We start from the raw sequence: 226,699 nt of genomic DNA, 5'->3' as shown, positions 1-226,699 counted from the left end.
CCTTTGGGCGATAAGCCGCCGGTGTTCCCGTGAGGTTCGGCTCATGCGCCTTTTCCCATTCGCGCGGCCGATAGTCGTCGCTTGGCGGCGCCACATCGACGCGGTGATGCATCCAGCCGTGCCAGCCCGGAGGGATCGCCGACGCCTCCGAATAATTGGCGTAGATGACCCAGCGGCGGGTGCGGCCTTCCGAATCGACGCCGCCTTCGTAGTAGACGTTGCCGGCCCCATCCTGGCCGACCTTGTTGCCGTGGCGCCAGGTGTGAAAACGGGTTCCCAGCGTCTGGCGGTTCCACCAGGTGAAAAACTGCAGAAGGAAAGTTTTCATTCAGATCCTCGCGGGCGCGCGGCGGTGGCTGTCCCTGCTTATGGCGTCAGGCCTTGGCGAAGGCAAGGGTTTTGCGGCGCCTGCGGCACTGACGGCATGCCGAAACGCTCGGTCATTGGCCGATCCATTTCGCACCTGCGAACCGACGCTTGCCAAGCCGGCTGCGTCTTCCTAAAGCTCTCATCGCCCGGCGCTGCCGCATGACCCGAAAATCGAAATCGATTTTCGGAAAGGATCATGCGCAAACCCAAGTGCTACAGCGTCCTTTGCGCGTCCACGGGACGCGCGGCGCTGTAGTCAACGCCGGCTGCGGGAGGTGAGGAATGGCCTTAGCTGTCGCCAGGATCAGTGCGGAGACAATACGCGCCCGCAAGGGCGGCGTGCCGATCGTATGCCTTACCGCTTACACCTATCCCGTCGCCCACCTGCTCGACGATCATGTCGACCTTCTCCTGGTCGGCGACAGCGTTGCCATGGTGCTGCACGGCCACAAGACCACGCTCGGCGCCTCGCTGGAGATGATGATCGCCCATGGCCAGGCCGTGATGCGCGGTTCATCAAAGGCCTGCGTGGTGGTCGATATGCCGGCCGGCAGCTACGAGACTTCGGCCGCGCAAGCCCTTGCCTCGGCGCGCCGCATCTCTGAGGAAACCGGCTGCCAGGCGGTGAAGCTGGAAGGCGGCGTCGAAGTCGCCCTCCAGATCGCGGCAATCGTCGCGGCCGGCATTCCTGTGATGGGCCATATCGGCTTGCAGCCGCAATCGGTGGAAAAGGACGGTGGCTACAAGATCAAGGGCCGCACCCCGGAGAATGTGGCCGCGCTCATGCGCGACGCCGACGCGGTCGCAAAGGCCGGCGCGTTTTCGCTGGTCATCGAAGGCACGGTCGAGACCGTTGCCGCCGACCTCACCCGGCGGATTGCCATTCCCACCATCGGCATCGGCGCCAGCCGCGATTGCGACGGCCAGATCCTGGTCATCGACGACATGGTCGGCCTGACGGTCGACCGGGTGCCGAAATTCGTCAAGGAATACGCCGATTTGCGCAGCGCGGTCGCCGATGCCGCGGCGCGCTACGCAGCGGAGGTGCGCAGCCGCACCTTCCCCGGGCCGGGCCACGTCTTTTCAGCCGCGAGCGACAAGGACAAGGCATGAACCGGCCCCCCATCAGCCAGCCGCTCGTCGTCGACACCGTGCCCGGCCTTCGCGCGCAGATCCGCGAATGGCGGCGCGAAGGCCTGAGCGTCGCCATGGTGCCGACCATGGGCGCTTTGCATGACGGCCATATCTCGCTGGTCGGGGCCGCGCTCGCAACGGCCGATCGCTGCGTCGTCTCGATCTTCGTCAACCCGGCCCAGTTCGCTCCCACTGAAGATCTCGACAAGTATCCGCGTCAGCTGGCCCGCGATCTCGACCGGCTGACCGAGGCCGGCGCACAGCTTGCCTTCACGCCTACGGTTTCCGAGATGTATCCGGCAGGCTTTGCGACGAAGATTTCGGTCGGCGGCCCGTCTTCTGGCCTGGAATCGGATTTCAGGCCGACCTTCTTCGAGGGCGTCGCCACGGTCGTGGCCAAGCTCTTTCTGCAAGCCCTGCCCGACTACGCCATCTTCGGCGAAAAAGACTACCAGCAGCTTTGCGTCGTCCGAAAGCTCTGCCGCGATCTTGACCTTCCGGTGGAAATCGTCGGCGCGCCAACCGTGCGCGATGCGCATGGCCTGGCAATGTCGTCGCGCAACGCCTATCTCGACGCCGCCGAACTCGACGTCGCGCGACAGCTCAATGTCATCTTGCGCCAGACGGCGGCAGCGCTCGCGGCCGGCGCCGATGAAAACGGCGTCACCGGCAAAGCCACTGCCGCGCTTCTCGAGGCAGGCTTCGACAGCGTCGACTATGTCGCCGCGCGCAAGAGCCTGACGCTCACCTCGTGGCGGCGTGACGGCGATGGCCGCCTGCTTGCCGCGGCGTGGCTTGGCAGAACCAGGTTGATCGACAATGTGGAAGTTTCCTCATTTATTCCCTGAAAAATTGCAATTCCGTTCACTTTGATTTGTATCGCAGAGCGGCCCGAGTGCTCTTAGACAACGGCTCATCACGCACGTTCTGGCCAGCCCGCAAGCGCTCACAATACACCGAACGCCGCTGTGAGACGTTTCACAGACGTAACCAAGCCGGCTATGTTGTGTGCGACCTCAGGCGGAGACAGTGTGTGACCTGCCACTACGCTGCAATCCTTACGAGGCTCTACGTGTCTGTCCAGGCCAACACATTCGGTCGCGCCCTGCCGCAGATCGTCGAAGCGATTTACGATTCGATTGCCGATGTCGGCCGTTGGCCATCGACGCTTGAATCAATCTGCAAATTGGCGCTCGGCCGGCTTGCCATGCTGGCGGTCGTCGATACGGCGAGAAACTCGGCCCGGTTCTCGACTTCCTGCGGCGATCCGGTCCTGCTTGAGCCGCTGCAGCGCGACTACGCCTGCGAGGTGCCCTTCTTCAAGGCGGTGCCGAAGATGGAAATCGACATGCCGTTCACCGTCGATAGCGTCTACGCCCTGCAAGGCCCTGACGCCCGCCAGAACTGGCTCGAAAGCCGCATCGTGCGCGAGTGGGCGGAACCCAACCGTCTCGACGATTTCTTCTGGGTGGCGCTGATGAAGCAGCCGGCGCGCACCGGCACGCTGATGGTGGTTACCGACAAGGACAGGCCCCAGATTTCAGCCAGGGATATCGACCTGATGTCCACGCTCGCCCCCCATGTCCGGCGTGCGGTGACCATCGGCGACCTGTTCGAGGCCGAGCGGCGCAAGGCCGACATCTTTCGCTCGATCCTTGAGAGCCTCGACCATCCAGTGCTGATCGTCGCCGACGATATGCAGATCATTTTCGCCAATCCGGCAGCCGAAGCCCTGCTCACCGAAACCGCCTCAGTGTCCTCGGTGCGCGGCCAGCTGTCCTTCGCTTATGCCAACGCCAACACCGCCATCGGCCGCGCCGTCCAGCTCGGCACGCGCGACGAATTCGCGCTCGGACCGTCCGGCATCAACATTCCGCTGGTGAAGGCCATGTCTCCGGCGGTGGCGCATGTCATGCCTCTGGCGCGACGCGACATTTCGGCCCGCATATCGCCGCGCGCCGCCGCGGCCATTTTCATTGCCGCCGCCGGCGCCGCATCAGTGCCGGCGCTGGAAGCGATCGCTGCGCTGTTCGGACTGACCGCAGCGGAAAAGCGTGTCGCCGGCCATGTCGCCGCCGGGCTGACACGGCGTGAAATCGCGGCTGCCAGCGGCGTCTCGGACGGCACCGTCAAATCACAGCTGGCAACCATCTTCGACAAGACCGCCACCGGCGACCAGCGAGAGCTGGAACTCCTGATGCGCGAATTGACGCCGCCGCTGCGCTCGGCCTGAAGCCATACTCGGAGCCAATCGTCAAATCTTTCAACTATTTGCCGGTACGCACGCGTAATCCACAATACCAAGCCGGCATCGTTGCAATTCGGCCAAAATCATGGTGCGGTTCTGCTCCGGTCCGGAGACGGTGCATCGTGCACGACCGGACGTGAAACGATTTCCTGGGCGGTCCCCGAACTTGATACCGACACGAATTGAACGGCTGCTGCCTTACCTCTTCCTGCTGGCCCTGCTTTGCATCGCGCTCGCTTTCCGTCCGCTACTGCCGGTCGATGAGACGCGCTATCTCAGCGTCGCCTGGGAGATGTATCTCGGTGGACATGTCTTCGTACCGACGATGAACTTTGCGCCCTATCTGCAGAAGCCGCCGCTGTTGTTCTGGCTCATCGATCTCTCTTGGAACATCTTCGGCGTGAGCCGCGCGGCGGCGATGCTCGTCATCTTCGCCGCCTCGTCGCTGGTCATCTGGCTGACGACGCTTCTGGCCAAAACCCTGTTTCCCGAGCGCCAGGACATCGCCAGCCGCATCCCCTGGCTGGTGGCCGGCAGCACCGTCTTTGTCATCTATTCGACCCTGATCCTGTTCGACATGCTTTTGACGGCCTGCGTGGTCGCCGCACTGCTGTCGTTGCTGGGCTTCGCCAGGACCGGCAACCGCTGGCAGGCGGTGCTGGCGGGTCTGTTCATCGGGCTCGGCGTGCTGGCCAAAGGCCCGGTCGTGCTCATTCACATCGGCGCGCCCGTCCTACTCTATCCCCTCTGGCGTGACCGGCGAGCCGGCCTTGCCCCTTTGCAGTTCTTTGCCGGGGCCGGCCTGGCAATTCTCGCCGCCCTTGTCCCGGTCGCCATATGGCTGGCGCCCGCGACCATCCTGACCAAGGGCAGTTTCGTCTACGACCTCGTCTGGAACCAGTCGGCGGGTCGGGTTACCGGAAGCCTGCACAATTCGCATGGCCGGCCGTTTTACTTTTACCTGATGCTGTTGCCGCTCATGTTCGTGCCCTGGGCCTTTATCCCCCCGGTGTGGCGGCTGAGGCCGGCTGCCCGGATACGCAGCCTGATCGACACCAAATCCCCGGATCTGCGTGCCCTGCGCCTGCTGTCGTTCTCGTTCATTGCGGTGCTGCTGGTCTTCAGCGCCATATCCGGCAAGCAGCCGCACTATGTCGTGCCGGCACTACCCTTCGCGACCATTCTGCTGGGCTACTTCATGGCTGAGATTTCAGTCGCCAGGCTGAGGGCGACGGCCTTTGTCATGCTTGCCCTTTTCGCCATCGGCCACGCCGCCGCCTCGGCGACCGTGTTCAAACGCTACGATCTCACGCCGCTGGCGAGCTTCATCGACGAACGAAAGGACGCGGACTGGGCCGTCGCTTACGACTATCAGGGCGAGGTCGGTTTCCTTGGGCGAATAGAGAAGCCATTCGAGAACGCCGACAAGCCCGAGGAATGGCTCAAGTCTCACCCCGGCGGCTACGTCATCGAAAAGCAATCGAAAGATCCGGGCACATCCGAACAGATCGCCTTCCGGCAGCCGGTGGAACGCGGCTATCTGGTCGTGCTGAAAGGACAGCACTGAGCGTTTCGTCGGGCGCCTATCCCAGCGGTTTCTCGAAGATCAGCGCCGGCAACCCCGAACCGCCGCCGCAATCGGCGGTGCTGCCGACCGGCAAAAATCCCTTCGAACGGTAGAAGGCGATGGCCGGCACGTTGGCCTCTTCCACCTCGACGCGCAACCTGTTCGCCTCGGGAAAGCTGGCTTCGACCTCGTCCAGCAAGGCCTGGCCGATGCCTTGCCGCTGGCAGGCCGGCAGTACATAGAGCTGGTTCAGCAACACGATCTTCGCATCCGCCGTTGCGGCGGCAAAAGCCATCCCGCCGATACGCTTGCCGTCATCGGCGACCAGGAATTCCGAGTTCGGCCTTGTCAGCCGCGCCTTGAGCGAGGCGATCGAATGCCAGTCGTCGGTAATTTCGGTCACCCGCTGGGCGCCATAGATCGTGTCGTAGGTTGCGTGCCAGGTTTCGACCAGCAGCGCGCGGACGGCGGCAAGGTCACGTTCGCTGGCGGTGCGGACGAACATTGTTCTATTCGATACCGAGCTTGGCCTTGACCAGATCGTTGACCGCCTGCGGGTTGGCCTTGCCGCCGGTGGCTTTCATCACCTGGCCGACGAACCAGCCGGCCATGGTCGGCTTGGCGCGAGCCTGCTCGACCTTGTCGGGGTTGGCGGCGATCACCTCGTCGACCGCTTTCTCGATGGCGCCGGTGTCGGTGACCTGCTTCATGCCGCGGCTTTCGACCAACTGGCGCGGATCGCCGCCCTCGTTCCAGACGATCTCGAACAGATCCTTGGCGATCTTGCCGGAGATGGTGCCTTCCTTGATCAGGTCGATCACGGCACCGAGCTGCTCCGGTGTTACAGGAGCATTTTCAATGCCCTTGCCGGCCTTGTTAAGCTGGCCGAGCAGGTCATTGATGACCCAGTTGGCGGCAAGCTTGCCGTCGCGGCCCGAGGCCACCTGCTCGAAATAGTCGGCGATCGGCTTTTCCGACACCAGGATCGAGGCGTCGTATGTCGACAGGCCAAGTGAGGAGATCAGGCGCGCCTTCTTGTCGTCGGGCAGTTCCGGCAACTCCTTGGCCAGCGCGTCGACATAGGCCTGGTCGAACTCCAGCGGCAAAAGGTCGGGATCGGGGAAGTAGCGGTAGTCATGCGCCTCTTCCTTGCTGCGCATCGAGCGCGTCTCGCCTTTGACGGCGTCGAACAGCCTGGTTTCCTGGTCGATCTTGCCGCCATCCTCGAGGATGGCGATCTGGCGGCGCGCCTCGAACTCGATGGCCTGGCCGATGAAGCGGATCGAGTTGACGTTCTTGATCTCACAGCGCGTACCGAATTCGCCGCCGGGCTTGCGAACGGAGACGTTGACGTCGGCGCGCATCGAACCTTCGTCCATGTTGCCGTCGCAAGTGCCGAGATAGCGCACGATGGTGCGCAGCTTGGTGACATACGCCTTGGCCTCGTCGGCGGAGCGCATGTCGGGCTTGGAGACAATCTCCATCAGCGCCACGCCGGAGCGGTTGAGATCGACATAGGACATGGTCGGATGCTGGTCGTGCATCGACTTGCCGGCGTCCTGCTCCAGGTGCAGGCGCTCGATGCCGATCTCGATGTCCTCGAACTCGCCCTGCCGGTCGGGACCGACCGAAATGACGATCGTGCCTTCGCCAACGATCGGCTGCTTGAACTGCGATATCTGGTAGCCCTGCGGCAGGTCGGGATAGAAATAGTTTTTCCGGTCGAACACCGACTTGTGGTTGATCTGCGCCTTCAATCCGAGGCCGGTGCGGATCGCCTGCTTGACGCATTCCTCATTGATGACCGGCAGCATGCCGGGCATGGCCGCGTCGACGAGGCTGACATTGGCGTTGGGCGCCGCGCCGAAAGTCGTCGACGCCCCGGAAAACAGCTTTGCTTCCGAGGTCACCTGCGCATGAACCTCGAGGCCGATGATGATCTCCCAATCGCCGGTAGCGCCGGGAATAAAACGTTTGGCATCGGGCGTGCGGGTATCGATAAGGGTCATGGTGGCCTGCGCTTTTGGCTCGCGAAAACTGCGATTTTCGCGAATTTGGGTATCGGTCTTCGCTAGTGCAAACCGCTTCGCGAGACAAGCGCCCAAAGCAGCGCAGAGCAGTGGGCTGGCCTTTTCAGCCCTTTTCGGCCGCTCGGCAACCGATGAATGAACGCCGCCGGCCGGTATTCGGTCGGCGGTCCTTTCGTCAGGTCAGGCCGTTGCGATATAGGCCCTGATCTCGTCGGCCTCGCGCTCGACATCCTCGATGCGGCGCTTGACCACGTCGCCGATCGACACGATACCGTCGAGCAGCCCGTCCTTTTCCACCGGCAGATGGCGGAAACGGCCTTTGGTCATGATCTCCATCACCTCGTTGACCGTGTGGTTCTCGTTGCAGATCTTCACTTTCGGCGTCATCGCCGAGCGTACCGTTATATCAAGTGCGGCAGCGCCTTCCCTGGCGACGACCCGCACGATGTCACGCTCGGAAAGGATGCCGACGATCTTGCGATCGCCATTGGTGATGACCAGTGCACCGATCTTGTGGTCGGCCAGGATTCGAATGGCTTCGCTGAGCTTTACATTCGGCCCGAGCGTGAACACGTCATGGCCTTTTCTCTCGAGAATTGCCTTAACCGTCATGGCGTCCTCCTCCTCCTGCTTGGCTAGCCAGCTCCCGCCCTGACCGGCTTCACATAAGAGTGAACATCGTGCGCCGTGATCGGTTGCTTTTCAAGTGTGCCAGTGGGGTGTGCCAGTGGGCTGCGCCAATAGAGTGCGCTAGTCGGGGGTGCGCTGGTCGTCGGGGATCTCCCATTCAGGCGCCCGCCAGCGCCGGTCGAACCAGCGCAACCCGAAGAAGCCTGCGACGAGGCCGCCAATGTGCGCTTCCCAGGCGATCTGGCCGGGCTCTCCGAGCCCGAGACCGTAAAGGCCGGTGGCGAGATTGATGACCATCCAGGCGCCGAGAAAATTGACGACGCCGCGCATGCGCAAAACGATTGCGATCGGCAGCACGGGACCGGCAAAGGCCGCCCTGCCGGAGGAGCGGTCGGTACGGAACCCGAAGCGAGCCGCCGCACCCATCATGCCCGATATCGCCCCGGACGCGCCGACCAGCGGTGCTTCGCCGTATGGATGGACCGCCCAGAACAGCACCACCGCAGCCAGCCCGGTAGCGGCGAAAAACAAGGCGAACCAGAACCAGCCGAGACGGTTGGCCAGCGGCGACCCGAAGGCGGCCAGCGCAACCATGTTGATGGCAATGTGGGCAACGCCACCATGCATGAAGGCATAGGTGAAAGGACGGGTGAAGAGGAACCAGTCGAAACCGTATTGGCCGGTGTAGAGGACCGGAATGAAGGCGCCGTCGGTGAGCAATGTTATCTGCTGCTCTTCGGTCAGCACATATTGCTGCAGCAGGAAGACGGCAACGCAGATGCCGATCACCGCCAGCACCGCCGGTGGCAGGTTGAACACCGGCTCGCGGCGCGGCGGCGGCGCCTCCGCGGTCTGTTCGGTCTCCAGGGGGCCGGCCGGTTCGCTCATATGCTCTGATCCAGGGATTTGCGTGTCGCGAGCATCTAGGCCATGCCCGGACAAATCACAAAGCGCGAATCACAAACCGCGAATCAAAAAGAAGCCGTCCAAGGTTTCCCTTGAACGGCTGGTCGAGCCCCCTGCTCCCCTAAAACTATTGACCGAAGTGCTGTTGGTCGTCGCGAAACGACCGCTTCTGGAGTGGTTTTGGTGTGCCATGGCGAGCCTGTGCGCGCAACGTAAACCGTTTGTTAACCTTAACGTCCCCGACCCGTGAACAAGTCTTAACGACGCTGGCACGCATCCTGCTCCGGAACGCATGTAGGTCATCGGAGGGCGCCCTTTCTGTTCACCGATGGGACCATCAGACGGCAGAATGCGCGGAGTTTAATAGCATGAACCAGAACGGATCAATCGCGCTGTTCCATTATTGGAATCGCCTGCGTCATGGACGTCCTGCCCCAAAGCGTTCGGAAGTCGAACCGGCCGACATCAAGGCGCTTTTGGCCGACACCTTCATCCTGGAAAGGGATACGCGCGGCGAAGCGGTGTTCCGGCTCGCCGGCACCAGGCTTTGCGCCGGCTACGGCCGCGAGCTCAAGGGATTTTCGTTCCCCTCGCTTTGGCGTGACAAGGACCAGCGGCTGGTGTCGCGCCTCATTCATGGCGTTTTCGAGCAGAAATCCGTTGTGCTGATCACTTACGAGGGGTTCAGCCGCAGCGGCCGGTCCAACCACTTCGAACTGCTTGCGCTGCCGCTCGATGGCGGCGTCGAGAACCCGCGCTGCCTCGGCGTCATCAGCGCCGTGGAAAAGCCGTTCTGGCTGGGCGCCGACCCGATCACCGACGCGCTGATCGACGCCATCCGCGTCATCGCTCCCGACAAGGAACCGATGTTCCTGAAAAACCGTCCGGAAATATCCGTTCCTTCGCTGGCTCCCACCGAACTCGAAGCGGCGGAGACCATCTCGGCGCTCGGTCGGTCGCGCCGTATCCGCCACCTCGTCGTGTTCGACGGCGGGCGCGAGCAATAGTCTCCAAGCCGGCGCTAATCTTAACTATCGGCGACCCACTTTTCTCCTTTGTTAACCTGCTTGGCTGTAGTTTTGGCCGAGATTCCACGCACGACGCGGGAATGCCAACGGGGTGTAGGCAGTCATGAGGTCAGCGGCGGTCGAATACGCACCGTCCCGCGCCGAAAGGCGTAACTTTCAGCGCGTCCGGGTCAAGATCTACGGGCGCTTCATGCTGGAGGACCGCACCGAACACCCTTGCCAGGTCGTCGATATGTCACCGGGCAATGTCGCGTTGCGCACCGAGCGCGTCGGCATGCCGGGCGAAAAAATCATTGCCTATATCGATCATATCGGCCGCATCGAGGGCGTGGTGACGCGCACCTCGCAGGACGGCTTCGCCATGACCGTCATTGCCTCGGATCGCAAGAAGGACAAGCTTGCCGCGCAGTTGACCTGGCTCGCCAACAAGCATGAACTCGACCTGCCGGAAGACCGTCGCCACGAACGCGTGGCGCCGCGCAACCCGACAAGCGTGCTGCAGCTCACCGATGGGCGCCAGTATCAGTGCCGCATCATCGACCTGTCGCTATCGGGCGCGGCGGTCGAGATCGACGTCAAGCCGGCGCTCGGCATCCAGGTGATGCTAGGCACCATGCGTGGCCAGGTGGTGCGTCATTTCGAGGATGGCGTCGCCATCGAATTCGCCGTCATCCAACGCCCGGAAACGCTCGATTCCGAGTTCAACGCCCCGCGCGCCTGAACGATCGGCAACAGGCAGCAAAAACGAACCGGCCCTGCGCGGCCGGCTTTTTGTTGCCGGCGTTCCGCCTGCCTCTCCAGCTTGTAGCGGCACGCAGCAAATCCACGGCTCCACCCGGAAATCCGCGCCCCGACACCGCGGTTTTACGCCGAGACCTGAACGATTTTATTTTAAAATAGGTCAAATTTTACGCGTATTCTATTGAGCTTTTACTCAATGTCTACTTCGGGTTTTTGCGTCAAATAAATCCAGCGCTGTCATTGTCTCCTCAAACGGGGAGACTGACCAATGGCGAAGATTTGGGGCAAGCTGTTGCTCTTGGCAATGGCGATGCAGCTTTCCGCTTGGGGAACGGCGCAAGCAGCAGGACCGGCCTACATGCACACTGGCGGCCGCACGACACAGCCGGTCGGTCACTACGAATTCTGCCAGAAGCTGCCGCAGGAGTGCGCTCAGCGCACGCCGAAGCAGGCACCGGTCGAACTGACCCGCAAGCTGTGGGCGGCGATCGTCGACGTCAACAATTCGGTCAACACCCGGATCGTGCCGCGCACCGATATGGAAATGTGGGGTAAGGAAGAGGTCTGGTCCTATCCCGACAGCGGCTTCGGCGACTGCGAGGACTATGCGCTGGAGAAGCGCCGCGAATTGATGGCGCTCGGCGTTCCCGCCGGCAATCTCTTGATGACCGTGGCGCGCCAACAAAATGGCGACGGCCACGCGGTGCTGACCGTGCGCACCAGCCTCGGCGAGTTCATCCTCGACAATCTGGAGTCCAAGGTGCTGTCCTGGATCGACACCGACTATACATACCTGAAGCGCCAGTCCGACCAGAATTCCGGCGTGTGGGTGACGATCAATGACGGTCGCGCCGACGCGGTTGCCAGCGTCCGCTAGGACGCCATCACAGAGGTCAAGCACATCGAATAATGCGACGTGCCTAACGAGAAAGCCCGGTCGAGTCCCCACCCTCCCCGTCCCCAACGACCGGGTTTTAAGGAGCCGGCCCCGTCCCCGGGCCGGCTCCACCATTTCTGGAGGATGGCTAGAAGATCAGCCAAGCTCCCGAAGCTGGCACAGGCCAGCTATTGAGCTGCTAGGGGCTTGTCCACGAGTTTCTCAACCAGCCGCTTGAGTTCGGAAGGTGTAGTGTGGCCACCGACGATCTCGTGGTAACTGATACCCGCTATTCGCAAGGCTTCCCTCTTAACCGCATCACGCGCCGCAGCCGAACCCTGATGATGCGCGTGACCTTGGTATTCCAAGGCATGTCGAGGCAAACAATTCTCGTCCACAAGGAGGAGGTCAACGCGTTTCGAGTTGATACAGCTGTAGGCGTCCGCGTCCTTGCTGCGCAGGATCTCCCCCAAAGACACTTGTGCCATAACCTGCCATGCTGGATTACAGCCAATAACCATACGGTCGAGTTCCTTGAAGACGCGCGCTTCACTCTTGTTGAGAAGCGGTTGAACGGTGAAGTTCGCATCCATGACAATTCGCAACTGGTCAGCTGGATCAATTGGTTTCGGTGGCGCGGAAACAGGCTTCGAGGCGGTCCACAGGCCACTAAGGATGTCACCACTACTGCGCTCTCTCGCCCACCGCCAGCGGTTTCTCTTCCTCCATGCCTGCCTTCGAATTCTTGACACGAAACGCTCTAGGGCCATGCCAGCGAAAACGCCCGCAAGGAAAATAGCGGTTGGCAGAAGAGGTTTCGCGATTAGCTCAACGTAATCCGGTGGCATGCAAGTAAGCTACCTCCACGACTAGATTATTCATTGACGGCCTAGTTCCAGTTGCAACAATAAGCGGCCAAGGGGCCAGCGATGTCAATTTTGGGTAGTGGGGTCAGTTTGAACTTGTCGCTGCGCTTTTTGCCGGGCACGGTTCTTTTGTAGGCCGCGATGTTGATTGCAATGGAAGCAAGCGGCTGCAAGGTTGCTCAGATCGTCAGAGCCGCCGTCCATTCGAGCTTTCTTGTGTTCAATGGTGAAACGGGTCGAGCCGCTCTTCGTGAACTGGCGCTTGCAATAGCAACATTTCCCGCCTTGGCTCTTAGCCAAATGTCGGCGCACCCACGCACGATACTGAAGGTTTCTTAGATCCGTCATATCCCCCCGCAACAGGGAACTATGGCAGCGGCCAAACGTCAATCCGTCTCTTGTAAGGGACCGTGCACAGTCGACACCTCCCTATCGCCCCCGCCAAGCGCATCTAACGACCGCCTTTCCACGCAGGAGATCGAGGCACTATAGGCCGTTAGTTTCGCCTTCTGGATCGCGGCGATGTTGGAAATCCCCGAAGATCACTGCGAGCGCCATCGCCTGTTCGAGGCGATCGACGGTGCCTTCAAGACCGGCGATTTCGCGGGGCTCGGCGTGGCATTGCGGCACGCCCCGCTGGTTCGACGAGCACATGCCGTTCGAGATCGGCCTCGGGCACCCGCTGGAGTATGCGATCTATTGAAGCCCCGTCGGGTTCATCTTGACCTTGCTCGATGCCGGTCGAATCCGAATTATCCGGATCATGGCGGGTTTCCGGCAATCATTGCTGCTCTGTCCACCGACCGAACCGACAGACTGGAAATCGCCCAGGTGCTGGTCAACGGTGGCGCCGACCCCGACATGCGGGGCGTGAACGACTGGACGCCGCTTCACTATGCTGTGGCCATCCGCAGTGTCGATGCGATCCGCCTGCTTTTGGCGGTGGGTGCCGACCCGGCACTCGAAACCCGCATTGATGACTATACGACAGCCCTCAAGGAAGCCGACAATGCCGGCTTTGAGGACGGCGCTTCATTGTTGCGCGATGCGATGGCCGGGCGCGGCTCCGACGGACAGTGAGTTGGGCGCAATGAACCGTCGGGACAAGATTGGCCGGCTGGCCTTACGTCTCTTTCAGCCCCGCCTTGAAGCGCTTGCCGTTGGCGACGTAGTGCGCGGCCGAGGCGCGCAGCCTGGCGACCGCGGCGTCGTCCAGCGTCCTGATCACCCGCGCGGGCGAGCCGACGATCAGGCAATTGTCGGGGAACTCCTTGCCCTCGGTGACCAGCGCGCCCGCGCCGACCAGCGAGTTCTTGCCGATCCTGGCGCCGTTGAGCACGATGGCGCCCATGCCGATCAGGCTGTTGTCGCCGATCGTGCAGCCATGCAGCAAGGCGCGGTGGCCGATCGTGCAGCCCTGCCCGATCCTCAGGGGAAAACCGGGATCGGTGTGCATCACCGTGTGTTCCTGGACATTGCTGTCGGCGCCGATGACGATCGCCTCATTGTCGCCGCGGATGACCACGCCAAACCAGAAGCCGGCATTGCGACCGACGCTGATGTCGCCGATCAACGTCGCATCGGGCGCGATCCAGTTGCTGTCGGGATCCTCGAAACGGGGCGCTTTTCCGTCGATTGCATAGGTCGGCATTTGCAGTCTCCGATTCGTCGCAGGCCGGGACAAACCCTAGAACAATCCTAGGAAAACCGCGTAGCGGTTTCCCCCAGCAATTGCCTCAAGGCAAATACCGCGCCAGCGATTCCACCAAAAGCTGAAGCGCACCAGGAGAGCCAATGCCCCAGGAGGCAATGGCGATCAGCACGATGCCCAGCGTCAGCGCCCAGGCGATCACCGTGCAGCCGCAGGACATCAGCATCAGCGTCGAAATGCGGCCCTCGCGCCGCGCATCGAGCGCATCGTTGGCGAGCATGAACGGCCCGGCGCAAGCGGTCGCGGCCAGCGAGCGCAGGATGTACGCCGGCGACACATAAGGCTCGGCAAAGGCAAGCCGGCGGCCCGCCGCCAGTTCCATCACGGACCCGGTAAGCCCGCAGGCGGTGAGCCCGACGGCGAAAGCGAAGAGAACGGGCAGTAGCAGGCTCATCTTTACCTTCCGTTTACCATGAAATCGCACAGTCGCGTCCAGCGCAGCAAGAGCCATGCCGCGGCATGTGTGCCGCCCAGGGACAGAGGGCGGCGACTATGGGGATTGCGATGAAGCAGGCAGCGACCGCAGAAGAGTTCAACGTCGTCGATTCCGTGCTGATGAAGCGGGTGTTCTATGCTTTTGCCGCATTGGCGCTGCTGTCGCTGGCGATCAGCCTTGGCGGAAAATGGTTCGGCCGCTCGATCGCCATGGCCGGCTACACCGACGACACCACGGTCCACAGGGTAGTGATCGGCAACAATGTCATTGCCGTGCCGGCCAACGCCATCCGCTTCCTGCAGGCGCGGCGCGACGGCATCGCTTCGCGCCTCGACCTCTATCTGCGCTATCCCCAGATGGACGGCTACAGCGAAGCCGCCCGCGACGATTTCAACCACACGGGGGCCGCCAAAAACATCATCTTCCTGTCGTTTGAACCGCAGATGATGTCGCGCGACATGAGCGGCCGTTTCGCGCCGATCTATAGCGCGCTCATCAGCCAGCCCGGCGCGCCCGGCCCCGGCGGCACGACGATTTACGGTTTTACGGAAAAATCAGGCTATCTCAACGAGGTGCTTGCGGTCGCCGACCGGGCCGGCAAGGACCCGTTCGTCGTCCGCTGCCTGAGCGGACCGAGCGCTGAGGAATCGCTGGCGCCCTGCGAGCGCGACATCCAGGTCGGCGACAGCCTCAGCCTGACCTACCGCTTTCCCCGGGAGTTGCTGGGCAACTGGCCGGCGCTTGACGCCGCTATCGTCGCCGAGGCCACGCGCGTCTTAAAGACCGCACGGTAGCGGCCCTCTGCTTTTGTCATACATGGGCGCGAAGCCGCGCGGACCCGAGGATCCGTTCCATGCGCTTAAGGCAGCGAAGCGGTGCAGAATTACTGTTGGGAAGCAGCAGAGGCAGTTCTGGACCGCCACATTCCTGAGCCGAGGCCCGGAATGTATCCCAGGGTCTCAGCGACGCCGCTGTGCGGCTGCTTCTCCCCGGGATGACGATGGCGCAGCTGGCTGCCGCCAATCGCCGAAGTCCGTAGCCGTCTGGGCTCAGGCCAGATCGATGTCGAGGATCGCCATCGAGAAATTATAGTCGCCGTCGTCCTCGTCCTTGAAGACGATGCCGAGGAACTCGTCGCCGACATAGACCTCGGCCGAATCTTCCTTGCGCGGCCGCGCCTTCACCTCGAGTTTGGGATTCTGGAAGACGCGCTTGAAATAGGCGTCCAGCTTTCTGATTTCGTCCGGCTTCAAAAGTCTTCTCCGATCGTCGGGCTTGCTCGTTGGAACGCGCTTCTGGCACGTCGACAATGGCGATGTAAAGGCAAGCCGGCTGGATAGAACGCGAACCCTGGGGCCGGATGATTTCAGGTCGAATCCAAATCCGCCTCTAAATCAAGGAGGTAGAGCATGATGTCGTCCGAAAACCGCCTCACACTTTTCGGCATCATGCTTCAGAGGCAACGGCGCCGGCAACCGGACTTCAGTCCGGCGCGCCGGGTGTTGCAAATCAGATGTCGAAGCTGACGACCTGGTCCATCGATTGCGACGGCAAAAGCTGGTCCATCTGGCGCGAAGGCTGGTCGCAGCCGGTCTCGCCGACGACGCGGGCCGGTACGCCGGCAACCGTCTTGTTGTGCGGCACCGGCGACAGCACGACCGAGCCTGCCGCGATCTTCGAGCAATGGCCGATCTCGATATTGCCGAGAATCTTGGCGCCGGCGCCGATCAGCACGCCGTAACGGATCTTGGGGTGACGGTCGCCGCCGGCCTTGCCCGTGCCGCCCAGCGTCACGCCATGCAGGATCGACACATCGTCCTCTATCACCGCCGTCTCGCCCACGACAAGGCCGGTGGCGTGGTCGATGAAGATGCCCTTGCCGATGCGGGCGGCCGGGTTGATGTCTGTCTGGAACACCGAAGACGAGCGGCTCTGCAGATAGAGGGCGAAATCCTTGCGGCCCTGATTCCACAGCCAATGTGCCAGCCTGTGCGTCTGGATGGCATGGAAACCCTTGAAATAGAGCACCGGCATGATGAAGCGGTCGCAAGCCGGGTCGCGGTCGTAATAGGCCTGGATGTCGACACGCACGATCGACGACCATTCCTTGTCGTCGGCCAGCATCGACTTGAACGTCTGGCGGATGAGGTCGGAGCCGATGTCCTGATGCGCGAGCCGCTCGGCGAGCCGATGGATGACAGCTTCCTCCAGGCTCTCCTGGTTGAGGATGGTCGAATAGAGGAACGCCGCCAGAAGCGGGTCGCGGTTGACCGCTTCCATCGCCTCGTCGCGGACCGAACGCCAGATCGGATCGACCGGCTGGACCATTGTGGGGCGGGAAATGCTGATGCTGTTCATCGACGTCTTGTCCTGCGTCCTGGCCGCTTGCCTATTCTCCGGCGGCACATATAAGCCAGATCATAGCACGATTGAACTCAATTTTCCTTAGTGCTCGGTGAAATGGATTTGGTTCACGGAAATTCAAGCCGCCATGGAAAACGAACCCCTGATCGACGCTCCGCTGAAACGCGCGCTCTCCGCGCTCTATCAAGCTCCGGATCGCCACTATCACAACCTCGCCCATATCGAGGCGTTGCTGGCGCTGGCGGACCAATATCGAGCATCGCTGCATGATTCCGGCGCCGTCGAAGCCGCAATCTGGTTCCACGACGCCATCTATGACAGCCGCGCCAAGGACAACGAGGCAAGGAGTGCGGCACTTGCGCAGGACAAACTTGCCGCCCGCACCGATCCGGAGCGCCTCGGCCGCATCGCGGCGATGATCGTCGCCACTGCCACGCATGAACTGCCCAGCCTTCAACCACGGGGCCTTGCCGATGAGAACGCCCTCCGCGACGCAGCGCTTTTCCTCGACATGGACCTGGCGATACTGGGTGCGTCAGCCGACGCTTTCGACGCCTATGAACAAGCGGTCCGACGCGAATATGGCTGGGTCGAGGAGCCTATGTGGCGCGCCGGCCGCGGCGCGATTCTCAAGACTTTCCTCGCGCGCCAGCATATTTTTCACACGCAGGAATTCCGCCACAGGTTCGAGCCCCAGGCCAAGCAAAACCTGGCGCGGTCTCTAGAAACGCTCAAATCCTAATCCGGAAATGTCTCCATGCGCTGCGCATAGGCTTTGAAACCGGCGCGCCTGTAGACCGATTGCGCGGCCGGATGGTCGTATGTGTCGGTATGAAGCCAGACCCTTTGCGGCGCCCGCGACCAGATGGCGCGAAGCGCCTGGTCGAGCAGGAACGGGCCGAGCCTGCGACCCTGGAAGGCGGGAACCAGCCCGAAATGAACCAGCTCGACCTCAGGCTGGCCGACGCCGTTGAATTCGCACAGACCAGCGGCCTCGCCCTCGACGCGCAGCACATGGATATGTGTCGAGGGCAGCGCCAGCAGGCGCTCGAGGTCTTCCGCCGGCATGCGCAGCCGCTGGTCCCACTGCACCGGCTCGCCGACAGCGCGGTAGAGGTCGATGTAAGCGGCGCTGTCCAGCCTTTCCGGCGCCACCGTGGTCGCTGCTGCAGGGCTGACGCGTGCAGGCGCCAAATCGCGCGGGCGCATCTCCATGTAGGTGACGAGAAGATCAACCAAAGCGGCACCGCCTCCGGCTGCAAGCCAGACGAAGATCGATCACCTGAAGGCGCCAACGGACTTGGTCGCCGCCCAAACAAAGAACAGGCCGATCACCAACGACAGCCCGTTGAGGAGGATACCGACGATGCCGAGGACATGATTGTCGTTTGAACGTCCCAGTGCCATCAAGCCAAAAACCACGCCGGTGATGTGCGCCAGCGGCGCCGCAACGAGAAACACCACCAGAAAAACCCCACCGAGGACGTTTTGAGCGGCCAGCGACGCCTCGCCTGGCATCAACGCCAGCGTGACCACCGCCGCAACATCCATTGCGAACGCCAGCAGGGCCAGGATCACCGAGCGTTTGCCCAAGCTGCTCCGCCCCACCACGCCGGGCATTGCTATCGTGCTTCTTCCCCATCCGGCCATTACTCGTCCCCGATCAGGTGAAAGCGCCGATCGTCGATGCCATTGCCACAAGCAGCAGGAAGNGCAGGAAGCCAACCGCCAGGGAGCCGCCGTTGAGCAGGATGCCGACGACCCCAAGCACGCGGCTATCGTTCGAACGCACCAGCGCCATCAGCCCGAAAATCAATCCGGCAATATGCGCCAACGGCCCTGCCAGCAGGAAAACCGCCATGAAGAAAGCCGTGGCGATGTTCTGGGCACGCTCGGATGCGTGGGCCGGCAGCGCCACCATTGTGGTCAGCGCTATCACACCGGCACCGAAGGCGAGCAGCGCCAGGATGACGGAACGCTTGCCGAACATGCTTGTCACGACGGCGCCCGGCAGAGCGTCGGCGCTTCTTCCCCATTGAGCCATTGTTTGCCACCCCTCGCCGGCCGCCCAATCCATTTCGCCCGAAAAATCGCTTACCGGTTAAAGCGGATTTTCGGCATAAAACTCCAAAACCCGCTGCTTGAAGGTCTTGTCGCCCACAGCCAGCATATGGTCGCGGCCGTCTATGTGAAACACCTTGGCGTTCGGCATCAGCGCGGCGAGCTCGTCGGGCGAGCCGCCGATATCGTCTGTCGTCCCGACCGCAATCAGCGTCGGTTGGGCGATGCGCGTCATGTCGTGTTCGCTGAGCAGTTCGCGCGACGTGGCGATGCAGGCGGCCAGCGCGCGGCGGTCGCTGCGCGTCTGATCGGCAAAGGCGCGAAAGGAGCGGCCGCGCGGATGGCTGGTGGCGGCCGGATCGTCGGCCAGCAGCGCCTCGGCGATCGGGTCCCAGTCGCCGACGCCGTCGACCATGCCGATGCCGAGCCCGCCGAAGACCAGAGTCGCCACCTTGCCGGGATCCGACAGCGCCAGGAACGCCGCGATGCGCGCGCCCATCGAATAGCCCATGACATGCGCGCGGCCGATGCCGAGATGGTCGAGCAGGGCCGCCGCGTCCGAAGCCATTTTGGCTGGTGTGTAGTCGGCCTCGTCATAGCTTTTCGACGACGAGCCGTGGCCGCGATTGTCGAAGGCGATGGCGCGATAGCCGGCATCGTTCAGCGTCTTGAACCAGCCGGGCGATACCCAGTTGACATAGTGGCTGGAGGCAAAGCCGTGGATCATCAGCACCGGATCGCCATCGCCCGACGCCGGCTGGCGGTCGAGGAAGGCGAAGTCGAACCCGTCATGGGAGAAGAATTGCATCGGGAGCGGCTCAGCCGGCGCCGGGCGTGGGCGCGTTGCCCTTGTCCGATGGCGGCATGCCGGGGCCGGACACCGTGCCGACGGCCGGATGGCGCAGCAGATCGCCATAGTCGGTGCCGTTTTTGGCGGCGGTGCCGGCCTTGAGCTCCAGCACGAAGCGCACTGGCACACCCGGCGAGATGACTGCATCGGACAATGGAGTGCCGTGCTTGACGGCCCGGACCTTGCCGTCCTGTCCAACAAAGATCAGGTCGAGCGGCATCGGCGTGTTGTGCATCCAGAAGCCGACCTGCTTCTGCATCTCGAAGACGAACAGCATGCCATGATTGTCGGCCATATCCTGGCGATACATCAGGCCGGCCTCGCGTTCCGAGTCGGTGTCGGCGACTTCGATGGAAAAGGATTTATTGCCCCCTTTCGTCGCCACGACCAAGGGTGTCGGATCGACGGGAAGGATCATCGCCTGACCGCCGGCGATCGTCTGCTGGGATGCGGTCGGCTGCCCGGAATAGAAGTAAGCGCCTGCGGCTACCGCAACGATGACGCAGAGCGCGCCCGCTGTCAGCCAGTTCCTGTACGCCATTGGAAATCCTCGACCAAAGACCATGATCCCTAAAAGTGGTCTCAGGTATTCGGATAAGATCGTGGTGAAACCAAGAAAGAGCCGTCCTGATTTCCTCAGGAGGGCTCGCGTCCTAATGCGCGACCGGCAAGGTGCCCATATCGGGGTGAATCTCGGCAGCCATGAGGCCCTTGTCACCGCGTCCGAAACGCACCAGCACGACCTGTCCGGGCCTGAGCTCGGTGATGCCATAGCGGCGCAGCGTCTCCATATGGACGAAGATATCCTCGGTGCCCTCGCCGCGCGTCAGAAAGCCGAAACCCTTGGTGCGGTTGAACCACTTGACCAGCGCCCGCTCGAGCCCGCTTTCCGGCGTCACCGCCACATGGGTGCGCTGTTCCTGCATCTCAGCCGGATGGACCGCGGTGGTGGTGTCCATGGACAGCACCCGGAACGCCTGCAAACCACGGTCGCCATGCTTGACAAGGCACACGACACGCGCGCCCTCCAATGCCGTCTGAAAACCGTCCTTTCGAAGGCAGGTGACATGGAGGAGGATGTCGCCCGAAGAACCGTCATCGGGTAGTATGAAACCGTAGCCCTTGGCCACGTCGAACCATTTGATGGCGCCGGCGATTTCGACAAGGTCGGCGCTATCGCCGCCACTGTCGCGCTTCAGGGCGCCGTCAAGGTTCTCATCCCGCCTCGTGAAAGAGGCCTTATCCCCCATAAGAACGCCCCCTTTTTTCAAGAAAACCGCAAGTGATTCTTGACATTAGATTAACACCGCCGCTTCCGGGGTGTGCAAGACCTGCCGTGCCTTTTTTCACGGTTGAATACAGGAATAGCTGACTTGTTGTTTGCCGGCGTCGCTGCCGGCAGCAATGACGATCCATCAAGGCGGTCAACCGGTCGGCAATTTGCAAGGGATTTTGCCGAAATCGGCAACCACTTGTGTCCGGCGCTTTTGTCAGAGCAATCTGATTTTTCCAAAACCGGTGACCACTTTTCCAGTCCGATGCTCGTTGCCCTTGGGCGGGGTGGACCTTATGTTGCCTCGCAACCCAAACATCCCCGAGGAAATCCCATGCGCTACCTCCACACAATGGTCCGTGTCGCCGACGTCGATGTCTCGCTTGATTTCTACTGCAACAAGCTCGGCCTTAAGGAAGTGCGCCGCTACGAAAACGAGCAGGGCCGCTTCACGCTGATCTTCCTCGCCGCCTCCGAGGATGTAGAAAGCGGCATCACTGAGAAGGCGCCGCTGATCGAACTGACCTACAATTGGGATCCGGAGGAGTACAAGGGCGGCCGCAATTTCGGCCATCTCGCCTATGAGGTCGACGACATCTACGCCACCTGCCAGCATCTGATGGACAATGGCGTCATCATCAACCGGCCGCCGCGCGACGGCAACATGGCCTTCGTCAAGTCGCCGGACGGCATCTCCTTCGAACTGCTGCAGAAGGGCCCGGCCAAGCCCAAGGCCGAGCCGTGGGCATCGATGCCGAACACCGGCACCTGGTAGCGATCACGCCATCTTGAGCGAGGCGGCCGCGCCGACAAGCCGGCCGCCTTTGCCATTTCGACCAACGGCACCTATTTACCTGCCTGTCGCGCCAGCCAAGCAAAGCCAGTGCCTCATCCAGGAGAATTCGTTCATGCCGACCAGCCGTGCCGATGTCACCACCGCATATGCCAGCCGCTATTTGCAGCAGCTGTGCAAGCACTGGGCGCACAAATCTCCCGTCGAATTCGATCCGAACCACGGCACCATCGATCTGTCGCTCGGCCGCACGGTTCTCGATGCCGATGCGGCAGCGCTGCATATCACGGTGTCGACGGATGAAAGTGGATCGCTGGAGCGCATGGAGAGCGTCGTTGCCGATCACATCAAGCGCTTCGCCTTCCGCGAGGAGCTGACTTTCGAGTGGAAGCAGGCTCCGGCGACCTGATCTGCTGTCAGCCGCAACGCCGAACGCCGGAAGCTGGCCAGCCCCGGACAACGTTATGGCGTCACTTGGTTGCGACGCCATCTGAATTGTCGGAACGACGGATCGATCAGAACTTGTAGTTCAGGCCGATCTTGATCGTATGGGCGTCGATCTTCACCCTTGCGTCGTTGCCCTCGATATCTGTCAAACGGACCTTGCCGAAGTCGAAGTACTGGTATTCCAGCTTCGTGGTCCATTTGTCGGCGAAGGCCCATTCGACACCGCCACCGATCGTATAGCCGAAGCGGCCTCCGCTCCTCGATGCGCTGCTGTCCGGGTCGGGCACCCCGTCAAAATCGAAAGTATCGCCATAACTCAATTTGTAGTGAGTCGCCGCCGCGCCGCCCTTGTTGTTTAGCCGAGACTTAATTAGCATCGCGACCGCAATGCAGATCTAAGCGATTCAAAGCGAACGCGCCATCTGCAGCAGCGCCAGCACCGAGCGCCAGTTGCGCGCGGTGCCGGGCACTTTCAGCACGCGCGGGATCAGCCCGGCGAACACCGATTTGCCGAGCCCGTCCGGCGCCTTGAGGTAGAGCACGTCGTCCCTGACCTCGAAGCTTTCCGGGCCGGTGCATTTTTCGGCAAGCCTGGCGATCTCGTCCGCCGTCGGCTGGCGCTCCAGCGTGTAGGCGTGAAGCTTGGTCGGATCGCCGGCGACTTCCGGATAAGGATTCTCCTTCACCAACCGTTCGAACCAGGAGAGATCGCGCACCATGATGCGCGAGTGAAAGCCCCATTTTTTCTCGAACGCCATTTCGATCTGTTTCGCCAGCGTGGCGGCGTCGCCCTTCCTGGCCCGGAACACGACATTGCCGCTCTGTACATAGCTGGCGACGTCCGAGAAACCGAACTCTTCGAAAAACGCTCGCAACTCCGCCATCTTGACGATGCGGTTGCCGCCGACGTTGATGCCGGAAAACAGCGCGACGAAGACCACCCTTCGCTCTTCGAGCTTCGGGTGGCAGGCTGTACCGCTCATATGATGAACCCGGCCAGGGTCTCGTTGTCGGTGATGTCCTGATAGTGCACGCCCTCGGCCTCGAAATTCGCCCTCAGCAAATCGAAGTTTCGCCGGTCTTTGGTTTCGATGCCAATAAGCACAGAGCCGAAATTGCGCGCCGATTTCTTCAGATATTCGAAGCGCGCGATGTCGTCGTCGGGACCGAGCAGTTCGAGGAAGTCGCGCAGCGCGCCCGGCCGCTGCGGAAAGCGGATGATAAAATATTTCTTCAGCCCCTCGAAGCGCAGCGCCCGCTCCTTCACGTCGGGCAGCCGCTCGAAATCGAAATTGCCGCCCGACACCACCGCGACGATGGTCTTGCCGCGGATTTCCTTGCGCGAAAAATCCTTCAACGCGTCGATCGCCAAGGCACCGGCCGGCTCCAGCACCACACCTTCGATGTTGAGCATCTCGATCATGGTGGCGCAGAGCCGGTTCTCAGGGATCAGCCGCACCGCCTGAGCGGCGAACTCCTTGAGGTGGCGCAACGGCTCGCGGCCGATCTCGGCCACCGCCGCGCCGTCGACGAAATTGTCGACATTGGCGAGCCGGACGCGCTTGCCGCCGGCCAGGCTCTGATGCAGGCTCGGCGCACCGGCCGGTTCGCAAAAGACGTAGCGCGCGTCACGTTGCTGATCGGCGAAATAGTGCGTCACCCCCGCGGCCAGGCCACCGCCGCCGACCGGCAGCATGATGATGTCGGGCATGCGCGCGCCCGGCATCTGGCCGGCGATCTCATAGGCGACCGTCGCCTGCCCCTCGATAATGTCCTTGTGGTCGAAGGGCGGCACCATATGCGCGCCGGAACTTTCGGTGAATTCGAAGGCGGCGCGGTAGCAGTCGTCGAAGAAGTCGCCGACCAGCCTGATCTCGACGAAATCGCCGCCGAACAGCCGCGTCTTGTCGATCTTTTGCTGCGGCGTCGTCACCGGCATGAAGACCACGCCCTTCTTGCCGAAATGGCGGCAGACGAAGGCAAAGCCTTGCGCATGGTTGCCGGCCGAGGCGCAGACGAACAGCTCGGCCTCGTTGCCTGCGGCCAGCGCCTTGCGGAAAAAGTTGAAGGCGCCGCGGATCTTGTAGGAGCGCACCGGCGAAAGATCCTCGCGCTTCAACAGCACCCGAGCCCCCGTCTTCTTCGACAAATAGTCGTTTTCCTGCAGCGGCGTTTCGGGAAAGATCTCGCGGATCGCGGCTGCGGCGGTGGCGACACGGAAGGAGAAACTGTTCATGGCGCCGTCACCTCTGGATCGAATGGTTCGAAGGCGAAGCCTATTGCACAATTCGCCGTTTGCAGCCACCGATGCGGCGCGGCCGCTTTGGCGCGCCAGCAGGAAATCCACTGGAGCCATCCTCATGCCTGTTTCGGCTGTCGCCCTGAAGACCGTAGACCTTCCTGAATTCGGCGAGCCAACAGTGATGCCGCTAGTTCAGCGGCGGACCTACGAAGCGCGCATCGAGGCTCTGCTGGCGCGCGGCGCCGAGGCCGGGCTCGACGCCTTCGCCGTCTATGGCGACCGCGAGCACGCGGCCAATGTCGCCTATCTCAGTGGTTACGATCCGCGTTTCGAGGAGACGCTGCTGGTCATCGTTCCCGGCAGCCAGCCAAAGCTTCTCGTCGGCAATGAGGGTTGGGGCTATGCCGAAATCTGCGACGGGCCTTACGAGCGCGTCCTTTACCAGACCTTCTCGCTGCCGGCGCAGCCACGCGACCGCTCCGCCTCACTTGCCGACACTCTTGCCGCCTGCGGCCTGAAAGCCGGCCAGAAGATCGGCGCCATCGGCTGGAAGCCGTTCGGGCCCGGCGATGGCGGCGTTGGCGAGACGACGCTCGACCTGCCGTCCTTCATCGCCGATACGCTGCGCACACTGGCCGGCGACAGAGGCGCGGTGGTCAACGCCGCCAACCTGTTGATGAACCCATCCGACGGCCTACGCGCCATCAACGAGGCAGACCAATTGGCGTCCTTCGAATTCGCCGCGACCTTTTCCTCGCAGGGCCTGCGCAACGTGCTTGGGAATATTGAGCCCGGCATGAGCGAATTGCAGGCCGCGCGGCTGATGGGGATCAACGGCCTGCCCCTGTGCTGCCACCCGATGCTGTCCGCCGGCAGGCGTGCGCCCTACGGCTTGCCTAGCCCGCGCCTCGACATCATCAAGCGCGGCGATCCCGTCACCATGGCCTATGGCATCCAGGGCTCGCTCAACGCCCGCGCCGGCTTCCTGGTCGAGAGCGCGGCCGAACTGCCGCGCGAGATAAGCGACTATGTCGAACAGCTGGTAGCGCCCTATTTCGCCGCCGTCGTCGACTGGTACGAGACCATCGGCATAGGCGTTGCCGGCGGAGCGCTTTGGAAAGCCGTGCACGACCGCATAGGCGACCCGTTCTTCGGCGTCTCGCTCAATCCCGGCCATCTCGTCCATATCGACGAATGGATGCATTCGCCGGTGTTTTCCGGCTCGGACATCAAGCTGCAATCGGTCATGGCGCTGCAGGTCGACATCATTCCGGCGACCGGAACCAGCTATTTCACCACCAACATCGAAGACGGTATCGCGCTTGCCGATGAGTCCCTGCGCGAGGAGATCGCGGCCCGCTATCCCGAGGCATGGCGCCGCATCGAGGCGCGCCGCGCCTTCATGGGCGATGTGCTCGGCATCAGGCTCAAGCCCGAGGTATTGCCCTTCTCCAACATCCCTGCGTTCCTGCCGCCATTCTGGCTTTCGCGCAACAGTGCGATGACCGTGGCTCGACGCTGACCACATTTCGGCTGGACACGACTTACTTCTGCCGCACTCTCACTGTCCGGGAGGTGCCGCGGGGGTATATGGGCCTTTTGGCCGGAGTGGAATTTTTGACGTGCGTTTGAAGACGATTTGCATTCTTGCACTTGCCCTGTTGATCGCCGGCTGCGGCGGCCGCAAAACCGAGGAACTGCTCGGCAGCGCCGTCATGTCCACGCCGGTGACCGAAATCTCGGGCAATCACTCGATCTTCATTGCCACCACACGCAAGAAATCAGACGATCCCAACAAAGTTTTCGACGGCGAACGCTCGGCGACGCTGAACTACGCCCGCGTCACCGTCACCGTTCCCGGCGTCCACCAGACCGGCCAGATCGAGCGCCGCTCGCGCGGCAAGTCGAACGACCCGGCGAAATACTTCATGGCTTCCGAGGTCGTCGGCTACGATGCGCAGCCTCAATTCTCAAGCGCGCTCAACGCCGACATCGCCGCGCGCGGCGGCCGCGTCATGGTCTTCGTGCATGGCTACAACACCGGCTTCGACGACGCGGTCTACCGCCTGACCCAGATCGTCCACGATTCCGGCTATCCCGGCACGCCGGTGCTGTTTTCCTGGGCATCGGGCGCCAGAACCACCGACTATGTCTATGACAAGGAAAGCGCCAGCGCCGCCCGCGATCAGCTGGAGGTGACATTGCGCATGCTGCAGCAGTCCGGCGCGCGGCGCATCGACATCGTCGCCCACTCGCTCGGAACCTGGGTGACCATGGAAACGCTGCGCCAGATGGCCATCACCGGCGACCGCGATCTCGGCGGCAAGCTCGGCGATGTCGTGCTGGCCTCTCCCGACATCGACGTCGACGTCTTCAAGAGCCAGATGCGCCGCTACGGCAAGCCGGACAAGCCGTTCATCCTGCTGCTCTCCGACGACGACCGGGCGCTGCGGCTCTCAGGCCTGATCGCCGGCTCGCGGCCACGCGTCGGCGACTACAAGGATGCCGCCGACCTCGCCGCTTATGGCGTCACCGTGGTCGACCTCTCCAAGGTCAGGGGAGGCGACAGCTTCAACCACACCAAATTCGCCGACAATCCCGAACTGGTGAAGATGATCGGCCAGCGGCTGCGCGAGGATGACGGCTTTGCCAGCGACCAGACGGTGACCGACCGTATCAGCGCGCTCGGACAATAAGGCTGTCGCCTTGCGGCGACCGTCGCTGCGTGAGGTCGCGAATGCCGCTCGGCCCGATCACTTTCAACTGGACCGGGCCGGTCTCTGCCTCTACGACATTGAAATCGGCGCCAATGCGCCAGCGGGAGCCCGCGTGAACGAGCGTTGGAAGACTGTCCTGGTCCTTGCGTTCGCGCTCGCTGCCGCCGGCTGCGTCGGCCCGAACACCCATGACCTGTTGAACGAGACGACGGTTTCGGTGCCTGCCTCCGACATCGCGGCCACCCACGAAATCTTCGTCGCCACCACCCGCAAGCAGGCGACCAAGGACCCACGCCAGGTGTTCGATGGCGATCGCTCGCTGACCACCAGCTACGCCCGCGTCGACGTCACCGTGCCGAAGGTCCACCAGGTCGGCGCCATCGAGCGCGCCAAGGGCTCGGCAAATTCGAACCCGGCCAAGCAATTCACCGCCACCGACGTCGTCCACTATGGCGACGCCTCGCAATTCGCCAAGGCCGTCGGCGCCAACATCGCCATGAATGGCGACCGCGCGCTGGTCTTCGTCCACGGCTTCAACAACGGCTTCGACGATGGGGTCTACCGGCTGACGCAGATCGCCCACGACACCGAATATCCGGGTACGCCGATCTTGTTTTCGTGGGCTTCGAGCGGCAAGACCACGGGCTATATCTACGACAAGGACAGCGCCAACGCCGCGCGCGACGACCTCGAGGCGACGCTCAGGATGCTCGCCAAGACAAAGGTCAAGAGCATCGACATCATCGCGCATTCGATGGGAACCTGGGTGACGATGGAAGCGCTGCGCCAGCTCGCCATCACCGGCGACCGCGATCTCGACGGCAAGCTCGGCCGTGTCGTCCTGGCATCGCCCGATATCGATGTCGACGTCTTCAAGAAGCAGATGATCCGCTACGGCAAGCCCGACAGGCCGTTCGTCATCCTGCTTTCCGCCGACGACCGTGCTCTGAGACTGTCCAGCCTGCTATCCGGCGACAAGCCGCGCGTCGGCGACTACGGCAACGCCGCCGACATTGCCAGTTACGGCGTCGTTGTGGCCGACCTCAGCCAGATCAAGGGCGGCGACCGCCTGAACCACGCCAAATTCGCCGACAACCCGTTCCTGGTGCAATTGCTCGGCGACCGTCTGCGCGCTCCAGCCGGCCTGGCATCGGACGAACCCACGCAGGGCCAGATCGACAATCTCGGCCGAGGCCTCGGCAAGGCAGTCGGATCCGTCGCCGAGATCATCATCACCACGCCATTCAAGGTGCTGACCATCGCCACCGGCGGATGAGAGCCAAGCACCGGGGCTGATCTCAGATAAACAAACCGACGTTCCGGAACGTCGTCACGTCGATCAGGCCGACATCGGAAATCCTGAGCTCCGGAATGACGACCAGCGCCAGCAGCGAGTGCTGCATGTAGGCGTTGTTGAGCGAGCAGCCCATCTTGCGCATCGCCTCGGTCAGTTTCTCCGCCTTGGCCGCCACGATTTCCGCCCGCTCGTCCGACATCAGCCCGGCGATCGGCATTTCGACCAGCGCAAGCTCCTTGCCCTTCGAAAACAGCACCACGCCCCCGCCGACCTCGCCCAGCCGGTTGACGGCCAGGGCCATGTCTTCCTTGTTGGTGCCGACGCAGATGATGTGGTGGGCATCATGTGCGACGCTCGACGCCATGGCGCAGTCGCCCATATAGCCGAAGCCTGAGACGAAGGCATTGGTGACGCCGCCGGTGCCGCGGTGGCGCTCGACCAGCGCGATCTGGCAGATGTCGTTGCGGCGGTCCATGGCGACCAGCCCGTCCTCGACCGGCAGGTCGGCCTCCAGCGCCCGCGTCGGCGCCTGGTTTTCGATCACGCCGATGACCCGCACCCGCACCTCGTTGGCGCCCTTGGGCGCCGCAATGTCGAAGTCGCCTGGCTTCAGCTTCTTGCCGAGCTTGACGGTGTTCTTCGCCGATTTGGGGTAATCATAGGCCGGAATGTCGATCTCGAGCTTGCCGCCCTTGGCCAGCCTGACGCCGCGGCCATAGACCTCGTCGATGGTCATGGCGGCGAGATCGGAGACGATCAGCAGATCGGCCAGCCGTCCCGGCGCGATCGAGCCGATCTCGCGCTCCAGCTTGAAATGCTGGGCGGTATTCAGCGTCGCCATCTGGATCGCCGTCACCGGCTTCAATCCCTGTTGGATGGCGTGGCGCACCACCCGGTCCATATGGCCTTCATGCACCAGCGTGCCGGAATGGCTGTCGTCGGTGCACAGGATGAAGTTGCGCGGGTCGAGCCCGCTCTCGGTCACCGCCTTGATCTGCGAGGCAACATCGTACCAGGCCGAGCCCAGCCGCAGCATTGCCTTCATGCCCTGGCGCACGCGGGCGATCGCGTCCTCGGCGCGCGTGCCTTCATGGTCGTCCTCCGGCCCGCCGGCGACATAGCCATGGAACGGCAGGCCGAGATCGCGCGACGCATAGTGGCCGCCGACCGTCTTGCCGGCCTTGATCGTTGCGGCGATCTCGCCCGACATCACCGGATCGTTGGCCACGACACCGGGAAAATTCATCACTTCGCCGAGCCCGATTATGTTTTCCCAGGTCATCGCCTCGGTGACATCGGCGACCGTCAGTTCGGCCCCGGCATGCTCCAGACCCGGCGCGGACGGCACGCAGGACGGCATCTGGACATGGATGTTGATCGGCATGGCGACGGCCTCGTCATGCATCAGCCGCACGCCGGGCAGACCCAGCACATTGGCGATCTCGTGCGGATCGATGAACATGGAGGTGGTGCCGTGCGGGATGACGGCGCGGCAGAACTCGGTCACCGTCACCATGCCGCTCTCGACATGCATATGCGCGTCGCACAGGCCGGGCACGAGATAGCGGCCGCCGGCATCGACCACCTTGGTGCCCTGGCCGATGGCATGGCTGGCATTCGGCCCGCAATAGGCGAAGCGGCCGCCTGAGATTGCGATGTCGGTGCCGGCTATGATTTCGCCGGAATGCACGTTCACCCAGCGGCCGTTTCGGATGACGAGGTCGGCCGGCTTGCGCCCCGTTGCGACGTCGACCAGATGCGTCGCCATCTCGGTCCAGGGCTTGGGTTTCGTCGCCGACGGCTGCTTGGCCATGAAAGACTCCTGTTTGCCCGACTGTGCCAAGCCGGCAAGGTTTTGGCCAGCGATCACGGACGAAATCCGTCGATGAGAATTCGCCCGGGGCGGATGCGCCGCACCTGCTCACCCCCGAGGGCAGGCATCAGCGGTGCGGTCATTCAGTTTGGCTTGTGCCGCCACTTATGCTACCATTCTGGCTATGGTGCTGATTTGCGCCGACGACCCGCCGCGAGGCGGGTTTTTGTTGTGATGAGCCCGAAACCTCCTGAGGTGAAGTCATGATCCGGTTCCTGAAAGCACTCGCCTTCGTCACCCTGTTCCTGATCTCGGCCGGCTTTGTATCCGCCGAGGAACGTTGGCAGACCTTGCCGGAGCCGGCGGCGATGCCCAAACCGGATCAGAGCGGGTATGCGCCGGTCAACGGCATCCAGATGTACTATGCCGTTTTCGGCGCCGGTGATCCGATTCTCCTGATCCATGGCGGCCTGGCCATGGCGACATCTGGGCAAGCCAGGTGGCGACGATGTCCAAGACGCACAAGGTGATCATTGCCGACAGCCGCGGCCATGGCCGTTCTACCCGCACCGAGCAAGCTTACGGCTATGACCTCATGGCGTCGGACTATCTTGCGCTGCTCGACTATCTCAAGATCGACAAGACCGCTCTTGTCGGCTGGAGCGACGGGGGCATTATCGGCATCGACATCGCGCTGCATCATCCGGAGCGGCTGACACGGCTCTTTGCGCAGGCCGCCAACGTCACCACCGATGGCGTCGATCCGGGTGTGCTGACCAACAAGACCTTTGCCGCCTATATCGACCGCTCGGGCCGCGACTACAAGAAACTGTCGAAGACTCCCGACCAGTACGATGCCTTCGTGGCGCAGATCAGCCACATGTGGGAGTCGGAGCCGGCCTGGACCAAGGAACAGCTCGGCAAGATAACCACGCCGACCGCGATCGTTGCCGGCGACCATGACGAGGCGATCAAGCGCGAACACACCGAATACATGGCCTCCGTCATTCCGGGCGCCAAGCTCATCATCCTGCCCCAACGCCAGTCATTTCGCCATGCTGCAGGCGCCGGACGAATATAGCCATGCGGCGCTGGACTTCATTGACGCCAAATAGCGCCCCCAGCTAGAGCACCCAGCACAGCAACGGGTACATTCCGATTGTTGAACAATGGGTTCCGTTTTGCGGCGAATAGGATTACCTTCCGGCAAGGCGCCTTCTGAACCGCCTTTTCGGAGAACTCGATGCGCTGTCTGACCATTGCCAGTGCCGGATTTCTGATTGCTCTGGCCGCGCCGGCATTCGCCGCCGACCCGATGGCGGTGCCGATGACCGAACCAGGCTTCGACTGGACCGGCTACTATGCCGGCCTGCAGGCCGGCTACGGCTGGGGCCGGTCCGACATATCAGTGACGGAAGGCGCGCCGTTTTCCATCTCGCCCGACATTGACGGCGGTTTCGTCGGCGGCCATGTCGCCGGCCTGTGGCAGTTCGATCAGGCGGTGCTCGGCGCCGAGGCGGAGCTCAATTATTCCGCCGTCGACGGTACGGCGGTATCAGGCCTTGGAAGCACATTCCGCACGGACATCAAGTGGTTCGGATCTGTAAACGCCAAAGCGGGCTTCGCCATGGACCGCGTGCTGGTCTACGGCGTCGGCGGCGTCGCCTTTGCCGGCATCGAAACTTCGCAAGTCGCGGGCGCGTCGTTCGCCGGCACACGCACGAATGTCGGCTGGACCTTGGGCGCCGGCGTTGACTATGCGCTGACCGACAAATTCATCGTCGGCGCGCAATATCGCTATTATGATTTCGGCTCCGAGCACTATGACGTGGCGGAACCCTTCAACGATCGCGATCAGGATGTGAAACTGAACGCGGTTGGTATCAATCTCAGCTACAAATTCTGAGCGTTCTCGGCGACTGAGATTTTCGCCACAACCAATTGTTTTGAAATCGCGAAACACCTTTCATGAGTCCGACACTCGGCAAAAGATGGCTTCACGGGTTTTCGCTGGCGTCTGAAAAGGGCAGGCCTGCGGACGGAATTGGTAGACGCAAGGGACTTAAAATTTGCCGTCAACTGGAGCAAGGGATGGCGTGGGTTAGGGTTGTTGAACGTATCGGTTACGGAGTTTGCCCAAAGTGCGGAAATCCCGGCTTCGACCTTGAAGCGGGCGAAGATATCCATGACGAGAGAGCCAAGATAAGGTGCGGCAAATGCGAATACATTTGCTCTGCCAACGAGTGGCCGACGGTGTCCGAAATCAAACCGGAAACACCATAATTTAGATTTCCTACGGCTGGTCAGTACTGCTGCTTTTCGGCCATTTCATTTTCGATGGCCACGCGCTGAACCACCTCGGGGGACACATGCATGATGGTGATATCGAAAGCCCGATAAGCCTCATCTGGCGTAATGCCGCGTTCGATTTCCGCCTCCGTCATGCCATCCTTCAGTTGCTCGTTGCGCAGTTTGGTCAGGATTGATCCAAGCCCATGGTGATGGCGGAAACTCGGCGCGATATATTCGCCTGAGGGCGTCCAGCCGCCGAAGTGCATCGCAAGATGCACATCGTGGAGTTCCTCCGGATCGGACGCGCTAATCCTGACTAGCTCTTTGATGAGGTCCTCAATTGCAGCTTTGGTCATGTATGCGGTTACGCCCATGGCATCCAATCGCAGCGCCAAGCTGAGCGGTCCGGCTGAGATCTTTTTCGCTGGTTTTTTAGATGGTCGCCTAACCATGTTTAAAATTGCCTCCGTACCGTGATGCGATCCTATGGGAAGCATGGTGCCGGCGGCGGGACTTGAACCCGCATGGCCGAGGCCTCCGGATTTTAAGTCCGGTGTATACCAATTTCACCACGCCCGTAGTGCCTGCACATGTACCCGTGGTGTGGGATTTTGCAAAGAGCGAGGGAGCATGCTCGAAGCATGGTGCGGGCGGCGGGACTTGAACCCGCATGGCCGAAGCCTCCGGATTTTAAGTCCGGTGTGTATACCAATTTCACCACGCCCGCAGTGCCCGCACATGTACCCGTGGTGTGGGATTTTGCAAAGAGCGAGGGAGCATGCTCGCACACTTGATTGCGTGGGAAATATCGTGGGATTTCCCTCAAATGTGGGAGAAAACCAGACTCACCATCAGCTCGACGTCCTGGTTTTCAGGCTATTGAGCGAGAAACACGCAGAAAAAGAGACTTTAAATCCCTCGATCTCTGATCGTACGGGTTCGATTCCCGTCGTCCGCACCAGTTGAAATGCTTAGGATCGTTCCGTACGAACTCACTGGCTACCATAGAACAGGCTGACGCGGGTAGCCGCAGGGGCAGCCGGGATACAAAGCCGGGAACTGCCTTGCTGGATTTTCAAGACTTCGTCGCTCATAGGGAAGCTCTGCTAAATGAGCAGTTGAGGCCGAGATGCAGGAAAAGCCTAGCTAGACTTCAAGACACCTGCGGTCGGGGAAACAGGGGCCCGCTTTCACACCTCACGAACAACCAACTAAGGATGGTCGGGCGGCGTTGGCAAAAGCACTGTCAGCCTTCATCAATTCGGCCGGTCGTGTTTTGGTGTTCGGTATTGGCTGCCGTAAGAACAGTGACGGGGCTGACTGCGCAACTGCGCTGAGCCAATCCCGAACTGGAAAGTAGCCCCTTCGGTCGTAAGCTCGGCAGTTGGGGATCTACTGCATCCGAAAAACGACGGTCCGTGTCGCTGGATTTGCATCGAATGCCGACCAAAACGCCGAGTTCATAGTCATCGACGTGCCACGGTCGGAACGTCGACCACATCGCAGCGATCAAAAGCAATATTACAAGCGTGCTGGTAGCTCTTCATACGCTATGGAGCATGTCGACATCGAGGATGCCTTCCGAAGTACCGGAACTTACAATGAAGGCCGACATGAGAAATACCCGTCGTCCGGCCTTGACGGTCATTATGAGATCAGGATGTGGCCGCAGAACGGGAGCCGGCTGGGGCCGCAGCGGCCTCAACCCGGTGGGCATGCTCCGTCGCGATTTTAAGAAGAGTTGCAGCCGTTTCCTGTGGCGTCCAACCTTGCGCTTCTGACGCAGTCACCAAGGCCGCAAACGCGGCTTCTAATGCGACTTCACAGTTCACCTCACGGTCTGGGCTATCCTCTGGCAATATCGGGGGTTCGACGGATTGGGACATGGTGACTTCTTTCAAAGGGGAAAGCCCGCCGCCCCAGCCTTTTGCCACTCAAACATTTCAGCAAAGGATCATTCCAGCTATCAGCAGCGTGATTAGAACTGACAACGGCACGGCCAGAAGACCGACCAACTCAACATTTCTTGTGTTTTGTCGCTTGTCCATCTTCGTCGCCCGCATATCGTTGGCTTTGGCATCTTGCCGTCAACGTGCAGCTGTTGGAACCAACCACAAGTGCCGCTGATCGGAGATTCAGTCGGTGCTGCATATTAGCAACACATTGTGGAACGATCGGGCGGCATCAGCCAATTGCTTTTGAATGCCCTTGCACTTGCTTCGTACGATTCCGTACAGTTTCCCCCATTGGGGGAGGCGGCCGATGGACCATGACGAGGAAGGCTACAGCATTGACGCCTTCGATTTCGAAGTGGTGTGCGAGACCTTCAGGAGATCCGTTCGGGAGCTGAACCTGGCTGAAGAGCATTGGGTAGACCACGCGAAGGCGCTCCTACGGGAATTCACCGACAGCGCACCTGACGACGACATGATTAGCCGGATCGTCGGGCGCTAGTGGCCTATACAGCCCTAGTTGGTTAGAATCGTACCCCGGTCCTGCCACGGAAACCTTTTCCAAGGTTTGCCGCGTCATAGAGGCATCACAGAAGCTCTCGGAACAGATTGCCCAGCGCGGAGGCCTATTAACGAAAAAGCTCGCCACCTTGAGGCAAGGGGCATCGCCAATGCCCTCAGAGAGCCCTGCCTGGACGTGTGGCGTCCTGTCCGGCCCTCGCGATTGATTTCGTCGGCAAGCTTGTCTTTGGCCTCGTGACAGGTCTTGAAGTTGGCATCGGGATCGCAATCGCCGGCTGCCAAGGATGCCGGGCCGCTGGCCGACCTATCAGTCAGGCGTCCGAAGCCAGAGCGTTATAAAGCAGCAAACACGCCAGGATAGAAACGGCGCTGCCTAGCAGCTGGTCTGCCGTCAGGCCGGAAAAATAGACAAGATGAAACGTCACCATCGCTCTACCAATCACGGTTCGGAACACTGCCGAATTAACCGTTAGCCGACGCTAATGTTCCGCTCTGGACTCACTACCGCTTTGGAAGAATCCTGCCGCAGCGATCAGCGCCCCGCCCGACCTTGATCTCAACGTCGGTGCCACAAGGCTTTCCTTTCGTTCGCATGGTTCGCAGAGATTAGCACGATCGCATACTCTCATCTCATCCGGCGTCGTCTCCCTCACAAAGCAGCGCCGGTAAGGCTCGGCGACCTTCTTGTTTGTCCCGTGTGCCAAAGGAGGTCGCCGGGCCTGCCGTTGCTCATCTTTGCTGGTGGTTGCTCCTGATGGCTGCGCTTGGCGCCGTCGCCCTACTGCTATCTGCGGGGTAAGGCCGGCGAGCCCTCTTGTCAGGCAGTGGCGGCAGCCGAAGCGCTGCACAAGAGCATCGTCGGGCCGCTCCTGGCGTACTGCGGTGAGCACTACCAAGCTCTACGTAAGGTCCATGGACCCCTGTTGAAGTCGATCGAGACCATCACCGGCCAGAGGGCGAAGTTCATCCAGTGGAACGGGACAGGACCGGCACAGCCCCGGGACAAGCCTCCGGGCTAAGTCTCCTCCCGGAAATCCAGCAGCTTGGCATGGCGAAGCTTCTCCTCGCCCTTCAGGAACCGCACGCGGCCGACCAGGCCCGGCTTTAGCCATTCGGCCTTGTCACTTTTGAGCCCTTTCGGCGCCGGCCCGCCAATCTTGCCTTGCACGCGGTCCCATAGGCGCTGGCGCTTGTCCGCCTTGAAGGTGACGAAGGCGCCGCCGGCATAGTGGCCTTTGTCGGCCATCAGCACCATGGCAGGCTTGCCGGGCTCGCGCTGCACGCCGATGATGTCCATCTCCTTTTCGGCATAGCACTTGATCTTGCGCCAGTTCGTCGTCGGACCCGACCGATACTTGCTGCCCTTCCGCTTTGAAACGATACCTTCAAGCCCAGCCTGGTCGACCAGGTAAAAGACGGCGTCGCCAGTGCCCGGCATCGCTTCGCTGAACTGAATTCGGCCGCCGTCCGGGATCAACGCCCGGAGTATCTCGCGACGGTCTTCCACCGGCGTGTTCCGCAAGTCATGCCCGTTCAGGTGCAAGAGGTCGAATGCTAGCAGATACAGATCGCGCGACGGCTTGCGGCTGGTCGCGGCTAATTGATGCGCATGGAAGTCGGATAGGCCAGCCTCATTGATCGTAATGGTCTCGCCGTCGATGATGAAGTCTTTCGCCTCGATCGCTTCCGCCTCACCGGCAAGTTGGATGTAGCGGCCCGTCCAATCATAACCGTTCTTGGTGATCAGCCGAATCCCTTCATCATCCTTGATGACCTGGGTGCGGTAGCCATCGAATTTGATCTCATGAATCCAATCATCGCCCATCGGCGGCGTGTCGACCAGTTCGGGTTCCATGGGCTTGATGAATTTCAGACGCATGCACTGACTCTCAGAACTGCGACTTCAATTAGCAATTGCTAAATTAGTTCCGGAACATTTTAGACGAATTGGATGTTTGAAGGGCTATGAAGATCGAAGCCGACCAATGCCGGGCAGCGCTGACGCTCATCCGGCGCACAATGGAAGAGCACTGTCCGCCTGGCGTGCTGCCGAGCGAAGAGATGGTCAATGGGCTCTATGGTCCGGAACTAATCCATGAGGCGGAAGCCATTGCCGCCGGCATCGTCGCAACCATTGACCAGCTGCAATTGCCCGTGATGAAACCGCCGTCCCCTAGTATCAAATAGAGACCGACACAGGGAAGGTCGCTTGGCCGCGCGATCGTGGGCTCGCAACGACCGGCGAGGCGATGCCGGCCTCACCAAGGGTTACAGCCCCTCGACCAGCAGCGAAGGCGGTTCGCGGCAGTGCAACGCCCGAAGTGTTTCGAGACGACGATGTCCACCGAGCGTAGCCAGCGCGCGTTGTGCTGCACAAGGACCGAGGCAGCGGCACGGCCGCCCGGGCTACTCCAAAGGCGGCTCTTCGCTCTGTGGAGCCAAAACGGTGATATCCATCCTGGCGATTGTCGATGCGGCGCGCCCCTGGGCGCCAGAATCCATGTCGCCACTTTCTGCCGCCATTGCCTTGGCGCGATGTCCTACGCTGTCTGCGCTTTTGCCTGGCGCAAATCCTTCGCCCGGTTCTGTCTTTGCGGGTTTCGGTCGAGTTTCAGCTGCCTGCCGATGTTGGTTTCCAATCGCCGAGACCATTGATACCTCCCCTTGATGAGGCCGCGACTGTACCTGTCAAGGCTGTAGCGAGGCTGATCACTTAAGTGGTCGGGTTGCGCCCGCTCGTAGTGGCCCTCCGATCACTGGGCGCTCGATGCCTTGGCGCTCGCGGACGTCTGGTCGGGTGGGAAGTTCAAACTCAGCCGCCCTTTGCGGCACCGGTTTCGCCCGACAACTAGGAACGATTTCGGCCGCCATGTGTTACGCAATCATGAATCTCGCGGATCCCGGATCAACAATGGCAACCGATCTTTTCACGATGCAACTCGCTGATGCTCAGCAGCGCATCAAACAGACCGAGTTCGCGCTGGTACTCAGCGAGAAAATGGTGGCTGAGAACCTCGCTTTATCCAGCAGGATACGATCGGCGAGGCGGCGTGTCCTGAAGGCCGGAAGGCCTCTGGCGACAGTCGACTCAACAAGCTGAAAGAGTTCTTCAAATGATCTCGACCCAGTCGGGACGTGGGAGAGCTTGCCGGTAACCTTAGCGGTAATCGGCCGAGTCGCAGCAGGAAGCGCGCCGAAAACTTGCTCGACGAAGACTGCGGCGTCGCTATGAACGCTACGGCTCAGTTGAGGCAGCACTTCGAAATCACGGCTATTGACCTGCTGAGCTATCAGTTTCCCTCGATCTCTAATCGTATGGGTTCTCCGCACCACCCTTCGCTCTTCGAGCTTCGGGTAGCACGCCACCAAGGCAGCCATCTCAAACGTCGAGATAGCCGGCGGCGACGAGCATTGCCTTGTACCGTTGGGCAAATCGGCTGGGCAAACGGCTGAGGTAACCTGACGCGCCAATATCCCAATGCGCGCCCAGTTCGCTGTCGAAGACAGCCGGGTCGAATTGCAGCAAGCCGCTGCGTGGGTAGACCGTGAATTCTCCGAAGATCGGCTCCCCCTCCTCCTCGTAGAAATCGACACGCACCATGTCGAACTCGCTGCCGAGCGCCTCGGCTGCCTCGATCATCCGCGCCAGGCTCTTGGGAGGGGGAATTTCCAGGCTCGAGTCGATCGCGCCCTGGGCAATGTTCAGCGGGCGCCAATCGCGATCCAGGTGGGCGGTATTCTTGGCCGTGGAACGGAAGGCGACGACGACGATGTAGGCGACGCGGCCAGCCAGCACACAGAATTTGTAGTCGACCGGGTCATAATCCTGGTCCTTGCCGACAAGCGCTTCGACGAAAACCCGCCGCTCTATGTGCGCATAGCTGCGCTCCAGCTTGCGGGCGCCATAGGTTTGGCCAAGGTATTCCGTCATCTCGGCAATGATCGCCTCCCGGTCGGCGTTGGCCGGATCGCGAACGATGACATTCATGGCGCAACCGTGGTTGCATTTGACGGCGTATGGGATTTTCAGGTCATCGAAGGGGATCTGGCGCGGATCGTCGCCCTGCCACAGCACCTCCGGGATGGCGAGCCCGGGAAGCCGCTCCCTGACGATTTCCTTGGACTTGAGCTTGTCGAGAAGGCCGATAAAGCGAGGATCGTCATCGAAAATCTTGCGCCAGTGGACCTTTTCCGTGAACGTCACCGGGGCTGCAAAATTCGGCAGATGCCGCATTCGCTCAAGGAAACGCTGGGTCAACCGGCGATAGCGGACAAGCAGCGCGGCGTTCAGCAACAGGAGAGATGCCCGCGCGCTGTTTCGCTTCAGCCATGCCTTTGCGCCACGCGCCATTCCGGTGTCCTTGCAACTTGCGCAACTTCATCCGCGAAGTGGACGGCCACCCTGCCCGCAGCAGTGAGGCACGTCGAGCTTCGCCGAGCTAGCCCTTCATCGGGTACAGTTTCAAATGCTGGATCAGGATGATCGTCTTGGCATCGATGATGCGGCCGTCTGAAATGCCGGCCAGCGCTTCATCAAGCCGCATTTCCAGAACCTCGATGTCCTCGCCCTCGTCGGCCGCGCCGCCGCCGGCCGAGATGCGGTCGGCGGGTGAATAGCGCGCCACGAAGAACCACAGCCGTTCGGTGACGCTGCCCGGGCTCATATAGGGGGAAAACAGCCGCTCGATGTTCTGTAGGCGATAGCCGAGCTCTTCCTCGGCCTCCTTGAGGATGGCGGTTTCGGGATCGTTTTTGTCGAGCAGGCCGGCGCAGGCCTCGATCAGCGGTTCGCGGTGGCCGGTGACGTAGGCGGGGTAGCGGAACTGCCGCACCAGAAGCACCGTCTGACGCTCGGGATCGAAAGGCAGGATCACCGCGCCGTCGCCACGATCGTAGGTCTGGCGAATCTGCGTCTCCCACTGCCCGTCGCGCCGGCGGTAATCGAGGACGGTCTTCTTCAGAACCGCCCAGTCGTCGGACAGGACTTCCTCCGAGCGGATGCGGATACGATCTTCCATGATGAGCTCCAAGCTGTCGGCGCCATGGCGTAACCGCGAACGGTTTTGCGCGCAACCGAAACGGCGAAGCTTTCACCGCCTCGTGTCTGGTGCCGGCAACTGCCATCGCCTAAATAGCTGCAGTCCCTCTCCGGAGTTTTTTTGATGACCGCAGCGCTTTTCCAGCCGATCGCCCTCGATGGCCTGACCTTTCCGAATCGTATCGCGGTGGCGCCGATGTGCCAGTATTCCGCCGAAGACGGCTCGGCCAGCGACTGGCATCTCTATCACTGGATGAACCTGGCGATGTCGGGCGCCGGCATGGTCACCGTCGAGATGACCGACGTCGAACGGCGCGGCCGCATCACCCATGGCTGCCTCGGCCTCTATTCCGACGACAACGAGGCGGCCGCCCGGCGCACGCTGGATGCAGCGAGGCGCGTCGCCGCGCCGGAAACGAAATTCGGCATTCAGCTTGCTCATGCGGGCCGCAAGGCCTCCAACCGAAAGCCCTGGGAAGGTGGCGGCCCATTGCAGCCGGGCGAGGATCCCTGGCAGACCGTCTCGGCCTCGGCCATCGCCTATGACACCGGCTGGAATGTGCCGCATGCGCTGGAGGAGGATGAAATCCTGCAGCTCATCGAGCGCTTCACTCAAGCCGCAAGGCGGGCCGAGCGCGCCGGCTTCGACTTCCTCGAACTGCACGCCGCGCACGGCTATCTGATCTTCCAGTTCCTGTCGCCGCTTTCCAACCAGCGCACCGACAGCTGGGGCGGCTCGCTGGAAAACCGCATGCGTTTCCTCATCGAGATCGCCAAATCGGTGAGGAAGGCAGTTCCAAACCTGATGCTTGGCGCCCGCCTGTCGGTGAAGGACTGGGTCGATGGCGGCTTCGAGGTCGACGAGGCGATCGAGGTGGCCAAAGCCTTGAAGGCGCTTAATGTTGCCTATATCTGCTGTTCGAGCGGCGGCAATTCGCCGTTGCAGAAGCTGCCGACCGGCGCCGGCTATCAGGTGCATCTGGCCGAAGCGGTGCGCAAGAGCGCCGGCATCCCGACACGGGCTGTCGGCCTGATCGACGATCCCTCGCAGGCAGAGGCGATCGTCGCCGACGGCCGCGCCGACATGGTCGCGCTGGCCCGCGCCTTCCTCGCCGATCCGCGCTGGGGCTGGCGCGCCGCCGCCACCTTCAGCGAGAAAATCCATCCCGCGCCACAGCTCGCCCGCTCGGTGACCACGATGCAGCACTGGATGAGGGGCTGAACAGGCTGCGCCGACGGTGGTTGCGCTGTCGTTCGCCGCGTCGTCTCCGGTCGGCGCGCAATATTGCGAAGGCACGGTGCACGGCCTGTCCAGGCACTACGATCTCGATACCGGCAGCGGGTTTCTCGCCGTGCGGGCGCGGCCGAACTCGTCGTCGCGCATGATCGGGCAATTGTTCAATGGCGACCACACCGAGATTTTCGACCGCCGGGGCAACTGGTACCAGGTCGAAATCGGCGGACGGACCGGCTGGGCCAACGCCCACTGGCTGCGCAACGACTGCGGTTACTGAGACCAACGATTGCGGTTGGTGAGACGTTTGGGCGCAGGCTGACGGCCATTTTTGCAACCATATTGGCTGCTTTGCGTTGCGGCCATCATGGATAACAAACCTTTTGAAACCCCGGTCGTGGTCGAACTCGGCCATGTCGGCAAATATCGCCAGATCCGCAGCACCCAGGAAGCGGCAGAGTGCCTGATGACGGTGTGGCCGCTCAATCGCGGCCCGCGCCATCGTGATGCTCTCGACACTTGCCTCAAAGTGCTGGAAGGTTATCGTTCGACGGCCGATGCACGCAGGGCTTTGATCGAAGCGGCCAAGGAATCGGAAGTGCTGGTTCCCGAAGACCGGCTGCCAGACGCCAAGTTGCATTGAAGCCCAGATAGCATTGAATAACGGGCCGCATTGAGCGGACGGACGAACCGGAGGATTTCATGGCGAAGCTGACTTACAAGATCGTCGAGCATGACGGGGGCTGGGCCTACAAGGTCGGTTCGACATTCTCGGAGACATTCCCGACCCACCAGGATGCGCTGCGCGCCGCCGAGATCGCCTCGGCCGAACAGCAGATCGCCGGCGCCACGGACGGCATCCAGTATGAGGATGCCGAAGGCAAGTGGCACGACGAACTGGCCGACGGCCGCGACCGGCCGCAGACCGAAGTTTCCGACTGATCCTTGCCCCTCAGCTTTCGCTGCCGGCCATGGATGCTCGCCTAAGCAATTCCCTTGGGAATTGCGTGTCAAAACAAACAGGCGGGACATCCTGCCGGTCAGTCGAAGCCGCGGCTTGATCACTTGCCGCAATATTGATCGTTCACGTTGGGCCTCACATTTCCATAGGGTCCTGACGGGTCGGAGGCGCACGGCCCCGTAGCGCCGCCATAGCCTTGGCTGCCGTCGGCATTGATGCTGCCGGTGGTGCTCTGGTCGACGGTCGATGACTGCTCGTTCCCGAACGGCCACCAGCTGTGATGGTTGGAATACGTGCTGTCCGATGACTGCGCCATCGCCGATGTGGCAAGACCGATCGTCAGCACGGATGCTGCAAAAACTTTCCTGTACATTGAATTACTCCGTATCCGCCGCCTTGGGTGCGACACGGGGTAAAACCGGATATCAGCCGAATGGTTCAGTGAAATTGTTGTGAGGCTGTGAGGTCTTGGCCGGCGAATGTCCGCTCGGCAATGCGCTTGATGAAGGCGATGACGCGGTCCGGCTCGACGAATTGCGGCATGTGGCCGAGGCCTTCGACCGTCTCGAAATCGAGCCCTTCGATCCTGTCCTTCATCGGCTCCCCATGTATGCGCATGGCGATGACGCGATCGGCTGTCCCGAAGAAAATGCCGGCCGGCATGGCGATCTCTTCATAGCGCTCTTCGATGCGGCCAAGATCCTGTTCGACCGCTACGAAATCGGTGGAGGTTGCATGGAAATGGCTTGGCCTCAGCCCGAGCCATCCGCCGCCATCGATCATGTAGTCGGCGGGAACGGCCTGCGGCGCGAAGATGAACTCCAGTGTCTGCCGCGCATATCTGAGGCTTGTCGGTATCGCGACGGTGTAGGCCATGATCCAGCGCCAAAGCCGCGAACGGATATAGAGCAGGCCCGCTTTCTCGCGGGCGCCGGCTTCCAGATGCGTCAGCGGCGCCAGCAAAGCGATGCCGGAAATCGCGCCGGGATGCTCCAAGGCCAGGGTCAGCGCGACGGCGCCCCCCAGCGAGTGCCCGACCACGAGCGGCCTTTCCAGCCCGAGTGTTTCGATGAAGCGCCTGATGATCTCGACCTGTTCAGGCAGACGGCCGGTGGCTCCTCGCGCGCGAACAGAATAGCCCGATCCCGGCCGGTCGAGTGCAATGAGGCGGTAGCCAGGGCCAAAGCGCTCAAACAGCGTGTGGCGAAACTGGTGGAGCTGCGCGCCAAGTCCGTGCACGAACAGGATCGGCCGTCCCTCGCCCGTTTCGACATAATGGATGCGGCTGCCGTCGATCTCGACGAAGTTTCCGCTGGCCGGCACCAGCCTTTCGGCCTTGGCGGCAATCCAGAGCGTAGCGGCCACCAGACAGGCCACGATGACGAGAGCCAGCACGGACAGGCCGGCGACAAGCCAAAGCAGAATCGATACCAGCATGTTTTCACCCGGGAAGCGGACCGGCGCGCACCATCACCCACTGACGAACGCTCGGCAAGGCAGATGGCGGCTTGTGTCGGCATTGCCGCCAGTTCGATGGCGCGCTATCTCAGGCGACCTTCTTTCTGCCTCAGGCGACCTTGTCTGCCAACGGGCCTGTTTGCCGGAGCCTTCCATGCCTGAAATCGTCACTGCCGCCATGCTTGTCATCGGCGACGAGATTCTGTCCGGCCGAACCAAGGATAAAAATATCGGCCACCTCGCCGACATCATGACGGCCATCGGCATCGACCTGAAGGAAGTGCGCATCGTTCCCGACGAGGAGGACGAGATTGTCGCTGCGGTGAATGCCGTACGCGCCCGCTACACCTATGTCTTTACCACCGGTGGCATCGGCCCGACGCATGACGACATCACCGCCGATTCCGTTTCCAAGGCTTTTGGGGTGCCGTGCGAATACGACGCCAAGGCCTATGCCATGCTGGGCGAGAGCTATGCCGCGCGCGGCATCGAATACACCGAGGCCCGCAAGCGCATGGCGCGCATGCCGCGCGGCGCCGACCATATCGACAATCCGGTCTCCGTCGCGCCCGGCTTTCGCATCGGCAACGTCCATGTCATGGCCGGCGTGCCGGCGATTTTCCAGGCCATGCTCGACAATGTCGTGCCGACGCTGAAGGCCGGCACCAAGATGCTGTCGGCCACCGTCCATTGCCCGTTCGGCGAAGGCCTGATCGGCGGTCCCCTGGGCGACATCCAGAAGGCGCATCCCGACACCATCATCGGCTCCTATCCGAAATATGGCGACGGCAAATTCTGGACGGAGCTGGTGGTCCGCGCCCGCAGCCAGGAGGCGCTGGATTCGGCACGCAAGGACGTCGAGGCGATGGTGGCCGGCTTCACCGCCGCCAATTGACCCTGGGTTCGCGGACCATCGCCGGGCCGGAACCAAGCACCGCACTCCCACGTTTTCCCTCGGGCGCAGCACGCGCTGGCAGATTTGAGGGATTTCGCATGCGCTTCAAGACCATCGTCGCCATATTGCAGAACGAACAGGACGCCGAACGCGTGCTCGACTGCGCCATCCCGCTTGCCGACCGGTTCGAGAGCCATCTCATCGGCATCCATGCCGAAGCGCTGCCCGTTCCCTACACCTCGGCAACCGGCTTCCCCGACACTGAGTTCCTGCAGGTCTCCGCCGACATGAACCGCGAGCGCGCCGAGAAATTGCAGGCGCTTTTCGTTGGGCGGATCGAGAATTCCGGCCTTTCCTTCGAATGGCGCAGCCTCGAGAGCTTTTCCGGCGACAGCGCGCTGACGGGTATTTCCAGCGTGCGCGCCGCCGATCTGATTATTGCCGCGCAGCGCGAGACCGGGGGCGACACGAGCGCCGATGTCGACACGCTGGTTTACGATGCCGGCCGGCCAGTGCTGGTGGTGCCGCATGAGGGGCCGTTGGTCACCACATTCAAACATGTGCTGCTGGCCTGGAACGGCAGCAAGGAGGCGGCGCGTGCCGCCTTCGACGCGCTGCCCTTCATCATCGAGGCCGAAAAGACCGACATTCTGGTCATCGATCCGCCGGATACGCTGGATGACAACCCGGAAGCCGCCGGCGCCGAGATCGCCGCGGCACTCTCCAGGCATGGCGCAACGGTCAGCGTGTCGGTGCAGAAATCGGGTAATGCTTCGGTCGATGACGTCATCCAGACCCGGATCGCCGAGACCGGAGCCGACCTTCTGGTGCTCGGCGCCTACAGCCATTCCTGGCTGCGTCAGCTTTTGTTCGGCGGCGTCACGCGCACCGTGTTGCGCAGCGTGCCGGTTGCGGCCTTTTTGTCGCGGTAACTCCACAGACTAGCCCCGCCCTTGCCAATGCCCTGACTTTCCAGTTAATTCCGCGCGCATTCCACAATGTTGCGCGCGGAGTGCAGAATGTCCCTTCCCGAAAAAGCCTTTCCGGTCTCCTGGGACCAGTTCCACCGCGATGCCCGGGCGCTCGCCTGGCGGCTTGCCGGCGCCAACAAGGGTCAGTGGAAGGCCATCGTCTGCATCACCCGTGGGGGCCTGGTTCCCGCTGCCATCATCTCACGCGAACTCGGCATACGCGTCATCGAGACGGTCTGCGTCGCCTCCTATCACGACTACACCAGCCAGGGGCAATTGCAGGTGCTGAAGGAGATCACGCCGGCGCTGCTCGCCGATGATGGCGCGGGCGTGCTGATCATCGACGACCTCACAGACACCGGCAAGACGGCAGGCATCGTGCGCGCCATGATGCCCAAGGCGCATTTCGCCACCGTCTACGCCAAGCCGAAAGGCCGGCCGCTGGTCGACACCTTCATCACCGAAGTCAGCCAGGACACCTGGATCTACTTTCCCTGGGACATGGGTTTCACCTACCAGAAGCCGATCGCCGACGATCACGCCGGCTGATTCGCGCCAGCCCCATTTCTGCCCAGACGGCCAAACCCGCCCCGTCTGCTATGAAAACAGACACTGGAAGGCACATTATTCTGTCGAATCGACGCCTGCTGGCGGATTGGACGGTTGGTGTGATGTTTTTTACTTTTAAGACTTACACTTGTCGGTAAGATTCATACGGCGGCTAACGATTCTGAGGGCTGGGGTAGCTTTCACTGATGCTGACGACACCGGCGACACACGACCATCTGGCTGAAAGGGTCCGCAAGCTCTTCGGCACTTCGCCTTGTCGCCTGCAGGTTGCCGCTTTGCCATGGCGCAATAACGAAGACGGCGTCGAGATCATGCTGATCACCAGCCGAGACACCGGGCGTTGGGTGCTGCCGAAGGGCTGGCCCGAGGCCAGGGAGCCGCTCTGCGAGGCAGCGGCACGCGAGGCGGGCGAGGAAGCCGGATTGCGTGGCAAGATTTCGCTTTTCGAGGCCGGTCGTTACTTCTACGCCAAGGCCCTCGCGTCCGGCGAGGAAGTCCCTTGCGAAGTGCTGGTGTTTCCGCTGCAGGTCGAGCACGTTGCCGACCGCTGGAAGGAAAAGCGCGCGCGCACCCGCAAATGGGTCAATGGGGCCGAGGCCGTACGCATGGTCAACGAGCCGGACCTCTGCCAGATCATCGCCCATTTCTGCGCCGATCCCGACAAGTTCGTCGTTAGAGCCTAGTCACAACTCCGCAGCGACCGCGCCACATTCCCATGCGCCCGCAGGTCTTGCCCATCAATACCATTCGACGTATCGCCCGCAGCGCCCATTGATCCGACTCCATCCGACATCGACGACAAGAGATGTGCCGGTATCACCTGCCCCCGACCCACTGCCGGATCTCGTCAGCCAATTGCTCGAGAACGCCTGCCGTCCCGGCGGGGAGCGGGTCCGGAAACCGTTGCTCGGGATACGCGAGCGTTCCCCCCAAATGGACCGGCTGGACACAAGGCATCTGTGCTGTTCGAAAAGCTTGACCATGTTGTCCGCGCATTGGCGCACACTCGGATCGTCCGCGGGATCGCTGGCGCCGTTGACGATGACCGCTCCGAGTTTTCCTTTGAGCTGTTGTCCGTCGCGCCACAGGGGATCGGATCTGTCGAGCAAGACGACGCCCAGGGCCGGCGGCATTCCGAAGCAGGTGGGAGTAGCCATCAGAATCACGTCCGACTCTTTCATGAGTGACAGAACACGATCGATCCCGTCGCAGTGGTATCCGAACGTTTGATAACACTGCTCGCACCCGAGACAGTCGATACGCTCATCGGCCAGGCGCACCTGTTCCACGACCTTCACCCGCCGCTCTCTCTCCAGCGAGCGAAGAACCTCGCCGAGCATCCGCCCTGAGTTACTGGACGCGCGCGGGCTGCAGTCTATTCCAATGATGGTCGTCGCTTTGTCCATGTGAGAATCCCTAGTAAGGCGTGTCAGCTCGATGCCGAACGGCACGGGCGAAGTTTTGAGTATCCCCAACGATGGCTTCAAAGTCGACGATACTGCTCTTTACGGCTGAATTCTCCGGATCACTCCCGATACGTGACACCAAAGCCATCCCCAAATCCCCAGCCATGGCCCTTTACCCCAAACGAAATGAGCTCTTGGGCAGAGTCTAACGGAAGCAGCCGTTGAAGTTCGCGACTTGTCGTACAATCGGACAGACCCTCCCCTTTCAGGTTACGATTGGTTGCGGCTTGACATGCAGGTATTTACCTGCATATTGTGTCTTCAAGATGAGTGAGACCGATGGACGCCGACAAGGTTTTCAAAGCGCTGGGCGACCCGACCCGGAGAAGGCTGCTCGATCTTCTGTGTGAGAAGAACGGCCAGACGCTCGGCGAGCTTTGCCAAAACCTCGACATGGCAAGGCAATCCGCGACCCAGCACATCGATCTTCTGGAGGCGGCCAATCTGATCAGCACGGTCAAGCGTGGCCGAGAGAAGCTGCATTTCATCAACCCCGTGCCGCTGCACGAAGTCTACGAGCGGTGGGTGCGAAAATTCGAACGGCAGCGGCTGAGCCTGCTGCACGACCTGAAACAAGAACTCGAAGGAGACGACCAATGACCCGGGAAACCACCAGTTTTGTCTACGTGACCTACATCAGATCGACGCCACAAAAGGTGTTCGAAGCCATCACCAGGCCCGATATCGCCAAGCGCTACTGGGGCCACGAAAACGTCTCCGACTGGAAGCCCGGCTCGAAATGGGAACACATCCGCGCCAATGACGAACGGACCGTCGAACTCGTTGGCAAGGTCGTCGAAATCTCGCCGCCAACCCGGCTGGTCATGAGCTGGGCCAACGCCTCGCAGGCCGACGATCCGACCAAGCACAGCCAGGTGACGTTCGCCATCGAGGAATACGACACCATGGTCAAGCTGACCGTCAGCCATGACGAGCTCGAAGCCGGGAGCGGCATGGCCAAAGGCATCAGCCAGGGTTGGCCGGCCGTGCTGTCCAGCATGAAATCCTTCCTCGAAACCGGCACAGGCATCGACCTGTTCGCCAAGCCGAAATCGGCCTGAAGCACCGCGGAGAACGATGATGACCAAGCACTTTACCGGCGGCTGCGCCTGCGGCGCGATCCGCTATGAGGTCAGCGGCGAGCCGATCTTTCAGAACCACTGCCAATGCCTCGATTGCCAAAAGCGCAGCGGTACTGGCCATTGTTCCTATGTGACCTTCGGCCGGCGCGCTGACGTAAAGATCACCGGCGAGCCGAGCACATGGCGGATGATCGCCGACAGCGGCAATGAAAAAGCCCAGGCCTTTTGCCCGACCTGCGGCACGCCGGTCTACGTAACGTTCGTCGCCATGCCGGAGGTGACGGCGATCCAGGCCACGAGCCTCGACGATCCCGGCCAGTTCGACCCGCAGGCGGTCACCTACACCGTGCGCGGCCACGTCTGGGACACGATCGACCCAGCGCTTCAGCCATTCGAGCGAATGCCTGGATGAACCAGGCAGAGCCCTATCCCTCGGATAGGGCTCTGCGTTCAGCTCAGATCACCAGGCCCTTGGTCAGTTCCAGCGCCTGCCGCTCGAACAGGCGGCGGTAGATGCCGCCCTTCAGCCGGATCAGCTCGTCATGCGAGCCTTCCTCGACGATCTTGCCACGGTCGAACACGAGCAGCCTGTCCAGCGCCCGCACCGTCGACAGACGGTGCGCGATGACCAGCGTCGTGCGGCCAACCATCAGCCGCTCCATCGCCTGCTGGATCAGCACTTCCGATTCCGAATCGAGGCTCGATGTCGCCTCGTCCAGGATCAGGATGCGCGCATCCGCCAGGAAGGCGCGTGCGATCGCCACCCGCTGGCGCTCGCCGCCCGACAGCTTCACGCCGCGTTCACCGACCAGCGTGCCGTAGCCCTTCGGCAGGCTGGTGATGAAGTCATGCGCGCTGGCGAGCTTGGCGGCATGCTCGATCTCGGCCTGCGTGGCGTCCGGACGGGCGTAGGCGATGTTTTCCGCCAGCGAGCGGTGGAACAGGATGGGCTCCTGCTGGACGATGGCAATCTGCGCGCGCAGCGACGCCTGTGCAACCTGGGAGATGTCTTGGCCATCGATCAGTATCCTGCCGCCGCTGACATCATAGAGACGCTGGATCAGCTTCACGAAGGTCGTCTTGCCCGAGCCGGAATGGCCGACCAGTCCGACCCGCTCGCCCGCCGCTATCTCCACCGAAAAGTCGCGGTAGAGCGGCAAGCGATGGCTGCCATAGTGGAAGGTGACGTTATCGAAGGCGATGTGGCCATGCGTGATCCGGATCGGCTTGGCGCCGGGCCGGTCCTCGATGCCGAGCGGTTGCGACTGGAAATCGACCAGTTCCTCCATGTCGTTGACCGAACGCTGCAAATTGCGGATATGCGTGCCGATGTCCCTGAGGTAGCCCTGCAGCACGAAGAACGAGGTCAGCACGAAGGCGACATCGCCCGCACTTGCCTGGCCCCAGGCCCACAGCATCAGCGACAGGCCGATTACTGCCGTCCGCAGCACCAGCAACATGGCGCCTTGCGTCGTGCCGTTGATGGTGCCGCGCACCCAGGTGCGGCTGGTCCGCGCGCGCCATTTGGCGACGACCTTGGCAAGACGCGTCTCCTCGCGCGTCTCGGCACCGAAACCCTTGACCACGGCATTGCAGCTCACCGCATCGGCAAGCGAGCCGCCAAGCCGCGTATCCCAGCTGTTGGCGAGCCGTGCCGCGGGCGCGACATAGCCGAGCGACAGCAGCGCCGTCACGGTGATGAACAGCAGCGAGCCGACTGCCACGACCAGCCCCATCAGCGGCCAGAACCAGCCGAGCAGCAACGTCGAGCCGACCAGCATGGCGACCGACGGCAGCAACGCAATCAGGATGGTGTCGTTGAGCAGGTCGAGAGCCCACATGCCGCGCGTGACCTTGCGCACCGTCGATCCGGCAAAGCTATTGGCGTGCCAGTCGGTTGAGAAGCGCTGCACGCGATGGAACGCGTCGGCGGCGACGTCGGCCATCATCTTCAGCGTCAGCTCGACAATACCCATGAAAGCCAGGTTGCGCAGCACCACGCCGGTCAGCGCCAAAGCGATGAGCGCGGAGAACGCCGCCATTGCCGCATTCCACGCGACATCGTCAGCCAACGCACTGCTGGCGACGGCGTCGACCAGCCGGCCGGAATAGAGCGGCGTCAAGACGTCGGCCAGGGTCGACAGCAGGAAGCTGCCCATGATCAGCGAAAGCCGCCACGGCTGGCGCCGCCAGTGGCTGAGCGTGAAGCCAAGAACGCTGCGAAAGGCGCTTGCACGCAGATCGATGCGGAAACGAGCCATGTTGTCATCCGGGCGCAAATCTGCCCGGTCCCGGTAAGGTCTGAAATTGAAAACCGCGCTGGGCAATTCGCCCGGGGCTGCGGAGGTTCGGCATAGGTTGCGGCGCGCCCCGGTTTGTCGGGTGGCGACCGGCATCGGCAGAAGCCTGTACTCGACCCGGCATCGGTGCGAAGGGCAAACCTTCGCCGGACGCCAGGTGAGACCTAGGCTTCGCGGCCTCGCATTACCATGTGAAATACTGCCATTCAGACCTCCCGCAAGACACTTGCGGAGCGGTCCTTATAGAGACGCCATGAAGGATCGCCAAGGCCGGGCACGTGGCAAAGCGTAACTGGTCCAACCAGTGAGGTTATTTTACAACAACAGCCGGTCAACCCCCTCGCTATGCCTCATTCCGGGTTGCGATCGAGGCGCATGTAGCGGCCGTCGATCGATGCCTTGAAGCCCAGCTTCTCATAAAGGCCATGCGCGTCACTGGTCGACAGGCTCCAGTGCGAGACCGTGCTGAGTTCAGGGTGGTCGATGAGCGCCTGCACCAGTTGCAAGCCAATGCCTTGGCCGCGATGCTGCGGCCAGATGATGATGTCGGCGAGATAGGCAAACACCGTACGGTCGGTGATGGCCCGGCCAAAACCGACTTGGTTCCCATCGATATAGGCCGCGGTGCAGAACGAGTTGGCAAAAGCGCGGCGATGAAACTCATCGCTGCGGCCGGCGCCCCAATAACTCGCCATCAACAGGTCGGAGGTCGCCCGGAAGTCGATCCGTGACATGTCGAAGCTGATCTCAGAGTCGGGCATGGTGCCTCGCAAAGAATGAGGGCGGCCGAATTTCGGTCCGGCCCGTGGTTTGGTTACCGACCTGGCGCGCTTACGGCACCACGAGATAGGCCTTCTGGTCGGCGATCGCGATGGTCACGTCGGTGCCGGAATTGAACTCGACGAAATCGAGCTCCATCCCGTCGCTGAAGATGACGCCGCCCCTGCTCTGCCGCGAAGAAACCACCAGCGGCCGGTCGCGGGTGATGACGCCATGCACAAGCGACACGCCGGTCGTGTTGCTCGGAAACGGTTCGCGCACCGAAAAGAACAGCTGTTCGCCTTCGCGGTCATAGCCTTGCGGCGGCACGGTCGGCACGGAGTTGTCACCATAGGCCGCGGCCAGTCCCGCGGCGCCCGCCATAACCGAGCGCAGCCAGCCGGTAGAGCCGGCGCCCGTGGAGATGATAATGCCGCTCGACGACTGGCGCTCGGTCCTGCCGCCATAGGTCAACTCGTAGCGCGCCGAGACGTGCGTCGAGGCGCCAACGAACAGATCGTTGAAGGCGATCAGCCGGCGTCCGTCATTGGAGCGCGCTTCGGCCATCACCACCGCCTGGCGCTTCGCCTTGCCGGCGATCGTCAGGCCGAGGACCTTTTCGGTATCGTCGGCATTCCACGGCAGCAACACGCCGTCGAAAAGCGCCGGGTTCGGGTTGATGCCGATCAGCGGCTGGTACGGGAGGTACTTCGCGGTGTTGGACACCAGCCCGTCCTGACCGAGCGCGATCACCGCGTCGGAGCCGAATTCGAACTGCGGTACCAGTTCGCGGTCGAGCCGCAACTGTTTGAGGCCTTGGGGAAGCGAACCCATCACCCGGTCGAGCGCTTGGTGATAGGCATCATGCGCTGCCTTGACCGGGTCGAAATTCATGCCTGCCTGCCGGAGATAAAAGCGCGCCTGTCCCTGCGTGTTGAAGCGCGTCGTCAGCTCCTCGAGCTCGGTCTTGCGGGTGACGACGATCACCCGGTCGATCGGCCTGCCGCTCTGGTCGCTTGCCACCCGTGCTTGCCTTTCAGGACCCGGCTTTCGGCGTGGAAAGCTGGCTGAGCGCGCTGGTGAGCATGTCAGGCGTGATCGACAGATTGCCGACCGAACCGCCCTTTTCCGCCCAGGCCTTGAAGGCCATCGCCGTCAGCACGTGGGCGGGCGCCGACGAATAGACGGTCAGTTCCAGCTGCTGCGCCTTGGCTTGCGCCTCGGCAAGCGTCAGCTTGTTGCGCGCTTCGGTGTCGACCAGCAGCTTGTTGCGTTCGGCAAGCTCGATTTCGGTCGCCAGTTCGCTCTGCTTGATCTCGCGCTCCTTCTCCACGCCCCAGGCACGGCGCCCATAGATCGCGGCGTCGGCCTGGCGCTGCAGCGCCTCGCGATATTCGGTCTGGAGCGCCTTGCGGATCTCCGGCGTCGGCTGGACCGAGGTGATGTGGACCTCCTCGATCGACAGGTCGGCGGTTGCCGCAATCGGATCGTTGCGCAGGAGTTCGGCGAGATTGCCACCGAGCTTGGTCACCTCGGCCAGCGCCTGCTCCAGCGTCATGCTCGAAACCACCGCGCGGGCGCGGCTCTGTATCGCAAGCACCAGGCGCTCGGCGATCTTCTCCCGGCCGTCGCCGACGACGTCGGCACGGCTGAGCTTGGCGCTGAAATCAAAACCTTCGGCTGCCTTGAGTGGATCGATGATGCGGTAGCTGACCGACCCCTGGATTGCCAGATCCTGGAAATTCGCCGTCGTCTCGGTGAAGATGAAAGGGTTGTCGAGCGACGTCACCGGCACCAATGGCGATGGTGGTGCCGAACGTCCCGTACCAGAAGGAGATGCCGCGCCCCTGCTCACGGACCTTGCCGTTCTTGAAGCGCAGGATGTGATATTCAGGCGTTCCCTTGAAATAGCTGAAAAACATGAAAGCCCCAAGGTTCTCTAATTAAACGAAGTTCAGCCGCGATCCCTGAAACGGTTGGTGATGGGATAACGGCGGTCGCGGCCAAAATTCTTCCGGGTGATCTTCACACCCGGCGCCGCTTGCCGGCGTTTGTACTCGGCAATGTAGAGCAAATGTTCGACGCGCGTCACCGTCGCCCGGTCGTGGCCGCGCGCGACGATGTCGTCGACGCCCATTTCGTTCTCGACCAGGCATTCCAGAATGTCGTCCAGCACCGGATAGGGCGGCAGCGAATCCTGGTCGGTCTGGTTCTCGCGCAATTCCGCCGACGGCGCCTTGTCGATGATATTCCTGGGGATCACCTCGCCTGAGGGACCGAGCGCGCCCGGCGGCACATGGCTGTTGCGCCAGCGCGACAGCGCATAGACCTGCATCTTGTAGAGGTCTTTTATCGGGTTGAAGCCGCCATTCATGTCGCCATAAAGCGTGGCGTAGCCCACCGACATCTCGCTCTTGTTGCCCGTGGTGACGACCATCGAGCCGAACTTGTTGGAGATCGCCATCAGGATCGTGCCGCGCGCGCGGCTCTGCAAATTTTCCTCGGTAATGCCTTCCTTGGTGCCCTCGAAAAGCTGCGTCAGCGTATGCAGAAAACCCTCGACCGGTTCGAAGATCGGCACGATGTCATAGCGGCAGCCAAGCGCACGGGCGCAATCCTCGGCATCCTTCAGCGAATCCTCCGAGGTATAGCGGTAGGGCATCATCACCGCCCGCAGCCGCTCCTCGCCGAGCGCATCGACGGCCAATGCGGCGCAGATCGCCGAATCGATGCCGCCGGAGAGACCCAGCACGACGTTCTTGAAGCCGTTCTTGTTGACGTAGTCGCGCAGGCCGAGCATGCAGGCGCGGTAGTCCGCCTCCTCGCGCTCGGGGATTTTCGACATCGGCCCTTCCGAGCAGACCCAGCCGTCAGCTGTGCGCTTCCACTCGGTGACGGCAAGCGTTTCCTCGAACTGGCTCATCTGGAAGGCGAGAGACTTGTCCGCATTTAACGCGAAACTCGCGCCGTCGAACACGAGTTCGTCCTGCCCCCCAACCTGATTGGCGAACAGAAGCGGAAGACCGCTTTCGATGACCTGGCGCAGCGCTACTTGATGGCGCACATCGAGCTTGCCGCGATAATAGGGCGAGCCGTTCGGCACCAACAGCAGTTCCGCCCCACTCTCAGCCAGCGTTTCGCAGACGCCGAAATCGTTCCAGATCTCCTCGCAGATCGGGATACCGATCCGCACCCCTCGGAAATTGGTGGGGCCGGAGATCGAACCTTCCGAGAAGACACGCTTCTCGTCGAACTCGCCATAGTTCGGCAGATCAACCTTGTCTCGGGTCGAAAGGATTTTGCCTCCGTCGAGCACAGCGACCGAATTGTGCTTGCCCTTCTCGCCCTGCCGGGGGAATCCAATGATGATGCCGGGACCACCATCCGCAGTTTCGCGCGCCAACTCGTCTGTTGCCTTTAGGCAGCCCTCCAGAAAGGCCGGCTTCAGCACCAGATCCTCCGGCGGATAACCGGAGATGAAAAGTTCCGTGAACAGGATGAGGTCGGCACCTTGCCGGGCTGCATCCGCCCTCGCCTCACGCGCTTTGGCGAGATTGCCGGCGATGTCACCGACGATCGGGTTCAACTGGGCAACGGCAATGCGAAGCGTGTCAGGAGCGGTCTTCTTGGTCATGCTTGCGGTTTAGCGCGGCAAATTTGCCCCGGCAATGGCGTTCGTTAGGACCACCCCGGACTGATCGAATTCGATCATGTCCCGGACCGATCTATTTCGATCGTGTCTAGTCCGCCATTATTCGCGTAGCGCCTCCGGCGACCGGTTCTCTCCGATCGACATCGCCAGAATGCGCGAGATGTGCCGGTGCGGCAGGCCGGTTTCCTGCGCCCATTTGTTGATCTGCGCCTGAATCCTGTCGAGATCCCTCTTCGACGTCGGACTTTCGGCGATGTCGAGGCCGGCGTCACGCAAAGCCGCGACCATATCGGCCGAGATGACGAAGGCGTCCCATTGCAGCCAACGCAGGAAATACTGGCCGGTGTTGCCGCCAAGCCGGCTGCCATGCTTGCCGAGATACGCCATCAGCCCGACCTGGTCGTCGTCAGGCCACTCCGCGAGGAATTTGCCGAAACCGCCATGTTCCTTTCGACACACGCTCAACGAAGGCGGCGTTGTCGCGGACGGATTTGATCTTCTGCGGGTTGCGCACAATGCGTTGATCAGCCGTCAGGTCATGCCAGAAGTCATCAGGTTGAAACAACAGCCGTTTCGGCTCGAAATGGAGAAAGGCTTCCTCGAACCCGGGCCATTTCTGTTCGATGACGCGCCAGACGAAGCCGGCGGCAAACACCCGCTCGGCCATCGTCGACAGGATGCGATCGTCCGTAATGTCGGCAACAGCAGCATTGTCAGGCGCCGGCCCGAGCAGTGAGGTCAGCACGGCGTCGCCGCCTTTGCGTTTTGCAGCACGGGCGCGAATCTTCGCGAAATCGGGCATCCTGCATCCTCGCGCCGCGCTTTTGACGAAACGCCATCTTCCTATATGCAAACGAGGCTGCCAAGCCGATGCTTTTCCTATGGAGACATCCATGCACAAGACCGTGCCAGAACTGGCCAACCGCTGGCTGAGGCGAACGCCGGAGGGCCTCAGCGAGCTCGAGCGGCGGGTGTTGCAGAGCACTGTCGACCGCAAGCCCATCTCGCAGGATATCAACGACAGCCTCACCGGCCTTCAGGGCGCCGGCGACCGGATCGCCGATGCCATTGCCCGCATCGGCGGCTCGTGGACGTTCATCCTGTCCTTCATTGCTTTCCTGGTGCTGTGGATCGGCGCCAATTGGTGGCTGCTCGGGCGAGACTCATTCGATCCCTACCCCTTCATCTTCCTCAATCTCGTGCTGTCGATGATCGCCGCCCTGCAGGCGCCGGTGATCATGATGTCGCAGAACCGCCAGGCCGCACGCGACCGTATCGACGCCGCGCATGACTATGAGGTCAACCTCAAGGCCGAGATCGAGATCATGGCTCTGCATGAAAAGCTGGACGAACTGCGCCACAGCCAGATCATCGGCGTGCGCGAGGACATCGCGCGCCTGGCCGAACAGGTGAACCGCATAGACGAAAAAGTGTCGGGCCGGCAAACCTCTCAATGACCGGGATCGTCCATCACCTCATCGAGCAATATGGGTTGATCGCGGTTTTCCTGGGCTGTGTCGCCGAAGGCGAAAGTGCGGCCATCCTCGGCGGCTTCTTCGCCCATCAGCATGTCTTCATCCTCTGGAAGGCTTTCCTCACGGCCGCCATTGGCGCCTTCGTCGGCGACACGTTTTTCTTCATTCTCGGCCGCAGCTTTGCCGACCATCCCAGGGTGCTGAAACTGAAGGCGAGGCCCGGCTTCAACCACGCCTACCGTCTCGTCTCGTCCCATCCCAACATATTCGTCCTATCCAACCGCTACATCTATGGCCTGCGCCTGGTCGGCGGCATCGCGGCCGGTTTCGCCAGCATTTCGGTAGCGCGCTTCGTTATCCTCAACGCGGTGTCGTCGCTGGTCTGGGCGGCTTTGTTCTGCGGCATCGGCTACGTCTTCGGCCTCGGCGCCGAGCAGATGATAGGCAAGGCACTGCTCCATCACGAACGGCTGCTGATCGCGCTTGCCATAGGTCTGGGCGTCGCCATCCTTGCCTGGCTCATCGCCCGCACCGTCGCCGGCAAGGAGCGCGCCAAGGACGCCCGCGACAGCGAAACCACATCGTAAGGTTCAGTCGTCGTCCTCGACCAGAGCCCGGTCGCCGCGATCGAGGATCAGCGGGATGATGAGATCTTCCTCGTCGGCCAGATGCCGCTTCAGCATGGCGATCAGCCGGCTGTTCTCGTCCGCATAGGCGTCGGCGGCGAAGCGCTGCCTGTCCTCGCTCTCCTCGAGCGTGCGGATGAAGGCGTTCGCCGTCTCGGCGTTGCGCTCCAGCCCCTCATGAATGGTGTGATGGTCGGCATCGAGGATTTCGAAGCCGCGCTTCAGGCGCGGCTCCGCCTTGGCGAAAGCCGGGAAATATTGGTAGTCCTCGACATTGTGGTGGCCGTCGAGATTGCCGAGAAAGTGGTTCAGCCGCGGCGCGAACCAGCGCGCGAAATCCGGCGCCGTCAGCCTGCCTTCGCGATAGTCGCCAATGCCGTTGGTGAGCATGCCGCCCAGCTCTCGGAACATGTCGTGCCGCTGCAGCCACATGTGTGCCATGCCGTGGATGTTGGCGTGACCCTGCCATGTCTCGCGCGGATATTTTTCCGCCAGCCAGCGCAGGTCTTCCGGCAGGCCGGCTCTTTCAAGCAGCAGAAAATTGGCTTCCACGACGTCAGTCTCCTTTGGTGACTAACATATGGGAGCGTTCAGATCAGATCGGTAGTCCCGTGATGCGCTCGATGAGGGCGACTCCCCAGACGCCGGCGACGATAACAACCGAAATCAGCACCGCCAGCGAGCCGCAGTCCTTGGCGAGCTGGATGTCGACGTTGAACTCGCGACTGAAGGCATCGCAGGCTGCCTCGATGCCGGTGTTCAGCACTTCGACCATGATGAGCAGCAGCACCGCGCCGATCAACAGCGCGTAGCCGCGCCACGAGATCGAGACGAACCAGCCGAGCGGCAGCGCCAGCACCAGCAGCATCAGTTCCTGCTGAAATGCCCTTTCGCTGGCGGCGAGCTTGCGAAAGGCTCGCACAGAATTGAAGTAAGCACCGATCAGCCGCTGCATGCCGCATCCCCTTCGAATCACCGGCAGGGGATATCGCAATGGCTGGATCAAGGGAATAAGGCAGCCGCCGCAAAATCACTCCTCCGCAACCTTGATCGTCGGCGTCGACTTCTCGAACTGCGGCAGTCCATCGTCGATCGTATAGTAGTCGCCCTTGTCGCCGACAAAGATGTGGCATTGGCCTTGGAGCCCGGTCGGGTTGTCGAACGATCCGGCCAGAACTGAGACATAGGCATCCTGACCCGGCTTCCAGAACAGCACCGAGCCGCAGATCTTGCAAAAGCCGCGCTTGGCAAAGGAAGACGATTCGTACCAGCTGATGTTGTCGGCGCCGGTTATCGTGATGTCGCCGTCGGCGACGTTGGTCGCGGCGTAAAAATGCCCGCTCTGCTTGCGGCACTGCGAACAGTGGCAATAAATGACGCCGCGCAACGGCCCTCGCGTCTGGAAACGCACTGCTCCACACAGGCAAGATCCGCTGTGGTTGTTGCTCATCCCTGCCTCCACCGTCCATCGTTCACGGGTTCGCCGCTGGCCGAGAGGATTTCAGTTTTGCCGCAGCCGGGCACCGGCAAATGCGACATGGGGTGGGCGTGTTCGGACCTGACCTCAGGATCTTTGCAAGCATTGCTGTAGCCTGCAGCAGAATGGGTCCCGTTACCTGGCGGGACATTAAGAAAACTTTAGCGCCGGCGCATCTATGGTTGTGCCAAGCGAATGTCGCGATTGGGGACGTGTCTTTCGCAGGATGATCCGAAATACGGCTGGCACTCTCCGGTCGGCGGCATCTCGCACGGTCTGCGATGGTTCCCAGAGGCAGAGTGAACAGAACATGCAGCCGGCAGCCGTCCAGACCGACCGAAACAGCGACATTGCAACAGCCGTTGTGGCGACCATGCGTCAGCTCGGCGTGCTTGGCCTGCCGCGCAATTACGAAATCTTCTACGAAGCACTGAAAGGCACCAATCGCGAACTCGGCCTGGCCGTCGTCGCGCTGGGCAACCAGCCGACGCAGGACGATCTCGACCGCATCGGCCGCGCTTTCTTTGCCCAGCATCACGGTCCCGGCATTGTCGAGCAGGCGCGCGACGTGTTGGCCAGGGAACTCGAGGACATCGCCTTGCTGCTGCGCAGCGAACGTAGCCATATCGAGAAATACGGCAAGATCCTCGATGAGACATCGAGTGGCCTCGCCAACCGCAGCCTGCTTTCGCAGGATCTGCTGCAGAAGGTCGCCAGCGCCATGGCGGCGGCCACCAACTCGACCCTCGACCACGGCAAGCAGGTTGCAACCACGCTGAGCGACAAGACGGCGGAACTGGAGAGCGTCAAGTCGAAGCTTGAGGAGTACAAGCGGCTCGCCGACACCGACCCCTTGACCCATATCTGGAACCGCCGCGCCTTCGACAAGCAAATCACGGCGATTTACACCTCCAACAAGGGGATCCTGTTCAACGCCCTGATCCTTGCCGACATCGACCATTTCAAGGGTGTCAACGATCGCTACGGCCACCCGGTCGGCGACAAGATCATCCAGATCGTCGCTGAAATCTTCCAGACCAGCATCCGTGAAGATATGTTCGTTGCCCGCACCGGCGGCGAGGAATTCGCGCTGATCGTCGAGGGCGCCAGCGAGGATACCACTTACGAGATCGCCGAACGCATCCGCGTGCTGATCGAACAGACGCCGTTCACCAGCAGCCAGACCGGCGCCAATTACGGCACGGTGACCGTTTCCATGGGCATCTGCATGGCTTCCGAAGCGGAAAGCCCGGAGGATCTTTACACCAAGGCGGACCGGGCGCTCTACCGCTCCAAGGTTGGCGGGCGCAACCGCGTCACCCGGCACTCGACAATGGCCGGCCGCACCGGCAAGAACTGGCTGCTATACAAGAAAGACTGACGCTTCGGCGTGCAGCCAATTCCCGGGCACAGGCAAATTTATCGGATCCCGCCTCTTTCCATATGAATTTCCGTGGACTATATTTTCCATGGAAAGAGAGAGGCCATGTCTGTTACACAACCCAATGCTGCCGCCCCTGATCTGACCGCGAAGGCGGCCGAAAACGCGGTTCTGACCAAGGCCACGCTGCGCGCCGCCGAACTCTTGGATATAACCGCCAGGGTGCTTGCGTCGATCATCGGCGTCTCGGAAGCAACGGTTTCACGCATGCGCAGGCAGGAATTCCTGCTGGAGCGCGGCACCAAGCCGTTCGAACTCGCGGTGCTGTTCGTGCGGCTGTTCCGTTCGCTCGACGCCATTGTCGGCGGTGACGAGACGATAGCCCGGGCATGGCTGAAGAACGCCAATACCGCGTTCGATGGCAGCCCGCTTGAAAAGATCCTCACCATTACCGGGCTTGTCGATGTCATTGCCTATCTGGACTCCCGACGCGCTCTCGTCTGAAGCCGTCCGGCTCGACGGCAAATACTGGCGCATGGTCGAGGCGCAGCACCGCGTCTCGACGCTGAAGATCGTCGACACGCTGGACGAACAGGCGCTGCTCGAGGATCTGATCGAGGAGACCAAGCCGCAGATCCCCATGGAATGCCGGCATCTCCACTATCTCTTGGCGACGCCCTTCCGCTACGGCTCGATCTATCCCTACGGCTCGCGCTTCCGCCGCGCCGGCCGCACTCTGGGGGTCTACTACGCGGCGGAGACGATCATGACGGCGGTCGCCGAAATGGCCTTCTACCGCCTGCTGTTCTTCGCCGATTCGCCCGACACGCCATGGCCGCGCGACGCCGCCGAATACACCGCCTTCGCCGCCGCGATCCGTACCGACAATGCCATCGACCTGACGCGGCCGCCGCTCGACCGCGATCGGGCCCATTGGACGCATCCGACCGACTATGCCGCCAGCCAGGCGATTGCCGATGTCGCGCGTGAGGCTGGGCTGGAGGCGATCCGTTACCGTTCGGCGCGCGACCCGAAGGGCGTCAATGTGGCGCTGCTGACATGCCGCGGCTTTACCAAGGCCAAGCCGCTGGAGCCGCACACATGGCGCATCCGGCTAGGCTCCCTCGGCGTCCAGGGGATCTGCGAATTTCCGGAAAGGCGCATCGAGTTTTCCAGAACCGCCTTCGCCAATGATCCCCGGCTCAACGGATTGCGCTGGGAACGCGGGCGTTGATCAAACGAAAAAGCGCCGGATTTCTCTGGCGCTTATCATTTCAATTCTGAAAACGGGTTCAGCCGTTAGCCACCTGCTTGTGCTGCACCGGATGGCTCTTCTTCAAGAGATCCGACACCAGGAACGCCAGCTCGATCGCCTGGTCGGCGTTGAGGCGCGGGTCGCAATGGGTGTGATAGCGGTCCTGCAGCTCCTCGGCGGTGATGGCGCGGGCGCCGCCGGTGCATTCGGTGACGTTCTTGCCGGTCATCTCGACATGGATGCCGCCGGGGTGCGTGCCTTCGGCGCGATGCACCTCGAAGAAGGTCTGCACTTCCTTGAGGATGCGGTCGAACGGCCGCGTCTTGTAGCCGGCAGCCTCGATCGTATTGCCGTGCATCGGGTCGGACGACCACACGACGCTGCGACCTTCCTTCTGCACCGCGCGCACCAGCTTCGGCAGATGGTCGGCGACCTTGTCGGAGCCGAAGCGGGCGATCAGCGTCAGCCGGCCCGGCTCGTTCTCCGGATTGAGCAGGTCGATGAGCTCCAGCAGGCCGTCAGTCGTCAGCGACGGGCCGCATTTGAGGCCGAGCGGGTTCTTGATGCCGCGGCAATATTCGACATGCGCATGGTCGGGCTGTCGGGTGCGGTCGCCGATCCAGATCATGTGGCCCGACGTTGCGTACCAGTCGCCGGAGGTCGAATCGACGCGGGTCAGCGCCTCTTCATAGCCGAGCAGCAGCGCCTCGTGACTGGTGTAAAAGTCGGTCTCGCGCAGCGCGTAGTTGGTCTCCGAGGTGATGCCGACGGCCTTCATGAAGTCCATCGTCTCGGTGATGCGGTTGGCGAGCATGCCATACTTCTCGCCTTGCGGGCTGTCGGAGACGAAGCCCAGCATCCAGCGATGCACATTCTCCAGGCTGGCGTAGCCGCCTTGGGCGAAGGCACGCAGCAGGTTAAGCGTCGCCGCCGACTGGCGGTAGGCCATTTCCTGGCGGGCCGGGTCGGGAATACGCGACTTGGGGTCGAACTCGATGCCGTTGATGATGTCGCCACGGTAGCTTGGCAGCGTCACCTCGCCCTTGGTCTCATTGTCGGACGAGCGCGGCTTGGCGAACTGGCCGGCGACACGGCCGACCTTCACCACCGGCTGCGCGCCGGCAAAGGTCAGCACCACCGACATCTGCAGGAAGACGCGGAAGAAGTCGCGGATGTTGTCGGCGCCATGTTCGGCGAAACTCTCGGCGCAATCGCCGCCCTGCAGAAGGAATGCGTCGCCGGCAGCGACAGCCGCAAGCTGCTTCTTCAGCTTGCGCGCCTCACCGGCAAAAACCAGCGGCGGAAAGGTGGCGAGCTGGGCTTCCGTGTTCTTCAGCGCGGCGAGGTCCGGATAGGCAGGAACCTGCTTGATCGGCTTTGCTCTCCAAGAATTCGGCGACCATTTCGTCATCGCTGCACCCAAACGCTCTTTCCAGCAGGCTTTTGCCCGCCATTCCCGCCCCATATGGGGATGGCGGCTCCATACACGAAGCCGATTTTCTATTCTAGACCGGAATTCAAGCGCTGGCGAATGATGGGGAGCTCCATGCCGCGACCCACTTTGGCTTCTTATCTTCGCGACGGCTGTGCAATATCCCTTGGTGCCAGAATCGATCCTCACCGATGTAGTCGCGCCGGTCATCGTCCGCTGCGCAACAATTCTCCATGGAGTCCCTATGTCCGTGTCCGCCTACCTTGACCGCGTGCGCCGCGAGCAAGGCCTGTTTACGATCGAAGAGGTTGTTGGCCTGTCCGAGCGCGGCAACGTGATCTACGACCCCTACTCCACGCTGATTTCCGCAGGCGCCGTCATCGGGCGAGGCAACGTCTTCTTCCCCGGCGTCTACCTGTTCTGCACCGACGGTGGCGCGCTGGAGATCGGCGACGCCAACATTTTCCACGCCAACACACTGTTCGAAGCATCCGCCGGCGCAATCCGCGTCGGCTCACGCAACCAGTTTGGCGAAGGCGGTTTTACTGCAAAGGCCAACAGGCCGGGAGCCTCGATCGTGATCGGCGATCAAGGCCGCTATCTCAACGGCGCGGCGGTGTTCGGTGAGACGGTGCTCGGTTCGGGCAGCCAGCTTCTCGGCGCGATCACCGTCGACAGTTGTCGGCTGGAACCGGGCGGCAGTTTTCGTGAGTCCGACCCCGACCGCCGGGCCGGATTGCTGAAAGGCGCCGGCGCCGCGCGCGGCTTCACCGTGCCTGCCGGGCACGTCATCGTCGGCGCCGGCGCGTTCTCGGCATCCGACCTGCAGTTGCAGTCGAATTTCCATCCGAAAGTCTAGGTGGCCACCAGCCGCGCCAACTGCGTCATGACGACAGCCGAGCCCGCCAGACGCTTCTCGGCTGTCGGCCAGTCGCGGATGAAGACCACGCTGTGGTCGGCCCTGATCTTGGCCAGCGAGCCCTGTTCGCCGATGTACTTGACCAGCCCGACCGGGTTGGAAAACTCGCGCTTGCGGAAATGGATGACGACGCCCTTGGGGCCGGCATCGAGTTTTTCGACATTGGCCCTGCGGCAGAGTGCCTTGATGAAGACGATCTTGAGCAGATGCTTCACTTCCTCCGGCAGCGGGCCGAAGCGGTCGATCAGCTCGGCGCCGAAAGCATCGATCTCCTCGGTGTTTTCGAGATCGCCAAGGCGGCGGTAGAGCGCCAGCCTGAGCTGAAGGTCCGGCACGTAGCTTTCCGGGATCATGACAGCCGTGCCGACAGCGATCTGCGGCGACCAGCCGCCATCCTGAACCTCGCCGGAATCCTTCACCTCGGCCACCGCCTCTTCCAGCATCTGCTGGTAGAGCTCGAAGCCGACCTCCTTGATGTGTCCGGATTGTTCTTCGCCGAGTAGATTGCCGGCGCCCCTGATGTCGAGGTCGTGGCTGGCGAGCTGGAACCCGGCGCCAAGCGTGTCCAGCGACTGCAGCACCTTCAGCCGGCGCTCGGCCGTGTCGGTGAGCTTGCGGTTGGCCGGCAGCGTGAACAACGCATATGCCCGCACCTTGGAACGGCCGACGCGGCCGCGCAGCTGGTAGAGCTGCGACAGGCCGAACATATCGGCGCGATGGATGATCAGCGTGTTGGCGGTCGGAATGTCGAGCCCGGATTCGACGATGGTGGTCGACAACAGCACGTCGTACTGGCCGTCATAGAAGGCGTTCATGATGTCGTCGAGTTCGCCCGGCGGCATCTGGCCATGGGCCACCGCCACCTTCAGCTCGGGGACGGATTCGCGCAGGAAATCATGGATTTCGGCGAGATCGCTGATGCGCGGCACGACATAGAAGGAATGGCCGCCGCGATAGCGTTCGCGCAGCAGCGTCTCGCGGATGACCAGCGGATCGAAGGGCGAGATGAAGGTGCGCACCGCCATGCGGTCGACCGGCGGCGTGGCGATCAGCGACAGTTCGCGCACGCCGGTCAAGGCAAGCTGCAGCGTGCGCGGGATCGGCGTCGCCGACAGCGTCAGCACGTGGACGTCGGTCTTGAGGTCCTTCAGCCGTTCCTTGTGCTTGACGCCAAAATGCTGCTCCTCGTCGATGATCAGCAGGCCGAGGTTCTTGAACGAGATCGCCGACCCGAGCAGTGCATGGGTGCCGATGACGATGTCGACCTGCCCCTCGGCGATGGCTTTCTTGGTTTCCGCCAGTTCCTTGGCGCCGACCAGCCGCGAGGCCTGGCTGACGCGGATCGGCAGGCCGGAGAAGCGCTGCGAAAAGGTCTTGAAATGCTGGCGCGACAACAGCGTCGTCGGCACCACGACCGCGACCTGGAACCCTTCCATCGCCGCGATGAAGGCGGCGCGCAACGCCACTTCGGTCTTGCCGAAGCCGACATCGCCGCAGATCAGCCGGTCCATCGGCTTGCCGGCGCCGAGATCGTCCACGACGGCATCGATCGCGCCCTGCTGGTCGTCGGTCTCCTCATAGGGAAAGCGCGCCGAGAATTCGCCGTAAAGCCCTTCCGCCGGCACCATGGGCGGCGCGGTACGCATCTGGCGCTCGGCGGCAATGCGGATCAGCTGTCCGGCCATGTCGAGCAGGCGCTTCTTCAGCCGCGCCTTGCGCGACTGCCAGGCGCCGCCGCCGAGCTTGTCCAGCGTCGCCTCGGCTGTGTCAGAGCCGTAGCGCGACAGAAGCTCGATGTTTTCCACCGGCAGGAACAGCCGGTCGTCGCCGGCATAGTGGATTTCCAGGCAGTCATGCGGCGCGCCGACCGCCTCGATGGTGCGCAGGCCGATGAAGCGGCCAATGCCGTGATCGGCGTGGACGACGATGTCGCCGGCCGACAGCGACGAGGCCTCGGCGATGAAATCCGACGCGCGCTTCTTGCGCTTCGAGCGGCGGATCAGCCGGTCGCCCAGAATGTCCTGCTCGGCGACGACAACCAGCTGTTCGGTCTCGAAGCCGGATTCCAGCGGCAGCACGGCGAGTGCCGCCTGCCCCGGCTCGAGCTTTTCGGCTTCGGCCAACGTCGCCACCGGCACCAGATTGCCGAGATGATGCTCGGCCAGGATCTGGCCGAGCCGATCGAGCGATCCTTCGGTCCAACCGGCGACGATGACCCGCCGGCGCGCCGCGCGCTCGTCGGCGATGTGTTTTACGACGACATCGAAGACGTTGATGTTTGGGTCAGCCCGTTCCTCGGCAAAGCTGCGGCCATGGCGCGAGCCGCCATGGAAGACCTTCTTGGCCCCGACATCGGGCGCGTCGAAGGCGGTGAAGTCGATGGCTTCGCGCGGTCCGAGCGACGCCACGAGGTTTTCCGGTGAGAGATAGAGCAGTTCCGGCGCCACCGGCTTGTAGGGCACGGCGTCCTTCAAGGCGGCGTCGGCCTGTTTGCGGCGCGCTTCGTAGTGGTCGAGGATCAGCGTGTGACGCTCAGCCAGCGCTTCGTGCGCCAGATGGTCGAAGATGACAGGCGCATCCGGCAGATAATCAAACACTGTCTCCAGCCGCTCGTAGAACAGCGGCAGCCAGTGCTCCATGCCGGCAAAGCGCCGCCCTTCGCTCACCGCCGCATAAAGGCCGTCGTCGCGCTGCGGCGCGCCAAAGGCTTCGATATAGGAGCGGCGGAAGCGGCTGATGGTTTCGGGGGTCAGCGCCACTTCACTCATCGCCTGCAGCGCCATCGACTTGCGCTGGCCGGTGGTGCGCTGCGTGGCGGCGTCGAAGACGCGGATCGATTCCAGCGTGTCGCCGAAGAAATCGAGCCGCAGTGCTTCCGTCCAGCCGGGTGCGTAGAGGTCGAGGATGCCGCCGCGCACGGCGAATTCGCCGATACCGCGCACCGTCGGCACCCGCTCGAAGCCGGAAATCTCCAGCCGGGACACCAGCGCGTTCATGTCGATCTGGTTGCCGGGCTTTGCGTGGAAAGTCTGCGCTTCGACCAGATCGGCCGGCGGAATGCGCTGCAGCAGCGCATTGGCAGTGGTCAGGATGACCGCGCGATGCGGCTTTTTTGCCAGCGCGATCATCGCCGTCAGGGCGTCGAGCCGCTTGGCAGCGGCATCGGAGCCTGGCGAAACGCGGTCATAGGGCAGGCAATCCCAGGCCGGCAACTCCAGCACCGGCAGGCCGGGGGCGGCAAAGGTCAGCGCCTCGATGATCGACGGCAGGCGCTGGCCGTCGCGCGCCACGAACAGCACCGGTTTGTCAGGCGCAATCTCATGGATCGCCTGCACCAGCGCAAAGGCTTCGTAGCCATCGGCAACGCCGTCGACGATGAACTGGCCGGCACGGCCTTTCGGCAGACCGATTTTGGGAATGAGGCTCATGGTTGCACGTTTAAAATGTCATGGTCCGGCGCGATGCCAGGATCTTTTGCAGGACGGCACAGTCGATATTCCTGGGAACCGGGCGTTCGCCGGTGACCATGGGCAGGAATTCGGTGTCGGGAATGTCGAGCAGCCTTTCATATTGGTCGATTTCATCGCCGGTCAAGGCGCCGATCTCGTTGTCGGCAAACGTACCGAGGATAAGGTCCATCTCGCGCATCCCGCGATGCCAGGAGCGGAACAACAGCTTGCGGCGCCTGATATCCAGCCCCTCGCTTGATCGTTTCGTCCCGGTCATCGTGCCGCATCCTTGCTTGGTGCGGCGCATATAGCGTGGATAGAGGGGGGTGTCAGCCTTGCAACGCACGGGTGGGCGGCTAAACATCCCGGGTGTGAAGAACACTCCTGACAACGCTGGTGCCGGACACCGCCCGCACTTCACCCTCCCCCTTGTGGGGAGGGTCGGCGAGCACGCTTCGCAAAGCGAAGCGAGTGAGACGGGGTGGGGGTGCGGCGCTGACCTACCGACTTCCTCGAAAGTTAGACGCGCACCTACCCCCACCCCGCTCCGCTTCGCGGATCGACCCTCCCCACAGGGGGGAGGGTAAAGGCATGCGCCCCTCCCTCCTCGACCCTCTCTTCGTCCCCATCACTTCGCTTGCCGGCGTCGGCCCCAAGGTTGGCGCTCTGATCGAGAAGGTGGTGGCGGCCGATCTCGGCGAACGGCCGGCGCGCGCGGGCGACCTGTTGTTCGTGCTGCCGCACACCGTCATCGACCGTCGCAATCGTCCCGGCATCGCGCTTGCGCCGGCCGGCGCCATCGTCACGCTCGACGTGCGCATCGACCGCCACCAGCCGCCGCCGCGCGGCAACCGGTCGGTGCCTTACCGCGTCTATGCCCATGATGACACCGGCGAGATCGGCCTGATCTTCTTCCACGCCCATGCCGCCTATCTCGAAAAGGCGATGCCGGTGGGCGAGCATGTCGTCGTCTCCGGCCGCATGGAGTGGTTCAACGGCCGCCCGACCATGGTCCATCCCGACCATATCGCCCTGGTGAGCGAGGCGGAAACACTGCCGCTGGTCGAACCGGTCTATCCGCTGACCGCCGGCCTGTCGGGCAAGGTGCTGCGCCGCGCCATCGGCCAGGCGCTCGGCCGGCTGCCGGAATTGCCGGAATGGCAGGACGGCGCCTTCATGCGCAAGCAGACTTTCCCCGCCTTCGCCGACGCGCTCGCCCGCATCCACTATCCCGCGGACCCGATCGATGTCGCCATCGAGGGGGTGGCATGGCGCCGCCTTGCCTATGACGAGCTTCTCGCCGGCCAGGTCTCGCTGGCATTGGTGCGGGCAAAAGTGCGCCGGCTGTCGGGCCGGCCGCTCATCGGCGACGGTCGCATCGTCGAGAAACTGCGCGCAGCCCTGCCGTATTCATTGACCGGCAGCCAGGAATTCGCGCTTGCCGAAATCAATGCCGATCTGGCCGACCCCGAGCGCATGCTGCGCCTGCTGCAAGGCGATGTCGGCTCCGGCAAGACGGTGGTGGCGCTGCTGGCCATGGGGCGCGCAGTCGAGGCCGGCGGCCAGGCGGCCTTGATGGCGCCGACCGAAATCCTGGCGCGCCAGCATCTGGCTACAATCACGCCGCTGGCCGAACAGGCCGGCCTGCGCGTCGCTATCCTGACCGGCCGCGAAAAGGGCCGCGAACGCACTGAAACGCTATCAGGTCTCGCCAGCGGCGAGATCGACATCGTCGTCGGCACCCATGCGCTGTTCCAGGAAACGGTGACCTATCACGACCTCGTCTTTGCCGTGGTCGACGAGCAACACCGCTTCGGCGTCCACCAGCGGCTTGCCATCACCGCCAAGGGCGACGCCCCCGACATGCTGGTGATGACGGCGACGCCGATCCCGCGCACTCTGGTGCTGACCGCCTTCGGCGACATGGACGTCTCCAAGCTGACGGAAAAACCGATCGGCCGCCAGCCGATCCGCACCGTCACGCTGCCACTGGAACGGCTGGACGAGTTGGTCGGTCGCATGCTGGACGCGGTTGCCGACGGCCAGAAGATCTACTGGATCTGCCCGCTGGTCGAGGAATCCGAAGAGATCAAGCTGATGTCGGCCGAGGACCGTTTTGCCTCGCTGCAGCCCTTGTTCGGCGATCGCATCGGCCTCGTCCATGGCCGCATGAAGGGCGCCGAAAAGGACGAGGCGATGCGCGCCTTCAAGGCCGGCGAAACCCGCATCCTGATCGCCACCACCGTTATCGAGGTCGGCGTCGACGTGCCGGACGCCACGATCATGGTCATCGAGCATGCCGAGCGTTTTGGCCTGGCGCAACTGCACCAGTTGCGCGGCCGCGTCGGGCGCGGCGACAAGCCTTCTTCCTGCGTGCTGCTTTACAAGGACCCGCTCGGCGAGACGGCAAAGCGCCGGCTGTCGGTGATGCGCGAGACCGAGGACGGTTTCCTGATCGCCGAAGAGGATCTGAAGCTGCGCGGCGAAGGCGAATTGCTCGGCACCCGCCAGTCCGGCACGCCGGGCTTCCAGGTGGCGCGCATCGAGGTGCACGCCGACTTGCTCGAAGCAGCCCGCGACGATGCAAGGCTGATCCTGTCGCGCGACCCGGAACTACAGTCTGAGCGCGGCGAGGCGCTGCGCCTGCTGCTCTATTTGTTCGGCCGCGACGAGGCCGTACGGCTCTTGCGCGCCGGCTGAGCGCCCTCGGCGATCAGCCCGCCAAGCGGCGGGTTGGCGAGATCTCCGTCGATCGGCTGGCCGTTCATAGTCACCATTTTCGGCTTGACTTCGGGCGCCACCAGCCCGGCCGAGACGATCAGCCTGGCGCCGTCCTCGATCGTCATGTCGAGCAGCACGATGTCGGATTTCGGCACGTACATCAGGAAACCGGTGGTAGGGTTCGGCGTGCACGGCATGAACACGGCGATCATCGGGTCGCCTGCATGGTCGAGCTTCTGGTTGATCTCGGTTTCCTTCTCGCTGGCGACGAAGACCAGCGACCAGACGCCTTTTCGCGGATATTCGACCAGCCCGACCTGGCGGAACATATCGCCCTTGTTCGACAGCACCGTCTGGAATATCTGCTTCAGCGAACCGTAGATGCCGCGCACCAGCGGCATACGGCCAAGCAGCCGTTCGCCGAAATTGACGATCGCGCGGCCGACGATGTTGGCGGTCATGAAGCCGATCAGCGTGATCAGCACGAGCGCCACGATCAGGCCGAAGCCGGGCACCGGAAACGGCAAATAGGTGTCGGGGCTGTAGCGCGCCGGAATGTACGGCTTCACCCAGGAATCGACCCAGCCGACGAACGACCAGGCGATATAGGCGGTGATCGCCAGCGGCGCGCAGACGATAAAGCCTGTGAGGAAATAGTTCCTCAGCCGGGTCATGCCGGAAGTTCTGGGAGCATCAGACATGGTTCACCGGGGACGCGGGTTGCAGGGCCACACTAGTGAAGCGAACGGCGCTTTGGAACCGCGAAGTTTTTAAGACCGCCGATGAGCGCCGACTACTCCACGGTCACCGATTTCGCTAGATTGCGCGGCTGGTCGACGTCTGTCCCCATAAAGACGGCGGCGTAGTAGGCCAGCATCTGGATCGGCAGCGCATAGATAATCGGCGAGATGATTTCCGGCACGTCGGGCAGGATGATCGTCTCCATCGTCTTGACGCTGACCTGCGCCGCGCCCTTGGCGTCGGTGATCAGGATGATCTTGCCGCCGCGCGCCGCCACTTCCTGCATGTTCGACACGGTCTTTTCGAAGATACGGTCATGCGGCGCGATGACGATGACCGGCATGTTCTCGTCGATCAGCGCGATAGGCCCATGCTTCAGCTCGCCCGCGGCATAACCCTCGGCATGGATGTAGGAGATTTCCTTGAGTTTCAGCGCGCCTTCCATGGCCAGCGGGAAATTGGTGTCGCGGCCGAGATAGAGCACGTCCTTGTAGCGCGAGATTTCGCGCGCAATGCGCTCGATCTGCTCCTCAAGCTTGAGCACCTGGTTGGCGTAGCGGGGCGCCTCCGAAAGAGCGCGCACCAGCGTCTTTTCCTCATCCTTCGAGATCGTGCCGCGCGCCACGCCGGCGCGCACCGCCAGCGAGGCCAGCACCGAGAGCTGGCAGGTGAAAGCCTTGGTCGAGGCGACGCCGATCTCCGGCCCGGCCAGCGTCGGCAGCACGACGTCGGATTCGCGCGCCATGGTCGATTCGCGCACATTGACGATGGCGCCGATCTTCATGCCCGCCTTGCGGCAATAGCGCAGCGAGGCCAGCGTGTCAGCGGTTTCGCCGGACTGCGAGATGAAGAAGGCGGCATCATCAGCGGATAATGGCATTTCGCGGTAGCGGAATTCCGAGGCGACATCGATGTCGACCGGCAGCCGCGCATAGCGCTCGAACCAGTATTTGCTGATCAGGCCGGCTAGATAGGCGGTGCCGCAGGCCGAGATCGCCAGCCGGCCGATCTTGGCGAAGTCGAACGGCAGCTCCAGCGGCTTCGACACGCCGGAGACGAAATCGACATAGTGCGCCAGCGTGTGCGAGATCACTTCCGGCTGTTCATGGATTTCCTTTTCCATGAAATGGCGACGGTTGCCCTTGTCGACCATGAAGCTGGTCGACAGCGATTGCTGGCGCTTGCGGGCAACCTCTTTGCCGTCGATGTCGAAGATGGTGACGCCATCGCGGCGCACCACCGCCCAGTCGCCGTCTTCGAGATAGGTGATGGAATTGGTGAACGGCGCCAGCGCGATGGCGTCGGAGCCCAGAAACATCTCGCCATCGCCATGGCCGACGGCCAGCGGCGGGCCATTGCGGGCGCCGACGATGAGGTCCTCGTCGCCGGTGAACATGATGGCCAGAGCAAAGGCGCCTTCCAGCCGCTTCAGCGCCTGATGCGCCGCCTCGATCGGCTTCAACCCCTTGGCGAGTTCGCGCGCCACCAGATGCGCTACGACCTCGGTGTCGGTCTGCGACGAGAAGGAATAGCCGTCGCGGATCAGCTCATCGCGCAACTCGGCGAAATTCTCGATGATGCCGTTGTGAACGATGGCGACGCCGTTGGAAAAATGCGGATGGGCGTTGGTCTCGTTGGGCACGCCATGCGTGGCCCAGCGCGTGTGGCCGATGCCGATCGTGCCATTGAGCGGCTCGTCCTTCAGCCGGCGTTCGAGGTTGATCAGCTTGCCTTCGGCGCGGCGGCGGCCAAGCCGGCCATGCTCGACCGTGGCGACACCGGCCGAGTCATAGCCGCGATATTCCAGCCGCTTCAGCGCATCGACGATGAGCGGCGCGACCTGGCTCTGGCCGACAATTCCGACGATACCGCACATATGCCTGCCCCCAATTCCCGCTGGAAAACCAGTCCCGATGGAAAACCAGCGCTATCTAGGGATTGCCGGCCCGCCGCGAAAGTCACTTTGCGTTTCGTCTGCTGTAACGGAACGCTTCTCAACCCGATGCACCATGACACACCGCTCTTGCAATCCGGTTACCGCAATTCCTCGGTTGTTCAATTGCTTCGGCGGTTAATGGTCGGTGCCGGCCTTTTTCTTCGCCGCTGCGGCAGACGCGAAGCGCTCGCGCAATTCCTTGCCCTTGCCGGGAATGGTCTTCTGGCGGGCGCGGCCGAAGGCCAGCGCATCGTCCGGCACGCTTTCGGTTATGACGCTACCCGAGGCGATGTAGCCGCCCTTGCCGATCGTAACCGGCGCCACCAGCGACGAGTTCGAACCGATGAAGGCGCCCTCGCCGATGTCGGTGAAAAACTTCGAGTAGCCGTCATAGTTGCAGGTAATGGTGCCGGCGCCGATATTGGCCCCAGCGCCCACACGGGCATCGCCGATATAGGTCAGATGATTGACCTTGGCGCCCTCCTCGATGACCGCCTGCTTGACCTCGCAGAAATTGCCGACCTTGGCCTTGTTGCGAAGATCGGCACCCGGCCGCAGCCGCGCGAACGGCCCGACATCGCAGTTGGAGGCAATGGTGGCGCCTTCGATGTGGCTGAAAGCGTGGATCTTGGCGCCGGTTGCAATTTTCACGCCCGGTCCGAACCAGACATTGGGCTCGACGATCGTATCGGCGCCGATTTCGGTGTCATGCGAGAAATACACGGTTTCCGGCGCGATCAGCGTTACGCCTGACAGCATGGCCTCGTAGCGCCGGCGCACCTGCCAGATGCCTTCGGCCTGCGCCAGTTCGGCTCGGTTGTTGATGCCGAGCGCACTCTCGAAGCTGGTTTCGGTGGCAACGACATCGAGCCCTTTCGCACTGGCGATCTCGACGATGTCGGTGAGATAGAACTCGCCCTTGGCGTTCTTGTTGCCAACCTGGTCGAGCAGGTCGAGCGCATGCTTGCCCGCCACCGCCATCATGCCGGCATTACAGAAGCCGATCTTCTTTTCCTCGGCGGAGCAGTCCTTCTCCTCGCGGATGGCGGTGAGCTTGCCGCCCTTTTCGATCAGCCGGCCATAGCCGGTCGGGCTGGGCGGGCGGAAGCCGATCACCACAACAGCCGCGCCATCGGCAAGCTTTCGCCGCGCGGTCACCAGGGCTTCAGCATCGATCAGTGGCGTATCGCCGAACATCACGAGAATATCATCATAACCCTTTGATATCGCATCGCGCGCAGCCCGCACGGCATGCGCAGTGCCGAGCCGCTTCTCCTGCACGAAGGTCTCGGCCTTGGGCGCGAATTTCGCCGCCGCCTTGCGCATATCATCGGCGCCATGGCCGATCACCAGCGCCTGGCTGCGGGCGCCGGCGGCCTCGGCCGCTTTCACCACATGGGCGACCATCGGCAGTCCGGCGATCTGGTGCAGCACCTTCGGCATCGCGCTCTTCATGCGCGTGCCTTCACCGGCGGCGAGGATAACGGACAGGCAGGATCTGGTTTGCATGTTGGGAGTTTCCGAGGACCGAGATTCGTTGCAGTCTTAGCACCGGAGGCATCGCGGTCCAATGCGGCTGAATTTCGGTAGAAACCTAACAAAGACCCTTGGCGGTCGTCAGGTAAGTATGGTCATCCGCAGGAGACAGAAAGTGCTTTGGGGATGAATACCCAGATTTCGTTCCCGCGAGCTGTCAGTTGGGCCTTTCGGTCCGATTTCGACAAACGGCGGCGATTTGAGTTGGAGAATTCGCCTGCTTTTGACGAGATTGTAGAGCGAATATGCAAGGAAGCCGCTTCAAGAAAGATAGATGCGTCTGTAAGGCCCGGGAACCGAGCTGAATTATTCGGGTGTCATCGCGCTGGGTTTTGTTTGCGGGTTAAGCCAACGACCTTTGACATTTTCTTTAATAGCCCCACGGGTTTGCGAGCTCAGTATCTAGTTCATCCTGATCTTGGACAGGCGGCAAACTGCGTGTTGATCGCGGCTCTCAGATTGCAGTTGCTTGATGCCTATAAGAAGGAATCGCTACCGATTGCGCATAAAAATTGGTCAATCGACAACTCCATCGACGCAACATCGGCAAGGATATGGCGATACGAGTTGGTCTCTACCGCACCCAAACACGATCTTAACATCCCAGGGTGGGACGGACATGGATCGTCCGCCCCAATGGGAGAATGCTTAGTTGTAAATGGTGCGTGGATCGACTCGGATGGCCAGGAGGTAGTCATTCCGGAGAAGATCGGACGGCGATTTGAAGTGCACAGAAGCGGATATTCCTAGGGTCAAGCCCAGCACCTACCCCAGCCGGCCCAGCACCGGAAAATTCTCCAGCAGCCAGTAGGACACCGTCTGCACGCCGCCGGTGAGAAAGAACACCCCGGCGACGACCAGCAGCGCGCCGATCGCCTTTTCGACGCGACCGAGATGGACGCGGAACCTGCCGAGGAAGCGCATGAAGGCGCCGGAGAACAGGGCAGCGATCAGGAACGGAATGCCGAGGCCAAGCGAATAGGCGGCGAGCAGCAGCGCCCCCTCGCCCACCGTCTCGCGGCCGCCGGCCAAGGTCAGGATCGGCCCCAGCACCGGGCCGATGCACGGCGTCCAGCCAAAGGCGAAGGCCAGCCCCATGACATAGGCGGCGACCATGCTGGCGGGCTTGCCCTGCGACTGGAAGCGCGCCTCGCGCGACAAAAGTGGTATGCGCAGGATGCCGAGGAAATTCAGCCCCATCAGGATGATCAGCACCCCGGCAGCCATCGCCAGCGGCTCCTGCCACACGCGCAGCCAATGGCCGATGGTCGAGGCGCCGGCGCCGAGCGCCACGAATACCGTGGAGAAACCGAGTACGAAGGCGAGCGAGGAATAGATGAGCGCGCCGCGGGCGCCGGCCTTGGCCGCGACGCCGGCACCGCCACCGCGAAAGTCGTCGACCGACACGCCGGCCATGTAGCAGAGATAGGGCGGCACCAGCGGCAGCACGCAAGGCGACAGGAACGAGATCGCCCCCGCTCCGACCGCGCTGACATAGCCGATGTCCAATGGCATTCCAGAACTCCAGATTCCTTGGCGCCGATATAGCGACGCAAAATCGTGTTCGCCAATCACCATCGTGTGGAATTTGGCTACAGATACGATCCGGCCGGACGAATTGTTGTCGGCCAATCCCAAGTTGACCAAGCCGGGGAAGAAATGTCCCTCGCCGAACGTTCACAGAGCGAAGCCGCGATTTCTGCGCGCTTCGTCGGATCACCAGGGAGATTTCCATGAAAACGATCACCGTCGGCCTGGCCGCCCTTCTGCTCAGCACCGCCGCATCCTTCGCCGCCGAAGCGTGGAAGGAAGCGGAAGTCGCTGGCACCAAGATCTACACCGATGCCAACGGCATGACGCTCTATACCTATGACAAGGACGAGAAGGGCAAGACCAACTGCTATGACAAATGCGCCACCAACTGGCCGCCGCTGAAGGCCGAGGATGGCGCCAAGGCGGACGACGAATGGACCATCGTCGAACGCACCGACGGCACCAAGATGTGGGCCTATGACGGCAAGCCGGTCTACACCTTCATCAAGGACAAGAAGGCCGGTGATGTCACCGGCGACGGCGTCGGCGAGGTCTGGCACATCGTCAAGGCCGACTGATCGTCCGAACCTCTATCCCGCGCGCCATCGGCGGGACTCGGCTGGCCGCCGGCTCCAAGCGACCCGGCGGCCAGTTCGGCATTTACGGGCAGCGCGACGCGGTCGCGGCGCCTTTCCCGGTGGCTCGAAACACGAACCCTCCCAGACAAAAATTTTGTGATCTTCTCCATACACTCTAAGAGTGTATTGCGGCACACGCCTCCGCATTTTGGCCGCTTGCCCTTGACCGATCGCAAAAGCGCGGCCATGTGAGCGACCAATTGAATGCGTCACGCAGCGGAATTCTTCTGCCGCCCCACAGCTGATATGAGACCTCATGGACGTCGTCGTCGTCGAATCGCCGGCCAAGGCAAAGACAATCAACAAGTATCTCGGCAAGAACTTCAAGGTTCTGGCCTCGTTCGGCCATGTCCGCGATCTGCCGGCCAAGGATGGTTCGGTGCGTCCCGACGAGGATTTCGCCATGTCCTGGGCGGTCGACACCGCGTCCGGAAAGCGTCTCACCGACATCGCCAACGCGGTCAAGGATGCCGATGGCCTGATCCTCGCCACGGATCCGGATCGCGAGGGCGAAGCCATTTCCTGGCACGTGCTGGAGGTGCTCAAGCAGAAGCGCGTGTTGAAGGACAAGCCGGTCAGCCGCGTCGTCTTCAATGCCATAACCAGGTCGTCGGTGCTGGAAGCAATGGCCAATCCGCGCCAGATCGATGCACCATTGGTCGATGCCTATCTGGCTCGCCGCGCACTCGATTATCTCGTCGGCTTCACGCTGTCGCCGGTGCTGTGGCGCAAATTGCCGGGCGCCCGTTCGGCCGGCCGCGTCCAGTCGGTGGCGCTGCGCCTGGTCTGCGACCGCGAATCCGAGATCGAGCGCTTCATCCGCGAGGAATACTGGCAGATCGCTGCCCTCCTCGGCACGCCACGTAACGACAGCTTCGAGGCGCGGCTGACCGCGTTCGAGCGCAAGAAGCTGCAGAAGCTCGACATCGCCAGCAAGGCGCAGGCCGACGATATCAAGGGCATGCTCGAAGGCGCGACCTTCAAGGCTCTGTCGGTGGAAGCCAAGCCGACGCGGCGCAATCCTGGCCCGCCCTTCACCACTTCGACGCTGCAGCAGGCGGCATCGTCGGGCCTCGGCTTTTCGGCGACGCGCACCATGCAAGTGGCGCAGCGCCTCTATGAAGGCATGGAGATCGGCGGCGAGACCACCGGCCTGATCACCTATATGCGAACCGACGGCGTGCAGATGGCGCCGGAGGCGATCGACGCCGCCCGCGACACCATCGCCAAGGAATTCGGCCCAAAATACCTCCCGGAAAAGCCGCGCCAGTACACAGCCAAGGCTAAGAATGCCCAGGAAGCGCACGAGGCGGTCCGCCCGACCGATTTCATGCGCACGCCGGCTTCGGTCAGGCAGTATCTCGATTCCGACCAGCTGCGGCTTTACGAATTGATCTGGAAGCGCGCCATCGCCAGCCAGATGCAGTCGGCCGAGATCGAGCGCACCACGGTCGAAATCGAGGCGGTCAATGGCGCCCGCACGGCGGAGCTTCGCGCCGTCGGTTCGGTCGTTCGCTTCGACGGCTTCATCGCCGCCTACACCGACCAGAAGGACGAGGACGCCGAAGACGAGGAAAACCGTCGCCTGCCCGAGATCCGTGCCGGCGAGCAGCTGGCCCGTCAGGCGATCAATGCCACCCAGCACACCACCGAGCCGCCGCCGCGCTATTCCGAGGCGTCGCTGATCAAGAAGCTGGAAGAGCTCGGCATCGGCCGTCCGTCGACCTACACCGCGATCCTGAAGACGTTGGAAGACCGTGACTACGTCAGCATCGACAAGCGCCGGCTGGTGCCGCAGGCCAAGGGCCGGCTGCTGTCGGCTTTCCTCGAAAGCTTCTTCGAGCGTTATGTCGAATATGACTTCACGGCCTCACTCGAGGAAAAGCTTGACGAGATTTCCGACGGCAAGCTCGCCTGGAAGGACGTGCTGCGCGACTTCTGGAAAGACTTTTCCGGCGCGGTCGCCGACATCAAGGAACTGCGCGTCACCGACGTGCTCGATGCGCTGAACGAGGAACTGGCGCCGCTGGTGTTCCCCGCGCGGGAGGATGGCTCGAATCCCCGCATCTGCCCGAAATGCGGCTCCGGCAATCTGTCGCTGAAACTCGGCAAGTTCGGCGCCTTCGTCGGCTGCTCCAACTATCCGGAATGTTCCTTTACCCGCCAGCTCGGCGACGCCGCCAACCCGAATGGCGAGAATGGCGGCGGCGAGGACGGCACCAAGGTCCTCGGCAACGATCCCTACACGGCAGAGGAAATCACGCTGCGCTCAGGCCGCTTCGGTCCTTATATCCAGCGCGGCGACGGCAAGGAAGCCAAGCGCTCCAGCCTGCCCAAGGGCTGGACGCCCGACTCGATCGACCATGAAAAGGCCTTGGCGCTGCTGTCGCTGCCGCGCGATATCGGCAAGCATCCTGAATCCGGCAAGATGATCTCCGCCGGGCTTGGCCGCTATGGTCCATTCGTTTTGCATGATGGCACCTATGCCAATGTCGACAGCATAGAGGATGTGTTCTCGATCGGCCTCAACCGCGCTGTCACCGTGATCGCCGAGAAGCAGCTGAAGGGCAAGGGCGGCCGCAATGGCGGCACCGCGGCGGCGCTGAAGGAACTCGGCGACCATCCCGATGGCGGCGGCAAGATCGTCGTGCGCGATGGCAAATACGGGCCCTATGTCAACTACGGCAAGGTCAACGCGACACTGCCCAAGGGCAAGGATCCGCAGTCGGTGACCGTCGAGGATGCGGTGGCGCTGATTGCCGAGAAGGAAGCCAAGGGCGGCGGCAAGAAGCCGTTCCGCAAGGCGGCAGCCGCCAAGGCCCCCACAGCCAAGAAAACCACTGCCAAAACAACCACTGGCAAGAAAACCACAGCCAAGAAGTCGGCGACCAAGAAGCCGGCGGCGAAGAAAAAGGGATAGCAGAGTGGCGCGCAGGATCACCGGTAGAAGCCACGGCGATCCGCGCACCGCCGACACGAGGGCCAAGGTCAAGGACGACTACAGGCCGTCGCGTGACGAAATCCTGCGCTACATCGCCGAGAACCCCGACCGCGCGGGAAAACGCGACATCGCAAAGGCGTTTGCCTTGCGCGGCGACGACCGCATTTGGCTGAAGGACATCCTGCGCGACCTGCAGGACGAAGGCATCCTGACCAAGGAGCGCAAACGGCTGGCCCGTGTCGGCGCCTTGTCGCATGTCGCCGTACTCGACATTTTTGGCCGCGATGGCGACGGCATCCTGCTGGCGCATCCGGCGGAGGCCGTCGGCACCGGCGAACCGCCGGTCATCTCGATCCGCGTCTCCCGCGGCGGCAATGGCCCGCAGCCGGGCATCGGCGACCGTGTGCTGGCCAAGACCTTCCCGACCGACGATGCGACCGGGCCTGCCTACACCGGCCGCGTGATGAAGATTTTCGAGAAGCGCACCGATGCCGTGCTGGGCGTCTTCCGTATCCTGAGGGACGGCACCTTCCGAATCGAGCCGGTCGAACGTCGCCAGCCCGAACTGATCGTCGACAAGGAATTCCAGAACGGCGCCAGGAACGGCGACCTTGTCGAGGTCGAGCCGGCGCGGGCCTCCCGGTATGGTTTGCCGCGCGCAAAAGTGGTGGCGGTGCTGGGCTCGCTGACCAGCGAAAAGGCGGTCTCGATGATCGCCATCCACGCGCACGACATTCCGCATATCTTCCCGGCCGACGTCATCGCCGAATCCGAGGCGGTAAAACCGGCGACGCTTGCTCACCGCGAGGACTGGCGCGACCTGCCGCTGGTGACCATCGACCCGGCCGACGCCAAGGACCATGACGACGCCGTCTTCGCCACGCCCGACCTCGACGAGAAGAACCCCGGCGGCGTGATCGCCACGGTGGCGATCGCCGATGTTGCAGCCTATGTCCGCTATGGCACCGCACTCGATCGCGAGGCGCTGAAACGCGGCAATTCTGTCTATTTCCCCGACCGCGTCGTGCCGATGCTGCCAGAGCGCATCTCCAACGACCTGTGCTCGCTGCGCGAAGGCCAGGACCGTCCCGCGCTTGCCGTGCGCATGATTTTTGCCGCCGATGGCCGCAAGCTGCGTCACACCTTCCACCGCGTCATGATGAAATCGGCGGCAAAGCTCGCCTATCCGCAGGCCCAGGCCGCGATAGACGGCCTTCCTGACGACAAGACCGGCCCGATCCTCGATACGGTGCTGAAGCCGCTGTGGGACGCCTACGCCATCCTGAAGCGCGGCCGCGATGGCCGCCAGCCGCTCGAGCTTGATCTGCCGGAGCGCAAGATCCTGCTCAAGCCGGACGGCACCGTCGACCGCGTCATCGTCCCGGAGCGGCTCGACGCCCACAAGCTGATCGAAGAATTCATGATCCAGGCCAATGTCGCCGCCGCCGAAACGCTGGAAGCGAAGAAGCAGGCGCTGGTCTACCGGGTCCACGATGCGCCGTCGCTGGCCAAGCAGGAATCGCTGCGCGAGTTCCTGCAGACGCTCGGCCTGTCGCTGGCGCGTGGCGCGCAGATGCGGCCCGCCCAGTTCAACGGCATTCTCGAGCGCGTGCGTGGCGCCGACAATGAGGGGCTGGTCAACGAAGTGGTGCTGCGCTCGCAGAGTCAGGCCGAATATTCGCCCAAGAACATCGGCCATTTCGGCCTCAACCTGAAGCGCTACGCGCATTTCACCTCGCCGATCCGCCGCTATGCCGATCTGATCGTGCATCGCGGGCTGATTGCCGCACTTGGGCTCGGCCCTGGCGGGCTGACGCAGGACGAAGAGACGCGGCTGGAAGACGTCGCGGTGCTGATCTCCGGCACCGAGCGCCGCGCCATGGCGGCCGAGCGCGACACCGTCGACCGGCTGATCGCTGCCTACCTCGCCGAGCGCATCGACGACCGCTTCGACGCCCGCATTTCGGGCGTCACCAAATCGGGACTATTTGTCCAATTGCCGCAGTTTGGCGCAGATGGCTTCATCCCGGTGTCAAGTCTGGATGGCGATTACTATATATATGACGAAACCGCGCGATCGCTGTTCGGAGAACGCACCGGCAAGGGCTATCAGCTTGCCGACCGCGTCGAGGTTCGCCTGATCGAGGTGGCGCCTATGGCCGGCGCGATGCGTTTCGAGATGCTGACCGACCCGAAGCCCCTGCCCGGCTCCAAACGGTCGTTTCACAAGGCAAAAGGCCGCGCCCGCGCGTCGCAATCGCGCCCGGGGTCGCGCGGCAGGAGACGATAATGGCAAGCGAAATGGGAATCCAGAAGCAGGTTTTCGGCGGCGAACATCATTCGGGCCGAGTCGCCCGCCCGCTGTGGACGGCGATGAAGCGCGGCGCCCTTGGCCGCTGCCCGTATTGCGGCGAAGGCAGGTTATTCGCCGGCTTCACCAAAAGCGTCGACAAATGCGCCGCGTGCGGTGAGGAGTTCCACCACCACCGCGCCGACGACCTGCCCGCTTATCTCGTCATCGTCATCGTCGGCCACATCGTTCTCGGCGCCTTCATGGGCGTCGAGGCGACGTCGACGCTCTCCATGTGGCAGCACATCGCCATTTGGGTGCCGTTGACCATCGTGCTGTCGGTCGCTCTGCTGCAACCGGTCAAGGGCGCCGTCATCGGACTGCAATGGGCGCTCTATATGCACGGCTTCGGCGGCGAAAAAGACGGCACCGAGCCGCATCCCGGAACCTAGTTTGCGTCAGGGCAATGTCGCCTGGCGCAACATGCCGACCGTGAAAGGCCACTTTCGTTTGCCAGAAGTTTCCGCTAGGTCCTGCGCATGGAAGGTATGACCAAGGCGGAAGTCAGCAGGATGGACCGTGGCGCAGCCGCCCACAGCGGCCTGCCCATACGCCCGCGCGATGCCGCCACCCTGATCCTGCTCGACCGCGAGGGCGACGAGATTCTGGTGCTGATGGGCCGGCGCCATGCAGGCCACGCCTTCATGCCCGGCAAGTTCGTCTTTCCCGGCGGCCGCACCGATTCGGCCGACAGCCGCATTGCCGTTGCCACCCCATTGCTTCCGGAGGAAGAAGCCAGGCTGACCGCCGGCGTCGGCCGCATCAGCCCGTCGCGGGCCCGTGCCATCGCGCTCTCGGCCATCCGCGAGACTTATGAGGAAGCCGGCCTGCTCATCGGCCACAAAGGCTCGTTCGCAACCGACAAACGCGACTGGCAGGGCTTTGTCGAGCACGGCGTCCAGCCTTCGCTGGCGCCGCTGCGCTTCATTGCCCGCGCCATCACCCCGCCCAATCGCGTGCGTCGTTTCGACACCCGCTTCTTCAGCGCCTGGCGCAGCGATGTCGCCGTGGAACTGCCGGGTGGCGGCCCGACCAATGAGCTGGAAGAACTGGTCTGGCTGCCGCTCGCCAAGGCCAGAGAGGCCGATATCCCCGACATCACCCGAACGATCTTGCAGGAGCTGGAGACGCGGCTTGCCGGCGATCCGCGCCTGCGACCCGGTGGGTCCGTGCCGTTCTACCGGCTTGTCCGCAACCGCTTCGTTCGCGAAATTCTTTAGAGCAATTCCAGGAAAAGTGTGACGCGGTTTTCCGTCCGGAATTACGCAATATCAAACAGACAGAGTATTCAGGCATCACATGACGGTCGATACCCAGCAAGAGGGCGACGAGCGCGTACATTGGCTACCGATGATCGCCGCGATCTCGTCGATCAGCGTCGTCGGCATCGCCATAGGCCTCGGCATGCCGCTGCTCAGCGTTATTCTCGAGAGCCGCGGCCACTCGGCATCGATGATCGGCCTCAACACCGCGGTCGCCGGCCTCGCCTCGATCGCCGGCGCCCCGCTGGCCACGCCGCTGGCGATGCGCTTCGGCGTCGCCTGGACGATGATCGCCATGATCGCCGCCGGCGCGCTCGCCTTTGTCGGCTTCCACTTCGCGCCGGACTTCTGGATGTGGTTCCCACTACGCATCGTGCTGCACATCGCGCTGACGGTGCTGTTCATCCTGTCGGAATTCTGGATCAGCACCTCGGCGCCGCCGCGACGGCGCGGCCTGGTGCTCGGCATCTACGCCACCGTGCTGTCGCTCGGCTTCGCCGCCGGGCCATGGATCTTCGCCCATATCGGCAGCACCGGCTTCTTGCCGTTCGGCGTCATCATCGTCCTGGTCGCGCTGGCCGCAATCCCGGTGCTGGCCGCACGGAATGAAAGTCCCACAATCGTGGTTGACGGCGAAACCAGCAACTTCCTGCGCTATATCTGGCTGGTGCCGACAGCTACCGCCGCCGTGCTGGTGTTCGGCGCTGTCGAGACCGGCGGCTTTGCGCTGTTCCCCGTCTATGGCAACCGCATCGGCTATTCCGAGGCGGATGCAGCCCTCCTGCTCACCATGATCGGCCTCGGCAACGTGCTGTTGCAGATCCCTATCGGTATGATCAGCGACCGCGTCTCAGACCGCCGCTATCTGCTTTTGGCCTGCGCCACGGTCGGACTTGCCGGCACCATCTTCATGCCGTTCTTCGCCGGCAATTGGCACCTGATGGCGGCGCTTCTGTTCGTCTGGGGCGGCGTGGTGGCCGCCATGTACACGATCGGCCTTGCCCATCTGGGCTCGCAGCTCTCCGGCCATGAACTGGCCTCGGCCAACGCCGCCTTCGTGCTCTGCTACGGCGTCGGCATGGTGCTTGGCCCGCAGGCGATCGGCATCGGCATGGATGCCTTCGGGCCCTCCGGCTTCGGCTGGTCGCTCGGCCTGTTCTTTGCCGCCTATATCGCCTTGGTCAGCGCCAGGCTGATCCGCAAGATCTGGTAGCCTGTCCGCCGCAGCCTGCGCAATCCTGACCGGATGTCGCCCCTGCTGACAGAACCGTGTCAGGAGACCTCAGCTAAAAGGGTGTCCCAAAAAACCCGAGTTTGAGGATACGGCGATGATCGACAGCGGCTTTGAAACCACATCTCTGCGCATGACGCTTCTGCTGCTTGTCAGCTTCCAGGCCCCGGCAGCCGATGTCGACCGCATCATGGACGCCGTGGTCGCGATCGCGCCGCTGGCAATGGGCAAATACGACCGCAACGCCTATCAAACGGCGCACGGCATCGAACGCTACCGACCGCTGGAAGGTGCAGCCGCCGGGGTCGAAACCGAACTGCGCCGCCGCCCCGGCACCGTCGAGGTCTCGTTCGAGTTGCCCGACGACCAGGTGCTCGCCGCCCGCGTCGTCGAGGCAATTTTCCAGGCGCATTCCTACCAGGAGCCGGTGATCCGCATCCAGCCAATCCTCGCCAGCCGCTCCAAGGGCCTGGACGACCGCGCCAATCCGAATCGCTGGTGGAACACGACCGGGGACTGGAAGAAAGCGCTTCCAGTTAAGGAAGAAGCCTAGAAATCCGGCCCCGCTGAGGGCGAGCAACAGCGACCTTACCTTCTCTCCTTGTGGGGTGAGAAGCGGCCTCGTAGCGGACGAAAAGCCAATTGCTTGGCTTTTCAAGATTCGAACGCCCTGAGCCTCAGCCTCCATCGAGCCGGTGATAAAACCGGACAACCATGTGCTACCTAATCCGGACAACTCATGTGCTTACGACACAGGCAAGGCGTTGGGCTTGACTTTCCGGGCACGTTCTTTATGTGTCGCGCCAAGTTTCCCGCGTCCGGGTGTTTTCCCCCGCTCCAGCGGCCAAAACCCCACGAACATAACGGACTGATACAATGGCCAAAGCCGCAAACATCAAGATCAAGCTTCTGTCGACCGCCGACACCGGTTTCTTCTACGTGACCAGCAAGAACAGCCGTACCAAGACCGACAAGCTGTCGTTCCGCAAATACGACCCGGTCGCCAAGAAGCATGTCGAGTTCAAGGAAACCAAGATCAAGTAATCTGGTTTTCATACGCTCTGTCAAAAGCGCCGCCCCTTCGGGCGGCGTTTTTGATTCAAGGCCCCGAAAAGCCAGAACCCTCCGCTGTTTGGCGCGAAGTGCTCATCTCATTTTTTGGCAAAAAAGGGGGCCGGTCGGCGTATGGCAGCGGTACGAGGAGGCCACTATGTGCCAGCGCCGGCCGGCCGACCCCACGGACCCAGGAGATGCGGCGGACCTGAGCATCATGGGGTATTCGGCGAAGCGATGCGGCTGTCTACCCTCGTGCCCGCATCGCCCTTGTTCTTGCACCGCACATTTGCGCAACAATGTTTGAAAATCAATAGTTTCTTAACCAAGCCTGCCGAATCGCTTGGATTAAGGTAAATTCCTAACCCTGTCCGATTGACTGCATAATCGGTGGCCTAGCCTACGCTGCCTTGGCGACGACCCGGTTGCGGCCGCCACTTTTGGCTTCGTAGAGCGCCACGTCGGCACGTTTCATCAACGCCGCGACCGTGTCCGCGCCCTTCAGAACCGATGACACGCCGACGCTGACCGTGACTTCGATCGCCTTGCCTTCAGGGCCGATGGCAAAGGGCAGCTGGGCGATTTCGGCGCGAATGCGCTCGGCAACCTTCTCCGCCACCGCGCCGTCCGTGTCCGGCATCACAACGACGAATTCCTCGCCGCCGAAGCGGCAGGCAAGGTCGATGCCCCTGACGTTCTTGCGCAGCCGCCTTGCGAACTCGCGCAACACATCGTCGCCGCCATCATGGCCATGCGAGTCATTGACGGTCTTGAAGCGGTCCAGATCGGTGATCATCACAGACAGAGGCCGCCGCCGCGCCACGGCGCGGTCGAACAGCGTCTGCAAATGGCTGTCGAGGTAGCGGCGGTTGTGCAGCCCGGTCAATGCGTCGGTCACCGCCATCTCTATGGTCTGGGTGACGCTGGCGCGCAGCTGGTCATTGTAGCGCTTGCGGCGCACCTGCGTGCGCAGCCGCGCCGTCAGCTCCTGCTGGTCGATCGGCCGCATCAGATAGTCGTTGATGCCGAGTTCGAGGCCTCTGATGATGCGGCCCTCCTCGCCTTCGTCGGCAATCAGGATGATCGGCAGGAAGCGGGTGCGGTCGAGCGAACGCAATTGCGAACACAACCGCAGCGGATCGAAATCGGTAAAACCGGTCGAGATCAGCACGCACTCATAGGGCGCCTCGGCGGCCTGGAAGAAGCCGGCATGCGGATCGGTGGCAATGTCGAGCTCGGCGCTGCCGCGCAGCATGTTCTGGATGCGCTCAACCGACGATTTGCGCTCGTCGATCAACAGCACCTTCGGCGTGGCGTCCTCCGACGCGAAGCTGCGGCTCAACAGCGCCTCGATGCCGATGTTGCGGGTGGTCGATGCGCGCAGCCGCAGCTCGTCGGTCAGCGACTTCAGCCTGACCAGGCTCTTCACCCGCGTCATCAGTTGCAGATCGTTGACCGGCTTGGTGAGAAAGTCGTCGGCGCCTGCCTCGAGGCCGCGCACCCGGTCGGCAACATGGCCCAGCGCGGTCACCATGACCACCGGTATATGCGCGGTCGCCGGATCGCTTTTCAGCCGCTTGCAGACCTCGAACCCGTCCATGCCGGGCATCATCACGTCGAGCAGCACGACATCGACCTTGCCGTTTTCGCAGGCCTCGATCGCGTCCGGCCCGTTGGAGGCCGTCAACACCTCGAAATATTCGGCCAGCAGCCGAACCTCGAGAAGTTTGACATTGGCAGGGATGTCGTCGACGACGAGGATCCGCGCGGTCATGTCACAAGGCTCCGGCTGAAGGCATCAGGCATCACCGAGATAGGATTTGATGGTCTCGATGAAACGCGGCACCGAGATCGGCTTGGAGATGTAGGCCTCGCAACCGCCCTGGCGAATGCGTTCCTCGTCGCCCTTCATGGCGAAGGCGGTGACGGCGATGACCGGAATGGAATGGAGGTCGTCGTCCTCCTTCAGCCATTTCGTCACTTCCAGCCCCGACACTTCGGGCAGCTGGATGTCCATCAGGATCAGGTCGGGCCTGTGCTGGCGCGCCAGATCGAGCGCCTCGAGCCCGTTGCGCGTGCGCACCGTTTCATAACCGCTGGCTTCGATGAGGTCGCGAAAGAGCTTCATATTGAGCTCGTTGTCCTCGACGATCATGACCTTCTTAGGCATCGATTTCCCGTCCCGGCCAGGCTTCTGCCCGAAGCCCTGCCGCTATGCGCCTTTGTCGAAGCACACCAAACCCTCGCTCACTCTTAAGGCAATATGATTGACGAAATGCAAACCCGAAGCGGCAAAAGCCATTCGGATTCCACCTCGAAAACCACATTGGATCGGGGCTGTGGCTTGCCGCAGGCGACGCTTGCGATTACTGCGGAAAAGAGACTCATTTCCGCAACGAGAAAGTAGTGATGGCAAACGCAGCGTCAATGCGCGAGGAAGCGGAAACCATTGCCGTGAAGGCACTGGGCTTCGTCGCCGCCGACCCCGAACTCCTGCCGCGCTTCCTGGCCATCACCGGCATCGAGGCGTCCGCCATCCGCCGCGCCGCGGCCGAACCGGGATTCCTTGCCGGCGTGCTGCAGTTCATCCTCGCCCACGAGCCGACCTTGCTGCGCTTTGCTGAGGAAACCGACACTCCGCCGGCCTCAGTCGGCAAGGCGTTGCGCGCGCTGCCTCTTGGCGGCGACGACCATGAGCATTCGATATGAGCGACGATCCCGAGACGGCACGCCAGATCGCCGAACTTGCAGCCGACGACCGGCCTCTGCTGATCCTCGATGTCGACGATGTTGTGCTCGAATTCATCCGGCCGTTTCCGCATTTCCTGAAATCGCGCGGCTTCGGCCTGACGCTGGCCTCCTTCCGCCTCACCGGCAACATTGCCGAAACGGCGAGCGGCCGGCTGATCGAACAGCCGGAGGTGACGGCACTTCTCGGAGATTTCTTCGATACGCAGGCCGACTGGCAGAGCGTTACCGACGGTGCCGAACAAGCGCTTGCCAGCCTCAGCGACCGCGTCGAGATCGTCCTTTTGACCGCCATGCCGCACCGGCATCGCGCCGCCCGCCGCGCCCATCTCGATGCGCTCGGTCTGCCCTATCCGCTATTGACCACCGAAATGGCCAAGGGACCAGCGGTGGCCAAATTGCGTGGTAGCAGAGGCCGGCCGGTAGCCTTTGTCGACGACCAGCCCGCCAACCTCATCTCGGCACGCAACTCGGTTGCCGACGCCCATCTCTTCCACCTGATGGCCGACAATTCGCTGCGCGCCTTCCTGCCGCCGGTGCCGGACGACATCATCTCCGTCGAGGACTGGCACGAGGCCGCGCCAAAGATTGCTAGCGCGCTGGGACTCTGAGTTAGCCGCCCCCGAGGTCAGTGCTCAAGGCTTCGTTGCTGTCCCAGGGATCGCATCCGGATCGGCGTTGTCTTCCCCGACCGGATCAGGCCCCTTCAGCATCGCGCCGTTGACCGTCACCGACCCATCATGCCTGGCGTTGATCACCCATTCGATACGGCCGTCCGGCAGCGTCTTGGCGAATCCCTTAATCGCAAGCGCCCCTGTGAAAGCCTGCGAGGCCTCCGGGTCAGATTTAGCCGCCGCCTGCAAGGTTTCAACGATCTTGTCGTAGCCGGTTACGTTGACGGTCACGCTCGCATCCGGCTTCTTGCCGGGGAACGTCATTTCGCCCTCCATGGCGACCTCGATGTCGCCGTTCTTCACCGTGCTGTGCCCGAGAACGAATTTTGGTATCTTGGCCAGGAAATTGGCGGAAATCTCGTCGCCGAAATCTGGCGGCAGCGGTGGATCCTTGCTGAAATCGAGGGTGTCGATGGTTTTCCTGGCCATACTGTCGAGATCGATGTTGGCGCCGCCGAAATTCAGGTCGAGATCCGTCGGCAGCAACGCAACGGTCCAACTGGGCAGCATCTGCTGCGGTATTGTCAGGCCGGAAACCTTGAATGCGTAGCTGATCTTGCCGTCCTTGCTGATGCCGTCCATGCCGACAACGGTGTTCAGCTGCGCCGCGCCGAAATTGCCGGCATATGTTTCAATGGCAAGGTTTTTGAATGCGTAGGTCCCATCGATCCGTTCCCATAGCGGCAGCGCACCGAGCAGAAGCGTTTTGAACTCTGCTTGATCGGCCTTCAGCCGGGCCTCGTCCTCATGGGCGACGGCGAACGCCAAAAGATCCAGAAGCGGCTTGGTCTGAATGGCCTTAGCGGTCACGTTCACAGCGAGCTCCGGTGCCCGGAGCGCTGCGATTGACCGGTCATCGATTTTGACCGTTTCGACGAAGTCCGCCATCGCCTGTGTGAAATTAAGATCGACGCCGCCGTTGGCCGACTTCCTGGCGTCAATTTTGGAAGAGCCCAGCCCCACGCTCAAATCGGTCAATTGACTGACTTGGCGCGACGTCATCGTCATGCCCGCAATCGAACTGGTGCCGCTGGTAAATGCCGCCAGTTCCGGGTCATAGACGCCCGTGAACTTGCCATCCTTGACAACGATTTGCCCGGTGTTCAGGCCATTTGGGCCATTTACCTCGATGGACCCAGTCGTAGAGAAATCCGAGGCGACATCCCAGCCTCCGTCGCTGCGCGGTTTGACCCGCAGCGTGACGGGCGGGAAATCGAACCGCTTCAGATCCTGCTTCGGCATCTTCGCCACAAGCGCCTTCACATCGAAGGTGATCTTGTAGGCACCCTCCTCGGCTGAGATCTTCAAAATGCCTTCATTGAGCGCCTGTTTGCCGACATAGCGAGAGAGCTCATCGGAAAGTTGCTTGGCACCTTGGGCATCGACAGCCTGGCCAAAGGCAGGAGCGCTGAGGGCGAGAAGGAAAGCAAGCGGCAAGACACGGTTCACAAAATTCTCCATTTGACCAAAAAGGAACGCTTCGTTCGTCTGCTATGACACCAACCTACAGCTTCCACAGGACATCAACAAACGCCGACGGGTAATTGACTACAACACCAGCCGCATCAGCGGCCGTCCGGCCTTGCGTTCGACAAGCCGCTCGAAGCCGGCCTTTTCAAACACACGCGACGAGCCGACGAACAGCCCGATCGAACGCGAATCGCGCGACACGTCGATCGGACACGCCTCGACCAGCCGCGCCTTGTTCTGGCGGGCAAAAGCGATGCCGCCCTCGACCAGGCGGTGGCTGACGCCCCGGCCGCGCGCGCTGGCGCGGATGAAGAAGCAGGAGATGGCCCAGACGCCGGGATCTACGGCGTCGGTTGGATCGACCGGCGCCGAGCCCCGGCCCCGATTGTTCCATTCGGGCACGTCGGCGCGTGGACCGATCTGCATCCAGCCGACCGCCTGGCCGTCCTCGAAGGCCAAAAGCCCCGGCGGCGGCCCGGCCTCGATACGCGCCTTGATATGATCCTTGTTGCGCTGCTTGTCGCTGGCCCGTCGGACCGCCGGCGCCATCCGGAAATGCGTGCACCAGCAGCCGTAACAGGCGCCCTGCTTGCCGAAAAGATCCTCGAAATCCGCCCATAGGTCAGGCGCCAGCGGCGCTATGGTGGTGCTCATGAGTTCTCTCCCGGCTAACCGCTTGTGGCGGCTTCCGTCCTGACGTACCATTGCATCTGTTCTCTTTATGTTCGCAGCGATGGCGGCCCCTGTCAACAATCCCGAGCACGGTTTTTGCCGCGACTGCCTGACCTTTCAGCGCAGCGATACCAGGCGCTGTGAGCGTTGCGGCAGCCCTCGACTCACCCGCCATCCCGAGCTCTACCAGCTGCATCTGGCGCATATCGATTGCGACGCCTTCTATGCGGCGATCGAAAAGCGCGACAATCCGGCGCTGAAGGACAAGCCGCTGATCATCGGCGGCGGCAAGCGCGGCGTCGTTTCCACCGCCTGCTACATCGCCCGCATCCAGGGGGTGCGCTCGGCAATGCCGATGTTCAAGGCGCTCGAAGCCTGTCCGGAAGCGGTCGTCATCCCGCCCAATATGGAGAAATACGTCCGCGTCGGCCGCGATGTCCGCGCCTTGATGCAGGCGCTCACGCCGCTGGTCGAACCGCTCTCCATCGATGAGGCGTTTCTCGACCTTGCCGGCACCGAGCGCCTGCACGGCATGCCGCCGGCGGTGGCGCTGGCGCGCTTTGCGCAGACCGTCGAAAAGGAAATCGGCATCACCGTTTCGGCCGGCCTTTCCTACTGCAAGTTCCTGGCCAAGGTTGCCTCCGATTTCCGCAAGCCGCGCGGCTTTTCGGTGATCGGCGAAGCCGAGGCGCTGGGTTTCCTGGCCGAACAGCCAGTGACGTTGATCTGGGGCGTCGGCAAGGCTTTTGCCGCAACGCTCGAACGCGACGGCATCCGCAGCATCGCCCAGTTGCAGCGCATGGAGCGCGCCGATCTTATGCGCCGCTATGGCGTGATGGGCACCCGGCTCTACCATCTCTCGCGCGGCCAGGACGACCGCCGTGTCGATCCCGACCAGGATGCGAAAAGTGTGTCGGCCGAAACCACTTTCGACACCGACATAGCTGAAATGGGCGAACTGGTTCCAGTGCTGAGGGGATTGTCGGAAAAGGTCTCGGCGCGGCTGAAGAAGTCAGGCATTGCCGGGCGCACCGTGGTGCTGAAGCTGAAGACGCAGGATTTCAAGCTGCGTACCCGCAACCGCCAGCTCGGCGACCCGACCCGGCTGGCCGACCGCATTTTCCAGACCGGGCTCGAGCTGTTGCGCAAGGAGGCGGACGGGACAAAGTACCGGCTGCTCGGCATCGGTGTCAGCGATCTCTCGGATGACGAGAAGGCCGATCCGCCCGATCTCGTCGACGTCGGCTCGCGCAAGCGCGCCATGGCCGAAAGCGCCATCGATACGCTGCGCGACAAGTTCGGCAAGAAGGCGGTGGAAACCGGCTACACCTTCGGTAAAGGCCGCAACGCCAACCCGCCGGAGCCGATCGAGGAGTGAGACGGCTTAGATACGCTTGAGATCGATGCGGCTCGTCACCACGTTCTTGCCGGTTTTCGGATCGACGTCGGTAACGGTCAACCGCATTCCGTCGCCGCTGGTTTTCTCCACCGTCAACCGCGCCTTGCGATCGCCATTGACCTCCGCCGCCCAGCGAATGCCGAGACTGATCGCGTTCCCGGAACGGCTGCCGGCGAGCTGTGCCGGCCCGGTGCGCGACCCGACATAGACGCCAGTATACTTCGCCCCGCGGGCCTTCAGATTGGCGCTGATGGCGCGCGTCACCACGACAAGACCACGGCAATTGCCGTCAAGCGACAATGAACTCGAGGTCGCGTCGGAATTGAAGGTGCAGGACACATTCACCGTCGGTGCGTCGGTGGTGACCTTGACTGTCCCCTTGCCGGAGAAATTCCCTTGCAAGGAGCTGAGAAAATTCGCCTCGTCGGCATCGGCCGTGGCGCTTGCAGTTAGCAGGCAGCCGGCTAGCAGAAACCGCGCGAATGATTTCATCGGAATCTCTCCCCCGTTGATGTTGAAGAAACGATGCGTCCAGCAATTGGCCAATACCGGGAACCAACGCCTGCCGTTGCGTCAGGTTCCACTTCCAGCATGGCTGCAACGGGTCTGGCCCAGTCGAATGCGTCGCCTAACGGTTGCGATAGAAGTCCCGGCTTGCGACATAGCGCCTATGGCACCTTCCCCATCGATCCCCAAAGCCGCGTTCTGGATGGCGCTGTCGATCGCCTCGTTTCTGGCGATGTCAGTCGCCGGCCGCGCAACCACCGCCGAGCTCAACGTCTTCCAGGTGCTGGAACTGCGCTCGGTGATCGGCTTCTTCATCCTGTTGCCGCTGGTGATGATGAGCGGCGGATTCGCTGCAATGCGCACGCAGCGCCCGTTGGCCCATATCGCTCGCAATGTCATCCACTATACGGGCCAGGCCGCATGGCTCTATGCGCTGACGCTGATCCCGCTTGCGGTGCTCATATCGATCGAATTCACCACGCCGATCTGGACCGCGATCCTGGCGGTGACCTTTCTTGGCGAAAGGCTCTCCCGCCCAAAAATTGCGGCGGTCGTGCTTGGCCTGATCGGCGTGGTGGTCATCGTTCGCCCCGGCGTCGGCTCCATGGATCCGGGTCACCTCGTCGTTCTCGGCGCGGCCGTGTGCTTTGGCGTATCGGTGGTGTTGGTCAAGTCGCTGACCCGCACGGACAGTGTCGTGCGCATCATCTTCTGGATGCTGATCATCCAGTCGGTGGTCGGCCTGATCCCGGCGCTTTATGAATGGCGCAACCCACCGCTCGAACTCTGGCCATGGATCCTGCTGATTGCCTTCACCGGCATGTCGTCGCATTTCTGCATGGCGCGTGCCCTCACCTATGCCGACGCTACGGTGATTTCACCGATGGATTTCCTGCGCGTGCCACTGTCGGCGCTGATCGGCTGGCTGCTCTACAGCGAACAGATCGACATCTTTACAGCCGGCGGCGCCCTGCTGATCCTGATGGGCAACCTGCTCAACCTGCAGCGCAAGGCGCCAAAGCCGGCCGAGGTCGCGGCCTCGTAGCGGTCGGTCAATTCCCCTCATCCGGTATGTTGAGAAGATGCCCGCAGGCCTTGCAGTGCACGGCGTCCGGCTCATGCCGTTGCAGTCCGCACTGCGGACAGGGAAAGAACACCTTGGCGGGTCGAAAAATCGCCGTCGCCAGTCTGACGAACAGCGAGATGCCGATGATCATGGTGGCGATCGCGGTCAGCTTGCCGGCGATCCCCGGCAGCACGATGTCGCCGAAACCGGTCGTCGTCACCGTGGCAACGGTGAAATACAGCGCATCAATGTAGTTTTCGAGGCCGGCGCCGGTGCGGAAGAAGAAGGTGTAGACGAAGCCGGTGATGACGAACAGGAACGTCAACAGGTTGATGACCGCGTGGCTCGCCTCGCGCCAGGGCCTCAAGCCACGCATTTCGAAATGCCGCCACAGCGACCCGCTGCGCGACAGCGACCACAGCCGCAGGATGCGCAGGAACGCCAGATTTGCCAGCGCCGTCGGCATCAGCAGCGTCAAAAGGATGAAGACATCGACCCAGGATGTCGGCTGTTTCATCAGCCGCAACATGTCGTTGGAGGCTAACAGTCGGGCAATCAGGTCGGCGGCGACCAGCGCCGCGACGGTATAGTCGAGCCACAGGAATGACGGCTTGTCCTGGAGCACCGGCGTGGCAACGAAGAAGGCGATGATGGCGAGGTCGATGATGACCGCCACCAGTTGAAACCGGAACGCCGCCGGCGTGCGTCCGTGATAGAGCTTGCGCAGCCTGTCACGCAGCCGCGCGATGGCAGAGCTTTGCTGCGATCCGTCCTTCTCGGCTGCTTTCATCACCAAGTGCGTAACGGTCCCAGGCGGGGCCGTCTAGAGCATGATCCCAAAAAGTGGGTGCCGGTTTTTGGAAAAGATCCCGTTCCAACAAAGGGTTAGATCATGATGAGATTGCAACCGAATCTCATCATGATCTAGTGGGCCCGGTGATCGTCAGCCCTCCACCACCTTGCCGTCCGGCCCGACGAGGCGCCAGGCCGAGGCGGTGTCGTAGACGAACCGCTCCTCCGCAATCCGGTCACCACGCCAGCGCTGCAGGGCCACCTCTTCCAGCCGGCGCACGGTGCCGGCCTTGTCGACACGGTCGAAGGTCCAGCGGATGGCGACATTGTCGCCATCGACCAGGAATGTCTGGACAGGATGGGTGTGCATCTTCTCGATCCGGTCGAGTGCTGCCTGCTCATGCGCCATCAGTGTTTCCTTGCCGCGCCGCGGGACGCCGAGATTTTCCTGCATGGTGGCATCGTCATGGTAGAAGTCGGCGATCGCTTTGACGTGGCTGCCTTCGACCACCTCCTTGAGGAAGGCTTCGACGCGTTCGCGGCTGGGCATGATTGTGCGTTCCTTTGAAGTTTCTGCTCAACGCATGTGGTTCAAAGGAAGGTCAGGTCAACCACGCCCCGCACGCTGGCCCTATCGGCTGCAATGTCAGGCCCAGAGCATCTTTATGCCGTCATGCACTGGCCGACGTCGATGCGATTGCCGTGTATATCAGCGCAGCCTAGACGAGCTCGACTTCGACCACACCCGGCACCGCGCGCATGGCCGACGCGATCTGCGGCGAGATGCGGTAGCGATTGGGCAATTCGATCTCGATCTCACCTTGCCCGGCTTCCTTGATCAGCACGAAGCTGACCTGGCCCTCGCCCTTTACCGCCAGTTGGCCGGCCAGCATGCCGATCGGAGCCGCATCGCGCACGAAGATGCGCAGCGCCTTCTGGATACGGCTGGCCTCATCCTCCAGCGACTGCACCGTCTGGATGCGCAGATTGACCCCTTCGGGCCTATCCTCGGCCGAAACGGTGATCACCACCGAACGTCCGGGCTCGAGCAGATCGCGATACTGCGCCAACCCTTCCGAAAACAGCACGGCTTCATATTGGCCAGATGTGTCGGAAAAGGCGATGACGCCCATCTTGTTGCCGGTTCGGGTCTTGCGCTCCTGCTTGGTGGTGACGGTGCCGGCGAGCCGGCCCGCGGCGGCACCGCGTTTGACCGCAGCCGAGAACTCGCCCCAGTTTTGCACGCGCATCTTCTGCAGGGCCGCCTTGTACTCGTCGAGCGGATGCGCCGAAAGATAGAAGCCGACGACCTGGAATTCGCGGTGCAGCCGGTCGGCGGCAAGCCACGGATCGGTCTGCGGCAAATTGAGCGCCTGCTGTTGCGCGCCGAGCGACGCGCCGAAAATGTCGTGCTGGCCCGAAATGGCATTCTGCTGCGCCAGAGAAGCCAGCCCCATCATCCGTTCGACGCCGGCCATCATCTGGGCGCGGTCGTGGCCGAAGCAGTCGAGCGCGCCGGCCATGATCAGGCTTTCGAAGACGCGCTTGCCGACGATCTTGGGATCGACCCTTTCACAGAAATCGGCGAGATTCTTGAACGGCTTTTCGCCGCGCATGGCGACGATGTGCTCGACCGCAGCGTCGCCGACGCCCTTGAGGGCCGCCAGCGAATAGTAAATGCGGTTCTCGCCGACCTCGAAATTGCGGAAGCTGGTCATCACCGACGGCGCCACCACCTCGATGCCGAGACGCAGCGCATCCTGGCGGAAATCGGCGAGTTTGTCGGTATTGCCCATGTCGAGCGTCATCGACGCCGCCAGGAACTCGACGGGGTAATGCGCCTTGAGATAGGCGGTCTGGTAGGACACGACGGCGTAGGCGGCCGCGTGCGATTTGTTGAAGCCGTAGTCGGCGAACTTGGCCAGAAGGTCGAAGATGAAGTCGGCCTGCGGCTTGCCGACGCCGCGTTCGACCGCACCAGTGACGAAGCGCTCGCGCTGCTTGTCCATTTCGGCGCGGATCTTCTTGCCCATGGCGCGGCGCAGCAGGTCGGCTTCGCCGAGCGAATACCCCGACAGCTCCTGCGCGATCTGCATCACCTGTTCCTGGTAGACGATGACGCCTTGCGTCTCCTTCACCAGATGGTCGATTTTGGGATGGATCGAGGCCATCTCCTCTTCGCCATGCTTTCTGGCGTTGTAGGTCGGGATGTTCTCCATCGGGCCGGGGCGGTAGAGCGCCACCAGCGCGATGATGTCCTCGATACAGTCGGGCCGCATGCCGATCAGCGCCTTGCGCATACCGGCACTTTCCACCTGGAACACACCGACCACTTCGCCGCGCGACAGCATGGCGTAGGTTTCAGGGTCGTCGAGCGGGATCGTCGCCAGGTCGATCTCGATGCCGCGCCGGCGGATCAGCTTCACTGCCGTCTCCAGCACGGTCAGCGTCTTCAGGCCGAGGAAGTCGAACTTCACCAGCCCGGCCTGTTCGACATATTTCATGTTGAACTGGGTGACCGGCATGTCGGAGCGCGGATCGCGGTACATCGGCACCAGTTCCGACAAGGGCCGGTCGCCGATGACGATGCCGGCGGCGTGCGTCGAAGCGTGGCGGTAGAGCCCTTCCAGCTTTTGCGCCATATCGAGCAGCGTCTGCACGATTGGCTCCTTCTCGGCCTCCTCGGCAAAGCGCGGCTCGTTGGCGATGGCATCCGCCAGCTTGACCGGATTGGCGGGGTTCTGCGGCACCATTTTGGAGAGCTTGTCGACTTGGCCGTAAGGCATTTGCAGCACGCGGCCGACGTCGCGCAGCACCGCGCGCGCCTGCAGCGTACCGAAGGTGATGATCTGCCCAACCTGGTCGCGGCCATATTTCTGCTGGACGTAGCGGATGACCTCTTCGCGCCGGTCCTGGCAGAAGTCGATGTCGAAGTCGGGCATCGACACGCGGTCGGGGTTGAGGAAGCGCTCGAACAGCAGCGAGAAGCGCAGCGGATCGATGTCGGTGATGGTCGTGGAATAAGCGACCAGCGATCCGGCGCCCGAACCACGGCCCGGCCCGACCGGAATGCCTTGCGCCTTGGCCCATTTGATGAAGTCGGCGACGATCAGGAAATAGCCGGGAAACTTCATCTTCTCGATGATGGAGAGTTCGAAATCGAGCCGCTCGCGGTATTGTTCGACCGTGTAGCCGGAAGTGGGCCCATGCGCAGCCAGCCGCGCCTCGAGCCCCTCATGCGCCTGCCGGCGTAGCTCATCGGCCTCCGCTTTCAGCGCCACCTCATTGTCGGCGACATCGCCGCCGGTAAAGCGTGGCAGGATCGGATTGCGGGTCTTGGGATAATAGGAACAGCGCAGCGCGATCTCGACGGTGTTGTCGATCGCTTCCGGCAGGTCGGCGAACAGCCGCGCCATATCCGCCTGGCTGCGCAGGAAATTGTCCGAAGTCAGCCGGCGACGGTTGTCGGCGGCAACCACCGAACCCTCGGCAATGGCGATCAGAGCATCATGCGCGTCATAGTCGTCGCGGGCGGCGAAGAACGCCTCATTCGTGGCGACCAGCGGCAGATCATGGATATAGGCAAGGTCGACCGATGATTTCTCGATAGCGCGGTCATAACCGGAAACACGGTCCAGCTCGACATAGAGCCGGTCGCCGAACAGCGCCTTGAGTGCCAGAAGCCGCGTCTCGGCAAGATCTCGGCGATCCTCCTTCAGCGCCCGGCCGATCGGGCCGCGCGGCCCGCCGCTGAGGCAGATCAGGCCATCGCTATGGCCTTCCAGCATTGCTGACGTCAGATGCACGGGCTCGCCCGGCGGCGTCTCCAGATAGACCTGGCTGACCAGCCTGACGAGGTTGCTGTAGCCGGCCTCGGTGGCGGCGAGCAGCACCACGGCGTGCATCTCCGGACCATGGCGGCGGCGGTCGCGCTGCGCGTCGCTGGTCTCGCCGGAAAAGGCGAGATCGATCTGGCAACCGATAATCGGCTGGATGCCTTCCTTCACCGCCTTCTGGGCAAATTCCAGCGCGCCGAACAGATTGTTTGTGTCGGTGACTGCGATTGCCGGGCACTCGTCCTTGACTGCATGACCGACAACGGCGGCGACCTGCAAGGCGCCCTCGAGCAGCGAATACGCCGAATGCACGCGCAGATGGATGAACGGCCGCGCCGGCGCCTCCGGGCGCGCAGCAGCGAGCGCTGCTTCGCGCCTCAGGGGATCGCGTGGAAGTTTGTCATCCGCCATGATGTTTCAAATTGCTCGAAGGGCTTTGAGTCGATGGAGATGTATTGTCCCGGACCGGGCGATGCCAGTCCAGCACAAATGACCACCGACCACAGGCTTCCGTACCCAGCCGCACGGCTCAGAGATTGTTCGAAATTCGCACTGGCGAGTCATATGATGGTGGTTTCGAGAACCGGAGCGCAGCGGCCATTGGTCCGTGAGCACGGGAAGCGCAGAACCACCTTCAGATGGCCGCCGGAGTAGAATTTCCAAACAATCTCTAGGCGAACTCCATGATCACCGCATCGACAGCCAGGCTGTCACCCGGCTTGGCGTTGAGCTTCGACACGACAAGATCGCGGTCGGCGCGCAGCACGTTTTCCATCTTCATCGCCTCGACCACGGCCAGCGTCTCGCCGGCCTTGACCTCCTGCCCCTCGGCAACCGCGATCGACACGACCAGGCCCGGCATCGGGCAAAGCAGCATCTTGGACGTGTCCGGCGCCACCTTCTCCGGCATCAGCCTTTCCAGCTCCGCCGTGCGCGGCAGCATGGCGCGCGCCGTCACCGACATGCCTTTCCAGGCAATGCGCAGGCCGTTCGGCGCCGGCCTGATCTGCGCCGTGACCTTGCGGGCACCGACAGTGCCGCGCCAGATGAGGTCGCCCGGCCGCCAGTCGGACGCCACGGTCAGCGCTTTGCCGCCATCGACCGACAGATCGATTTCCATCGGAATGGAGATCATGCCCTCGATGATCGAAGCCTGGAGATAGTCGTCGCCGAGCTTCACCACCCAATCGCGCTTGAGTGCGCCCGAATGCGGCGCCAGCCGCCCGCCCAGCCGGTCGAGCCGGTCGCGGCGCAGAAGCTCGACCGCGGTGGCGATCGCCGCCAGCACTGCCTTTTCATCGCCATTGGGCACGATCGGCGCGAAGCCGTCAGGATATTCCTCGGCGATGAAGCCCGTCGATATCCGCCCCTCGCGCCAGCGCGGATGCTGCATCAGCGCCGCCAGGAATGGAATGTTGTGCTCGATGCCGTCGACGACGAAACTGTCCAGCGCTTCCGACATGGCGTCGATTGCCGCCAGCCGTGTCGGCGCCCATGTGCAGAGTTTTGCCACCATCGGGTCATAGAACATCGAAATCTCGGAACCTTCGGTGACGCCGGTGTCGTTGCGGATGACGATGTCGCCGAACGTGCCCTCCTCCGGCGGCCGGTAGCGCGTCAAACGGCCGATCGAGGGCAGGAAATTGCGATAGGGATCCTCGGCATAGAGCCGGCTTTCCACCGCCCAGCCGTTCAGCTTGACGTCGCTCTGCTCGATCGCCAGCTTCTCGCCGGCGGCGACACGGATCATCTGCTCGACTAGGTCGATGCCGGTAACAAGCTCCGTCACCGGATGCTCGACCTGCAATCGTGTATTCATTTCAAGGAAATAGAAGTTCTTTTCAGCATCGACGATGAACTCGACGGTGCCGGCGCTCTGGTAGTCGACCGCCTTGGCCAGCGCCACGGCCTGCTCGCCCATGGCCTTGCGCGTCCTGGCATCGAGGAATGGCGACGGCGCCTCTTCCGCAACCTTCTGGTTCCGGCGCTGGATCGAGCATTCGCGCTCGCCGAGATAGAGGGCGGTGCCATGCGCGTCGGCCAGCACCTGGATTTCGATATGACGCGGATCGACGACGAACTTTTCGATGAAGACGCGGTCGTCGCCGAACGAGCTTTTCGCCTCCGAGCGCGCCCGGTCGAAGCCGTCGCGCACTTCCGACTGGCTCCAGGCAATGCGCATGCCTTTACCGCCGCCGCCGGCCGAGGCCTTGATCATCACGGGATAACCGATCTCGCCGGCGATCTTTTCGGCATGGTCGGCATTTTCGATGACACCAAGCCAGCCGGGAACCGTCGACACCTCAGCGGCCTTGGCGAACTTCTTCGATTCGATCTTGTCGCCCATCGCCTTGATAGCCTTGGGTTTCGGACCGATGAAGACAATGCCCTCAGCCTCAAGCGCTTCGCAGAAGGCGGCCCGCTCCGACAGAAAACCGTAGCCGGGATGCACGGCCTGCGCGCCCGTCTCCTTGCAGGCAGCGATGATCTTTTCAGGCAGAAGATAGCTTTGCGCGGCAGGCGATGGCCCGATATGCACGGCTTCGTCGGCCATTTCGACGTGCACGGCGTCGCGATCGGCGTCGGAATAGACCGCTACGGTGGCAATCCCCATCCTGCGCGCCGTCTTGATGACGCGGCAAGCAATCTCGCCGCGATTGGCGATCAGGATTTTCGTGAACATCGAAGGCGTTTCCTCGGTCTTTCGTCCTTCTTATGGGCTTCGGCAGCCGGGCTCAAGCACCGCCGGCAGCGCACCCATCAAGACACTCCCTGCCCGCCAGGGCCGTGCCGAGGGGCGAAGGTTGGGCTCGCCGACGACTGGGCCAAGATTTGCGCCATATTTGGTCGCCAAATCGGGTTGAAACAGTATAAAAACCCTGAAAGCCTGAAGACCAATCGCCTTGGGAGGAATTGCCTAATGAAAACCCGCGCCGCTGTCGCTGTCGCCGCCGGAAAGCCGTTGGAAATCATGGAGGTCGACCTCGACGGACCGCGCGAAGGCGAGGTGCTGGTCGAGATCAAGGCGACCGGCATCTGCCACACCGACGAGTTCACCCTGTCGGGCGCCGATCCCGAAGGCCTGTTTCCGGCAATCCTCGGCCATGAAGGCGCTGGCGTTGTCGTCGATGTCGGCAAGGGCGTCACCTCGGTCAAGAAGGGCGACCACGTCATCCCGCTCTACACGCCGGAATGCCGGCAGTGCCCATCCTGCCTGTCGCGCAAGACCAATTTGTGCACCGCCATCCGCGCCACGCAGGGCCAAGGCTTGATGCCCGATGGCTCCTCGCGCTTCTCGATCGGCAAGGACAAGATCTTCCACTATATGGGCTGCTCGACCTTCTCCAATTTCACCGTTTTGCCCGAGATCGCCGTCGCCAAGGTCAACCCGGACGCGCCCTTCGACAAAATCTGCTACATTGGTTGCGGCGTCACCACCGGCATCGGCGCGGTCATCAACACCGCGAAGGTCGAGCAAGGCGCGACTGCTGTCGTCTTTGGTCTCGGTGGCATCGGCCTCAACGTCATCCAGGGCCTGAAGCTCGCCGGCGCTGACATGATCATCGGTGTCGACCTCAACAACGACAAGAAGGCATGGGGCGAGCGCTTCGGCATGACGCATTTCGTCAATCCGAAGGAGATCGACGGCGACATCGTTCCTCACCTCGTCAACTTGACCAAGCGCGGCGCCGACCAGATCGGCGGCGCCGACTACACATTCGACTGCACCGGCAACACCAAGGTGATGCGCCAGGCGCTGGAAGCCTCGCATCGCGGCTGGGGCAAGTCGGTCGTCATCGGCGTGGCCGGCGCCGGCCAGGAGATTTCGACCCGGCCGTTCCAGCTGGTCACCGGCCGCACCTGGATGGGCACCGCCTTCGGCGGCGCACGCGGCCGCACCGACGTGCCAAAAATCGTCGACTGGTACATGGACGGCAAGATCCAGATCGACCCGATGATCACCCATTTGCTGAAGCTGGAAGACATCAACAAGGGCTTCGACCTTATGCATGAGGGCAAGTCGATCAGGAGCGTCGTCGTTTACTAAGTGCGATCAGCAAAAGTGGCGCCCGGTTTTGCGTCCGATCGCACACCAAACGGAGGAAGAACAAGCCGCCGACCGAAGGGCCAGCGACTGAAGTTGCACAGGTTCAACAAGGGAGGAAGATAATGCCTGAGAAACTGCATCCGAAAATCGACAATGGCCTGCCGAAGGAAAGCGCAAGCTTTGCCGGCGGCACGCTGGTCTGTGCCTGCACCAGCAAGCCGGTGAAGGTGAAGGTCAAGGGCCAGATCGCCCACAACCATGCCTGTGGCTGCACCAAATGCTGGAAGCCAGACGGCGCGGTGTTCTCGGTCGTGGCGGTCGCCGGCACCGGCGATGTCACCGTGACCGAGAATGCCGACAAGCTGAAGGTGGTCGACCCCTCGGCGCTGATCCAGCGCCATGCCTGCACCGGTTGCGGCGTCCACATGCACGGACCGGTCGAGCGCGACCATCCGTTCAAGGGTCTGTCCTTCATCCATCCCGAGCGCTTCCAGGAAGACGGCTGGTCACCGCCGGGCTTCACCGCTTTCGTTTCGTCGATCATCGAATCCGGTGTCGACCCCAAGCGCATGGACGGCATCCGCGGCCAGTTGAAGTCGATGGGCCTCGAGCCCTATGACTGTCTCAACCCCGGCCTGATGGATTACATTGCCACCTGGACGGCGAAGAAGTCGGGCGCGCGGCCGGCCTGACAGTACGAGATTTCTGGCATGGGGCCGGGTAACATGCCGGCCCCATGTCCGTTTTGGAGAGATAATGCCGGCACCCGCCATCTACGTCGACGCCGATGCCTGCCCGGTGAAAGCCGAGGTCGAGAAGGTCGCCGAGCGCCATGGCGTGGTCGTCACCTACGTCTCCAATGGCGGGCTGCGTCCGTCGCGCGATCCGATGATTCGCAACGTCGTCGTCTCTAAAAGCGACGATGCCGCTGACGATTGGATCGTCGAGAACGCAAAACCCAACGACATCGTGATCACCGCCGACATCCCGCTTGCCGCTCGCACCGTGGCGCTCGGCGCGCATGTGCTTGGGCCAACCGGCCGGCCGTTCACGCCGGAGACCATCGGCATGGCGGTTGCAATGCGCGATTTGAAGCAGCATCTGCGCGAAACCGGCGAGAGCAAGGGCTACAATGCCAGCTTTGCGCCACAGGATCGCTCGCGTTTCCTGGGTGAGCTCGACCGTATCTTGCGGCGGGCTCTGAAATCCGTCACACCCGACCAGACGTGAAGCATCATCCGAGGTCGGGCTATGGCCGACACATCGCCGAATAACCCCTTGCAGCGGCACAAGCAGTTCTTTGTGTCGCTAGCCGTCGGTCTGGTCGTATTTGCCGCGGTATTGCCTTTGATTGGATCGCTCCCCGTCTCCACGCGGCTTGCTTATTCGATCTCGATTGCCGCCGATTCCTTCTTCGTCGTCTTCATCGCGCTCGTCATCGCCAAGATGCCGCTGCTGTCCGGCCGCTATCTCAGCAAGAACGCGCGCGAACTGGACCTCCCAGTGCTGGGCATCTTTGCCATCACGCTCGGCATCGTCGCCATGGCCATTGTCCTGCTGTTCCTTTTGATCAATCACAAGGATCGCGACCCCATCGAACTCGGCTTCGCCATGCTGTCGATCCCGCTTGGCTGGTTCACCATCCATGCCATGGCCGCCCTCCACTATGCGCATGTCTACTGGATGGACGGCGACGCGATCGATGCCGAAACCAAGAAGAAGATACCGGTCGGCGGCCTCGATTTTCCCGGCAGCAAACGGCCGGACGGTTGGGACTTTCTCTATTTCGCGACGGTGATCGGCATGACCGCGCAGACCGCCGACACCGCGATCACGACCTCGCATATGCGCCGCGTGGTGCTTGTCCATTCGATCCTGTCGTTCTTCTTCAACGCCGTCATCGTCGCCGCCGTCGTCAATCTCGCGGTGAGCCTCGGCAATTGAGTATCCGTGCCCGCGATAAACCCGTGCCCGTAATAAAAACGTGACCGCATGAAACATCGCTTTCGATAGCGACGTATTGGGAGGACAAGGACGAGCGCGGCCATCCCAGGATCGCGCAGCCGGAGGCGAGGAAAAGATGGAAACCATTACCATGAGTCAGCCCGGCGCAGGCGTCGATGCCGCCTCAACGAAGGATGCGACGCTGATCTACCGGCAATCGCGCTGGACCCGCCTGACGCACTGGCTGTGGGCGATCTCGCTGTTCTTCTTGCTTTTGTCCGGCCTGCAGATCTTCAATGCCCGGCCGCAGCTCTACATCGGCAAGCAATCCGGCTTCGAGTACAACAACACCGTCTTTGCCATCGGCGCCGAAAACACCGCCACCGGCCCGCGCGGCTATACCGAAATCTTCGGCCATCGCTTCGACACCACAGGCGTGCTCGGCTGGTCGGGCCCGGCCCGGCAGCAAACGTCGCGTGCCTTCCCGTCCTGGGCGACAATCCCGTCCTATTACGATCTCGGCACCGCCCGCGTTATGCATTTCTTCTTCGCCTGGATACTGACAACCACCTTGGTCGTCTGGCTGGTCGCCAGCCTGGTCAACGGCCATCTGCGCCGCGATCTGGCGCCGCGCCTTGACGATCTCAAGCGGCTGCCGCAGGACATCATCGAGCACGCCAAGCTCAGGTTCCACCACACACGCGAATACAACACGCTGCAGAAAATGGCCTATGGCGGCGTACTGTTCGTGCTGTTGCCACTCATGATCATCACCGGCCTTGCCATGTCGCCGAGCATGAACTCGGTGCTGCCCTGGCTCAACGAACTGCTCGGCGGAAGGCAGACGGCGCGCACCATCCATTTCACGGTGATGGTGCTGCTGGTCGGCTTTTTCATCGTCCATATGATGATGATCCTCGCCGCCGGCCCGATCAACGAACTGCGCTCGATCATCACCGGCTGGTACCGCACCGATCCGCCAAGGCATGGCGACACCGAGAGGAGTGCGTGAGATGGCCAAATTCCAGATCAGCCGCCGAAAGTTCCTGACGGGCGCCGGCCTCGGCGTTTCCGGCATCATGTTGTCGGGCTGCGATGCCTTCGACAGCCAGCTCGGCATGGGCGACGGCCTGCGCAGTTTCCTCGAAAACGCCAATGGCCTGACCTACCGCGCGCAACGCTGGCTTGCCGGCCGCGATGCTCTGGCGCCGGAATTCACCGAGGCCGACATCCGCCAGCCGCAGCGGCCGAACGGCGTCACCGCGCCCGACGATGACACCTACAAGGGCCTGCTCGCCAACAATTTCGCCGACTGGCGGCTGGAGGTAACGGGCCTGGTCGAAAAGCCGCTGTCGCTCAGCCGCGAGCAGTTGGAGAACATGCCGAGCCGCACGCAGATCACCCGCCACGACTGTGTCGAAGGCTGGAGCTGCATCGCCAAATGGACCGGCACCCCGCTGTCGCTGGTGCTCGACCAGGCTGTGGTCAAGCCGCAGGCCCGCTATGTCATGTTCCACTGCCTCGATACGATCGATCGCAGCCTCTCCGGGGAAATCAAATATTACGGCACCATCGACCTGATCGATGCCCGCCACCCGCAGACGATCCTCGCCTACGGCCTCAACGGCAAGCCGCTGCCGGTCGAAAACGGCGCGCCGCTGCGCGTGCGCGTCGAACGACAGCTCGGCTACAAGATGCCGAAGTATCTCTACAAGATCGAGCTCGTCGACAGTTTTGCCAATATCGGCGGCGGCCGCGGCGGCTATTGGGAAGACAATGGCTATGACTGGTATGGCGGGATTTGATGGCCTCGCATTCTGACCGAGCACGATCTGACTCCGACCGAACCGAGCTTGCCTGAGGAAGCCGGTTTCGAGCGCGTGGCCGAACTTGGCGATTGGCCTGAAGACACTCCAATATCGTCCTCTGCAAAACGGTCGCAGAAAACGGCGCGGCTTAAGCAACCTTGTCGAGCAGTGGCTTGAGCGCCGGATGTATCTCCGGCGAGGCGAGTTTGATCAGCGTCAGCAGCGCGCGTTCATTGTCACGCAGCGGGCGGTCGGTGCCGATGCGATCGGCCAGCCATTTCGGCTCGCTGGCGTCGATCGTCTCGGCGCGGCGCGCGAGTGCCTCGGCGGCACGGTTCTTCGACTCCCATTCGGCCTCGATATCGCCGGGCGAACGATAGGCTTCCATGATGCCGGCCAGTCCGCCCGACACCATGCGGCTGAAGAAGCCACCAATTTCGGGCTCGACCTGGTCCAAGAAACTGTCACGACGCAGCGCCACATCGCGCGTCGGCGCTTCGTAGCCGGCCGAACACATGACGAAATTGGCGAGCGCCTTGACGAACAGGTCGTTCCAGGACGGGTCGTTGTGGGTCGCTGCGGTCTGCTCGTTGATCTGGAACAGCACCTCGGCCTCAACCCGTGTGATGGCGATGTTACCGTCGCCGCCATAGGCATGGAGAATGCGGCGCAACAGATCGACCTCTGCCTTGGCGACCAGCCCGGGAACCAGCGCGCCGCCGAGCATCAGTGGTCCCTTGCCGTCGACCACCGCGTTGGCGACCTGCTCGAGCGCATAGGCGGAGAGCCGGCCGGGCGATGATTTCGCCCTTTCCAGCACATGCACCAGCAGCTCCAGTTCGGTCACACTGTCGACCATTCCGTCGCGCGAGATGGTCTGGATCAGCCAACCGGCATTGTCTTCGGAGATATAGCCTGCCGGCTTTTCCTGGTGGACGATGTAGTCGGTAACGGCCTCGACGAAGAATTCAGGCCATTGCGGGCATTTGTCCGTCGCTGTCGCATCGAGCGCGAACAGTGCTTCAGCCTCGCCGCGCGTCACCACGCCGTCAGCGAACACTTCGCGACGCAGCATGACGACATCTTCCGCCGTGATGCGGTCCTTCGAGGCCAGCCCCGCCACCGGCGCGCTCCCGATCCGTTCGCCCATCTGTCAATCCCCATCCGCCGTGCCCAACGCAATTGCCGGCCAAACCGTCAGCCCAGAATATCGCCATTGTCTTGAAAAACCGGCAAACGGCGTGGTTAGCGAAGACTGTAAAGACGACGCGCTTTACGTGTCGCTGGCAGGTGACAAGGTGTCGCCGACAAGCTATGGATGGCGCGTCGAGGGCTTAAGTTTTGAGTCCTACCTGTTTGCGGGAGAGAGCAGCGCGAGCTGCCGCCGAAGGGGAAATCGCCCGAAATCTCTCAGGCAAAAGAACCGTAGACGGGAAAGACACTCTGGAAAGTCGGGGCTTGCCCCCCGCGCCGAAGGTGTAAGCGTCGCCGACAGAGTTCCGGTTGCGCGAGTCTCTCAGGCTTCAGACAGAGGGGCACGGACTGGTCGCCAGCAGCGGCCGATTGCGTGCGACTCTGGAGATGACATGACGGGCGACGACACCAAACACCTTCCTCTCGAAGATCTGCACACCGCCGCCGGCGCACGCTTTGGCGCCTTTGCGGGCTGGTCGATGCCGCTGACCTATCCGGCCGGCGTGATGAAGGAGCACCTTCACACCCGCGAACATGCCGGCCTGTTCGACATTTCGCATATGAAGCTGTTCGCTGTCAGCGGACCGGGCGCTGCGGCACTGCTCAACCGCGCCAGTCCGCTCGATGCCGGCGCGCTTGAGATTTCACAGTCCAAATATAGTTTCTTCCTCAACGAGGCCGCCGGGATCATCGACGATCTGATCGTCACCCGGCTCGGCGCCGAGCGCTTCATGGTGGTCGCCAACGCCGGAAATGCGGTCGAGGACGAGAAGCATTTGCGTGCGCTGGCCGCGGACTTCGACGTCAAAGTCGATGCGCTCGACCGCGTCTTCCTGGCGATCCAGGGGCCGGAAGCCTGGGCTGCCTTGTCCCGCGCCGGCATCGAGACCGGCTCACTCTTGTTCATGCATGGCATCGAGCCGAAGCAAAACTGGTTCATGAGCCGCTCCGGCTACACCGGCGAGGACGGCTTCGAGATCGGCCTGCCGGAGGCGGATGCGCGCGCTCTGGTCACGAAACTGCTCGAGGACGAGCGTGTGTTGTGGATCGGCCTTGCTGCCCGCGACTCGCTGCGGTTGGAGGCCGGCCTGTGCCTGCACGGCCAGGACATCACGCCGGAGATCGATCCGGCGAGTGCCGGCCTGATGTGGGCGATCCCCAAAGATCTCCGCGCCGGCGGGTCCTTCATCGGCGCCGATGCGCTGCGGTCCATCCTGGAGCGCGGGCCGTCGCAAAAGCGCGTCGGCCTGAAGCCGGACGGCCGCCAGCCGGTGCGCGCCGGCGCTGCTTTGTTCGATGCCGACGGCGATCCGACCGGCTACGTGACATCAGGCGGCTTCGGCCCGTCGGCCGGCCATCCCGTCGCCATGGGCTATGTGTCAACGGCCTTGGCCAAGCCGGGCACGAAACTGTTCGCCGACGTTCGCGGGACGAAAATCCCGGTCGATATCAGTTCCTTGCCCTTCACTCCTCATCGCTACCGCAAAGGATAATTCCGATGGCAAAAACCTATTTCACACAAGATCACGAATGGCTGAGCGTCGAGGGAGGCATCGCCACCGTAGGGATAACCGACTATGCGCAGGAACAGCTTGGCGATCTCGTCTTCGTCGAACTGCCTCAAATCGGCACCAAACTCAGTAAGGGCGACACCGCCGTGGTCGTCGAATCCGTCAAGGCGGCATCCGATGTTTATGCGCCGGTTGATGGCGAGATCACCGACGCCAACGGCGCGCTGTCCTCGGACCCGTCGCTGGTCAACTCCGCTGCGACCGGCGACGGCTGGCTGTGGAAGATGAAGCTCGCCGACGAAGGCCAACTCGCAGGCCTCATGGATGAGGCCGCCTACAAAGCCCATATCGGTTGACATCAGGACCTATTGCCATGAGCGCAGCACTTACCCCCTTCTCGGCCCGCCACATCGGTCCTGATGTAAACGACGTCAGAGCCATGCTTGCCGTGATCGGCGTTCCCTCCGTCGAGACGCTGATCAGCCAGGCTGTGCCGCAGTCGATCCGCCTCGATCTGCCGCTGGCCCTTCCCGCGCCGGCCAGCGAAGCCGAAGCGCTGGCCGAATTGGCTGCGACCATGGCAAGAAACAGGGTGCTGAAGAGCTTCATCGGCGCCGGCTATCACGGCGTCCATGTGCCGCCGGTCATTCAGCGCAACCTGTTCGAGAACCCGGCCTGGTACACCGCCTATACGCCCTACCAGGCCGAGATCAGCCAGGGCCGCCTGGAAATGCTGTTCAACTTCCAGACCTTGGTCACCGAATTGACCGGCCTGCCGGTGGCTTCGGCCTCCCTGCTCGACGAAGCGACGGCGGTGGCCGAAGCGGTCGGCATCGCGCTGCGCCATCACCGCGACAAGCGCACCAAGGTGGCGCTGGCCGGCACGCCGCATCCGCAGACGCTGGACGTCGTGCGCACCCGGGCCGAGCCGCTCGGCATCGAGATCGATGGCGAGACCATCGACGACAACACCGCCGCCCTGCTGGTCTCCTGGCCGGACACGTTTGGCGTCTATGGCGACCACAAGGCGGCGATCGAGAAGGCTCGCGCCACCGGCGCCGTGGTCGTCTTCATCGCCGATCCGCTTGCGCTCACGCTGACCGAAGCGCCGGCCAGGCTTGGCGCCGACATCGCCGTCGGCCCGATGCAGCGCTTTGGCGTGCCGATGGGCTTTGGCGGCCCGCACGCCGCCTATTGCGCCGTCTCCGACAAGCTGACCCGGCTGATGCCCGGCCGCCTCGTCGGCCAGTCGATCGACAGCAAGGGCCGTCCCGGCTATCGCCTCGCCCTGCAGACGCGCGAACAGCATATCCGCCGCGACAAGGCGACCTCCAACATCTGCACCGCGCAGGCGCTGCTTGCCAACATGGCGACCGCATACGCGATCTGGCACGGGCCTACTGGTTTGCAGGCGATCGCAGCCCGAATTCATGAGCTCGCCAACGGCCTCGCAGCAGGCCTGAAAACCGCTGGTGTTTCCGTGCTCGGCTCAAGCCGTTTCGACACGGTGACGGCCGAAGTGAAGGGCAAGGCAGCTTCGATCGCCGCTGCCGCTGAAAAAGGTGGCCGGCTGCTGCGCGTCATCGATGCCGACCGCATCAGCATCGCCTTCGACGAAACCTCGACCGAGGCGGACGTCGAGGCTATCGCCGCCCTGTTCGGCGCCAAGTCCGGCGCTACTGAGGCCGGCGCGATGCCCGGCAAGCCGCGCGGCAAGGAGTTTCTGACCCAGCCGGTTTTCCGCGAAAACCACTCCGAGACCGACATGATGCGCCTGCTGCGCAGGCTAGCCGACAAGGATTTGGCGCTCGACCGCACCATGATCCCGTTGGGCTCCTGCACCATGAAGCTCAACGCGGCGGCCGAAATGATGCCGGTCAGCTGGCCTGTTGTCGCCAACCTCCATCCCTTCGCGCCGGCCAGCCATTCGGCCGGCTATCGCGCCATGGTCGGCGAGCTGGAAGGCTGGCTGGCGGAGATCACCGGCTTCGACGCCGTCAGCCTGCAGCCCAATGCCGGCAGCCAGGGCGAATATGCCGGCCTGCTCGCCATCCGCGCCTATCACCGTTCGCGTGGCGAAGGCCATCGCACCATCTGCCTGATCCCCCAGTCCGCGCATGGCACCAATCCCGCGAGTGCGGCGATGGCCGGCATGAGCGTCGTCGTCGTGCGTTGCCTGGAGGACGGCAATATCGACATGGACGATATGCGGGCCAAGGCCAACGAGCATTCGAAGAATCTCGCAGCCCTGATGTTCACCTATCCCTCGACGCACGGCGTCTACGAAGAAGGCGCGCGCCACCTGTGCGCTCTCATTCACGAGCATGGCGGCCAGGTCTATTTCGACGGCGCCAACCTTAACGCCCTGGTTGCTTTGGCGCGGCCCGCCGATATCGGCGCCGATGTCTGCCACATGAACCTGCACAAGACCTTCTGCATCCCGCATGGCGGCGGCGGTCCGGGCGTCGGTCCAATTGGCGTCAGGGCGCATCTGAAACCCTATCTGCCTGGTCATGTCACCGAAGGCTCGGCGCATGCCGTGTCGGCCGCACCGTTCGGCAGCGCTTCCATCCTGCCCATCACCTGGATGTACATCCGCATGATGGGCGCCGCCGGCCTGAAGCAGGCGACGGAGACGGCGATCATCTCGGCCAACTATGTGGCGACGCGGCTCGCGCCGCACTTCCCGCTTCTCTACAAGGGCAGGCACGATCGCATCGCGCATGAATGCATCCTCGACACGCGCGTCCTCAAGGAGAGCGCCGGCATCAGCGTCGATGATATCGCCAAGCGGCTGATCGACTACGGCTTTCACGCGCCGACCATGTCGTTCCCTGTCGCCGGCACGCTGATGGTCGAGCCCACAGAGTCCGAGCCCAAGCGCGAACTCGACCGGTTCTGCGAGGCGATGATTGCCATCGCCGGCGAGGCAGCGAAAGTGGCGAAGGGCGAATGGCCGCTCGAGGACAACCCGCTGGTCAATGCCCCGCACACGGCGGCCGAAACCCTTGCCGGCCAGTGGACTCACCCCTATTCGCGGCTGGAAGCGGCCTACCCCGCCGGCGATGTCGATACAGCGGCCAAATACTGGCCGCCGGTCTCGCGCATCGACAATGTCGCCGGCGACCGCAACCTCGTCTGCTCCTGCCCGCCGTTGTCGGAATATCTCGGCGCCGCCGAATAACACTCTGGCCTGTCAGGCTGAACGCAAGGCCGGCCCATCGGCCTTGCCGTTGAGGACAAGCACGCGATTTCGCCCGTCGTTCTTGGCCGCGTAGAGCGCCCGGTCGGCCTCGGCCAGCACTTCATCCAGGCTGCTGCCGTCTTCCTTGCCAAAGCCAATGCCGCCGCTGACGCTGCTGCGCAACGGCCCGCGCGGCGTCGGCACCACTTCCGTGCCGAAGGCGACGCCGATCCTGCTGGCGAGATCGTAGGCCTTGTCTTCGGTCATCCGAGACATGACCAACGCGAACTCCTCGCCGCCCAGCCGGAAGGCGTCGACGCCAACCCTGTCATACTTCTTGATGACTGCGGCGAAACGGCAAAGCACCCGGTCGCCGACGGGATGGCCATAGATGTCGTTGGTCCGCTTGAAGTGGTCGAGGTCGAACATGGCGACCGACATGAACGGGCCGAAGACGCGCTCGCCATAAAGCGAGTTCAAAGCCCGCCGGTTCATGAGACCGGTCAACGGGTCGGTCAAGGTCTCGGCCTTCAGTTCGATCTGTGCCTGCAGATGATGCAGCGAGAGCGTCAGCGCGCCGAGCGCCGTCATGCAGGCGACTGCCACGACCGAATTCAACCGCTCGGCCCAATTGTCGGGTGCGACGCCGAGCACCCACTGGCCCTTGACCAGAAGCACGGCGCCGCAGAGCCCGAAGGATACGCCGCAGACGCCGCTTAGCGCCGAAACGACCAGCAGAATGCCGCGATCCTGACTGCCCTTGATCCAGAACATCACCCCGATCGAGGCGAGCAGCACTGTTACCGTCGCATAGGTGAGGATGAAGCCGACACCATCGAAACCGAGATAGGTCACGCCGGCGCAGACAGCGATCGCGAGCATGGCCGGCAGGACAGCGCGGCTGTAATTGCGCACACCAAGATATTGCATGGCCGAAAGTGAAAGCGCCAGGAAACCGAGGCTGAGCAGCGCCAACGCTGCCTGACAAAGCAACGGACTGGGCTCCCTCGTGTAGCGCCAGAAGACGATGACGTGGGCGACAAGGACGAGAATGCCGCACGCAACCGTCAGCACGAAGCGTGCACGCGGCGCCGTGAACCAGATCACAAACATGGTGACGCTCAGGCATGTGCCCGACAGCGCAGCCGCCAGCAATAGCGAACTGAAATCCAGCATGGATGAGCGGCAACCTTTGGCATCTTCGATTTGTGGCGCATCATAGGCATGCAACCGGCCGGAGATACCGTTTTCGGCCGGTTTTCAAAGCAACCTGCCGACAGGGTTTACAAAGCGTCGACTGCCGTCCCGCGAAGCTCGGCACGCGAGTGTACCTAGTCTCAGCCCTTGTTGAGCAGCGCCAGATTGGCGTTGACCACGCTCGGGTCGGCCATGCCGGCCCTTGCTTCCATGAGCAGCGCTCTCGCCTTCTTCTTGTTGCCGCGCAGCAGCTGCGAATAGCCCATATTGTTGACAATCTGCGGCTTGCGCCCGGCAACCTTCAAAAGCTGGTCGTAGGCGCGGTCGGCGAAGTCGAAGCGGCCGAGTTCGTCATAGGAGGCGGCAAGCCCCATCCATCCCTCGGCACTGTCGGCCTTCAGTTCCACGGCCTTGCGGAAATGCTGTTCGGCAAGGCCGTAATTGGCCTCGCGGAACTGCGCCTTGCCTTGCGCAAGGTCGGAGGTGCTGACGTCTTTTGCCACCGGTTGGATCGATGTGGTCTTGGTTTTGTCGACGTTGTCGGTCGTGCAGCCGCCGACCATCAAGACCGCCGCTAGCGCGGCCATTGCCGTGAAACTTCTGTGACGCATGCCCCTGGCCCCAATCGCCCGATTTACCGGGTCGTTCTTCCGGAAGCAGACTACAATAGGGCGATTAAACTTCAGTGCGGAAACGCGCCTAAAATTTGGTTTCGGGCACAGAAGCCATTAACCAACCGAAGCCTATTCCGGCTCCAGCGCCTTGAGCCCCGCCGGAAACTGATAGCGCCTGCCGTCGTAGCGCAGCCGGTAGGTTCGTTTCATGAACCTGCCGGGATGGGACTGGCACTCGCCATTCTTGTCGACAGACGGATTGTCGGTGTCCAACCGCTCGAACACTGTGATGTCGTGATAGCCGTGATGTCTCGCCGGGCTCATCGCCAGGCTGACCCGGCTGGATTGAAAGGATCCTGCGCAATTGGTGTCGCCTTCGCCGCCAAAGCCGGCCACGATGATGCCGTCGAGCACCAGGCGCAGAGCACCGCCGTCAAGGGCATAGAGCCGCAGGTCGGTTTCACTGAAAGGATTCGGCTGCGAATGGTTTGCCATGTCGATGCGCAGGCCGAAGGCGCCGACATCGGGCGCCAATCTGTAGCGCCCGGTATCGAAGTCGATCTCGCGGATGCCGACGGCATCATCGGTCATCAGCCCGGGCTGGCGCAGGCGCTGGCGCACCTGCCGGGACTTCCTGTCGACGACCAGAAGCTCGACATCGCCGACATGCCCGTCATCGCTGGAATTGGGAGCTGTCGATCAGCGGCACGGCGACCAACAACAGATCGTCATGGGCGGGCCAGATCGTGCAGACCACGCCGAATGGCGCATCGCCATCCCAAAGCGTCTGGGCGATGCTGGTATGAGGTTCGAGCGTGAAGGAGGCGCCATCGGCACTCTTTTGGGCCTTGGGATATGCCTGCTGCACCAGAGCGGCAGCGTCGCCGCAATCGTCGGCCGCGGCCGAGGCCGGCGACAGACTGGCCGCGGCGAGGCCGAGGAAGGCGGTGCACAAGACTATTCGCATGGACGGCTCACTCATTTTGCTTTTTGCGGATTTTGCCGAAGGAGAGCGGCCAAACCGGCCGGATATGACATCCAGGCGAAGCGTAGTTGAAGTGAGTAACCGCAGAAAGCCGCCGGGCGGCCACTTGGTATCTACTGCCTTGGTATCTACTGAACCGCCGTCATTTTGACGATGATCGGGATGACGGCGATCATCAGCACCACCGGCAGGATGCACACCACCACCGGCACCGACATCTTGGCCGGCAAGGCATGTGCCTTCTCCTCGGCCAGCGACATGCGCTTGTGGCGCATTTCGTCGGAGAACACGCGCAGCGCCCCGGCGAGGCTGGTGCCGAGTTCCTTCGACTGCTGCAAGAGCGTGGCGAAGGAGCGCACCTCGTCCAGGCTGAGGCGGTCGGCGAGCGCCTTCAATGCATCGTCGAGGCTGCGGCCGGCCCTGAGTTCCAGCGACACCAGCTGCAGGTTCTGGCTCAGCGACGGATAGGTCTTGGCCAGTTCCTTCGAGACGCGCTCGATGCCGGCCTCCATGCTCATGCCGGCATCGGAGCAGACGATCATCAAATCCATGAAGTCGGGAAAGCCGTTGCGGTATTCGCGCATCTTTTCCCGCACCTTCTGGCTGAGCACCAGGCCGGGCACGAAATAGCCGGCGGCTCCCGACAGGATGATGAAGGTCCAGCGGCTGGTCGCGGTGGAATCGACGCTGCCCATCCAATGGTTGACCAGGAACGCGCCGATCGCTGCGCCCACCAGGCAGGCGAAGCGGATCAGGAAGAATGTGCCGACCGCGCGCGGCTCCATATAGCCCGCCTGGATCAGCTTCATACGCAGCCGGGCGACATTTTCCGGATCGCTCTTGGCGTAGAATTCCTGCGCCCGCTTCACCGCCTTCTCGCGCACGACGCTCTGGTTCTTCTTCGGCGCCACCTCGGCCTGTTGGGGAGTCTTGCTGTCGTCGATCTTGAGCCGGCGCTTGAGATCGTTGCGGTCGCCTTTGGCCACCACCAGCGGCCATGCCACCGCGCTGCCGCCCAATGCCAGCAGCATCGCGGCTACCGGCATCAGCGACGTCGGCGCCAGCGAGGCAAGAAACTGGATCACCTGCTCCATCTCAGAACCGGAAGTTCGACATCTTGAACATGATGATGTTGCCCAGCATCAGCCATGTCACCGAACCGCCCAGCAGATACCAGGTCTTCGGCACATCCCAGACGCTTTGATAAAATTGCGGCATCATCACCATGATGGCGGCGAACAGCAGCGCCGGCACCGCCGTCAGGATATAGGCCGACATACGACCCTCGGTCGAAATGGCGCGCACCTTGCGGCGCAGCTTGCCGCGTTCGCGGATCGTCGTCGACAGCCCGTCGAGGATCTCGCGCAGATTGCCGCCCGAACTCGTCTGGATGGAAACCGCGGTGACGAACAGCGGCAGATCCTCCTGGCCGACGCGATCAAACAGTGAATTCAACGCCGAAACCAGGTCGGAACCATAAGTCACCTCGTCGGAGATAACGCCGAATTCGGTGCCGATCGGATCGGGCATCTCGCGCGACACCATCGAGATCGCCACGGGAACCGGATGCCCGGCCTTCAAGCCGCGCGTGATCAATTCCAGCGCCTCCGGCAACTGCACGCCGAAACGCTTCACCCGCCGGGCACGCTTGGAACGCAGCACAATTACCGGCAGCAGCGCTGTCAGCACCACAAACAGCAAAATGGCGAGCAACAGCGGCAGGCCGTACCAGAGCGCGACGAGCATCATCGCCAGCGCCACGCCCGTCGTCATCGTCAGGAATTTCGGCAAGGGCATCACCATGCCAGACTGCGTGCGCAGCGCGCGAAAACGGTCGGGCGAGAAGAATGACGTGCCGGAATCGAGGCCGCGTTCCTTGCGCAGCTGGATCAGCACCTGTTCCTGGCTGATCTTGTTTTCCTGCAGCTTCATGCGCCGGTTGATAGCCAGGCGCTTATCGCTGCGGCCGGCATAGAGCAGATAGCAGCCTTCGGCGATCATGATGCCGGTCAGCGCTGCCGCGGCATAGACGACATAGATCGGGCTGAAATTCTCGAACACCCGGCTACTCCTGCGGCCGGCCGGGTTCGAAATATTTGCCGGGGAATTCAATGCCCATATTGCGCAGGTCCTCGAGGAAACGCGGGCGAATGCCGGTCGCCTCGTAGTGACCGAGGATCTTGCCGTCGGCTTCCATGCCGGTGCGCACGAAGCGGAATATCTCCTGCATCTGGATGACGTCGCCTTCCATGCCGGTCACCTCGGCGACGCTGGTCACCTTGCGCTTGCCGTCCGACAGTCGCGTCAGCTGGACGATAAGGTCGAGCGCGCTGGCGATCTGGCTGCGGATCGACTGCACCGTCATCGGCATGCCGGTCATGCCCAGCATCTGCTCGAGGCGCGAAATGGCGTCGCGCGGCGTGTTGGCGTGGATGGTCGCCATCGAGCCTTCATGGCCGGTGTTCATCGCCTGCAGCATGTCGAAGGCCTCCTCGCCGCGGCACTCGCCGAGGATGACGCGGTCAGGGCGCATGCGCAGCGCGTTCTTGACCAGGTCGCGCTGCTTCAGCTCGCCATGACCTTCGATGTTGGCGGGGCGCGTTTCCATGCGCGCGACATGCGGCTGCTGCAGCTGCAGTTCGGCCGCGTCCTCGATGGTGATCAACCGTTCGTCTTCCGGAATGAAGGCTGACAATGCGTTGAGCATCGTCGTCTTGCCGGTGCCGGTACCGCCCGAGATGATGGTCGTTTTGCGGGCGTGGACTGCAGCCGCCAGCACCTCGGCCATGTTCTGGGTGATGGCGCCGAACTCGACCAGCTTGTGCAGGCCGAGCTTGTTCTTTGAAAACTTGCGGATCGACACCAGCGGCCCGTCGACGGCGACCGGGCGAATGGCGGCGTTGAAGCGCGAGCCGTCGAGCATGCGGGCGTCGACCATCGGTTGCGATTCGTCGACCCGGCGGCCGACGGCGGCGACGATCTTGTTGACGATGCGCAACAGATGCGCCTCGTCCTTGAACGGGATATGGACCTGCTGCAGCTTGCCCCGCTTTTCGACGAAGCAGTTCTGGTGGCCGTTGATCAGGATATCGTTGATGTCGGGATCCTTGAGCAGCGGTTCCAGCGGCCCGAGGCCGACCATCTCATCGACGATGTCGTCGACCAGTGCTTCAAGTTCGACGGTGTTGATCGCCATACGCTCCTGGCGGGTCTTTTCCGACACGAACTCCTGCACCTGCCGGCGCATCTCATCCTTGGGCAGGCGCTCCAGCGCGACCAGGTTGATCTCCTCCAGCAGCAGCCGGTGGATGCGCACGCGGGCATCGAGCACCTTGTTGGCGCTTTTTCCCGGTGTTGTCTCCGGCTTCGGCGGCAAGGCCTTGCGGTTCGTCGGGATGACCACGGCGTGATGCGCGACCGGCGCCGCCTCGGCCGGCTTCAGCGCGCGGACGTCACGGTTCTGCAGGGTCGAGAAGCGGCTGGTCATCCGGCTTTCCTCTTCAGGAGGCCCCTGCCGATGCCGAACAGCGAGCGCGATTTCTCCGGCGTCACCACGGCTTCTTCCGGCAGGATGATCCTCTTCAGATCGTTGACGACATTGGCGTTCGGGTCGATCTCATGCAGCGGCACGCCGCGGTCGACCGCTTCACGCACAAGCCGGTAATTGTTGGAGATGCCGCCGACGAAATGCTCGCCCAGGATTTCCTGGACATCCGCCTGCTTGATGCCGTTGTCGAACATCTTCTGCTCGAAACGATTGACGATGACGTTCGGCTTCACTTCCTTGCCGGCCGTCTCGTAGACCGCCTGGATCAGCCGCTGCGTGTGGCGCAGGCATGGCACCGTCATTTCGGCGACGATGTAGAGCTTGTTGGAGCCGAGCAGCACCGTCTCCGTCCACGGAAACCAGGTGCGCGGCATGTCGATGACGACGTTATCGAAATAGGCCGAGACGAGATCGAGCATGCGCACCACGACATCGGTCTTGAACGAGCGCATTTCCGACGGATGCGTTGGCGCCGCCAGCACGCAGAGCCCGCTCGCATGCTTGGACAGCATCACATCCAGCAGCTGACGGTCGAGGCGCTCGGGCTGGTTCTCGATTTCGGTGATGTCGAAGCGCGGCTCGAGGTCGAGATATTCGGCGCAGGCGCCTTGCTGGAAATTGAGGTCGACCACGCAGGTCGACGCGCCGCGCGTCACCGAATGATGCAGCTGGAAGGCGGTCTGCAGCGCCAGCGTCGTGGTGCCGACGCCGCCGGCGGCCGGCATGAAGGTATAGATCTGCGACTCGGTGTTTTCCTCGCGCCCCGGCCCTTGCAGCGCGCGCACGACCGACCGCACCAGATCGGCGGTGGTGATCGGCTTGACCAGGAAATCGGCGACCTGGAGCTGCACCAGGATCCGCACTGCGGCTGCGTTGAATTCCTGGGTGACGACGACCACCGGAACGCGGCCTTCAAGCCGGCGCATGATGCGCTGCAGCGACTCGATCTCTTCCAGCTTTGCCGCATCCATGTCGACGATGAGCGCGCCGAAATCGGCTTCCTGGACCTCGCCGCGCAGTTCGGTAATGTTCTTCTCGACGGTCGAAAGCTGGATCACCTCCGAGGCCGCGAACGCGGTGCGCGTATCCTGCGCAAAGGTCCGGTCGCTGGACACCAGCAGGATCTTCTTGGTCTTGATGCCGCTTGCCATTTTGTCAGCCTGTCAGGTCATTCCCGGTCAAATCACCGGGCAAATCAATCGGTTGTCGCTGTCGGTTGCACGGCCTTGGCAGCAGCAGCCTGGTCGGCGGCGTTGACTGCCGCCTCACTGCGCTGCGCCGGCACCAGCAGCCTGGTGTTCTGGATGCCGTATTTCCAGGGATCGACCATCTGCATGGCCGTATTGGCGGCCTGTGCGTTGCCGGCGGCAATCGTCGGTCCCTCGGAGCGGACATAGTCGTCGCTGGTGCAGCCGCCGGCGAGGCCGGCGATCAGCAGGGCGATGCATGATTCCACGCGCATGGCTTCAATCCTTCGGCAGGTCGAGGAAATGCCCGACGGTGGTGACCGCGGCCGGCTGTGCCGTACTGCCGCTGGCCATTGCCACTGCACGATTGGCTTCGGACGATTTCACTTCCTCGGTGTTGTTGAGGAAATAGTCGACATTGCTGGCCGGCTGCGTGCCGTCGGTCGGCTCGAGCAGCTTCTTCGACGGATCGACCGGCTTGACCAGATAGGGGGTGACGATGATCACCAGATCGGTCTCGCGCCGCTGATAGGATTTGGAGGAGAACAGCGAGCCGAGCACCGGCAGCTTGCCGAGGCCGGGAAGACGCGATGTGGTAATGTCGTTCTGTGACTGCAGCAGGCCGGCGATCATGAAGCTCTGGCCATTCTTCAGGTCGACGGATGTTTTGGCGCGGCGCACGATAAAGCCCGGGACCGAGATATTGCCGATATTGTAGGAGGCCGAAGCGTCGATCGAGGACACTTCCGGCGCGATGTCGAGGCTCACCAGCCCGTCCTTGAGAACCGTCGGCGTGAAGTCGAGGCTGACGCCGTATTTCTTGTAGCTGACGGAAATCTTGCCATTGTCCTCGGAGACCGGGATCGGGAACTCGCCGCCGGCGAGGAAGCTTGCCGTCTGGCCCGAGCGGGCGATCAGGTTCGGCTCGGCCAGCCGCCTGGCGAGACCACGTTCCTCCAGCGCCTTGATGGCGACGTCGATCGACAGGCCGTTGGACAGCAGCCGGCCGATGATCTCGCCATTGCCGGCTCCCGGCACCGAGCCCGGCTCGAGGGTGACGTCGCGCCCGCCAATGCCGTAAGCGAAATTGGCGCTGTATTTGGCGCCGAGATCCTGTCCGGCCTGGCGATTGATCTCGACGAAGCGGACGTTGAGCTGAACCTGCTGCGAGGACGAGATGTTGACCGAATTGATCACTTCTTCATTGCCGGAGAAGCGGCTGGCGATCTTGCTTGCCTTCTCGGCGGCGACCGCGTCATCGGCCTCGCCCGACAGCACGACGCGGCCATTGGCCGAGCCGACCTTGATCTTGGCGTCCGGCACGCTGGCGCGAATGGTGCTGGCCAGCTGGTCGGTGTCCAGCGTCACCTCGATGTCGACGGTGCCGACCAACTGCTTGTTCTCGTCGAACAGCGCGATGCCGGTGGTGCCGAGATTGTTGCCCAGCACATAGAAGGATTTGTCGGTCAGCGGATTGACGTTGGCGATCTCCGGATCGCCGATGACGATCTGGTAGAAGGCGGCATTGGTCATGACCGTCTTCGGCTTGCCCTTGGCTACCTTGATCGACGCATTCGTTGTCGACGAGACATGGACGATATCGTTGTCGGCCTTGGCTGGCGCACTGAGGCCGAGCATTGCGGCCGCGGCCAGGCAAGCNGGAGTTCAGACGTGTGCTCTTCCGATCTCGAGACATGGACGATATCGTTGTCGGCCTTGGCTGGCGCACTGAGGCCGAGCATTGCGGCCGCGGCCAGGCAAGCCCCCACCGCAAGCGCCCGCATTGGGCGCAGCCCTTTCGTCGTTCGAAATGCATGAAGTCCCGACATCTGTCCCGTCCCTCGCCCGGTCCCCACCGGCAGTTATTGCTGGTCCCGCGCAGGAACCTGGTATTCTTCGACCTGCGTGCCGCGCGTCACGATGATCGTCTTGAATTTCGGCTTCTCAGGCTCCTTGGTCGCGGCAGTGAACAGCGCGCCGGCAGCGGCCTGGACGCCGGAGGCGACCGATCCGCCGAAGGACGAGATGGTGGTGACGCCGTCCTTGGCGGCCCCTCCGTCTGCGGCCGAGCGGAGCGACAGCGACAAGGTGCCGACGGTGCGGGCAAGCGCCACTTTCTGCGCGCCTTCGGTCGTCACCTCGATGGTGACGGAATTGGCGATCTGCGGTGTGGTCTGGCGCTCGTCGGCGCCCTGCCCCACGGTCAGCACCTTGGCGTCGGAGACGACGATCTCGGAGGTAACGGTCGATCCGGCAGCGCCCTGCGCGTTCTTGGCCACTTCCTGGATTTCGCCCGCATCGCGTGTCAGCACCACGTCGACCCGGTCGCCCGGCATGACGAAGCCGCCGACACCGGCGATCTCGTCGGTGCGGATTGTCACCGCCCGCATGCCGGGCGTCATCATGTTTGATAGCGTCGCGCGGCCGTTCGGCCCCGACAATTTGCTGATCAGCACCGGCTCGTTGACCTCGATCGGCGACAATACCACGCGGCTGCCTTCGGCGAGCAATGCATTGACTGTGGTGAACGCGCCCTGCGGCACCGAATCCTCGGACCATGGGATTTCGCTGAGCTGCGCCCGGTCAAGCTCCATGCCGTAACGCAGCGGCGCGTTGGCCACCACTATGGTCTTGAAGACGACCTTGGGGACGGCGGGCGCCGGGATCGACGCCGTTTTCTCTTCGGCATCGGCCTTGGCCTGGCTTTTCACCCAGAAATCCGCGGCAAAGATTGAAATCGCGCCGAAGACGGCAGCGATGCCAATCATCGTTATGGCCTTGCCCCTCACAACCAACCCCTGACATTCGTGGTCTTTTGTTTTGTTGGAGCGACGCTAGGCCGCTTTGTTAAAGATTCAGGAATCGCGGCCGCTCCGCACGGACCTATTCCGCCGGCTTGGTTATCGAAAGGTTTTAGGATAAGAAGGGTTTAATCCCCGAACGTAACAGGAACTTCCGTCGCTTGGCGCCGAAAAGCGTGGCAGTATCGACGGGTGATTCGCGGCACGGATTCTATGGTAGGCATGGACGACAACAACGATCTTTTCGGCAATCTGGAAAAGCAGCCCCAACTGGCTCGGACACCTTCGCGCCCGGCCGACCCGCTGGTGCAGGCCACGAAGCGTCCTGCCGCGACCAAGGACGGCAGCGAGGGCTATAGCGCCGCCGACATCGAGGTGCTGGAGGGGCTGGAGCCGGTGCGGCGCCGTCCCGGCATGTATATTGGCGGCACCGACGACAAGGCGATGCACCATCTGTTTGCCGAGGTCATCGATAATTCGATGGACGAGGCGGTCGCCGGCCATGCCACCTTCATCGATGTCGAGCTGTCGGCCGACGGATTTCTGACCGTCACCGACAATGGCCGCGGCATTCCGGTCGATCCGCATCCGAAATTCAAGAAACCGGCGCTCGAAGTCATCATGACGACGCTGCATTCGGGCGGCAAGTTCGATAGCAAGGTCTATGAGACCTCCGGCGGTCTGCACGGTGTCGGCGTCTCGGTCGTCAATGCGCTGTCGGACCATCTCGAAGTCGAGGTCGCGCGCGGTCGCCAGCTTTACCGCCAAAGGTTCTCGCGCGGCGTTCCGGTGAGCGGGCTGGAGCAGCTCGGCGAAGTGCACAACCGGCGCGGCACCAAAATCCGCTTCCATCCCGACGAGCAGATTTTCGGCAAGGGCGCCGCCTTCGAGCCGGCGCGGCTCTATCGCATGACCCGCTCGAAAGCCTATCTGTTCGGCGGCGTCGAGATCCGCTGGAGCTGCGACCCATCGCTGATCAAGGAAAAGGACCAGACGCCGGCCAAGGCGGAGTTCCATTTCCCCGGCGGCTTGAAGGACTATCTCAAGGCATCGCTCGGCGATGATTTCCAGGTGACCCGCGAAATCTTCGCCGGCAAGAGCGAGAAGCAGGGCGGCCACGGTTCGCTGGAATGGGCGGTGACCTGGTTCGGCGGTGACGGCTTCGTCAACTCCTACTGCAACACCATCCCGACCGGCGAAGGCGGCACGCATGAGGCCGGCTTTCGCAATGTGCTGACGCGCGGGCTTCGGGCCTATGCCGACCTGGTCGGCAACAAGCGCGCCTCGATCGTCACCTCCGAAGACGTGATGATCTCGGCGGCAGGCATGCTGTCGGTGTTTATTCGCGAGCCGGAATTCGTCGGCCAGACCAAGGACAGGCTGGCAACGATCGAAGCCATTCGCATTGTCGAGACCGCCATCCGCGATCCCTTCGACCACTGGCTGGCCGACAATCCGCAGGAAGCCTCCAAGCTGCTGGAATGGGTGATTGCGCGCGCCGACGAGCGGGTGCGCCGGCGCCAGGAAAAGGAAGTGTCGCGCAAGAGCGCGGTGCGCAAGCTGCGCCTTCCCGGCAAGCTCGCCGACTGCACGCAGAATGCCGCCGCGGGCGCCGAACTGTTCATCGTCGAAGGCGACTCGGCCGGCGGCTCGGCCAAGCAGGCGCGCGACCGCGCCAGCCAGGCGGTGCTGCCGCTGCGCGGAAAAATCCTCAACGTCGCCAGCGCCGGCAACGACAAGCTAGCCGCCAACCAGCAGATTTCGGACCTGATTCAGGCGCTCGGTTGCGGCACGCGCTCGAAATACCGCGATGAGGATTTGCGCTACGACCGCGTGATCATCATGACCGACGCCGACGTCGACGGCGCTCACATAGCCTCGCTGCTGATCACCTTCTTCTACCAGGAAATGCCGAACCTGGTGAATGGCGGCCATCTCTATCTGGCGGTGCCGCCGCTCTATTCGATCCGGCAAGGCGGCAAGGTTGCCTATGCCAGGGACGATGCGCACAAGGACGAGCTGTTGCGCACCGAATTCACCGGCCGCGCCAAGGTCGAGATCGGCCGTTTCAAGGGCTTGGGCGAAATGATGGCCGCGCAGCTCAAGGAAACCACCATGGACCCGAGGAAGCGCACGCTGCTCCGGGTCGATGTCATCGACGCCGTGGCGGCGACCAAGGATGCTGTCGACGCGCTGATGGGCACCAAGCCGGAAGCCCGCTTCCGCTTCATCCAGGAACGCGCCGAATTCGCCGCGACGGAAGTGCTGGATATCTGAGCGCCGGCCGACTCTTCGTTTTGACGCAGTTCCGGGCGGAAAACCGTTTCAAACTTTTCCTGGAATTGCTCTAGCCTGCACTTCCGATACGGAGACCAGCTTGTGATCCGGGCGCGGCTGAAGAGCTACTTCGAAACCAGTTTGGCGGGCCTGACGCAGCCGACGCGCTCGGATTGGATTTTCGCCCTGCGCACGGTTTCGGCCGGTCTGATCGCGCTTCTCGCTGCTTACGCGTTGAAACTCGACCACCCGCAATGGGCGATGATGACGGTCTTCATCGTCGCCCAGCCGGTCGCCGGCATGGTGCTGGCGAAAGGTTTTTACCGGCTGCTCGGCACGCTGGCCGGTGGACTTGCGGCGATCGGCATCACCTCGGTTTTCGGCACCAATCCCTGGCTGCTGGTCACGGCGCTATCCGTCTGGATTGGGCTGTGCACGCTGGTTTCGTCGCTGCTGCGCAATCCGGAAGCCTATGGCGCCGCACTTGCCGGCTATACCGCGATGATCATTGGGCTGCCGGCTTTCGGCCAGCCGCACGTGGTCGTCGATCTCGCTGTCGCGCGCTGCGCCGAGATCGTGCTCGGCATCGTCTGCGCCGGCCTGACCAGCCGGCTGATCCTGCCCAAGCTGGCCGCTGACGCCATCATCTCCAGGCTGAAGCGCAGCATCCTCGACCTTGCAACCTATGCAGGCGGCGCTTTTTCCGGTGGCGACCCGGCGACGCTGGCCGGCCTGCACCGCAAGCTGATCACCGACGCCCAGATGCTGGCCGAGATGCGCGCCTATGCCCGGCTCGAAGCACCGAGCTTCGCCACCCGCGCCCATCCGGTCCGCCTAACCATCGGTCAGCTTCTCTCGGCGCTGTCGGCGGCGCGCGCGCTGCATTCGCATGCCGCGCCGAAAAACGCAGCGCTCATTCCGGTACGCTCCGAACTGCAGTCGTTGGTCAGCGAGCTGGCAGCGACGCCCGAGGCGCTGGACGACACGTCGCCCTGGGTGACGCGGCTCGACGCGATTGCCGGCAAGGCCCGGCAAATGCCCGACGCCTCGACCGATCAGGGCGACGACAGGGTCGGCACCATAACCCGCCTCACCATCGCCGCCGATTTCGCCGAAGCCTTCAAGCAGGTGCTGCGCGGCCTCGACGCCCTGCGCGCACCGGTGACGGGCCCCAGCCGGAGCAACAGGCAGCCGCCTGCGCTGGTGGTGCACCGCGATTATCCCGGGGCTTCGCGCAATGCCATACGCGCCGCCCTTGCCACGCTGGCGGTCGCCGCCTTCTGGCTGACGACGAAATGGTCCGATGCGGCCGGCACCGTTATCCTCGTTGCGGTCGTCTCCAGTCTTTTCGCCGCGCGGCCTGACCCGGTGCGGGTGTCCTGGGGCTTCTTCAAGGGTACGCTGCTGGCTTTGCCCTTTGCCTTCCTTGTTGGCCAGGTCGCGCTGCCTGCTTTGCCCGGCTTCGGCTGGTTCACGCTGTTTGTCGTGCCGATCCTGGTACCGACGGCGCTGGGCATGGCCAATCCGCGCACCGTCGGCGTGGCGACGGCCTTTGCAATCAATTTCCTCGCCTTCCTCAGCCCGCATCAGGCGATGACCTATGCCCCAGGCCCGTTCTTCGCCGGCTCGGCGTCGGTGCTGGTCGGCATCCTGCTGGCGATCGGCGTCTTCATCGTGGTGCTGCCGGTGGATCCATGGCGCGCGGCCAACCGCATCGTGCGGGCCATGCGCGAGGATCTGGCGCGGCTGTGCCTGCATGAGCGGGTGCCGCGGCGTTCGGCCTTCGAGAGCCTGGCCTATGACCGCATCAACCAGCTGATGCCGCTCTTGCAAAATGCCGGCAGGAAAGGCGATGCGATTCTGGGCGGCGGGGTCGCCGCCGTTACCGTCGGCCTTGAAATCCTGCGTCTGCGCGCCGCGCAGCAGAGCCCGTCCACTCCTACCGACACCGCGCTCTCGATCGCCAATTTCCTGCGCGGCCTCGCGCGTGAACTGCTCTTTCGCGCAACCGGCGATCCACAGACAGCAACTGTCACTGTGGCCCGGCAATATGCAGCCAGCCTTTCAGAGCGCAGCGGCGGTGCGGATATGCTGCAGATCGCAGCCTCGCTGCGCATCATCGCCGCCGCGATCGAGGATTTCCCGGATTTCTTCACCAGGGGCCGTGGCTAGGGCGTCAGGCCGCGGCTATCGCCAGCGCATGCCCGCGCGCGTTTTCCCGCAGCGCGTCGAGATGGATCGACTTGACCAGGCCGGCGAGATCGCCCTCAGTGGATTGACCTCCGAGTTCCTTCAGCATCAGCCAGCTGACTTCCTGCACGCCGGCGAGGCGCTTGCCGTTGGCGACTTCGCGCCAGATCTTGAGCGCGCGCAGGATGATGGCATGGGTGGAAGCGGCAAGGCCGGCGCTGCGGAACAGCGCCTGCAACGCAAGGTCCTGGCCGCCGGCGAGCAAGGCCCGCACCCGCTGCTCCGACTGCTGGCTGAGCGCGACCAGGGCCGAGCCGAAAAAGTCGACCTTGCCGTGGGCAATGGTGCGGATGATGAAACTTGCGGTCAGGTCGCCGCGCAGGCGCAGATGTTCGATGAGTGCCGCATGTTCCTCCGCGCGCGTGCCTTCGACCAGCCGCACCGAAGCCTTGACGCAAGCATCGCGCGTGACGCGCTCGGCTCTGGCCGCCCCCATCAGCGCCATCACCAGCGGCGAAGCCTTCAGCGTTTCGCCGAGCTTGACCAGTAGCATGTGCCGGCAGTCGGCCGGCAGCCGCACATCCGTGACCATTGCCTCGCGCAAATGAGCGATATGGCCATGCCGCTCGGCGATGCGGCGGAAGGAGAGCGAGGCTATGTCGGCGCCGTCATTGGCGAGCAGCGCCGCACACGCTTCCGGTTCGCCGATCTCGGCGATCGCCGCGGCAACCGCCATCGAAACGACCGGCCGGTCGGCGATCAGTTTTTGCGTCGCCTTGTGCCCGGCCGCGACGCGGTCGATCAGGTCGGCGTCCGTCAGCAGCGGGGAGCGCGCCAGCACCAGGGCTGCCACTTCCGGCTGATCGGAGGCAAGCGCACTGATGATCTGCAGCGGCGCGTGATGGCTCATCGACAGCGCTTCGGCCATAGCCAGCCGCACCTTCGACGAGGCGTCGTCGAGCAGCAGCGTCAGCGCCGCTTCGGCCGCGCAACGGTCTTTGAAAGGCAGGTCGGAATTGACGTAGGCGCGGGCCAGCGCGCTTGCCGCCGCGGCGCGCTCCGAAACTCTCGCGGTGTAGATCCATTTGAGAAAATGCGAGACAACCATACTGCCTGCTACGCCCCTTGCCGGAAAGCTTCCGGCCCCAGGAATGACCCTAGGCAGAAATGGTTTACGAACGGTTCACCATGTTTATTAACTGGCTTGCGGGTGGCATGGGCAGCGCCTATCAACCGTCAGGCAGCGGAGGAGAAAAACGATGCCCGGGCTTTATCTCGAAGAGTTCGTCGTCGGACATGTCTTTCGGCACACGCTGCGCAAGACCGTCACCGAAAGCGATAACATGCTGTTCTCGGTGATGACGCTGAACCCGCAGCCGCTGCACATCGACTTCGACTTCGCCGCCAAGAGCGAATGGGGCAGACCGCTGGTCAATTCGCTGTTCACGCTCGGCCTGATGATCGGCATTTCCGTCAATGACATCACCGTCGGCACCACAATTGCCAATCTCGGCATGAGGGAGACAGTGTTTCCGCACCCGGTCTTCCATGGCGACACCATCCGTGTCGAAACGACTGTGATCTCGGTCAGGGAATCGAAATCCAAGCCGGACCGCGGCATCGTCGAGTTCGAGCATCGCGCCTACAATCAGAACGATGTGCTCGTCGCCAAATGCACGCGCCAGGCGATGATGATGAAAAAGGCGGCCTGATGCGCTCGCTGCTGTTTGTGCCCGGCGATTCCGAAAAGAAGCTGGACAAAGGCTTTGGCGCCGGCGCCGACGTGGTCATCGTCGACCTTGAGGATTCCGTGGCGCCACAAAACAAGGCGTCGGCACGCGACATCGCGGCACGCTTTATCGGCGGCAACCGGCAGCAGACAAGCTCCGCCATCTATATCCGCGTCAACGATCTCTCGACCGGGTTGACCGACGACGATCTGGCCGCCCTGGTTCCGGTCAAACCCGACGGCATCATGCTGCCGAAGTCGAACAGCGGCCAGGATGTCCAGCAGCTATCCGTAAAGCTCCGCGTACATGAGGCCGAAAACGGATTGCCGGATGGCGCGATCAAGATCCTGCCGATCATTACCGAGACCGCTGCTGGGTTGCTGGCCGCCGCGACCTATGCCGGGGCAAGCGCCCGGCTTGCCGGATTCACCTGGGGTGCCGAAGATCTGTCCGCGGCGATCGGTGCGCGGGCTGCGCGCGACGACAACGGTCGATACACCGATGTCTTCCGCCTTGCCCGCACCATGACCATCCTCGCCGCCGGCGCAGCCGAAGTCGCGGCGATCGACACGGTCTTCCCTGCCTTTCGCGACATGGCCGCCTTCGAAGCCGAATGCACGGAGGCCGAGCGTGACGGCTTTACCGGCAAGATGGCAATCCATCCGGCGCAAGTGCCGGTCATCAACGCCGCCTTCACGCCATCGGCGGAGGCAGTGCAACGCTCGCAGGCCATCGTCGCGGCCTTCGAGGCGGCCGGAAATCCCGGCGTGGTCGGCATTGACGGCAAGATGTATGACCGGCCGCATCTCAGGCTCGCCGAACGGCTTCTGGCTCGCGCCAAGGCAGCCGGGGTTTAGTCCCGCGCCAGCACGATGACCCGGTCCTCCGGCAGGTAGGCCAGCGCTTGCGACTTCAACGGGTTGACGGTGACGCCGCCCAGAGCCCGCTCATCATTCTGCGCAGCGCGAACGCGCCTATGCCCGATGGCGATCTCGCCGCGCAGACGCGCCGATTCCGCGATCGTCCAGAACGTCACCGGATGGTCGATGGCGACATAGTCGCCGACCGGACGCATGTAGATTTCGGAGCCCTCCTCGTCGAGCAGATCATCGAAGATCGCGGCGAGATGCTGGTTCTCCGATGCCTGCGCCAGCATCAGGCTGACCAGCCGGTTGCTGACGACGAAATCATCGGCCTTAGTCACCGCCGCCAGCTCGCGGTTGCGCACGTCGATCATCTCGCTGACGATCGAGATGTGCGTGCCGGCATCGTCTGCGATTTTGCGCAGATGCAGCAGCGTCACCAGCGTGCGCGTATCGGCGGGCTGCGCTGCCATGGTCTCGCTGTAGCCAAGGACGAGCACGTGGTCGTAGGAAGGCACGTCCAGGCTTGCCAGTGCTGTGCTGCTCGACGTGTCGGTGATGCGGCAGGAAACCGACAGATTGTCGCCGACGACCGGCAGGCCGGCAACTTCCTGCTCGAGGCCTGGCGTATCGGCGGCGATGGTCAGGATCGAACCCGGCGCGACGTAGCGCGACAGTTCATAGGTGATGATCGGACCGCGCCGGTTCCAGCCAAGGATCAGCGTGCGCTCCGGCTTCGCCTCGACAAGCTGATGGCGAAGGATTGCCGCGGTATCGATCTTGGCCCCCGCGCCTCCCAGCTTGATAGCGGCATCGTCCTCGGCAATGATGATGGCGCGCATGTCCTTGCCGATCACCAGATCCGACGGCGGGTTGAGATTGACGCGCCCGGTTTGGTCGCAGAGCCCGATCAGCGTGCAATGCTCATACGCCATCACCGCCTCACCGAAGGTCTTGCCGGTGAGATCAGGCTGCTCGGTCGTGTAGATTTCGCAGCCGTCGAAATCGAGCAGTTCCGAATAGACGCCGCTGAGACCCGACTGCCGGCTCGAATGCACGACGATGCGCGAGATCAGCTGGTCGGCCAGCACAAGCTGCACCTCGGCCCCGCCAACGACGCGGGCGACCTCGGCGTTCTTGCCGTCGCGGATCTCGGCGGCGATGTTGTAGGCCGCCGTGCGCCGGTTCGGGTCGTTGGCCAGCGCGAGCACTGTCTTGATGACCTGCGAATCCGGGTCGTCGCCCTCCGGCGACAGCACGATGATCGAGCGCGAGCTCTGCGGGTTGACGATGGCTAGGTCGTAGAGGTCGGTCGGGTCGCCGCTGCGGCAGATGATGCGCGTATTGCCCAGTTTGTCGACCTTGGCCGCGATCTCGTCCTCCATCGCCACCTTGTCCATATTGGCCATGACGACAATGCGCGGATGGCGGCGGCTGGCATTGGCAATGACGAGTTCGGAGATGACGTCGAAGATCGACGGCGACCAGTTGAGGATGATGGTGTGGTCGCTCTCAAGCACCCGAGAACGACCCTTGCGCAATTCATCGAGCTTGCTGTCGACGCCGGCGCTGAGCACGCCGATGAGGGCCGACACGACGAAGATGCCGGCAAGCGTGACAAACAACATGACGAGACGGAAGGCCCAGCCGGTGTCGCCGCCCATCGTGCCCGAATCGAGCGTGCGCATCAGCGATTCCCAGAACGCTTCGAAGAAGTTCAGCGGTTCGCCGCCCTCCGGCGCGATGCGGGTCACCGCAAGGAAAGCCGCGGCGGCGATGATGATCAGCAGGGAAGCGACGGCGAGCCAGCCGATCAGCGCGATAGGGCCGGCGGCCATGCTCTTGTCAAACCCGTAGCGCAGCCGGGTTCCCAGCGAGTCTCGTTTCTTCATGTCGCCGGCGTCCCCCAATATCCCTATGGTCGATGCGCCAACCCCAACGCTCGCCGAAGCCGCTGTCTTAGCCTGTGTTTAAATAAAGGGGAATCGCTTTCGGGTGTCAGCCGTTCCACGGCCCCTCATAATCGGCATAGAGCTTTGCCGGATCGGGTCGCGGCCGTTCCGGCGCCGGGCCCTGGTAGGAGCCGATATGGATAAAGCCGACGACGCGCTCCTGCGGCGCCAACCCCAGGATCGCCCTGCCCTCGGCCACATCGGAATACCAGTTGCTGATCATGTTGGTGCCATAGCCCAGCGCATTGGCTGCAATCATCAGGTTCAGCGCCGCCATGCCGCCGGACAGGAACATTTCCCATTGCGGGATTTTTGGATTGTCCTTCGGAACCGACACCACGCCGATCACCAGCGGCGCGCGGGAAAACCGCGCAAGCTCCTGGTTGCGGCGGTTTTCCGGCAGCGGCCCTTCGCGCTGTTCGGCGAGCGCCGCCAGCTTCCTGCCGATCTCGAATCGCGCCTCGCCGCGATAAAGGATGAAGCGCCACGGCTCCAGTCGGCCGTGATCGGGCACACGGCTTGCAGCCGCGATCATGGTCGCGATATCGCCATCGCTGGGCGCCGGTTCCTTCAATTCAGGAATCGGTGCGGAGTTTCGGGTCAGCAGGAAGTCGATGATCGGCGNCATCGCTGGGCGCCGGTTCCTTCAATTCAGGAATCGGTGCGGAGTTTCGGGTCAGCAGGAAGTCGATGATCGGCGACGCCATGGGGGCCAGGTCTCCTAAAGCACTCGATTTTGAGCTGAAGCGCGCCATTGCGGATCGGGGCGGCTCGGGCATTGGCGCGGGCGCGCCGGACGAAAGAACCTGTTGCCAAGGCGGTCGGACTCTTAAGCCTTGAAATTGCCACCGCCTTGGGCTTCAACGCAAGGCATGTTTGAGGGGAGATCGCGCCTTTTCCTGATTTGGCTCGCCGTAGCGCTGTTTGCGCCGGCCTCGATGGCCATGGCGCAGAATGCCGACGGCATCGGCAATCTGAAACTCCCCGATATTTCGAGCTATGCACCGCCCAAGGGCGAGACGCCGCTGGCACTCGGTGGCGGCGGTGCCATAACGCTGTCGGCGCAGTTGACCGACAAGGGCGCCGACATCACGCGCGGCATCGTCTGGCGCGTCTTCAAGCCCGAGGCCGCCGGCGACGGCAAGCTGCCGATGGTGGCTTCCGCGCATGGCGGCAGCGCCGTGTTCCAGCTCGAACCCGGCAGCTATCTGGTCCACGCCTCATACGGACGCGCCGGCGCCACCAAGCGCATCACCGTCGGCAAGGACGCCAGGCGCGAAAGCCTGGTGCTCGATGCCGGCGGCCTCAAGCTCGACGCGGTGCTGTCGGGCGGCGTGCGTATTCCGCCGAAAAAACTGCGCTTCTCCATTTATGAGGGCACCGCCGAGGCCAATGGCGACCGCGCTTTGATCATTCCCGATGTCGAGCCGAACAGCGTCGTCCGGCTCAACGCCGGTGTCTACCATGTCGTCTCCACCTATGGCGCGGTCAATGCCGTCATTCGCTCCGACATCCGCGTCGAGGCCGGCAAGCTGACCGAAGCCACCGTCGAGCATCGCGCGGCGGAGGAGACCATGAAGCTGGTGCGCGAGACCGGCGGCGAGGCCATCGCTGATACATCCTGGTCGCTGCTCAACGAATCCGGCGATCCGATCAAGGAGGCCGTCGGCGCCTTCGCCTCGATGGTCTTGGCCGAGGGCCAATACACCATCATCGCCAAGAACCGCGACCGCATCTACCAGAAGGATTTCACCGTCGTTGCCGGACAGAACCAGGAGATCGAGGTCCTGGCCACCGAAGCCTCGGCCATCGATCCCGAGGAAGGCGCCGACTGACCGGCGCGCCCATTGGCCTCGGTTTGGCTCTCAGTTGAAGTGGTAGTTCAGGGCTACGTCAGGCGGCCTTGCGCAGGCGGCGCTGCAGGAAGTGGACGCGGCTGCGCGGTGCGTCGGGCGCCAGATCGAAGACGCCGCGATGAAGGCGATCAAGCAAGGTCTTGCGGTCGCGCAGCGGCTCCAGCTCATCCCAGCGCAGTACGTTGCCGACGCGAACGTCGATCGCTTTGCCGGACAGCCGCGCGAATTCGCGGATGAGCATTGAAAGGCGCAACGTCAGCGACGCCTTGCCGACGAATTTCGCCAGCCTTCCTTCGCGCTCCCCCATGTTCATCGGGCCGCTGACCAGATGGAACAGCCGGCCGTTCTGCCCGGAAAAATGCATCGGCACCACCGACGCCTTGGCGTCCTGCACGAGGCGCGCCGGAAACATCTTCCACGGCAGGTCGCGCGCCCGGCCAAAGCCTCTCGGCGCGGTGGCGACGCCGCCGGCCGGAAATACCACTATGGTGACGCCCTCTTTCAACAGCCGCACTGCCTCGTGGCGCACCGCCATGTTGTTCTTCACCGCGTCCTTGGTCTCGGAAAAGTCGATCGGCAGCGAGTACGGTTCCATTTCGCGGACCTTCAGCAGATCCTTGTGGATCATGACGCGGAACGGACGCCCGAGCTGCTCGACCAGCGACAGCACTGCAATGCCGTCGCCAATGCCGAACGGGTGGTTGGCTACGATCACCAGCGGTGTGTCCGGCAGCTTTGCCGGCGGCCACTGATCGGTGCTGCGGACCTTGACGTCGATCAGCTGCAGCATGCGGCTGAACACCCGCTCGCCGGTCGGCGCCACCTGGCGGCGCCAGAAATCATAGAGCGCGGCATACCGGTCGCGCCCCGACAGACCTTCAATGGAATGGATGAACCAGCGCGTCAGCGCCGGCTGGCTCGCATTGGCGTAGGAGAGTTCGGGAAACGGCCTTTCCCGTATCTTCAGCTTGAGCATGGGGGCTCGTTACAAGGTTGGCGTGACAGGCATGTGAAAATGGCGGTGGATCGCTCCACCGCCATTTCTCCGAAATATTGATTGCTCAGGCCGCGCTGCGCCTGCGGTCGGGCGAAACAGCCTCGTCGGAAAGCAGCTTCAGCGCGTCGGCCAGCTTGAGCGATTCCTGATCGCGCGAGCCGAGCCGGCGGATGTTGACCGTCTCCTCTTCCGCCTCGCGCTTGCCGCATACGAGGATCACAGGAACCTTGGCCAGCGAATGCTCACGCACCTTGTAGTTGATCTTCTCGTTGCGCAGATCCGGTTCGGCCAAAAGTCCTGCCGCCTTCAACTGTGCGACGACCTTTCGCGCATAGTCGTCAGCATCCGAGGTGATCGTCGCCACAACCACCTGCAGCGGCGCGAACCACAGCGGGAAATGACCGGAATAATGCTCGATCAGGATGCCGAGAAAGCGTTCCATCGAACCGCAGATGGCGCGATGCACCATCACCGGCTGCTTCTTTTCCGAATCCGAACCGATGTAGAAGGCGCCAAAGCGTTCCGGCAGATTGAAGTCGACCTGCGTGGTGCCGCACTGCCATTCGCGGCCGATGGCGTCCTTCAGCACATATTCGAATTTCGGCCCGTAGAAAGCGCCCTCGCCCGGATTGATCGAGGTCTTGATGCGGTTTCCCGAGCGCGTCCTGATTGTATCCAGCACGTTGCCCATGATCGCCTCGGCATGATCCCAGGCCTCGTCGGTGCCGACGCGCTTATCCGGCCGCGTCGACAGCTTCACGCTGACATCGTCGAAGCCGAAATCGGCGTACGTCGACAGGATTAGATCGTTGATGCGCAGGCATTCCGCGGCCAGCTGCTCCTCGGTGCAGAAGATGTGCGCATCGTCCTGCGTGAAGCCGCGCACGCGCATCAGCCCGTGCAAGGCGCCGGACGGTTCGTAACGATGCACATTGCCGAATTCCGCAAGCTTTACGGGAAGATCGCGATAGGATTTCAACCCATGCTTGAATATCTGCACGTGGCCCGGACAATTCATCGGCTTTAGCGCGAACACGCGGTCGTCGTCGGTGTCGTCGCCGGCCACCGTCACCTTGAACATGGCATCGCGATACCAGCCCCAGTGGCCCGACGTCTCCCACAGGCTCTTGTCGAGAACCTGCGGTGCGTTGACCTCCTGGTAGCCTTGCTCGTCGAGGCGGCGGCGCATGTAGTTGACCAGATTCTGGAACATCTTCCAGCCCTTGGCGTGCCAGAAGACGACGCCCGGCCCCTCTTCCTGGAAATGGAACAGGTCCATCTCGCGGCCGAGCTTGCGGTGGTCGCGCTTCTCGGCCTCTTCCAGCATCGTCTGGTAGGCATCGAGTTCAGCCTGCTCGGCCCATGCCGTGCCGTAGATGCGGGTCAGCATCGGGTTGTTCGAATCGCCGCGCCAATAGGCGCCGGCCACCTTCATCAGCTTGAAGGCGTTGCCGATCTGGCCGGTCGAGGCCATGTGCGGGCCGCGGCAGAGGTCGAACCATTCGCCCTGGGAATAGATCTTGAGATCCTGGTCTTCGGGAATGGTGTCGATCAGCTCGAGCTTGTAGCGCTCGCCCTTCTCGGCAAAGACCTTTTTCGCCTTGTCGCGCGACCAGACTTCCTTGGTGAACGGCTTGTTGCGCGCAATGATCTCGCGCATCTTCTTTTCGATCACCGGGAAATCGTCAGGCGTGAACGGCTCGTTGCGGGCGAAGTCGTAATAGAATCCGTTCTCGATTACCGGCCCGATGGTCACTTGCGTTCCCGGCCACAGTTCCTGCACTGCCTCCGCCAGCACGTGTGCTGCATCATGACGGATGAGCTCCAGCGCGCGCGGATCGGTGCGGGTGATGATCTCGACCTTGCCGGACTTGCCAAGCGGGTCGGAAAGATCGCGAACGGTGCCGTCGATGGCATAGGCGACGGCTTTCTTGGCCAGCGACTTCGAGATCGATTCGGCGAGGCCTGCACCGGTCATCGCCGCGTCATAGTCGCGAACGGAGCCATCGGGAAATGTCAGGGAAACGGAATTCAGCATTTGTATCTCCTATCCAGTCCCGCAAACGAGCGCGGGTGGTCGTGGTGTGAAGCCGGAGGCATCCGGCAGCGGGCGGGTTTTAGAGGCCACGCGGCATCAGGTAAAGAGCCGTCGTTGGCGCAGCTGTCAGGAAATGGCGCGACAGATGTCGCAGGCCAGTCGCACAGGCTTGCGAATTTCCCCGACACGAGGTTGGAATCCCCGGCATGGAAGACGCAAAACCCAGCCGAACCGCCTTGGGCGTCGCGCGCATGCGGGCCCTCCACCAGTTCTCGCAGCAGGCGGCGCTGTTTCGCGACCCATATGCGAGTGCGATACTGGGCGATGCCGCACCGACGGTGCAGGAGCTCGAGCAGGAAGATGAGCGCAGCCGGCGCATGCGCCTGTTCGTGGCAGCGCGCGCTCGCCTCGCCGAGGACTGGCTGGCTGCGGCGGTGCACCGGGGCGTCCAGCAAGTGGTGGTGCTCGGCGCCGGCCTCGACACTTTCTCGCTGCGCAATCCGTACCCTGATGTCGCGGTGTTCGAAGTCGATCACCCGGCGACACAGGCCTGGAAACGGAAATGCATCGCCGATGCTGGTCTTGCCGAACCGCGGGCCACCATGTTCGTGCCGGTCAACTTCGAACGCCAGCGCCCCGCGGATGAACTGGCATCGGCCGGTTTGCGGCAGACCGAGCCCAGTTTCTTCATCTGGCTGGGTGTCGTTCCGTATCTGAGCCAGGACGCAATCTTCAGCACCCTGTCCTGGATTGCCGGCATGCCCGGTTCGGAGGTCGTCTTCGACTACAGCGAGCCGGCCGAGAACCGCGATGCGGCTGGACAGGCTGCCCTCTCTTTCCATGCGGCGCGCGTCGCCGCTGCCGGAGAGCCCTGGATCAGCTTCTTCGTGCCCGCGGCACTGGCGCAATCGCTGCGCGAGCTCGGCTTCGATGAGATCGAAGATCTGGAAAGCAGCGACATCGCCGGCCGCTTCTCCAGGACGCCGCCAAAGGCGGAGACAAGGAATTCCGGCGGCCACATCCTTCGTGCCCGCCGGAGCACTTGAAGCTAAAGCAAGTTCACTTCACCAGTTGCGGCAACTCCCTCAGTAACGCCGCGCGTGTCGCCGGGCCTTTCGGCATGTCGATCGGCTTGGTGTCGACGACCAGCCGGGCGAAGACGATCGGGCGGCCGCCCTTTTCGGCCCAGCCGACGAACCAGCCCAGCGCGCGCTTGTCCTTGCTGTTTCCCAGCCTGGTGCTGCCGGTCTTGCCCCGCACCGTCCAGCCGCCGGCCTGGAAAGTCGGCAGGATGGCTCGGGTCATCTCATGCGCCTTGGCAGAAACCGGCATCTTGCCGGCGAGCAGCTGGCGCAGGAAGGCTGTCTGTTCGACCGGCGATATCTCAAGCGAGGAATTTATCCAGGATTGCGTGAGCCCGTTGTCCTTGTCGGCATCGCCCGAGACATCCATGTTGCCGTAGCCGAATTTCGAGACGTAGCCGGCAAAGCTTTTTGCGCCGAGCCGGCGCACGATCTCGCGCGAATACCATACGATCGAGTCGCGCTCCCAGATCGTCGGGTCGACGGCTTTGTGGTCGCGGCTCACGGCCCTGAATTCAGGCTTGTAGTCCCAGGTCGGCGTATGCGCATCGCTCAGGATACCGCTGTCGTAGCCGATCAGCGCCAGCGGCACCTTGAAGGTCGACGCCGGGCTGACGCGTTGGTCGCAGACGCCGCTTTGATAGAGCGTCTCGCCGCTCGCCGCGTCCTGGATAAGCGTGCAGGCGACATCGCCAAGCGGAGCCGATTGCGCCCGCATCGGAAATCCCAGAAACCAGGCCAGCAGGAAGAGGACCGCGGCAATGATGAAGGGATGGGTTTCGATCCGACGCATGTGGGCTCTCCTGGGAATGAACAGGAGGCGCTTAGCCAAGTGTCTTGGCTCGATTTTGACTCAAATGCGCAGTCTTTGTGCAGCCCGTTGTTAACCTTACCGGATTGTAAAGAAATGCCGCGCTGGCGATCTGGATCAGGGACCAGCGCGCCCGCCGTCAGGCCTCGCCGCGCTTCCTGCCGATCTGCCAATAACGCCATGGCATGAACCAGACATAGCGCTGATCGAGTACCTCCGGCACGCGATCGATGCCATGCGAACCGAAAGGGCCGCAGCGCAGCACGCGGAACAGCCCCATGAAGCCGCCGGCCCACAGACCATGGCGGGCGATCGCCTCATGCGCGTATTCGGAACAGGTCGGCAGATGCCGGCAGGAATTGCCGACAAATCCGGACAGCGTCAGTTGATAGAGGCGCACCAGCGACGTGCCGAAAATGCGGCCGGGTGTTTTGCGCCACGGACCGGGCCAGTTGCGCCCGCGCCGGGTCCGTCCGGCGGCATGCACATGCCGATGCTGGTCGCCCACCGCAGTCTCTTTCCGAACGCGACCCGAAACCGGCTTCCGGGTCAGCTTGCGTTTCCAAACCGATAGATGTGAGCTTCGGCCGGCAAACGCAATCCTCTTCACTCACTCGCCTCTTTGTCGGCTTCAGGGTCGCGAGCGGCGAAAGGGATGCCGCTCCGCTGGAGCCGCCCAGCGGGTGGCCGGCCTTTGCTCGGTGCGCTGCACATGATGCTGCCTGTCGCCACGCCATTGAAACGTCGCGATCCGCATCACATCGCCAAAGATTTCCAGAAACTGGATCATGTCCGTGTCTCCTCTAAGAGCGGATTAGACGCCCGCTGGCCTTCGCCTTCAAACGAGTATAATTTCCGGTTCGGATAACTTCGGGTTATGCGAATTGAAGCGCGGACGGTTGCCCCTGACGGCGTTGCGAAGTTTCGAGGCAGCCGGCCGGCAATTGAGCTTTAGCCGGGCCGCCGAGGAGCTGTTCGTCTCGCAGGCCGCCATCAGTCGGCAGATCCGCGAACTCGAGCAGTTCCTGCGCCAGCCCTTGTTCCACCGCCATCACCGCCGCGTCGAGTTGACCGAGGCCGGCCAGCGCCTGCTCGATCAGTTGGTCAGGAGTTTCGATGACATCGACAGGCTGGTTTCGGACCTGGTGGCTGCCCCGGCGCAGTCGGTGGTCCGCGTCAGTGTCGAGCCGTCGCTGGCCTCGGTATGGCTGTTGCCGCGGCTCAACCGCTTCAGCCAGTTGCGGCCCGATATCGACGTTTCCCTCGAAGTCGACCCAAGGCCGATCGAGTTCCGCAGCGATCAGCCCGAACTCGCCTTGCGCTTCAGCGCGCGCGCCACCTCATGGCCGCGCAGCGAGGCCGAATGGCTAGCCTCGACCGTCGATTCACCGGTCCTGTCGCCCACCTTGCTGGCATCGGGCCCTGCCCTCGAAAAGCCGCTCGACCTTGCCCGCTACACGCTGTTGCACGAGGAGAATCGTCAAGGCTGGGCGCGCTGGTTCGAGGCAGCCGGCGTCGCCGCCGACGCCATTCCGGCGCGCGGCCCTATGCTGGCGGATGTGTCGCTGTCGAAGCAGGCCGCCCTGCTCGGCCACGGCGTGGCACTGGGCGACCTGTTGCAGATCGGCGAGGAGATTGCATCCGGCGCGCTGATCAAGCCGTTCGACATTGATGTCGCATCCGGCGCCTACTGGCTGGTCGCCAAGAGTTTGAAGGACCTGCCGGAACCGGTCAAGGCGTTTGCCGACTGGGTGAGAAGCGAATTTGCCGAAAGCAGACGGGCGCAGACACTGCAGACCTAAGCCGGCGTAATCTTAGCGTCCGGCTTCTATTTCTGCTGCGGGGTGGATGACATGTCTCGGGCGTCGAAATTGACAGTGATCTCGCGCCAAGCCTGGTAGCTGTCGACATAAGCGGCAAGGCCAGTGAAGGGCGCACAACGGGCAATTGCCCGAACTGCGCTTTGATTGAACATCTTGCCCTGTGGCTCTGTCGCGGGGTTGAGTACCTTTGGCGGTCCCGCCAGCGAACCATCCCGGTTCAGGCTGATTTGGACGCGCGTGATCGTGATCACTGATCCGTCGCCGACTGTGATATTCCAGCAGCCAGCCAGCTTGTCAATAAGATAGGTGGCGGCCTTCTGCTGCGAAGCGCTTTCTTCTCCGGCAGCATAGCCACTCGTCACCAGCGAAACCGCAACGCCCAAAGCCACCATCAACCAATGCAAGCACTTCCTCCGTCATGGCCTGCGCGAAGTCTGCGCTATGTCACACCGCTTCTTCCGCGCGCTTCTTCTCGATCTGGCCTATGGCATCGACGACCGCATCGAAGGTCAGCATGGTCGAGGCATGACGCGCCTTGTAGTCGCGCACCGGCTCCAGATATTTCAAATCGGCAAAGCGGCCTTGCGGCGGCGCGCCGTTTTCCTTCAGCATCTTCAGCATGGTCTCGCGCACCGCGCGCAATTCGTCGGCGCTAGCGCCGATGACATGTTGAGCCATGATCGAGGACGAGGCCTGGCCGAGCGCGCAGGCCTTCACGTCATGGGCGAAATCGGTGACGACGCCATTGTTCATCTTGAGGTCAACGGTCACAGTCGAGCCGCACAGTTTGGAATGCGCCTTGGCGCTCGCATCCGGATGATCGAGGCGGCCGATGCGCGCGATATTTCCGGCAAAACCCAGAATTTTCGCATTGTAGACGTCGTCAATCATATTTTTCCAATCCGTCGCCGCCAAGCGAACAGCGATTGCCGCTGTAGCGTCTTTCATTCGCTGCGCACGACCATATATAATGCTGGCAGTCGGGTATCGACAAGGCAACGCAAAGCCATCGTCCTTGCCCATTTCGTTCACGCCGCTTGCGGGCTGGAAACAGGGCGAGTTTTCAGCACTCGAAAGGTTGTGGTCCGTTCAACTCGTTCCTCCTGAGAGAGGAACTACGGGAGACGCCTTTATGGATGCCGTCATCAAGAAAATAATGCCCCCTTCCGACTATCTGGACAAGCCGGTCACCGACAGGCCGAGCGAAGCCGAGGTCGAGGCCGCCGTGCGCACGCTGTTGCGCTGGACCGGCGACAATCCGGACCGCGAGGGCCTGATCGACACGCCCAAGCGCGTCACCAAGGCCTTTCTCGAAATGTTCAACGGCTATGACATGTGCCCGGCCGAAGAACTCGGCCGCACCTTCGAGGAAGTCGCCGGCTATGACGATCTCGTCATCGTCAGGGACATCCAGTTCCACTCGCATTGCGAGCACCACATGGTGCCGATCATCGGCAAGGCGCATGTCGGCTACCTCCCGGATGGCAAGGTCGTCGGCCTGTCCAAGATCGCGCGCGTCGTCGATATCTTCGCCCATCGCCTGCAGACTCAGGAGGCCATGACCGCACAGATCGCCGGCGTCATCCAGGACGTGCTCAATCCGCGCGGTGTCGCCGTCATGATCGAGGCCGAGCATATGTGCATGGCCATGCGCGGCATCCGCAAGCAGGGCTCCACCACGCTGACCTCGACCTTCACCGGCGTGTTCAAGGACACGCCCGAGGAACAGGTCCGTTTCGTCACCATGGTGCGCGGCCTCGGGGCGTAAGCCCCTCGCCGGCATCGCTAGATCAAGGACCGGCGATGTCGGCACTAACATTTCCCAAGGCTCCATCAGACAAGAAGGCTCTCGAAGAAGGCGCGGTGTTTTCCCCGCGCTTCGATGCTGCCGGGCTGGTCACCGTCGTCGTCACCGACGCCGCTGACGGTATGCTGCTGATGGTCGCGCATATGAATGCCGAGGCGCTGGCGCTGACGCTCGAAACCGGCATCGCGCACTACTGGTCGCGCTCGCGCAGCACGCTGTGGAAGAAGGGCGAAACATCAGGCAATTTTCAGACCGTCGTCGAGATGCTCACGGATTGTGACCAGGACGCCATATGGTTGCGCGTCAAAGTGTTGGGCCACGACGCAACTTGTCACACCGGCCGGCGTTCATGTTTTTATCGGACGGTGGGGCTAATCGGCGGCAAGGCAACGCTTGCCGGCGATGGCAGCACGCCGCTGTTCGATGCGGAAAAAACGTATCGGAAGCCCGCGTGAACCATTCAACAGTCGCAAACCACTCATATTCACTATTCTCAAACGTCCTTCCTGTAGAACGGACGCGGGACAAGGGAGATCATGATGCTCGAGTGGGCGTCATTGCGTAGCAGACCGGACGTGCGGGAGGCCAATGGCCCCTCATCGTCCGGCGGCGTGCCTGACCCGCAACCCGCGGGCAAGACAGGCATTTCGCTCGCGCTGGGCGGCGGCTGCGCACGCGGCTGGGCGCACATTGGCGTGCTGCGCGCGCTCGACGAAGCCGGCATCGAAGTCTCGATGATCGCCGGCACCTCGATCGGCGCGCTGGTTGGCGGCTGCTATCTGGCCGGCAAGCTGGACGAACTCGAGGAGTTCGCCCGCAGCCTGACCAAGCGGCGCATCTTCGGCCTGCTCGATCTCAATCTGCGCGGCAGCGGCCTGTTCGGCGGCATGAAACTGGACGTCAGGCTGCGCGAGCACATGGCAGGCATCCGCTTCGAGGATCTGACGAAACCCTTCGTCGCCGTTGGCGCCGAAATTCGCACCGGCCATGAGATCTGGCTGTCCAGCGGTTCGCTGATCACCGCGATGCGGGCTTCCTATGCGCTGCCCGGCGTGTTCGAACCGGTGAATTGCAACGGCCGCATCCTGGTCGACGGCGCGCTGGTCAACCCCGTTCCGGTCTCGGTCTGCCGCGCCTACGAGCAGCCGCTGGTCGTCGCGGTCAACCTTCACTACGATCTGTTCGGCCGCGCCGCCGTCATCAAGCACAGCGCCGGGGAACTGCTCATCGAGAAGGACGCGCCCCGTCCAGGCCAGGCCGACCCGAACCACCAGCCGCACCAGAGCCGTCTCGGCATCACCGGCGTCATGGTCGAAGCCTTCAACATCATCCAGGACCGGATTTCACGCGCAAGGCTGGCGGGCGATCCGCCCGACATGTCGCTCCAACCGAAACTCAGCCATATCGGCTTGACCGAATTCCACCGCGCGGATGAGGCGATCAGCGTCGGTTACCAGGCGACGATGGCGCAGATCAGCGAGTTGAAGCGGCTGCAGACGGTTCTCGCTTAAACCAATTCGGCAATGTCAGGCTTTGGCCGCATCGGTGATGCGGAACTGCACCGTGCGGTTCCCGTTCCAATAATTCCCCGACAGCGAGCCGGCTACATGGATCGTGTTGCCCCTGTTCTTGAACAGGAATTCGCCCAGCGCGGTATCGACGGATCGAAAGGCGATGCCCTGGATGCGGCCGCCGCTTTCCGACTGCAGATCAGCCCGGATGTGGTTGGTGCCGACGGCCCGCGCGTCGGCCAGCCGATGGCGCGGCAGCGCGAACACCGGCGCGACATGGCCGGCGCCGAAAGGCCCGGCCTTTTCCAGTGCATCGAGCAAAGCAATCGTCGCGCCCTCGGCGGCGAGCGCGCCGTCGACGGCCAGACTTTCTTCGTCCTGCAGCCGGAACACTTCGGCCGCCGCGCGCTCCTCGAAGAAAGCACGGAGTTCGCCGAGCTTGGCGCGTTCCACCGTGATGCCGGCGGCCATGCCGTGGCCGCCGCCCTTGACGATCAGCCCGGCATCGGCGGCTGCGCGCACCAGCCGTCCGAGATCGAAGCCCGACACCGAACGGCCAGAGCCGGTGCCGATGCCATTGGCGTTGAAGGCGATGGCGAAGGCCGGCCGCCGCGCATGGTCCTTCAGCCGCGAGGCGATCAAGCCGACAATGCCGGGATGCCAATTGGTGCTGGCGGTGACGATGATGGCCGGCCCATTGCCGCCGGCAAGTTCGGCGTCAGCCTCGGCGCGCGCCGCTGCCAGCATCTCCAGCTCCATCTGCTGGCGTTCCTGGTTGAGCCGGTCGAGTGTCTCGGCAATGGTCCCGGCCTCAACCGGATCGTCGGTGGCGAGCAGCCGGCTGCCAAGTGCTGCATCGCCGATGCGGCCGCCGGCATTGATGCGCGGCCCAATCAGATAGGCGAGATGAAAGGTGCTTATCGGCTCACCGATGCGGGACACCCGCGCCAGTGCGGCGAGCCCCTCATTCTTCTGCTGCCGCGCCATCTGTAGTCCCTTGACGACGAAAGCGCGGTTCACGCCGATGAGCGGCACCACATCGCAAACCGTGGCCAGCGCCGCCAAGTCGAGCAACGACAACAGGTCCGGTGGCGCTGCGTCGGGCAATCGGCTGCGCAGGACCCTCGCCGTCTGCACCAGAGTGAGGAAGACGACACCGGCGGCGCACAGATGGCCTTGCCCGGATAGGTCGTCCTCGCGATTGGGATTGACGACTGCGGTCGCCTCTGGCAGCGGGCCGCCGACCTGATGGTGGTCGAGCACCACCACATCGGCGCCTACGGCCTTGGCGGCATCGATGGAGACAGCGCTGTTGGTGCCGCAATCGACGGTGACGATCAGCGTCGCGCCGCGCGAGACCAGTTCGCGCATAGCCTCCGGATTGGGGCCGTAGCCCTCGAAGATGCGGTCGGGAATGTAGATCTCCGAAGGCACCGAGAAATGCGTCAGGAAGCGCTTGAGCAACGCCGAAGAGGCGGCGCCGTCGACATCGTAGTCGCCGAAGATTGCCACCTTCTCCTTGGCCATGACCGCTTCGGCGATGCGGGTCGCAGCCTTGCCCATGTCGGTCAGCGAAGCCGGATCCGGCAACAGGTTGCGGATCGTCGGATCGAGGAAGCGCTCGGCCTGGTCCGCGGTGACGCCGCGCCCGGCGAGCACGCGCGCCACAATGTCGGGCACGCCGTGGCCCTGCGCTATGGCGAGCGCAGTCATGTCCTGCCGCTCGCTCAACCGGTGTTCCCAGGAAACACCGGTCGCCGACTGCCTGACATCGAGGAAGAAGCGTTTGTCGCCCGTCATAGGAGGCGTAATCTATAGATTGTCATTTCCGGCAATATGCGACGGCTAAACAGGAAAGTCTCAAAACTTTTCCACATCCTGGTGACGCGCCTTGATCTCGCGGCTCACGCCTCCGCCAGAGCCCGATGATGACTGGTGGGTTCGACCTGAAATCTCAATCCGGCTCCAAATCAAAGAGATAGAGCATTATGGCGTCCGAACCACTTTTCAACAGGAATATCAATCGGTTAAGGAGAAAAATGACTTAACTTAACCAGCGCGTTCAATGCGGATAACCTGCGGCTTGTCTGTGAGGTGGCCGTCCTTGGTGATGCCGTCGACAGCCTTGCGCACGGCCGCTTCCGTGGTCTCGTGGGTAACCAGGATCACCGTCTTTTGCGCGTCCGTCTCGCCGCTGACGGCATGCTGGACGATCGATTCCAGCGAAATGTCGTTGTCGGCCATGCGCTTGGCGATCGCGGCGAAGACGCCGATGCGGTCGTGCACGGTCAGCCGGATGAAATAGCCGCCGGCATGGCTGCGCATCTGCGCCTTCTTGTAGGGGCGCAGTTCCTTGGCCGGCAGGCCGAACACCGGACCGTGCTGGAAGCCCGGCCGGCTCTTTGCGATGTCGGCGATATCGCCGACCACGGCGGACGCGGTGGCGTTGCCGCCGGCGCCCGGGCCGGAGAGCAGCAGTTCGCCCAAAATGTCGGTTTCGATGGCCACCGCATTGGTCACGCCATGCACCTGTGCGATCACCGACGCGGTCGGCACCATGGTCGGGTGCACGCGCTGCTCGATGCCGCTGTCGGTGCGCTGCGCGACACCGAGCAATTTTATCCGGTAGCCAAGGTCGCCCGCGGCGCGGATATCGGCCTGGCTGATGTTGGAAATGCCTTCCATGTAGATGTCATTGGCCGCGATCCTGGTGCCGAAGGCCAGGCTGGTCAGGATCGACAATTTGTGCGCCGTATCATGGCCCTCGATATCGAAGGTCGGGTCGGCCTCTGCATAACCCAGCCGTTGCGCGTCCTTCAGGCACTCGTCGAAGGAGATGCCCTCGGCCTCCATGCGGGTCAGGATGTAGTTGCAGGTGCCGTTGAGGATGCCGAAGACGCGGGTGACCGAATTGCCGGCCATCGCCTCGCGCATCGTCTTGATGACCGGGATGCCGCCGGCAACTGCCGCCTCGTAGTTGAGCAGCACGCCCTTCTTCTCGGCGATTTCGGCAAGCGCCACGCCGTGCTTGGCCAACAGCGCCTTGTTGGCGGTGACGACATGACGTCCGGCTTCTAGTGCTGCCTTGACCGACGCGCGCGCTGCCCCTTCGTCGCCGCCGATCAGTTCGACGAAGACGTCGATATCGGCGGCCTGCGNTGACCGACGCGCGCGCTGCCCCTTCGTCGCCGCCGATCAGTTCGACGAAGACGTCGATATCGGCGGCCTGCGCCATCTTGATCGGATCGTCGAACCATTTGGCGGCGCTGAGGTCGACGCCACGGTCGCGCTTGGGATCGCGCGCGGAAACGGTCGTGACGATGACATCGCGTCCGCACTGGCGCGTCAGCTCCGCTGCCTTGTCGCGCAGCACGCGCGCCACCGAGGCGCCAACCGTACCCAGACCCGCAATTCCAACACGCAACGCTTCAGCCATGCCCGGCGACGCCCCTCAAAAAATCTACTCGAATAAGATGTGCGGCGACTTTAGCGATGCGCGGCGAGCGGCACCACATTGTTCGGCTGCTTGGCGCTGGACGCCAGGAAGCGCTTGATGTTGCGCGCCGCCTGCCGGATCCGGTGCTCGTTCTCGACCAGCGCGATGCGAACATGATCGTCGCCATGCTCGCCAAAGCCGATGCCCGGCGCCACCGCCACGTCGGCGTGCTCGATCAGGAGCTTGGAAAACTCAAGCGAGCCGAGATGCTTGAACGGCTCCGGGATCGGCGCCCAGGCGAACATCGAGGCAGCCGGTGCCGGAATGGTCCAGCCGGCGCGGCTGAAGGCGTCGACCATGACGTCGCGGCGCTTCAAATAGACCTCGCGCACTTCGGCGATGTCGGCGCCGTCGCCATTCAGCGCATGCGCCGCCGCCACCTGGATCGGCGTGAAGGCGCCGTAGTCGAGATAGGACTTCACCCGCGTCAACGCCGAGATCAGCCGCTCATTGCCGACGGCAAAGCCCATGCGCCAGCCGGGCATGGAGAAGGTCTTCGACATCGAGGTGAACTCGACGCAGACATCGATGGCGCCCGGCACCTGCAGCACCGAAGGCGGCGGATTGCCGTCGAAATATATCTCCGAATAGGCAAGGTCCGACAGGATGATGATGTCGTTCTTCTTGGCGAAGGCGACCACGTCCTTGTAGAAATCGAGCGAGGCGACCAGCGCCGTCGGGTTCGACGGATAGTTGAGGATCAATGCCAGTGGCTTCGGGATCGAATGACGGACACCGCGCTCGAGCGCCGGGATGAAGCCGTCATCCGGCTCGACCTGCAGCGAACGGATGACGCCGCCCGACATGATGAAGCCGAAAGCATGGATCGGATAGGTCGGGTTGGGGCACAGGATCACGTCGCCCGGCGCGGTGATCGCCTGCGCCATATTGGCGAAGCCTTCCTTCGAACCGAGCGTCGCCACCACCTGCGTGTCGGGATTGAGCTTCACGCCGAAACGGCGCTGATAATAGGCGGCCTGGGCGCGGCGCAGACCTGGGATGCCGCGCGAGGAGGAATAGCGATGCGTGCGCGGATCTCGCACCACTTCGCACAATTTGTCGACGATCGCCTTCGGAGTCGGCAGGTCGGGATTGCCCATGCCAAGGTCGATAATGTCAGCGCCGCGCGAACGGGCGCTGGCCTTCAGCCGGTTGACCTGCTCGAACACGTAGGGCGGAAGCCGGCGGACCTTGTGAAATTCTTCCATGTCAGTTCCAGACGATTAAGATTGGCTTTAGCACAGTTGGCTTGGCTAGGCGCCTTTGGCAAAGACCGCTTTCGGCGCGCGATATAGCTTTATTTGCAGGTAGGGTCGAGGGCGGGATCGCATTTGGCTTCGATCTGCTTCAGCGTGTCCTTGCCATGGTTCTTCGCCAGCGAATTCAGCGCCGCCGGGCTGGTGGACGGGGCACCGCCGCCGCCCTTGGCCACTTGCCCCTGCTGTTCGCCCTTCAACTGGGCAAGCTTGGCCTGCGTCTCCTCAGGGGTGAGCTGCTTTGCCGCCACCTGCGGTGGGATGTTGAGATTGGGATAAGAGCCGGTGTCCTGCGCGCCCTGGGTCAGGCCGACATTCATCCCGTTGCCGGTGTTGGCGCTCGTGCAGCCACTTGCCGCCAGCAGCCCTGGCGTCAGACAGGCGATTGCAACCGCGACGCGGCAAAAGCGGCCTGCCTCCGAAAAAATGGTCTTGCCGGTGTTAATCGTCATATTGTTTTCCTGGCAGCCGGGGTACAGCGCATTGGACCCGGTCAGATGTCCCATGATAATATGTCAAGAAAACGCCTCGGGAGGAACCCCGCGAGCCATGTCCAAAACACCTGATTCGAGCAAAGCGGAAGATGATCAATCTTCGACCGTCGAGCAATATCTGGTGAAAGACCCGGAACGCTTCGCGTTGAACATGGCGCGTATGGTCGAACAGGCCGGCAAAGCCGCCTCCGCCTGGGCCGAGCCGCGCGAAAAGGGCGAGGTGCGCGATCATGTCGCCGAACCCGTGGTCGACATGGTCAAAACCTTTTCCAAGCTCAGCGAATATTGGCTGGCCGACCCGCAACGCGCGCTGGAAGCGCAGACGCGACTGTTCGCCGGCTACATGACGGTCTGGGGCAACGCCATCCAGAAGGTTAGCCCGAATGCCGAAGCGCCGGACGATGCGGTCAAGCCCGAGCGCGGCGACAAGCGTTTTCAAGACCCCGAATGGGGTCGCAACGCTTTCTTCGATTTCCTCAAACAGGCCTATCTCGTCACCTCGCGCTGGGCGGCCGACCTGGTCGAGCACGCCGAAGGCCTCGACGACCACACCCGCCATAAGGCGAGCTTCTACGTCAAGCAGGTGTCCAATGCCATCTCGCCGTCGAACTTCATCCTGACCAATCCGGAGCTGTTTCGAGAAACCGTCGCCTCGAATGGCGAAAACCTGGTGCGCGGCATGAAGATGCTGGCCGAAGACATCGCCGCCGGCAAGGGCGACCTGAAGCTGAGACAAGCTGACTATTCGCCCTTCGAGATCGGCAAGAACGTCGCGACAACTCCCGGCAAGGTGGTCGGCCGCAGCGATGTCGCCGAAATCATCCAGTACGATCCGACGACGGAGACGGTGCTCAAGCGCCCGCTGCTGATCTGCCCGCCCTGGATCAACAAGTTCTACATCCTCGATCTCAACCCGCAAAAGTCCTTCATCCGCTGGGCGATCGAGCAAGGCCATACCGTGTTCGTCATCTCCTGGATCAATCCCGACGAGCGGCACGGCGCCAAGGGCTGGGAAGCTTACATACGGGAAGGCCTGCAATACGGCCTCGACATGATCGAGAAGGCGACCGGCGAGAAAGAGGTCAACGCCATCGGCTATTGCGTCGGCGGCACGCTGCTGGCGGCCGCACTCGCACTGCTGGCACAGGAAGGCGACAACCGCATCAAATCGGCGACCTTCTTCACCACGCAGGTCGACTTCACCCATGCCGGCGACCTGAAAGTCTTCGTCGATGAGGACCAGGTGGCAGCGGTCGAGAAATCGATGAACGAAAAGGGCTACCTCGACGGCACCAAGATGGCGACCGCCTTCAACATGCTGCGCTCGGGCGACCTGATCTGGCCTTATGTCATCAACAATTACATGCGCGGCAAGGATCCCCTGCCCTTCGACCTGCTCTACTGGAACGCCGATTCCACCCGCATGGCGGCTGCAAACCACTCCTTCTACCTGCGCAACTGTTATCTTGAGAACAATCTGACTCGTGGCGTGATGGAACTCGCCGGCCGCACTGTGTCGCTGGCCGACGTCACCATCCCGGTTTACAACCTGGCGTCGAAGGAAGATCACATCGCGCCGGCCCTTTCGGTGTTTCTCGGCTCGCAATATTTCGGCGGCGATGTCGAGTTTGTGATGGCTGGTTCCGGCCACATTGCCGGTGTCGTCAACCCGCCGGCAGCCAAGAAATACCAGTACTGGACCGGCGGCAAACCGACGGGCGATTTTGGCCAGTGGCTCGCCTCGGCGGTGGAGCATCCCGGCTCCTGGTGGACGCACTGGCAGCACTGGATCGAAACCCAGGACGACACCCTCGTTCCGGCCCGCAAACCGGGCAAGCACATGAAAACCCTGGGTGATGCCCCCGGCACCTATGTGAAGGTGCGTGTGTAAGACCGGCACCTTTTGCAGGTGCCTGTGTGTAACGGAATGTAATGTCTGGTGAGTTGACGAGCCGGCAAAACGGGGCGAAATGGTGTCGTCAACCTTCAAGAAGCCTCAATTGGCCTCCAACGAGCAAATAATTCAGAGGCTTGCAGAATTGACACAAGTCTCGTTTCCGGTTTGGGAACACAAGGTTATTGGATGTGAACGTTTCCACGCCGCACCAATAGCAGGCCGACCGGACACCGAGGGGGAATTTAGTTTTGAAATCAGTAGGATCGCGTCTCGCGGGGAGAGAAGGTCGCACTATAGCGGCAGCGCTTTTCTCCGTGCTTCTGGCGTCCTGCACCTCCGCTGGCGACCCCACAATGTCCGTCGGCATGCCTGGCTACAACGCGACCGCTTCTGACATCGCCGCGGCTTCCGGCGCCAGCCCTGCGGCGCCGGGCGATTCGACCGTGCAGGTCACATCCACCGGGCCGCAGATGATGATGACGGCAGCGGGCGATGCGACACTGCCCGAGCAGGTCGCCTATGTGCCGGTGGCCAAGCCCGGCACCGGCTTCCCGGTCAATGTTCCCGCCGGCTCCGAAACCATTGTCGGCCAGACGCCGCAGTCGCTGCAGCAGTCAGCACAGACCGCGGCCGCAACGGACGCCGTGGCGCAGAAGATCGCCGCCGCCGATGCCGGCGTGACCGCACCGAAAGCGACGGCAGCGGCACCCGCGACCAACGAGGTCTACGTGACCGCCGCGCCCCAGCAGATCGACACGCCGAAGAAGGGCTTCCTGGCCTCACTGTTCAGCACCACGCCAACCTCGGCGGCACCTGCTCCGCTGGTCAACTCGCGCTCGGGCGAACAGCCTGCGGTTGCTGCCCAGAAGGCCGCCCCGGCAAAGCCGATCATCACGTTGGCCTCAGCCAGTTCGGCCGACAAGCCCTTGCAGCTTGCCTCGCTTGGCAACGAGAGCAACCACATCACCGGCAGCGATGCGCTGCCCGGCGTGCGCCAGACGGCGCTGTTCGAGATCAAGCGCAAATCCGGCCTCGACGATGAAAGCGACGTCGACCTGAACGAGGACGAGGGTTCGGGCGGCGCCTATCAGGTGGCTTCCGCCGCCGGCCTCGCCCGGTTGGCGCCCAACGGCCTGTTGAAGCAAAACGAGAGCGTCGACGTCGCCTGCCTGAAGCCGTCGCTGGTGCGGGTGCTGAAGACCATCGAAGGCCATTACGGCCGCAAGATGATGGTCACATCAGGCTACCGCGACCCGGCCCGCAACCGCCGCGCCAACGGCGCCAAGAATTCGCTGCACATGTATTGCGCCGCCGCCGACATCCAGGTTCCCGGCGTCTCCAAATGGGAACTGGCGAGCTACATCCGAACCATGCCCGGCCGCGGCGGCGTCGGCACCTACTGCCATACCGAATCCGTTCACGTCGACGTCGGCCCCGAGCGCGACTGGAATTGGCGCTGCCGCCGGCGGGGGTAGCATCCCCATTCGGCAAACGGGCCGAGGGGCTGTTAGCAGCCCGCCGTTTTTTCCGATTAGCTATCAGCGACGTTCGAGATTAGCCGAGGCACCCGCGACTTCGTCATCCTATGGCGAAGCAAGGCGCGCAGCGACGCAGCGCAGACCATAGGATGACGACTGCGCGGGGCGTTCAGGCTAATCTCCAAAGATGTGCAATGACGCGAGGGCAGAAAACCTGGGCTGGCTTACCAAACTGGCCCTTTTCGCCCCTCTTGAAAAAAGTTTCCGCATCTGGCGGCTGATGGGTTGCCGGTTGGCAACAACGCAATTATAAGCCGCTTCGTCTGAGCGCGCCCATCGTCTAGCGGTTAGGACACCGCCCTTTCACGGCGGTAACAGGGGTTCGATTCCCCTTGGGCGTACCAGATCTTTCAAGCACTTAGCAGAAAATTCCCCGTCCCTGTCCAACGTTTGGCCAATTCTCTGCCGGCGTTTGTCGCGCTTCGTGATTCCTGTCACACTCCGTTTTCGGCTTGGAGGAGGAATTATGGGTTTGATTTTTACGGGTGAGCGAGGAAACAGCAGCGAGTTTGAGCTTTTGCTTGAAGCATTAGACGGGGAAGAACGCGTGGTGGTTGTCACCTCGACGGAAGCAATCGAAGACTATGGCTTGGAGGCCGTTCAGGACAAGGCTTCTGAAAAGTACGACGCTAAGCGGTTCAATGAAAACGGCCGCGTTACCGTGACGACAAGCGATTTCATAAGCCCACCACCGTAAGACGTATCTCTGCTGCGTTGACTTGACGGATCAACAATAAAGGCGACTTGCGATGGACTTGGACGAATTCATTTCTGAAACCCTGGGGCAAATCCTTTCGGGCATCGCCAAGGCCCAAGGCACCGATATCGGAAAGAATGTGAATGCGGCGTTCCCTGGCGTTCTGGGCAGCAATCTATCTGCGCTGCCTGAATTCGGCGTTTTCGCGCGCGTTGACTTTGACGTCGCAGTGACAGCCGAAACGTCTGTGGGCGGCAAAGGATCTATCAGGGTTTGGGGGATCGGCGCTGAGGGGGGCAAGGACAGCAAATCTCAGACCGTGAGCAGAGTCGTATTCGCAGTGCCGCTGAGGTTGCCTGATGGCGATCAATCGAAGCAAATAGCTGCAGACGCAGCCGAGGCAGAGAGAAAACGGAAGCTGCTCGAAAGCATCAAAGCGCGACCGGTTGGCGGCCCCGAAGGCTGGATGGCGCGCTAAAGTCCGCCACCGTGAGGCAGCTTCCGTTCGCTTGTTCTCCAGCAATTGTCCCAACATCGCAGGCTTGGGAGAGGATCATGCACTGGCAGAAAACAATCGTCGCCATGTCGCTCTGCCTTTGGCTCGTTCCAGCCTCTGCCCAGACGCAGAGCGTGGCGAACATGAGAGTCATGGCGTACAGCGCATGTGTGCAGGTTCAGTCGAGCCAATATGCTCAACTAGATGGCAGCATGGTGGACATCGCGGAAGCCTCGATGGCAAGTTGTGGGACCGAAGCAGAGCAGTTGCAGGACCTAGTCGAGTCAGAAAATGCTCCGGACGTTGCCAAGCTGATAATGCAAAAGCTAACCACACGGATTCGCCGCGAGGCATTGGCAAACGTAGCGGAAACTCGTCTTTCTCTTAAGCGCGCAAAACCATAATGTGGGAAAGCCCGCCAGCGTGAGGCAATGGGCTTAGTGAAGACGCCGAGTTTGCCGCAACCAGTGAAGCGCGCCCCTAGACGCGCGCAGTGCCACTCTCCCGGTGGCCGAAATGCCGTGGCGCTGATGCTCCCAGCGAGCAAACCTTCATAGTCGACTGGCCGGCGATCCCTTCAATTCACGTCGACGGACTCAACGGCGGCAACTTAGCCGACAGGTGTGGCTTACTAGCTACATACAAGGTTGCAGGTTTATGGCACTAAGTTCCTGACATTGTGCTGGGGATTCCGATGAAAGCCTTTCTTTTCGCTTCACTTATCGCGCTTTCGGTGACCGCGCCGGCAATCGCCGCCGACACCATTACTGCTCCTGTGGACACCCCCGAATGGACCTGGCAAGGACCTTACGCTGGTATCTTCGGCGCGGGAACGCTGGAACACTACAAGATCCATGAGCCGAACATTGGCGCCGGAGCTACTCACAGCCCCGGCTCGGCAACAATCGGCGGCTTTGCGGGCTATAACTTCCAGTCGGGCAAGATTGTCTACGGCGTCGAAGGCGAGCTTGGGTACCGCTTCAAGAAGAACACCTTCAACGACATTCCAGGCCCAGGCGTCCTCGACGCTTCCACCGGGTTGTTTGGCTCTGTAAAGGGTCGGGTCGGCATGGACATGGGAGCGTACATGCCGTTCGTCACGGCGGGGGTAACCGCCGCAAAGTTGAAGACGTTCTATCCAGGCGGTGACGCGGAGCGCGATGCCACCTTGGTAGGCGGCATCGTTGGAGCAGGTTTAGACGTCGCACTCACCCACAACGTGTTTTTGCGCGGAGAGTATGATTTCTCCTTCTTTGGCAAGAAATCGCTAGAATATTGCGGTGGCGGGTGCACACTCGAACACACGGTTCAGACGCACGACTTCCGCGTCGGCGTCGCGATGAAATTCTAGCAGTAGAGAGGCTCTGGCCGGCTGCCGTGTTCAGAGCTTGCATAGACAAGCCGTCGATCTCTCCCGAGCGGAGCCGCGAAAATCACACGAAGCCCCACGCTCAGTCTGCGACGGGGCTTTTTTGTGTCTGCGCTTGTAAGTCAGGACGATGTGTAGGATTATTGTCCTCGTTGCGGCGAACCCCTTCAACGGAGATCGCCAATGGCCAGAACCAAACCTTCCGAACGGCTTTCACAGGCTGAAATCGAGCGCTTCCTGGCGGCAGCCGAAGCGCTGCACAAGAGCATCGTCGGACCGCTCCTGGCGTACCACGGCGAACACTACCAAGCTCTACGTGAGGTCCATGGACCCCTGTTGAAGTCGATTGAGACCATCACCGGCCGGAAGGCGCAGTTCATCCAATGGAACGGGACAGGGCCGGCACAGCCCCGGGAGAAGCCTCCGGGCTAATGCCCAGCTTCGCGCACCTGTCGCCGCCGCATCACCTCTAAGAGCAGTTCGAAGACGGTTTCAACCTCGCCGTTGATTTCGTCGGCGTCGATGCCGGCCTTCTCGGCAGCTGTCATCAACTGGTCTTTCAAGTCACCGATGGTGATCGGAATCTTCCAGCGCCACAATGGGCAGCTGCTTGGCCACCCACTTGTCGAGAAACGTCATGCCGAGTGTGCTCATTTCTTAGCAACCTCTCATCTTGACGCCGCAGCCGCCCGCCCCAGAGTCTTGCACATGGCTCGGGGAAATATCAAAGTTGGCGACGAGGTCGCCGTCACGGCGGTTGTGCGCGGTCGGGTGACACCCGATCGCATCAGCGTGACGATTCCTTCCAATGCCTTCCCGCATTCCGTTGTCGATTCGACTTCGAAAGCAGTGATCGGGCAAAACATGGAATTGACCGGCCAAGTCACGCGGGTCGATGGCGAGAAAGTGACCATTAGTCTCCGGCCGCTGGTGACCGTCGACGCCGAGCACGTGCGATTGGTGGAAGGCCATGTGGCGCCGAAGCGGAAGACGCGGCTTGTTGATAAGGCCTAGTTCAGCAAACAAAAAAAGCGGGTTTTGAACGGGGAGGCTCAGGCTGGGCTCGCCACCTTTGCAATCTTATGAGGTTCTGGGACTCCGACCCGTTGAAGGTAAAATGCCGCCCGTGTTTGAAACTGCTCACGGTAAGGCATCTCCAGACGACACCTTCGCATCGCCGTGCCAGCCTGAATTTGTTTTGCTAAGTCCGCCGGTGAAATACTAAAGAACCGTCGAAAGTCAACGACTAGGTCGGGCAAGCCCACATTGCAGAGATCAAATCGTGCGTGGGCAGCCTCTAAAGCGTGGTATCGCTCGTCATTATTCTGAACAATCCGCTTCCAGATATCGCTGCCGGCCACTTGGCCACGGAGTACAGGAGTTTCGTGCGCTTCATAGAGCAAAACGCTGTTCAACTGGCTAAGACCAGTGGCTACTTTGCTATTATGATCCTGCAGAAGGTCGCAATCTTGCGACGCTATGAGGGCATATGCGTGGGGAATTTCTTCGACGCTGCCGTCCTCGGGATAGTAGCGATACTGAACGATGCCAGAGATAATTTCGCCTTGGCGAAACTCCAAGTTCGGATCGACCGTCGCGTATATCGACGGTCCCGATGGCAGTTGGACAGCGACCTCCCCCGCGGTCATGCCCAATCAGTCTGTGAAGGTAAGCGGCTGACGTTCGACCCGCCGAACATTCTTTGCCATGACGCGTTTCTGCGGCTGATCGATAACAGGCCTCCGATCCGCCGCGAGCCTAGCTTGATCGAACTCATAGATGCCACTGAGCGCCTCGCACGCCTCGCGAAGAGCGGTGCCCCGTAACTGCCCCAAGACATATAGGCAGACCGCCCTGTAGGCGGCGGAGATGGGCAAATTGCTTGCGCGCCCAGTGACCTCAATGTTCGTCACGAAGTTTGCCTGAGATTCAATCCCGTGATCAGTGACGGACCATTTCAGCGACGGGCTTTGGTCCAAGTGTGTCATGAAGAAAGTCGGAAATGCACCACCGGAAGGCGTATCTCGCCCGAGCGTTGAATCTTCGCAGGTGGGAATGCGTACTAGCGACGTCATTCTGCTTCTCCGTGTAGCAGTCTATATCAAATACGTAGGCTTTGTCGGGTCCGTTTTCACGTTGTCCGAGGCCGTGCTGTAGAAGAATGCCTTCTTGCTGACCAGGCAGCATCGCTCTAACGACGCTGAAGGCCTCAGTAATTCGGTCATTCGAAAATCCAGGGTGGGCCAACCCGCCGAGAACATTTTTGCTCAACAGCGCCGCCCAAGGCGATCCTTCGATGCCGAAATCGCCGGGCACCACTGCATTTTGGTATCGCAGGCCGATTCTCGTGAGGAAACTTGGCTTATATATGTTGCTAAGCGCATCGATCGCCAGTTTGACAGGGGCTTCAAAATCTTCCCATCTGCTGTAGTTGGACGAGGTCACCGACAGGGCGTCTGGTGCCAAAGCAATCGTTGTTGCCCTGTCCTGTGACAAAAACTGATATTGCGATTTTAGCGGGCCGGCGGCACCGAGCATTTTTGCCACTTCGGGCGGCAGATCTTGCATTCCCGGCGGAAGCTGCTGCTCGACTATGGGATAAAGATCCCGAACCTGGTCCTGAAAATCGGCCGGCGGACTGGCCTCAATGCGGAGTATTTTCGGAAAGCGAATTTGGCAGATGACCTGGACCAATGGCGATCTTGCGTAAATCACGCGCTCGGAATTCGGAAAGAATTCGTCGCGTTCAATCATTGCAGCCCGAGTCCCCCAGCATTTTTCGTTTTGGCAGCATACGCCGCGAGATCCTTTAAAATGCAATACCAAGGCTTGGCAATTGGCCAAAAAATTCGCACTTGGGTGCATTTCTCGGATTTTTTCGCCGCGCGGCCGGTACTGTCCGCGACTTAAGTCCTGCCGGTGCCACTACATCCGTGGTCACCGAACAGGTGGGGCGAGCCGTGGAAGGCGATCATCGATCACCCCGCCATCTTGCGGAAAATCACCGCGGCAATTGCCGGCTGCAGCTCGTCCAGCCAGAACCAGAATCCATGCGCCTCGTCGTCGGTCAGATTGTCGGTCAGCCGCTTGGCGCGGGCTCGCAGCATCGCCACCTTTTCAGGAGCGAAAGAGCCCCATTCCGCGACAAGGGTGCTGCCTGCCGGGGTAGCCTGAAACCGCTTCACTTCTGCCGCTGGCGCCGGGGTCACATAGATGCTCGGGCCGGCTGCAATTTCCGCATAGACGGCGTACCGCGCCTCTTCCGGCAGATCGCGATCAAAACGCTCCATGAAGACGCGCTGCTCTCGATTCCCGCCCATTGCCTTGACCATGTTACCGACATCGGCCTGGACGTGGCTCAGGTGAGTGCGAAAACCGCCCATCTCGTCCCAGTCGGAAACCAACCTGCGGCCGGCCTCCGAACTGCAGAGAGCGGTGCGGGATTGATCGGCATCCATCGGCCGTGTCGGATTGATCAGGTCGGGGTTGATTTCCGACTGCTCGGCCTCCAGCAAGGCAGCGTATTCCGCGTCAAGTTTCTCGTCATAGTACCGGTGGATGTCGGTTGCCATGATGCGGGCGATTTCTGCCTTACGACCGGGCTCAGGAAGCCGAGAGGCAAAATCAGTCCCCTGGTTCCCGGTCGTAAAGCCTTCTGTCGCAGAGCCTGCTCGGGCCTCGCCAGAATCCTCGGAAATGGTAAGTTCGTTGCTCATTTGTTGCCCCCTCTCGCGTGCATCCACACACTGATTGCCGTGGTGCCGTCCCCTGCTGTGACGCTAGGCCGGGTCTGGTGCGACAGCATACCGATTGGCTTCATTCCCGCCGCTGTGAACGTCAGCGCGTTGCCAAGAGGATCTGTCAGCGTGGTCCAAGTCGTGCCGCCGTCGTTCGACCCCTGGATTGTGACCGACCCAGCCGCGCCGAAGGTGCCAAACACCTGGACGGTTCTGTCCTGATAGGTGTTGAGGGAAACCGCATTCCCTTGGTTGCCATTCGGGATTGCCAGCCATTTGTAGCGCATGACATGGATATCGGGGTCAGAGACCTGTACTCCGTTTGTCGTCGCCATCAGGCAGCCCTCGCCGGATAAAGTTGGGTCAGGAGGCGTGCTGCGAGATCGGGATTCGCTACGGCGGCCGTCATCACATGACCGTCAGCCTTGCGCTCCACAACGTAGCCATGCCCATTCCACGCAACCCGATATTTGTCATCCTGGAAGAGCTTGTCGTAGCGCTCGGGCATGGTCGTGATGCGTGGCTTCGCCAGCACGGCGCCTTTGCCGTCTGCACTCGCCACAATCGCTTCAGCAACCCAGGCCTCGTCATAGGAGACGACATAAACCCGGTCATGTTTCTTCAGCGCGTTGCGGCTGCCCGATACCTGCAGCCTGCGCCAGATTTCAGGGTGCTTCAGGTCGTCGGAAACCATGTCCGCTGGGCAGCGAACCATGAATTCGCGCCAAATCTGGCCGGCGTTCTGTAGTGAGACGCGGGCAGGATCGATATCGGGGGTTTGCCTGGTCGCCGATTTCAGAGTGGCCGGGTCGATTGCCTTGGTCATCAGAATACTCCCTTTGCGAGCAGTTCCTTGGCGCGGGCTTTTGCCTCTTCGAACGAGGCGCGCTTTTCCAGCCGGTCACCGTTGGGGTGGCAGATCCAGTGTTCGATCACGTAGGATTCGATTGCTGCCTTCCCCTTCAGGATGGGCGTCAGCGGGTTGTTGTTCTTCACTGCATGTCTCCTTTGAGAGCTTTGGAAATGTAGCGGCCGACGATCGCCTGTTCTTCGGCGCGCCAAGGCTGGTCGTAGGGGCTGCGAGCTTCCGGAAAGACGATTTGGCCGAAGCGGCGGACATGGCCGACCAGCGGCTTCAGCGCTGCCGTGAGGCGCCAACTCATCCTGTGATCGGTCTCGTCCAGAGCAAGGACGTTGTTCACCCCCAGCGCACGAAGCAGGCGGGCTGCGTCGGCGCTGCGAAGACGGAATTCTTTTAAGGCTTCTGCCACGTCGCGAGCGGCCTTTTCGGCGCGGTCAGCGGCTTCGAGGCGGTGTTCTTCCACAACGATCAGGGTTTGCCGCAAGCCTTCAAGGCGGGCTTCCTCAGTCTTGGCAGCCTCAAGGCGCTCGCGGCGGACGGCTTCACCTTCAGCGGCCTCCAGCCCCGAAAGTTCACGCTCGACATCGGCCATCTCGGCAAGGTCGAAAGGCTTGCCATCAAGCATGGCGATGCCGTGCATGTGTTTCAGTTCAACAAGGCGGCTTTCCGCCTCCTGCCTGCGTGATGCGAAGTCAGCCATTGCGTGATGGTCCTTTCATTTGCACAGGGCCATATCGTCCTGTTTTTGCCTTCATGTTGGCGTGGGACAGATTGACGACTGGCGTGCGGTTGCTACCGCCATAATGGTTCGCGTCGGCGCGGTTCAGGGACGGCACATGCATGATGGCGCCAAGAGCCGCGTTGCACAGGTCATCCGAGGCGCCGGACATGTGGTCGATGTTGTCTTTGCCGGTGCGCGTGGTGCGCCGCTCAAGCTGTGAGATTTGACCGACAAGCCGGATGTTATCCAGCAGCGAGGCGGTTCCGCCCATGAGCTGCGGCAGCGCGTCCAGATAGATTTCCGAGCGGGATCTTTCAGACGCGACGTAGCGAATTCCTTCCTTGCGGAATGCATCCGAAACCCAGGAGCCGGCATATCGATCGCCGGTCACGCTGGTGATCTTGTAGGTGTTCAAAACCCTGGTGAACTCACCGACGACATCGGCCGGGGCGAAGGGAGGCTTCACCTCTCGCAGGCAGTCCAGAACGCCCCTGTCGCCTTCCCTGTGGGCAATGCCAAGGGTCATCGAGTCGTGAGCGCCGCCGCTCGGGTCGGCAAAACCCACGTAGCGGTATTGCCGCAGGTACGGGCGCTCATGGATGCCGATATCAACGCAGCGCTCCACCACGGCCCGATCAACGAATGTGGACAGGTCACCGCGGAATTTTGCATCCCATTCAGCAGCAGCCGATTCCGGGTCATCCCGGTGCGCCTGGTCGATGATGTCTGCGTCGATGGTCGGGTTGAAGACCTTGGTCCCGGCCTGCACCACCAGAACCTGTGCATCGTCCTTGCCGTAGCAATCCCGGTGCTTGGTGTAGAGCAGCCCACGCTGGGCATACGGGCTTGAGATGCCGATCAGCATCCCGCCGGTCGTTGCCAGTGCAGGCAGCACGGCGCGGTAGGTCTCGACATCGGGCAGTGATGTGGACTCGTCACGCCAGAAGCCCACCTCGTCAAAGATGCAGGCGATCAGGGTGCGACCGCGAACGGTCCTGTAGTTGTTCGTGTGGACCGAGATGCCAATGTTGCCGGCAAGCTTGATCTCATCGTTTGTCACGCTCTCGACAAGCTGAGAGAGGATTGGCGAAGCTTCGAAGAATGCCTTGATGTAGTCATAGACGGCCCGAGCCTGCCGTTGTGAGGCGGCCAGCACGAGGATGGTTCCGGTCTCGCCTGGAGCAAGCTTGCCACTGTGGTCTTGGAAGGCGGCAATGAAGTCAGCCAGGGCAGCCGCTACACGCGACTTTCCCGAGCGGCGGCCGATGATGCACCAAAGCTCACGAACGCGCTTGACGGGCGGCGCCCTGCCACCGGCAACGGCATTGAAGGCGGTAAGCTCGTCGGGGGATAGATCCAGACCATAGGCAGCGCGGAGGATGGCAATCCATGTGTCCCACGTCACTGATGGGCCGAGAGCAGCACCAAGCAGGTTCGGGTCACGAAGCGCCGTATCGATGGTGATGTTGGCCAGGCTCACGAGGAAGCACCTGCGTACCTAGTGGCGGCGTAGTCTCGCAGCGTCGGGGTGATGTCCTTCAAGGCACGGCGCTCTAGACCGAGATCGGCCAGCAGCCGGCGCTGTGCGTTGGTCAGGGCCATGAACTCGGTGATGTCCACCTCTTCGCCTGTGATGTAGCTGGCGGCGCTGTCCTTCAGCATGGCGCCAAGCACGGCCACGTTGTCGATAAGCTCCAGCTTCATGCTCGACAGATTGGCCTTGCCACCGAGATCGGCAGCCAGGGTGTCACGTAACTCGAACACCACGCGGGCAGCAGTCGTGCGGCGGTCCAGATCGTCCAGCGTCCTAAGCCGAACCTTTCCGCCCTGCTTCGGGCTGGACTCGCCTTCCATCTCTGCTGCGTCTGCTTGCATTTTCCGCCTCGAATTGGCTAAACGTTGGACAGAGTACCAGTGAACACCCGACAAGTCACTGTTTTTGCTAGTCTATGTGCGTTCAAGTGAGTGCAATTTACCGCCTTGATACAGCGGCAAGGCAGTTGGGTGACACTGATTTGGGGTTAGCCATGTCTCAGGAGAAAACATGCTCCGGATGCTCGGTGGACTCAGGCGATCACCTTCGTCCCGATCACGTTTGCAGCCGCTTTTTTGCGTCCTCCAGGGAGTAGTGGATGGAGTAGGCCCGCCACCTGCCATCTTCGTAGACCTGGAGTTCGTACATCTCAGCGATACGATGGCACGGCACAGTGCGAACACCTTGGCTGGGGAATGGCACTACCTCACCCATGACCTGCACCCCGAGATATAGATGTAGTGGTGGAATCCGCACTAAGCCCTGTAGTGGTGGAATCCGCACTAAGGATTTCCTGTTTGTGGTGCACAATCCGCACTGAAATCTGGCGTTTTCCGCCACTGGAGTTTTGTTTCTCAGATGCAGCTCTGGCCGCTCTCGCAATCATCTCTGCAGCCTCCAGGGTATCGATCTGGCGCCAGTCATTTGTCGGCTCTGCCTTGTCGAGATGGCGATAGGTCAGCCTGAATAAATTAGGCTGACGCCATTCAGCATTGCCAGCCCTGCCTTCCTGAGTGATCTCAACGAAGCCGAGCGCCACCACCTCACGCACCGCCGGCGCGATAGCGTGTCTGTGGATCCCATAATCCTCGAACTGGTCGAAGGTCGTCGGCAGCTTGCCGTTGTCGTTGCCACCGTGGTGGCCTAGTTCGATCTCAAGCCGGTCCAGCACCCGGTGGCCAGATTGCGAGAGTACCCGATAGGCCGGGGACTCCTGCATTTCGACAAGGCGCCATGAGAACTGGCCTGCGATCTTGGTCTTGCGGCCCTTGCGCGCTACGCCCTCAGCCATCGGCGGCCTCGCACTTCAGCCGGCGGTGTTCACGCTTATGATGCTTCCGGCACAACCACACGCCATCCAGCGGCCGGTCATAGTGATCCGGGTCGTGATGGAAGTCTGTCTTTGAGATGCCGCAGACCGCGCAGTCCTGCTTGACCAGGAGTCCGCGCTTGAGAGCGGACTGGACAGCGATGTGAGCCCAGCGCGCCAAGGGGTTGGCCAGACGCCATTTCTCTTGCGGAGTGAGCGCAGCAGCGATAGAAGTATGGGGTGACGTTTTTCCATTGCCGCCGCTCCGATGCCAGTCGGTAGCGGCGGTTTCCATTTCAGGGCTTTGCATTGGTGAGCCCCCTCATGCGGGCGCTCTCGCGCATGGACTCAATGGCTTCGTGATTGGAGAGCCCGAACCGCTTTCGCAGAAATGGCACCAAGGGCCGCTCTGCCTTCCACCAGTTCGCAGTGAGCCAGATAGCAGCCTCATCGGCCTTGTCGGACAGTTCGTGATCGACACCGCTGTTCATGCCGCCACCTCGACGGCATCCTGTTCGCGGGCAAGCCGCCATTCCGCATTGGCCTCTGGAGAGATGAGGACGCGGTTGCCGACGATCATCAGGCGCGGCGCCTTGCCGGCCTTCTTGAGATTGTAGAAGCTACCCCGGCTGATGCGGTTGGCTTGGCAAAATTCCGGGATGGTGAGAGCCGCTGTAACGGTGTTCATAGTAATCCTTTCCGGTTCAAGTGAACCAATGGAGAGGATGCCTATTTGAACCATGCGGAGGCACGGAGCATCTGAGAATAACGGAGGCTCCGTTATTCTCCGGGGTATACCTTCTTGTAAAGGTCGCTAAGACGCCGAACGATGCTGGGTTCAGTCGTCGTCTTGGATTGGAGGCTAGGATTTCCCGCAATCACCTTTCTCGCAGCGTCGGCCATGCTGTTTGCCTGTTTTGACGCCAACAGATCTCGCATCATGGTGACGAATGGCGCGTCCGTTGTCGTCTTCCCCGTTCCCGGCTTCCGCCCGTAGGCCGGCTTCGGTTGCGTCGCCATATGGCCTCCTGAAAGACGGTCAAGCCATGCCAGTAGGCTAGGGAGATACACCCTGGTCATCGCATAGCGATCGGCCGCACTCATAAATGCTGCGCGCGTGTTTAGGTGATAGTCAGTCCAAGCATCGGAATTGGAATCGTCATCCGCATCGCCGGGAAAGCTGCCTTTGATCCTCTTCCGCCGGATGACATCCCATAGCCTGGACGCGGGGTTGGAAACTTTGCGGGCCTCGACATAGGCCAGCGCCTCATCGAAGGAAATCCAGTCCTCAGACATTGGTCGCCTCCATAGGGACGACATTGGTATCCTCAATTCCAAACCTTGGTGCGCCAGCCCTCACCGCGTCGGCAATGTAGGACTTGGACAGGTGGCCGTAGTGCTTTTCCACCATTCGGGTGTCTGTGTGGCCTAGCTGCGCAGCGACGACAAGCAGCGGCATGCCGTTCATGACCGCCAAGCTCGCCCACGTGTGGCGCAAGCCATGGAAGCCGATCACCGGATTGATCTTGGCTGCAGCGCACGCGTCCGTCATCGGCCGCGACTGGTGAGACTTCCCCCAAGGGTTACCGGCAGCGTTGGTCATCAACAGCGCCGTGCCTTCTTTGCCGCTGGCGAGCTGGCCAAAGAGCTTCTTGCCTTCCTCGGTCAGGACGACGTGCCGGACTTCCCCCGACTTGCTTTCACCAATGGTCAGCGTACCGACATCAGAGTTGAAATCAGCGACGGTGAGCCGAGCCAACTCCCCATAACGGGCGCCGGTTTGAAGTGCGGCCTGGACAATGCTGCGAAAATCAGGCTCGCAGGCATTCACCAGACACTTCGCCTCGGCAATGGATAGGTATCTCACCCTCGCGGTCTCTACGTCCTCGAATGGCTCCACGCGCCGCCATTCCTTATCAGAGTCTACCTTCCCCTCCCGCCATGCATAATTCAAGGCAGCCTTGAGAATGGTCAGCACACGGTTTGCCGTGGCGCGGCGCTGGCGGATCGATGCACTGTCCGTCCCGAGATCGCGGTAACGCTGCTGCTCCCCTTCCTTGGTCCGGAGCCGTGGCGGCGTTTCTGAAACTTTGCGGTGCCATTTCCGGATTTCATCGGCGGTGAGTTTGGCAACTTCTTTATCGCCCAGCTCGGCCTCGATCAGCTTGCGACGCCATTTGGTGTCCCTCGCCGACTTCCTCTTGCCCTCCATCCAGTGGACATAGGCATCCAGAGCATCGTTGACCGTGTAGGGCCCCGCCTTGGGTGTAGGCGCGTGACGATCGGCTTGAAGCTGGCGGGCGCGATCCTGGGCTTGGGAGAACGTAAGGACAGTGGTGCCGTTGGCCTCCAGCTTGTCGTCGGCGTCGGCGATGGTTTCCACAACGTAGTCCTGCCCACCGATATAGTGCCGTGCGACCCACCGGCCGCCAGTCTGGCCCTTTCGGTATCCAAGGTGCAGGCCCTTGGCGATGGTGCGGTAATAGGGCTTCCCCCTCGCCGGCAACGCCTTGCGAGCGTTTGGCGTGTCCATCTTCCTGTCGCGTACCTTCTCGACCATTTGCCGGCGCCTTCCGTGTCCAACACTTTGTCCAATATATACCCCTCAACAGAGTTGGACAAGCATAAACACAAGTGAACATCATAACGGTTAACCAGTTGATTGTCTTACACATGTGTGCACACGGTTGGAACTGATAGCGACCCTTTCACGGCGGTAACAGGGGTTCGATTCCCCTTGGGCGTACCAGATCTTTCAGGAAAACAAGAAGCCTCGTAGCAGCCGCCGAACTAGCAGCGGCTGGAACGGTGGCGCGGCGCATCGGTAGAACCGGCGCACGCGCTGCCGTGCCGAGTCCCCTGGCGCCTGCTCGCGGCAATCTCCGGCCACTCATCCCTGGTCGTGCGCCACCTGCGGCCAGCGCTGCAACGCCGCATGGCCACCCTCGGTCAGCGCGTAGACGCCGCGCTCGGCCCTGGCGAACCAGCCATAGACATTGTCCAGGAGGATGCTGGCCGCGCGCGGCGAAATCGCTTTCAGATCGCGCGGGCGTTTCGGCCCGTCGGTCATGGCTGCGGCGCAGGCCAGCGCATCCTGCCGGTAGGCGGTCATGATCGGCGCGCGCGAACCGCCGCCGACCACCGGATCGCCGCGCCGGCGCCGGTGTTCCTCCATCAGCCGCGAGCGCCGCTTTGGATCGCGACGCGGCGGCAGAGCGGCCGGGCTGAGCAGCAATTCGACCTCCCCCTTGCCGCTGACAGCCAGAAGCCCGAAGCCGAGCCGCCGGCACAGCGCGCGAAAACGGCGGTCGTGCTCGCGGCCTTTGCCACGCGCCGACATGCGCGCGGCCAGCCACACTTCGTCGCATGCCGCGGCGCGATCGACACCTTGCAGCACCAGTTCGAGGTTGAACTGCAATTTCAATTCGCAGATGACCAGCACAGGCGGCTCGCCGTCGCGCACCGCCACGATATCGCAGTGGCCGACTTCGCCCTTGACCGTGAATTCCAGGCTCTCGAGAAACCGCTTCACCGGGATGTAGAGAGACGTTTCCTGCATCGCGCAGGCATAGCCGATTCGGATCGGGTCGGCACAGGGATCGCCGAGAGGCCGACGCCTTGCGCTAAGCCGCGTTGAAACCCACTGTTTGCAAAGGCGGCCGTCAGGCAGGTCTCCGGCATGATAGTCCCGCCATAGCGCTCGACGATTTCCTTGGCGATGACCGACGTCGCCAGGGCCGAGCGCGACCAGTATTTCATCGCCTGTCTCGCGTTCAACAAGGCGCCCGCCGTGGCTGGGACGGCACAATCGACAGCGTAAGACCCGAGATCCGTCGACGCCAAGACCGGTCCACGGTTGGCCACACAATGATGAGCGCGTGTGTTTTGAGGCTAGGGGCGGGTGCGCGTCCGGCGCTGCCCTGGTGCGGTATCGTCCGCCTTGAAATGCATCTCGTCCTGGACCGCGGCAAAAAACCGGCGGACATCGTTGGCCGCCGAAGCCGCATCGCAGCCGGCCGCGACCGCCTTGTCGAGGAGTTCGCGCGCCGTGGCCTTCCAGAACGACGTGGCCGTGTCGCCGTGCAGTCTGCCCAGCCTTGCGGCGACCTCGCGCACCAGCACGGTCTGCCGGTCTAGCGGGAAGGCACGCACACTGGCTGAGGACATATTCTGCACCATGAAACCGACGCAACGAATCAGACGCTGCTCTATGGCTCATGCCTAGCTGTGAAGTCGGAAACGGAACCTTAACGCCGCGGAGTCGGCGCCGATTGGAACGAGTCGGTTGGCCGGCCTCCAGGCCAAGCAGAACTCTAGACCCTCAGGCCCCTCGCCTCGCCGGCGCGCTTGGCCGTAACCATCATGTCCCTGGCCAGCAGGCCACTGACCCGGCAAAACGCCATGAAGGCGCGCCATGCGTCCTCAGTCCTGACCACATCCACCGTGGCCCCGAAACAGGCATTGAACGCCGCTTCATAGACCTTGCCCTGTCGCTTCTTTGGCCAGTCATGCAGGATATCCAGCGCCTGTTCGACGCTGTATATTTCCTCTACCGGCAGCCCGGGCGCGGGCGCGATGCGCACCGGCACCTCGAATTGCAATCTGTCCATTCTATATCTCCCGAACTGGCGTCGACCACAGCAACGCCGTTCGTCGTCAAAAGTTGCTTTGGCTGCTTTTGCGCGAAAATGTGTCGTCAGTGCGATCTCGGCATTCGGAGGAGATCGCGCACCTGGATGTCATCTGAGCGGCCGCGCAAGCCAGGAATATCGCCAGTATCAGTCCATTGCCGGCAGTTCTTCCTTGAACCTTGCGGCTTGCAGTGCCAAATCTGGGGAAATTCTCTAACGGGCTGGTATGCGCCGCCCGCTTACAGGCAAACGGACACTATGGTCACCTATCTCGACGCCACCACGGCACCCCTCAGGAATACCGGCCAGATCCGCCTCTATGGCGAGGAAGGATTTGCCGGCATGCGCAAGGCCTGCGATCTCACCGCGCGCTGCCTCGATGAACTGGTGCCGATGGTCCAGCCGGGTGTCACCACCGAGACCATCGACCGTTTCGTCTTCGAATTCGGCATGGACCAAGGCGCGCTGCCGGCGACGCTCAATTATCGCGGCTACACCAAATCGTCCTGCACCTCGATCAACCACGTCGTCTGCCACGGCATTCCAGACAGCAAGCCGTTGAAGGACGGGGACATCGTCAACATCGACGTCACCTACATCCTCGACGGCTGGCACGGCGATTCCTCGCGCATGTATCCCGTCGGCACCATCAAGCGCGCAGCCGAACGCCTGCTTGAAGTCACTCATGAGTGCCTGATGCGCGGAATCGCGGCGGTCCGGCCCGGCGCCCGCACCGGCGCCATTGGCGCCGCCATCCAGACCTATGCCGAGGCAGAGCGCTGCTCGGTGGTGCGCGATTTCTGCGGCCACGGCGTTGGCCAGTTGTTCCACGACGCACCCAACATCCTGCACTATGGCACCGCCTCGGAAGGCGTCGAGATGCGGCCGGGCATGATCTTCACCATCGAGCCCATGATCAATCTTGGCCGGCCGCATGTGAAAGTGCTGTCGGACGGCTGGACGGCGGTGACGCGCGACCGCTCGCTGTCGGCGCAGTACGAACACACGATAGGCGTCACCGAAACTGGCTGCGAGATTTTCACCCTGTCGCCAAACAAGCTCGACCGCCCCGGCCTGCCGGCGGTCAGCTGAAAACAAGATCGCCTCAAGCCGCGGCTTTGAGGCGCCGTCGCCGAAAAAACTCGACCGCGCGCTGCTTACCGCTCTAATCTGCCGTCGAAGCCTTCGGGGAGTGTGGGGGGTCGATGGGGAAGAGTGGCGACGACGAACGGGGGTTCTTCTCCGAGCGGTGGCTTGAACCACCGGCGAAGGACAAGGCACCAAGAGACAAATCGACGGAGAAGCCACACTATCACGGCCATCGCGACCGTTTGCGCGAGCGCTTCGTTGCCGGCGGCGCAGACGCCCTGCCCGACTACGAACTTCTCGAACTGCTGCTGTTTCGCCTGATCCCGCGCGTCGACACCAAGCCGATCGCCAAGGCGCTTTTGGCGCGCTTCGGCACTTTTGGCGAAGTGCTTGGCGCACCGGTGGCGCTGCTGCAGGAGGTGAAGGGCATCGGCCCCGCCGTGGCGGTCGACCTGAAGGTGATTGCCGCTGCCGCGCAGCGCATGGCGCGGACCGAGGTTCGCGACCGCGAGGTGCTGTCCAACTGGACGCAGCTTCTTGCGTACTGCCGCTCGGCGATGGCGTTCGAGAACCGCGAACATTTCCGCATCCTGTTCCTCGACAAGAAGAACGTGCTGATCGCCGACGAGGTACAGCAGGTCGGCACCGTGGACCACACGCCGGTCTATCCGCGCGAAGTGATCAAGCGCGCGCTCGAACTGTCGGCCAGCGCCGTCATCCTGGTGCATAATCACCCATCAGGTGATCCGACACCATCGCGTGCGGACATCGAAATGACCAAGCAGATCATCGACAGCGCCAAGCCGCTCGGCATCGCCGTCCACGACCACATCATCATCGGCAAGAAAGGCAACGCCTCGATGAAGGGCCTGCTGCTGATCTGAGCCTGATGGGCGCCGGTGCCGTCATCCAAACGCCACCGCTCGCGAGCCAATCAGCAACATTCCGGCTTGGCTCAAATGCCCACGCTTGCGGTGTAGAAGTGATATTGCGACGGAAGCGCCCGCTTCGGCGACAATGTGGTAGACCCGCGAATACGAAGCAGCCACAGCCATTGCAGGAGATCTATTCAATGACGCTCGAATGCATAAATCCAAATGATCTGCCGATTCCGGAAATGTACTCCCAGGTCGTCGTTGCGACAGGAAGCAAGCTGGTGTTCGTCTCGGGCCAGCAGCCAGAAGACATACACGGCAAGCTCGTTGGCCATGGTGATTTCGCAGTCCAGGCGCGCCTGGCGTTCGGGAATCTCGGCCGAGCGCTTGCTGCCGCCGGCGCTCGGCCCGAGCAAGTCTGCAAGATCACGATCTACATCGTCGATTACAAACGCGACGAACACGTGCCGATCATCGAAGCGGCCCAGATCGAGCTGTTCGGCGATCACAAGCCGGCAAACGTAGTGGTCGGGATAACGGTGATGTCTCCCGGCTACCTGATAGAGATCGATGCGATCGCGGTCATCGACCCGTAGGCCAAGCGAGGACGCGTCAAGTCGCCCAAACAAATCCCGGAACTCGCTGCGAGATTGCCACGACCTTGATCTCTCCATCCATCCACGATCACATCGTCATCGGCAGGAATTGCGATGTCTTGATGAAGAGCCTGCTGCTCACCTGATCAACGTCGGAAACAGGAAACACGCAATGCCCCAGCCCGGCGACGAACCATGGGCGTTCGACAAGCAACGCGCAGCCTCCTGGTCATCGACATGCAAAGCGACTTCGTCGATGAGGGCGCCGTCATGGAAGTGGCCATGGCCCGCCATCGCATTCCGGCGATGCGGCAGGTGGTCGAGCTTTGCCGCGCGCAAGGCGTCCGGTTATCTACACCCAGCATGTGCTCAGCGACCATTTCGATATCTCGCCGCTGGAAACCGGCTATCAGCCGAAGCTGAAAACCAAAGGAATGCGGGAAAGCAGCGCCGGCGCCGAAATCGTCGCCGCGCTTGCGCCCTTGCCTGGGGATGCCGTCATCAAGAAGCACCGCTACGATGCCTTCCACAACACGCAGCTCGAGACGGTGTTGCGTAACATCCGTGGCGCAGGCCGGGTCGACACGGTGATCATCATCGGCACCGTGACCAGCATCTGCTGCGAATCCACCGCGCGGAGCGCCTTCATGCGCGACTACAAGGTGGCTTTCATCAGCGACGCCAATGGCGGACTGGACGAGCCATCGACAATGCAACCCTCGACATCATAGGCAAGGTGTTCGGGCGCGTGATGACCGTCGCAGAGCTTGGGAGCTTGTTGCGGAGTTGAGCCCGCGCGTCAGCTGGCGTGCGTCTCGAGCCTACCGCCGCCGAGCCTGCCCTCAAGAAGGTCGCGCCGCTGCTGCAATTCGCCGGAGACGAATTTGGTGAAGGCGTGGACGCGCGCCGTGCGGCGCAAATCGTCGTGCACCAGCACCCAAAGCGCCGAGCCAATCTCCTCGATCAGCCCTCCGACCCTTACAAGCCCGGGCAGGCTGTCGCCGAGATAACAGGGCAGCGCCGCAACCCCGATACCGGCGCCCGCCGCATACGACATCGTCACCAGGGAATCAGCGCGCATGGCGATCTCGACATCGGGCAGCGACGACCGCATCCAGCGGGCGACGCCGGTGTTGGCTAGGCTGTCGTCGGGCGCGATCCAGCGCAGCGCACCCAATCTCGGCTCCGGGGGTAGCGTTTCGGCATAGGAACGTGTCGCGTAGGCGGCGAAGGCGACGCCCGAAATGCGCCGGCCGACCAGGATTTCCTGCGGTTGCGACACCGGCCTGATCGCCACGTCTGCATCCCTTTGCGTCAGGTTGGCGATGGAATTCTGCGTCATCGCCTCGACCCGTATGCCGGGATGGAGCTTATGAAACGCCGCCAGGATCGGCGGCAGCACCGACGCCATCAGCGTATCGGTGGTGGTGACCCGCAACCTGCCTTCGAACCTGAGATCCTGCCCCGACAGTTTGCGCGCCAGTTCATTGACCGTCTCGGCCATTGTGCGTGCCGCGCCCAGCAGTTCCTCGCCGCCCGCGGTGAGGGCATAGCCAGTCGGCAGCCGATCGAAAAGGCGGATACCCAGCCGCGCCTCGAAGGCGTTGACGCGCCGCAGCACAGTCGTGTGGTTCACGCCCAGGATCCGAGCCGCCGCCGCCAGCGAAGCGCCATCGGCGACGGCCAGCACCATGCGCAGATCTTCCCAGTCGATATCGCGTGAGCTGTGCATTCTTGCAGAAAGATAAAAGAAAGCGATGCGCTCTGCGAGTCAAAATGACGCTTCGCTGTGCAAAAACGCAGAGCAAGCGGGCGAATCGGCATGTCGATCTGCGCATGCACGCACGCCATATGGAGTCCGACGACAAAAGAAACAGTCGCGGAGAAGAGCCATGACGCCGATAGAACTCTACACCTGCCAGACACCCAACGGGCACAAGGCCTCGATCATGCTGGAAGAGGTCGGCCTGCCCTACTCGGTCCGCTTGGTCGACATCGAAAGGGGCGACCAGACCAATCCTGATTTCCTGGCGCTCAATCCCAACAACAAGATCCCGGTGATCGTCGACCGGGACGCCGGCCGCACGGTCTTCGAATCCGGCGCCATCCTACACTACCTGGCGCGACGGTCGGGCAAGCTTCAGCCGGTGGGCGCGCAGGAGGCGGACGATACGCTGACCTGGACCTTGTTCCAGGCGGCCCATGTCGGCCCGACGCTTGGCCAATTGTGGAATTACAAAATCTTCGCGCCGGAAAAAATCCCTTACGTGATCGAGCGTTTTGAGCGCGAAACCGGACGTGTCTTCCGCGTTCTCGATAGCCGGCTAAAGCACCATGAGCACATTGTCGGCAAAAGCTACGGCATCGCCGATGTGATGACATGGCCATGGATCAACGCGGCCGTCACCAGGCTCAGCCTCAGCCTCGATGACGCGCCAGACCTGGCGCGTTGGTATGCCGCCATAGGCCGACGCTCCGCAGTTGTCAGAGGCATTGCCGTTCCCGCCCTGCCCGAAGCATCGGCTGCCGCTTAGATCATGATGAGATTTGGTTGAAATCTCATCATGATCTAACCCTTTGTTGGAGCATGATCTTTTCCAAAAACCGGCACCCACNTGTGCTGAGCGCGGTGTTGCGGCGCTAGATCATGATGAGATTTGGTTGAAATCTCATCATGATCTAACCCTTTGTTGGAGCATGATCTTTTCCAAAAACCGGCACCCACTTTTTGGGATCATGCCCTAGCCGCCGCACCCCGCATTCAAGGAATACGATCGTGGAAATCCTCTTCATCCCTCTGGCGCTTGCCGCCGGTGGCCTGCTCGCAGTGCAGGCTGGCGCCAACGCCCAACTTTCAAAGGCGGTCGGCTCACCCTTTGCCGCGACCACGCTTCAGCTCGCGGTCGGCGCCATCGTGCTGTTGTCGATCACGGCCCTCACCGGAACGACACCGGCTCTGCTTGCCGTTCGGCAAGCCGAATGGTGGCATGCGATCGGCGGCATGGCTTCGGCCTTCTACGTTGTTTCTACCATTCTTCTGTTCCCTCGCCTTGGCGCCGTCGTGTCCGTCGGGCTCTTCATCGCTGGGCAGATGCTTGCATCCTTCGCCCTCGACACGTTCGGCTGGCTCGGGATCCCCGAAGCCGGACTGCGAGCCGGGCCTGCCTTCGGCATGCTCGTCTTGCTTGCCGGGGCTGCCCTCATCGTTCTGGGACAGAAGGGCGCGGCCGACAATACCGCATCCTCAAGACCAGGGTGGATCGGACTGGCGCTGCTGGCAGGCGCCGTGCTTCCGGTGCAAGGCGCTGTAAACGCCTTGCTTCGGCACGACCTTGGCGGCGCGCCGTTTGCGGTCGGCACCATCTCGTTCCTGGTGGCGATGCTGGCCATGGCCGCGGTGCTTCTGATCGCGCTTGCCCTGACGAAGACGCCCCGCCCTCGCCTCGCCGGCCTGTCGTCGATGCCCTGGTGGGGCTGGCTCGGAGGTTTTGCCGGCGCCACCTATGTCACGACCGTGTTCACCGCCATCCCCGTCATCGGAGCGGCAGCTGCCGTCAGCCTGACGGTGGCCGGCCAGCAGGTCGCCGGCATCTTCGTCGACACCTTCGGCTGGTTCCGCCTGCCGCAGCGGCTTGTCTCCGGCATGCGGCTCGCCGGCGTCGTGCTGCTTTTGGCCGGCTGCATCATCATCAAGGCGCTTTGATCCCGCTGGAACAAGGCAAGCCGAATCAAACCAGCCCCTGCCCTCCCTGATTTGGGGGGTCAGGTGTCGCTCCGGCGTCACCAACGAAGCAAGGTCCGGGCGCCGCAGAAGCAATTTTTCGCTCCTTCCACAACCGGCTCTAGAATTTCGATCGCAAATCACGCATGATGCACTTGGTATTTTCCCGGGACGGCTTCGCGCCCCCTGAAATACCGGGAGGAACGGGACATGCCCATAGTGGTTGTACTCGTTTTGATCGTCGTGGGCTCGGTGTTGTTCCACTTCCTGAGCCCATGGTGGTGGACTCCGATTGCCTCGAATTGGGACTATATCGACAACACCATCATCATCACCTTTTGGATTACCGGCGTCGTCTTCGCCGCAGTCGTCCTATTCATGGCCTATTGCGTTTTCCGCTTCCGTCACCGCGAAGGCAACCAGGCGGCCTACGAACCGGAGAACAAGCGGCTCGAATGGTGGCTGACGATCGTCACCGGAGTGGGTGTTACCGCCATGCTGGTTCCCGGCCTGTTTGTCTGGAGCCGGTTCGTCAACGTTCCAAGCGACGCAACCGTGGTCGAAGTCGTCGGCCAGCAATGGCAGTGGAGCTTCCGCTTGCCCGGCAAGGACGGCAAACTCGGCACATCCGACACCCGCGACGTCACCGCTGAAAATCCGCTGGGCGTGATCGCCAAGGATCCCAGCGGCCAGGACGACGTCGTGGTCGAAGCCGCCGACCTGCATCTGCCGGTCGGCAAGCCGGTCAAGATGCTGCTGCGCTCGATCGATGTGTTGCACGATTTCTACGTTCCGGAATTCCGCGCCAAGATGGACATGATACCGGGCTCGGTCACCTATTTCTGGTTCACCCCCACCAAGACCGGGACCTTCCAGGTTCTGTGCGCCGAACTGTGCGGCCAGGGGCACCCGATGATGCATGGCATCGTCATGGTCGATACCGAGCAGGACTATGTGGCCTGGCTCGACCAGCAGCAGACGTTCGCGCAGTTGTCCGCGCCGCAGCAGACGGGCTCGGTGGAACAGGCGCCGGGCAACGCGACGGCGTCAGCTCTAGAAGTTGCGGCAAAACTCGAAACTGTCGGGTCCCGCTGAAGGGCACGGAGGTGCTCCGCCTATGGTCGATATCACGCCTGCAGATGCCGTCCCGCCCGCCGAAGTCGCGGAAATGGAGCTTTACCATCCGCACAGCTGGTGGACGAAGTATGTCTTCTCGCAGGACGCCAAGGTCATCGCCATCCAGTATTCGGCGACCGCAACGGCCATCGGCCTGGTCGCGCTGGTGCTGTCCTGGCTGATGCGGCTGCAGCTCGGCTTCCCCGGCACGTTCGATTTCATCACCCCCGAGGCCTACTACCAGTTCATCACCATGCACGGCATGATCATGGTGATCTACCTGCTCACGGCACTCTTCCTCGGCGGCTTCGGCAACTACCTGATCCCGCTGATGGTCGGCGCCCGCGACATGGTCTTTCCCTATGTCAACATGCTGAGCTACTGGATCTACCTCCTTGCCGTGCTGGTGCTGGTGTCGAGCTTCTTTGCGCCTGGCGGACCGACCGGCGCCGGCTGGACGCTCTATCCGCCTCAAGCCATCATGACCGGCACACCTGGCGGCCAGGAATGGGGCATCATCCTGATGCTCGTCTCGCTGATCCTGTTCATCATCGGCTTCACCATGGGCGGTCTGAACTATGTCGTGACGGTGCTGCAGGCCCGCACGCGCGGCATGACGATGATGCGCCTGCCGCTGACCGTCTGGGGCATCTTCACCGCCACCGTCATGGCGCTGCTCGCCTTTCCGGCGCTGTTCGTCGCCTGCGTGATGATGCTGCTTGACCGCGCGCTTGGAACCTCCTTTTTCATGCCCGCGGTCGTCGAGATGGGGGAACAGCTACAGCACAATGGCGGCAGCCCGATCCTGTTCCAGCATCTGTTCTGGTTCTTCGGCCACCCGGAAGTCTACATCGTGGCGCTGCCGGCCTTCGGCATCGTCTCCGATCTGATCAGCACGCATGCGCGCAAGAACATTTTTGGCTACCGGATGATGGTCTGGGCCATCGTTGGCATCGGCGCGCTGAGCTTCGTGGTCTGGGCGCACCACATGTATGTCAGCGGAATGCACCCCTATTTCGGCTTCTTCTTCGCCACCACGACACTGATCATCGCCATCCCGACGGCGATCAAGGTCTACAATTGGGTGCTGACGCTGTGGCGGGGCGACATCCATCTCACCATACCGATGCTGTTTGCCATGGCTTTCATCGTCACCTTCGTCAATGGCGGGTTGACCGGGCTGTTTCTCGGCAACGTCGTCGTCGACGTCCCGCTGTCGGACACGATGTTCGTCGTCGCTCACTTCCATATGGTCATGGGTGTTGCTCCGATCGTCGTCATCTTCGGCGCGATCTACCACTGGTACCCGAAGGTCACCGGCCGGATGCTGAACGAGACGCTCGGGCGGTTCCATTTCTGGGTCACATTCCTCGGCGCCTACCTGATCTTCTTTCCCATGCATTACATCGGCCTGATGGGCGTGCCGCGGCGCTATGCCGAACTGACCGACGTGACGGTCATGACGGAGTCGGCGCATCACCTGAACTCGTTCATCAGCATCATGGCGTTTATCGTCGGCTTCGCCCAGATCGTTTTCCTGTTCAATCTTATCTGGAGCATCCGCCATGGGCGCGAGGCCGGTGGCAATCCATGGCGAGCCACGACACTCGAATGGCAAACGCCGCAGACGCCACCGGCGCATGGCAATTTCGGCAAGGATCTGCCGATCGTCTATCGCTGGGCCTATGACTACAGCGTGCCGGGCGCCAAGGAGGACTTCATTCCGCAAAACATGCCGGGCACGTTCGGCCCCTCCAGGGAGCCGGCATGAGCGTCATCCTGGTCTTCCTTCTCGTGATCGCCGGCTTTGCCGGCTGGTGGCTCTCGCATCAGCGGCTGATGGCGAAACCATGGCTCGAGCAAGGTGTGGCAGGAGATTTTGTCGCCTTCGACCGATCGAGCCTGCCGACCGCCAAGATTGGCCTCGGTGTCTTCCTCGCCGTGGTCGGCTGCCTGTTTGCGCTGTTCACCAGCGCCTACTTCATGCGTATGGCGCTGTCGGACTGGCAGCCGCTGCCCATCCCACGCCTGCTCTGGCTGAATACCGGCATGCTGGTGCTGAGCAGCGTTGCGCTGCAATGCGCCTCGATCGCGGCGCGCAAGCGCCAGATGGACACGGTCAGGCTCGGCCTTGCCGCGGCTGGGCTCACCGCGATCGCCTTCCTCATCGGGCAGCTCATGGCATGGCGGGACCTGACCGCCGATGGCTATTTTCTGGCCTCCAATCCGGCCAACAGTTTTTTCTACCTGATAACCGGGATGCACGGCCTGCATATAGTGGGAGGGCTGGTGGGCCTGGGCAGGACAACCGCCGGCGCCTGGAACGGGGCACGGCCGGAACGGCTTCGCCTCAGCGTCGAATTATGCGCCATGTACTGGCATTTCCTGCTTTTCGTCTGGCTCGCCATCTTCGCTCTTTTAGCCGGCTGGGCCGCGACGTTCATCGATATTTGCCGGCAGTTGCTGACCTAGGAGGTCGAGGAGCATGGCAGAAACGACACTGACGCATACCGGCCAAACGGAGACGCGGCCCGCAGGCTGGCAAGGCATCGCCGCCGACTGGTCCTCGGATCAGCGCGCGTTCAAGAACGTGTCCTGGGGCAAGGCCATGATGTGGATCTTCCTGCTCAGCGACACCTTCATCTTCGGCTGCTTCCTGCTCTCCTACATGACCGCGCGCGTCTCCACACGTGTGCCGTGGCCCAATCCGAGCGAGGTCTTTGCGCTTCGCATCGGCGGTTCGGACATTCCACTGATCCTGATTGCCATCATGACCTTCGTGCTGATATCGAGCAGCGGAACGATGGCCATGGCGGTCAATTTCGGCTATCGCCGCGACCGCCGCAAAACCGCAATCCTCATGCTTCTGACGGCAGCGCTAGGAGCCACCTTCGTCGGCATGCAAGCCTTCGAATGGACCAAGTTGATCACCGAAGGGGTACGGCCGTGGGGCAATCCCTGGGGCGCGGCACAATTCGGCTCGACTTTCTTCATGATCACCGGCTTCCACGGCACGCATGTGACGATCGGGGTGATCTTCCTCATCATCGTGGCGCGAAAGGTCTGGCGTGGAGACTACGACGTCGGTCGTCCCGGCTTCTTCACCAGCCGCAGGGGTCGCTACGAGAACGTCGAAATCATGGGGCTCTACTGGCATTTCGTCGACCTGGTCTGGGTGTTCATTTTCGCATTCTTCTATCTTTGGTGAGAGGCTGACATGGCTGAAGCAACCGCAAACGGCCTCGGGCAACACGCGCTGCACTCTGATCATGCGCATGAAGGGCCATCGACCGGCGTCGCGGAGGTTCATCAGGAACATCCGATCAAGCTCTATCTGGTGGTCTGGGCATGGCTGTTCATCCTCAGCGCCTGCTCCTACATGGTCGATTATCTCGGCATCCACGGCTATCTCAGATGGTCTCTGATCCTGATCTTCATGATCCTCAAGGCCGGGCTGATCGTCGCCGTGTTCATGCACATGGCCTGGGAGCGACTGGCCCTGACCTATGCGATCATCCTGCCGCCGCTTCTGATACTGGTGTTCGTGGCGATGATGCTCTTCGAAGCGGACTACACGCTTCTCACCCGGTTGTCCTTCTTCGGACCGGGGCCCTGACGCACAGCTTCATCTCCGGTCAAAGACCGGAGATGAAGCTTCCCATCAGCTGATCTGCAGGGTCAGAGGCCGACCCGCGTCGGGGACGATGGCGGCTCCACAACCTTGCGGTAGACATGCCAAGTGGCGTGACCCAGGATCGGCAGCACGACCGCCAGCCCGGCAAACACCGGCAGCGAGCCTATGATCAGGGCGACGGCGACAATCAGTCCCCAGACAGCCATGGGGATCGGGTTCGCCAGCACCGCTCGCACCGATGTGTGGATGGCTTCGTAGGCGCCGACGTCGCGGTCGAGCAGCAATGGGAAGGCGACAACCGTCGTGCACAACACCACCGCGGCGAAGACGAAGCCGATGGCGTGCCCCAGGACAATCAGAGACCAGCCGCGTCCGGTGGCAAATATTTCATTGATGAAGCCCGAAATCGATACAGGCGGAGCCGGGCCGAAGAGATATTCGTAGAACACCTGCGCCGCCAAAAGCCAGGCGATGAAGATTGCAACCAGCATGATCCCGACTGCGGCGATGGCTGGCAGGGCCGGAGAATTCCTGACCTCGAACGCGTGCGTCCAGGAGGTGTCGAGCCCGGCTTCTCGTCTGCGGCTGATCTCATAGAGGCCGATCGCCGCGAATGGACCTATCAGCGCAAAGCCGGACACCAGCGGAAACAACATCGGCAACGCATTGGCGCCCGAAGTCCAGGCAGCGAGCACCACGCCGACAAGCGGATAGATCAGGCAGAGAAAGACGATGTGCGACGGTTTGACCATAAAATCGTCAACACCGCGCTTGAGCGCATCGAAAAGATCGGAAACACTGATTTTTCGGATTTTGGTGTGTTCCAGCGTTTCGCTGGCGCCTGCAATCACGTGAAAACTTGTCATGCCCGTTCCTCCAGACCAGGTCCGGCAAGGTCGCGGTTTCACGGTGCTGCCGTTCTGCATGACTGGCCACGCGAACCGCGACCTGCACCGCAATCAATATACTCCATTGACTGGAGCTTGTCGCCCGTTCTTACAAAAGGCTCCCGGAAGGCGAGGTTTCCGAACACAGCGTCATGCCGTCACCCTCCGGCTGACATGAACGCGCGTATCGCTATGGTGTCGGCAAGCAGCACGGCAAAGATCGCGAAAAGATAGAAGATCGAATAGGCAAACAGCGCCTTGGCCGGCTTCATCTCCTTGTCGAGGATGACCAGGGCGTTCCAGGCATGCCAGATGAAACCCGCGCCCAATGCAGCCGAAACAATCCCATAGACCCCGCTCGTAAATCCGAACGCCCAGGGCAGCACTCCGATCGGTGCCAGGAGCAGTGAATAGGCGAAGATCTGCCTTCTGGTCGAGGCCTGGCCGGCCACGTTCGGCATCATCGGGATGCCGGCAGCGGCATAGTCGCCGGCCTTGAACAGTGCGAGCGCCCAGAAATGCGGCGGCGTCCACAGGAAAATGATCAGGAACAGGATGAGGCTTTCAATGCCGATGGCGCCGGTGGCCGCCGCCCAGCCGATCATCGGAGGAAGGGCACCCGCCGCGCCGCCGATGACGATGTTCTGCGGTGTCGAGCGCTTCAGCCACATCGTATAGATGACGACGTAGAAAAAGATGGTGAAGGCCAGCAGTGACGCGGCAAGCCAGCCCACCAGCACGCCGAGCGTCATGACCGAAAGTGCGGAAAGCACCAGGCCGAAGCCGAGCGCTTCGCCGGCCGTGACGCGGCCCGACGGAACCGGCCGCTTTGACGTGCGCGACATCAGCGCGTCGATGTCGGCGTCGTACCACATGTTGAGCGCGCCGGCCGCTCCCGCTCCAACCGCAATCGCACCTATGGCGATCACGGCGATGACCGGGTTCATCGCGCCGGGCGCCACCATCAGACCGACGAAGGCGGTAAAGACGGCAAGGGCCATGACCCGAGGCTTCAAGAGCGCAAAGAAATCACTGGCCGTCGCTTCCGAGAGGCGGACGCCGGTATCCTTGAGGCTTTCCTTGACCGACATTTGAGACGACCATCGATGGAAACCGGGCAGCCTAGAGCAATTCCAGAAAGAGCGTATGCGGTTTTCCGTCCGGAATTGCGTAAGAACAAAGAGATCGAGCGGATCGCCGTTTCCGTGAGACGGTGAAACGCTCTGGCCGGCCGACGAGCCAGGTTACGGGGAAAATTGCTTCAGATAGGCGATGACGTTGGCGACGTCCTCGTCCTTCTTGAGACCGGGAAACGCCATCTTCGTCCCTTTGACCATTGCCTTGGGGTCGTGAAGATACGTCGTCAGTGTCGGTTCATCCCATTTGACGCCGGATGTGCCGGCCGCGATCATGGCTTCGGAATATTTGAAATCCGGATGCGTGCCGGCCGTCCGGCCGATAACGCCATGCAACGAAGGGCCTATCTTGTTGGTGTCTTGGTCTGCGACGTGGCAGACCTTGCATTTGGTGAAGACCTTCTCGCCCGCCGCGGCGTCCTGTGCCCGCGATGGATTGGCGATGAAAGTTGCAACGGAAACGACGGCGAAAAACGCAACCAAGCGCATGGCATTCCTCCCTGATCGTCAAATTTTCCTCAGACGGTCTGCACATGCCGGTAGCACCAGCATGCGCCCTGCACGGCAGAATAGATTCTCCGCTCCTCCCCAGATGGAATTGCGGCACTTGTGTACCACAGAATCTGGCCGGTAGGTAGAACAGGTCGACCGTACAAAGGTTCAGGTGGGCTGCGGTGGCTCAAGGCACATCCGCCACAACGAAAAAGGCCGCCTCGAGGGCGGCCTTTTCTGATCTTGTCGTCAGGCGCTATTCGGCGTCCTTGGCGGCCTTCTTCTTCGGGGCTGCCTTCTTCTTCGGCTCTTCCGCGTCGTCGGCCTTTTCAGCCTTGTCGGCCTTCTTGGCAGCGGCCTTCTTCGCCGGCTTGGCCTTGGCTGTATCGCCCTCTTCGTCGTCAGCCATCAGCTCTTCCTTGCTGACCTTGACGTCGGTGACCGAGATCTGGCTGAGCAGATGGTCGACGACCTTCTCCTCGAACATCGGCGCGCGCAACGTGTTCAGGGCTTCCGGATTGCTGCGATAGAACTCGAAGGCTTCCTGCTGCTGGTTGGCCGGGTAGCGGCGCACCTGCTCGAACAGGCCGCGCTGCAGTTCCTCGTCGGAAACGGTGACGCCGGCCTTCTCGCCGATCTCGGCCAAAACCAGGCCGAGACGCACGCGGCGCTCGGCAAGCCGCAGATATTCGGCGCGTGCCTCTTCTTCCGTCGTCTCCTCGTCGGCGAAGGTACGGCCGGCGGCTTCGAGATCGCGGTTGACCTGGGTCCAGATGTTGTTGAACTCGGCATCGACGAGCTTCGACGGCGCCTCGAACGAATAGGCCGCGTCAAGCTGGTCGAGCAGCTGGCGCTTGACCTTCTGGCGGGTCATCGAACCGAACTGGTTCTCGATCTGGCCGCGCACCACGTCGCGCAGGCGCTCCAGCGATTCCAGGCCGAGGTTCTTGGCCATCTCGTCGTTGATTTCCAGCGCGCCGGGCTTGGACACTTCCTTGACGGTGACGTCGAAGGTGGCTTCCTTGCCGGCCAGATGCGCTGCCTGGTAGTTTTCCGGGAAAGTGACGGTGACCTGCTTCTCGTCGCCGGCCTTGGCGCCGATCAGTTGGTCCTCGAAGCCCGGAATGAATTCCTTGGACCCCAGAACCAGCGGCTGGTCGGTGCCGGCGCCGCCGGAAAAGGCCTCGCCGTCGATCTTGCCGACATAGTCGATCGAAACGCGATCGCCTTCGGCGGCCTTGCCGGTCTTCGGCTCGAAGCTTCGCGCCGATTCGGCAACGCGCTGGACCTGCTCGTCGATCTCGCTGTCCGGCACTTCGAATACCTGGCGCGTCACCTTGATGTCGGAGAAATCCTTGATCTCGATCGCCGGGATGACCTCGTAGTTGAGGCGGAATTCGAAGTCGGCGCCGCCGGCCAGGATCTTCTCGGCCTCTTTCTCGTCTTCCGTCATGATCACTTCAGGCTGCATGGCGGCCTTTTCGCCGCGCCCCGTGATGATCGAACGGGTCGAATCGTTGAGGATTTCGTTGACCACTTCGGCCATGAACGACTTGCCGTAGACCTTGCGCAAATGCTGCACAGGCACCTTGCCGGGACGGAAGCCGTTGATGCGGACCTTGTTCCTGGCGTCGGACAGCCGCGCCATCAGCTTGGCTTCCATATCACCGGCCGGCACGGTGATCTTGATCTCGCGCTTGAGACCGGAGTTGAGCGTTTCGGTGACCTGCATCGTAAAACCTTTATCTTCACCAAAGAGGCTGCCACGGCGTCTTGCCGTTCACAGCCTGCCGGTACAATCTTGCCGGGAATGGCTTTTGGTACGGAACCTGGCGATTTGACCGAAATTACGGCTCAAATTGTTCCAAACTGCGTTCCAAGATGTGAATAAGTTCTTGTTTTTCCTACTTCTTATCACATTCTGCAGAAGCGGATCGGCGCGTCCCGTCACATTTGACACGCCTTTTGTCACAGGCGAGGCCAATTTTCAACCATCTTCGCGTTGCAGCGAATGACCGCCCCAACGGCAGACATTTTCGCCCCGACATTGACAGAATGATGGCTACATGGGATTGCCGACAAATGCGGATGTGGCGGAACTGGTAGACGCCCTGGATTTAGGTTCCAGTGCCGAAAGGCGTGGGGGTTCGAGTCCCTTCATCCGCACCACCCTTCGCTCTATCGAGCTTCGGGTGGCAGGCCACCCAGGAGCTTGATAAAGCGAAGGGTGTCCTCCGAAGCCGTGGCGTAGGAGGACTGGCGGCGACGGCCTACACTTCAAACACTTGACCGGTAAACCACTCCGCCAATTTCGCCAGCTCCGGCCCCAGCACCCGGTCGGCGTCGACCGGGGGCACGATCTTCCTGATATCCGCGACAAAATCCTGCAATGCCGGCGGCGCGGCGCGTTCAGTCACGTACAGGGCCTGCGAGGCGATCATGGCCAGCATCGCCATTGCCGCATCGAGGCAGCGGCCGGCCGTCGCTTCCTTGGTCCAGGCGAAGAATGCGGTGGTGGCGACGTCGTCCTGGCCGGCGCCGGCCGATTCGGTGCCCGGAATGAAGGTGCGCTGCGCCGCGAGTTTGGCCTGTTCGAGATAGCCGGTGATCGCCATCGGCACATAGCCGACATTGCCGTGCCCGTCGCTGTCGGCCCAATGCCGCCCGGTCATCAACAGGTCGGGCAGCAGCGACACCTTGCCGTTCAGCAGCTTTGAGGCGTGGCGGTCGCAGAGCAGGCAGAGATCGGCCCAGATCGCCGCCAGATCGTCGAGCGCCGGCGTCGCCATGGCATTGTGATAGCCGCCGGTCGAGATGCAGCGCCCCAGCGGGTGCGCCGCGTCGGGCGGGATATAGACTGGATTGTCCGAGATCGAGGCCAGCGATACGGTCGCCGCCTGCTCGGCGACGGCCAGCGCCCGATGCGCATGGCCGAGCACACGCGGCACGATGCGGTAGCTGACCGGCGCCTGATAATTGCGCCGTCCATCCCCTGCGCCGACCAGAAACTGCCGCAACCCTTGCAAGGCGGCCGCTTCGTGTTCGTCGCCCCAGAGCCCGTCGAGCGCTGCATCATAATGCTCGAGCGGCGCACGAAACGCTTCGATCGACAGCGCGAACACCTTGTGCGCCATGGCGAGGCGACGACGCGCGGCAAGTGCTGCGTCCGCCACCAGTGCCGCCGCGCAGGGCGAGCCGTTGATCAGCGAACCGCGCTCCTTCACCTCAAGCTCAAGGCTGGCGGTAAGCGCAGCAAACAGCGGATAGAGCGCCAGGATCTCGCCGGCGCCACCCTGCCCTTGCGACGGCACCACCGGCATCGGGCCGCCGTCGAGCATCGCCGCGACCGCCCGTGCGATGCGCGGCGTGGTCGCGGCATTGCCTTCGATAAAGTTGGTCAGCCGCGCCAGCACGATCGCCCTTACGACGCGCTCAGGCAATGGCTCACCGAACGATGTGGCGGCAGCAAAAGCCTTGATGCGCGCATGGCGGTCGCGCTCGTCAAGTTCGAGCTTGCGGCTTGCCAGCTCGCCCATCGCGGTGGTGACGCCGTAGATGACCGGCGGCGGATCGGACTCAATGAGTTTCAGGAACGAGGCGCGGCATTCGGCAATGCGTTGCAAGGCCTTGTCGCCGATTTCGACCGTGTCGTTTCTCCAGGCGACGCGCAAAACGGCATCGAGATTGATATCTTCGCGCGTCGTCACCGTAATCGACATTGTCTTCGCCCGTCTGGGTTGCATGAGGGCGAAGCGATCGATCGTTGCCGAAATCCATGCCCTGGGTAATGTCTTCTAGCAGAGCGGTTCCTCAAACAATGTCTTGTCGCCGTCCATCAGCGCCTTGATCTGTGCCTGGCCACTGGCGGCGAGCGCGATGCGCACGCCGAATGGCCGCACCCGCATGTCGTTCTGGATCGCCATGCCCTGGCCCTCAGGTAGGTAGAAGCGGTCGATGCCGTATTGCGGTGCGATCGTGGATTCAGGATCAAGCGTCCAGCCCGGCGCGACCTGGCCGACAATATCGGCTTCGTCGGCGGTCGCCGGCGTCGGAGCCTTGCCGAACCAGGCCGTGGTCGCATGCCAATAGCCGTCGGCGCCCGGCTTCAGCCGGACCACGATCGGCGTGTTCTCGCTCACGAGCTGGCCGGCCGGGATGTTGGCGATCAGCTTCACCGGCAAGCGCGATATTTCATAGCCGAGGATAATATAGTCGCCGCGCAGCAGATCGCGCGGATCGACCGGCTCGACTTTCAGCAAGACCTCCTTGCCGTTGCGCAGGATCGCCGCGCGGCCGGCGATGATCCAGCTCAGGAAGCCGATCTGGACGAGCGCCAGGACCAGCGCCGAGATGACAAGTTTCTTTCCCGACATCATGCTGCCGCTCCTTCCGGGGCCTTCATGCGTTTTTCCATACGGATGATGACGAGAGCCAGGGTGCCGAAAAGCACCGCGGCAGCCAGGAAGAAGCCGGCCGTGCCGAGCATCGTCTGCAAGGTCACGACGTAGATAATGGCAAGTTCGAAGGCAAAGCCGGCATAAGCAACCCAGCGCAGCCCCCTGCTCTCGCGCCCGCCCAGAACGATCGCCGCCGCAATCCCGGCCAGCGCGATAACCGAGGCGACGGCAAAGCCGTTGCTGAAGGCGTTATCATCGCCCAGTTCGATCTGGATCATCGCCAGCCCGGTGAGAAAGCCGGTCAAGGCGTGCAAAGGCAGCCGCCCGCCGAGCTGCAAGATCCGGTCGGCCGGCCCGGCGGCGAAGATGGAAACCGCAAACAGCAGCGCCGACACCGCGACCAGAGGAATAGCCAGGGCGAGCGTGTTCTGGTCCAGGCCGCGCACCGCGATATAGAAAATGACCGAGAGAATGATCAAGTGGCGTGCCGGCTGGCTACGCGTCCAGAACGAGACGACAAAAAGCACCGGCGCCATCACGACGAAGAAATCCGGAAATACGGGGCGGTCATAAAAGTCGAACGCGCGCACGAACAGCCAGGCAACGGATATGCCGACGGCAGCGACCGTCAGCGGGTTCGAGCGCAACGCCACCGCGGCAAGTGCCGTGCCGATGCCCCAGGTGACGATGGCCGAGGCCTCGTCGCCCGTGAGATGGTACATCTGGCCGATCAGCGCGATCGATCCGCCGAAGGCCGCGGCGGCCACGATCCACAGCGCCTCGCCGATCGCCGCATGGTCGCGCATCTTCAACACCGCGCCGCCGACATAGCCGGCGAGAATGACGGAAAACAGTGCCGCGACCCGCACCAGCCGCGGGATGGCGTCCCAGTTGGCGGCGACGAAGAGCAGGATCGCGGCGCCGAACAGCAGCGCCGCCATCATGGCCAATATAGTGCTGAAGCTCAGCGATTTGCGCTCGTTTGCGTCGATGTCGCACTTAAGCGCATCGGCCGTCTTCGCGTCGATCAGGCCGGCCTGCAGCCACCGCCCGATATCGGCCCTCGCCCGTGACGAATAACTCGCCATGTCGCTTCTCCCCCAGCTTGGTCTTTCTGACAGCCGATCCGCTCAAATCGTTGACGCAACGTCATTTTCCGATTCGGGTCTCTTCATGACGAAGCCGTGAACGCGCGCTAATGTTGCATTGCACAATTTGCATTGCTGCCATGCGCCAACAGCACTTTTAAATCGATATTACCCAGCCTATTTACTGTTCGTACACAAACGGAATGATCCGAAGAAAGACGAAACGAGCACTACCATGAACCTGATCCGCAACTACCGCAACTGGCGCCGCTACCGGGACACCGTCTCCGAGCTGAGCCGCCTGTCGAACCGTGAACTGACCGACCTCGGCATCAGCCGCAGCGACATCCACTACGTCGCCCGCAAGGCGGTCTAATCCTCTTCGGATCGCAAATGATCCGAACCAGTTTTGAAAAAGAGAACGACAATGAACCTGATCCGCAACTATCGTAACTGGCGCGTTTACCGCGACACCGTTACCGAGCTGGGTCGCCTTTCGAACCGTCAGCTCCATGATCTCGGCATCGTCCGTGACGAGATCAAGATCATCGCCCGCAGGGCGACGATCTAACCAGAATTTCGCCAGGGTCGACCTCCTCCCCGACCCTGACGGATAAGGTCAGCCTTCACCTCCTCCCGAGGGTTGACCACCAAAACGGCGCCCGCCGCACCTCCTCCCGCGGCGGGCGCTGTTTCCAAAGCGAACGCAGTTCGTCTTTCCGAAGCGAACGCTAGTTCGTCTTCAAAGTGAACGCAGTTCCTCTTCCAGGGATTTCGCCTCCCTCGATCCGGCGAAAAGAATTTCGTCAAAGCCGACCTCCTCCCCGGCGATGGCGAATACGGCCGATCCCCACCTCCTCCCGAGGATCGGCCCCAAAAACGACACCCGCCGCACCTCCTCCCGCGGCGGGTGTTGTTGTTTTTGGGGCAGGTTTGCGGCTGTGCTTGCGGTCGATCGAGGCGCTTTGCGCCGCCATCCAAGCGTCGCCGCGGACATAAGAAACTCGAGCTCCGTCGTTGCACGACAATGACCCACGCTCGCACCGGCCAATTGCAAACGGCGCGCCAAGCGATTATTCCGGCGCTCATGAGCAAAAATCCTATCCACATCGTCGGCGGCGGCCTCGCCGGCTCCGAAGCCGCCTGGCAGGCAGCACAAGCCGGTGTTCCCGTCATTTTGCATGAGATGCGCCCGGTGCGCGGCACCGATGCGCACAAGACCGATGGGCTTGCCGAACTTGTCTGTTCCAATTCCTTCCGCTCCGACGATGCCGAGAACAACGCCGTCGGCCTGCTGCATGCCGAAATGCGGCTGGCCGGCTCGCTGATCATGAGTGCCGGCGACGCCAACCAGGTGCCGGCAGGCGGCGCGCTGGCCGTGGATCGCGACGGTTTCTCCGACGCGGTGACGAAAAAGCTTGAAGCGCACCCGCTGATCACCATCGAGCGCGAGGAAGTGCCGGGCCTGCCGCCGGCGGAGTGGGACCAGGCGATCATCGCCACGGGACCGCTGACCGCGCCGTCGCTCGCCCAGTCGATCGCCGAGGCAACCGGCGCCGATGCGCTGGCCTTCTTCGACGCGATTGCCCCGATCATCCATTTCGACACGATCGACATGGACATTTGCTGGTTCCAGTCGCGCTACGACAAGGTTGGGCCCGGCGGCACCGGCAAGGACTACATCAACTGCCCGATGGACAAGGACCAGTATCTCGCCTTCGTACAGGCGCTCGTCGACGGCCAGAAGACCGAATTCAAGCAGTGGGAAGGCACGCCCTATTTCGACGGCTGCTTGCCGATCGAGATCATGGCCGAGCGCGGCGTCGAGACGCTGCGCTACGGGCCGATGAAGCCGATGGGGCTGACCAATGCCCACAATCCGACGGTAAAAGCCTATGCCGTGGTGCAGCTGCGTCAGGACAATGCGCTGGGCACGCTCTACAACATGGTCGGTTTCCAGACCAAGCTGAAGCATGCCGAGCAGGTGCGCGTGTTCCGCACCATTCCGGGTCTGGAAAACGCCGAGTTCGCCCGTCTCGGCGGCCTGCACCGCAACACCTACATCAATTCGCCGACTTTGCTCGACGCCTCGCTGCAGCTGAAGTCGCGGCCGGGCCTGCGCTTTGCCGGCCAGATCACCGGCTGCGAGGGCTATGTCGAGAGCGCGGCGATCGGCCTGCTCGCCGGCCGCTTCGCCGCCGCCGAGCGGCTCGGCCACGCGCCATCGCTGCCACCGCTCACCACCGCCTTCGGCGCCTTGCTCAACCACATCACCGGCGGCCACATCGTTTCCGACGACGAGCCGGGCAAACGCTCGTTCCAGCCGATGAACGTCAATTTCGGCCTGTTCCCGCCGGTGGAAGCACCGAAGACCGAAGGCAAACGCCTGCGCGGCAAGGACAAGACGGTGGCCAAGCGCCACGCGATCACCTCACGCGCGCGGGCAGAGTGTCGGGAGTGGCTAGGGCTGCCGGCGCAAACATCGGAAGCTGCTGAATAGCCAAGTCTCAGGGCCCTAACGCGATTGACGTTTACGTTAACTCGCTGGCCAACCCCGCGTTGCGCGCCTGAGCAACAGCCAATGCCGGCGCAGAGCCGAAAGCCGGGCTGCGCCACCAAGCGGCGAGCGGCCATTGGCCATCTTGCCGAGATAGGCGCTGGTCAGCGCCAGCGGCAGGAACGCCGGACGCAGCGTTTCCGGAAGTGCGGACGCCCCTTGCTCGAAAGCGCGGAGATGCTCCTGCGCCAATGCAATCATCGCAGCCACCGCGCGCTGAGCGCCGGGGCCGCCGTCGCCGCTGACGAACTCCTCCGGCGACGAGCCGGCCGCTGCAAGGATATCCGCCGGCACGAAGCATTGCCCGCGTCGGCGATGCAGCGGCAACAGCAGAAACAGGCCGGTCATCGCCTGGGCGCAGCCGGCCCTGCCCGCCAGTTCGGCAAAGCGCGGCGCCTGATTGGGATCGAGCACCATCGCCGCCAGCTGGATCAGCGCGGCCGCCGTCTCGCCGCAATATCCCTCGAGATCGGTGCGCGACGGCATCGGATCGTCATAGAGGTCGAAGATGCGGGCCTCGAGCATGTTGTCGAAGGCAGTTTTGGGCAGGCCATGGGCAGAAATCGTCGCCTTCAGCGCATCGGCGAGCGGGTTGCCTGTGGCTGCGGCTTCAGCAGCGATGACATCGCGCCACCATTGCAGCCTCACTTCGCCCGGCAATGCCTCGTGGATGCGGTCTCGGACAGACGCAATCTCGGCATTGAAGGCGTAAAGCGAAAACAGCGCCGCGCGCTTGTTGGCCGGTGCATAGAGTGCGCTGACATAGCGGTCATGGTCGCCGGCGCGCACCGTCTCCATGACGATGTCAGCTGTATCGGTCACGTCAGTCGACGGCGATGAGCGCCGCGGCCACGGCGCGGTCTTCGGCAAGCAGAACATTGTAGGTCCGCACCGCTGCCCCCGTAGACATCGGGTCGGAGCCAATGCCAGCCGCTTTCAGCGCCGCCCGAAGTGCTGTCGGCAAGGGCCGCAAATCCTTGCCTGTACCGACCAGCAGGATCTCGACCTTGCCGGCCTCAGCCAGCAGCAGGTCGAAATCCGCCGCCGTCAGGGCCAGCGGATCGGCCGGCTCCCAGCCATGGATGCCGGAGGGCAGGCAAAGAAGCGAGCCGCGATGCGACATGTCGGCGAAGCGGAAGCCGCCATTGCCGTAGGCTTCGATCGGCGCCCGTCCGGGGAAATGCGCCTCGCGGATGACGATGCCTTTTGCCACCAGCGCAGCCGTCAGGTCGCCATGGCCTTGCCGCCACCAACCGGCTTCTCCTCATCGGCGCTCGCTCCCTGCGGCCTGAGCCTGAACAGGATCAGCAAGGGCGCTGCGATGAAGATCGACGAATAGGTACCGAAGACGACGCCGAACAGCATCGCCATGGTGAACGAGCGGATCACCTCGCCGCCGAACAACACCAGGGCCAGCAGCGCCAGGATGGTCGTCACCGAAGTCAGCGTCGTTCTCGACAGAGTCTCGTTGATGGCGTTGTTCAACAATTGCGGGAGCGGCATTCGTTTGTATTTTCGCAAATCTTCTCGAACACGGTCATAGACGACGATCGTGTCGTTGAGCGAATAGCCGATAATGGTTAGGATCGCCGCCAGCGAAGACTGGTTGAATTCGAGCCCGGTGATGACGAAGAAGCCCAGCGTCATCACCACATCGTGCACCGTCGCCACGATGGCGCCGACCGCGAACTGCCATTCGAAGCGGAACCAGACATAGACCAGGATGCCGATCAGCGCGATGATCATCGCAATCGTGCCTTGCTTGGCCAGCTCGCCCGAAACCGTCGGGCCCACCACCTCGACGCGGCGAAAATCGTAATTGTCCTGCAGCTCGCCGCGCACCTTGTCGATGACGGTCTGCTCGGCGTTCTCGCCGCCATCCTGGGTGCCGACGCGGATCAGCACGTCGTTCGGCGCGCCGAATTGCTGGACCTGCACTTCACCGATGTTTAGCTCCGACAGCCGGCTTCTGATATCGCCAATATCGGCGTCGCCTTGCTTGGACTGCACCTCGATGATCGAGCCGCCCTTGAAGTCGATGCCGTAGTTGATGTCGATGGTCAGGAATCCGATAACCGACGCGATCGACAGCAGGCTGGACAGTGCGAACGTCCAGCGGCGGATGCCCATGAACGGGATTTTCGTGCCGGCCGGAACGAAGGTCACCGGCGCACGCGGCAATTCCTTCGGACGCGCACGGCGCAGCCAGATCGACACCAGCAGACGGGTGAAGGTGAAGGCGGTGAAGACCGTGGTCAAGATGCCGATGGCATAGGTGATGGCGAAGCCCTTGACCGGTCCGGTGCCGAGATAGAACAGCACGACCGTGGCAATCAGCGACGTCACGTTGGAATCCACGATGGTCGCCAACGCCTTGGTGAAGCCTGTGTCGATCGATTGGATGACCGAACGGCCGGCCCGTCGCTCCTCGCGGATGCGCTCATAGATCAGCACGTTGGAATCGACCGCCATGCCGATGGTCAGCACGATACCGGCAATGCCGGGCAAGGTCAGCGTCGCGCCAAGCAGCGACAAGACCCCGACGATCATCGCCACGTGCACGGCGAGCGCAATGTTGGCGAGGAAGCCGAGAAGTCCGTACGCGACGAACATGAAGGCGACGACGAGAATGGAGCCGATGATGCCGGCGACCTTGCCGGCATGGATCGAATCCTGGCCGAGGCCCGGGCCCACCGTGCGTTCTTCGATCACGGTCAGCTTTGCCGGCAACGCACCGGCCCGCAGCAGCACGGCGAGGTCGTTGGCGCTTTCGGCGGTGAAATTGCCTGAAATCTGGCCGCTGCCGCCGAGGATCGGTTCGCGGATCACCGGCGCCGAAATCACCTGATTGTCGAGGATGATGGCGAACGGCTTGCCGACATTCTGCTGGGTCGCCTGGCCGAACCGTGTCGCACCGCGCGAGTTGAAGACGAACGAAACCACTGGCTCGTTGTTTCGGGAATCATAGGTTGCGGTGGCCTTGGCAAGATCCTCGCCGGACACGATGACGCGATTTTCCACCAGATACGGAACCGGCGGATCGTCCTGCGAATAAAGCACCGAGGAGCCTGCCGGCGGGCGGCCGTTCAGCGCATCCTGCACCGACATCGAGGTATCGACCATCTGGAAGGTCATCTTGGCGGTCTGGCCGATGATCTCCTTCAGCCTTTGCGGATCCTGCAGGCCCGGCACCTGGACGAGTACACGGTCGTCGCCCTGCCGCTGCACGATCGGCTCGGTGGTGCCGAGTTCGTTGACGCGACGCTCGACGACTTCGATCGACTGCGCCAATGCGGCCGAGGTGCGGTATTTGATGCCGGCGTCGGTGACGGTGAATTTGAGCAGCCCGGCTTCGGAATCATCCAGGGACATCTCCTGGATGGAGCCACCGGTGAACAGGCCGGCGGCGACCGGATCGGTCAGCGGCTTAAGCGCCGCCTTGGCGGCATCGATCTGGGTTGGATCGGTGATGCGCACTTGTACAGTCCTGCCGGTGCCGCCAAGGCCGGTATAGCCCACCTTGGCATCGCGCAGCAGCGTGCGGATCTCGTCGCGCGTCGTTTCCAGCTGCGCCTTGACCAGGTCGTTCTGGTCCATCTGCAAGAGGATGTGCGAACCGCCCTGCAGATCGAGACCAAGCGTCATCTGCCGCTTCGGCACCCAGTTGGGCAATTGCGCCAATGTGCTGGCCGGGAAGAGATTTGGCGCGGCAAGGATGAATGTGACGGCCACGGCGATCCAGATCAGGATCATCTTCAGGCGCGAAAAATACAGCATATGGCGTTGTCCGTCAGGGCGTACTGGCGGATCGTTCCGCCGACAATTCGGTTATTTCTTGGCGTTCTTATTTGCCACCGGCTCGCCCTTAACCCGCACTTCGCCGATTGTCGAGCGCGCTGAGGTCAATTTGGCGCTGCCGCCGGCAGCGGTTTCGGCGTCAATCGCCTCTGTCGGTTCCATTCTAATTCTGATCACCGCCGGGCGCTATCGTGCGCTACTCGACTATTTTCAATTGTGCAGGCATCGGTCCGGAACGCAAAAGCAAGGCCAGATCATCGGCGTTCTCCTTTGTAAGGTTGCCCGATATCTGGCCGCGGCCGTTAAGAATTGGCTCGCGGACGACTGGCACCGAAAGCACTTGGTTGTCGAGGATCATCGCAAATAGCTTGCCGACATTCTGCGAGGTCGCCTGCGCAACGCGTGCCGTTGCCCTGGAATCGAAGGTGAACGAAACCGCCGGCTCATTTGTGACGGAGTTGGGAGTCGCCTGAGCATTGACAATGTCGTCACTGGAAACGATCGTTCGGCTCTCAACCAGATAGGGAACCGGTGGATCGTCCTTCGAATAAACCACCACCGAGCCAGCGGGCGTCCGGCCATTGATCGCATCAGCGACCGGCATCGACTCATCAACCCACTGAAAAGTCAGCATTCCGGTTCGGGTGAGAATTCTCCTCAGCCTTTGCAAATCCGCAACGCCCGAGGTCCGGACCAGCATACCGTCTTCGCCCTCTGGCCGCACTACTGGGTCGGCTACACCAAGATCACGCAGGCGATTCTTAATGACCACGATCGACTGCGCAAGCGCGATCGACATCCGATACTTGATACCTGTGTCTGTTACCGTGAACTTGAGCAACGCTGCTCCGGTATCATCCAGGATCACTTCCTGGACCGGACCAGCGCTGCCAAGGACAGGATCAGTCACCGCCTCCAATGCCATCTTGGCCGCGCCGACCTGAGCGGCGTCGGTGATATGCACCTGAACGGCCCGACCCGACTTAGCAAGACCAGTATAGCCGATCCTTGCATCGCGCAGCAGCGTCCTGATTTCGTCACGCGTCGCCTCCAACCGGCGATCGATCACATCGGTCGCGTCCAATCGAAGCAGCACGTCCGCGCCGGCAGCGTGAAGACTGGGCGCGTCGACGAGCATTGTGGCCATAGCAAGCCAGATCAGGATCATTTTCAGGCGCGAAAAATGGACCATACGCCGTCTTTTGTCAGAGCTCTGCCCGCGGATCGCTCCGCTTGGGAAACTGGCTTACTTCTTGGCGTTCTGGTTGGCCACCGGCTCGCCCTTGACCCGAACATCGGCGATCGTCGAGCGCAGCGCCGTCACCTTGGTGCCGCCGCCAAGGTCGATCTCAAGCTCATTGTCGTCGATCACCTTGGTCACCTTGCCGACGAAGCCGCCGCCGGTGATGACCGTGTCGCCACGGCGCACGGCCGAGATCATCTCCTGGCGCTTCTTCAACTGGGCGCGCTGCGGCCGGATGATGAGGAAATACATGATCACGAAGATCAGAACGAACGGGAGTATCATGCCGATATCCCCGAACGGACCAAGCGGAGTTCCGGTAGCTTGGGCGTATGCCGGTGTGACGAACATCAAGAACTCCTGGTTACGAAGAAGGCCGTAGGGCGGCCTCGCCAAATTTGGCCGGAATATAGTGGGTAAAGTTACCAATGCAACTGCGCGGCCGGGCTTTCAGCTGCTTTTCCGGCCGGTTGACCCGTGTTAGAGCATGCTCCCGGAATACGGGCGTGGTTTTCGCAAAAGATCATGCCCAAACAAAAGCTTGGAACCAGTTTCTATCTCGCCCGGATCAAGACGATTTCGGCCCCTACGCACGTTCGTGCGGAAACATAAAAGACGAGACATGACCGACAGCACCATCGAGGCCCTGAACCAAAAGCTCGACCGCCTGATCGAGGCGGTCACCCGCCTCGCCCCGCCGCCGGTGCCGCAAACCGATCTTGCGGTTGCCGATTGCTTCGTCTGGCAGGCCGACCCCGGCTATCTCGAGCCGGTGCGCAAGGTCAACCGCGTCGACATCGGCCTGATCCGCGGCGTCGACCGCGTGCGCGACATTCTGGTCGAAAACACGGAACGCTTCGCCGCCGGCCATGCCGCCAACAATGTGTTGTTGTGGGGTGCGCGCGGCATGGGCAAATCCTCGCTGGTCAAGGCCGTGCATGCGCAGATCAACGCCCAGGCCAAATCCGACCTGCCGCTCAAGCTGATCGAGATCCATCGCGAGGATATCGACACGCTGCCCAGGTTGATGGGCCTGCTGAAGGCGGCGCCGTTTCGCTTCATCCTGTTTTGCGACGACCTCTCCTTCGACCATGACGACACCTCCTACAAGTCGCTGAAGGCAGCCCTTGAAGGCGGCGTCGAGGGCCGCCCGGCCAATGTCATCTTCTACGCCACGTCGAACCGCCGGCACCTGTTGCCGCGCGACATGATCGACAATGAGCGCTCGACCGCCATCAACCCGTCCGAGGCGGTCGAGGAAAAGGTTTCGCTGTCCGACCGTTTCGGCCTGTGGCTCGGCTTCCACAAATGTTCGCAGGACGAATATCTCGACATGGTCAACAGCTATGCCAGCCATCACGGGCTCACTATCGACCCGGAGCAGCTGCGCGCCGAGGCGCTGGAATGGGCAACGACGCGCGGCAGCCGCTCGGGCCGCGTCGCCTGGCAGTTCACCCAGGATCTGGCCGGCCGGCTCGGCAAGCCGCTGAACGACTGATTGATTTCCGTCAGGTCACTGAAAAAGCCCGCCCCTTGCGGAGCGGGCTGAGCCGGCGGGCCGGACTGGAGGTCAGACGGCCTGCAAAACGTTTATTGTTCTATTCCCGACTATTCGAGATAACCTGAGGGATCGACCGGGGCCGAGTTCTTGCGCACTTCGAAGTGCAGTTTCGGCGAGTCGGTGGTGCCGCTCATGCCCGACAGCGCGATTTCCTGGCCGCGCTTGACCTTCTGGCCGCGCTGCACCTCGATCGACCTGGCGTGACCATAGACGGTGACCAGCCCGTTTTCGTGGCGCACCAGAACCGTATTGCCGAATTCCTTGAGGCCGTCGCCGGCATAGATGACCACGCCGTTTTCGGCCGCCTTGACCGGCGTCCCCTCAGGCACGGCGATGTCGACACCATCCTTGCCGCCACCAAAATTGGAGATGACGCGGCCACGCACCGGCCAACGCATCTTGCCGATGCCGGTGGCATCGGGCGCAACAGCATCGTCGTCCTCGGCCTGCTGGATAACCTTGGCGTCCTTCTTCGGCGGCGTGTAGGTGGCGAGTGTCTCCGTCGGCTTTGCCGCCGGTTGGGTGGTCGCGGTCGTCACCGGATCAACTTTGGCCGGCTTGGCGCTGGCGACCGTTGCGGTGCCACCTGCCGGAACCTTCAGCGTCTGGCCGATCTTGAGCAGGCCGTCCTGCATGCCGTTCGCCTGCTTCAGCACCACGACGCCAACGCCGGTCTTCCTGGCGATGGAGGACATGGTGTCGCCCGACTGGACCGTGTAGGTGCCCGCGCCGGCCTTTGGCGCGGCCGAGGCCGTCTGCGCCGGCTTGTCGGTCTTCGGCTTGTTCGCTGCCGAAGCGTCAACCTGCGCGGCGGACTTGCCGTCCTTGAGTTTCGGCTGCTGCGGCAGCACGGCGACCTTTTCCGGCGCCGGCGCCTTGGGGCTGTTTGCCGGCTTGCCGTCGGCAAGTTTCGGCTCTGTCCCCTTGCTTGAATAGGCATAGGCCGGGATGACCAGTTTCTGACCGGTCTTCAGCCCCTTGGTGGCGCTCAAGCCGTTGACCTTCATGATCACGTCGGCGGGCACATGATAGCGATGAGCGATGCCGGAAATGGTCTCGCCGTCGCTGACCACGATCTCGGTCGCATGCGGCGTACCAGCCGCAACTGGTTTCGGATCGGAGTCACCGGCATTCTTGAACGGCCTCGCCGGCTGGACGGTGCCGGTAGTCGTTCTGTCGACATGCGGTGCCGGTGCAAGCGCCGGCGCGGAAGCGGTACGCATCGGAGCAGCTTTGGGCGCGCTCGGCGGCGGCAGCTGCTGGACGGTGACCGGCTCCAGGCTGGAGCGGCTGACCGACTGGTTATGGCTGCCATCGACAGGTGCCGCAGCGATCGGCTCGGCCGCCACATCGCCCGGATAGGGCTGAGCGGTGCTCTGCTTGTCGATGATGGCGCGCTGATTGTTGGTCGAGGAGGTGAAGACGTCGTCGACACCATTGAACCGCGAGACTTGGGAGCTACACCCCGCCGCCACTCCGGCTAGCATGAGGACAGCGCAGCCCCGCGACAGAGTACGCCCGTTTGCCTTCAAAACACTGAATTGCATCGCACTAACCCGCACAGACCCGGTACACACTGGTCATGATTAAAGCGCGTTAATGTTACTGGCGGGTTAACCCCATAGAATCAGACGCAAATTTTCTTAAAACATTTTGTAAGGCGCCTTCACCAACGTCGTCATCCCTGGGCGAAGCAGGCGCGAAGCGCCGTCGCGGAGACCCTGGGATCCATTCCGTGACATTGGCCGAAGAATGCAGCAGAGCAGAATTCTGCGCCGTAGCTACGCCTTGATGGCGCGGCATGGATCCTCGGGTCTGCGCTGCGTCGCTACGCTCCTTGCTTCGCCCGTGGATGACGAAACGATCGGCTTCGGCTTACCTTCGAAGCGCGTGACAGGCAGAATTCAGATAACCGCCGCAACGCTGCGCAGGATCGGCTGCAGGCGCACGGTGCCGATATCCTCGCGCTCGAAGCGGCTGCCGACCTTGGTCAGCTTGGCCAGCACCTGCTCGCCCTCCTCCGGCCCGATCGGGGCAATGACGATGCCGCCGCTCGACAATTGGTCGAGCAGGAAGCGCGGCAGGCTGTCGAAAGCCGCCCAGGCTACGATGCGGTCGAACGGCGCTTCATTGGCAAGCCCGTTGGAACCGTCGGCCTGGCGCACGATGACATTGCCGATGCCGAGCGCCTCGAAGCGTTGCCTGGCCTGCTCGGCCAGCGTCTTGTAGCGGTCGACGCTGACGATGCGAGCCGCGAGCCGCGACATCACCGCTGCCGTGTAGCCCGAGCCGGTGCCGATCTCGAGCACCCGGTTGCCGGGCTCTATTGCCAGGGCCGCAATCACCGCCGCCTGCAGATCGGCGCCCTCGATCGCCTCGCCGCACTCGATCGGCAGCATCCCGTACGACCAGGCGATCGAATGGAACTGGCCGTTGAGGAAGCCGCGCCGCGGCGTCGCCTCGAAGGCTGCGATCAGCGCCTTCGGCACCGCGCCTTGGCCGCGCAGGCGCAGCAGGAAAGCGGCAAAACCCTCGCGATCGTCGAGCGGCATGTTCATGCAGAAACCTTGTTCATGCCAAAACCTTAATCAGACAGCGCTTTGGTCAGTTGGTCACGGATTTCATGCGCGGTGAGGTCGAGCTGCAGCGGCGTCACCGACACCAGCCGGTTGTGCAGAGCATGGAGATCGGTGCCTTGCTTGCCCTCGACCGGCTCGCGGCCGAAGCGCAGCCAGTAATAAGGCAGGCCGCGCCCGTCGCGGCGCTCGTCGACCCAAAGGCTGTGCACCAGCTTGCCCTGCGACGTCACGACGGTGCCGGCAACCTCGTCAGGCAGGCAGTTGGGAAAGTTGGCGTTGAGCAGCACGCCGTCCGGCAGCGGCATGGCGACGAGCTTTTTCAGCAACGCCGGCGCCAGCGCCTCGGTGGTCTCATAGGGAACGACGCGGTCCTCGCCGACATAGGAATAACCCTGGCTGAGTGCGATCGAGCGGATGCCGAGCAGCGCGCCTTCCATGGCGCCGGCGACGGTGCCGGAATAGGTGACGTCGTCAGCGATGTTGGCGCCGGAATTGACACCGGACAGGATCAGGTCCGGCGCGCCAGGCAGGATCTTCTTGACGCCCATGATGACGCAGTCAGTCGGCGTGCCGCGCACGGCGTAGTGTTTCTCGCCGATCTTGCGCAGCCGGAGCGGCTCCGAGATCGACAGCGAGTGCGCGTAGCCGGACTGGTCCTGCTCCGGCGCCACGACCCAGACATCGTCCGACAGCGTGCGGGCGATGCGTTCGAGCGACGCCAGGCCCTCGGCATGGATGCCGTCATCATTGGTCAGAAGGATGCGCATTACTTCGATTCGATCTTCGCCAGACCGCCCATATAAGGCCGCAGCACTTCAGGAATGGTTACGCTGCCATCCTCATTCTGGTAGTTTTCGAGGACGGCAATCAGCGCACGGCCGACAGCGGTGCCCGAACCGTTCAGCGTGTGCACAAAGCGGTTGCCCTTGCCATCCCGGTCCTTGTACCGGGCATCCATGCGCCTGGCCTGGAAGTCGCCGCAGACCGAGCAGGACGAGATTTCGCGATAGGCGTTCTGGCCGGGCAGCCAGACCTCGATGTCGTAAGTCTTGCGCGCGCCAAACCCCATGTCGCCGGTGCACAGCACCATGGTGCGGAACGGCAGCTCCAGTCGCTTCAGCACCTCTTCGGCGCACTGCGTCATCCGCTCGTGCTCGGCGAGCGAAGACTCCTGGTCGGTGACCGAGACCAGCTCGACCTTGTAGAACTGGTGCTGGCGCAACATGCCGCGCGTGTCGCGGCCGGCGGAGCCCGCTTCCGAGCGGAAGCACGGCGTCAGCGCCGTATAGCGCAGCGGCAGCTTTTCATGGGCCGTGATTTCTTCGCGCACCAGGTTGGTGAGCGGGACCTCGGCGGTAGGAATCAACCCGAGCCGGCCATCGCCATGCTGCACGAAGAACAGGTCGTCCTCGAATTTCGGCAGCTGGTTGGTCCCGAAAAGCACTTCGTCGCGCACCATCAGTGGCGGGATGACTTCTTCATAGCCATGCTCGGTCGTGTGCAGATCGAGCATGAACTGGCCGATGGCGCGCTCCATCCGCGCCAGCCCGCTCTTCAGCACGGTGAAGCGTGATCCCGACAGCTTTGCCGCCCGCTCGAAATCCATCATGCCGAGCGCTTCGCCGATCTCGAAATGCTCCTTCACCCAGTTCGGCCGGGTCGGCACCTCGCCGACGATATGCTTGACGACATTGTCGTGCTCGTCCTTGCCGACCGGCACGTCGTCGAGCGGCACATTCGGCAGCACCGCCAGCGCATCGTTCAGCGTCTTGTCGAGCTCGCGCTCGCGCGCCTCGCCATTCTGGATGAAGGTCTTGATGTCGCCGACTTCGGCCTTGAGTTTTTCGGCAAGTGCTGCGTCGCCCGAACGCATGGCGTTGCCGATCTCCTTCGAGGCGGCGTTGCGGCGTTCCTGCTTGGTCTGCAGCTCTGTGACGTGCTCGCGCCGCGCTTCGTCCTTCTTGATCAGCTCATCGACCGTGGACTGCGCCTCGTCAGCCGACCACGAGCGCTTGGCCAGCGCCTCGACAAGGGCCTTCGGGTTGTCGCGAATCCATTTGATATCAAGCATGGTTGGTCGTCCTCGAGCTAAGGCCTGAGGGCGTAAACCGCATCCTTCATCGATGCAAGATGGCGGCTGTCGCGTTTTTCCGCTAACGCGGATACCCGAACGCGACGGCCTATGAAGGAGCCTGCTTTGAGGACGCGTCCGCCGCCTTTTCGGCCACGGCTTCGGCGGCTTCCTGCTTCTCGCGCGCCAGCTTCTGCTTGACCTGGTCGCGCTCGATCAACCGGGCCGCCCAAATCGACACCTCGTAGAGCAGGATGGTCGGGATGGCCAAACCGATCTGGCTCATCGGATCGGGCGGCGTCAGCACCGCCGCGACGACGAAAGCGATGACGATCGCCCATTTGCGCTTCTCGGCCAGCGCCTTCGACGACAGCATGCCGACCCGCGTCATCAGGCTGGTCACCACCGGCAGCTGGAACACCAGGCCGAAAGAGAAGATCAGCGTCATGATCAGGCTGAGATATTCCGACACTTTCGGCAGCAGCGAAATCTGCACCTGGTCGTCGGTGCCGGCCTGCTGCATGGCGAGGAAGAACCACATCACCATCGGCGTGAAGAAGAAATAGACCAGCGACGCTCCCATCAGGAACAGGATCGGCGATGCGATAAGGAACGGCAGGAAGGCGTTGCGTTCGTTCTTGTAGAGGCCTGGCGCGATGAATTTGTAGATCTGCGTGGCGATCAGCGGAAAGGCGATGACCATGCCGCCGAACATGGCGAGCTTGACCTGGGTGAAGAAGAATTCCTGCGGCGCCGTATAGATCAGCTCGACCTTGTGCGGATCGAGCCCGGCCCACTGCGTGGCCCATTTGAACGGAACGACCAAAAGATTGAACAGCTTCTTGGCAAAGAAGAAGCAGACGAGGAAGGCGACGAAGAAACCGCCGATCGACCAGATCAGCCGGCGGCGCAGTTCGATCAGATGCTCCATCAGCGGAGCCGACGACTTCTCGATCTCGTCCTTTTCGCTGTCCGTAATGCTCACTTGGCGGCCCCCGCCGTCTTCTTGGACGCGGGCTTCGTGGCCGGCGCAGGCTTCGGCTCAGCCTTTGTGACTGCCTTCGGTGCAGCAGCCGGCTTGGTGGCGGCTTTTCCGGGTGCAGCCTTGGCGGGCGCCGCTGACGGCTTGGCCGCAACCTTCGCCGCAGGCGCCGGCTTTGCCGGTGCTGCCTTGGCTGCCGCTGTTTTGGTTGCCGGGGCCTTTGATATCGCAGCCCCCTTGGCGCGCGCGTTTCGTGGCGCTGCTGTTGCTGCAGCCGGTGTCACCACCGCCTCGTCGGTCATCGCCGGAAGGATCGGCGCCGCCGGCGCTGTTTCCGGTCCGTTGACGCCGGGCATCACCGTCGCGCCGTTCTTGAGCGGCTCGGCCGCCTGTGGTGTTTCTGCCGCCGGCGTTGCGGGGTCGACGGCGGGCTTCGGCTTCATCACCGCATCGACGCCGGAGCGAACCTCTGCTGCCGCCTGTTCGAACGGATTGAGCTGCTTGCGGATCTCGGCCGCCGGATTGAGGCCGCGCAGCGTATCGACCGACTTCTTGACGTCGTCGAGCTCGGCTTCCTTCAACGCCTCGTTGAACTGCTTCTGGAAGTCGGAGGCCATGGCACGCAGCTTCGCCGTCGTGCGGCCGAAGGTGCGCAGCATATTGGGCAAATCCTTGGGTCCGACGACCACGATCATGACGATCGCGATCACCAGCATTTCGGTCCAGCCGACTTCAAACATGGCAATCAGTTCCGACTAGTGCTTGTCGCCCAAAAGTGCGAAGCGGTTTTGGGACAACGACTTGCACAAAAGCAACAACCTTCGGCTCAGCTCTTGCTGGCCTTTTCCTTCACTGCCGAAACGGTCTCGTCCGGGCGGTGCTCGACGGTGCGCTTGTCTTCGGCGGTATCGTCATCGGCCATGCCCTTCTTGAAGCTCTTGATGCCCTTGGCCATGTCGCCCATCAGCTCGGGTATCTTGCCGCGGCCGAACACCAGCAGCACGATCACCAGCACGATCATCCAGTGCCAAATCGAAAATGAACCCATTGTAACTCTCTCTCGAATGTTTTCCCTGGCGATGATCTATGCGTTTTCGCGTTGGGATTCAAACACAACAGCGACAAAGTTTATGAAGGCGCGGCTTATGTCACGCATTTTCGGCAAAGCTGCCCGCTACCAATCGGCGCATCTACCGCAGCAATGCAGCTTTTTGACAGCGGCTTGCGGTCAATCTTCCGTGACGCGCGGCGTCAGCAGGCCGAGTTCCTCGAGATCGATGTCGGTCAACGCATCCTCGTCCTCGGTCAGCGCGTCCGGATCGGCCGGCGGCAACGGGATGGCGAAATTCGACGGCATGCGGCCGGAGAGCAGCCCTGCCCCCTTCAGTTCGTCCATCCCGGGAAGATCGCGGATCTCCTCCAGTGCGAAATGGTCGAGGAAAGTGTCTGTCGTGCCGTAGGTGACGGGACGGCCGGGCGTGCGGCGGCGGCCGCGCATGCGCACCCATTCCGTTTCGAGCAGCGTATCCAGCGTGCCCTTCGAGGTCTCGACGCCTCTGATGTCCTCGATCTCGGCGCGCGTCACCGGCTGGTGGTAGGCGATGATCGCCAGCACTTCGAGCGCGGCGCGCGACAGCTTGCGCTGCTGCACCGTGTCGCGGCTCATCAGGAAGGCGAGATCGCCGGCGGTACGGAACGCCCAGGCATCGCCGACCCGAACCAGATTGACGCCGCGCCGCGCATAGATCTGCTGCAGCTCAGCCATGGCAGCGGCAATGCTGATGCCGTCGGGCAATCTGGCTGCGAGCTGCTTTTCGCTGACCGGCTCGGCGCTGGCGAACACGATCGCCTCGGCCATGCGTATGGCTTCGGCCATATGCAGCCGTTCGCCAGGATTCAGAAGCAGGGTATCAGTCGGGTCCTGGGCGATAATGCCCTCCTCGGTCTCTTCTTCGACCTTGAACGGAATGACCGAAGCGTTGGCGCGTTCGCTCATGATGCCACCTCGACTGCCTTGATTGGTTGCGCGCGGCCGCGCAGATAGAGCGGCGCGAACACCTGGTCCTGTCGCATCTCGATGCTGCCTTCGCGCACCAGTTCCAGCGACGCCGCGAACGAGCTGGCAATCGCGGTACGCCGTTCGTCCGGGCTGGTCAGGTAATTGATCAGATAGCTGTCCAGCGCCGTCCAGTCGCGCAGCGAGCCGATCAGCCGGGTCAGGATATCGCGCGCATCCTTGAGCGACCACACGCCACGCCGGGCAATTGTCACATTGGTGATCGCCTGTTTCTGGCGCTGCTGCGCATAGGCGGTGAGCAAATCGTAGAGCGAGGCCGAATAGGCGTTACGCTTCTCGACGATGACCATTTCAGGCATGCCGCGTGCAAACACGTCGCGGCCGAGCCGGTTGCGGTTGACCAGCCTTGCCGAGGCGTCGCGCATGGCCTCCAGACGCTTCAGCCGGAACTGCAGCACCGCGGCCAGTTCCTCGCCGCTTTCGCCTTCCTCGCCGGGCTGCTTGGGGATGAGGAGCTTCGACTTGAGGAAGGCCAGCCACGCCGCCATCACCAGGTAGTCGGCGGCAAGCTCAAGCCTTAGCGCCCTCGCCGTCTCGACGAAGGTCAGATACTGCTCGACCAGCGCCAAGATGGAAATCCGCGACAGATCGACCTTTTGGTTGCGGGCGAGATGCAGCAAGAGGTCGAGCGGACCTTCGAACCCGGCGACGTCGACGACAAGCGACGGGTCGCCGGTGACCCGTGAATCGTCGTTCTCGGCCCACAGACGGTCCATCGGTGCGGCCTTCGCAGCCTTGCTGTCCAATGTCTCCGCCACTTGTTCCTTTACCTCTGGTTAGAGCATGATGCCGAAAAGTGTGAAGCGGTTTTCGGACGACATCATGCTCTCTCTATCTAATTTAGAGACGGATTCAGATTTCAGGTCGAACAGACCTGAAATCATCCGTCTCTAGGCCACCGCATCGAAATAGGTGGCAAACTCGGCGCGTATCTCGGTTTCGTCGGCCCGGTCGCGATCCCTTATATAGGTCAGCGCCCGGTTGGCGCGCTCCAGCGACGTCCCTTCAAGTCCCGTGGTTCGCGATGCGATGCCTGCCATCTCCTCGAAAACGCCATTGCAGTGAAGGACCAGATCGCAGCCCGCCGCAAGGATCGAGGCCGCCTTTGTCGGGAAATCCCCAGAAAGTGCCTTCATCGAGGTGTCGTCGCTCATCAACAGCCCGTCGAAGCCGATCTCGCGGCGGATGATCTCGTCGATGACCTTACCTGACGTGGTCGCCGGGTTGTTCGGATCGATGGCGCTATAGACGACATGCGCCGTCATCGCCATCGGCAGATGGCTAAGCTCGCGGAAAGGGGCGAAATCATGCCGCTGCAGGTCGCTCAGCGAGGCATCGACCACAGGCAGTTCGAAATGCGTGTCGGCAAAGGCGCGCCCGTGACCCGGAATGTGCTTCATGACCGGCAGCACGCCGCCCGACATCAGCCCTTCCGCCGCCGCGCGGCCGAGTTCGATGACCGGGCGCGGCTCCTTGCCATAGGCGCGCGCGCCGATGACGTCGCTGGCGCCCTCGATCGGCACGTCCAGCACCGGCAGGCAATCGGCCGAGATACCGTAGCGCAACAGGTCGAACGCGTGCAGCCGCGCCATCAGCCAGGCAGCGCGGGTGCCGGCATCATGGTCCTTGCGCCACAATGCACCGAGCGCGCCGCCGGCGGGATAGTTCGGCGCCAGCGGCGGCCGCAGGCGCTGCACCCGGCCACCTTCCTGATCGATGAACACCAGCGCATCGGGGCGCCCGATACAGTCGCGCATTTCGGCGACCAGATCGCGGATCTGCTCCGTTTCGCCGATATTGCGCGCAAACAGGATGAAGCCCCACGGGCATTCATTGCGATAGAAACGGATTTCTTCGCGGGTCAGCGATTTCCCGGCACAGCCGAGGATCATGGATTTTGATTCGGTCATTCCACCAGTTTAGGGCTTCGCGCCGCCAAAGGGAATCTCCCCGGACGGCAAGCGCCTCAACCTCTCGCCCATCCACATGAACAAGCCGGCGCGACCTGGGAACGCACCGGCTCTGATAATTGGATCCGGCCTTACCGCGACACGAAGCAGTTGCCGCCGGCAGCCTTGTAGCTGGTGCACAGATTGATCGCATCGTTGCGCGATTGCGCAGGCACCCGGACACGGTAGAAGGTGCCCTTGCCGGCGATCTCCGCCTTGACGATGTTGGCGGTGCGACCGGCGAGCACATTTCCATAGCGGCGCTGCAGGTCGGCGTAGTTGGCCTGGGCGCTTTCCACCGTCGGCTGCGAAGCGATCTGCATCGACCACGAACCGCCCGATGTCGAAGCCGTCGCCGGGATGGAGGCAACCTGGTCGGGCTTGACCTCGCCGACCACGTCGACCGGCTGGTCGGACGGGCGCTGCGGCGCCACGGCAACCGTCTGCGGCGTGTTGGCGGACTGGGTCTCAGCCTTCGGCGTGGCCGCCGGCTTCACCGGCTTGACCGGCTTGGCGGTTTCGGCACTTGCCTGGTCGCTATTTGCCTGATCGGCAGGCGCCACGGTGCCGGTCTGCTCGGCATCGGCCGAAGGGGCGACGTGCTGCGGCGCCGGGTCAAGCGGCTCAGTCGCCGCAACCTGCGGCGCGGCCGGCGTCGAGTCCTCGCGGGCCACCAACGAGCCGTCGGGCTTGACCACCATGGTCCGCACCTTGCGCGGGGCAACGGCGACGGTATCGGGGTTCTTGTCGGCTTCCTGCAGCACCTGCGCGATGCGGTCCTCGGATTTTGGCGCCGGCGCGACAGCCGCGTCGGGGTTGACGGCAGCTTCGGGGTTGCCGGCAGCGTCGGGGCCTGGGGCAGCGTCGGTATCGTCGGGCGACAGATCGACGACGCGGCTTTCAGGCTCCTGCGCCTTCACATCGACCGGCTCTTCGGTGTTGGTGACTAGCTTCTCCTGAACCGGCTCGGCCGGCTTGGTGCCCTTGGCGACCGCATCATAAACCTTGTTGTCCTGGTTCGGCACCACGGCGCCGCCCGGATTTTCGGGCTTGACCTTGATCGGCCTGTTGTCGGCCTTGACAATGACCGGCGCATCGCTGCCGCCCTTGCCGCCGAACGACAAGGCGAAGGCGCCAAGGCCGCCGGCAATCGCAACCGCAGCAACGACCCCCGCGACCAGCAGGCCGCTCCTGCGCGGCCGTGCGGCTTCCTGCTCGGCGAGGCCCGGCACCGCCATTGCCTCGTCCAGATCCGGATCGTAGTCGAGTTCGTCGACCGCGAAATCGTCGGCCTGCGAAACCGGCTGGCTGCCGGGCAGATCGTCCATGTCGAAGCCGCCGGCGGCATCGGCGTGGTGAGCTTGCGTGGCTGCAAGCACTTCGGCTGGCCGCGCCGCATAGGCGCGCTGGTCGAGCTCGTGGCCCGAACTGAAGCCGGAACTGTAGGAATCGTCATCATAGCCGGCACTGCGTGCGGCAGTGGGCGGCGCCACTTCCACCGCGTTCATGTCGTTGAGCATGCCGGCGAATTCGGCGTCGATGTCGTCATAGGCGGCCGGCTCGTCTTGCTCGAAGCTGAGTTCTGGAATGTCGAGGTCGTCGGCAATCGCCACCACACGCTCCGGCACATCGACCGTCTCGACATCCGGCATCTCGTCATAGGCCTGAGGCGGCGCCTGGCGCGATGGCGTCGGCGCCACATAGGCAGCAGCGGCAACCGGCTGGTCGCGATAGCTTGGCGCTGCCGCCGGCGGCATGGACGGCTTTTCTGCAAAAGAAGCTTGCGGCTGCGCTGCAAAGGAAGGCTGGGCCGGGGTGGGAGTCACGCGGCTCCACGAACGCGCCGGCTCCGGCGGCGTCGAGCGCCAATCGCCAGCGACCGGTGCTGCCGTATCGTCATGACCGAGATCGATGCCCTTGGCCAGCGCCGCGTCGAAGGCGTGATCATCGAACTCGATCTCGGGCACATGGCCTTCAAGTTCGCCGGCAAGCAGATCGTCGAAATCGGCATCGTCCGCCTGGGCCTCCTGAGGAGCAGGCGCGTGTTCGTCTAGGTCCCAGTCGAGATTATCGACCGGAGCGACCGGCGTCGCGACGGACCGCTGCACCGGGGCAACCGGCTCATAAGTCCTGGTGGGCTCGATGGCGGCAGCCCTGGTGGGCTCGGTGACCACCGGAATCGGGGCGACTGGCGCCGGGCGTGGTGTGGTCATGGCGCCAAGCAGCGCGTTGAGTTCATCTTCCAACGTCCGTTCGTCAGCTACCGGAGCGGCCGGGGTCGCCATATTGGTAGGCGCCACATAGGCTGGTGCGACCGGAGTTGGCTGAACCGGAGCGGGTGCGGTCTCGGCCACCGGCTCGTGATCGGCAAGCGCATCATCGATGCTCAGATCGAAATCGTCGAATGCTTCGTGCGCAGTCTCATGAGAGGGGCTGGCCTCCACGGTCCAGGCCGGCGTCTCGTCCACTTCCGGCGCATCCATCTCAACCGGCGCGCTGACCTGCAGATCGCTCTCTTCCGGATCCTCGGCCTCAACAGGCTGAGCCTCGAAAGCCCGAGGCTCGAAATCCTCCGCCGCAAAATCCTGGGCTGCAAAATCCTGGGCCGCAAAGTCCATGTCGACATCGGCCATCGCGTCATCGAAATGACCCGCAAAATCCTCGTCGGCAACAGCGTGGTCGCCGGCGCCGACGACCGGCGCCTCGGCTACTGGCGCGGCATACTGGTCCTGCGCCGGCGCAGGACCGTCCAGAGTCAGCTCGTCTTCCAGCGACATCGAGACGGCATTGTCGAAATCATCGTCGAACGCGACATCGTCGGCAGGCGCAGCAGCAACCTGGGCGACATCTGCGGCATGGGCGACGGTCGCATCGTCATCGAGCAGCAATCCCTGCTCGAGCGAAGCGGCAAGCTCGTCATCCATCGGCAGATCGTCTTCGAGCGGCGATACGTTTTCCAGTGAACTGGCCACGGCATTGTCGAAATCGTCATCGAATGCAGCTTCGTCGAATGCGGGCTCGGCAAACCAAGGTTCGGCAACCGAGGGTTCAACGGGAGCAGCCGCAGCCTGCGGGGCAGCGCCGAAATCCAGATCGGCGGCATCGTCGAAGACGAAATCATATTCCAGCGAAGCAGCCAGCGCATCGTCCATCGCGGCATCGGTGGTTTCGAAAGCCGGCTCGCGAATCTCGGCAGCAGGTTCGTAGGGCTCAGCGGCAGGCTGGTGAACCTCGGGAGCTGGCTGGCTGGCCTCCATGGAACCGACTTCATCGCCGAATTCGCCCATCAACTCCTTCTCGAGGTCGATGTCGAAATCGCCCTCGTCCGCAGCCGTCTCGACGGCTGGCGCCTGCGGCTTGACCGGCTGGCGCGGATCGAAACCCATGATCCTGGTCAGTTCAGCGAACGGATCATCTTCGGCGATGTCGTTGTTGTCGGCTACTCTCAGCTGGGTTCTGTCTGCCATTATTGTTCCCGAACTCGCACTCATTCGGACGCCATGGACGTCGCGTAGGGTTGGCCCTTACCAGCGCAATGTGGGCAAATGGTGACAGGTGTTTTAGTTAAACCTAACGCATCTCAGTGGGCGCATCAGCCCCAATCAGCGTCAGGCCGGAGGTCAAAACATCCGAAACAGCCTGCACCAGCCCTAGTCTGGCATGAGTCAATTGTCGGTCGTTAACCTTAACAAAACGTAAGTCGGCATTCTCGGCGCCCCGATTCCAGTGTCCATGGAAGGTGGAAGCCAGATCGTAGAGGTAGAATGCCAGCCGGTGCGGCTCCAGCGCAAGGGCCGCGGATTCGATCAGCCTTGGATATTCAGCCAGCTTCCGGATCAGGCCGATCTCGCCCTCGTCGGTGAGCGACGCCGAGGCCGCGGCCAGGCTGTTGCGGTCGAAATTGGCCTCGCCCAGTTGCTCGCTCGCCTGCCGGAACACCGAATGACAGCGCGCCGACGCGTACTGCACGTAGAACACCGGATTGTCCTTGGACTGTTCGGTCACCTTGGCGAAATCGAAGTCGAGCGGCGCGTCGCTCTTGCGGTAGAGCATCATGAAGCGGATCGCATCGCGGCCCACCTCCTCCACCGCTTCGCGCAACGTCACGAAGTCGCCCGACCGCTTCGACATCCGAACCGGTTCGCCATCGCGAAATAGCTTCACCAGATTGCACAGCAGCACCGTGAGTTGCAGCTTCAGATCATCGCCTGCAATCGCCCGCGCCAGCGCTTCCAGCCGCTTGACGTAGCCGCCATGGTCGGCGCCCAGCACATAGATCAGGCCGACGAAACCGCGGTCGACCTTGTCCTTGAGATAGGCGACGTCGGCGGCGAAATAGGTGAACGAGCCGTCGGACTTGACCAGCGCCCGGTCCATGTCGTCGCCGACCGCCGTCGAGCGGAACAGCGTCTGCTCGCGGTCTTCCCAGTCGTCCGGCTTCTCGCCCTTGGGCGGCGGCAGCTTGCCCTTGTAGATATGGCCCTTCAGCGTCAGATCGTTGATCGCCGAGCGGATCCTCCTGGCATTGTCGGCATGCAGCGTGCGCTCGGAGAAGAAAACGTCGTGATGCACATTGAGCAACGCCAGATCCTCGCGGATCATCACCATCATGGCGTCGATCGTGCGGTCCTTGACGATTGCCAGCGACTCATCGTCGGGCATCTGCAAGAGCTTGCGGCCAAATTCGGCAGCCAGCGCCTGACCGACCGGCACAAGGTAATCGCCGGGATAGAGACCGGCCGGTATCTCGCCAATGTCGTCGCCCAGCGCTTCGCGGTAGCGCAGGAAGGCCGAACGCCCGAGCACGTCGATCTGCGCGCCGGCGTCGTTGATGATGTATTCCTTGGTGACGTCATAGCCGGCGAAGGCCATCAGATTTGCAACCGTGTCGCCGACCACCGCGCCCCGGCAATGGCCGACATGCATCGGCCCGGTCGGATTGGCCGAGACATATTCGACATTGGTCTTCTTGCCGCCACCAATGGTCGAGCGGCCGTAGTTTTGCCCCTCGCCGAGCAGCGCAGTCAGATGTGCCTGCCAGAAAGCGTCCTTGAGCCGGAGATTGACGAAGCCGGGACCGGCGACGTCGGCTTCGGCAACATCGGCGTCGCTGCGCAGCACTTCCACCAGCCGCTCGGCCAGCGCCCGCGGGTTGTGCCCTGTCGGCTTGGCCAGTACCATCGCCGCATTGGTGGCGAGATCGCCATGGCTGGCGTCGCGCGGCGGCTCGACGGCGATGCGCGACAGGTCGGGCGAAACGCCATTACTGTCTTTCAAATCAAGCGCTTCGACGGCTTTTGTGATTCGCGCGCTGAAATCGGCGAAGATGTTCATGGGTCTTGCTCTGGCGGACTGTGCAGGGGAACCGGCTCATTGGCCGGCAAATCGCGCCCGCCCTAGCTTAAATCGGGCGTATGGTCAAACAGACGGCGGTGTTCCTTCAAGGCGTAGGTATCCGTCATCCCCGCGAGGAAATCGGCGACGCTGCGCGCCTTGATGCGGTCCTCCGCCCGGTCGAGCCCCTCCCGCCAGCCGTCCGGCATGGCGCGCGGATCGGCGTAATAGACATCGAACAGGTCGCGCACGATCTGCTCGGCCTGAGTGCGCACGCGCATCACCTCGTCATGCCGGTAGAGATGCTTGTAGAGAAAGGTCTTCAATTCCTTCTCGGTCGCCGCCACGTCAGCGGAAAAGGTCACCATCGTTTCGCCCGCCGCCCGCACCGCTTCGGCGCTGTCAGGCTTGATGCGCTCAAGATTGGCGGTGGTGGAAACAATGACATCCTCGACCATCATCGTGATCTGCCGGCGCATCAGCTCATGGCCGGTGCGCACATCGTCCAGGCCCGGATAGCGCGCGCGCACGCTTGCCAGGATCGATCCCGGCAGCGCCACCGTTTCCAGCATGTCCAAGGTCAGGAAGCCGGAGCGCAGGCCGTCGTCGATGTCATGGGTGTTGTAGGCGATATCGTCGGCGATCGCAGCACATTGCGCCTCGATGCCGGCGAAATGGTCGAGTTCGAGGTCGTGCAGCTCGGAATAGTCGCGGATCGCCTGCGGCACCGGGCCTTTGAGCCCTTTTCCCTTGGCGTCGGTCAGCGGGCCATTGTGCTTCACCAGGCCTTCCAGCGTTTCCCAGGTCAGGTTCAGCCCGTCGAACTCGGCATAACGCCGCTCCAGCCGCGTCACCACGCGCAGCGACTGCGCATTGTGGTCGAAGCCGCCCCATTGGGCCATCCGCTCGTTCAGCGCGTCCTCGCCGGTATGGCCGAACGGCGTGTGACCGAAATCGTGCACCAAGGCGACCGCCTCGGCCAGATCCTCGTCGCCGCGCAGCGCTCGCGCCAGAGCCCGCGCAATCTGCGCCACCTCGATCGAATGCGTCAGCCGGGTGCGATAGTGGTCGCCTTCATGGGCGACGAACACCTGCGTCTTGTGCTTCAGGCGGCGGAAGGCAGTCGAATGAATGATACGGTCGCGGTCGCGCTGGAATGGCGTGCGAGTCGGGCTCTCGACCTCGTCATAGAGCCGCCCGCGCGACCTGGCTGGGTCGCTGGCATAGGCCGCGCGCGGCCGATAGCCGAACCCAATGTCGCCAAGCTCATTTGTCATGGCTGATGCCGCCGCAGTTGACTTGCCCCTTCCCGCTTCATACCTATCATGTGAAACCGAAAGCAAGGTGACGCCCATGGGCGCTGATGCCAAGACTGCCATGAAAGTCGAGATGACCGGCGCCGCCGCCAGGCGGATTGCGAAAATCGTCTCTGGCGAGGCCGGCAAGACGGCGCTGCGCGTCTCCGTAGAGGGCGGCGGCTGCTCCGGCTTTTCCTACAAGTTCGACCTGGTCGATACGCGCAATGACGACGACGTCGCCATCGAAAAGGACGGCGCCACCGTGCTGATCGACGATTTGTCGCTGGTCTATATGGGCGGCTCGGTGATCGACTTCGTCGACGATCTGATGGGCCAATCGTTCCAGATCCGCAACCCCAATGCAGTCGCCTCCTGCGGCTGCGGCACCAGTTTCTCCATCTAGGCAGATGTCCGGCGTCGGCCCGGTCCGTCAGGTAGCACTGTCGGCCGGGCGCGACCTCGACGTCACGCTGGCCTTCTGGCGCGATGTGCTCGGCCTCAACGTTCACGCCCGCTACGATCCGCCGGGCATCGCCTTCATCATGGCCGGTGATATCAGGTTGCTGTTCACCGATGGCGTTCCGGCCGGCACCGTCTATCTCGATATAGCCGGGCTCGAAGCCTTCCACGCCGAGGCGAAAGCGTCCGGCGTTCCCTTCACCGCACCGCCGGCGCTCGTCCACAACGACACCGAAGGCACGTTCGGAACGGCGGGGGAAAGCGAGTGGATGGCCTTTCTAAAGGACCCGGCAGGCAATACGATCGGGCTTGTCGAACGTCTTTCGCCCGAACATCCCTGAGGCCGCCCATGAAAATCGTTACCTGGAACATAAACGGCATTCGCGCCCGCATCGGCAACCTCACCCACTGGCTGAGCGAAAGCCAGCCCGACATCGTCTGCCTGCAGGAGATCAAGTCGGTCGACGAGCAGTTCCCGCGCGCCGAGATCGAGGCGCTTGGCTACAACGTGGAAACCCATGGCCAGAAGGGCTTTAACGGCGTCGCCCTGCTGTCGAAGCTTCCCTTCGACGAGGTTATCAGAGGCCTGCCAGGCGACGAGACTGATGAGCAGGCGCGCTTCATCGAGGGCGTGTTCTCGACCGACCAGGGCGCGCTGCGCGTCGCCTCGCTCTATCTGCCCAACGGCAACCCGGTCGATGATGAGAAGAAGTTTCCCTACAAGCTGGCCTGGATGGAACGGCTGCATCGCTGGGCCGAGCAGCGGCTGCTTCTGGAGGAGGCGCTGGTGCTGGCCGGCGACTACAATGTCATCCCCGAGCCGGTCGATGCGCGCTTCCCCGAGAACTGGCTTGGCGATGCGCTGTTCCAGCCGCAGACCCGGCAGGCCTTCCGGCGGCTGAAGAATCTCGGCTTTACAGAGGCGGTGCGCGCCGTCACCGATGCGGCCGACGTCTACACCTTCTGGGACTACCAGGCCGGCGCCTGGCAGAAGAACAACGGCATCCGCATCGACCATCTGCTGTTGTCGCCCGAAGCGGCCAACCGCTTTTCCTCGGCCTCGATCGAAAAGCATGTGCGCGCCTGGGAAAAGCCTTCCGACCATGTGCCGGTGGCGATCGATCTGGCGCTGCTGCCGGCCTGATATCAGCCGAAACCCTGATATCGCCACAATCGCGCCATTCAGTCAGAGATCAGCATGGCGGCTGGGGTTCCATGGCACTACGATTCCTCCTTTGCCCGATCGGCCTGGCATTTGCCATGGCCTCCCCTGCAGCGGCACTTGCCGACCAGCAGTGCCTGGCCAATGGCAAGTCCTACCAGGTCGGCCAGGTCACCTGCCTGACGGTTTCAGACAAGAGCCATATGGCCCGCTGCGACCTGGTGCTCAACAACACCTCATGGACCAAGATCGGCAATACCTGTCCCGACAGCACGATTAAGCCGCATCTGCACGTCACGCCGATCTCGATGCCGGTACACAGAGCGGCGCCGGCGGAACTCACCGAGAACTGATGGATGTGAGCTAATCTCCCCCTCAAGGGGGGAGATTGGCAATTTCACTGGTCGCCGCCGCCCTTGGTCAGGATGTCGTCGGCAAGCGAAATCGCCGTGCGGCGGTCGGCTTCGCCGGCGGCGGCAAATGCCTCTTCCTGCATGCCGCGGATCCATGGCTGGTCGCTCGGCGAGGCGCGTTCGAGCGCGGCGGTCATCATGGCCAGCCCGCGCACGATCTTGCCGCTCTGGAACAGAAGATTGCCAAGAGTCGCCTGGGCGCCGGCATGGCCTTTTTCGGCGGCGAGTTGGAACCAGCGGCCGGCCTGCTTGACGCTGGCCTTGACGCCGCCCTCGCCCTTCAGGAACATCTGGCCCATCTCGAACTGGGCGTTCGGGTTGCGGTAATTGGCGGCCGCACGCATGTAATATTCCTGCGCCGCGACCTCGTTTTCCTCGACCGGGCTACCGGGAATGCCTGTCCTGAGATAGTCGCCCAACGCCACCAGCGCGTCGGAGACATAGCTTTCCTCCGGCGACCCCGGCTCGACATCCTGATCGACGATCTCGGAGAAGAACTTGAACGCCGCATAGTCGTCGCGCGTCACGCCGTCGCCTTCGGCATACATGCGCGCGAGCTTCCAGGTGGCGCCGATCTGGCCGTTTTCGGCGGCGTATTTATAGGCCTCGACCGCCTGTTCCTTGTGGCCGCTCTTGTAGGCGGAGAAGCCGAACTGGAACACGGCCCATGGGCTCGATTGCGGCTTCACGCCGGTCTTGTCGTCGAACACCTTGTCGTCGAAGGCCATGGCCTGGCCCACGGCGCCAAAGATCGCAACAGCGACCAGTGCCGGAAGGACAGACGACCTCAACAACTCAGATATCCGCATAGCAATGTGTTTCTTTGGCACCGCCGGGATGGGTGACCGCGCCGTCGCGGGCTGGCCCTACCGTCTGTGCATATTTCCAGATCGCGCCCGACTGATAGTCGGTCGTGCGCGCCTTCCAGGCCTTCGCCCGCGTTGCCAGTTCAGCCTCGGACAGGTCGACCTCGATCGTGCCTTTGGTTGCGTCGATCGAGATCACGTCGCCATCCTTCAGCAGTCCGATCGGGCCGCCAACGGCAGCTTCTGGCCCGACATGGCCGATGCAGAAACCGCGCGTCGCGCCCGAAAAACGACCGTCGGTGATGAGGGCGACCTTGCCGCCCATGCCCTGGCCGTAGAGCGCCGCCGTCGTCGACAGCATCTCGCGCATGCCCGGGCCGCCGCGCGGACCTTCGTAACGGATGACGAGAACCTCGCCTTCCCGGTAGTTGCGGTGCGTGACCGCCTCGAAACATTCCTCTTCCGAATCGAAACACCGTGCCGGACCTGAGAATTTCAGCTCCGTCATGCCCGCGACCTTCACGATCGCGCCTTCGGGGGCAAGGTTGCCCTTCAAGCCCACGACACCGCCGGTTTGGGTGATTGGTCGGTTGGCGGGACGGACCACATCCTGGCTATCATTCCAGGCAACATGCTCCATGTTTTCGGCCAAAGTACGGCCAGTCACGGTCATGCAGTCGCCATGCAGATAGCCGTGGTCGAGCAGCGTCTTCATCAACAGCGGAATGCCGCCGGCCTCGAACATGTCCTTGGCGACATATTTGCCGCCCGGCTTGAGGTCGGCGATGTAGGGCGTCTTCTCGAAAATCGCGGCAACGTCGAACAGGTCGAACTTGATGCCTGCCTCATGCGCGATCGCCGGCAGGTGCAAAGCCGCATTGGTCGAGCCGCCGGTGGCCGAGACCACGGTCGCCGCATTCTCCAGCGCCTTCAGCGTGACGATGTCGCGCGGCCGGATGTTCTTGGCGATCAGCTCCATGATCTTTTCGCCGGAGGCGAAATTGAAGCGGTCGCGCATCTCGTAAGGCGCCGGCGCGCCGCAGGAATAGGGCAGCGCGAGGCCAATCGCCTCGGCGACGGTGGCCATGGTGTTGGCTGTGAACTGGGCCCCGCAGGAGCCGGCGGACGGACACGCCGCCTGCTCGATCTCGAGCAGTTCGGCATCGCTGACCGTGCCGACCGAATGCTGGCCAACTGCTTCGAACACGTCCTGCACAGTGATCTGGCGGCCGCGATAGGAGCCCGGCAGGATCGAGCCGCCATAGATGAAGATCGACGGCACGTTGAGCCGCACCATGGCCATCATCATGCCGGGCAGCGACTTGTCGCAGCCGGCAAGGCCGACCAGCGCATCGTAGCAATGGCCCCGCATGGTGAGTTCGACCGAATCGGCAATGACATCGCGCGACACCAGCGACGACTTCATGCCCTGGTGCCCCATGGCGATGCCGTCGGTGACGGTGATGGTGCAGAATTCGCGCGGCGTGCCGTTGGCTGCGGCGACGCCCTTCTTGACCACTTGCGCCTGGCGCATCAGCGAGATGTTGCAAGGCGCCGCTTCGTTCCAGCAGGAGGCGACGCCGACCAGCGGCTGTGCGATCTCGGCGGCAGACAGGCCCATGGCATAGAGATACGAACGGTGCGGCGCACGCGCCGGACCGACGGTCACATGGCGGCTAGGGAGCTTAGCCTTGGAAATGACTTTGGCGTCCATTCTCTTCCTTGCCGCGGGCGGTGCGGCCTGCCTCATCGCCGAGCCTTGTGGTGCGTGTCCCGAGACGAATTCGAGGTGCGCCGGGTTTATGGCGGGAAATGGGCAATTTCTTCGGGCGAGGCTGTAGCGCGGGGGTTGGTCGGGAACTGTTGCCAAAACGTCACAATTGCGAGAGGTGACGCCGGTGCGGCGTATCTGCAACGCCAACTCTCGCCGGCAAGGCTCGACGCGGTGCCCGCATGAGAAAAAGGCCGGGGAATGCCCGGCCTTTTTCCTTTCAACTTGAAAGGCTTACCACTTCACCTTCAACGAAGTCGAAATGGCCGACACAAGATCGTTGCCGAAGTCAGCGGTGTAGTCCGTACCATAGGTGACGCCATCGTCGCCTACGACTGGATGGATCGACCCGCTGGTAAGCACGCCCAGCGCCCCACCAAGACGAACCTCGATGTTCTGGGTCGGCGTGTAAGCCACGCCACCGCTAACCGTCCAGGTGTCCGTCTGGGCGCTCAGTCCGGTGGAGGTTCCGCGATCCCAGGTCAGAACGGCGGCGCCGCTCCACTGATCATTGAATTTGTGGCCGATACCGCCGGAGACCGTCCAGCCGTCCCGGTAGAGCAGATCAAGTGAAGTAGCGCGGGTCGGGCCGGTCGTGGTGCAAGCACCCGGGGCGGCGGTCGGGCAGAATGGAATGCTTTGCAATACGCTCCAATTGACCCACTTAATGGATCCAAACGCGAGCCAACCCGGAGCAATACCTGACTGGAGCTTGAGTTCCAGAGACTCAGGCACCTCCGAAGAACCGCTTACGTCGGTTATGCGACCCAAAATTGGATTGCTGGGGTCGAGGAATCCGGGAACCTGTGTCAGATCGAGCGTCCCCGAGAGGTTGTCGAGCTTGACGGCTGAATTGTAGACCAGGCTGGCGCGCAGCGCGATGTCAGGAATTTCATAGGCGGCACCGACGCGCCATCCCCAGCCGTCTCCTTCGAGGTCAAGGCGCCCAACGCCTGTACCCAAAAATGCGGGAAGCGGAGCGACCAGCTGCTCCTTGAAGCCCGAGACGTCCTCATGGAACACGCCGCCGATGAAACGAAACTGACCTTTGCCGAGGTTCACCTTGTACGAGCAGGTTCCGCCAACGGCCTCGCTCTCGACCTTGGTTACGATATTGCCGTTCGCGCCGGCCCAGTTGACGCCGGGATTGCTGTACGCACCGATCGGTTGGCCATAGTCGACAAGACAATCGACCGGGCCTATACCAGCCTTGATACCCACGCTCGGCACCCAATAGCTTTCGGTATCGCGGGCGCTGTTGGAAAGGCCCAGCGCGTTAAGGGGGCCGTCAGCCGGATTCGTGTCCACCACATTCTTGAGGTCGCGTTGCGGCATCACATAGGTGCCGGTAACCTCGCCGGCGACCTGCGCAGGATCGAACAGCAGATCGATGTCATAGCCGCCGCGCTCCAGGCCGCCGGCATGCACGGAACCGATCAGGCCCAGCGAAAAACACCCCGCCCCCAGCAGTGTTTTCAAACGCAAATTGTTCATGGATGTCCTCCCCGAAATACTAGTGCGTCAAGCTAGAACCAATTCGGGTTAACGGCGCAACAATGAATTCACATAGCGTACATGTACACTCTTGCGGACCGCATTTCGAACACAGTGGCGGCTTGGCCGGCAGGTTCGAAAATGACCATTTGGGCGGCAGACTGGGGGACAAATCAGAAAAAACCGCTCAAAACGGCACCAAAACCCTCTATTTTGCCGGCATTCGGCCCCATTGTTACATTATGGCAACAATGGGGGTCGAAACTTTCCGTTTACGTCAATATTAACGCAACGGAACGCCTGTTTTTCGAGCAAAAGAACCTTCGCGAAGCGCTGCAAGCGTCTCGCGAATCCGGCGCTCAACCGGCGTCGCGCACCCTGGTCAGCGCCACCGAAAGCTTCTCCTGCTGATCGCGGTATTCGTCGAGTTTTTCGCGCTCGGCTGCGACGATCTCTTCAGGCGCGCTGGCGACGAATCTCTCGTTCGACAGCTTCTTGTGCAACCGCGCGATTTCCTCGGTCACCTTGGCCAGCTCCTTCTGCAGCCGCGCCGCCTCGGCTGAGAGATCGATCAGGCTGCCGAGCGGCAGGCAGATCGTCGCCTCGTTGAGCACGATCTGGGCCGAGCCCTTGGGTGCCGCGTCCTCCAGCGAGATGTCGCCGACCCGCGCCAGCCGCTTGATGGCGGACGCATGGCGGTCGAGCCTCTGCTGGGTCTCGACGCTGGCGCCAACCACCACCAACGGTGCGATCGCCGCCGGCGGCACGTTCATTTCGGAGCGCACGGAGCGGATGCCGGAGACCAGATCGACCAGCCAGTTGATGTCGGCGGCCGCGTCCGCGTCCTCGAAGTCGGGCGACGGCCAGGCGGCGTGGCAAAGCAGCGTTGCGCGCGTCCGGCCCTCGCCCGCCGTCTGCGCCCACAACTCCTCGGTCATGAACGGCATCATCGGGTGAAGCAGCTTGTAGATCTCGTCGAGCACGAAGGCGACGCAGGCCCGGCTTTCGGCCTTGGCAGCTTCGTCCGCGCCCATGAACACCGGCTTCAGCAGTTCCAGGTACCAGTCGCAGAACAGGTTCCAGACGAAGCGGTAGGCGGCGCCGGCCGCCTCGTTGAAGCGGTAGCCGGTGATGCCCTCGGTGATAGCGCGCGACGCCCTGGTCAGCTCGGTCAGGATCCAGCGGTTGACCGGCAGCTTGGCGTCGTTCAGCCAGAAATCGTCATTGCGCGCGACCTCGTTCATCTCGGCAAAGCGTGTCGCGTTCCACAGCTTGGTGCCGAAATTGCGGTAGCCGGCGATGCGCGCCGGATCGAGCTTCACGTCGCGCCCCTGCGCCGCCATCACCGTCAGCGTGAAGCGCAGTGCGTCGGCGCCAAACTCGTCGATGAGGTCGAGCGGATCGATGACGTTGCCTTTCGACTTCGACATCTTCTGCCCGTTCTTGTCGCGCACCAGCGCGTGCACATAGACGGTGTGGAACGGCTCCTCGTGCATGAAATGCAGGCCCATCATCATCATTCGCGCGACCCAGAAGAAGATGATGTCGAAACCGGTCACCAGCACGTCGGTCTGGTAATAGGTCTTGAGCTCCGGCGTGTGATCCGGCCAGCCCAGCGTTGAGAACGGCCACAGTGCAGACGAGAACCAGGTGTCGAGCACGTCCTCGTCGCGGGTCAGGATCTCGCCCGGCTTGAAGGTCTCGAGCTTGTCCTCGACCCAGGCCTTCCATGGACCTTCCAGCGCCAGATAATATTCGATCGCGGCGCCCAGCGCCTCTTCCTCGGTCTTCTCGACGAAGACCCGGCCGTCCGGCCCGTACCAGGCCGGGATCTGGTGACCCCACCACAGCTGGCGTGAAATACACCAGGGCTGAATGTTCTCCATCCAGTCAAAATAGGTCTTTTCCCAGTTCTTCGGCACGAAGTTGGTACGGCCTTCACGCACCGATGCGATCGCCGGCTTGGCGAGCTCGGCGGCGTTTGCATACCACTGCTCGGTCAGAAACGGCTCGATCGGCACGCCGCCGCGGTCGCCATGCGGCACGGCGTGGCGGTGCGGCTCGATCTTGTCGAGGAAGCCGCCGGTCTCCATCAGCTCGACGATTTTCTTGCGCGCGACGAAACGGTCGAGACCGTCGAGCTCGTCCCAGACGGCCTGACGCTCCGGCGTCACGTCGAGCCCGGCGAGAAAATCTTCATTATCCCTGAGCGTTATTGCCGCCTCGATGGTCAGGATGTTGATCGCCGGCAGCTTGTGGCGCTTGCCGACCTCGAAATCGTTGAAGTCGTGCGCCGGCGTGATCTTGACCGCGCCGGAACCCTTTTCCGGGTCGGAATACTCGTCAGCCACAACCGGGATTTTCCGGCCGACGATCGGCAGCACGACATTTTTCCCGACCAGATGCCGGTAGCGCTCGTCGTCCGGGTGCACGGCGACCGCCGTATCGCCAAGCATCGTCTCGGGCCGTGTCGTCGCCACGGTAATGAAGGTCGCCGAATTTTCCGGATCGAAAGTCTCGCCTTCGATCGGATAGCGGAAGTGCCAGAGATTGCCGTTGATCTCCTGGGGCTCGACCTCCAGGTCGGAGATCGCCGTCAACAGCTTCGGGTCCCAGTTCACAAGGCGCTTGTCCTTGTAGATCAGCCCTTCCTTGTAGAGGCTGACGAATACTTCGAGCACGGCCTTGGACAGGCCTTCATCCATGGTAAAACGTTCGCGCGACCAGTCCGCCGAGGCGCCGAGCCGCTTCAGCTGGTTGAAAATGGCGCCGCCGGACTCGGCCTTCCACTCCCAGACCTTGTCGATGAACTGTTCGCGGGTGAGATCGCGGCGATGTATCTGCTTTTCCATCAGCTGGCGTTCGACCACCATCTGCGTGGCGATGCCGGCATGGTCCATGCCGGGCTGCCACAGCACGTTCTTGCCGCGCATGCGCTCGAAGCGCACGAGTATGTCCTGTAGCGTGTTGTTGAGTGCGTGGCCCATATGCAGCGAGCCGGTGACGTTGGGCGGCGGGATGACGATGGTGAAGGCCTCCGCCCCCTCCTCGGCGCCGGCGCCGGCGCGAAATGCGTCCGCCTCTTCCCAGATTTTGGCGATCCTGGGCTCGACGGTCTTGGCGTCGTAGGTCTTTTCAAGCATGGGAAAGTGGTCCGCGCGGTCGGGAGTTTTGCTGACCCGGTGTAAATCGGAAGGTTTTGGCCAAGTCAACCGCGAGGGCTGCCTCAGTCCTTCAACGCAAATAGGCGGGGCCCTGGTCATTTCAACGGGAAGGCCATGCCTGCACCTTCATCGTCAGCGATCCCGACGGTAACCTGATCGTGTTCGCGACATCGGCCGGAAGCTGACCTGCAGCGAAAGCTCCGCCCGAAGGCGGCGCTTTAATCCGGAACGGGCTGTGGTAATGCCTACTGCGCGCCGCGCGCGACGCGCTCGATTTCTTCGCGTACCAGGCGCTCGACCAGCGTCGGAAGGTTGTTGTCCAGCCAGTCCTGCAACATCGGCCGCAGCATCTCCTCGGCCATCTCGTCGAAGGTCTTCTTGCTGCGGCTGGCAAAGGCGTCGGAGAGCTCGCCGAAGGCCGCAGCGACCTGCCGTCCCGTATGTTCCGAAACGATCGCCGGCCGAACCGGAGTTGTATCGGCCGGGCGCGCGTGCTCGCTGCGCGAAGGATGAGGCTCGAAAGCCGGCTCGGCAGCGAGATCGTCTTCGAAAGCCTTGACCTCCGCGATTGCTGCCTGCCGATTTTCAGTCTCTGGCTGCCTGGTCTCCGGCTGCCTGATCTCGGGCTGCCGTACTGTCTCAGCCGGTTTTGTCTGATTGCCAACGGCCGCGATTTCGCGGCGCCAATCGGTGACTATCGAGTCGGTGGTTTCCGCCTTTGCCCGCACTGCAGCTTCTGCCCTGACGGCGGGAGCTGGCTCACTGGCTATCCTGGCGCTTACTTCCGCCAATGTCATCGGAGCATGCGCGGGTGGCGCGGCGGTCGTGGCATTTGCCGCAATGGCAGGCTTCACTGGCGACGGCTCGGAGCGCGGCTCCAGCCGCGCAACCACCGGCTCGGCCGGTTGGGCCTGCACCTCGGCCAGCGTCACCGGCTTCTTGCTTTCGGTCGAGCTGTGCAATTCGCTGCGGAAGGCCTCGACATCCGAAACAGGCCCGGCGGCCGGCACAAGGTCCTGGCGCAACTCATCGGCGTCGCCCGGCAGCTTGCGGCCGGTGTCGCTGTCTTCGATGATCCTCCTGATGGAAGCCAGTATTTCTTCCATGGAAGGTTCGCGCTGTGCGCTGCTTGCCGTCGCCATCGTCACACCCGCCGCCCCCGCGCATGATCCCGAAAATCGATCTTCGATTTTCGAAGAGGATCAGGCGCAAAATCAAAGTTCTACAGCCTCCTTTGCGCATCCATCGGACGCGTGGCGCTGTAGTGACCCGTTCCTGGATTCCTGTCCGGCAAAGCCGGATACGAATCATGGCGACAGCGTAGCCGACGGATCGCCATCCGAGAATCCCCAATCTCGGAAGACGCCGGATTTCAACAATTTAGGCTACAAAAGACAAACGCCGCGCATCCTTGGGAAGCGCGGCGCTACGATACTTTCAATCTTGGCGGGATTTGAACCGCTCAGTCGCGATCAACGACCGTCCGGCGTACGCAGCCCGATCCATTTGTCCTTGACGGCTCTGTAGTGCTCTTCAGGCTTGTACTTCACCACATTCAACGCCAGGCGATCGGCCGACAGGCGGCCCATGGCCGACAGGATGGCGTAGCTCGCTACAACCACATCGCGCTCGGAGCTGGCGAGGTCGATCTTTGCCGAGATGACGGCGTTCTGGGCATTCAACACGTCGAGCGTGGTGCGCTGTCCGACATTGCGCTCCTCGATGACGCCGTTGAGCGCCAACTGTGCGGCCGCGATCACCTGCCGATTAGCGTCGACGCTTTCACGCGCTGCGATGTATTGCGTCCATGCCGAGGTCACGGCCTGGCGAACCGAGTCACGGCTGACATCCACCTCGATGCGAGCCTGGCTGAGCGATTCCTTCGACTGACGAACGAGTGCGGAGGTACGGCCGCCCGAATAGATCGGAACGGTCAGCGTCGCGCCGACGGTGGCGGCATTGGAATCGCCGTCCGAATCCCCCGCGCCAGGTACGGTATTTTGATAGACATGGGAAAGGCCGGCACTGGCAGTCAACTGCGGCAGCAACGCACCCTCCTGCGTCTTTACATCAAATCCGGCTGCATCGACGGAATGTAGGGCGGCCAGGATGGCCGGATGCTCGTGCGATGCAATGCCGATCGCCGCCTCGAGACTCCTCGGCAACAGCTTCGCCAACGGCGACGCGGCCTTGAGCTTGCCCGGCTCGTCACCGACGATCTGATGATAGGTTGCCGCACTGGCCAGAGCCTGCGCACGGGCAGCACTCAATTGCGCCACCGCGGCCGAACGCGACGCGTCGGCCTGCGCCACATCGGTGCGCGTGCCCTCGCCAACCTCGAAGCGCGAGCGTGCCGCGCGCGCCTGCTCGGTCAGGAACTGCAGATTCTGTTCGGTCAGCACCGCCACCTGGCGGTCGCGAATCACGTCCATATAGGCGCTCGCCGCGTTGAACAGCGTGTTCTCTTCGGTGTTGCGCAGGCCCTCGACCGAGGCCCTCACCTGTGCAGCGGCCGACGCGACCCTGTTCTTGGTCTGGAAGCCGTCGAACAGCGTCTGATCAATCCGAACGCCGAAGCTGCCGGTGGTCAATGCCAGGCTCGCGTTCCTGCCGTTCAGGTGCCTGGAGGTGTAATCGATATCAGCCGAACCAGTGATCACCGGGCGATAGCCCGACTTGGCGATCGCCACGCCCTCATCGGTGACGCGCACGCCGGCACGGGCCGAATTCAGCGAGGAATTGTTTTGGTAGGCCTTGGAAAGCGCGCCGAGAATGGTTTCCGCCGAGGCGGCTATCGGCGAAAGCGCTGTCGCGGAAATGAGGACAGTAACAAACAAACTCTTGGCTAAGGACGGCACTTTATATCCCTCATTCGTTTTGCACGGGAACCACGCCACGCCAGCCCATCCCTAGGGATCGGCCAGCGCCGCGTCGATGTATCGTTCCCCCGCTGACAGCCTCCCGAAACCCCGGTTAACCAATCAGCAACGATTGTTCAATCGCAAGCCAACATGACAGAGTCTTTGCTGCAAGGCAAAATCACTTAGAACTCGAAGGCATGAATGCGTTCAAACCCGGGTAGTGGCTTAATTGCCGCATTAAATGCCCGTCTTCCGGTTACAACCCCCCCTGCATTGAAAAAGAGCCGGGCTACGCCCGCATTGCCCTGCCCTTCCACAGCCACCAGCCGGCCGCCTTCGGCAAGCTGGTCAAGCAGCGCCGCAGGCACTTTCTCGACGCTGCCGCCGATGAGAATCACATTGTAGGGCGCCTTGGCGGCATGACCTTGCGGCAGTGGGCCGGTGACCACGGTGACGTTATCGCAGCCCTGCGCCGAAAGCGCCGCTTTGGCTGCTTCCGCCAGTGTGGTATCGCTTTCCAGCGCCACGACGGATTTGGCCAGCCTGGACAGCAGCGCCGCGGAATAACCGGTGCCGCAGCCGACATCGAGCACCGAATCGCCGGCGTCGATCTCGGCCAACTGCAAAAGCTTGGCCAGTGGCGACGGCTCCATGAGGTAGCGCGCACCGCTGCCATCGGCGCCGTCGGAGATGCGGATATCCTCGTCGATATAGGCGAGAGCCTGTTGGCCGGCCCCGACAAAGGCCTCGCGCGGCACGGCAAGCATGGCATCGAGCAATGCTGCGTCGGTCACATCGGTGGTGCGGACCTGGCCGTCGACCATCTTGACGCGAAGTTCGGAGAAATCAGCGCTCATGTCCCAACCAATCCGTCAAAAGCCAATGCGCTGAAATGCGCTTGTCGCGCCGACACTGCGGCGCATTCGACCGGAACTCAAGCCCCCGGCATGCGGGAGCTGAAGCGACTGGAGGCCTCGCCCGGAATCGAACCGGGGTGCAAGGATTTGCAGTCCTCTGCGTAACCACTCCGCCACGAGGCCTCATCGCTCCCGGCGAGCGAACTCAATATGGTGGCAGCGGAAGGTCGTCAAGCGTCCGCGCGGCATTCCGGCGCGCTTTCCTCATCAGTCTCCGCAACGTGGTTCCCGAGCGGTTTCAGCGCTTGGCGCACCGGCATATTGGCCGCTCGTCAAGCGTGCTGCGCGACCGGCGAAAATCGAACCCGCAGCTTTACGCAGCGGGAGCAAACCGGCTTCCACCGTAAACGCGCGGCTGACACCAGGGCTGCCGTTCTCAAGGAGATATTCGAGGGGAAGGTCTGCGAGGGGCTGGAAGCGAAGCGTCCGCTGAACCGGGACCGCGCGCCATCGCTTTCAATTTGGCCGGCGACGCCGTTCCCACCAGACGACGAACCGGCGCCGCAGGCGGCGCACCGCGGCAAATTCGTAGGAAAGCACCAAAAGGCCGAGCGGAATCATCCAGAAGCCGAGAATCGGCAGGAAACCGAGAAGGCCGAAAAACACCAGCACGATACCGATGGCGATCCTCAGCCCGCGCGAGCGCGGCATGGTGAACTCGCGCCCGAACACCGAGATTTTCCGCGCCGGTGCCTGGTTTTCGTCTGCTGCAGTCATGTCGAAAGTCGATCCGGTTGCCTTCGATAAAGCCATATGCGCTAAAGGCTGCAATCGCCTTTCAGGTTCCGCCGACCAAGGTCCGACGGCGCCCAAGACGGCTCATATGTGGTGTCATCCGGCGATTGCCAGAAACCATTGGGTGAAAATGCGCTAAAAAATGCGAAATGCTTCTTTGCAAAGCCGAAAAGGGTTTGCTATAGGCTGCGCCACTCACATGAGAGCCTCTATTCCCCGGTAGCTCAGTGGTAGAGCAACCGGCTGTTAACCGGTTGGTCGCTGGTTCGAATCCGGCCCGGGGAGCCACCGCCTTTTCTAAGCCGTGGTGCGATCTTGTACACTACAGCGCCATTGTCCGCGCACTTCGGTCCGCTTAGCTTCTGCCAGAACGGCTGGTAACAGCTACGAAGCCGATCGAGGCAGTTTGGTGGGCATCGCGCCCCTGCCCTCGCCCGAAGGCAGCCTGATAACGCCCGGTATCATCTATGAAAATACCAAATCGGGAGGACGTTGGTGCAAACCAAGAAGATCATCAATGACGGCAATCGGGCCGTCGACGAGATGCTGGAAGGCATCCTGGCTGCGCATCCCCGCCATCTCAAAGCCGTTGACGGAAGCCCGCGCTCGATCATCGCCCGCGATGGACCGCGCCAAGGCAAGGTAGGCCTCGTCATTGGTGGCGGCTCGGGCCACGAGCCGAGTTTTCTCGGCTTCGTCGGCAAGGGGCTGGCCGACGCGGCGGCGATCGGCAATGTCTTCGCCTCTCCGCCGCCCGACCCGATCCTCGAA

The 226,699-nt window shown here is 62.4% G+C and carries 227 protein-coding genes, 5 tRNA genes, 4 pseudogenes and 1 riboswitch (2 of these 237 cut by a window edge); of the genes and pseudogenes, 101 read left to right on the top strand and 135 right to left on the bottom strand.

Annotation, left to right across the window (positions count from 1 at the left end; translation table 11 throughout):
* Nucleotides 1-328, bottom strand: the 5' portion of a protein-coding gene (locus X771_RS149875; protein ID WP_023667491.1) for an NADH:ubiquinone oxidoreductase subunit NDUFA12. 71 nt of this gene lie to the left of the window's left edge; 328 of the gene's 399 nt are visible here — the first part of the coding sequence; the start codon lies at nt 326-328; its stop codon lies off the left edge, out of view.
* A gap of 323 nt (nt 329-651) precedes the next feature.
* Here X771_RS149875 and panB point away from each other — a divergent pair, with 323 nt between their 5' ends.
* The 4 genes from panB to X771_RS0134110 all read left to right on the top strand — a co-directional run bounded on the left by panB (nt 652) and on the right by X771_RS0134110 (nt 5,318).
* Nucleotides 652-1,482 carry a 3-methyl-2-oxobutanoate hydroxymethyltransferase gene (gene panB, locus X771_RS149880; RefSeq protein WP_023688380.1) on the top strand — a complete coding sequence of 277 codons (831 nt, stop codon included), beginning with the start codon at nt 652-654 and terminating at the stop codon, nt 1,480-1,482.
* A gap of 11 nt (nt 1,483-1,493) precedes the next feature.
* Nucleotides 1,494-2,351, top strand: coding sequence for a pantoate--beta-alanine ligase (gene panC / locus X771_RS149885; RefSeq protein ID WP_023688379.1), 858 nt, complete (start codon nt 1,494-1,496; stop codon nt 2,349-2,351).
* A 185-nt stretch (nt 2,352-2,536) separates the two neighbouring features.
* Nucleotides 2,537-3,736, top strand: a complete 1,200-nt coding sequence (locus tag X771_RS149890; protein ID WP_050587446.1) for a PAS domain-containing protein — start codon at nt 2,537-2,539, stop codon at nt 3,734-3,736.
* A gap of 181 nt (nt 3,737-3,917) precedes the next feature.
* Nucleotides 3,918-5,318, top strand: coding sequence for a glycosyltransferase family 39 protein (locus tag X771_RS0134110; RefSeq protein WP_050587445.1), 1,401 nt, complete (start codon nt 3,918-3,920; stop codon nt 5,316-5,318).
* Between the two features lie 16 nt (nt 5,319-5,334).
* Here X771_RS0134110 and X771_RS149895 read toward each other — a convergent pair whose 3' ends face one another.
* The 4 genes from X771_RS149895 to X771_RS149910 form a co-directional block, all read right to left on the bottom strand.
* A complete protein-coding gene (locus tag X771_RS149895) occupies nt 5,335-5,823 on the bottom strand; it encodes a GNAT family N-acetyltransferase (RefSeq protein ID WP_023688376.1) in 489 nt (162 codons plus the stop codon).
* 4 nt (nt 5,824-5,827) lie between these two features.
* Nucleotides 5,828-7,327 (bottom strand): Asp-tRNA(Asn)/Glu-tRNA(Gln) amidotransferase subunit GatB, encoded by a 1,500-nt coding sequence (gene gatB / locus X771_RS149900; RefSeq protein ID WP_023688375.1) that lies wholly within the window; start codon nt 7,325-7,327, stop codon nt 5,828-5,830.
* A 201-nt stretch (nt 7,328-7,528) separates the two neighbouring features.
* Nucleotides 7,529-7,960: a CBS domain-containing protein gene (locus X771_RS149905; RefSeq protein ID WP_023667498.1), complete on the bottom strand. Its 432-nt coding sequence runs from the start codon at nt 7,958-7,960 to the stop codon at nt 7,529-7,531.
* A 138-nt stretch (nt 7,961-8,098) separates the two neighbouring features.
* Nucleotides 8,099-8,866: a rhomboid family intramembrane serine protease gene (locus X771_RS149910; RefSeq protein WP_023688374.1), complete on the bottom strand. Its 768-nt coding sequence runs from the start codon at nt 8,864-8,866 to the stop codon at nt 8,099-8,101.
* 386 nt (nt 8,867-9,252) lie between these two features.
* On the opposite strand from X771_RS149910, the gene X771_RS149915 reads away from it, so the two are divergent.
* From X771_RS149915 to X771_RS149925, 3 genes are all read left to right on the top strand, one after another.
* Complete coding sequence (locus X771_RS149915) at nt 9,253-9,891, top strand: PAS domain-containing protein (RefSeq protein WP_023681508.1); 639 nt, start codon at nt 9,253-9,255, stop codon at nt 9,889-9,891.
* Nucleotides 9,892-10,015: 124 nt separating this feature from the next.
* A complete protein-coding gene (locus X771_RS149920; RefSeq protein WP_023667501.1) occupies nt 10,016-10,633 on the top strand; it encodes a PilZ domain-containing protein in 618 nt (205 codons plus the stop codon).
* 288 nt (nt 10,634-10,921) lie between these two features.
* The gene (locus X771_RS149925; RefSeq protein WP_023688373.1) at nt 10,922-11,530 is read left to right on the top strand and encodes a transglutaminase-like cysteine peptidase; all 609 of its coding nucleotides are present in this window, start codon (nt 10,922-10,924) and stop codon (nt 11,528-11,530) included.
* A gap of 188 nt (nt 11,531-11,718) precedes the next feature.
* On the opposite strand, the gene X771_RS0134105 is transcribed toward X771_RS149925, so the two are convergent.
* Complete coding sequence (locus X771_RS0134105) at nt 11,719-12,378, bottom strand: DUF2726 domain-containing protein (protein WP_050587444.1); 660 nt, start codon at nt 12,376-12,378, stop codon at nt 11,719-11,721.
* A gap of 540 nt (nt 12,379-12,918) precedes the next feature.
* On the opposite strand from X771_RS0134105, the gene X771_RS01000000165040 reads away from it, so the two are divergent.
* On the top strand, nt 12,919-13,476 hold the full coding sequence (locus X771_RS01000000165040; RefSeq protein WP_245262623.1) for an ankyrin repeat domain-containing protein: 558 nt from the start codon (nt 12,919-12,921) through the stop codon (nt 13,474-13,476).
* Nucleotides 13,477-13,519: 43 nt separating this feature from the next.
* On the opposite strand, the gene X771_RS149930 is transcribed toward X771_RS01000000165040, so the two are convergent.
* On the bottom strand, nt 13,520-14,047 hold the full coding sequence (locus X771_RS149930) for a gamma carbonic anhydrase family protein (protein WP_023688372.1): 528 nt from the start codon (nt 14,045-14,047) through the stop codon (nt 13,520-13,522).
* Between the two features lie 85 nt (nt 14,048-14,132).
* On the bottom strand, nt 14,133-14,501 hold the full coding sequence (locus X771_RS149935; protein ID WP_023667504.1) for a hypothetical protein: 369 nt from the start codon (nt 14,499-14,501) through the stop codon (nt 14,133-14,135).
* A 110-nt stretch (nt 14,502-14,611) separates the two neighbouring features.
* On the opposite strand from X771_RS149935, the gene X771_RS149940 reads away from it, so the two are divergent.
* Entirely contained in the window at nt 14,612-15,337 is a 726-nt protein-coding gene (locus X771_RS149940) for a hypothetical protein (RefSeq protein WP_023688371.1), read from the top strand.
* A 255-nt stretch (nt 15,338-15,592) separates the two neighbouring features.
* On the opposite strand, the gene X771_RS149945 is transcribed toward X771_RS149940, so the two are convergent.
* Together X771_RS149945 and cysE are read right to left on the bottom strand one after the other, a co-directional pair.
* A complete protein-coding gene (locus tag X771_RS149945) occupies nt 15,593-15,796 on the bottom strand; it encodes a DUF3126 family protein (RefSeq protein ID WP_006200852.1) in 204 nt (67 codons plus the stop codon).
* A 256-nt stretch (nt 15,797-16,052) separates the two neighbouring features.
* Entirely contained in the window at nt 16,053-16,901 is an 849-nt protein-coding gene (cysE, locus tag X771_RS149950) for a serine O-acetyltransferase (RefSeq protein WP_023667506.1), read from the bottom strand.
* A gap of 133 nt (nt 16,902-17,034) precedes the next feature.
* Between cysE and X771_RS149955 the strand changes: the two genes are divergently transcribed.
* Nucleotides 17,035-17,649 (top strand): hypothetical protein, encoded by a 615-nt coding sequence (locus X771_RS149955; protein WP_023688370.1) that lies wholly within the window; start codon nt 17,035-17,037, stop codon nt 17,647-17,649.
* Here the strand turns inward: X771_RS149955 and X771_RS149960 are convergent.
* From X771_RS149960 to X771_RS0134085, 5 genes are all read right to left on the bottom strand, one after another.
* On the bottom strand, nt 17,646-18,146 hold the full coding sequence (locus X771_RS149960; RefSeq protein ID WP_023688369.1) for a GNAT family N-acetyltransferase: 501 nt from the start codon (nt 18,144-18,146) through the stop codon (nt 17,646-17,648). The genes X771_RS149955 and X771_RS149960 overlap by 4 nt on opposite strands.
* Before the next feature lie 39 nt (nt 18,147-18,185).
* Nucleotides 18,186-18,500, bottom strand: a complete 315-nt coding sequence (locus X771_RS149965) for a hypothetical protein (protein WP_023688368.1) — start codon at nt 18,498-18,500, stop codon at nt 18,186-18,188.
* Nucleotides 18,501-19,008: 508 nt separating this feature from the next.
* Nucleotides 19,009-19,776: an alpha/beta hydrolase gene (locus X771_RS149975; protein ID WP_023688366.1), complete on the bottom strand. Its 768-nt coding sequence runs from the start codon at nt 19,774-19,776 to the stop codon at nt 19,009-19,011.
* A gap of 10 nt (nt 19,777-19,786) precedes the next feature.
* Nucleotides 19,787-20,359 (bottom strand): DUF192 domain-containing protein, encoded by a 573-nt coding sequence (locus X771_RS149980; protein WP_023688365.1) that lies wholly within the window; start codon nt 20,357-20,359, stop codon nt 19,787-19,789.
* A 112-nt stretch (nt 20,360-20,471) separates the two neighbouring features.
* Complete coding sequence (locus X771_RS0134085) at nt 20,472-21,068, bottom strand: cold-shock protein (protein WP_031201193.1); 597 nt, start codon at nt 21,066-21,068, stop codon at nt 20,472-20,474.
* A 357-nt stretch (nt 21,069-21,425) separates the two neighbouring features.
* Here X771_RS0134085 and X771_RS149985 point away from each other — a divergent pair, with 357 nt between their 5' ends.
* Together X771_RS149985 and X771_RS149990 are read left to right on the top strand one after the other, a co-directional pair.
* On the top strand, nt 21,426-21,866 hold the full coding sequence (locus tag X771_RS149985) for a VOC family protein (protein ID WP_023667513.1): 441 nt from the start codon (nt 21,426-21,428) through the stop codon (nt 21,864-21,866).
* Between the two features lie 133 nt (nt 21,867-21,999).
* Entirely contained in the window at nt 22,000-22,293 is a 294-nt protein-coding gene (locus tag X771_RS149990) for a DUF2218 domain-containing protein (protein WP_023688364.1), read from the top strand.
* A gap of 106 nt (nt 22,294-22,399) precedes the next feature.
* On the opposite strand, the gene X771_RS149995 is transcribed toward X771_RS149990, so the two are convergent.
* The 3 genes from X771_RS149995 to ilvA are packed head-to-tail and all read right to left on the bottom strand — an operon-like array spanning nt 22,400 to nt 24,567.
* Complete coding sequence (locus X771_RS149995) at nt 22,400-22,708, bottom strand: outer membrane beta-barrel protein (RefSeq protein ID WP_081731510.1); 309 nt, start codon at nt 22,706-22,708, stop codon at nt 22,400-22,402.
* Nucleotides 22,709-22,735: 27 nt separating this feature from the next.
* The gene (locus X771_RS150000; RefSeq protein WP_023688362.1) at nt 22,736-23,314 is read right to left on the bottom strand and encodes a DUF1697 domain-containing protein; all 579 of its coding nucleotides are present in this window, start codon (nt 23,312-23,314) and stop codon (nt 22,736-22,738) included.
* Nucleotides 23,311-24,567: a threonine ammonia-lyase IlvA gene (gene ilvA, locus X771_RS150005; RefSeq protein WP_023688361.1), complete on the bottom strand. Its 1,257-nt coding sequence runs from the start codon at nt 24,565-24,567 to the stop codon at nt 23,311-23,313. Before ilvA ends, X771_RS150000 begins: the two co-directional genes overlap by 4 nt.
* A 124-nt stretch (nt 24,568-24,691) precedes the next feature.
* On the opposite strand from ilvA, the gene X771_RS150010 reads away from it, so the two are divergent.
* The 3 genes from X771_RS150010 (at nt 24,692) to X771_RS150020 (ending at nt 28,566) form a co-directional block, all read left to right on the top strand.
* Nucleotides 24,692-26,095 (top strand): aminopeptidase P family N-terminal domain-containing protein, encoded by a 1,404-nt coding sequence (locus X771_RS150010; RefSeq protein WP_031202709.1) that lies wholly within the window; start codon nt 24,692-24,694, stop codon nt 26,093-26,095.
* Nucleotides 26,096-26,195: 100 nt separating this feature from the next.
* Nucleotides 26,196-27,269, top strand: coding sequence for an alpha/beta hydrolase (locus X771_RS150015; protein WP_023688359.1), 1,074 nt, complete (start codon nt 26,196-26,198; stop codon nt 27,267-27,269).
* A gap of 133 nt (nt 27,270-27,402) precedes the next feature.
* A complete protein-coding gene (locus tag X771_RS150020) occupies nt 27,403-28,566 on the top strand; it encodes an alpha/beta hydrolase (protein ID WP_031202707.1) in 1,164 nt (387 codons plus the stop codon).
* Between the two features lie 22 nt (nt 28,567-28,588).
* Here the strand turns inward: X771_RS150020 and ade are convergent, their stop codons facing one another.
* Entirely contained in the window at nt 28,589-30,400 is a 1,812-nt protein-coding gene (ade, locus tag X771_RS150025) for an adenine deaminase (protein WP_023688357.1), read from the bottom strand.
* 263 nt (nt 30,401-30,663) lie between these two features.
* On the opposite strand from ade, the pseudogene X771_RS01000000165035 reads away from it, so the two are divergent.
* Both X771_RS01000000165035 and X771_RS150030 read left to right on the top strand, forming a co-directional pair.
* Nucleotides 30,664-31,515: pseudogene (locus tag X771_RS01000000165035) on the top strand (alpha/beta hydrolase).
* A 128-nt stretch (nt 31,516-31,643) separates the two neighbouring features.
* Nucleotides 31,644-32,306 carry an outer membrane protein gene (locus X771_RS150030; protein ID WP_023688356.1) on the top strand — a complete coding sequence of 221 codons (663 nt, stop codon included), beginning with the start codon at nt 31,644-31,646 and terminating at the stop codon, nt 32,304-32,306.
* Between the two features lie 397 nt (nt 32,307-32,703).
* Here X771_RS150030 and X771_RS150035 read toward each other — a convergent pair whose 3' ends face one another.
* Both X771_RS150035 and X771_RS150045 read right to left on the bottom strand, forming a co-directional pair.
* Nucleotides 32,704-33,087: a hypothetical protein gene (locus tag X771_RS150035; protein ID WP_198025830.1), complete on the bottom strand. Its 384-nt coding sequence runs from the start codon at nt 33,085-33,087 to the stop codon at nt 32,704-32,706.
* A gap of 247 nt (nt 33,088-33,334) precedes the next feature.
* Nucleotides 33,335-33,419: transfer RNA gene (locus X771_RS150045), tRNA-Leu, on the bottom strand.
* A gap of 1,535 nt (nt 33,420-34,954) precedes the next feature.
* Between X771_RS150045 and X771_RS150050 the strand changes: the two genes are divergently transcribed.
* Complete coding sequence (locus X771_RS150050; RefSeq protein WP_023688354.1) at nt 34,955-35,146, top strand: hypothetical protein; 192 nt, start codon at nt 34,955-34,957, stop codon at nt 35,144-35,146.
* A 1,035-nt stretch (nt 35,147-36,181) separates the two neighbouring features.
* Here the strand turns inward: X771_RS150050 and X771_RS150060 are convergent.
* Nucleotides 36,182-37,045: an ATP-dependent DNA ligase gene (locus tag X771_RS150060; RefSeq protein WP_023688351.1), complete on the bottom strand. Its 864-nt coding sequence runs from the start codon at nt 37,043-37,045 to the stop codon at nt 36,182-36,184.
* An 86-nt stretch (nt 37,046-37,131) separates the two neighbouring features.
* Between X771_RS150060 and X771_RS150065 the strand changes: the two genes are divergently transcribed.
* Together X771_RS150065 and X771_RS1000000168160 are read left to right on the top strand one after the other, a co-directional pair.
* On the top strand, nt 37,132-37,353 hold the full coding sequence (locus X771_RS150065) for a hypothetical protein (protein WP_023681532.1): 222 nt from the start codon (nt 37,132-37,134) through the stop codon (nt 37,351-37,353).
* Nucleotides 37,354-38,077: 724 nt separating this feature from the next.
* Entirely contained in the window at nt 38,078-38,266 is a 189-nt protein-coding gene (locus X771_RS1000000168160; protein ID WP_023688348.1) for a hypothetical protein, read from the top strand.
* Nucleotides 38,267-38,545: 279 nt separating this feature from the next.
* Here the strand turns inward: X771_RS1000000168160 and X771_RS150070 are convergent, their stop codons facing one another.
* On the bottom strand, nt 38,546-39,517 hold the full coding sequence (locus tag X771_RS150070; RefSeq protein ID WP_023688347.1) for an ATP-grasp fold amidoligase family protein: 972 nt from the start codon (nt 39,515-39,517) through the stop codon (nt 38,546-38,548).
* 88 nt (nt 39,518-39,605) lie between these two features.
* The gene (locus X771_RS150075) at nt 39,606-40,184 is read right to left on the bottom strand and encodes an NUDIX domain-containing protein (RefSeq protein WP_023688346.1); all 579 of its coding nucleotides are present in this window, start codon (nt 40,182-40,184) and stop codon (nt 39,606-39,608) included.
* Nucleotides 40,185-40,328: 144 nt separating this feature from the next.
* Here X771_RS150075 and X771_RS150080 point away from each other — a divergent pair, with 144 nt between their 5' ends.
* The 4 genes from X771_RS150080 to X771_RS150095 all read left to right on the top strand — a co-directional run bounded on the left by X771_RS150080 (nt 40,329) and on the right by X771_RS150095 (nt 42,380).
* The gene (locus tag X771_RS150080; protein ID WP_023688345.1) at nt 40,329-41,426 is read left to right on the top strand and encodes an NADH:flavin oxidoreductase/NADH oxidase; all 1,098 of its coding nucleotides are present in this window, start codon (nt 40,329-40,331) and stop codon (nt 41,424-41,426) included.
* Nucleotides 41,427-41,442: 16 nt separating this feature from the next.
* The gene (locus tag X771_RS150085) at nt 41,443-41,718 is read left to right on the top strand and encodes an SH3 domain-containing protein (RefSeq protein ID WP_023688344.1); all 276 of its coding nucleotides are present in this window, start codon (nt 41,443-41,445) and stop codon (nt 41,716-41,718) included.
* Nucleotides 41,719-41,802: 84 nt separating this feature from the next.
* A complete protein-coding gene (locus tag X771_RS150090) occupies nt 41,803-42,081 on the top strand; it encodes a DUF982 domain-containing protein (protein ID WP_032891817.1) in 279 nt (92 codons plus the stop codon).
* Between the two features lie 59 nt (nt 42,082-42,140).
* On the top strand, nt 42,141-42,380 hold the full coding sequence (locus tag X771_RS150095; RefSeq protein ID WP_023667535.1) for a DUF2188 domain-containing protein: 240 nt from the start codon (nt 42,141-42,143) through the stop codon (nt 42,378-42,380).
* 119 nt (nt 42,381-42,499) lie between these two features.
* On the opposite strand, the gene X771_RS150100 is transcribed toward X771_RS150095, so the two are convergent.
* Together X771_RS150100 and X771_RS14515 are read right to left on the bottom strand one after the other, a co-directional pair.
* Nucleotides 42,500-42,772: a hypothetical protein gene (locus X771_RS150100; protein ID WP_023688343.1), complete on the bottom strand. Its 273-nt coding sequence runs from the start codon at nt 42,770-42,772 to the stop codon at nt 42,500-42,502.
* Between the two features lie 65 nt (nt 42,773-42,837).
* Nucleotides 42,838-43,836, bottom strand: a complete 999-nt coding sequence (locus X771_RS14515; protein WP_050587443.1) for an alpha/beta hydrolase — start codon at nt 43,834-43,836, stop codon at nt 42,838-42,840.
* 175 nt (nt 43,837-44,011) lie between these two features.
* Between X771_RS14515 and X771_RS150105 the strand changes: the two genes are divergently transcribed.
* The 4 genes from X771_RS150105 (at nt 44,012) to X771_RS150120 (ending at nt 46,976) form a co-directional block, all read left to right on the top strand.
* A complete protein-coding gene (locus X771_RS150105; protein ID WP_023681539.1) occupies nt 44,012-44,752 on the top strand; it encodes a competence/damage-inducible protein A in 741 nt (246 codons plus the stop codon).
* Between the two features lie 98 nt (nt 44,753-44,850).
* Nucleotides 44,851-45,684: a universal stress protein gene (locus X771_RS150110; protein ID WP_023681540.1), complete on the top strand. Its 834-nt coding sequence runs from the start codon at nt 44,851-44,853 to the stop codon at nt 45,682-45,684.
* An 87-nt stretch (nt 45,685-45,771) separates the two neighbouring features.
* A complete protein-coding gene (gpt, locus tag X771_RS150115) occupies nt 45,772-46,272 on the top strand; it encodes a xanthine phosphoribosyltransferase (protein WP_023667540.1) in 501 nt (166 codons plus the stop codon).
* A 206-nt stretch (nt 46,273-46,478) separates the two neighbouring features.
* Nucleotides 46,479-46,976, top strand: a complete 498-nt coding sequence (locus tag X771_RS150120) for an NUDIX hydrolase (RefSeq protein WP_023667541.1) — start codon at nt 46,479-46,481, stop codon at nt 46,974-46,976.
* 54 nt (nt 46,977-47,030) lie between these two features.
* On the opposite strand, the gene X771_RS14540 is transcribed toward X771_RS150120, so the two are convergent.
* A complete protein-coding gene (locus X771_RS14540) occupies nt 47,031-47,699 on the bottom strand; it encodes a flavodoxin family protein (RefSeq protein ID WP_023688341.1) in 669 nt (222 codons plus the stop codon).
* Nucleotides 47,700-48,038: 339 nt separating this feature from the next.
* Here X771_RS14540 and X771_RS150125 point away from each other — a divergent pair, with 339 nt between their 5' ends.
* From X771_RS150125 to X771_RS150135, 3 genes are read left to right on the top strand one after another with little or no spacing between them, the layout of a single operon-like run.
* Nucleotides 48,039-48,359, top strand: a complete 321-nt coding sequence (locus tag X771_RS150125) for a helix-turn-helix domain-containing protein (RefSeq protein WP_023688340.1) — start codon at nt 48,039-48,041, stop codon at nt 48,357-48,359.
* Entirely contained in the window at nt 48,356-48,820 is a 465-nt protein-coding gene (locus tag X771_RS150130; protein WP_023688339.1) for an SRPBCC family protein, read from the top strand. Before X771_RS150125 ends, X771_RS150130 begins: the two co-directional genes overlap by 4 nt.
* Before the next feature lie 19 nt (nt 48,821-48,839).
* Nucleotides 48,840-49,253: a GFA family protein gene (locus X771_RS150135; protein WP_023688338.1), complete on the top strand. Its 414-nt coding sequence runs from the start codon at nt 48,840-48,842 to the stop codon at nt 49,251-49,253.
* 43 nt (nt 49,254-49,296) lie between these two features.
* Here the strand turns inward: X771_RS150135 and X771_RS150140 are convergent, their stop codons facing one another.
* The 6 genes and pseudogenes from X771_RS150140 to X771_RS01000000165030 form a co-directional block, all read right to left on the bottom strand.
* Entirely contained in the window at nt 49,297-51,102 is a 1,806-nt protein-coding gene (locus tag X771_RS150140) for an ABC transporter ATP-binding protein (RefSeq protein ID WP_023688337.1), read from the bottom strand.
* A 389-nt stretch (nt 51,103-51,491) separates the two neighbouring features.
* On the bottom strand, nt 51,492-51,902 hold the full coding sequence (locus X771_RS150145) for a GNAT family N-acetyltransferase (protein ID WP_023688336.1): 411 nt from the start codon (nt 51,900-51,902) through the stop codon (nt 51,492-51,494).
* Nucleotides 51,903-51,972: 70 nt separating this feature from the next.
* Entirely contained in the window at nt 51,973-52,923 is a 951-nt protein-coding gene (locus X771_RS150150) for a sugar kinase (protein WP_198025829.1), read from the bottom strand.
* Nucleotides 52,924-52,936: 13 nt separating this feature from the next.
* Complete coding sequence (locus X771_RS150155; RefSeq protein WP_198025828.1) at nt 52,937-53,755, bottom strand: SPFH domain-containing protein; 819 nt, start codon at nt 53,753-53,755, stop codon at nt 52,937-52,939.
* A 99-nt stretch (nt 53,756-53,854) separates the two neighbouring features.
* A complete protein-coding gene (locus X771_RS150160; protein ID WP_023688333.1) occupies nt 53,855-55,534 on the bottom strand; it encodes an NAD+ synthase in 1,680 nt (559 codons plus the stop codon).
* Nucleotides 55,535-55,651: 117 nt separating this feature from the next.
* Nucleotides 55,652-56,354, bottom strand: a pseudogene (locus tag X771_RS01000000165030) (DNA-3-methyladenine glycosylase I).
* Between the two features lie 91 nt (nt 56,355-56,445).
* On the opposite strand from X771_RS01000000165030, the gene X771_RS150165 reads away from it, so the two are divergent.
* Nucleotides 56,446-57,009 carry a DUF1003 domain-containing protein gene (locus tag X771_RS150165; RefSeq protein ID WP_023688332.1) on the top strand — a complete coding sequence of 188 codons (564 nt, stop codon included), beginning with the start codon at nt 56,446-56,448 and terminating at the stop codon, nt 57,007-57,009.
* Complete coding sequence (locus X771_RS150170) at nt 57,006-57,614, top strand: DedA family protein (protein ID WP_023688331.1); 609 nt, start codon at nt 57,006-57,008, stop codon at nt 57,612-57,614. The genes X771_RS150165 and X771_RS150170 overlap by 4 nt, the downstream gene beginning before the upstream one ends.
* A 3-nt stretch (nt 57,615-57,617) precedes the next feature.
* Here the strand turns inward: X771_RS150170 and X771_RS150175 are convergent, their stop codons facing one another.
* The 3 genes from X771_RS150175 to X771_RS150185 all read right to left on the bottom strand — a co-directional run bounded on the left by X771_RS150175 (nt 57,618) and on the right by X771_RS150185 (nt 59,103).
* A complete protein-coding gene (locus tag X771_RS150175; protein WP_023688330.1) occupies nt 57,618-58,205 on the bottom strand; it encodes a hemerythrin domain-containing protein in 588 nt (195 codons plus the stop codon).
* Nucleotides 58,206-58,248: 43 nt separating this feature from the next.
* Nucleotides 58,249-58,608, bottom strand: a complete 360-nt coding sequence (locus X771_RS150180; RefSeq protein ID WP_023688329.1) for a diacylglycerol kinase — start codon at nt 58,606-58,608, stop codon at nt 58,249-58,251.
* A gap of 75 nt (nt 58,609-58,683) precedes the next feature.
* Complete coding sequence (locus X771_RS150185) at nt 58,684-59,103, bottom strand: GFA family protein (protein ID WP_023688328.1); 420 nt, start codon at nt 59,101-59,103, stop codon at nt 58,684-58,686.
* A 337-nt stretch (nt 59,104-59,440) separates the two neighbouring features.
* Between X771_RS150185 and X771_RS150190 the strand changes: the two genes are divergently transcribed.
* From X771_RS150190 to X771_RS150200, 3 genes are all read left to right on the top strand, one after another.
* Nucleotides 59,441-60,511 (top strand): GGDEF domain-containing protein, encoded by a 1,071-nt coding sequence (locus tag X771_RS150190; RefSeq protein ID WP_023681555.1) that lies wholly within the window; start codon nt 59,441-59,443, stop codon nt 60,509-60,511.
* Between the two features lie 105 nt (nt 60,512-60,616).
* Nucleotides 60,617-61,015 (top strand): MbcA/ParS/Xre antitoxin family protein, encoded by a 399-nt coding sequence (locus X771_RS150195; protein WP_023681556.1) that lies wholly within the window; start codon nt 60,617-60,619, stop codon nt 61,013-61,015.
* On the top strand, nt 60,975-61,745 hold the full coding sequence (locus X771_RS150200; protein ID WP_023688327.1) for an RES family NAD+ phosphorylase: 771 nt from the start codon (nt 60,975-60,977) through the stop codon (nt 61,743-61,745). The genes X771_RS150195 and X771_RS150200 overlap by 41 nt, the downstream gene beginning before the upstream one ends.
* A 58-nt stretch (nt 61,746-61,803) precedes the next feature.
* Here the strand turns inward: X771_RS150200 and X771_RS150205 are convergent, their stop codons facing one another.
* Nucleotides 61,804-63,177 carry a 3-deoxy-7-phosphoheptulonate synthase class II gene (locus X771_RS150205; RefSeq protein WP_023688326.1) on the bottom strand — a complete coding sequence of 458 codons (1,374 nt, stop codon included), beginning with the start codon at nt 63,175-63,177 and terminating at the stop codon, nt 61,804-61,806.
* Nucleotides 63,178-63,442: 265 nt separating this feature from the next.
* Here X771_RS150205 and X771_RS150210 point away from each other — a divergent pair, with 265 nt between their 5' ends.
* Entirely contained in the window at nt 63,443-64,057 is a 615-nt protein-coding gene (locus X771_RS150210) for a hypothetical protein (RefSeq protein ID WP_023688325.1), read from the top strand.
* Here the strand turns inward: X771_RS150210 and mfd are convergent.
* Nucleotides 64,054-67,545, bottom strand: a complete 3,492-nt coding sequence (gene mfd / locus X771_RS150215; protein ID WP_023688324.1) for a transcription-repair coupling factor — start codon at nt 67,543-67,545, stop codon at nt 64,054-64,056. The genes X771_RS150210 and mfd overlap by 4 nt on opposite strands.
* Before the next feature lie 10 nt (nt 67,546-67,555).
* Entirely contained in the window at nt 67,556-67,843 is a 288-nt protein-coding gene (locus X771_RS150220; protein WP_023681561.1) for a succinate dehydrogenase assembly factor 2, read from the bottom strand.
* 314 nt (nt 67,844-68,157) lie between these two features.
* Here X771_RS150220 and recG point away from each other — a divergent pair, with 314 nt between their 5' ends.
* Nucleotides 68,158-70,266: an ATP-dependent DNA helicase RecG gene (gene recG, locus X771_RS150225; protein WP_023688323.1), complete on the top strand. Its 2,109-nt coding sequence runs from the start codon at nt 68,158-68,160 to the stop codon at nt 70,264-70,266.
* On the opposite strand, the gene X771_RS150230 is transcribed toward recG, so the two are convergent.
* The 4 genes from X771_RS150230 to X771_RS150245 form a co-directional block, all read right to left on the bottom strand.
* Nucleotides 70,218-70,988 (bottom strand): DUF502 domain-containing protein, encoded by a 771-nt coding sequence (locus X771_RS150230; protein ID WP_031193123.1) that lies wholly within the window; start codon nt 70,986-70,988, stop codon nt 70,218-70,220. The genes recG and X771_RS150230 overlap by 49 nt on opposite strands.
* 92 nt (nt 70,989-71,080) lie before the next feature.
* The gene (gene glmS, locus X771_RS150235; protein ID WP_023688321.1) at nt 71,081-72,904 is read right to left on the bottom strand and encodes a glutamine--fructose-6-phosphate transaminase (isomerizing); all 1,824 of its coding nucleotides are present in this window, start codon (nt 72,902-72,904) and stop codon (nt 71,081-71,083) included.
* Nucleotides 72,905-73,099: 195 nt separating this feature from the next.
* Nucleotides 73,100-74,473, bottom strand: a complete 1,374-nt coding sequence (glmU, locus tag X771_RS150240; protein WP_023688320.1) for a bifunctional UDP-N-acetylglucosamine diphosphorylase/glucosamine-1-phosphate N-acetyltransferase GlmU — start codon at nt 74,471-74,473, stop codon at nt 73,100-73,102.
* Nucleotides 74,474-75,265: 792 nt separating this feature from the next.
* Entirely contained in the window at nt 75,266-76,015 is a 750-nt protein-coding gene (locus tag X771_RS150245; RefSeq protein WP_023688319.1) for a cytochrome c biogenesis CcdA family protein, read from the bottom strand.
* A 218-nt stretch (nt 76,016-76,233) separates the two neighbouring features.
* Between X771_RS150245 and X771_RS150250 the strand changes: the two genes are divergently transcribed.
* The 8 genes from X771_RS150250 to rpmG all read left to right on the top strand — a co-directional run bounded on the left by X771_RS150250 (nt 76,234) and on the right by rpmG (nt 85,499).
* Nucleotides 76,234-76,611 (top strand): hypothetical protein, encoded by a 378-nt coding sequence (locus X771_RS150250; RefSeq protein ID WP_023688318.1) that lies wholly within the window; start codon nt 76,234-76,236, stop codon nt 76,609-76,611.
* A gap of 316 nt (nt 76,612-76,927) precedes the next feature.
* Nucleotides 76,928-79,591, top strand: coding sequence for a type I DNA topoisomerase (gene topA / locus X771_RS150255; RefSeq protein ID WP_023688317.1), 2,664 nt, complete (start codon nt 76,928-76,930; stop codon nt 79,589-79,591).
* A 4-nt stretch (nt 79,592-79,595) separates the two neighbouring features.
* Nucleotides 79,596-81,902: a ribonuclease R gene (gene rnr, locus X771_RS150260; protein ID WP_023688316.1), complete on the top strand. Its 2,307-nt coding sequence runs from the start codon at nt 79,596-79,598 to the stop codon at nt 81,900-81,902.
* Complete coding sequence (locus X771_RS150265; RefSeq protein WP_031196518.1) at nt 81,902-82,354, top strand: DUF983 domain-containing protein; 453 nt, start codon at nt 81,902-81,904, stop codon at nt 82,352-82,354. The genes rnr and X771_RS150265 overlap by 1 nt, the downstream gene beginning before the upstream one ends.
* A gap of 87 nt (nt 82,355-82,441) precedes the next feature.
* Nucleotides 82,442-83,182, top strand: a complete 741-nt coding sequence (locus X771_RS150270; RefSeq protein WP_023688314.1) for an NUDIX hydrolase — start codon at nt 82,442-82,444, stop codon at nt 83,180-83,182.
* Between the two features lie 79 nt (nt 83,183-83,261).
* Nucleotides 83,262-84,437, top strand: coding sequence for an MFS transporter (locus X771_RS150275; RefSeq protein ID WP_023688313.1), 1,176 nt, complete (start codon nt 83,262-83,264; stop codon nt 84,435-84,437).
* A gap of 115 nt (nt 84,438-84,552) precedes the next feature.
* Nucleotides 84,553-85,008 carry a hypothetical protein gene (locus tag X771_RS150280; protein ID WP_023688312.1) on the top strand — a complete coding sequence of 152 codons (456 nt, stop codon included), beginning with the start codon at nt 84,553-84,555 and terminating at the stop codon, nt 85,006-85,008.
* A 323-nt stretch (nt 85,009-85,331) separates the two neighbouring features.
* Nucleotides 85,332-85,499: a 50S ribosomal protein L33 gene (gene rpmG / locus X771_RS150285; RefSeq protein WP_006201775.1), complete on the top strand. Its 168-nt coding sequence runs from the start codon at nt 85,332-85,334 to the stop codon at nt 85,497-85,499.
* Nucleotides 85,500-85,908: 409 nt separating this feature from the next.
* Here rpmG and X771_RS150290 read toward each other — a convergent pair whose 3' ends face one another.
* Nucleotides 85,909-87,282 carry a PleD family two-component system response regulator gene (locus X771_RS150290; RefSeq protein WP_023688311.1) on the bottom strand — a complete coding sequence of 458 codons (1,374 nt, stop codon included), beginning with the start codon at nt 87,280-87,282 and terminating at the stop codon, nt 85,909-85,911.
* Between the two features lie 24 nt (nt 87,283-87,306).
* Nucleotides 87,307-87,678, bottom strand: a complete 372-nt coding sequence (locus tag X771_RS150295) for a response regulator (protein WP_023667574.1) — start codon at nt 87,676-87,678, stop codon at nt 87,307-87,309.
* Nucleotides 87,679-87,917: 239 nt separating this feature from the next.
* Between X771_RS150295 and X771_RS150300 the strand changes: the two genes are divergently transcribed.
* Together X771_RS150300 and X771_RS150305 are read left to right on the top strand one after the other, a co-directional pair.
* The gene (locus tag X771_RS150300) at nt 87,918-88,217 is read left to right on the top strand and encodes a DUF3572 domain-containing protein (protein WP_023688310.1); all 300 of its coding nucleotides are present in this window, start codon (nt 87,918-87,920) and stop codon (nt 88,215-88,217) included.
* Nucleotides 88,214-88,867: a hypothetical protein gene (locus tag X771_RS150305; RefSeq protein WP_023681574.1), complete on the top strand. Its 654-nt coding sequence runs from the start codon at nt 88,214-88,216 to the stop codon at nt 88,865-88,867. Before X771_RS150300 ends, X771_RS150305 begins: the two co-directional genes overlap by 4 nt.
* Before the next feature lie 24 nt (nt 88,868-88,891).
* Here the strand turns inward: X771_RS150305 and X771_RS150310 are convergent, their stop codons facing one another.
* Nucleotides 88,892-90,379, bottom strand: a complete 1,488-nt coding sequence (locus X771_RS150310; RefSeq protein ID WP_023681575.1) for a hypothetical protein — start codon at nt 90,377-90,379, stop codon at nt 88,892-88,894.
* Between the two features lie 99 nt (nt 90,380-90,478).
* On the bottom strand, nt 90,479-91,054 hold the full coding sequence (locus tag X771_RS150315; RefSeq protein ID WP_023681576.1) for a GNAT family N-acetyltransferase: 576 nt from the start codon (nt 91,052-91,054) through the stop codon (nt 90,479-90,481).
* A 67-nt stretch (nt 91,055-91,121) separates the two neighbouring features.
* Here X771_RS150315 and X771_RS150320 point away from each other — a divergent pair, with 67 nt between their 5' ends.
* A complete protein-coding gene (locus tag X771_RS150320; RefSeq protein ID WP_023688309.1) occupies nt 91,122-92,450 on the top strand; it encodes a DNA polymerase IV in 1,329 nt (442 codons plus the stop codon).
* Between the two features lie 6 nt (nt 92,451-92,456).
* On the opposite strand, the gene X771_RS150325 is transcribed toward X771_RS150320, so the two are convergent.
* Nucleotides 92,457-92,963 (bottom strand): hypothetical protein, encoded by a 507-nt coding sequence (locus X771_RS150325; protein WP_023688308.1) that lies wholly within the window; start codon nt 92,961-92,963, stop codon nt 92,457-92,459.
* Nucleotides 92,964-93,141: 178 nt separating this feature from the next.
* On the opposite strand from X771_RS150325, the gene X771_RS150330 reads away from it, so the two are divergent.
* A complete protein-coding gene (locus tag X771_RS150330; protein WP_023688307.1) occupies nt 93,142-94,023 on the top strand; it encodes a DMT family transporter in 882 nt (293 codons plus the stop codon).
* Nucleotides 94,024-94,030: 7 nt separating this feature from the next.
* Here X771_RS150330 and X771_RS150335 read toward each other — a convergent pair whose 3' ends face one another.
* From X771_RS150335 to X771_RS150350, 4 genes are all read right to left on the bottom strand, one after another.
* Nucleotides 94,031-94,834 carry a potassium channel family protein gene (locus X771_RS150335; RefSeq protein ID WP_023688306.1) on the bottom strand — a complete coding sequence of 268 codons (804 nt, stop codon included), beginning with the start codon at nt 94,832-94,834 and terminating at the stop codon, nt 94,031-94,033.
* A gap of 153 nt (nt 94,835-94,987) precedes the next feature.
* Complete coding sequence (locus X771_RS150340) at nt 94,988-95,386, bottom strand: nuclear transport factor 2 family protein (RefSeq protein ID WP_023667583.1); 399 nt, start codon at nt 95,384-95,386, stop codon at nt 94,988-94,990.
* Between the two features lie 169 nt (nt 95,387-95,555).
* Entirely contained in the window at nt 95,556-99,083 is a 3,528-nt protein-coding gene (gene dnaE, locus X771_RS150345; protein WP_023688305.1) for a DNA polymerase III subunit alpha, read from the bottom strand.
* Between the two features lie 259 nt (nt 99,084-99,342).
* The gene (locus tag X771_RS150350) at nt 99,343-101,355 is read right to left on the bottom strand and encodes an acetyl/propionyl/methylcrotonyl-CoA carboxylase subunit alpha (RefSeq protein WP_023688304.1); all 2,013 of its coding nucleotides are present in this window, start codon (nt 101,353-101,355) and stop codon (nt 99,343-99,345) included.
* A gap of 237 nt (nt 101,356-101,592) precedes the next feature.
* Between X771_RS150350 and X771_RS150355 the strand changes: the two genes are divergently transcribed.
* From X771_RS150355 to X771_RS150380, 6 genes are all read left to right on the top strand, one after another.
* Nucleotides 101,593-102,720 (top strand): S-(hydroxymethyl)glutathione dehydrogenase/class III alcohol dehydrogenase, encoded by a 1,128-nt coding sequence (locus X771_RS150355; RefSeq protein WP_023681583.1) that lies wholly within the window; start codon nt 101,593-101,595, stop codon nt 102,718-102,720.
* A 122-nt stretch (nt 102,721-102,842) separates the two neighbouring features.
* Nucleotides 102,843-103,412 carry an S-(hydroxymethyl)glutathione synthase gene (gene gfa, locus X771_RS150360; protein WP_023688303.1) on the top strand — a complete coding sequence of 190 codons (570 nt, stop codon included), beginning with the start codon at nt 102,843-102,845 and terminating at the stop codon, nt 103,410-103,412.
* Between the two features lie 64 nt (nt 103,413-103,476).
* On the top strand, nt 103,477-103,950 hold the full coding sequence (locus tag X771_RS150365; protein WP_023688302.1) for a YaiI/YqxD family protein: 474 nt from the start codon (nt 103,477-103,479) through the stop codon (nt 103,948-103,950).
* A gap of 21 nt (nt 103,951-103,971) precedes the next feature.
* Nucleotides 103,972-104,664: a DUF1345 domain-containing protein gene (locus X771_RS150370; RefSeq protein WP_023688301.1), complete on the top strand. Its 693-nt coding sequence runs from the start codon at nt 103,972-103,974 to the stop codon at nt 104,662-104,664.
* Between the two features lie 136 nt (nt 104,665-104,800).
* A complete protein-coding gene (locus X771_RS150375; RefSeq protein ID WP_023688300.1) occupies nt 104,801-105,676 on the top strand; it encodes a cytochrome b/b6 domain-containing protein in 876 nt (291 codons plus the stop codon).
* Between the two features lies 1 nt (nt 105,677).
* Nucleotides 105,678-106,469 carry a molybdopterin-binding protein gene (locus tag X771_RS150380; RefSeq protein WP_023681588.1) on the top strand — a complete coding sequence of 264 codons (792 nt, stop codon included), beginning with the start codon at nt 105,678-105,680 and terminating at the stop codon, nt 106,467-106,469.
* Nucleotides 106,470-106,620: 151 nt separating this feature from the next.
* On the opposite strand, the gene X771_RS150385 is transcribed toward X771_RS150380, so the two are convergent.
* A complete protein-coding gene (locus X771_RS150385; RefSeq protein WP_023688299.1) occupies nt 106,621-107,622 on the bottom strand; it encodes a hypothetical protein in 1,002 nt (333 codons plus the stop codon).
* Between the two features lie 199 nt (nt 107,623-107,821).
* Nucleotides 107,822-107,908, top strand: a riboswitch (glycine riboswitch).
* 150 nt (nt 107,909-108,058) lie between these two features.
* On the opposite strand from X771_RS150385, the gene gcvT reads away from it, so the two are divergent.
* Genes gcvT through gcvP form a run of 3 tightly spaced genes read left to right on the top strand, consistent with a single transcriptional unit; the run spans nt 108,059 to nt 112,361 of the window.
* The gene (gene gcvT / locus X771_RS150390; RefSeq protein WP_023688298.1) at nt 108,059-109,159 is read left to right on the top strand and encodes a glycine cleavage system aminomethyltransferase GcvT; all 1,101 of its coding nucleotides are present in this window, start codon (nt 108,059-108,061) and stop codon (nt 109,157-109,159) included.
* A gap of 5 nt (nt 109,160-109,164) precedes the next feature.
* Nucleotides 109,165-109,533 carry a glycine cleavage system protein GcvH gene (gene gcvH / locus X771_RS150395; protein ID WP_023688297.1) on the top strand — a complete coding sequence of 123 codons (369 nt, stop codon included), beginning with the start codon at nt 109,165-109,167 and terminating at the stop codon, nt 109,531-109,533.
* A gap of 17 nt (nt 109,534-109,550) precedes the next feature.
* Nucleotides 109,551-112,361: an aminomethyl-transferring glycine dehydrogenase gene (gene gcvP / locus X771_RS150400; protein WP_023688296.1), complete on the top strand. Its 2,811-nt coding sequence runs from the start codon at nt 109,551-109,553 to the stop codon at nt 112,359-112,361.
* A 12-nt stretch (nt 112,362-112,373) separates the two neighbouring features.
* On the opposite strand, the gene X771_RS150405 is transcribed toward gcvP, so the two are convergent.
* The 11 genes from X771_RS150405 to cpaB form a co-directional block, all read right to left on the bottom strand.
* Nucleotides 112,374-113,537, bottom strand: coding sequence for a GGDEF domain-containing protein (locus X771_RS150405; protein ID WP_023688295.1), 1,164 nt, complete (start codon nt 113,535-113,537; stop codon nt 112,374-112,376).
* 161 nt (nt 113,538-113,698) lie between these two features.
* The gene (locus X771_RS150410; RefSeq protein WP_023688294.1) at nt 113,699-114,169 is read right to left on the bottom strand and encodes a hypothetical protein; all 471 of its coding nucleotides are present in this window, start codon (nt 114,167-114,169) and stop codon (nt 113,699-113,701) included.
* Nucleotides 114,170-114,301: 132 nt separating this feature from the next.
* Nucleotides 114,302-114,793 carry a hypothetical protein gene (locus X771_RS1000000169200; protein ID WP_245262621.1) on the bottom strand — a complete coding sequence of 164 codons (492 nt, stop codon included), beginning with the start codon at nt 114,791-114,793 and terminating at the stop codon, nt 114,302-114,304.
* Nucleotides 114,794-114,845: 52 nt separating this feature from the next.
* Nucleotides 114,846-115,139, bottom strand: coding sequence for a hypothetical protein (locus X771_RS1000000169195; RefSeq protein ID WP_245262619.1), 294 nt, complete (start codon nt 115,137-115,139; stop codon nt 114,846-114,848).
* Between the two features lie 146 nt (nt 115,140-115,285).
* Nucleotides 115,286-116,251: a type II secretion system F family protein gene (locus tag X771_RS150415; protein WP_023688293.1), complete on the bottom strand. Its 966-nt coding sequence runs from the start codon at nt 116,249-116,251 to the stop codon at nt 115,286-115,288.
* A 1-nt stretch (nt 116,252) separates the two neighbouring features.
* Nucleotides 116,253-117,218 carry a type II secretion system F family protein gene (locus tag X771_RS150420; protein WP_023688292.1) on the bottom strand — a complete coding sequence of 322 codons (966 nt, stop codon included), beginning with the start codon at nt 117,216-117,218 and terminating at the stop codon, nt 116,253-116,255.
* A gap of 4 nt (nt 117,219-117,222) precedes the next feature.
* The gene (locus X771_RS150425) at nt 117,223-118,644 is read right to left on the bottom strand and encodes a CpaF family protein (RefSeq protein ID WP_023667600.1); all 1,422 of its coding nucleotides are present in this window, start codon (nt 118,642-118,644) and stop codon (nt 117,223-117,225) included.
* Nucleotides 118,641-119,855, bottom strand: a complete 1,215-nt coding sequence (locus X771_RS150430) for a response regulator (protein ID WP_023667601.1) — start codon at nt 119,853-119,855, stop codon at nt 118,641-118,643. The genes X771_RS150425 and X771_RS150430 overlap by 4 nt, the downstream gene beginning before the upstream one ends.
* Nucleotides 119,856-119,899: 44 nt before the next feature.
* The gene (locus tag X771_RS150435) at nt 119,900-120,166 is read right to left on the bottom strand and encodes a hypothetical protein (protein WP_023688291.1); all 267 of its coding nucleotides are present in this window, start codon (nt 120,164-120,166) and stop codon (nt 119,900-119,902) included.
* Between the two features lie 4 nt (nt 120,167-120,170).
* Nucleotides 120,171-121,529, bottom strand: a complete 1,359-nt coding sequence (locus X771_RS150440) for a type II and III secretion system protein family protein (protein ID WP_031202697.1) — start codon at nt 121,527-121,529, stop codon at nt 120,171-120,173.
* A gap of 224 nt (nt 121,530-121,753) precedes the next feature.
* Nucleotides 121,754-122,659, bottom strand: a complete 906-nt coding sequence (gene cpaB / locus X771_RS150445) for a Flp pilus assembly protein CpaB (RefSeq protein ID WP_023688289.1) — start codon at nt 122,657-122,659, stop codon at nt 121,754-121,756.
* Between the two features lie 255 nt (nt 122,660-122,914).
* On the opposite strand from cpaB, the gene parE reads away from it, so the two are divergent.
* Both parE and X771_RS150455 read left to right on the top strand, forming a co-directional pair.
* Nucleotides 122,915-124,969 (top strand): DNA topoisomerase IV subunit B, encoded by a 2,055-nt coding sequence (gene parE, locus X771_RS150450; RefSeq protein ID WP_023688288.1) that lies wholly within the window; start codon nt 122,915-122,917, stop codon nt 124,967-124,969.
* Between the two features lie 102 nt (nt 124,970-125,071).
* A complete protein-coding gene (locus X771_RS150455) occupies nt 125,072-127,141 on the top strand; it encodes an FUSC family protein (protein ID WP_023688287.1) in 2,070 nt (689 codons plus the stop codon).
* Between the two features lie 4 nt (nt 127,142-127,145).
* On the opposite strand, the gene X771_RS150460 is transcribed toward X771_RS150455, so the two are convergent.
* A complete protein-coding gene (locus tag X771_RS150460; protein WP_023688286.1) occupies nt 127,146-128,267 on the bottom strand; it encodes a DUF2336 domain-containing protein in 1,122 nt (373 codons plus the stop codon).
* A 151-nt stretch (nt 128,268-128,418) separates the two neighbouring features.
* On the opposite strand from X771_RS150460, the gene X771_RS150465 reads away from it, so the two are divergent.
* Both X771_RS150465 and X771_RS150470 read left to right on the top strand, forming a co-directional pair.
* Nucleotides 128,419-128,871: a MaoC family dehydratase gene (locus tag X771_RS150465; protein ID WP_023688285.1), complete on the top strand. Its 453-nt coding sequence runs from the start codon at nt 128,419-128,421 to the stop codon at nt 128,869-128,871.
* Complete coding sequence (locus tag X771_RS150470) at nt 128,871-129,746, top strand: CoA ester lyase (protein WP_023688284.1); 876 nt, start codon at nt 128,871-128,873, stop codon at nt 129,744-129,746. The genes X771_RS150465 and X771_RS150470 overlap by 1 nt, the downstream gene beginning before the upstream one ends.
* Here X771_RS150470 and X771_RS150475 read toward each other — a convergent pair.
* From X771_RS150475 to X771_RS1000000169875, 3 genes and pseudogenes are all read right to left on the bottom strand, one after another.
* Nucleotides 129,743-131,644, bottom strand: a complete 1,902-nt coding sequence (locus tag X771_RS150475; protein WP_023688283.1) for a hypothetical protein — start codon at nt 131,642-131,644, stop codon at nt 129,743-129,745. The two genes, X771_RS150470 and X771_RS150475, sit on opposite strands and share 4 nt — an antisense overlap.
* Nucleotides 131,645-131,750: 106 nt before the next feature.
* Entirely contained in the window at nt 131,751-132,332 is a 582-nt protein-coding gene (locus X771_RS150480; protein ID WP_031202695.1) for a nitroreductase, read from the bottom strand.
* A pseudogene (locus X771_RS1000000169875) lies at nt 132,331-132,411 on the bottom strand (nitroreductase); the annotation flags it as partial. The gene X771_RS150480 and the pseudogene X771_RS1000000169875, both read right to left, overlap by 2 nt.
* A 165-nt stretch (nt 132,412-132,576) precedes the next feature.
* Here X771_RS1000000169875 and X771_RS150485 point away from each other — a divergent pair.
* Nucleotides 132,577-133,539, top strand: a complete 963-nt coding sequence (locus X771_RS150485) for a hypothetical protein (RefSeq protein WP_023688281.1) — start codon at nt 132,577-132,579, stop codon at nt 133,537-133,539.
* 58 nt (nt 133,540-133,597) lie between these two features.
* On the opposite strand, the gene X771_RS150490 is transcribed toward X771_RS150485, so the two are convergent.
* Together X771_RS150490 and thrS are read right to left on the bottom strand one after the other, a co-directional pair.
* Entirely contained in the window at nt 133,598-134,536 is a 939-nt protein-coding gene (locus X771_RS150490; protein WP_023688280.1) for a GNAT family N-acetyltransferase, read from the bottom strand.
* Nucleotides 134,537-134,621: 85 nt separating this feature from the next.
* Nucleotides 134,622-136,595, bottom strand: coding sequence for a threonine--tRNA ligase (gene thrS / locus X771_RS150495; protein ID WP_023688279.1), 1,974 nt, complete (start codon nt 136,593-136,595; stop codon nt 134,622-134,624).
* Between the two features lie 206 nt (nt 136,596-136,801).
* Here thrS and X771_RS150500 point away from each other — a divergent pair, with 206 nt between their 5' ends.
* On the top strand, nt 136,802-137,641 hold the full coding sequence (locus tag X771_RS150500; protein ID WP_023688278.1) for an SAM-dependent methyltransferase: 840 nt from the start codon (nt 136,802-136,804) through the stop codon (nt 137,639-137,641).
* Nucleotides 137,642-137,654: 13 nt separating this feature from the next.
* Here the strand turns inward: X771_RS150500 and blaOXA are convergent, their stop codons facing one another.
* The 3 genes from blaOXA to X771_RS1000000168795 form a co-directional block, all read right to left on the bottom strand.
* Nucleotides 137,655-138,470: a class D beta-lactamase gene (blaOXA, locus tag X771_RS150505; protein ID WP_023688277.1), complete on the bottom strand. Its 816-nt coding sequence runs from the start codon at nt 138,468-138,470 to the stop codon at nt 137,655-137,657.
* Between the two features lie 157 nt (nt 138,471-138,627).
* Nucleotides 138,628-138,996, bottom strand: a complete 369-nt coding sequence (yidD, locus tag X771_RS150510; protein ID WP_023667617.1) for a membrane protein insertion efficiency factor YidD — start codon at nt 138,994-138,996, stop codon at nt 138,628-138,630.
* Nucleotides 138,997-139,119: 123 nt separating this feature from the next.
* Nucleotides 139,120-139,278 (bottom strand): hypothetical protein, encoded by a 159-nt coding sequence (locus tag X771_RS1000000168795; protein ID WP_023667618.1) that lies wholly within the window; start codon nt 139,276-139,278, stop codon nt 139,120-139,122.
* 94 nt (nt 139,279-139,372) lie between these two features.
* Here X771_RS1000000168795 and X771_RS150515 point away from each other — a divergent pair, with 94 nt between their 5' ends.
* Entirely contained in the window at nt 139,373-140,290 is a 918-nt protein-coding gene (locus tag X771_RS150515; protein ID WP_023688276.1) for a LysR substrate-binding domain-containing protein, read from the top strand.
* A 26-nt stretch (nt 140,291-140,316) separates the two neighbouring features.
* On the opposite strand, the gene X771_RS150520 is transcribed toward X771_RS150515, so the two are convergent.
* Complete coding sequence (locus X771_RS150520) at nt 140,317-140,715, bottom strand: cell envelope integrity protein TolA (RefSeq protein ID WP_156935997.1); 399 nt, start codon at nt 140,713-140,715, stop codon at nt 140,317-140,319.
* 40 nt (nt 140,716-140,755) lie between these two features.
* Nucleotides 140,756-141,202, bottom strand: a complete 447-nt coding sequence (locus X771_RS150525) for an iron-sulfur cluster assembly scaffold protein (RefSeq protein WP_023688274.1) — start codon at nt 141,200-141,202, stop codon at nt 140,756-140,758.
* 241 nt (nt 141,203-141,443) lie between these two features.
* Here X771_RS150525 and folE point away from each other — a divergent pair, with 241 nt between their 5' ends.
* The 3 genes from folE to X771_RS150540 all read left to right on the top strand — a co-directional run bounded on the left by folE (nt 141,444) and on the right by X771_RS150540 (nt 143,629).
* Nucleotides 141,444-142,079, top strand: a complete 636-nt coding sequence (folE, locus tag X771_RS150530) for a GTP cyclohydrolase I FolE (RefSeq protein WP_023667622.1) — start codon at nt 141,444-141,446, stop codon at nt 142,077-142,079.
* Nucleotides 142,080-142,114: 35 nt separating this feature from the next.
* The gene (hisI, locus tag X771_RS150535) at nt 142,115-142,573 is read left to right on the top strand and encodes a phosphoribosyl-AMP cyclohydrolase (protein WP_023688273.1); all 459 of its coding nucleotides are present in this window, start codon (nt 142,115-142,117) and stop codon (nt 142,571-142,573) included.
* An 84-nt stretch (nt 142,574-142,657) separates the two neighbouring features.
* The gene (locus X771_RS150540; protein WP_023688272.1) at nt 142,658-143,629 is read left to right on the top strand and encodes a patatin family protein; all 972 of its coding nucleotides are present in this window, start codon (nt 142,658-142,660) and stop codon (nt 143,627-143,629) included.
* Between the two features lie 15 nt (nt 143,630-143,644).
* Here X771_RS150540 and recJ read toward each other — a convergent pair whose 3' ends face one another.
* The 4 genes and pseudogenes from recJ to X771_RS150555 form a co-directional block, all read right to left on the bottom strand.
* Nucleotides 143,645-145,429, bottom strand: a complete 1,785-nt coding sequence (gene recJ / locus X771_RS150545; RefSeq protein WP_023688271.1) for a single-stranded-DNA-specific exonuclease RecJ — start codon at nt 145,427-145,429, stop codon at nt 143,645-143,647.
* Between the two features lie 249 nt (nt 145,430-145,678).
* A pseudogene (locus tag X771_RS01000000165020) lies at nt 145,679-147,065 on the bottom strand (homoserine dehydrogenase).
* Nucleotides 147,066-147,115: 50 nt separating this feature from the next.
* Nucleotides 147,116-148,333: an LL-diaminopimelate aminotransferase gene (locus X771_RS150550; RefSeq protein WP_023681615.1), complete on the bottom strand. Its 1,218-nt coding sequence runs from the start codon at nt 148,331-148,333 to the stop codon at nt 147,116-147,118.
* An 89-nt stretch (nt 148,334-148,422) separates the two neighbouring features.
* Nucleotides 148,423-148,833, bottom strand: a complete 411-nt coding sequence (locus X771_RS150555) for a hypothetical protein (RefSeq protein WP_023688270.1) — start codon at nt 148,831-148,833, stop codon at nt 148,423-148,425.
* A gap of 97 nt (nt 148,834-148,930) precedes the next feature.
* On the opposite strand from X771_RS150555, the gene phaC reads away from it, so the two are divergent.
* The 8 genes from phaC to X771_RS150595 all read left to right on the top strand — a co-directional run bounded on the left by phaC (nt 148,931) and on the right by X771_RS150595 (nt 155,304).
* On the top strand, nt 148,931-150,766 hold the full coding sequence (phaC, locus tag X771_RS150560) for a class I poly(R)-hydroxyalkanoic acid synthase (protein ID WP_023688269.1): 1,836 nt from the start codon (nt 148,931-148,933) through the stop codon (nt 150,764-150,766).
* Nucleotides 150,767-151,125: 359 nt separating this feature from the next.
* Entirely contained in the window at nt 151,126-152,247 is a 1,122-nt protein-coding gene (locus tag X771_RS150565; RefSeq protein ID WP_245260877.1) for a YcbK family protein, read from the top strand.
* Nucleotides 152,248-152,579: 332 nt separating this feature from the next.
* Nucleotides 152,580-152,654 (top strand) — tRNA-Glu (locus tag X771_RS150570).
* A gap of 122 nt (nt 152,655-152,776) precedes the next feature.
* Nucleotides 152,777-153,007 (top strand): hypothetical protein, encoded by a 231-nt coding sequence (locus X771_RS150575; protein ID WP_023688267.1) that lies wholly within the window; start codon nt 152,777-152,779, stop codon nt 153,005-153,007.
* Between the two features lie 52 nt (nt 153,008-153,059).
* On the top strand, nt 153,060-153,485 hold the full coding sequence (locus X771_RS150580) for a trypco2 family protein (protein WP_023688266.1): 426 nt from the start codon (nt 153,060-153,062) through the stop codon (nt 153,483-153,485).
* Between the two features lie 77 nt (nt 153,486-153,562).
* Nucleotides 153,563-153,907, top strand: a complete 345-nt coding sequence (locus X771_RS150585) for a hypothetical protein (protein WP_023688265.1) — start codon at nt 153,563-153,565, stop codon at nt 153,905-153,907.
* A gap of 290 nt (nt 153,908-154,197) precedes the next feature.
* Nucleotides 154,198-154,854 carry an outer membrane protein gene (locus X771_RS150590; RefSeq protein WP_023688264.1) on the top strand — a complete coding sequence of 219 codons (657 nt, stop codon included), beginning with the start codon at nt 154,198-154,200 and terminating at the stop codon, nt 154,852-154,854.
* 201 nt (nt 154,855-155,055) lie between these two features.
* Complete coding sequence (locus tag X771_RS150595; protein ID WP_023688263.1) at nt 155,056-155,304, top strand: hypothetical protein; 249 nt, start codon at nt 155,056-155,058, stop codon at nt 155,302-155,304.
* On the opposite strand, the gene X771_RS1000000166800 is transcribed toward X771_RS150595, so the two are convergent.
* Complete coding sequence (locus tag X771_RS1000000166800) at nt 155,301-155,471, bottom strand: DUF768 domain-containing protein (protein WP_023688262.1); 171 nt, start codon at nt 155,469-155,471, stop codon at nt 155,301-155,303. The genes X771_RS150595 and X771_RS1000000166800 overlap by 4 nt on opposite strands.
* A 109-nt stretch (nt 155,472-155,580) precedes the next feature.
* On the opposite strand from X771_RS1000000166800, the gene X771_RS150600 reads away from it, so the two are divergent.
* The gene (locus X771_RS150600) at nt 155,581-155,886 is read left to right on the top strand and encodes a hypothetical protein (RefSeq protein WP_023688261.1); all 306 of its coding nucleotides are present in this window, start codon (nt 155,581-155,583) and stop codon (nt 155,884-155,886) included.
* Between the two features lie 38 nt (nt 155,887-155,924).
* Here X771_RS150600 and X771_RS1000000168150 read toward each other — a convergent pair whose 3' ends face one another.
* From X771_RS1000000168150 to X771_RS150675, 18 genes are all read right to left on the bottom strand, one after another.
* Entirely contained in the window at nt 155,925-156,521 is a 597-nt protein-coding gene (locus X771_RS1000000168150) for a hypothetical protein (protein WP_156935490.1), read from the bottom strand.
* A 292-nt stretch (nt 156,522-156,813) separates the two neighbouring features.
* Nucleotides 156,814-157,626, bottom strand: a complete 813-nt coding sequence (locus X771_RS150610) for a TIGR04255 family protein (RefSeq protein ID WP_023688259.1) — start codon at nt 157,624-157,626, stop codon at nt 156,814-156,816.
* 224 nt (nt 157,627-157,850) lie between these two features.
* Nucleotides 157,851-158,588, bottom strand: coding sequence for a hypothetical protein (locus tag X771_RS0134035; protein WP_023688258.1), 738 nt, complete (start codon nt 158,586-158,588; stop codon nt 157,851-157,853).
* Nucleotides 158,585-158,944 (bottom strand): hypothetical protein, encoded by a 360-nt coding sequence (locus tag X771_RS150615; protein WP_023688257.1) that lies wholly within the window; start codon nt 158,942-158,944, stop codon nt 158,585-158,587. Before X771_RS150615 ends, X771_RS0134035 begins: the two co-directional genes overlap by 4 nt.
* Complete coding sequence (locus tag X771_RS150620; RefSeq protein ID WP_050587441.1) at nt 158,944-159,435, bottom strand: hypothetical protein; 492 nt, start codon at nt 159,433-159,435, stop codon at nt 158,944-158,946. Before X771_RS150620 ends, X771_RS150615 begins: the two co-directional genes overlap by 1 nt.
* Nucleotides 159,435-159,605: a hypothetical protein gene (locus X771_RS1000000168145; RefSeq protein ID WP_023688255.1), complete on the bottom strand. Its 171-nt coding sequence runs from the start codon at nt 159,603-159,605 to the stop codon at nt 159,435-159,437. The genes X771_RS150620 and X771_RS1000000168145 overlap by 1 nt, the downstream gene beginning before the upstream one ends.
* The gene (locus X771_RS1000000168140) at nt 159,602-160,171 is read right to left on the bottom strand and encodes a hypothetical protein (RefSeq protein WP_156935996.1); all 570 of its coding nucleotides are present in this window, start codon (nt 160,169-160,171) and stop codon (nt 159,602-159,604) included. The genes X771_RS1000000168145 and X771_RS1000000168140 overlap by 4 nt, the downstream gene beginning before the upstream one ends.
* Nucleotides 160,164-161,672 (bottom strand): terminase, encoded by a 1,509-nt coding sequence (locus tag X771_RS150635; RefSeq protein ID WP_050587440.1) that lies wholly within the window; start codon nt 161,670-161,672, stop codon nt 160,164-160,166. Before X771_RS150635 ends, X771_RS1000000168140 begins: the two co-directional genes overlap by 8 nt.
* On the bottom strand, nt 161,669-162,067 hold the full coding sequence (locus X771_RS0134030) for a hypothetical protein (RefSeq protein WP_156935488.1): 399 nt from the start codon (nt 162,065-162,067) through the stop codon (nt 161,669-161,671). Before X771_RS0134030 ends, X771_RS150635 begins: the two co-directional genes overlap by 4 nt.
* A 365-nt stretch (nt 162,068-162,432) precedes the next feature.
* Complete coding sequence (locus X771_RS150640) at nt 162,433-163,017, bottom strand: hypothetical protein (RefSeq protein WP_023688249.1); 585 nt, start codon at nt 163,015-163,017, stop codon at nt 162,433-162,435.
* Nucleotides 163,010-163,345, bottom strand: a complete 336-nt coding sequence (locus tag X771_RS0134025; RefSeq protein ID WP_245262616.1) for a hypothetical protein — start codon at nt 163,343-163,345, stop codon at nt 163,010-163,012. The genes X771_RS150640 and X771_RS0134025 overlap by 8 nt, the downstream gene beginning before the upstream one ends.
* Nucleotides 163,332-163,526, bottom strand: a complete 195-nt coding sequence (locus X771_RS150645; protein WP_023688247.1) for a hypothetical protein — start codon at nt 163,524-163,526, stop codon at nt 163,332-163,334. The genes X771_RS0134025 and X771_RS150645 overlap by 14 nt, the downstream gene beginning before the upstream one ends.
* Complete coding sequence (locus X771_RS150650; RefSeq protein WP_023688246.1) at nt 163,523-163,723, bottom strand: hypothetical protein; 201 nt, start codon at nt 163,721-163,723, stop codon at nt 163,523-163,525. The genes X771_RS150645 and X771_RS150650 overlap by 4 nt, the downstream gene beginning before the upstream one ends.
* A gap of 92 nt (nt 163,724-163,815) precedes the next feature.
* Nucleotides 163,816-164,331, bottom strand: coding sequence for a hypothetical protein (locus tag X771_RS150655; protein WP_023688245.1), 516 nt, complete (start codon nt 164,329-164,331; stop codon nt 163,816-163,818).
* Nucleotides 164,324-165,595, bottom strand: coding sequence for a site-specific integrase (locus X771_RS150660; protein WP_023688244.1), 1,272 nt, complete (start codon nt 165,593-165,595; stop codon nt 164,324-164,326). Before X771_RS150660 ends, X771_RS150655 begins: the two co-directional genes overlap by 8 nt.
* A gap of 330 nt (nt 165,596-165,925) precedes the next feature.
* Entirely contained in the window at nt 165,926-166,594 is a 669-nt protein-coding gene (locus X771_RS150665; RefSeq protein ID WP_023688243.1) for a DUF2161 family putative PD-(D/E)XK-type phosphodiesterase, read from the bottom strand.
* A gap of 332 nt (nt 166,595-166,926) precedes the next feature.
* Complete coding sequence (locus X771_RS150670; protein ID WP_023688241.1) at nt 166,927-167,202, bottom strand: DUF6074 family protein; 276 nt, start codon at nt 167,200-167,202, stop codon at nt 166,927-166,929.
* Nucleotides 167,203-167,348: 146 nt separating this feature from the next.
* Nucleotides 167,349-167,645 carry a DUF982 domain-containing protein gene (locus tag X771_RS150675; RefSeq protein WP_023688240.1) on the bottom strand — a complete coding sequence of 99 codons (297 nt, stop codon included), beginning with the start codon at nt 167,643-167,645 and terminating at the stop codon, nt 167,349-167,351.
* A gap of 279 nt (nt 167,646-167,924) precedes the next feature.
* On the opposite strand from X771_RS150675, the gene map reads away from it, so the two are divergent.
* From map to X771_RS150690, 3 genes are all read left to right on the top strand, one after another.
* The gene (map, locus tag X771_RS150680) at nt 167,925-168,758 is read left to right on the top strand and encodes a type I methionyl aminopeptidase (protein WP_023688239.1); all 834 of its coding nucleotides are present in this window, start codon (nt 167,925-167,927) and stop codon (nt 168,756-168,758) included.
* Between the two features lie 113 nt (nt 168,759-168,871).
* Nucleotides 168,872-169,639 (top strand): DNA repair protein RadC, encoded by a 768-nt coding sequence (gene radC, locus X771_RS150685; RefSeq protein WP_023688238.1) that lies wholly within the window; start codon nt 168,872-168,874, stop codon nt 169,637-169,639.
* 188 nt (nt 169,640-169,827) lie between these two features.
* Complete coding sequence (locus X771_RS150690) at nt 169,828-170,226, top strand: RidA family protein (protein ID WP_023688237.1); 399 nt, start codon at nt 169,828-169,830, stop codon at nt 170,224-170,226.
* Nucleotides 170,227-170,314: 88 nt separating this feature from the next.
* Here the strand turns inward: X771_RS150690 and X771_RS1000000169745 are convergent, their stop codons facing one another.
* The gene (locus tag X771_RS1000000169745) at nt 170,315-170,440 is read right to left on the bottom strand and encodes a hypothetical protein (RefSeq protein ID WP_280941766.1); all 126 of its coding nucleotides are present in this window, start codon (nt 170,438-170,440) and stop codon (nt 170,315-170,317) included.
* Nucleotides 170,441-170,552: 112 nt separating this feature from the next.
* Between X771_RS1000000169745 and X771_RS01000000165015 the strand changes: the two genes are divergently transcribed.
* Complete coding sequence (locus X771_RS01000000165015; RefSeq protein ID WP_023688235.1) at nt 170,553-170,957, top strand: isochorismatase family cysteine hydrolase; 405 nt, start codon at nt 170,553-170,555, stop codon at nt 170,955-170,957.
* Between the two features lie 68 nt (nt 170,958-171,025).
* Here the strand turns inward: X771_RS01000000165015 and X771_RS150695 are convergent, their stop codons facing one another.
* The gene (locus X771_RS150695) at nt 171,026-171,958 is read right to left on the bottom strand and encodes a LysR family transcriptional regulator (protein ID WP_023681628.1); all 933 of its coding nucleotides are present in this window, start codon (nt 171,956-171,958) and stop codon (nt 171,026-171,028) included.
* A 160-nt stretch (nt 171,959-172,118) separates the two neighbouring features.
* Between X771_RS150695 and X771_RS150700 the strand changes: the two genes are divergently transcribed.
* From X771_RS150700 to X771_RS150730, 7 genes are all read left to right on the top strand, one after another.
* A complete protein-coding gene (locus tag X771_RS150700; RefSeq protein ID WP_031202692.1) occupies nt 172,119-172,760 on the top strand; it encodes a glutathione S-transferase N-terminal domain-containing protein in 642 nt (213 codons plus the stop codon).
* Nucleotides 172,761-173,002: 242 nt separating this feature from the next.
* Nucleotides 173,003-173,929 carry a DMT family transporter gene (locus tag X771_RS150705; RefSeq protein ID WP_023681630.1) on the top strand — a complete coding sequence of 309 codons (927 nt, stop codon included), beginning with the start codon at nt 173,003-173,005 and terminating at the stop codon, nt 173,927-173,929.
* A 228-nt stretch (nt 173,930-174,157) separates the two neighbouring features.
* Nucleotides 174,158-175,042 carry a cytochrome c oxidase subunit II gene (locus X771_RS150710; RefSeq protein WP_023667661.1) on the top strand — a complete coding sequence of 295 codons (885 nt, stop codon included), beginning with the start codon at nt 174,158-174,160 and terminating at the stop codon, nt 175,040-175,042.
* 22 nt (nt 175,043-175,064) lie between these two features.
* Nucleotides 175,065-176,834: a cytochrome c oxidase subunit I gene (gene ctaD / locus X771_RS150715; RefSeq protein WP_023681631.1), complete on the top strand. Its 1,770-nt coding sequence runs from the start codon at nt 175,065-175,067 to the stop codon at nt 176,832-176,834.
* A complete protein-coding gene (locus X771_RS150720; RefSeq protein WP_023688233.1) occupies nt 176,831-177,535 on the top strand; it encodes a cytochrome c oxidase subunit 3 in 705 nt (234 codons plus the stop codon). The genes ctaD and X771_RS150720 overlap by 4 nt, the downstream gene beginning before the upstream one ends.
* A 13-nt stretch (nt 177,536-177,548) precedes the next feature.
* Nucleotides 177,549-178,271 (top strand): heme-copper oxidase subunit III family protein, encoded by a 723-nt coding sequence (locus X771_RS150725; protein ID WP_023667664.1) that lies wholly within the window; start codon nt 177,549-177,551, stop codon nt 178,269-178,271.
* 9 nt (nt 178,272-178,280) lie between these two features.
* Nucleotides 178,281-178,679 (top strand): cytochrome C oxidase subunit IV family protein, encoded by a 399-nt coding sequence (locus tag X771_RS150730; RefSeq protein WP_023667665.1) that lies wholly within the window; start codon nt 178,281-178,283, stop codon nt 178,677-178,679.
* A gap of 62 nt (nt 178,680-178,741) precedes the next feature.
* On the opposite strand, the gene X771_RS150735 is transcribed toward X771_RS150730, so the two are convergent.
* The 4 genes from X771_RS150735 to tig form a co-directional block, all read right to left on the bottom strand.
* Nucleotides 178,742-179,563 carry a DUF2189 domain-containing protein gene (locus X771_RS150735; RefSeq protein ID WP_023667666.1) on the bottom strand — a complete coding sequence of 274 codons (822 nt, stop codon included), beginning with the start codon at nt 179,561-179,563 and terminating at the stop codon, nt 178,742-178,744.
* Nucleotides 179,564-179,742: 179 nt separating this feature from the next.
* Entirely contained in the window at nt 179,743-180,675 is a 933-nt protein-coding gene (locus X771_RS150740; protein WP_023688232.1) for a heme o synthase, read from the bottom strand.
* 153 nt (nt 180,676-180,828) lie between these two features.
* The gene (locus X771_RS150745) at nt 180,829-181,209 is read right to left on the bottom strand and encodes a cytochrome c family protein (protein WP_023667668.1); all 381 of its coding nucleotides are present in this window, start codon (nt 181,207-181,209) and stop codon (nt 180,829-180,831) included.
* Between the two features lie 259 nt (nt 181,210-181,468).
* The gene (gene tig / locus X771_RS150750) at nt 181,469-182,944 is read right to left on the bottom strand and encodes a trigger factor (protein WP_023681635.1); all 1,476 of its coding nucleotides are present in this window, start codon (nt 182,942-182,944) and stop codon (nt 181,469-181,471) included.
* A gap of 352 nt (nt 182,945-183,296) precedes the next feature.
* On the opposite strand from tig, the gene X771_RS150755 reads away from it, so the two are divergent.
* A tRNA-Leu gene (locus tag X771_RS150755) sits at nt 183,297-183,381 on the top strand.
* Nucleotides 183,382-183,482: 101 nt separating this feature from the next.
* Here the strand turns inward: X771_RS150755 and X771_RS150760 are convergent.
* The 3 genes from X771_RS150760 to X771_RS150770 form a co-directional block, all read right to left on the bottom strand.
* Entirely contained in the window at nt 183,483-184,931 is a 1,449-nt protein-coding gene (locus X771_RS150760; protein ID WP_023688231.1) for an aromatic amino acid lyase, read from the bottom strand.
* A gap of 75 nt (nt 184,932-185,006) precedes the next feature.
* A complete protein-coding gene (locus X771_RS150765) occupies nt 185,007-185,588 on the bottom strand; it encodes a GDYXXLXY domain-containing protein (protein ID WP_023688230.1) in 582 nt (193 codons plus the stop codon).
* Nucleotides 185,585-186,697 (bottom strand): DUF2157 domain-containing protein, encoded by a 1,113-nt coding sequence (locus X771_RS150770; protein WP_023688229.1) that lies wholly within the window; start codon nt 186,695-186,697, stop codon nt 185,585-185,587. The genes X771_RS150765 and X771_RS150770 overlap by 4 nt, the downstream gene beginning before the upstream one ends.
* Before the next feature lie 235 nt (nt 186,698-186,932).
* Here X771_RS150770 and X771_RS1000000166795 point away from each other — a divergent pair, with 235 nt between their 5' ends.
* Both X771_RS1000000166795 and X771_RS1000000166790 read left to right on the top strand, forming a co-directional pair.
* Nucleotides 186,933-187,073, top strand: a complete 141-nt coding sequence (locus X771_RS1000000166795) for a DUF1127 domain-containing protein (protein ID WP_006335194.1) — start codon at nt 186,933-186,935, stop codon at nt 187,071-187,073.
* 51 nt (nt 187,074-187,124) lie between these two features.
* Nucleotides 187,125-187,268 (top strand): DUF1127 domain-containing protein, encoded by a 144-nt coding sequence (locus tag X771_RS1000000166790; RefSeq protein WP_023667673.1) that lies wholly within the window; start codon nt 187,125-187,127, stop codon nt 187,266-187,268.
* A 171-nt stretch (nt 187,269-187,439) separates the two neighbouring features.
* On the opposite strand, the gene X771_RS1000000168130 is transcribed toward X771_RS1000000166790, so the two are convergent.
* Nucleotides 187,440-187,766, bottom strand: a complete 327-nt coding sequence (locus X771_RS1000000168130) for a hypothetical protein (protein ID WP_156935994.1) — start codon at nt 187,764-187,766, stop codon at nt 187,440-187,442.
* 18 nt (nt 187,767-187,784) lie between these two features.
* Between X771_RS1000000168130 and trmFO the strand changes: the two genes are divergently transcribed.
* Nucleotides 187,785-189,197 carry a methylenetetrahydrofolate--tRNA-(uracil(54)-C(5))-methyltransferase (FADH(2)-oxidizing) TrmFO gene (trmFO, locus tag X771_RS150775; protein ID WP_023688228.1) on the top strand — a complete coding sequence of 471 codons (1,413 nt, stop codon included), beginning with the start codon at nt 187,785-187,787 and terminating at the stop codon, nt 189,195-189,197.
* A 36-nt stretch (nt 189,198-189,233) separates the two neighbouring features.
* Here trmFO and X771_RS150780 read toward each other — a convergent pair whose 3' ends face one another.
* The 5 genes from X771_RS150780 to yajC form a co-directional block, all read right to left on the bottom strand.
* Nucleotides 189,234-190,076: a phytoene/squalene synthase family protein gene (locus tag X771_RS150780; protein ID WP_027050346.1), complete on the bottom strand. Its 843-nt coding sequence runs from the start codon at nt 190,074-190,076 to the stop codon at nt 189,234-189,236.
* Between the two features lies 1 nt (nt 190,077).
* A complete protein-coding gene (locus X771_RS150785) occupies nt 190,078-190,467 on the bottom strand; it encodes an Mth938-like domain-containing protein (RefSeq protein ID WP_023688226.1) in 390 nt (129 codons plus the stop codon).
* Between the two features lie 11 nt (nt 190,468-190,478).
* Nucleotides 190,479-193,031 carry a protein translocase subunit SecDF gene (gene secDF, locus X771_RS150790; RefSeq protein WP_023667677.1) on the bottom strand — a complete coding sequence of 851 codons (2,553 nt, stop codon included), beginning with the start codon at nt 193,029-193,031 and terminating at the stop codon, nt 190,479-190,481.
* A gap of 217 nt (nt 193,032-193,248) precedes the next feature.
* The gene (locus tag X771_RS150795; protein ID WP_023688225.1) at nt 193,249-194,244 is read right to left on the bottom strand and encodes a hypothetical protein; all 996 of its coding nucleotides are present in this window, start codon (nt 194,242-194,244) and stop codon (nt 193,249-193,251) included.
* Nucleotides 194,245-194,298: 54 nt separating this feature from the next.
* Nucleotides 194,299-194,646 carry a preprotein translocase subunit YajC gene (yajC, locus tag X771_RS150800; protein WP_023667680.1) on the bottom strand — a complete coding sequence of 116 codons (348 nt, stop codon included), beginning with the start codon at nt 194,644-194,646 and terminating at the stop codon, nt 194,299-194,301.
* Nucleotides 194,647-194,917: 271 nt separating this feature from the next.
* On the opposite strand from yajC, the gene X771_RS150805 reads away from it, so the two are divergent.
* Nucleotides 194,918-195,793, top strand: coding sequence for an ATP-binding protein (locus X771_RS150805; RefSeq protein WP_023688224.1), 876 nt, complete (start codon nt 194,918-194,920; stop codon nt 195,791-195,793).
* 110 nt (nt 195,794-195,903) lie between these two features.
* Here the strand turns inward: X771_RS150805 and X771_RS150810 are convergent, their stop codons facing one another.
* The 13 genes from X771_RS150810 to X771_RS150870 form a co-directional block, all read right to left on the bottom strand.
* Complete coding sequence (locus tag X771_RS150810) at nt 195,904-197,403, bottom strand: peptidoglycan DD-metalloendopeptidase family protein (protein WP_023688223.1); 1,500 nt, start codon at nt 197,401-197,403, stop codon at nt 195,904-195,906.
* 357 nt (nt 197,404-197,760) lie between these two features.
* Nucleotides 197,761-198,414: a protein-L-isoaspartate(D-aspartate) O-methyltransferase gene (locus X771_RS150815; RefSeq protein WP_023688222.1), complete on the bottom strand. Its 654-nt coding sequence runs from the start codon at nt 198,412-198,414 to the stop codon at nt 197,761-197,763.
* A 26-nt stretch (nt 198,415-198,440) separates the two neighbouring features.
* Complete coding sequence (gene surE, locus X771_RS150820) at nt 198,441-199,202, bottom strand: 5'/3'-nucleotidase SurE (RefSeq protein WP_023688221.1); 762 nt, start codon at nt 199,200-199,202, stop codon at nt 198,441-198,443.
* Nucleotides 199,202-200,506, bottom strand: a complete 1,305-nt coding sequence (serS, locus tag X771_RS150825) for a serine--tRNA ligase (protein ID WP_023688220.1) — start codon at nt 200,504-200,506, stop codon at nt 199,202-199,204. Before serS ends, surE begins: the two co-directional genes overlap by 1 nt.
* A 109-nt stretch (nt 200,507-200,615) precedes the next feature.
* The gene (gene tatC, locus X771_RS150830; protein WP_023688219.1) at nt 200,616-201,491 is read right to left on the bottom strand and encodes a twin-arginine translocase subunit TatC; all 876 of its coding nucleotides are present in this window, start codon (nt 201,489-201,491) and stop codon (nt 200,616-200,618) included.
* The gene (tatB, locus tag X771_RS150835; protein WP_023688218.1) at nt 201,488-202,228 is read right to left on the bottom strand and encodes a Sec-independent protein translocase protein TatB; all 741 of its coding nucleotides are present in this window, start codon (nt 202,226-202,228) and stop codon (nt 201,488-201,490) included. Before tatB ends, tatC begins: the two co-directional genes overlap by 4 nt.
* 86 nt (nt 202,229-202,314) lie before the next feature.
* Nucleotides 202,315-202,536, bottom strand: a complete 222-nt coding sequence (locus X771_RS150840; RefSeq protein ID WP_023681650.1) for a twin-arginine translocase TatA/TatE family subunit — start codon at nt 202,534-202,536, stop codon at nt 202,315-202,317.
* Between the two features lie 180 nt (nt 202,537-202,716).
* Nucleotides 202,717-203,484 carry an SMC-Scp complex subunit ScpB gene (gene scpB / locus X771_RS150845; RefSeq protein ID WP_023667689.1) on the bottom strand — a complete coding sequence of 256 codons (768 nt, stop codon included), beginning with the start codon at nt 203,482-203,484 and terminating at the stop codon, nt 202,717-202,719.
* A complete protein-coding gene (locus tag X771_RS150850) occupies nt 203,481-204,281 on the bottom strand; it encodes a ScpA family protein (protein ID WP_023667690.1) in 801 nt (266 codons plus the stop codon). Before X771_RS150850 ends, scpB begins: the two co-directional genes overlap by 4 nt.
* 174 nt (nt 204,282-204,455) lie before the next feature.
* Complete coding sequence (gene nagZ, locus X771_RS150855) at nt 204,456-205,475, bottom strand: beta-N-acetylhexosaminidase (protein WP_023688217.1); 1,020 nt, start codon at nt 205,473-205,475, stop codon at nt 204,456-204,458.
* Nucleotides 205,476-205,606: 131 nt separating this feature from the next.
* A complete protein-coding gene (locus X771_RS150860) occupies nt 205,607-208,981 on the bottom strand; it encodes an SPOR domain-containing protein (RefSeq protein ID WP_023688216.1) in 3,375 nt (1,124 codons plus the stop codon).
* 103 nt (nt 208,982-209,084) lie between these two features.
* On the bottom strand, nt 209,085-210,848 hold the full coding sequence (argS, locus tag X771_RS150865) for an arginine--tRNA ligase (RefSeq protein ID WP_023688215.1): 1,764 nt from the start codon (nt 210,846-210,848) through the stop codon (nt 209,085-209,087).
* Nucleotides 210,849-210,910: 62 nt separating this feature from the next.
* A complete protein-coding gene (locus X771_RS150870; protein WP_023688214.1) occupies nt 210,911-212,125 on the bottom strand; it encodes a deoxyguanosinetriphosphate triphosphohydrolase in 1,215 nt (404 codons plus the stop codon).
* Between the two features lie 76 nt (nt 212,126-212,201).
* Between X771_RS150870 and erpA the strand changes: the two genes are divergently transcribed.
* The 4 genes from erpA (at nt 212,202) to X771_RS150890 (ending at nt 214,120) form a co-directional block, all read left to right on the top strand.
* A complete protein-coding gene (gene erpA / locus X771_RS150875; protein WP_031196640.1) occupies nt 212,202-212,549 on the top strand; it encodes an iron-sulfur cluster insertion protein ErpA in 348 nt (115 codons plus the stop codon).
* 4 nt (nt 212,550-212,553) lie between these two features.
* Nucleotides 212,554-212,946, top strand: a complete 393-nt coding sequence (locus tag X771_RS150880) for a VOC family protein (protein ID WP_023667697.1) — start codon at nt 212,554-212,556, stop codon at nt 212,944-212,946.
* A gap of 8 nt (nt 212,947-212,954) precedes the next feature.
* Nucleotides 212,955-213,749 carry an exodeoxyribonuclease III gene (gene xth, locus X771_RS150885; RefSeq protein ID WP_023688213.1) on the top strand — a complete coding sequence of 265 codons (795 nt, stop codon included), beginning with the start codon at nt 212,955-212,957 and terminating at the stop codon, nt 213,747-213,749.
* A gap of 71 nt (nt 213,750-213,820) precedes the next feature.
* The gene (locus X771_RS150890; protein ID WP_023688212.1) at nt 213,821-214,120 is read left to right on the top strand and encodes a hypothetical protein; all 300 of its coding nucleotides are present in this window, start codon (nt 213,821-213,823) and stop codon (nt 214,118-214,120) included.
* Between the two features lie 44 nt (nt 214,121-214,164).
* Here the strand turns inward: X771_RS150890 and X771_RS150895 are convergent, their stop codons facing one another.
* The 3 genes from X771_RS150895 to X771_RS150905 form a co-directional block, all read right to left on the bottom strand.
* Nucleotides 214,165-214,989, bottom strand: a complete 825-nt coding sequence (locus tag X771_RS150895) for a tetratricopeptide repeat protein (protein ID WP_023667701.1) — start codon at nt 214,987-214,989, stop codon at nt 214,165-214,167.
* Entirely contained in the window at nt 214,976-216,700 is a 1,725-nt protein-coding gene (ilvD, locus tag X771_RS150900; protein WP_023688211.1) for a dihydroxy-acid dehydratase, read from the bottom strand. Before ilvD ends, X771_RS150895 begins: the two co-directional genes overlap by 14 nt.
* A 291-nt stretch (nt 216,701-216,991) precedes the next feature.
* Nucleotides 216,992-218,251, bottom strand: a complete 1,260-nt coding sequence (locus X771_RS150905) for an OmpP1/FadL family transporter (protein WP_023688210.1) — start codon at nt 218,249-218,251, stop codon at nt 216,992-216,994.
* 141 nt (nt 218,252-218,392) lie between these two features.
* Between X771_RS150905 and X771_RS1000000168120 the strand changes: the two genes are divergently transcribed.
* Nucleotides 218,393-218,662 carry a hypothetical protein gene (locus tag X771_RS1000000168120; protein WP_155923151.1) on the top strand — a complete coding sequence of 90 codons (270 nt, stop codon included), beginning with the start codon at nt 218,393-218,395 and terminating at the stop codon, nt 218,660-218,662.
* On the opposite strand, the gene X771_RS150910 is transcribed toward X771_RS1000000168120, so the two are convergent.
* The 6 genes from X771_RS150910 to X771_RS0134010 form a co-directional block, all read right to left on the bottom strand.
* Nucleotides 218,611-221,394: a valine--tRNA ligase gene (locus X771_RS150910; RefSeq protein ID WP_023688209.1), complete on the bottom strand. Its 2,784-nt coding sequence runs from the start codon at nt 221,392-221,394 to the stop codon at nt 218,611-218,613. The genes X771_RS1000000168120 and X771_RS150910 overlap by 52 nt on opposite strands.
* A gap of 266 nt (nt 221,395-221,660) precedes the next feature.
* Nucleotides 221,661-222,557, bottom strand: coding sequence for a PopZ family protein (locus tag X771_RS150915; protein ID WP_023688208.1), 897 nt, complete (start codon nt 222,555-222,557; stop codon nt 221,661-221,663).
* Nucleotides 222,558-222,887: 330 nt separating this feature from the next.
* Complete coding sequence (locus X771_RS150920) at nt 222,888-224,273, bottom strand: TolC family outer membrane protein (RefSeq protein WP_023688207.1); 1,386 nt, start codon at nt 224,271-224,273, stop codon at nt 222,888-222,890.
* Between the two features lie 185 nt (nt 224,274-224,458).
* The gene (locus X771_RS150925; protein ID WP_023667707.1) at nt 224,459-225,133 is read right to left on the bottom strand and encodes a protein-L-isoaspartate O-methyltransferase; all 675 of its coding nucleotides are present in this window, start codon (nt 225,131-225,133) and stop codon (nt 224,459-224,461) included.
* Between the two features lie 109 nt (nt 225,134-225,242).
* Nucleotides 225,243-225,316: transfer RNA gene (locus tag X771_RS150930), tRNA-Cys, on the bottom strand.
* A gap of 333 nt (nt 225,317-225,649) precedes the next feature.
* Entirely contained in the window at nt 225,650-225,910 is a 261-nt protein-coding gene (locus X771_RS0134010) for a PGPGW domain-containing protein (RefSeq protein WP_027050334.1), read from the bottom strand.
* A gap of 231 nt (nt 225,911-226,141) precedes the next feature.
* On the opposite strand from X771_RS0134010, the gene X771_RS150935 reads away from it, so the two are divergent.
* Nucleotides 226,142-226,216, top strand: a tRNA-Asn gene (locus X771_RS150935).
* Between the two features lie 207 nt (nt 226,217-226,423).
* On the top strand, nt 226,424-226,699 hold the beginning of the coding sequence (locus X771_RS150940) for a dihydroxyacetone kinase subunit DhaK (protein WP_023688205.1). 732 nt of this gene lie beyond the right edge of the window; only the first 276 of its 1,008 coding nucleotides appear in the window; the start codon lies at nt 226,424-226,426; its stop codon lies beyond the right edge, outside the window.

The organism is Mesorhizobium sp. LSJC269B00, assembly GCF_000502815.1.
Lineage (GTDB): Bacteria > Pseudomonadota > Alphaproteobacteria > Rhizobiales > Rhizobiaceae > Mesorhizobium.
Note: the sequence above shows the minus strand (reverse complement) of the source record. Positions and strands in the feature narration are given on the sequence as shown.

Coding starts and splice junctions, on each gene's coding strand:
- panB (WP_023688380.1), top strand. CDS start 652: ATGGCCTTAGCTGTCGCCAGGATCAGTGCGGAGACAATACGCGCCCGC.
- X771_RS149895 (WP_023688376.1), bottom strand. CDS start 5,823: ATGTTCGTCCGCACCGCCAGCGAACGTGACCTTGCCGCCGTCCGCGCG.
- gatB (WP_023688375.1), bottom strand. CDS start 7,327: ATGACCCTTATCGATACCCGCACGCCCGATGCCAAACGTTTTATTCCC.
- X771_RS149905 (WP_023667498.1), bottom strand. CDS start 7,960: ATGACGGTTAAGGCAATTCTCGAGAGAAAAGGCCATGACGTGTTCACG.
- X771_RS149910 (WP_023688374.1), bottom strand. CDS start 8,866: ATGAGCGAACCGGCCGGCCCCCTGGAGACCGAACAGACCGCGGAGGCG.
- X771_RS149915 (WP_023681508.1), top strand. CDS start 9,253: ATGAACCAGAACGGATCAATCGCGCTGTTCCATTATTGGAATCGCCTG.
- X771_RS149920 (WP_023667501.1), top strand. CDS start 10,016: ATGAGGTCAGCGGCGGTCGAATACGCACCGTCCCGCGCCGAAAGGCGT.
- X771_RS149925 (WP_023688373.1), top strand. CDS start 10,922: ATGGCGAAGATTTGGGGCAAGCTGTTGCTCTTGGCAATGGCGATGCAG.
- X771_RS0134105 (WP_050587444.1), bottom strand. CDS start 12,378: ATGCCACCGGATTACGTTGAGCTAATCGCGAAACCTCTTCTGCCAACC.
- X771_RS01000000165040 (WP_245262623.1), top strand. CDS start 12,919: ATGTTGGAAATCCCCGAAGATCACTGCGAGCGCCATCGCCTGTTCGAG.
- X771_RS149930 (WP_023688372.1), bottom strand. CDS start 14,047: ATGCCGACCTATGCAATCGACGGAAAAGCGCCCCGTTTCGAGGATCCC.
- X771_RS149935 (WP_023667504.1), bottom strand. CDS start 14,501: ATGAGCCTGCTACTGCCCGTTCTCTTCGCTTTCGCCGTCGGGCTCACC.
- X771_RS149940 (WP_023688371.1), top strand. CDS start 14,612: ATGAAGCAGGCAGCGACCGCAGAAGAGTTCAACGTCGTCGATTCCGTG.
- cysE (WP_023667506.1), bottom strand. CDS start 16,901: ATGAACAGCATCAGCATTTCCCGCCCCACAATGGTCCAGCCGGTCGAT.
- X771_RS149955 (WP_023688370.1), top strand. CDS start 17,035: ATGGAAAACGAACCCCTGATCGACGCTCCGCTGAAACGCGCGCTCTCC.
- X771_RS149975 (WP_023688366.1), bottom strand. CDS start 19,776: ATGCAATTCTTCTCCCATGACGGGTTCGACTTCGCCTTCCTCGACCGC.
- X771_RS149980 (WP_023688365.1), bottom strand. CDS start 20,359: ATGGCGTACAGGAACTGGCTGACAGCGGGCGCGCTCTGCGTCATCGTT.
- X771_RS0134085 (WP_031201193.1), bottom strand. CDS start 21,068: ATGGGGGATAAGGCCTCTTTCACGAGGCGGGATGAGAACCTTGACGGC.
- X771_RS149985 (WP_023667513.1), top strand. CDS start 21,426: ATGCGCTACCTCCACACAATGGTCCGTGTCGCCGACGTCGATGTCTCG.
- X771_RS149990 (WP_023688364.1), top strand. CDS start 22,000: ATGCCGACCAGCCGTGCCGATGTCACCACCGCATATGCCAGCCGCTAT.
- X771_RS149995 (WP_081731510.1), bottom strand. CDS start 22,708: ATGCTAATTAAGTCTCGGCTAAACAACAAGGGCGGCGCGGCGGCGACT.
- X771_RS150000 (WP_023688362.1), bottom strand. CDS start 23,314: ATGAGCGGTACAGCCTGCCACCCGAAGCTCGAAGAGCGAAGGGTGGTC.
- ilvA (WP_023688361.1), bottom strand. CDS start 24,567: ATGAACAGTTTCTCCTTCCGTGTCGCCACCGCCGCAGCCGCGATCCGC.
- X771_RS150010 (WP_031202709.1), top strand. CDS start 24,692: ATGCCTGTTTCGGCTGTCGCCCTGAAGACCGTAGACCTTCCTGAATTC.
- ade (WP_023688357.1), bottom strand. CDS start 30,400: ATGGCCAAGCAGCCGTCGGCGACGAAACCCAAGCCCTGGACCGAGATG.
- X771_RS150030 (WP_023688356.1), top strand. CDS start 31,644: ATGCGCTGTCTGACCATTGCCAGTGCCGGATTTCTGATTGCTCTGGCC.
- X771_RS150050 (WP_023688354.1), top strand. CDS start 34,955: ATGGACCATGACGAGGAAGGCTACAGCATTGACGCCTTCGATTTCGAA.
- X771_RS150060 (WP_023688351.1), bottom strand. CDS start 37,045: ATGCGTCTGAAATTCATCAAGCCCATGGAACCCGAACTGGTCGACACG.
- X771_RS150065 (WP_023681532.1), top strand. CDS start 37,132: ATGAAGATCGAAGCCGACCAATGCCGGGCAGCGCTGACGCTCATCCGG.
- X771_RS1000000168160 (WP_023688348.1), top strand. CDS start 38,078: ATGGCAACCGATCTTTTCACGATGCAACTCGCTGATGCTCAGCAGCGC.
- X771_RS150070 (WP_023688347.1), bottom strand. CDS start 39,517: ATGGCGCGTGGCGCAAAGGCATGGCTGAAGCGAAACAGCGCGCGGGCA.
- X771_RS150075 (WP_023688346.1), bottom strand. CDS start 40,184: ATGGAAGATCGTATCCGCATCCGCTCGGAGGAAGTCCTGTCCGACGAC.
- X771_RS150080 (WP_023688345.1), top strand. CDS start 40,329: ATGACCGCAGCGCTTTTCCAGCCGATCGCCCTCGATGGCCTGACCTTT.
- X771_RS150095 (WP_023667535.1), top strand. CDS start 42,141: ATGGCGAAGCTGACTTACAAGATCGTCGAGCATGACGGGGGCTGGGCC.
- X771_RS150100 (WP_023688343.1), bottom strand. CDS start 42,772: ATGTACAGGAAAGTTTTTGCAGCATCCGTGCTGACGATCGGTCTTGCC.
- X771_RS14515 (WP_050587443.1), bottom strand. CDS start 43,836: ATGCTGGTATCGATTCTGCTTTGGCTTGTCGCCGGCCTGTCCGTGCTG.
- X771_RS150105 (WP_023681539.1), top strand. CDS start 44,012: ATGCCTGAAATCGTCACTGCCGCCATGCTTGTCATCGGCGACGAGATT.
- X771_RS150110 (WP_023681540.1), top strand. CDS start 44,851: ATGCGCTTCAAGACCATCGTCGCCATATTGCAGAACGAACAGGACGCC.
- gpt (WP_023667540.1), top strand. CDS start 45,772: ATGTCCCTTCCCGAAAAAGCCTTTCCGGTCTCCTGGGACCAGTTCCAC.
- X771_RS150120 (WP_023667541.1), top strand. CDS start 46,479: ATGCTGACGACACCGGCGACACACGACCATCTGGCTGAAAGGGTCCGC.
- X771_RS14540 (WP_023688341.1), bottom strand. CDS start 47,699: ATGGACAAAGCGACGACCATCATTGGAATAGACTGCAGCCCGCGCGCG.
- X771_RS150125 (WP_023688340.1), top strand. CDS start 48,039: ATGGACGCCGACAAGGTTTTCAAAGCGCTGGGCGACCCGACCCGGAGA.
- X771_RS150130 (WP_023688339.1), top strand. CDS start 48,356: ATGACCCGGGAAACCACCAGTTTTGTCTACGTGACCTACATCAGATCG.
- X771_RS150135 (WP_023688338.1), top strand. CDS start 48,840: ATGACCAAGCACTTTACCGGCGGCTGCGCCTGCGGCGCGATCCGCTAT.
- X771_RS150140 (WP_023688337.1), bottom strand. CDS start 51,102: ATGGCTCGTTTCCGCATCGATCTGCGTGCAAGCGCCTTTCGCAGCGTT.
- X771_RS150145 (WP_023688336.1), bottom strand. CDS start 51,902: ATGCCCGACTCTGAGATCAGCTTCGACATGTCACGGATCGACTTCCGG.
- X771_RS150160 (WP_023688333.1), bottom strand. CDS start 55,534: ATGACCAAGAAGACCGCTCCTGACACGCTTCGCATTGCCGTTGCCCAG.
- X771_RS150165 (WP_023688332.1), top strand. CDS start 56,446: ATGCACAAGACCGTGCCAGAACTGGCCAACCGCTGGCTGAGGCGAACG.
- X771_RS150170 (WP_023688331.1), top strand. CDS start 57,006: ATGACCGGGATCGTCCATCACCTCATCGAGCAATATGGGTTGATCGCG.
- X771_RS150180 (WP_023688329.1), bottom strand. CDS start 58,608: ATGCAGCGGCTGATCGGTGCTTACTTCAATTCTGTGCGAGCCTTTCGC.
- X771_RS150185 (WP_023688328.1), bottom strand. CDS start 59,103: ATGAGCAACAACCACAGCGGATCTTGCCTGTGTGGAGCAGTGCGTTTC.
- X771_RS150190 (WP_023681555.1), top strand. CDS start 59,441: ATGCAGCCGGCAGCCGTCCAGACCGACCGAAACAGCGACATTGCAACA.
- X771_RS150195 (WP_023681556.1), top strand. CDS start 60,617: ATGTCTGTTACACAACCCAATGCTGCCGCCCCTGATCTGACCGCGAAG.
- X771_RS150200 (WP_023688327.1), top strand. CDS start 60,975: ATGTCATTGCCTATCTGGACTCCCGACGCGCTCTCGTCTGAAGCCGTC.
- X771_RS150205 (WP_023688326.1), bottom strand. CDS start 63,177: ATGACGAAATGGTCGCCGAATTCTTGGAGAGCAAAGCCGATCAAGCAG.
- X771_RS150210 (WP_023688325.1), top strand. CDS start 63,443: ATGTCCGTGTCCGCCTACCTTGACCGCGTGCGCCGCGAGCAAGGCCTG.
- mfd (WP_023688324.1), bottom strand. CDS start 67,545: ATGAGCCTCATTCCCAAAATCGGTCTGCCGAAAGGCCGTGCCGGCCAG.
- X771_RS150220 (WP_023681561.1), bottom strand. CDS start 67,843: ATGACCGGGACGAAACGATCAAGCGAGGGGCTGGATATCAGGCGCCGC.
- recG (WP_023688323.1), top strand. CDS start 68,158: ATGCGCCCCTCCCTCCTCGACCCTCTCTTCGTCCCCATCACTTCGCTT.
- X771_RS150230 (WP_031193123.1), bottom strand. CDS start 70,988: ATGTCTGATGCTCCCAGAACTTCCGGCATGACCCGGCTGAGGAACTAT.
- glmS (WP_023688321.1), bottom strand. CDS start 72,904: ATGTGCGGTATCGTCGGAATTGTCGGCCAGAGCCAGGTCGCGCCGCTC.
- glmU (WP_023688320.1), bottom strand. CDS start 74,473: ATGCAAACCAGATCCTGCCTGTCCGTTATCCTCGCCGCCGGTGAAGGC.
- X771_RS150245 (WP_023688319.1), bottom strand. CDS start 76,015: ATGCCATTGGACATCGGCTATGTCAGCGCGGTCGGAGCGGGGGCGATC.
- X771_RS150250 (WP_023688318.1), top strand. CDS start 76,234: ATGAAAACGATCACCGTCGGCCTGGCCGCCCTTCTGCTCAGCACCGCC.
- topA (WP_023688317.1), top strand. CDS start 76,928: ATGGACGTCGTCGTCGTCGAATCGCCGGCCAAGGCAAAGACAATCAAC.
- X771_RS150265 (WP_031196518.1), top strand. CDS start 81,902: ATGGCAAGCGAAATGGGAATCCAGAAGCAGGTTTTCGGCGGCGAACAT.
- X771_RS150270 (WP_023688314.1), top strand. CDS start 82,442: ATGGAAGGTATGACCAAGGCGGAAGTCAGCAGGATGGACCGTGGCGCA.
- X771_RS150275 (WP_023688313.1), top strand. CDS start 83,262: ATGACGGTCGATACCCAGCAAGAGGGCGACGAGCGCGTACATTGGCTA.
- X771_RS150280 (WP_023688312.1), top strand. CDS start 84,553: ATGATCGACAGCGGCTTTGAAACCACATCTCTGCGCATGACGCTTCTG.
- rpmG (WP_006201775.1), top strand. CDS start 85,332: ATGGCCAAAGCCGCAAACATCAAGATCAAGCTTCTGTCGACCGCCGAC.
- X771_RS150290 (WP_023688311.1), bottom strand. CDS start 87,282: ATGACCGCGCGGATCCTCGTCGTCGACGACATCCCTGCCAATGTCAAA.
- X771_RS150295 (WP_023667574.1), bottom strand. CDS start 87,678: ATGCCTAAGAAGGTCATGATCGTCGAGGACAACGAGCTCAATATGAAG.
- X771_RS150300 (WP_023688310.1), top strand. CDS start 87,918: ATGGCAAACGCAGCGTCAATGCGCGAGGAAGCGGAAACCATTGCCGTG.
- X771_RS150305 (WP_023681574.1), top strand. CDS start 88,214: ATGAGCGACGATCCCGAGACGGCACGCCAGATCGCCGAACTTGCAGCC.
- X771_RS150315 (WP_023681576.1), bottom strand. CDS start 91,054: ATGAGCACCACCATAGCGCCGCTGGCGCCTGACCTATGGGCGGATTTC.
- X771_RS150320 (WP_023688309.1), top strand. CDS start 91,122: ATGTTCGCAGCGATGGCGGCCCCTGTCAACAATCCCGAGCACGGTTTT.
- X771_RS150325 (WP_023688308.1), bottom strand. CDS start 92,963: ATGAAATCATTCGCGCGGTTTCTGCTAGCCGGCTGCCTGCTAACTGCA.
- X771_RS150330 (WP_023688307.1), top strand. CDS start 93,142: ATGGCACCTTCCCCATCGATCCCCAAAGCCGCGTTCTGGATGGCGCTG.
- X771_RS150335 (WP_023688306.1), bottom strand. CDS start 94,834: ATGAAAGCAGCCGAGAAGGACGGATCGCAGCAAAGCTCTGCCATCGCG.
- X771_RS150340 (WP_023667583.1), bottom strand. CDS start 95,386: ATGCCCAGCCGCGAACGCGTCGAAGCCTTCCTCAAGGAGGTGGTCGAA.
- dnaE (WP_023688305.1), bottom strand. CDS start 99,083: ATGGCGGATGACAAACTTCCACGCGATCCCCTGAGGCGCGAAGCAGCG.
- X771_RS150350 (WP_023688304.1), bottom strand. CDS start 101,355: ATGTTCACGAAAATCCTGATCGCCAATCGCGGCGAGATTGCTTGCCGC.
- X771_RS150355 (WP_023681583.1), top strand. CDS start 101,593: ATGAAAACCCGCGCCGCTGTCGCTGTCGCCGCCGGAAAGCCGTTGGAA.
- gfa (WP_023688303.1), top strand. CDS start 102,843: ATGCCTGAGAAACTGCATCCGAAAATCGACAATGGCCTGCCGAAGGAA.
- X771_RS150365 (WP_023688302.1), top strand. CDS start 103,477: ATGCCGGCACCCGCCATCTACGTCGACGCCGATGCCTGCCCGGTGAAA.
- X771_RS150370 (WP_023688301.1), top strand. CDS start 103,972: ATGGCCGACACATCGCCGAATAACCCCTTGCAGCGGCACAAGCAGTTC.
- X771_RS150375 (WP_023688300.1), top strand. CDS start 104,801: ATGGAAACCATTACCATGAGTCAGCCCGGCGCAGGCGTCGATGCCGCC.
- X771_RS150380 (WP_023681588.1), top strand. CDS start 105,678: ATGGCCAAATTCCAGATCAGCCGCCGAAAGTTCCTGACGGGCGCCGGC.
- X771_RS150385 (WP_023688299.1), bottom strand. CDS start 107,622: ATGGGCGAACGGATCGGGAGCGCGCCGGTGGCGGGGCTGGCCTCGAAG.
- gcvT (WP_023688298.1), top strand. CDS start 108,059: ATGACGGGCGACGACACCAAACACCTTCCTCTCGAAGATCTGCACACC.
- gcvH (WP_023688297.1), top strand. CDS start 109,165: ATGGCAAAAACCTATTTCACACAAGATCACGAATGGCTGAGCGTCGAG.
- gcvP (WP_023688296.1), top strand. CDS start 109,551: ATGAGCGCAGCACTTACCCCCTTCTCGGCCCGCCACATCGGTCCTGAT.
- X771_RS150405 (WP_023688295.1), bottom strand. CDS start 113,537: ATGCTGGATTTCAGTTCGCTATTGCTGGCGGCTGCGCTGTCGGGCACA.
- X771_RS150410 (WP_023688294.1), bottom strand. CDS start 114,169: ATGCGTCACAGAAGTTTCACGGCAATGGCCGCGCTAGCGGCGGTCTTG.
- X771_RS1000000169195 (WP_245262619.1), bottom strand. CDS start 115,139: ATGCGAATAGTCTTGTGCACCGCCTTCCTCGGCCTCGCCGCGGCCAGT.
- X771_RS150415 (WP_023688293.1), bottom strand. CDS start 116,251: ATGGAGCAGGTGATCCAGTTTCTTGCCTCGCTGGCGCCGACGTCGCTG.
- X771_RS150425 (WP_023667600.1), bottom strand. CDS start 118,644: ATGACCAGCCGCTTCTCGACCCTGCAGAACCGTGACGTCCGCGCGCTG.
- X771_RS150430 (WP_023667601.1), bottom strand. CDS start 119,855: ATGGCAAGCGGCATCAAGACCAAGAAGATCCTGCTGGTGTCCAGCGAC.
- X771_RS150435 (WP_023688291.1), bottom strand. CDS start 120,166: ATGCGCGTGGAATCATGCATCGCCCTGCTGATCGCCGGCCTCGCCGGC.
- X771_RS150440 (WP_031202697.1), bottom strand. CDS start 121,529: ATGCTCGGCCTCAGTGCGCCAGCCAAGGCCGACAACGATATCGTCCAT.
- cpaB (WP_023688289.1), bottom strand. CDS start 122,659: ATGATTGGCATCGCTGCCGTCTTCGGCGCGATTTCAATCTTTGCCGCG.
- parE (WP_023688288.1), top strand. CDS start 122,915: ATGGACGACAACAACGATCTTTTCGGCAATCTGGAAAAGCAGCCCCAA.
- X771_RS150460 (WP_023688286.1), bottom strand. CDS start 128,267: ATGGTTGTCTCGCATTTTCTCAAATGGATCTACACCGCGAGAGTTTCG.
- X771_RS150465 (WP_023688285.1), top strand. CDS start 128,419: ATGCCCGGGCTTTATCTCGAAGAGTTCGTCGTCGGACATGTCTTTCGG.
- X771_RS150470 (WP_023688284.1), top strand. CDS start 128,871: ATGCGCTCGCTGCTGTTTGTGCCCGGCGATTCCGAAAAGAAGCTGGAC.
- X771_RS150475 (WP_023688283.1), bottom strand. CDS start 131,644: ATGAAGAAACGAGACTCGCTGGGAACCCGGCTGCGCTACGGGTTTGAC.
- X771_RS150485 (WP_023688281.1), top strand. CDS start 132,577: ATGTTTGAGGGGAGATCGCGCCTTTTCCTGATTTGGCTCGCCGTAGCG.
- X771_RS150490 (WP_023688280.1), bottom strand. CDS start 134,536: ATGCTCAAGCTGAAGATACGGGAAAGGCCGTTTCCCGAACTCTCCTAC.
- thrS (WP_023688279.1), bottom strand. CDS start 136,595: ATGCTGAATTCCGTTTCCCTGACATTTCCCGATGGCTCCGTTCGCGAC.
- X771_RS150500 (WP_023688278.1), top strand. CDS start 136,802: ATGGAAGACGCAAAACCCAGCCGAACCGCCTTGGGCGTCGCGCGCATG.
- blaOXA (WP_023688277.1), bottom strand. CDS start 138,470: ATGCGTCGGATCGAAACCCATCCCTTCATCATTGCCGCGGTCCTCTTC.
- X771_RS1000000168795 (WP_023667618.1), bottom strand. CDS start 139,278: ATGATCCAGTTTCTGGAAATCTTTGGCGATGTGATGCGGATCGCGACG.
- X771_RS150525 (WP_023688274.1), bottom strand. CDS start 141,202: ATGATTGACGACGTCTACAATGCGAAAATTCTGGGTTTTGCCGGAAAT.
- folE (WP_023667622.1), top strand. CDS start 141,444: ATGGATGCCGTCATCAAGAAAATAATGCCCCCTTCCGACTATCTGGAC.
- hisI (WP_023688273.1), top strand. CDS start 142,115: ATGTCGGCACTAACATTTCCCAAGGCTCCATCAGACAAGAAGGCTCTC.
- X771_RS150540 (WP_023688272.1), top strand. CDS start 142,658: ATGCTCGAGTGGGCGTCATTGCGTAGCAGACCGGACGTGCGGGAGGCC.
- recJ (WP_023688271.1), bottom strand. CDS start 145,429: ATGACGGGCGACAAACGCTTCTTCCTCGATGTCAGGCAGTCGGCGACC.
- X771_RS150550 (WP_023681615.1), bottom strand. CDS start 148,333: ATGGAAGAATTTCACAAGGTCCGCCGGCTTCCGCCCTACGTGTTCGAG.
- X771_RS150555 (WP_023688270.1), bottom strand. CDS start 148,833: ATGACGATTAACACCGGCAAGACCATTTTTTCGGAGGCAGGCCGCTTT.
- phaC (WP_023688269.1), top strand. CDS start 148,931: ATGTCCAAAACACCTGATTCGAGCAAAGCGGAAGATGATCAATCTTCG.
- X771_RS150565 (WP_245260877.1), top strand. CDS start 151,126: ATGTCCGTCGGCATGCCTGGCTACAACGCGACCGCTTCTGACATCGCC.
- X771_RS150575 (WP_023688267.1), top strand. CDS start 152,777: ATGGGTTTGATTTTTACGGGTGAGCGAGGAAACAGCAGCGAGTTTGAG.
- X771_RS150580 (WP_023688266.1), top strand. CDS start 153,060: ATGGACTTGGACGAATTCATTTCTGAAACCCTGGGGCAAATCCTTTCG.
- X771_RS150585 (WP_023688265.1), top strand. CDS start 153,563: ATGCACTGGCAGAAAACAATCGTCGCCATGTCGCTCTGCCTTTGGCTC.
- X771_RS150590 (WP_023688264.1), top strand. CDS start 154,198: ATGAAAGCCTTTCTTTTCGCTTCACTTATCGCGCTTTCGGTGACCGCG.
- X771_RS150595 (WP_023688263.1), top strand. CDS start 155,056: ATGGCCAGAACCAAACCTTCCGAACGGCTTTCACAGGCTGAAATCGAG.
- X771_RS150600 (WP_023688261.1), top strand. CDS start 155,581: ATGGCTCGGGGAAATATCAAAGTTGGCGACGAGGTCGCCGTCACGGCG.
- X771_RS1000000168150 (WP_156935490.1), bottom strand. CDS start 156,521: ATGACCGCGGGGGAGGTCGCTGTCCAACTGCCATCGGGACCGTCGATA.
- X771_RS150610 (WP_023688259.1), bottom strand. CDS start 157,626: ATGATTGAACGCGACGAATTCTTTCCGAATTCCGAGCGCGTGATTTAC.
- X771_RS0134035 (WP_023688258.1), bottom strand. CDS start 158,588: ATGAGCAACGAACTTACCATTTCCGAGGATTCTGGCGAGGCCCGAGCA.
- X771_RS150615 (WP_023688257.1), bottom strand. CDS start 158,944: ATGGCGACGACAAACGGAGTACAGGTCTCTGACCCCGATATCCATGTC.
- X771_RS150620 (WP_050587441.1), bottom strand. CDS start 159,435: ATGACCAAGGCAATCGACCCGGCCACTCTGAAATCGGCGACCAGGCAA.
- X771_RS1000000168140 (WP_156935996.1), bottom strand. CDS start 160,171: ATGGCTGACTTCGCATCACGCAGGCAGGAGGCGGAAAGCCGCCTTGTT.
- X771_RS0134030 (WP_156935488.1), bottom strand. CDS start 162,067: ATGCAAGCAGACGCAGCAGAGATGGAAGGCGAGTCCAGCCCGAAGCAG.
- X771_RS150640 (WP_023688249.1), bottom strand. CDS start 163,017: ATGGCTGAGGGCGTAGCGCGCAAGGGCCGCAAGACCAAGATCGCAGGC.
- X771_RS0134025 (WP_245262616.1), bottom strand. CDS start 163,345: ATGCAAAGCCCTGAAATGGAAACCGCCGCTACCGACTGGCATCGGAGC.
- X771_RS150645 (WP_023688247.1), bottom strand. CDS start 163,526: ATGAACAGCGGTGTCGATCACGAACTGTCCGACAAGGCCGATGAGGCT.
- X771_RS150650 (WP_023688246.1), bottom strand. CDS start 163,723: ATGAACACCGTTACAGCGGCTCTCACCATCCCGGAATTTTGCCAAGCC.
- X771_RS150655 (WP_023688245.1), bottom strand. CDS start 164,331: ATGTCTGAGGACTGGATTTCCTTCGATGAGGCGCTGGCCTATGTCGAG.
- X771_RS150660 (WP_023688244.1), bottom strand. CDS start 165,595: ATGGTCGAGAAGGTACGCGACAGGAAGATGGACACGCCAAACGCTCGC.
- X771_RS150665 (WP_023688243.1), bottom strand. CDS start 166,594: ATGCAGGAAACGTCTCTCTACATCCCGGTGAAGCGGTTTCTCGAGAGC.
- X771_RS150670 (WP_023688241.1), bottom strand. CDS start 167,202: ATGTCCTCAGCCAGTGTGCGTGCCTTCCCGCTAGACCGGCAGACCGTG.
- X771_RS150675 (WP_023688240.1), bottom strand. CDS start 167,645: ATGGACAGATTGCAATTCGAGGTGCCGGTGCGCATCGCGCCCGCGCCC.
- map (WP_023688239.1), top strand. CDS start 167,925: ATGGTCACCTATCTCGACGCCACCACGGCACCCCTCAGGAATACCGGC.
- radC (WP_023688238.1), top strand. CDS start 168,872: ATGGGGAAGAGTGGCGACGACGAACGGGGGTTCTTCTCCGAGCGGTGG.
- X771_RS150690 (WP_023688237.1), top strand. CDS start 169,828: ATGACGCTCGAATGCATAAATCCAAATGATCTGCCGATTCCGGAAATG.
- X771_RS150695 (WP_023681628.1), bottom strand. CDS start 171,958: ATGCACAGCTCACGCGATATCGACTGGGAAGATCTGCGCATGGTGCTG.
- X771_RS150700 (WP_031202692.1), top strand. CDS start 172,119: ATGACGCCGATAGAACTCTACACCTGCCAGACACCCAACGGGCACAAG.
- X771_RS150710 (WP_023667661.1), top strand. CDS start 174,158: ATGCCCATAGTGGTTGTACTCGTTTTGATCGTCGTGGGCTCGGTGTTG.
- ctaD (WP_023681631.1), top strand. CDS start 175,065: ATGGTCGATATCACGCCTGCAGATGCCGTCCCGCCCGCCGAAGTCGCG.
- X771_RS150720 (WP_023688233.1), top strand. CDS start 176,831: ATGAGCGTCATCCTGGTCTTCCTTCTCGTGATCGCCGGCTTTGCCGGC.
- X771_RS150725 (WP_023667664.1), top strand. CDS start 177,549: ATGGCAGAAACGACACTGACGCATACCGGCCAAACGGAGACGCGGCCC.
- X771_RS150730 (WP_023667665.1), top strand. CDS start 178,281: ATGGCTGAAGCAACCGCAAACGGCCTCGGGCAACACGCGCTGCACTCT.
- X771_RS150735 (WP_023667666.1), bottom strand. CDS start 179,563: ATGACAAGTTTTCACGTGATTGCAGGCGCCAGCGAAACGCTGGAACAC.
- X771_RS150740 (WP_023688232.1), bottom strand. CDS start 180,675: ATGTCGGTCAAGGAAAGCCTCAAGGATACCGGCGTCCGCCTCTCGGAA.
- X771_RS150745 (WP_023667668.1), bottom strand. CDS start 181,209: ATGCGCTTGGTTGCGTTTTTCGCCGTCGTTTCCGTTGCAACTTTCATC.
- tig (WP_023681635.1), bottom strand. CDS start 182,944: ATGCAGGTCACCGAAACGCTCAACTCCGGTCTCAAGCGCGAGATCAAG.
- X771_RS150760 (WP_023688231.1), bottom strand. CDS start 184,931: ATGTCGATTACGGTGACGACGCGCGAAGATATCAATCTCGATGCCGTT.
- X771_RS150765 (WP_023688230.1), bottom strand. CDS start 185,588: ATGATGTCGGGAAAGAAACTTGTCATCTCGGCGCTGGTCCTGGCGCTC.
- X771_RS150770 (WP_023688229.1), bottom strand. CDS start 186,697: ATGGCGAGTTATTCGTCACGGGCGAGGGCCGATATCGGGCGGTGGCTG.
- X771_RS1000000166795 (WP_006335194.1), top strand. CDS start 186,933: ATGAACCTGATCCGCAACTACCGCAACTGGCGCCGCTACCGGGACACC.
- X771_RS1000000166790 (WP_023667673.1), top strand. CDS start 187,125: ATGAACCTGATCCGCAACTATCGTAACTGGCGCGTTTACCGCGACACC.
- trmFO (WP_023688228.1), top strand. CDS start 187,785: ATGAGCAAAAATCCTATCCACATCGTCGGCGGCGGCCTCGCCGGCTCC.
- secDF (WP_023667677.1), bottom strand. CDS start 193,031: ATGCTGTATTTTTCGCGCCTGAAGATGATCCTGATCTGGATCGCCGTG.
- X771_RS150795 (WP_023688225.1), bottom strand. CDS start 194,244: ATGGTCCATTTTTCGCGCCTGAAAATGATCCTGATCTGGCTTGCTATG.
- yajC (WP_023667680.1), bottom strand. CDS start 194,646: ATGTTCGTCACACCGGCATACGCCCAAGCTACCGGAACTCCGCTTGGT.
- X771_RS150805 (WP_023688224.1), top strand. CDS start 194,918: ATGACCGACAGCACCATCGAGGCCCTGAACCAAAAGCTCGACCGCCTG.
- X771_RS150810 (WP_023688223.1), bottom strand. CDS start 197,403: ATGCAATTCAGTGTTTTGAAGGCAAACGGGCGTACTCTGTCGCGGGGC.
- X771_RS150815 (WP_023688222.1), bottom strand. CDS start 198,414: ATGAACATGCCGCTCGACGATCGCGAGGGTTTTGCCGCTTTCCTGCTG.
- surE (WP_023688221.1), bottom strand. CDS start 199,202: ATGCGCATCCTTCTGACCAATGATGACGGCATCCATGCCGAGGGCCTG.
- serS (WP_023688220.1), bottom strand. CDS start 200,506: ATGCTTGATATCAAATGGATTCGCGACAACCCGAAGGCCCTTGTCGAG.
- tatB (WP_023688218.1), bottom strand. CDS start 202,228: ATGTTTGAAGTCGGCTGGACCGAAATGCTGGTGATCGCGATCGTCATG.
- X771_RS150840 (WP_023681650.1), bottom strand. CDS start 202,536: ATGGGTTCATTTTCGATTTGGCACTGGATGATCGTGCTGGTGATCGTG.
- scpB (WP_023667689.1), bottom strand. CDS start 203,484: ATGAGCGAACGCGCCAACGCTTCGGTCATTCCGTTCAAGGTCGAAGAA.
- X771_RS150850 (WP_023667690.1), bottom strand. CDS start 204,281: ATGGACCGTCTGTGGGCCGAGAACGACGATTCACGGGTCACCGGCGAC.
- nagZ (WP_023688217.1), bottom strand. CDS start 205,475: ATGACCGAATCAAAATCCATGATCCTCGGCTGTGCCGGGAAATCGCTG.
- X771_RS150860 (WP_023688216.1), bottom strand. CDS start 208,981: ATGGCAGACAGAACCCAGCTGAGAGTAGCCGACAACAACGACATCGCC.
- argS (WP_023688215.1), bottom strand. CDS start 210,848: ATGAACATCTTCGCCGATTTCAGCGCGCGAATCACAAAAGCCGTCGAA.
- X771_RS150870 (WP_023688214.1), bottom strand. CDS start 212,125: ATGACAAATGAGCTTGGCGACATTGGGTTCGGCTATCGGCCGCGCGCG.
- erpA (WP_031196640.1), top strand. CDS start 212,202: ATGGGCGCTGATGCCAAGACTGCCATGAAAGTCGAGATGACCGGCGCC.
- X771_RS150880 (WP_023667697.1), top strand. CDS start 212,554: ATGTCCGGCGTCGGCCCGGTCCGTCAGGTAGCACTGTCGGCCGGGCGC.
- xth (WP_023688213.1), top strand. CDS start 212,955: ATGAAAATCGTTACCTGGAACATAAACGGCATTCGCGCCCGCATCGGC.
- X771_RS150890 (WP_023688212.1), top strand. CDS start 213,821: ATGGCACTACGATTCCTCCTTTGCCCGATCGGCCTGGCATTTGCCATG.
- X771_RS150895 (WP_023667701.1), bottom strand. CDS start 214,989: ATGCGGATATCTGAGTTGTTGAGGTCGTCTGTCCTTCCGGCACTGGTC.
- ilvD (WP_023688211.1), bottom strand. CDS start 216,700: ATGGACGCCAAAGTCATTTCCAAGGCTAAGCTCCCTAGCCGCCATGTG.
- X771_RS150905 (WP_023688210.1), bottom strand. CDS start 218,251: ATGAACAATTTGCGTTTGAAAACACTGCTGGGGGCGGGGTGTTTTTCG.
- X771_RS1000000168120 (WP_155923151.1), top strand. CDS start 218,393: ATGACCATTTGGGCGGCAGACTGGGGGACAAATCAGAAAAAACCGCTC.
- X771_RS150910 (WP_023688209.1), bottom strand. CDS start 221,394: ATGCTTGAAAAGACCTACGACGCCAAGACCGTCGAGCCCAGGATCGCC.
- X771_RS150915 (WP_023688208.1), bottom strand. CDS start 222,557: ATGGCGACGGCAAGCAGCGCACAGCGCGAACCTTCCATGGAAGAAATA.
- X771_RS150925 (WP_023667707.1), bottom strand. CDS start 225,133: ATGAGCGCTGATTTCTCCGAACTTCGCGTCAAGATGGTCGACGGCCAG.
- X771_RS0134010 (WP_027050334.1), bottom strand. CDS start 225,910: ATGACTGCAGCAGACGAAAACCAGGCACCGGCGCGGAAAATCTCGGTG.